The organism is Bradyrhizobium sp. 956_D2_N1_4 (genome assembly GCF_052076025.1).
Classification (GTDB): Bacteria; Pseudomonadota; Alphaproteobacteria; order Rhizobiales; family Xanthobacteraceae; genus Bradyrhizobium; species Bradyrhizobium barranii.
The window spans coordinates 4,425,337-4,650,529 of the sequence record NZ_CP197237.1 but is presented as its reverse complement, the minus strand read 5'-3'; the positions used below and the strand labels follow the sequence as shown (position 1 = coordinate 4,650,529).

Genomic DNA, 225,193 nt, shown 5'->3' with positions numbered 1-225,193 from the left:
TTGTTGGAGTGCGAGCCCCAGGTCAGGCCGTTGTCGCGGCAGGTCTGGGCGACGCGCACCGAGCCCTGCATGGTCCAGAAGTGGGGGTCGGCCAGCGGAATGTCCACCGCCCCCAAGCGTAGTGCATGGGAGAGCTGGCGCCAGTCGGTCGCGATCATGTTGGTCGCGGTCGGCAGGCCCGTGGCACGGCGGAACTCGGCCATGATCTCGCGACCCGAGAAGCCGGCTTCGGCGCCGCAGGGATCCTCGGCATAGGCCAGGATGCCGTGCATGCCCTTGCAGAGGCTGATCGCCTCGTCGAGCGACCATGCGCCGTTGGGATCGAGCGTGACGCGTGCGCTGGGGAAGCGCTTTGCGATGGCGGTGACGGCCTCGATCTCCTGCTCGCCGCGGAGCACGCCGCCCTTGAGCTTGAAGTCCGCGAAGCCATAATGGTCGTGGGTGGCTTCCGCGAGCCGCACCACGGTCTCCGGCGTCATCGCCTCCTGGTGGCGCAGGTTGAACCATTCGGGCTTGCCGGTCTCGCCGCTGACGTAGTCAAGCTTGCTCTTGCGCCGGTCGCCGACGAAGAAGAGATAGCCGAGCGTCTCGACGCTCTTGCGCTGCTGGCCTTCGCCGAGCAGTGCGGCGACGGGCAGGTTGAGGTGCTGGCCGAGCAGGTCGAGCAGTGCGGACTCGATCGCCGTGACCGCATGGATCATCACGCGCAGGTCGAACGTCTGCTTGCCGCGGCCGCCGGCATCTCGGTCGGCGAACGCCGTGCGGACGTCGGCAAGGATGTTGTTAATCGCGCCGACGGTCTTGCCGATCACTAGATCGCGGGCATCCTGGAGCGTCTGCCAGATCTTTTGCCCGCCCGGTACCTCGCCGACGCCGGTGTGTCCGGAATTGTCGGTGAGGATGACGATGTTGCGGGTGAAGAACGGCGCGTGCGCGCCGCTCAGATTGAGGAGCATGCTGTCGCGGCCCGCGACCGGGATCACCTGCATCGATGTGACGACCGGTGCGCCGGAGACCTCAGTCTGGGCCATCGCACGCTCCTCCCTGTTGTTGTCTGTTATTCTGCAGCTTGTTGTGACGATCGGATGGCGGGGAGATTCTTCACCAGCGCGGTCAGCTCCGCAACCTCCTGCTCGGTGAGATCGGTCAGCGGCGGGCGGACCGGGCCGGAATCGCGGCCGATCACCTTCATGCCGGCCTTGATGATCGAGACCGCATAGCCCTTCTTGCGGTTGCGGATTGCGATCAGCGGCAGGATGAAGTTCTTCAGGCCGGCATGGATCGTCTCATGGTCGCGCTTGCGCACCGCGGCGTAGAAGTTGGTGGCGAATTCCGGAACGAAATTGAACACGGCCGAGGAATAGGTCGTCACGCCCATGTCGAGATAGGGCAGCGCGAAGGTTTCCGCGGTCGGCAGGCCGCCGATATAGGTGAGGCGGTCGCCGAGCTTGGTGTAGACGCGGGTCATCAGCTCGATGTCGCCGATGCCGTCCTTGTAGCCGACGAGGTTCGGGCAGCGCTCGGCGAGGCGCGCCAGCGTATCGGGCTGCAGGATGGCGTTGTCGCGGTTGTAGACGATGACGCCGATCTTCACGGCGGCGCACACGGCATCCACGTGGGCGGCAAGGCCGTCCTGCTCGGAATGGGTCAGATAGGGCGGCAGCAGCAACAGGCCGTCGGCGCCGGCCTTTTCCGCGCCGATCGCGATCTCGCGCGCGGTGGCGGTGCCGTAGCCGGTGCCGGCGAGCACGGGCACGCGGCCCTTGGTCTCGTCGACGGCGATCTTGACCACCTGCGGAACCTCGGTCGGCGTCAGCGAGAAGAACTCGCCGGTGCCGCCGGCGGCGAACAGGCCGGCAACGTCATAGCCGCACAGCCAGTCCATGTTGGCGCGGTAGGTCGCCTCATCGAACGAATAGTCCGCCTTGAAGGGCGTGACGGGGAAGGACAGGAGGCCCGATCCGATCTTCTGGGCCATTTCCTGCGGGGTCATCTTGCTCATGGGCGCTGCTCCCTTAATTTGCGTGTTGTGGAGGACGCGGGCCGAAGCCTGCGCGTCCATGCGCCGTTGTTTAGGAGACCGTTCGATGCGCGTCCAAGCCAAAGCCTATATCGACCGATGCGGATTGAGCATCAATCGTCCGCTACCTCCGCGGAGGACAATTCGCCTGCGATTTTGACCAGAGCGGAGAGCAGCGGGTTCTCGTCGTCGCGGCGCCAGACCATGAACAGCTCGACGGGGACGCGGGTGCGCAGCTTCAACGGCCGCAGTCGCACGTCGGAGATCTTCAGGCTCGCAGCCGCGGCCGGCACGATGGCAAGGCCGAGGCCGGCGCGGACCATGGCGAGGATCGAATGGATCTGGCTCAGATGCTGCACATAGCGCGGCAGCACGTCGGCGCGGGTGAACAGCGCCACCAGCAGATCGTGGAAATATCGGCTCTCATAGGGCGAGTACATCACGAAGGGCTGGTCGTCGAAATCCTTGATGGTGATGGTCTCGGCATTCGCCAGCGGATGCTTCTTCGGGATCGCGGCGAGCAGGGGCTCGGCGACGACACGGCGGCTGGCCACTTCGGGGCGCGCGATCGGCGGCCGCAACAGCCCGGCGTCGATCTGGCCGGAGCTGAGCGCCTCGAACTGATCACCGGACACCATCTCCTTCAGCGAGAAATCGACCTCGGGCAGCTTGGCGCGGCAGGCGGCGACGAGCTCCGGGAGGAAGCCGTAGGCGGCAGCCGCCGTGAAGCCGATTTTCAGCGAGCCGGTTTTGCCGAGCGCGATGCGGCGGGCGACTTGCGAGGCGCTTTCCGCAAGCTTCAGGATGCGCCTTGCCTCGGGCAGGAAGCTGCGCCCCGCCGGCGTCAGGCGCACCGAGCGGCTGGTGCGCTCCAGCAGCGGCGCGTCGATGATGTGCTCGAGCACCTGGATCTGCCGCGACAGCGGTGGCTGGGTCATGTTCAGTCGCGCGGCGGCGCGGCCGAAATGCAGTTCTTCGGCCACCGTGACGAAACAGCGGAGCTGGTTGAGGTCGAACATCGATACATGCCTTAGATGGATAAGGCGTTTCCCCGGCACTTCTAGCATCGATCATCCCCAAAACAAAGACGGCGGCTGAGGAGCCGCCGTTGAGTTGCCTGGTCAAGCTCCCGCGGGAGCCCTCAGGAGGAACGTTTGAGCACCACCCGCTCGATCTTGCCGACCACCACGAGATAGGCGAACGCGGCCACCAGCGCATTGGCGCCGACGAACAGCAGTGCGCCGTTGAATGAGCCGGTCGCGGCCAGGATGTAGCCGATCACGATCGGGGTGCTGATCGAGGAGAGGTTGCCGAAGGTGTTGAACAGGCCGCCGGAGACGCCGCCGGCTTCCTTGGGCGAGGTGTCGGAGACGACCGCCCAGCCGAGTGCGCCGATGCCCTTGCCGAAGAAGGCGAGCGCCATGAAGCCGACCACCAGCGCCTGTCCGTCGACATAGTTGCAGGCGATGATCGACATCGACAGCAGCATGCCGCCGACGATCGGGATCTTGCGCGCCATGGTGAGCGAGCCGGTCTTGCGGAGAATGGCGTCGGAGATGACGCCGCCGAGCACGCCGCCGATGAAGCCGCACAGCGCGGGCAGCGTCGCGACGAAGCCGGCTTGCAGGATCGACAGGCCGCGCTCCTTGACGAGGTAGACCGGGAACCATGTCAGGAAGAAATAGGTCAGCGTGTTGATGCAGTACTGGCCGAGATAGACGCCGAGCATCATGCGGTTGGAGAGCAACTGGCGGATGTGATCCCACCCGGAGCCGGACTCGGGCGCACGCTCCTGCACCAGATCGTTTTTGGGCGCGTCGAGATCGACCAGCGCGCCGCCTTCCTTGATGTAATCGAACTCGGCCTCGTTGATGCCGGGATGCTCCTTCGGGCCGTAGACGGTCTTGATCCAGACCAGGCCCATGATGACGCCGAGCCCACCCATCACGAAGAATACGAAGCGCCAGCCGTAATCATGCGCGATCCAGCCCATTAGCGGCGCGAAGATCACGGTGGCGAAATACTGTCCCGAATTGAAGAAGGCCGATGCGGTGCCGCGCTCATTGCCGGGAAACCAGGCGGCGACGATGCGGGCGTTGGCGGGGAACGAGGGCGCTTCCGCGACGCCGACGAGGAGGCGAAGTGCGAACAGCACGATGATGGCGGCGCCGGCGCTGAGGAAGCCGACCCAGCCCTGCATCATCGTGAACAGCGACCAGACGATGATGCTGAAGGCATAGACGAGGCGCGAGCCGTAGCGGTCGAGCAGCCAGCCGCCCGGCACCTGCGCCGCGACATAGGACCAGCCGAAGGCCGAGAAGATCCAGCCCATGGCGACGGGATCGAGATGCAGCTCTTTCGAGAGTGCGGGGCCCGCGATCGACAGGGTGGCGCGGTCGGCATAGTTCACGGTCGTGACCAGGAACAACATGGTCACGATGAACAGCCTGACGCGAGACCTCCTCACGTCCGCTGCGGACGACACCACTGCGCTCATCACGCGCCTCCTTAGAACTCGAAATGTTTCCTCTCTGCGACTCCTAGAGGCGCGCGCGGCAAAGTGTCCAAGTTCAAGGGAGTATCGATCGATGCCGTTTTTGGATCGATGGAACGGCAGGTGCGGGGAACGATCACGAGGTGACGAGAATGTGCGATCGTGATGCGCGAGGTCGTGCTCCGCACACCACTGTCATTCTCCGCGAAAGCGGGGAATCCAGTACGCCGCAGCCTCTCGATTCAATCACCGCTGTCACGGAGTACTGGATCGCCAGCCTTCGCGGGCGATGACACCGAGTATGTGGGAGCAGTGTCGTGCTATTGCTGCGTGCCCAGCAGCGGCGCCAACAGTCCGCGTGTCACGCCGGGCGGCACGGCATCGAGGCCGAGCACGCTGCTCGCGGCCGGCAGTGCGGCGTCCGCCATCGCGGCGTGGCCTTCCGCGCTTGGATGCACGGCGCCGCCGTAGACGGCGGAGAGCACGCCCCAGGTGGCGTCGTGGATGTCGGTCGGCTGGCTCGCCGCCGGCAGGCCTTGCGGATAGGTCATCGCGGCAAAATAGCTGTCGTTGGCATCGCGGATCCAGCGCGCGCGCGGCAGGTAGGCGCGATACTCCGAGGCGCCGCGGCCGCACAGCATCGGCTGGCTCGCCGCGCTCACGATATCGGGATTGAAGCTCTGGCCGTTCTCGGCGAAACACGTGCGGTCGAATTCGGGATCGTTGCCCGCATGGGCGCAGAAGCCGTGATCGGCGAACACCGCCTGGTGCGAGTCCACGAAGGTCATGCGGTCGGTTTCGGGATCGCGGCACAGCGCCCCGCGCGTGCAGGTGGCGAGGCTCTTCAGCTGCGGCAGGAATTCGGTGTCGACGAAGGTCGAGACGCGGGCCAGGCGCTGCGGATCGGCGTTGAAGGACGGATGGATGTCGAACCCGGCGCGGCCGCCGCGGCAGGGCACGCCGCCATCGGCGAGCGCGGGATTGGCGTAGGAGACATAGACCACGTGCGAGAGGTCGCCGCTGACGAGCGGCTTCAGCGCCTCGCGCAGCTTGGCGAAATTCTGCGGCAGCTCGCGCGCCAGTGCATCGCGGGAATCGTCGACGCTCGCCATTACGCCGGAGCGGCGGAACAGCGCGCGCTCGGTCGCGGTGTCGACGATGACGTCGGCGACGAGGCCGGAGAAATAGACGTCGTTGGCGCCGACCGAGAGCAGCACGAGATCGAGCGTGCGGTCCGGCTGGCGCTTTTTCGCCGCGGTGAGCGCCTCACGCAGCTCGGCGACCTGGGCGTTCACGCTGGTGTTGCAGACGCCGGTCTTGCCGGGCGGGCATTCGCGGGCGCGCTGCGAGCCCAGCAGACCGTCGCCGATGCTGGCGCCGGTGCAGGCGAGTGGCAGAAAGGTCACCGCGATGTGGGTGTAGCGCACCGCGAGCGCGAGAGCCGTGCGGGCCTGGTAGCTGTAGAGCGAGCGGTGGCAGGGCGAGTTGAACCAGAGCGCGCCGTAATGCTGCCAGTTGGCGAGCGTGTCGGGTGCTTCGCAGGCGCGGCCACCTTTATAGCCGGCACGGCTCGGCCGGTAGTATTGCGCACCGGCGGTACCGAGATAGGAGCGGAAGCAGAAGCCCTCGTCCGACAGCGCCAGCGGCCGGTCCGGGTTGCCTTCGCCGGAGGCGATGCTGTCGCCGAGCCCGGCGACGAAGATGTCGCGGACCTGGATCTCGGCCTGGACGCGCTGGGTCGGATCGGAGCCGGAGGAGACGTCGACGCTCGCGACCGTCTGCTTGCCGTAGCGGACCCGCAGGTTGATCGGCTCGGCGCAATCGAAAGTCGAGGTCTGCGGCCCGTCGCCGTCGTCGAACGACCAGGCGCAGGTGGCGCCGACCGGCACTGCGCCGGTCAGGCGCACGGTCACCGGATGATCGGTCGGGGTGAGGTAATTCTCTTTGACGTTGTCGCGGGTGCAGGGCTGGTTGACCCGGCCCTGGAGGTCGATGCAGAGCCGGTTGACCATGTTGCGGGCCCAGCCGCGGCCCTCGCTCTGGAGCTCCAGCGACTGCTCGGCGGCGAGGATGCTGCGGTTACGCGCGTTCTCGACATGGAGCTGGAAGTCGCGCTCCTCGCGGAACAGGCGGAAGCGGTTGCGCACCTCCCAGGATATTTGCATCGCACCGGCGCCCTGCGCGGCGGCGCGCTCGAGCGGCAAAGACGTCAGAATCCCGGCAAGCAGCAGGAGGCCTGCGGGAAGGGTACGAAAGGAAAAAGGGATCATGGCCCGCGTGTTCAACGGCAAAGTTGAGGCGGAAATAAGAGAGCATTGCTGCGCCGCCCGCAACCTCTGACGGTCGCCCGCCCGCCTTACCGCTTGCTGGCCTGTCGCAACGACCGCTCGCGTTCCATCGCTGCTACCTGCTTGGGCAGGTTGCCTTGCGCGCAGGCCTCGGCCAGCCGCCGCCGCTCCTGCCAGGGCTCCACCACGTTCATCCAGAGCTCGCGCGCGCCCATGATGGAGATGGCGAGGCCGAACGGGATCACGAAATAGAGGATGCGGAAGACCAGCAGGGTCGCCAGAAGCTGCTCGCGGCCGAATTCGGGCAGCGCGACCAGCATGGCGACATCGAACACGCCGATCGAGCCGGGCGCGTGGCTGGCAAAGCCGATCAGCGTCGCCAGGATGAACACCACCGCCAGCGACATGAAGTCGATCGACGGATTGGCCGGCATCAGCAGGTACATCGCCGTCGCGCAGAAGCCGAGATCGACCACGCCGATCAGGATCTGGACCAGCGTCAGCGGCGCCGAGGGCAGCACCACCTTCCAGCCCTTCTGGCCGAGCTCGCGGCGCTTCTCGCCCATGCAGAGCCAGACCAGATAGGCGCCAATCGAGGCGAGGCCGCCGAGCCCGATCAGCCGGTTGATCGACGACGGCAGTTGATCCATCGATGAGGCGGCATCCGGATGGATGACCATGCCGATCGAGAGCACGAAGATGTTACCGAGCCAGAAGGTCAGGCCTGACAGGAAGCAGATCTTCGCGACGTCGATCGCGTTCAGCCCGTAGTCCGAATAGATCCGGAAGCGGATCGCGCCGCCGGTAAAAACGGTGGCGCCGATGTTGTGGCCGATCGAATAGGACGTGAAGCTGGAGAGTGCTGCGATGCGATAGGGCACATGCTTCTTGCCGATCGTTCGCAGTGCAAAATAGTCGTAGAAGGTCAGCGTACAGAACGCGAAGACGACGCAGATCGCCGCCAGCCCGATATTCCCGCGGGGAATCTCGGTCAACGCGGTCAGGATGACGCCGGTATCGATGTCCTTGAGGGTGCGCGCAAGCGTGGTGATCGCGAAGGCGATGATGAAGACGCTCGCGGCAACACCGAGCCGTCGCCAGCCGATCCATCTCTTGAAGCCGCGCTTCAGCGCGGGCAGCAGTCCGTGCATTCATCCTCCCGGCGGGGGGCAAGACCGATCGGCCAGACATTGACCGGTCGGGCGCGATCACTGCCCGAAATGGGCTTCGACCGCTAGGCATGTTGTAGCTCATTTAAGGCAAAAACAGCGACTTGTGCAGCCCTTGACAACGATAGGTTCTGCGTTCGACCGATAGGTTCTGCGGTGGACCGCCGCTTTTGTCATATGTGGTTCATATCGGGCGCGCGTTAAGCATATGAGTCGGGGCACCTGCCCGGAACGCGCGTCCGCATCTTGACATGATTTCGTGTCCGCCCGCAGTCGGCATTGTTCCAGCGCAAGCGATGCGAGCTTTTTTGGAACGTCGGTACCGTGCGCTGGTTAGCGCTCCATCAGCAATCGAACATGGCGGAATAATCGGCTTTTCGTGCGAGCCGACGCCTCCGTGTTCCCGAAACCGAGAGGATCGGAACGATGGGACTGTTCACAAAAGATATCAAAACCATGAACGACCTGTTCATGCACCAGCTTCAGGACATCTATTATGCCGAGCAGCAGATCACCAAGGCGCTGCCGAAAATGGCAGATAAGGCCACCGATCCGCAGTTGAAGCAGGGCTTTTTGACGCACCTCGAAGAAACCAAGCAGCACGTCAAGCGGCTCGAGGAAGTATTCAAGATGCACGGCACGCAGGTGAAGGCGGTCGACTGCCCGGCCATCGACGGCATCATCGAGGAAGCCGACGAGACCGCCGGTGAAGTCGCCGACAAGGCGGTGCTGGACGCCGCCCTGATCAACGCGGCCCAGGCCGCGGAGCATTACGAGATCGTCCGCTACGGCAGCCTGATCGCCTGGGCCAAACAGCTCGGCCGCAACGACTGCGCCACCGTGCTCGCCAAGACGCTGGAAGAAGAGAAGGCGACCGACAGGAAGCTGACCGCGCTCGCCGAGAGCAAGGTGAACCTGCGCGCGGCGAGCTAGGACCGGGCGTAGCTGCGAAAAAGGCGTCGCGCGGTCATCCGCGCGGCGTTCGCATTTGACGCATCCATAATACGATCATTGTCGAAGCATGAATGCGGGCTGGAAGCGTATGTTTCGCGTGGGGCTGCAACCGAGGTGGCAGCATGCGAGCCAGCACCATCAAATATGAACCTCTCGACAACGGAGCCGGCGCGCAGCGTGCCGGCTCGCGCCTTGCGACCTCCCTCACGCTTGCCGCGATGAGCCTCGGCTATGGCGTGGTGCAACTCGACGTCACCATCGTCAACACCGCGCTCGACGCGATGGGTAAAACGCTCGGCGGCGGCGTCGCTGAGCTGCAATGGGTGGTCAGCGCCTACACCATCGCCTTTGCCGCCTTCATTCTGACCGCAGGTGCGCTCGGCGACCGCATCGGCGCCAAGCGCATCTTCATGGCGGGGTTCGCAATCTTCACCGCGGCCTCGCTCGCCTGCGCGCTGTCGCCCAACGCCATCGTGCTGATCGCAGCACGGCTGGTCCAGGGGCTGGCGGCGGCGATCCTGGTGCCGAATTCCCTGGCGCTGCTCAATCATGCCTATGCGGACGACCGCGAGCGTGGCCGTGCCGTGGCGGTCTGGGCCGCCGGAGCGAGCCTGGCGCTGACTGCCGGTCCCTTCGTCGGCGGCGCGCTGATCACGCTGGTTGGCTGGCGCGCGATCTTCCTGGTTAACCTGCCGATCGGTCTTGCCGGCTTGTGGCTGAGCTGGCGCTACGCCAGCGAGACCACGCGGTCGCGCTCGCGCGAGATCGATCTGCCGGGACAGCTCGCCGCGATCGGTGCGTTGGGCGCGCTCGCCGGCGCGATCATCGAAGCTGGTGCGTTCGGCTGGAGCCATCCAGCCGTGATCGCAGCATTCGTTGCCTCAGCCGCATTCGCGGTGCTCTTCGTCTGGCGCGAGAGCCGCACCGTGCAGCCGATGCTGCCGCTGTCGCTGTTCAGTCACCGGCTGTTTACCCTGACCACGATCGTCGGCCTCCTCGTCAACATCGCGATCTACGGCCTGATCTTCGTGCTGAGCCTGTATTTCCAGAGGATCAACGGGCTGTCGGCCTGGTGGACCGGGCTTGCCTTCGTGCCGATGATGGGCGCGGTGTTGCCGCTCAACCTGCTGGCGCCGCGTCTGGCCGAGCGCATCGGCTCGTGCCCGACCATCGTGGTCGGCGCCTGTATCTCGGCGCTCGGCTGTCTCGGGCTGCTCTGGACCGAAGCCGGGACCAGCTACTGGGCGATCTTTGCGCAGATGATCGCGATCAGCGGCGGACTTGGCCTGCTGGTGCCGCCGCTGACCTCCACCTTGCTCGGCAGCATCGACAAGGCGCGCTCCGGCATCGCCGCCGGCGTCCTGAACGCGACGCGGCAGACCGGCAGCGTGCTCGGCGTCGCGCTGTTCGGCTCGCTGGTGGCCTCGGACAGTGCATTCATGACGGGCCTTCACCAGTCGCTAATCATATCGGCGGCCGTCCTGCTGCTCACCGCCGCCGTGATCGGCCTCGGCGCAAATGCACCTGACGCAAGGGCGCAAGGGCGCTCAATGTGAGCGATCCCACACATTCTATGTTCACCATTCCCGAAACCGGCACATAGCCGGTTACCGACTGTCCATCTCTGCCGGTTCTAGTGCGGTTGGAATAGGGACCGGCAATGTATCAAGTTCTTTACTGCCTGACGGATCAGCATGATTGGCGACTGGTCGCACTCGGCGGAGCGGTATGTCTGCTCGCCAGCGCGGCGGCGATCAGCCTGTTCCACCGCGCGCGTGCGGCGCGCGGGGGAGCTCGCGTATCGTGGGTCGCGCTTGATGCCGTCGTCGCCGGCGGCGGCATCTGGGCAACCCATTTCATCGCGATGCAGGCTTACGGGCCTGGTGCGGGCGGCGCTTACAACATTCCGTTGACGGTCCTGTCGCTGATCTTCGCGATCGCGGTCACCTTCATCGGGCTGAGCATCTCGGTGTCGGTGACGCGGGCGGGCCTGGTTGCGCTCGGCGGCGCCGTCGTTGGTGGCGGCGTTGCCGCCATGCATTACACCGGCATGATGGCGCTCGAGATTCCCGCGCACATCGGCTGGACGACCGGCACAGTGACGGTCTCGATCATCCTCGGCATCGTTCTCGGGTCGCTTGCCCTGGTGGTTGCGGGGCGCCGCGACAGCCTTGCGGGCGCGCTCGGCGCGACGGTGCTGCTGACGCTTGCCATCGTCTCACATCATTTCACCGCCATGGGCGCCGTGGAGCTGACGCCGGATCCTGCGGTCGTGATCAGTGGCCTGTCGATCCCGCCGGCCTCATTGTCGATCCTCACCGCCAGCGCCGCCGCTGCGATCATCGCGATCGCGCTCGCGGCGGCTCTGCTCGACCGCCGCGCCAAGGGCGAACTGGGACGCCAGCAGGTCGTGCTGGATACCGCGCTCGAGAACATGTCGCAGGGACTGTGCATGTTCGATGCGGACGGCAAGATCCAGCTCTTCAACGAGCGCTACGCGGCGCTGCTCGGCCGCACCGACATTCCGCTCGCCGGCCGCCTGCTCGTCGACGTGTTGCGGGAAGAGCAGGCCAAGGGCCAGTGGCAGGGCGATGCGGGCGAATTCTTCGCGCGCCTCGTGGCCGACGCGCGCGAGGGCCGCACGACCAGCCAGGTCGTCACCCGGTTCGGTCGCTCCATCCGCGTCGTCAACCAGCCGATGCAGGGCGGCGGCTGGGTCGCGACTTTCGAGGACATCACCGAATGGCTGGAGGCGCAGGCCAAGATCTCGCACATGGCGCGCCATGACGCGCTGACCAATCTGCCGAACCGCGTGCTGTTCCACGAGCAGCTCGAGCAGGGACTGGGCCGGGCGAAGTCGGGCGACCAGCTCGCGGTGCTGTGCCTCGATCTCGATCACTTCAAGGACGTCAACGACTCGCTCGGCCATCCCATCGGCGATGCGCTGCTCAAGGAAGTCGGTCGCAGGCTGAAGGCCACTGTCGGCGCGAGCGACACCGTGGCGCGGCTCGGTGGCGACGAGTTCGCCGTGGTCCAGATCGGGCGCTCCGAGGAAGCCGCGGCGCGAGCCCTTGCCGGCCGCCTCGTCGAGGTGATCTCTGCGCCTTACGAGATCGACGACCATCAGATCGTGATCGGCGTCTCGATCGGCATCTCGCTGTCGCCGCAGGACAGCGACAATCCGGACGAGCTGTTGAAGAACGCCGACCTCGCGCTGTACCGCGCCAAGGCGGACGGCCGCGGCACCTATCGCTTCTTCGAGACCGGCATGGATGCGCGTGCGCAGGCGCGGCGGCTGCTGGAGATGGACTTGCGGGCGGCGTTGCTGCGCGACGAGTTCGAGGCGTACTACCAGCCGATCCGCGACGTCGCCAGCGGTCGCGTCGTCGCCTTCGAGGCGCTGTTGCGCTGGAACCATCCGCAGCGCGGCCTGATCGCCCCCATCAACTTCATCCCGGTGGCCGAGGAGACCGGCCTCATCGTCCAGCTCGGCGAGTTCGTGCTGCGCAGCGCCTGCAGTGACGCCGCCACCTGGCCGGACGACGTCGATGTCGCCGTCAACCTGTCGCCGGTGCAGTTCAAGAGTCCGAACCTGATCGCATCCGTGACCGATGCGCTGGCAGCCTCAGGGCTCGCGGCGCGGCGGCTCGAGCTCGAGATCACCGAATCGGTGCTGCTCCAGAACAGCGAGGCGACGCTGACCACCCTGCACGAGCTGCGGGCCATGGGCGTGCGGATCTCGCTCGACGATTTCGGCACCGGCTATTCGTCGCTGAGCTACCTGCGCAGCTTCCCGTTCGACAAGATCAAGATCGACCGCTCCTTCGTGTCGGAGCTTGCGACGCGCGAGGATTCCATGGCGATCATCCGCGCCGTGACCGGCCTCGGGCGCAGCCTCGGCATCGTCACCACGGCGGAAGGCGTCGAGAACGACGCGCAGCTCGAGCTGCTGCGGCGCGAGGGCTGCACCCAGGCGCAGGGCTATCTTTTCAGCAAGCCGCGGCCCGCATCCGATGTCGCGTTGATGCTGAACCGGCCGCGGCTGCTCGCCTCGGCCTGATGTCTAGCCGCGGCGCAGCGCGAAATGCGCGCCGCAAAACGCCATCACGGCGCCAAGACATAGCGCGGCGAGCCCGGCGAGCACGCCCGAGACGGACGGGATCGGGCTCGGCGCCGAGGCCACCTGGCCCGCACCGGCAAGCAGCAGCACGCCGACCGCGATCAGGAACTGCCGCATCCGCTGCGGGATCTGTCCGGAGACGGCGCTCTGCATCAATGTCGCCGTGAAATAGCCGCCGGAGAAACCCACCGTGGCAATCAGCCACCAGGCGATCGCTGCGCCCGCGGGTATGAATTCGTGCGTGTCGGAATGCCAGAGCCCGCCGAGGTCGAGCCCGTAGCGCGCGCCCAGCATGTGCACCGCGAGCGCGAGCAGCACTCCGGAGATCACGGCGGCGCCGAGAATCAGGCGGCGCGGAAAAAAGGTCGTCTCAGCCATGCCCCGCTTGTAGGATGGGCGAGGGCGATCGCGCAAGCCGATCGCAGGCGGGATTGCGCGGACGGGATTGATTGTGGGGATACAGGTTTCGGGAGCGCAAGGCCCGTCGGTCACGAGCTACGCCTACAAGGCGTCGCTGATCGGCTCGGCGCATCGTTTCGAGCTGACGGACGAGGGCCTGTCCTGGCACATCGCCGGCCGCTCCGGCCTGTGGCGCTATGACGAGATCTCGGCGATCCGGCTGTCGTTTCGCCCGGTGTCGATGCAGCAGCACCGCTTTCGCGCCGATGTCAGCCACACCGGCGGCGGCCGCATCAGGATCCTGTCGACGAGCTGGCAGACCGCGGCGTTAATGGCGCCGCAGGACAACGGTTTTCGCGATTTCATCATCGAACTGCACGCACGTATGGCGCAAGCCGGCAGCCGCGCCGAATTGACCGCAGGCCTCGGCCGCAAGACCTATGCGGCGGTGCTGGCCTTCCTGGCGGTGCTGACGGTGGCGATGACGGGGCTGCTGATCCGCGCGCTCCTGATCGGCGAATTCGCCGGCGCCCTCTTCATCATCGGTTTTGCCGCGCTGTTCGCCTGGCAGGTCGGCGGCTTCGTGCGGCGCAACCAGCCGCACAGCTACAGTTTTGATCGTGTGCCGAAGGCGTTGCTGCCCTAGGTGCAATCGGCCGCAATCAAACGTGACTTCGTGCCCCTGCGCCGGTGTCGCATCGTGCTGTCATGCCAACCATGGATCGCAACAGGCAGCAGCCTACAGCGGATGAGATCGTCGAAATCAACCGTACGCATCTGATCGATACGCCGCTCCGGCCGGCCGATCTGTTGTTCATGTTCGGCACCCGCGAGGACGTTGGCTTGCGCGCCGACACCGCCGCGAGGCTGTGGCGCGAGGGCCTTTTCCGCTGGTCGATTGTCAGCGGTGGTGTGACGCCGGGCTCGGAGCAATCTGAGTGCACCATCATCAAGGCAGCGATGGTCGCGGCCGGCATTCCGGCGGACCTCATCCTCGAGGAACATCGCGCAATGAACACCGGCGAGAACGTGATCTTCTCGCTGCCGATCATTGATGCAGCGCTTGGACTGCGAAACATCCGGAGCGTGATCTGCCTCGGCAACACCTGGACGGCGCGCCGCTACCCGATGACGCTGCACCGGCACTGGCCTGACGTCGAGAAGATGCTGCTCACCGTCGACAGCTTTGCGACGCCGCGCGCGCTCTGGCACACCAATGTCGAGTTTCGCCGGCGTGTCCTGCACGAATGGGACAAGATCGAGCCGTACAAGGCGAGGGGCTTTATCGCGGAATGGCCGGCGACCTGAGCGGCGAAGGGCCGGATCTTTGTTGCGACGCGTTTTCGAACCGGTATCACTTCGCTCGCAACGCTCTCGCTTACTCCGTCGAGTCGAAATCCTCTTCCTTGGTGCCGAGCAGCGACACGAGTGTGCGCAGGCCGGAATCGAGCTGCTCGAGCGAGGGCGGGGCGAGCGCGAGCCGCACCGCGTTCGGTGCATGTCCGTGCGCAATTGCAAACGTCGAGGATGGCGTCAGTGCGATGCCGCGCCGGGCTGCTGCGGCGACGAAGGTCTGCGAGCGCCAGTGTGGCGGCAGCGTCAGCCACAAATGATAGGAACGGGCGTCGGCCGCGATCTGGTAGCCGGCAAGCAGCCTTGCCGCGGTCTGCTGCCGGCGCGCAGCGTCGATCCGTTTCAGCCGCGTCAGCTCGGCGACGGTGCCGTCGGCCATCAGCCGCTGCCCGGACGCCAGCGCGTGGCCCGAGGCGATCCAGCCGCCGGTCCGGACCGCGCTCATCACGCTCTCGCGCAGATGCGGCGGGGTCACGAGGATGCCGAGCGCGAGGCCCGGTGCGACCTTCTTGGACAGGCTGTCGATCACGATGCAACGGTCCGGCCCGAGCGCTGCCAGCGGTGTGTCGTCGGCGAGGAAGCCGTAGACGGCGTCCTCGATGATGGTGAGATCGAGCTTCTCGGCAACGCGCATGATGTCGGCGCGCCGCGTCGCGTTCATGGTGACGCCGAGCGGGTTCTGGATGATGGGCTGGAGATACAGCGCCGACAGATGCGCTTCGCGATGCGCTTTCTGGATCGCATCGGGCCGTGCGCCGTGTTCGTCCATCGGAATCGGGACCAGCGTCACGCCGAGCCGCGCCGCGATGCTCTTGACGTAAGGGTAGGTCAGCGCCTCGACGCCGCAGCGGCCGCCGGTGGGAACGAGGGCGGCGAGCGCGGCGGCGAGCGACTGCTTGCCGTTGGCGGTGAAGACGATCTGCTCGGCCTGCGGCGTGAAATCCTTGCGCGCGAGATAGGCGACGGCCGCATTGCGCGCGCTCTTGGTGCCGGTGCTTGTCGAGACGCGCAGGGCGGATTCGAGCGCGTCGACGCGCTCGAGCCCGGCAAGGCTCTTGGCGATCATCGCCCATTGCTGCGGCAATAACGGATAATTGACCTCGAAATCGATCCGCGCGTCGCGCGGCTCGCTCAACGCCTCGACCTCGCGCTTGATGTCGCCGGAGATGAACGTGCCGCGGCCGACCTCGCCGACGACGAGCCCGCGGCGAAGCAACTCCGTATAAACCCGGCTCGCGGTCGAGACCGCGATGCCGCGGTCATAGGCAAAGTTGCGCTGTGGCGGCAGCCGGTCGCCGGGCCTTAACGTGCCTTTAGTGATATCGGCCGCAATGGCATCGGCAAGCTTCACGTATTCGAACTTGGACATTATTGCACCGAGAGCAATGTTTTACTTGCTCCGAGTAGTGTACTGGAGCATTTAAGTTCCATCAAGTTCCGCGATTGAGCCGAGGAGAGCGAGAGCAATCCGATGGCAAATGAGGTGCAGGCGCTCACAGCGTCCGCGCCAACGGCACCTGCTTCGCTGCGCGGACAATAGGCCGGAGAAGAAAAATGACCACGATCTCGCAAACTGCCGGGCGGAGTTTACGCCCATCCTCGTCGGGCGGATTTTTCAGCACGCTCGCCAACGCCGCCCATGCGCTGTTCGATCGCCTGGAGCGCCGCTCTGCCGTCAAGACGCTGAACGAGCTCGACGACCACGCCTTGCGCGACATCGGGATCACGCGCAGCCAGATCGAGGACGCCGTCTACGGGCAGTTCAAGGCCGAGCTGACGCGGTATCTGTGAGTTTGTTCGGCCGCCACGCCCGCAAGTCCGGGCGTGGTGACAATGCCTCCGCGTCGTCATTGCGAGCGGAGCGAAGCAATCCAGACTGCCACCGCGGAAAGACTCTGGATTGCTTCGCTCCGCTCGCAATGACAGCGTTTGTTGTGGCTCAGTGCCTGACCACCAGCACCGAGCACTTGGCGTAGCGCACGACGTGCCCGGCGTTGGAGCCGAGGAAATAGGTGCGCATCGCCGGCCGGTGCGAGGTCATCACGATCAGGTCGGCCTTCATGTGCATGGCCTCCTCCAGGATCTCATGATAGATGCCGCCCTGTCGCACCACGCTGGAAATGCGCCCCGTCTCGATGCCTGACTCCCGCGCGACGATGGCGAGCGCTTCCTCGGAGGTCTGGCGCTGCTGCTCGTCGAAATCGGCCGGGACGTATTCGGCGAGCATCACCGGCGTCATCGGCAGCACGTTGAGCAGTCGTATCGATCCGCTCCAGGTCTGCGACAGCGTTATCGCGGTCGCGAGCGCCGGCTTGGCCAGATCGGTGTCGGCGAGGTCGATGGGCACGAGGATGGACTTGAACATCTGCGCCTCCCAATTGACCAAGCTGGGATCAACCGGTCGAGACGGCGCGCCCCGCGCGTCTCAACCCGATCGAAGCAGCTTGGGGCTGACGAACAGCACCAGTTTGCCGCGGCGGTAGGCCACGTCACCCCAATCCTTGACGTCAAAGTCGAAGATCGCAAGCCCCGACGTGGGCAGATTGTGAGCGAGCGCCTTGGCGCCGGCCGGATCGCCGCCGCCCATCAGCATCAGCGCGGCCTCGTGCATGCCGGGATTGTGGCCCACCAGCAGCAACTGCTTCGGGTTGGCCGGAACGGTTGCAGTGCGAATGGATTCCAGGATCTGGGCGGGATCGGCGCCGTAGAGTTCGGGCAGGACCTCCACCTGCGGCGCTGCGACGCGGTCCTTCATCGTCTCCCAGGCAATGTCCCAGGTCTGCCGGGCCCGGACGGCATGCGACACCAGCACGGCCTTGGGGAAGGGGGGATGGGTGGCGAGCCAATCCCCGATCTGCGCGGCGTCCTTGTGGCCGCGGTCGTCGAGGCGACGATCCTGGTCACGGCCGCTCGGCGCGTCAGTCTCGGTCTTGGCGTGACGCAGCAGCATCAAACGGCGCATGGCATTCTCGAATCGTTACGCGTCCAGAATAATCTACAGGCGCCGGTTGAGGACAAGGTGACAAGGGCCCGATCGGTCCTTTAAGGAAACGACATGAGCGAGACTTTCACAAGCGTGTCCCAGGAAGAAGCCGGCTTTCGTGAACGCACGCGACTGTCGTTTGATCTCGATGCCGACATCTGCGTGATCGGGGCCGGGCTTGCCGGGCTCTCCATCGCGCTGGAGGCAGCCCGGCTCGGAGCCAGCGTCGCGGTGCTCGAGGGCCGCCATGTCGGCTGGAACGCCTCCGGAAACCAGCTCGGCACCGTGATGCCGGGCTTTGCGCTGCCGCTCGCCGATTTGATCGAGCGCATCGGCTTCGAGGACGCGCGCGAATTGTGGACGCTGGCGAAGGAGGGCGCCGAGTTCGTCCGGGCCAACGCCACCGAAGAGAACATGCCCGGCATTGGCCCGAGCGATGGCGTGCTGGAGGTCTCCAACGTCGATGCCGGCGACCGGCTGATCAGCCGGTTGCAGATGCTCCACGAGGATTTCGACACGGAGGTCGAGGGCTGGCAGGTGGATCGCGTCCGCGAGGCGCTCAAGACCGACCGCTACTTCCACGGCGTCTATTATCCCCGGGCATTCCAGCTCGACGGCCGCAAATATGTGCACGGCCTCGCAACGCTGGCGCGGCGGGCGGGAGCGCGCATCTTCGAGGATACGCCGGTCGTCAGCATCGATCATTCCGGCATCCGCAAGCGCATCGTCACGCCCTCGGCGCGGCTGCGCGCCACCCACATCGTGCTTGCCGGCAACATCCACCTCGGCGCGCCCTTGAGGCGCCTGTCAGAGACGCTGCTGCCGGTCTGGCGCTATGCCGGGATTACCGCGCCGCTCGGCGAGCGCGTGCACGAGATCGTGGCGTTCAAGGGATCGGTGATGGATTCCGACGGGGTCGACCATTTCCGTGTCGTCGATGGCGACCGCCTGATGTGGGAAAGCCCCGAGACCACCTGGGCCGCGCGTCCGCAGCGCTTTGCGGGCGCGGTCAGGCGGCGGATCAGATCGATTTTCCCCCAGTTCGGCGATGTCGAGATTACCGACATGTTCGGCGGCGCCACCGGCCAGACCGTGCACGGCATGCCGCAGATCGGCCAGCTGCGCAAAGGCCTGTGGGTGGCGAGCGGATTCGGCCGCCAGGGCATGAACACCTCGGCCATGGCCGGGCAGCTGATCGCGCGCAGCATTTTGTGGGGCGACGAGCGCTGGCGGCTGTTCTCGCCATTCGAGCTGGTCTGGGCGGGCGGCACGACCGGGCGGGTCGCGGGCCAATTGGTGGGAGTTTGGGGCAGGGCGAGTTCCGCCGCCGCAGGCTCGCTCGCCCGCTACCGCGAGCGTGCGCGGGTCAAGGACCGGGAACGCGAGGCGCGCCTCGCTGAAGCCAACCGGGCCGCCGGCACTGGTCCTCGCCGTCCGCCGCCCAGCGTCCGGCCGCAGCCGGCCCCTCCGCCGAAACCTGTGGCCGAGGATGTGGAACCGGCCTCGTAGGACCAGGGTGTCTCGCGATAAGTTGATAAAAACCCCGCCCGGACGTGTAACGTCGGCCGTTAGAGCCCGTATCACAGAGCGTGGACTCCCCCGCGCACGGAGAATGAGATGTTTGACCGCCGCATCCTGCTGACGACTGTTGCCGGCCTGTTCGGCCTTTCGGCCTTCCGCTGGTTGAGAGGAACGCCCGCCGAGGCTGGAGAGAAGGCCGCGCAAAAATTCGAGATCGAGAAGACGGACGCCGAGTGGCGCGCCCAGCTCACGCCGCAGCAATATGAAATCCTCCGCAAGGAGGGCACCGAAAGGCCGGGCTCCAGCCCGCTGCTCAAGGAACACCGCAAGGGCATCTTCGCCTGCGCCGGCTGCGACCTGCCGCTGTTCTCGTCCGAGACCAAGTTCGAGAGCGGCACGGGTTGGCCGAGCTTCTACCAGCCGATCGAAGGCAATGTCGGCAAGACCGAGGACCGCACCTTCGGCATGGTGCGCACCGAAGTGCATTGCCGGCGCTGCGGCGGCCATCTCGGCCACGTCTTCGACGACGGTCCGAAGCCGACCGGATTGCGCTATTGCATCGACGGTTTCGGGCTGGTCTTCCACCCGGCCGCCGCGTCGGCAACGTAGGTCTCGCTGGAGACATTCCGGAGCGAAGCGTGAGCATCGAATCCGGAATCTCGAGCTTCTCAGGTGCGCAATTGCGCACCTGAGTTCGGTGCTGCGGGCCGCCCCGGAATGACCCGATGCCCCGGCAATTGTTGCCGGCCCGGCAATTGTGCCCCGGTCATCGGACCGGGGCCTTCCCATTCAAGTCATTGATTTCCTGAGAATACCCGCATTGGCATAGCCCTTGCGACTGTCTCTTCCGACTGCGGCCATGGTCGACCGGCCGCCGAGATCGGATCTGGAGACAAAGTTATGGGTATCTTCGATGCAATGAACACCTCGGTGGGTGGCCTGCAGGCGCAGTCCTACGCGCTGCAGAACATTTCCGGCAACATCGCGAACTCATCCACCACCGGCTACAAGGGCATCGGGACCAGCTTCGTCGACCTCATTCCCGACGCCTCGGTGCCGAGCAAGCAGGTCGCGGGCGGCGTCACGGCCAACGCCAAGGCGACCATCACGACGCAGGGCACGATCTCAGGCTCCAGCGTCGCCACCAACATGGCGATCACCGGCGACGGCTTCTTCTCGATCCAGAAGGCAACCGGCGTCGTGGATAACGTGCCGGTGTTCAGCGGCGTCACCTATTACACCCGCCGCGGTGACTTCCAGCTCAATTCCAACGGCAACCTGGTCAATGGCGCCGGCTACTATCTGATGGGCGTCACGGTCGATCCCAAGACCGGCAACCCGACCGGCAATGTGGCGTCCGTCCTGAAATTCCAGAACAACTTCATCCCGGCACAGGCGACAACCTCGATCCAGTACGCCGCGAACCTGCCGAGCGTGCCGAACACGGGGGCGAGCTCGACCGCGGCGAGCGGCACGCTGCTGGCGGCCGGCGGCCTGAACCCGTCCGATTTCGCCGCCAACCCGCTGATCGTCGGCACGCCGCCGCCGCCCTATTCGAATGCGACGGTCTCCGGCGCGGCGGCCACCGGCAATCTGCGCTCGGCCTATACGGCGACGACCGCGACTGGCTCGGTGGCGCTGCAGGACAACGCTTCGGCGGCGGCAACTGGCAGCACGCCTCTCGATGCCGGCTTGGCCACGCATCTCAACACCAGCCTTCTCACCAACCTCGCCGGCAAGTCGTTGACGGTCAACGGCCAAACAATCAACTTCGACAACACCGTCTCGGGCGCTTCGACGGCTGCAGGCCCCCCTGTCGTCACCACGATTGGTCTGAAGTCGCCCACCAGCGCACTGATGTCGGATGTCCTCAACGCGATCGCGTCTGGAGCCGGCGTCCCCACGACCAGCGTGACTCTGACCGCCAGCGGTAACATCCAGATCACGACCAACACCACGGCCGACGTGACGATCGGCGGCACTGCGGCAGGCTTGCTCGGCGTCAGCAGCGTGACGCGCGGCGGTAACGTGCTGTCCACCCCCGCGATTACGAGTGGTACACAGCTCGGCGGCACCGTGACGCCCGGCGGGGCGGAAGTCCTCTCGACGCCCTTCCTGGTCGGCCAAAAGATCCAGGTCAACGGCACGGGAGCTGCCAATACGATCACCTTCGTGGCCTCCGGTGCTAGCCCTCCGAACCAGATCAACATCACCGACTCCATAGCGACTCTGCTCAGCCAGATCGACACGCTCAGCGGTGCGAGCGGTTCTTCGATCAGCAACGGCGTGATCACCCTGAATACCGGTATCGCCAATCCCACCTTGACGGTGACCAGCAACAACAGCAGCGCCTTCGCTGCGCTCGGCTTCACGTCGTCCATCTCCAAGAACCGCGGTGGTGGCGGCACTGCCGGCACCGGCGGCGTGATCGGCAACGACATCGCCACGTTCACCAAGGAATCGATCAGCGGCGGTGCGGTCACCGCCTACAACGCCGCGGGCACGCCGGTGAACCTGCAGCTGCGTTGGGCCAAGACCGACAGCGCCTCGCTGGGTACCGGCCATTCCGACACCTGGAACTTGTTCTACCAGACCGATCCGAATGCGACCGGCACGATGGTCGGCTGGGTCAACACCGGGCAGGCCTTCACCTTTGCCAGCGACGGCTCGCTGACCTCGCCGAGCGGATCGGGCATCACCATCAACAACGTCAGCGTCGGCGGCCAGTCGCTCGGCTCGGTCGCCTTCAACATGTCCTCGGGCGGGCTGACGCAATATGCCAGCACCAGCGGCGCGGTGACGATCAACACCATCACGCAGAATGGCTACGCCGCCGGTCAGCTCCGCTCGGTTGCCGTCAACAACAGCGGCCTCGTGGTCGGCACCTTCTCCAACGGCCAGAACCTCAACCTCGCCCAGGTGACGCTGTCGCACTTCAACGGCACCAATTACCTCAAGGCCCTCGACGGCGGCGCTTACGCCGCGACCGAACAGTCGGGCACAGCGATCGACGGCGCGTCGGGCAGTATCAGCGGCTCGTCGCTGGAAGGCTCGAACACCGACATCGCCGACGAATTCACCAAGCTGATCGTGACCCAGCAGGCCTATTCGGCCAACACCAAGGTGATCACGACAGCGAATTCGATGGTGCAGGATCTCTTGAACGTGTTGCGCTGATCGGCGCGTGACGTAACCAAAGGCGGCTAGTGATATGGGTTTGAGTTCAGCCCTCGCCAGTGCGATGAGCGGTCTGCGTGCCAACCAGGCCGCGCTCTCGATCGTCTCCTCGAACGTCGCCAACTCGCAGACGCCGGGTTACGTCGTTCAGAGGCCGAACCAGATCGAGGTCACCACCGGCGATTTCGGCTCGACGGCGATGACGACCGGCGTCAGCCGGGAGCTCGACACCTTTGTGCAGAACCAGCTGCGCACCGAGACCGGCGGCAGCGGTTACGCCGACCAGATGGCTAACATCCTGAAGCAGCTTCAGAGTGTCTACGGCACGCCCGGCAACAGCGGCACGCTCGAAACCGCGCTGAACAAATTCACCACGGCGTTGCAGGCGCTGTCGACGAGCGCCGGCTCGTCGTCGGCGCAGACGGTTGCCCTCGGCGCGGCGCAGGCGTTGGCGAAGCAGCTCAACGTCACCACCAACGGCATCCAGTCGCTGCGCTCCAACGTCGAGCAGGATCTCGGCACGTCGGCACAGCAGGCCAACGCGGCGATGCAGCAGGTCGCCGACATCAACACCAAGCTTCAGGGCTTGTCGGCAAACGACCCGTCCGCCGCGACGCTGATGGACCAGCGCGACCAGGCCATCAACACGCTGTCGAAATATGTCGACGTTCGCGTCACCACCGACGGTTCGAACCAGGCCAATATCTACACCACGACAGGCATCCAGCTCGTCGGTGCCGGGCTCGCCTCGCAATTCACCTTTGCCTCCGCCGGCGCGCTGTCGGCGACCTCGCTCTACAACGCCGACCCGGCCAAGTCGGGCGTCGGTGCGCTCAACATCAAGCTGCCGAACGGCTCGCAGCTCGACGTCGTCGCCAACAACGTGGTCTCCTCCGGCCAGATCGCGGCTGATCTCAAGCTGCGCGACCAGACGCTGGTGCAGGCGCAGGACCAGATCGACCAACTCGCCGCGACGATGTCGAGCGCGCTGTCGGACAAGACCACGGCCGGCAGCACGGTCTCGGGCCCGCCGGCCGGATTCGATCTCGACCTTGCCGGTGCGCAGCCGGGCAATACGGTCAACATCACCTACAAAGACACGGCGACCAACACCCAGCGCCAGATCACGCTCGTCAACGTGACCGACCCGGCGGCGCTGCCGCTCCAGAACGCCACCAATGCCAACCCGATGCGGGTGGGCGTCAATTTCTCCGGCGGCATGAATGCGATCGCCGCTGCGCTCAACACCGCGCTCTCAGGCTCGCACCTGACGTTCTCCGCAGCTCCGTCGCCGGCGACGGCCACGACGCTGCGGGTGACCGATGACAATACCGGCCTTGCCCAGGTCAATTCGGCCTCGACCACCAAGACGATCTCGTCGCTGACCTCGGGCAGCCCGCAGCTGGCGGTGTTCACCGACGGCGGGCAGGCGCTCTACACCGGTGCGATCACCGCCTCGGGCTCGCAGATGACCGGCCTTGCCGGGCGCATCGCCGTGAACACGCAGCTGGTCAGCGATCCCACGCGGCTGTCCGTCTACAACACCTCGCCGGTGACGCCGGCCGGCGATACCACGCGCTCGGACTATCTCTATTCGCAGCTCACCAATGCGGTGTTTTCCTATTCGCCGACGACCGGCCTCGGCTCGGCGAACCAGCCCTTCACCGGCAGCGTCTCGAACTACCTCCAGCAGTTCCTGAGCGTCCAGGCCAACGCCTCGACCCAGGCCACCCAGCTCCAGCAGGGCCAGAGCGTCGTGGTCTCGACGCTCCAGGCCAAGTTCGACTCGACCTCCAGCGTCAATCTGGACTCGGAGATGTCGAACCTGATCCAGCTTCAGAATGCCTATGCCGCCAACGCCCACGTCATGTCGGTGGTGCAGAGCATGATGAACACGTTGATCCAGGCTCAAGTGTAACCAGTACAGGGTTCTAAAAGATGTCGATCAGCAGCATCAACTACTCTTCGTCGGTTCTCGGCGCGCAGATCCGCAACATCAATCAGCAGCTTACCGACCTGTCGACGCAGCTCGCAACCGGCAAGCTGTCGCAGAACTATTCCGGGATGGGCACCAACGAGGGCTTTGCGATCGCCGGGCGTTCGCAGCTCTCCAACATCGCCGCCTATACCGACACGATCACGAACGTGAACGTGAACATCAACCTCGCCAATACCGCGCTCCAGTCGCTCACGACGATCCGCAACACGGTGCAGACCGGCTCCGCAAGCACTGCGCAGGATCTCAACGTCAACGGACAGACCGTCGCGCAGAACACAGCCGCTTCGCAGTTCGGCTCGATGGTCGGCGTTCTCAACACGCAGTCGGGCAACCGCTATCTGTTCTCCGGGACGGCGTTCAACACGCAGTCGGTTGCCAATGCCGGCGACATCATCAACGGCACGACTACGCAGGCGGGCTTCAAGACCGTCATGGCGGAACGCCAGGCCGCCGACCTCGGTGCCAACGGCATGGGACGGCTGGTGCAGACGCAGCCGACGCCGAGCTCGGTGCGGGTATCCGAGGACGTCGCCGGATCGCCGTTCGGAATGAAGATCGCGGCGGTGTCCTCGACGCTGACGGGTGCGACGGTCACCGGCCCGAGCGGCTCGCCGGTGTCGTTCTCGGTCGATCTCAACGGCCTCAACCCGAACGACGGCGACAAGCTGAGCGTCCAGTTCACGCTGCCGGACGGCACCACCGGGCAGGTCGACCTGACCGCGTCCTCGGCCACGCCGACGCCGATCGGCAGCTTCGCGATTGACGCGACGACTCCCGGCAACACCGCCACGAATCTTAACACGGCATTGAACACCGCGATCACGAAGCTCGCCAACACCTCGCTTGTCGCGGCATCCGCGATCACGGCCGGCGACAATTTCTTCAACACCGCAAGCTCCGCGATCGGTGCGCCCGTCAACAACCAGGCGGCCCCGCCGGCGCCGGTCAGCGGAGCAACGGCGCTGTCCGGCGCGAGCCCCTCGAACTCGATCTCGCCGGGCTTCGCCGCCGGCGACACCATCACCGTGAACGGCACCACGCTGACCTTCGTCAGTTCGGGCGCGACCGGCAACCAGCTCAATGTCGGCGACAGCATCCAGACGCTGATGAGCAAGATCGACCAGATCACGGGCACGTCCAAGCCTTCGACCGTGCATGGCGGCTCGATCACGATCAACACGGACGACGCGGCGAGCCTCAACATCACGACCTCGAACACGGGCGCACTCAACGCGCTCGGTTTCGGCTCGACGCCGGTCACCGCGACGCAGCCGCCATTGCGCGTCGGTTCTTCACCGGCGAGTTCGGCGACGACGCTGGTCAACGGCTCGGCCAATACCGTGAAATGGTACACTGGCAATGACGGGCCCGGCTCGCCGCGCTCCACGGCGATGGCGCGGGTGGATGATTCAGTCACGGTGCAATATGGCGCGCAGGCCAACGAGGACGCGATCCGCCAGCAATTGCAGGCGATCGCCGTGTTCGGGACGTTCTCGACCTCACCGACCAGCCAGTATGCGGGCGGGCAGGTCTCCGCGCTGAGCCTGCGGGTGACGCAGTCGCTGACGAAGCAGCCCGGCCAGCAGCACATCGAGGACATCCAGACGGACCTCGCGATGGCCCAGAACACGATGAAGGACGCAGGCACGCGCCAGACCCAGGCCAAGGCGCAGCTCCAGTCCATCATCGACCAGGCGGAATCGGCCTCGCCGGATCAGGTGGCGAGCGAGCTCCTGTCGCTCCAGAATGCGCTTCAAGCGTCCTACCAGGTTACCTCGAAACTTGCGCAGCTGTCGCTCGTCAAGTTCCTGTAACGGCGCATTAAGACGCCGTTAACCATGCCTCTTTACCTTTTGGTGAGGAGTTGAGCGGGGCGGGGGCCGTCGATGTCGGACAAGATGCAGCTGGTGGTGGCCACGCCGTGCTTCGGCGGGCAGGTCTCGAGCATTTATGCGAGCTCGATCTTCGCGCTCCAGCGCGCCGTGCACGGCATGTCCAACCTCGAGCTCAAGGTGGTCTTGCGTGACGGCGACGCGCTGATCACGCGCGCGCGGGCCAATCTGGCCGCGATGTTCCTCGACGATCCAAAGGCGACCCATTTCCTGTTCATCGACGCCGACATCGGCTTCAAGCCCGAGCAGGTGTTCCGGCTGATCGAATGCGGCGCGGATGTCGTCGCCGGCTGCTATCCGATCAAGCGGGTCAACTGGGACAAGGCGAGGCGGGCGATCGAGTCCGGCCGCACGGATGTGCCGGCGGCCGCGCTCGATTATGTGCTCGAGATCGAGGATCCCGACCGCATCGTGGTGGTCAACGGTTTTACCCGCGTGCGCTACGCCGGCACCGGCTTCCTGATGATCCGCCGCCACGCGCTGGAGGCGATGTGCCGCCATCCCAACTATGCCGGTCTGCAATTCTTCCGTGAGCATTCGCACGACACGCTGGCGGCGAGCCAGAACCGCTTCGCGCTGTTCGAATGCATGATCGATCCGGCGACGGGGACTTATCTTTCCGAGGACTTCGCCTTCTGCAAGCGCTGGACCGACATCGGCGGCGAGATCTGGGCCGACATCGAGAGCTCGCTGGATCACGTCGGGCCGTCGGTGTTCCACGGCGACATCGCCTCGCAATTCGCAGTTGCGCCAGCGGCAGCTGCCGATGCGGCGTGAGCCTTCCGGGATGAGCGCCGGCGCATCCGGTCTGTCAGTCCCCGAGCGCACATTCGACGGCGGCTCGCGCTACCGCCTGCGCGATCTCTTCACGCCATTGGACACGCTGCTCGTCTCCGGCGGAGATCCGCGGCTGGCGCTCGACGCTGGGGATCGCGTCAATGCCTATGGCTGTGCGGCCTCGCCGGAACCGGAGATCTGGAATTTCGCCTCCTCGACGGCATCGACGATCTCGCAATTCGCCTATGACCGCGCCGCGCTGGCGCGCGAAGAGCTGATGCACAGGTGCCTGTTCGACGAGGTCGAGATCGCCTTCGATGCGCGCTGCGAGGCCATGCGCGAGGAGCTGCGCGGCCATCTCCAGCTCTCGCCGCGCGTCGACGTCGTGTTCTCGCCGTCCGGGACGGATTCTCAGCTCCACGCCCTGTTCCTGGCGCGTGCGGTGCTCGGCGCCCCGCCAGTGACGATCGTGGTCGGCGCCGACCAGACCGGTAGCGGCACGGCCCAGACCGCACGCGGTCACCATTTCAGCTCCATGACGGCGAGCGGCCTTGCCGTGCGCAAGGACGGCGCGGTTGCCGGACTCGCCGGCGCCAGCGTGACGTTGCCGCTGCTTCGGGCCGGGCCCGGGATCGCGATGCGCGCCGACACCGATGCCGCGGTGCTGGAGTCGATCGAAGCGACGATCGCGCAAGGTGCGCCCGTGCTGCTTCAGATCATGGATTCCTCCAAGCTCGGCTGGCGCGCGCCGGGCGTGGCCTGTCTCGACGAGATCGCGCGGCGCTGGCCGCGCAAGGTTCAGGTCGTCGTCGACGCCTGTCAGGCGCGGCTCGGCCGCCGCCGGCTGCGCTCCTATCTCGACCGCGGCTATATGGTGCTGATCACCGGCTCGAAATTCTTCGGCGGCCCTGCCTTCAGCGGCGCGCTGCTGGTGCCGAAGGGGTTTTCGCGGTCGCTCGACCGGATTGAGGGGATTGCGCCGGGCTTCTTCGACTATGCCGGCCGCTGCGATTGGCCGGTGGCCTGGACGGCGCTGCGCTCACGTTTCGAGCGCCGGCCGAATTTCGGACAATGGCTGCGCTGGGAGGCGGCGCTTGCGGAGATCGGCAGCTACTACGCCGTGCCCGGAGCTTTCCGCGTCAGGGCGCTGGCCGAGCTTGCCGCCGGTATCGACAGCATGATCGCGCTGTCGCCGTCGCTTCAGTCCGTTCCAACGGCAACCGAGAAGACTGCCGATGACGACGAGGAGTTCACGCACGCCACGATCTTTCCGTTCATGCTGCTGCGCGACGGCAAGCCGGTCTCGATGGCCGAGACCAGCGCCGTCCACCGGGCGCTGCGGCGTGACATGAACGAGGAGATCAGCGGCAGCGCGGCGGACCGGCAGGTCGCCGTCCAGCGTAGCCTGATCGGCCAGCCGGTCCGGCTGGAGCGGCAGGACGACGCGCCGCAAGCCGTGCTGCGCCTCTGCGTCGGCGCCCGACTCGTGACCGAGGCCTGGTCGCCGGATATGGCGCAGGCACAACGCAATGTGCAGCACCTGCTCGATCGCATCGCCCATGTCCTGGTGAAGATCGAGCTGCTGCTTGACCGCGGCGCAGCCGCAACCGCGCCGGAAAAATCCGCCTTCGAGGTATGAGATGCAGCATCCAGTTTCCGCGCTGATCGTGACCGTGCCGAACTATGCCGACCGCATCGGCTTCGCGCAGCTGACGCGCCAGGCCTTCGAAGGTGTGGATCTGCAGCCATTGCGCGATCAGCTCGTCACGCGGATCACGGAAGGAGCAGCGCACGCGGGCGAAGGCCTTGACCTATCGCTGATCGTCCAGCTACTCGGCGACAAGGCGGCGGGGCTGGCGATCCAGTCGGAGGTGCTGACCTTCCATCAATTGTTTCGCACGCCCGCTGCGGCTCCGAAGCCCGGCTTGCGCGTGCTCGCCCTTGCGGCCGACATCGACATGGGCGGCAACACGCCGATCGAATTCCTGCTCGAAGGCTCCGATTTCGAGCTGCTGACGCTCTATGTGACCAAGGATGTCGGCTTGCCTGAAACGTTGCCCGATCACGACGTTGCCATCGTGGTTGCATCCGATTCCGAGGAATGCCGGGAACCGCTCGCCGTGATCGAAAAGGCGGCGCCGCGCTGGCCGCGGCCGCTGCTCAATCGCCCCGATCTCATCGGCAACCTCGATCGCGACAAGCTGTATCGGCTGCTGGCGGGCATCCCTGGTCTCGAGATTCCATCGACCATCCACGCGACGCGCGCGCAATTGACGGATCTCGCGCAGGGCCGGGTCGCTTGCGAGGACATCGCCGGCGAATTACGCTTTCCGATGATCGCGCGGCCGCGCGGCACGCATGCCGGTGTCGGGCTCGCGAAGCTCGACGATGCGCCGGCACTCGCGGCCTATCTCGCCGAGCGCGAGGAGCAGGATTTCTTCGTCGCGCGCTTCGTCGATTATGCGAGCCCCGACGGGCTCTATCGCAAATATCGTCTCGCCATGGTCGACGGCAAGCCCTACGCCTGCCACATGGCGATCGCCGATCGCTGGGACATCTGGTATCTCAACGCCTACATGGCGTTCAGCGAGGAGAAGCGGGCTGAAGAGGCCGTCTTCATGCTGGACTTCGACCACGCCTTCGCCGCGCGCCACAAGGCCGCGCTCGACGAGATGAGCCGGCGCGTCGGCCTCGATTATTTCATCGTCGATTGCGCCGAGAACCAGAACCGCGAGCTGCTGGTCTTCGAAGCCGACAACACCGCCGTCGTGCACAACATGGATCCGCCGGTCGTGTTTCCGTACAAGCCGCCGCAGATGCGCAAGATCTTTGCCGCGTTCACGGCGATGCTGTCGCGGCACGCAGGAGAGGGCAAGGCGAGCGCAGCATGAACGAGATCATCCGCAACGCGCAAAGCTCCGTCGCGCAGGCTTCGCTCGATCCGCAGGACTGGAGCGAATTTCGCACGCTCGCCCATCGCATGCTGGACGAGGCGATCGACGGCATCGCCAATGTCCGCGCGCGGCCGGTGTGGCAGCCGATTCCCGACGGCATCCGCGCGGCATTGAAGGCCGACGTGCCGCGCGAGGCGAGCGACCTTGCCGATGTCTATCGCGAATTCGCCGAGCATGTCGCACCCTATGCGACCGGCAATGTCCATCCCGGGTTCATGGGCTGGGTGCATGGCGGCGGCACCGCGGTCGGCATGCTCGCGGAGATGCTCGCAGCTGGCCTCAATGCCAATCTCGGCGGGCGCGATCACATGCCGATCGAAGTCGAGCGCCAGATCGTCGCGTGGATGCGGCGCCTGTTTGATTTCCCGGAGACTGCGAGCGGCATCTTCATCACGGGCACATCGATGGCCAATCTGATGGCGGTGCTGGTGGCGCGCACCGCTGCGCTCGGGACGCTGGCGCGGCAGCACGGCATCGGCAATGACGGCGCGCTGCTCACGGCCTACACGTCGCGGGCTGCGCATGGCTGTGTCTCCAGGGCGATGGACATTGCCGGGCTCGGCACCGATGCGCTGCGCAAGATCGGCGTCGATGCCGATCATCGCATCGACGTCGCCGCGCTGCGCGCGCAGATCGCTGTCGACCGCGAGGTCGGCTTCAGGCCGTTTCTCGTCGTCGCTTCCGCCGGCACGGTCGATATCGGCGCGATCGACGACCTCAAGGCCATCGCTGCGCTGTGCCGCGAGGAGGGAATCTGGTTTCACGTCGATGGCGCCTTCGGGGCGCTCGCGATCTTCTCGCCCGAGCTCGCGCCCATGCTCGGCGGCATCGAGCTCGCCGATTCCATTGCGCTCGACTTCCATAAATGGGGGCAGGTGCCCTACGACGCCGGCTTCCTGCTGGTGCGCGACGGCGAGCAGCACCGGCAGGCCTTTGCGCAGCCGGCGGCCTATCTGCGCCGCGAGGCGAGGGGGCTTGCGGCGGGTGCAGTCTGGCCCTGCGATCTCGGCCCCGACCTGTCGCGCGGCTTCCGCGCGCTGAAGACCTGGTTCACGCTGAAGACGTTCGGCACCGACCGGCTGGGTGCGGTGATCGCGCGAAGCTGCGCGCTGGCGAAGTATCTGGAGACGCGCGTGCTGGCCGAGCCGCGGCTGGAATTGCTGGCACCGGTGAACCTCAACATCGTCTGCTTCCGTTACCGCGCCGACGATGCGGTCAATCGCGAGATCGTCGCCGATGTCCAGGAGTCCGGCGTTGCGGCGCCCTCGAGCACGACGCTGGACGGCAGGTTCGCGATCCGCGCTGCCATCGTCAATCACCGTACCGACGAGACGGACATCGACGCGCTTGTGGCTGCGGTGCTCGAATTCGGCGCGCGGCGGACCGGCGATGGTCTGATCGAGATCGAGGCGCCGCCGCTGGCGGCGCAGTGACCAGGAACGCAGCTGAAACGACAACGGCCCCGGAGATGATCCGGGGCCGTTGTCGTTTGGGCAGGCTGATGCGTGCCGATCAGGCGGCCGAGCTGACGTCGCCCTTGGGATGCGTCGCTTGGTACTGGTCCCGCAGCTTCTCTTCATAGGCGATCAGCTTGCGGGCATCCTTCAGCGCCCGGTAGAGATCGCCGCTCATGATGTTGTTGTTGATGCTTTCGATGATCGGCCAGGCGCTCGGCACCGCGGTGACGATGTCGCGCACCAGGTTGAAGTAGGTGCCGTGCTGGCTCTGCGGATCCGGCGAGATGTACATGAGCTGGACCGCGAGATAGACGAGCTTGGCCGGCGTGTCGGCGGTCTCCGGCGTGAGGATGTCGCGCTCGCGCAGGATCGGCACGTTGTCGCCGTCGATCAGGAGGCGGGCGCGCTGGTCGGTGTTGGTGATCACCGAATTGCCGACGATGATGCGTTCGTGCGGTTTGAGCTCAACCTTGAGAGCCATGCCTGTTCTCCATCAACCCTTTTACAACGATCCGTCGCGGCGTTCGTGCGATGAGGGCGATCGTTCGTGATTTGGAGCCGATCCTTGCGCAACATGGTTAACAGGTCGTAAACGACGGCGCCGGGGACGGAAAATGCAACAATTTCAAGGCCGATAGCGGCATGTCCAGCCGTCTGCCGCGGCCTCGAAGGGGGCTTCCGGCGTCGCGGCGGGAAAAACTGCGGGTTTCATTTCACGGATTGTTAGAGGCTTGGACGCACGGTCCGGCGGTCGTCTGATCAATTGGTCAGATAGGACGCGTAGCTACCAGAAAGGTAACAGTATGTCCGTCGTTCTCTCCGCATCGGTTCGCCAGAACCTGCTCTCCCTCCAGTCCACAGCCGACCTCCTCGCCACCACCCAGTCCCGTCTGTCGACTGGCCGCAAGGTGAACTCGGCTCTGGATAATCCCACCAACTTCTTCACCGCCCAGGGCCTTGATAACCGCGCCAGCGACATCGGCAATCTGCTCGATGGCATCGGCAACGGCGTTCAGGTTCTCCAGGCAGCCAACACCGGCATCACCTCGCTGCAGAAGCTGGTGGACAGCGCCAAGTCGATCGCCAACCAGGTGCTGCAGAGCCCGACGGGCTACTCCACCAAGTCGACCGTGACCTCGACCGCCATCACCGGCGCGACCGCCAGCAACCTGCTGGGTACCGCTTATACCAACAGCACCGTCGCCGGCACCGCCGTGCTGAACGACAACACCGGCACTGCGGTCAACATCACCGCTTCCACCCAGCTGGTTGGCACCGCGGGCGCGACGTCCGACGACCTTGCTACGGCCATCACCAACGGCTCGGTCCTGACGGTCAACGGCAAGAACATCACGTTCTCGACCGCGCAGACCACTTCGACCACCGACACCGCCGGCAACGTCACCATCGGCATCGGCACGGGCAGCACCTTGACGGTGCAGAGCGTGCTGAGCGCGATCGACGGCATCACCGGCACCGGCACCGCCTCGACCGTCGCGGCTGGTAAGCTCACGCTGAGCACCGGCACGACCTCGGATCTCACGATCGCGGGTTCGGGCAACGTGCTCGCCGCGCTCGGTCTCACGGCCGGCACCACCGCCCGCGTCCCGCCCGCCATCTCGGGCCAGACGCTGACGATCGCAGCCACCGGCGGCGGCACGCCCACCAGCATCACCTTCGGCACCGGCACCGGCCAGGTCTCGACGCTGAACGGGCTCAATTCGGCGCTGGCGGCCAACAACCTGCAGGCCTCGATCGACTCGACCGGCGTGATCTCCATCACGACCACGAACGACGCGGCCTCCTCGACGATCGGCACGCTCGGCGGCTCGGCCTTTACCGCCACCGGTCCGTTCCACAGCGCTGCCATCGCGGCTCCGGTTGCCGATCCGACCTCGCAGACGCAGCGTGCAGGCCTGGTTGCGCAGTACAACAACGTGCTCGCGCAGATCAACACGACCGCGCAGGATGCCTCCTTCAACGGCGTCAACCTGCTCAACGGCGACACGCTGAAGCTGACGTTCAACGAAACCGGCAAGTCGACGCTGAGCATCACCGGTGTGACCTTCAACACCGCGGGTCTCAACATCTCGACCCTCGCCTCGGGCACCGACTTCCTGGACAACGCTTCGGCCAACAAGGTCCTGACCTCGCTCAATGCCGCCAGCAGCACGCTGCGTTCGGAAGCATCGACGCTGGGTTCGAACCTGTCGGTCGTGCAGATCCGTCAGGACTTCAACAAGAACCTGATCAACGTCCTGCAGACCGGTTCGTCAAACCTGACGCTGGCCGACACCAACGAGGAAGCGGCCAACAGCCAGGCGCTGTCGACCCGCCAGTCGATCGCGGTCTCGGCGCTGTCGCTGGCCAACCAGTCGCAGCAGAGCGTGTTGCAGCTCCTGCGCTGATACGCGGCGAAAATCGTCAAACAAGGCATTACGGCGGGGCTTTTGCCCCGCCGTTTTTTTGCGCGTGACGCGGCGTGAGCCGGGTTTCAGGGAACCCTGACCGGTTAATACCTTGTTAACCCTGTGGCTTAAGCGGCCATTAACCTTAATTTAAAGGAGTGCGCCTAGAACTAGACAAAAGCCCATTTGCCAGACCGGCGGGCTCCGATTCGTACGCGTCGCGCTCCAAGAGGAAGATCTGCCAATGTCCAACATCGTTCTCTCGGCATCAGTCCGCCAGAACCTGTTGTCGCTGCAGTCGACAGCCGACCTGCTCGCTACCACGCAGGAACGTCTTGCAACCGGCAAGAAGGTCAACACGGCGCTGGACAATCCGACCAACTTCTTCACCGCACAGGGGCTCGACAATCGCGCCAGCGACATCAGCAATCTCCTGGATGGCATCAGCAACGGCGTGCAGGTGCTGCAGGCCGCGAACACCGGCATCACTTCGCTGCAAAAGCTGGTCGACAGCGCCAAATCGATCGCCAGCCAGGTGCTGCAGAGCCCGACGGGGTACTCGCCCAAGTCCAACGTGACGGCGGCCGCGGTCCCCGGTGCGACCGCCAACAACCTGCTGGGCACGGCATACACCAACAACACGGTCACCGGCACCGTCGTCAACAATGACGATACGAGCGGCGCGGCGCCGATCACGGGCGCGACCAAGCTGGTCGGTACCGCCGGTGCGGGTTCCGACGATCTCGGTACGACTATCACCAACGGTTCGGTCCTGACTGTCGATGGCAAGACGATCACCTTCTCGACCGCGCAAACCACCTCGACCACCGACTCGTTCGGCAACGTCACGATCGGCATCGGTGCCGGCAGCACACTCACGGTGCAGTCGGTACTGAGCGCGATCGACGGCATCACGGGTACGGGCACGGCCTCGACCGTTTCCGGAGGCAAGCTCGTGCTCAGCACCGGCACGAGCCAGGATCTGGCGATCTCCGGCTCGGGCAACGTGCTCACGGCGCTCGGCCTCACTGCCGGCACCACCGCCCGCGTTCCGCCCCCGCTCAGCGGCAAGACGTTGACGATCGGCGCGACCGGCGGCGGCACCGCCACCAGCATCACCTTCGGCGCCGGCGTCGGGCAGGTTTCCACGCTCAATCAGCTCAACGCGGCGCTGGCGGCGAACAACCTGCAGGCGACGATCGACACGACCGGTCATCTCAACATCGTGACCTCCAACGACTCGGCGTCCTCGACGATCGGCGCAATCGGCGGCACGGCCGCGGCGAGCGGCCAGCCCTTCTATGGCCTGATCGCGCAGGCGCCCACCGTCGACCCGGATTCGCAAGCCACGCGCGCCAATCTGGTCGGGCAGTACAACAACGTGCTCGCGCAAATCAACACCACGGCGCAGGACTCTTCCTACAACGGCGTCAATCTGCTGAACGGCGATACGCTCAAGCTCGTGTTCAACGAAACCGGGCGTTCGACGCTGAACATTCAGGGCGTCACCTTCAACGACGCCGGCCTCAACCTTGCTCCCTTGACCTCGGGCGTTGATTTCCTGGACTCGAAATCGGCGAACGCCATTCTGACTTCGCTCAACTCGGCCAGCACCACGCTGCGTGCCGAGGCGTCGACGCTCGGTTCGAACCTGTCGATCGTGCAGATCCGTCAGGACTTCAGCAAGAACCTGATCAACGTGCTGCAGACCGGCTCGTCGAGCCTGACACTTGCGGACACCAACGAGGAAGCGGCCAACAGCCAGGCGCTCTCGACGCGCCAGTCGATCGCAGTCTCCGCGCTGTCGCTCGCCAATCAGTCGCAGCAGAGCGTGCTTCAGCTCCTCCGCTAAGCGCGACGCTGACGTACACGATGAATCATTCAACGGCGAAGCCTAGGCTTCGCCGTTGTTTTGAGCGAGATCGCTAACTGTCGATTAGCTCAGATCAGCGCATGATGGATGCAATCGTTTACAGTGCGCGCACTCGGATTTAGCCTTGAGGTGAAGGTGGATGCCGCGACCCGTAATTGTCCGGAGATCGTCCGCACTCTCACGTAAGCAAATCTTAAGCGGTGCTGCCTAGGGTTGGGAAAGAAATCCTTAAGCCTGTACAACGGGCGAGGAAACCTCCAGGGTGATCGATGTCGAGTTCTGCTGCTTCGGCCTACGCGCGTGTAGCCACGACCACTGCGTCTCCTCGCGATATCGAGGCGCAGACGCTCCTGAAGGCCGCCAACAAGCTGCAGGACGCCATCAACAGTGCCGATCCCTTCAACGAGCAGACGACGCAGGCGTTGATGTTCAACCGCAAGCTCTGGACCATCTTCCTGAGCGAGGCGATGCGCGACACCAATCCGCAGCCGCTCGACGTTCGGCAGAGGATCGCCAATATCAGCGTGTTCGTGCTGAGCCAGACTGCAGCGCTGCTGATGAGCCCGCAGCTCGATCACTTCCGCCCGTTGATCGAGATCAATCGCAATATCGCCGCCGGTCTTTCGGGACGGTCGTAACGCGACCGGTTCGAGCGACCTCGATACGGCCGTCGCGACCCGCGGAGTGAACGTCAGGCGCTGCGATCGGTGCTGAGTGGACGCGGGGGCTCGGACTTCATGTCCAGTGCGTGGAAATAGGCCCGCCGCCGCAGCATCGCTTCGTCCGGAAACTGATCGACGACCGCATCGGTCCTTTCGTTCACGACCTGGAACACGAAGGACGCGGCGGGTTGGTTGAAAACGACCTGGCGTGAAACGCTGTCGTTGGTGCTCTGCAAATCATTGCGCGCAGCCGCGCTCGTATCGCTCGCGGCGACCGTCTGGCTCACCGGCAAATCAGTTTGCACGGCCTCGTTCGCCGCCGCATTGGACGTCGTTATGATCTGCACGGGGGCCGGTATCCCCACCGGCCTGATGCTGAAATCTGTACTCATGGCAGCCTCCTGGTTGCCTTGTCTGAGTCAAATCCCAACCCCTCTCAATACGCAACCATGGAACACCAGGATTGAAGACCGGGTAAGCAAACGTGCCTAACCGCGCGACGATATCGCCGCGCGGTTTTTCGTAAAATTGCAGGGAGTTTTCGCGCGCGCTCAGAGCGAGCGGCTGACCGCGAGCGGGGTGATGTGGCGTGGGCCCGGAGCCGCGCGGCGTCCCGCCGCCGTGTAGGTGTTGGGCACGTTGCGCTTCTGGATCTCGGCGTTGACGCCGCGCACCACGCTCTCGGAGACCGCGTGTGCGGTCGCGAGCACGGTGAGATTGACCTGGAGCATCGCGCGGAACGCATCGTGGTGCCGATGCAGCGTCGAGAGCAGCTCGGGCGCGGATTTCGCGAGCTGGGCCTGGTTCGTCTTCAATTCGCTGACGGCGCTGACATAGTTGCGCGACAGCTCCTGCTTCTTGCTCTCGAGCGTCATCGCTTCGCGGACCTGGCCGGCGCGGACGAGCTCGGTCTCGCGCTCGACCAGTCCGAGCAGGGCGTTCATCGAATCCATCAGCTGCTCGGCGACCTTGCGCGCCTCGGCGTTGCCGGGTGCGGTGTTGGGGCGCTGCGCTTGCACCGGCTGACGTGAGGCGTTGAAATGGTTCATCTCGGTTGACCTTATGCCGTGCGGATCGTTTTCGCCTGCTGCATGATGAGGGTGCGGTAGACTTCGGTGGCGACACCGACGCCGCCGGCCTTGGCGAAGTTCTTGGAATATTGCTCGGTCAGCATCGAGCGCCACACGCCGGTGCCCGGGGTGTCGCCGAACGGACCTTCGCCCTTCAGGCCCGAGGTCATCTGCGAGAACATGCTGTTGAGGAACATCGCCTCGAAATCGGTGGCGGTCTTCTGCGCCTTGGACTGCTGCTGTGGCGAGACCTTCTGCAACGCGGCGGCGAGCTCGAAGTCGGGCCGGCCGTTGCGGCTCTCCACCGAGAAGGCCGAGGAGGTGACGACGTGGGGGGGGGTGATCATGCTGGTCTGCATCACATCACCTCGATGTCGGCTTCGATCGCGCCGGCGGCCTTGATCGCCTGGAGGATGCTGATGAGGTCGCGCGGGCCGATGCCGAGGCCGTTGAGGCCGTCGACGAGCTGCTGAAGCGAGACGCCGTCCTTGACGACGGCGAACTTCTTGCCGTCCTCGACGACGCTGACGCCGGTGCGCGGCGTGACCACGGTGCGCCCGCGTGACAGCGGGTTGGGCTGGCTGACCTGCGGGCTCTCGGAGATGGTGACTGTGAGGTTGCCTTGCGCCACCGCGACGGTTGCGACGCGAACGTCGCGGCCCATCACGATGATGCCGCTGCGTTCGTCGATGACGATCTTGGCGGCGAGATCAGGATCGACCTGGAGCTGCTCGATCTCGGTGAGGAAGGCGACGACGTTGCCCTTGAACTCCGGCGGGATCGAAAGCTGCACCGTCGAGGGATCGATCGGCTCGGCCGTCTTGACGCCAAGATAGTCGTTGATCGCGGCCGCGATCCGCTTGGCCGTGGTGAAGTCGGCGTTGCGCAGCGCGAGCCGCACATTCGGCAGCCGATTGAGTGCGAACTCGATCTCGCGCTCGATGATGGCGCCGTTGGCGATGCGGCCGACGGTCGGAACGCCGCGCACGATTTTCGCGGCTTCGCCTTCGGCCTGGAAGCCGGAGATCGCGAGCGAGCCCTGTCCGACCGCGTAGACATTGCCGTCGGCGCCGAGCAGGGGCGTGACCAGCAGGGTGCCGCCGCGCAGATCCTTGGCGTCGCCCAGCGCGGAGACGGTGACGTCCATGCGCGTGCCCTGGGTGGCGAAGGCCGGCAGATTGCCCGTGACCATCACGGCGGCGACGTTGCCGGTGCGGATGGTGGCGCCGCGGATGTTGACGCCCATGCGCTCGAGCATCGCTTGCAGCGACTGCTTGGTGAAGGGGATGTTGTTGAGCGTGTCGCCGGTGCCGTTGAGGCCGACGACGAGGCCGTAGCCGATGAGCTGGTTCTGCCGCACGCCCTCGATATTGGCGAGGTCCTTGATGCGCGATGTCGCGCTTGCAGGCGTGACCGAGAGCGCCAGCGCTGACAGCGCGGCGCAGGCCACCCCAACAATCCTCACCCAACGAACGCCTGGCATCCTCTGCTCCCCGAGGCTCCTCACATCTCGAACCATCCTCGACACTCCCATGACGAGCTGGTCCGACGCTTTCCTTGCGAGTGCTGTGCCAACGCGGGGCAGCGGGGTTACGCGATTGAATAGGTTGAATAAACCTGTTTCCACCGGTGTCAGGGAGCGTTCTCCCTGAGGAGCGAAACTGCCGCCTCTCGGCAGATTTTGCCGGGCCGTTTACGCGCCGTTAACCATAAGACGGCGAAGGTGACGGCATCGATCACCCGGATTCCTGCGATGCGCATCTACGGACCGAACGGCACCACGCTTGGTACGCCGGCCAGCCAGGCCAGGCGGACGAGCTCCGGCACCTTCGTGCTGCCCGACACCTCGTCGGCGCAGGAGACGCGGGGCGCTGCCGCACCGAAGGCGGCCGCGAACATCGATGGGCTGCTCGCACTGCAAGGCATCGAGGAAGATCCGGTCGAGCGCCGCAAGCGCTCGGTCGCCCGTGGCAGGACCGCGCTCGACGTGCTCGACGATCTCAAGATGGGATTACTGTCCGGCAATCTCGACGCCTCGACCGTGATGCGGCTGCGCGATGCCGCGGCGAACCTGAAATCATCCTCGGGCGATCCTAGTTTGGATTCCCTGCTGTCCGAGATCGAGCTGCGCGTCGAGGTCGAGCTGGCCAAGGCCGGGCAGGCTTAGGCCGCTTCGTCCTTCTGCTGCGTGTCGTAGCGGCGCTGGGCGGCGAGCACGTCCTTCAGATTCTGCTCGGCCCAATCGCGCAGGGGATCGACGGCGGCCGCGAGCGTCCCCCCGAGCTGCGTGATCGAATACTCCACCGTCACCGGTACGGTTGCGATGGCGTGACGCTTGATCAGGCCGTCGCGCTCGAGCGACTTGAGAACCTGGCTCAACATCTTCTGCGAAATGCCTTCAATCGTTCGGCGCAACTGATTGAAGCGCATCGGCTCCTCGCGCAGCAGCAGCAGGATCAGCACCGCCCATTTGTCGCCGACGCGGTCGAGGATCTGGCGCGTGGGGCAGTTCGCTGCATAGACGTCTGGCTTCATCGTCAAGTCCTCACGATCCGTTTGGCCCCTTGCGGCTCGCGCGCCGGTGACGGGTCCCGGTTACTCTTGCGTAATCAGGTAAGCACAAAGTGCTCTCTTAACACCAGCATCCGTTGCGATATCTAGTAACCGTTAGTTACCAAAAGAAGCAAAGGAGCCTTCCATGAAAATCGCAGTCGCCGGCGCCTCGGGCCGGGCCGGGTCGGAGATCACCAAGGAACTGTCGCGCCGCGGCCATGCCGTCACGGCAATCGCCCGGAACCCCGAGAAGATCGCGACCCTGCCGAACGTCACGTCCACCAAGGGCGACGTGCTCGACCAGGCCGGCCTTGCCAAGCTGTGGGCCGGGCATGACGTCGCCGTGAGTTCCGTGCACTTCCTGGCCAGCGACCCGCTCAAGCTGATCGGCGCGGCGAAGGCGTCCGGCGTTGGTCGCTACCTCGTTGTCGGCGGTGCCGGCAGCCTGGAAGTCGCTCCCGGCGTCAAACTGGTTACAACCCCCGGTTTTCCCGCCCAATACAAGGCCGAAGCGGAGGCGGGCGGGGCTTTCCTTGACCTGCTGCGAGAGGAAAAGGACCTGAACTGGACCTTCATCTCGCCGTCGGCCCTCTTCATCGAGGGGGAACGAACCGGCAAGTTCCGGCTCGGGACCGATCAGCTTCTCGCAGATGCGAACGGGAAAAGCTGGATCAGCTTCGCCGACTACGCCATTGCGCTCGCCGACGAGATCGAGCGGCCGGCCCATCCAAGGCAGCGTTTCACGGTCGGTTACTAGGCCTTCGGCCGCCCCCGGGTTCTCCAGGATAAACCTTCCTGTGCAAGGGCTTGGGGGCGCTAACCGAACGATCAGGGAAATATTGTCTGTCACAGGAGGCCGCTATATAAGCCCGGCTTAACGGACCCCGTTCCGTTGCGAGTCGTTGCTTAGACAGATAGGCCGCCCTTGGAAAAGTTGAAAAACTACCGACCGACCGAAAAAGAGCCTTTCATGAACGACCGGCAGAAGGAGTACTTCCGTTTGAAGCTCCTCGCCTGGAAGGATGAGATCCTCAAAGAGTCCAAGCTCACGCTGCAGGCTCTGCAGGAGGAGAACGTGAACCACCCCGATCTCGCCGATCGGGCATCGTCCGAAACCGACCGCGCCATCGAACTCCGCGCCCGCGACCGCCAGCGCAAGTTGATCGCCAAGATCGACGCCGCGCTCCAGCGTATCGAGGACAACACCTACGGCTATTGCGAGGACACCGGCGAGCCGATCTCTTTGAAACGGCTCGAAGCCCGGCCCATCGCAACGCTCTCGGTGGAAGCGCAGGAGCGCCACGAGAAACGCGAGAAGGTCTACCGCGACGAATAGAGTCCGAGCCGCAGCGATGCGGCTCTTTGTTTTTGGGCTCACGGTGCAGCTTGAGCGCCGTGATCAGCATTTTGTCTGCCGCTTGCCGCGACGCGCATCAGCGATCGCGAAAAGTGAATCACGATCAATGGGCTAGAGTCACTTCCTCCGAGCTCACGTAAGTTCGGATGAGAAACAGCCTTCACTTCAGGTGGGGGAGGTTTTGCGAGTCGCATCAACGAGATCGACTCGAAGGCTGAGGCAACGATCCGGCAGCTTCACACATCGCTGCAATCAGGCTTGGCTGCAATCAGGCTTGCTGCGACGCCACAAGGCGCGCATCGCCATAAAGCCTGGACCAGCTCAATATTTCCTTAAACGCCGGCAACAGGCCATAGGCCGCATCCGTCAACTCGTACTCGACCCTCAAAGGTTTCTCCGCGAAGACGGTTCGCGACACCAACCCGTCCTGCTCGAGCTCGCGCAGCTGCGTGGTCAGCATGTGCTGGGTGATGCCGCCGATCGATCGCCGCAACGCACCGAAGCGAACGGCGCCGTTCATCAGCGCGAACAGGATCTCCAGCTTCCACTTGCCGCCAAGCGCATGAATGGCCCGCTTGAAGTCGGCGAGCAGGGCAGGGTCGGAGCTGCAATCGCAGTCGCCGTCGCAAACGCTGGTCAGGTTTTCCATACCGGTCTCGAAATCCATTCTACTTGTTCCCCGGGAGATAGTGACCAGATGCGGCCTTGAGCAGGGTGGCGGAACCAATTCGCCGGCCTGCGCAATGAGGGGAATTCGGCAATGAGCATTGTTCTGGTGACCGGCGGGTCCGGCTTCGTCGGCATCCATGTCGTCCTGCAGCTTCTGGCCGCCGGCCATCAGGTGCGGACCACGGTGCGCCGCCCGGACCGGCAGGCCGACGTGCTCGCCATGTTGCGCGAGGGCGGAGCTGCGTCGCCGGAAAGCCTGTCCTTTTTCACCGCCGATCTCACCGCGGACGACGGCTGGCGAGAGGCCGTCGCCGGCTGCGATTACGTGCTCCATGTCGCCTCGCCATTGTCGACCAGTGTTCCCAAGGACGAGAACGAGATGATCATCCCGGCCCGCGACGGTACGCTGCGCGTGCTGCGTGCCGCACACGAGGCCGGCGTCAGCCGGGTCGTCGTCACCTCGTCGCTGGGCGCGATCGGCTATGGCCATCCGGCGCGCGACAGGCCGTTCGACGAGACCGACTGGACCAATCTCGACGGCGCCGACGTGCAGCCCTACATCAAATCCAAGACGCTGGCCGAGCGGGCCGCCTGGGATTTCGTCGCGCGCGAGGGCGGTGGGCTCGAATTGTCCGTCGTCAATCCCGCCGGCATTTTTGGCCCCGTGCTCGGGCCGGACTTCTCCGGCTCGATCGAGATCGTCAAATCGCTGCTCGACGGCGCCATGCCGGCGGTGCCGCGGGTCTATTTCGGCGTGGTCGACGTGCGCGACGTGGCCGATTTGCACCTGCGCGCGATGACGGCGCCCGAAGCGAAAGGCGAGCGCTTCATCGCGGTCTCCGGTGAGACGATGTCGATCCTCGATATCGCCAGGGTGCTGCGGCGGGAACTCGGGCCTAGGGCGCGCCGGGTTCCGCGGCTCCAGGCCCCGGACTGGCTGGTGCGGCTGGCCGCGAACCGGATTCCGCTGCTGCGCGCGGTCGTGCCGATGCTTGGAAGGGTTCGGCATTCCACCAGCGCCAAGGCGAGGTCGCTGCTCGGCTGGCAGGCCCGTTCCAACACTGAGGCGATCCTCGCGACGGCCGAGAGCCTGATCCGGCTCGGCCTCGTCAAGGGCTGAGGCCGCCCTTGGCCCGTCCCTTGGCCCGCGCTTGTCACGCCCCGGCAGGGATGCTGAAGTGCCGACCTCAATTGCGTAGCGTGGGAGCCGGCGCCGATGGACAAGATTCTCAAAGCCGCAAAGGCGATTGCGCTCGCGCGCCGTAACCACGCGCCGCTCGCGGCGCTGGACCATCCACCGGCCGACGAAGCCGAGGGCTATCAGGTCCAGCGCGCGCTGCACGATCTGCTGCTGCCGCATGTCGGGCCGCTGGTCGGCTACAAGATCGGCTGCACCAGCCAGGTGATGCAGGACTATATCGGCATCCCGCATCCCTGCGGCGGCAGCGTGTTCCAGAAGGGCGTGCACGAGAGCGGGGCCAAGCTCGCGGCTGCCGACTATGTCCGTGTCGGCGTCGAGTGCGAGATCGCGGTGCGATTGAAGCGCGACCTCGCCGCCGGCGAGGCGCCGTTCACGGCCGAATGGATCGGCGAGGCCGTTGAGTTCTATCATCCCGCGATCGAGATCGTCGACGACCGCTATGTGAAGTGGGAGTCGATGGGCGCGCCGACGTTGATCGCCGACGATTTCTTCGCCGCCGGCTGCGTGCTGGGTGAGGCGGTGCCGCGCTCGTCGGTGCCGGATCTGAAGGCGGTCAAGGGCCGCGCCATCGTCAATGGCGAAGAGGTCAGCCACGGCACCGGCGCCGACGTGCTCGGCCACCCCCACAACGCACTCGCCTGGCTCGCCAACCACCTCGCCGCCGAAAGCAAGGGTCTGCACGCGGGGCAACTCGTGCTGACGGGGAGCCTGGTGAAGACGCTGTGGCTGAAGGCCGGCGACAAGGTGCGGATGGAGCTGGACGGGCTGGGCGTGGTGGAGGCGGAGTTTACGTGAGGCTCCTACGGCAATCCCCGCCGTCAGTCGTCCCAATCGGCTTTACAAAATACATGCGGCCCTCGCCAGGGGAGCTAGCGAGGGCCGCGTAGTACATCGTCGTTCGCGCCTAGGTTCGCGAACACGATGTGGGAGCTCGGGAGAGGCTTAGAAGGGCAACAGCACGTCCATGACCTGCTGACCGTAGCGCGGCTGCTGCACGTCCGTGATCTGGCCGCGGCCGCCATAGGCGATGCGGGCCTGTGCGATCTTGCTGGAATCGATGGTGTTGTCGCTCTGGATGTCTTCGGGGCGGACGATGCCGGCGACGATGAGTTCGCGGATCTCGTAGTTGACGCGGATCTCCTGCTTGCCTTCGACGACGAGGTTGCCGTTCGGCAGCACCTGGGTCACGACCGCGGCGACGTTGGTCTGCAAGGCCTCCGTGCGATTGACCGAGCCCTTGCCGTCGGCGGAGGATGTCGAGTCGGTGGTGAGAAGGCGGCCGGGCAGGATCTTGAGCGGCTGCGTGACCGTCTTGCTGCCGATGAAATCGGTAATCCCCGAATCCTCCTTGGCGGTTCGGCTGCGCTGGGTCTCGTTGGCGATGTTGGCCTTGTCGGTAATGTTCACGGTCACGGTCAGGAGGTCGCCGACATGGGTCGCGCGCTGGTCCTTGAAGAAGGCGCGGCTGCCGTTGCGCCACAATGAGTTCGGATTGTAGGAGGCGACTTCCGGCTTCGGCATCGGCATCTGCACCGGCTTGTAGCCGGGCTGCGTCGTCGGATTGTCGATCGCCGACAATTTCGGTTGCTCGCCGATCTGCGACAGGCGGTCGATCGAGGAGCAGCCGCTCGCCAGCGCGCAAACTGCCAGCAGCAGACCAGAGATCGCGACGCGACGAAGACGGGAAGCCGAACTGAACCTGGACATGACTTACTCTGACTTGGCTGGAGCTTGCGGGACGCGAACTTGCGGAATATGGGCTTGGGCGATCTGAGCTTGAGCGGCTTGGGCTGGAGACGCGGGGGCCTGGACCAGGCTCTGGGCGAGCGCTGCAGCAGCGGCCGCAGGGGTGGGCGTTTCGTCGCGCTTGAGCGAGGAGGTCTGCTCGACCGCAGGCGCCATCGGCGCGGACTGGCTCGCGCCCTGGATCGTCACCTGGCCGCGACCGGTGACAATGCCTGCCAGCGTGCGCTTGGTCTGGAGATTGAGCACGCTCACGGTGTCGCCCTCGGCGCCGCTCTCGAGCGCCTTGCCGCGCGTGGTGAGGTAGATCCCGGGGACCTGGTAGATGACGGTGACGCTCTGGTCGCGCGACACGAAGTCCGGCTTGACGATGTCGGCGACGCGGATCGGCATGCCCGCCCGCATCGGCCGGCGGAGTTGCATGCCAATGGTGCGGTCGCGCGAGGCGGGCTCACCGGTGACCTCGGCCTTGGGCCGGCGCTCCAGCGTGACGTCGGAGGATTTCAGGAGGTCGGCGCGGTCGATGTCGCGCGTCAGCACGGCCACTTCCACCGTCTCGATCGCGATGCCGGTGAAGCGCAGCTTGGTCGGCGTCGGATTGTTGTCGTTGTTGATCTCGAAGGCGATGTCGAAACGGCCGTTGCGGGCGTCATAGCGGGTTGCGACCGGCTGGAGCGCACCGGTGTTGGAGGCGTCGAGCCGCATGTCGGCGACGCCGCGGTCGAACGTGACGGCGATGTTGGCGGCTTCCCCAAGGCCGAAGCGGCGCTCGAGCGCCGAGGCCACCGCGGTTTCGAGGTCCTTGTTGGCGAGTGTGCGGGCGAGGCGGGTGACCTGGACTTCCTTGATGTCACCGGTCATCACGCCGATCACCTGCTTTGCGCGCAGCACCGACAGCACATGCGCGACCGGCAGCGCGCCGGTGGTGCCGAGATCGGGCGAGCGGTAGACCGGGATCAGCGCGGCCGAGCCGGCATGGTCGATGAGATCGCCGACCCGCACCACGTCCGAGGTCACGGTGACGCTCGCGCGCAGCGTCGGCGCTGCGATGAAATCGTCGGCGGCCTGCGCCGGCAGCGCCAGCAGCAGGAAAGCGGAGATCGTGGCGAGGGTGGTGCGGATCATCGTCATTACCTCAGCGGAACAGCGCCGTGGTCGATTGCATCATCTGGTCGGCGGCGCTGATGACCTTGGCGTTCATCTCGTAGGCGCGCTGCGCGGCGATCAGGTCGCTCATCTCCGAGACGACGTCGACATTGGCCTGCTCCAGGCTGCCCTGCGTGACCTTGCCGTAGCCTTCGGAGTTCGCGGTGCCGTCCTGCGGCGGGCCGGAAGAGGGCGTTTCGACGAACTGATTGTTGCCGACGGGCTGGAGGCCCGCCTTGTTGATGAAGCGGGTCACGCCGATCTGGCCCTGAACGGCCGAAGTCGACGAACCCGGCAGCGTCACCGAGACCTGGCCCTGCTCGTTGACGGCGAGGCCGGAGGCGTTGTTCGGGATGGTGATGGTCGGCTGCACCGGGTTGCCCTGCGCGGTGACGACGCGGCCCTGGTTGTCCATCTGGAAGGTGCCGTCGCGGGTGTACTGGAAGGTGCCGTCGGGCATCAGGATCTTGAAGAAGCCTTCGCCCGAGATCGCGAGGTCGAGGTCGTTGCCGGTCTGCGACAGCGTGCCCTGCGTCATGCTGCGCGGCGTGCCGACGGTCTTGACGCCGCCGCCGATGTCGACGCCGACGGGCACGATGGTGCCCTGGTCCGAGGCCTGCGCGCCGACGCGGCGGACGTGCTCGTAGATCAGGTCCTGGAACGCCGCCGTCTGCTTCTTGAAGCCGGTGGTGCGCAGGTTGGCGATGTTGTTGGAGATGACCTGGACGTTGAGTTCCTGGGCCGCCATTCCGGTCGCAGCGGTGTGGAGCGCTTGCATGTCAATGATCCCCTAATCAGGCCGGAACGTCGGCGAGCTTCTCGATCGCCGATTTGTGGAGGTCGCTCTGCTGCTGGAGCAGGTTGGCGATGGCGGTGTAGCTGCGCATGACTTCGACCATGCGGCTCATCTCGCCGACCGAGTTCACGTTGGACTTCTCGATGTAGCCCTGGCGCACGGTCGACTTGGTGATGGCCTGCGGGGTCGCTGAGCCGACGTCGTAGAGGTTGGCGCCGAGCTTGGTCAGCTTCGCCGCATCGTCGAACGCAGCCATGCGGATCTTGCCGCGGATCGAGTCGGTCTTGGCGGTGCCCTCGAGCACCGTGACGGTGCCGTCGGGTGCGACGTTGATGTCGTGGTCGGTCGGCTGGAAGGTGATCGGGCCGCCGGTGCCGAGCACGAGGTTGCCGTCGGAGGTGACGAGCTGGCCGGTGCTGTTGAGCGAGAATTTGCCGTCGCGGGTGTAGCGTTCGCCGCCATTGGCCTGCACCGCGAAGAACGCGTTGCCGTCGATCGCCATGTCGAGCGGGTTGTTGGTCGGCTCCATCGGCCCCTGGCCGACGTCGCGGAAGGTGCCGCGGTCCTGCACATAGGAGACCCGGCGGTCGGACGCGATGAAATTGTCCTCACGCGCGTTCGAGTTGAGAAACTCCTCGAACAGCGAATGGTCGGCCTTGAAGCCGTTGGTGTTGGCATTGGCGACGTTGTTGGCGATGACATCCATCTGCCGTTCCAACGTCATCTGCCGTGACAAGCCGATCAGAAGCGCGTTCTGCATCGGAAATCTCCCCTGAGTGAGCCTGCCACCTCGCTCTCCCAAGCGCCTTGGCCGACCCGTGAACGAGACCGCCAGGTTCTCCCAAACCCTCCGGCCTCGGTCCTCTCTCAGCGAAAGCCGTGCCAACTCGAAAAATGGCGTAATTTCAATGTCTTGTCGATTTTTGAGGGGCGCGGGGAGGCGGCAGAAAGGTTCTGTTAGCCATGTTTGCCCGGCAGATTTTTCCTAGTGGAGGCCCAATCGAAAGATTCCGTTAACCATTATTACCGTAGCGTTTGCGTGTAAGAGGAGCGCACTGCGCTGGGGCATTTGTATCGCGTCACTGTCTGCCAGGAGGCTTCGCTCTTTCGACCCCTTATGAGATGAGCGAGCCTATCGACCATGGCAGACAATGAAGCGGAAGGCGGCGCAGCCGTCGAAGGCGCGGAAGCCGCTCCGCCGAAGAACAAGCTCAAGCTCATCATTATGGCCGTCGGTCTGCTCGCCGTCCTCGGTGGCGGTGCCGCGACCTGGTTCTTCTTCTTCCGTCATGGCGACGACGAGCATCACGCCGAGGCGGCGCCGCCGCCGAAGCCGCCGGCCTTCGTCGACGTGCCCGACATCATGGTCAACCTCGCCGGCGCGCCCGGTGAGCGTGTGCAATATCTGAAGCTCAAGATCGTGCTGGAGCTGAAGGAAGAGAAGCAGATCGAGGCGATCAAGCCGACGATGCCGCGCATCACCGACATCTTCCAGACCTATGTGCGCGAGCTGCGCTCCTCCGACCTCAACGGGTCCGCCGGCGTCTTCCGCCTCAAGGAAGAGCTGACCAAGCGCGTCAATGCGGCGGTTTCCCCGATCCAGGTCAGCGCGGTGCTGTTCAAGGAAGTCGTGATCCAGTGAGCATGACGGGCTAGGGATCATGGCAGGCACCGACCAACCAGACCAGGATGCAATTGCCGCCCAATGGGAGGCCTCGCTTGATTCCGAGGATCCCGCGGAGGCCGCGAAGGCTGCTGCCGAAAACGAACTATCCGAGACCATGGCCCTGCAATGGGCGGCCATGGTCGAGGACGGCAGCCGCGATCTCGGCGCCGGCAAGAATTCCGGCGAGCGGGTGCTGTCGCAGGAGGAGATCGACAATCTTCTCGGCTTCGCGGTCGGCGACGTCACGCTCGACGACCATTCCGGCATTCGCGCGATCATCGATTCAGCGATGGTCTCCTACGAGCGTCTGCCGATGCTCGAAATCGTCTTCGACCGCCTGGTGCGGCTGCTGACGACCTCCTTGCGCAATTTCACCTCCGACAACGTCGAGGTCTCGCTCGACCGCATCACCTCGGTGCGCTTCGGCGACTACATGAACTCGATCCCGCTGCCGGCCGTTCTCTCGGTGTTCAAGGCCGAGGAGTGGGAAAACTTCGGCATGGCGGTGGTCGATTCCAGCCTGATCTATTCGATGATCGACGTGCTGCTCGGCGGCCGCCGCGGCGCCAGCCAGCTCCGCATCGAGGGCCGGCCCTACACCACGATCGAGACCGAGCTGGTCAAGCGACTGGTCGAGGTGGTGCTGGTCGACGCCGAGCAGGCGTTCCGGCCGCTGTCGCCGGTGACCTTCACGATCGACCGGCTCGAGACCAATCCGCGCTTCGCCGCGATCAGCCGTCCTGCCAACGCCGCGATCCTGGTGCGCCTGCGCATCGACATGGAAGATCGCGGCGGCAACATCGAGCTGCTGCTGCCTTACGCGACCATCGAGCCGATCCGGGGCGTCCTGCTCCAGATGTTCATGGGCGAAAAATTCGGCCGCGACACGATCTGGGAGGGCCATTTCGCCACCGAGATCAACCAGGCCGAGATCGCGGTCGATGCCGTGCTCTACGAGGCCGAAATCCCGCTCAAGCAGCTGATGCGGCTCAAGGTCGGCGACACCCTGCCGCTCGACATGCGCGCGGATGCCAACGTGACCGTGCGTTGTGGCGACGTCACCCTGACCGAGGGGCGGATGGGCCGGGTCGGCGACCGCGTCGCGATACGGGTGACGAAACCCCTGCGCAAGCCAAGTACGACACTTGCGATGTTCGAGAAGGTGGACGAGCAGAACAAGATGATGGAGGCCCCATGAACCACTCCCTGGGAATGGCGATCGAGACGCTGGTGGCTATCCTGCTGATGCTGACCATCGTCTACTGTGTCATGCTCAACAAGCGGCTGACGCGGCTGAAGGCGGACGAGCATTCGCTGAAGGCGGTCATCGGCGAGCTGATCACCGCCACCGAGATCGCCGAGCGCGCGATCGGCGGGCTGAAGCTCGCGGTGCGCGACGTCAACGAGAACCTCGGCAGCCAGCTTGCGGCGGCGACGCAGATGTCGGACCAGCTCTACAAGCAGCTCGGCGAAGCCGACAACGTGGTGCGGCGCCTGTCCAAGATCGCGATCGCCGCGCGCCCTGCGGCGAGCCCGGAAGCGGCCGCGGTGCCCGCGGCCAAGCCCTCATCGGCGAAGGCGGTGGCGGCTGCGGCCGAAGCCTTCTCCGAGCGCCGACGATCCAACGGCCTTGCGGCATAAAGTCAGGGTATGAAATCCTTTCGTAACATCCGCGTCATTCCAGTCGTCCTGGTCGCCGTCGCGGGGCTCGCCACGCTCAAGGTCGTGGGCCTCGTGATCAATGGCGGCTATGTCTTCGACTACCAGCCGAGCCAGATCAAAAAATCCTGGGCGCAGGAGAATCTGAACTTTCCGACGGGGCGGGAAGACCCCGATATCACGGGATCTACCCACGGCGCGCCGAAGGAGGCGCCGAAGCCCGCCGCGCCCGAGACCAAGCCCGAGGGCACCGTGGTCAAGATGGACGAGGCCCAGCCGCAGGTCTCGGCCTCCGAGCGCGCGATCCTGGAGCGCTTGCAGGCACGCCGCCAGGAGATCGAGTCCCGCCAGCGCGAGATCGACATCCGCGAGAGCCTGCTGAAGTCGGCCGAGAAGCGCATCGAAAACAAGGTCGAGGAGATGAAGGCGGTGGAATCCCGCATCTCCGCGACCCAGGCCGAGCAGAAGGCCGCCGAAGCCCAGCGCATGAAGGGCCTCGTGACCATGTATGAGGGCATGAAGCCCAAGGACGCCGCACGGGTGTTCGACCGGCTCGAGATGGGCGTGCTGATCGAGATCGCCTCGCAGATCGCGCCGCGAAAGATGTCGGACATCATGGGCGTGATGTCGCCGGAGGCCGCCGAGCGGCTGACGGTCGAGATGGCCCGCCGGGCCAATGGCGGCGGCGATCAATCGGCCGCGGCCGGCGATCTCCCCAAGATCGACGGCAAGCCGACGCAAAAGCCTAATTGAAGGCTCCGGAGGCGCGGCGCGCTACGGCAACCTGCGCGCAATCGCGCGGTCGTTCGGACTGTACGCGGCTAGACGCCTTGCGTGTCTAGTTCGCGAACCGCTGTTGAACCCTGGGACCCGTCGCGCTCAGCGGCTTCTCGACGGGAAGGAGGGTCTCGCAGTGCTGCCTGATCAGCGCAGCCTTCGTCGTGCGAGTCACGAGATGAAGGGTGCTGTGGCAGCAGGAACACTCGTATACCTTTAGTGCATAGCCCCGCGCGATTGGAAAGACGGCTACGACCGCTCTTGCCTGGCTACATACAATGCAGTTGGCTTCTCCGCTCATTGATTGCTCCCCCAAAAAAGTTGACCAATCGCATTCGCATCGCAATGATCACATTTGATTCAGAGTCGTTGATGGACCGCAACACCTCTGAGGTTGTGCGAGCCTACTCGGCAACCAAGTACGCAGATCAAACGCGCCGGGGAGTGGGGTGATCGCGAGCTTGATGTCTTTGCCGCACGAAGCTCGTCGGCTCGCGTTGCAGATGCAGCTGAAGCAAGCGGCATCTTCTGAGGCTGCGATGAGTTGACGCGTGCAACTGTGAACTGGAGTACAGTGGTGCTGGAGAGTTCGTCCTAGGCTCCCGCCATCGGCAATCAGCCGCGCGGGCGGAAGCCATGAATTACTCGTCCGTAGCAGAACGCGCAATCGAAGCCGTCAATCGGCTGCTCATCGCGGCGATGACGTTGGCCTGGACATCCGCGCTTGACCATCAGCATGCATTGCCGCCGCAAGAAGAGGTTGGCGACACTGACGATGTTTGTCCCGAGCGGGACAGCTCCGCCGCATCGGATGGCACCGGAAAACAACACTGAAGATCCAGTTGCCCTGCGGACATCACACGATCAGATCGTGGGGCACGTGGGCGTGAGCTGAGCCTGCGCCGTGAGCCGGATCAATAGGCGGCGGGGACGGCTCAGGCATCGACGCCGCCCTGAATCCGTGGACGACGCCAGCATGTTCGTGATGACCGGACGGGTCCGAAGGATCGTCCCATCCTGCGCTGAGCTCTGAATGGTGGCCATGCAAAGCGCCATCCTTGATGGCGTAGGGTCCGACCGCCGCGTGCCAGGGTGCGGGCGCAATGTCACCCGAACCGTCAGAGCCGTGCTGCTTGAAATGAAATGAGTCCCCGAGGTGAACCGAAGCAACTCGAGGAAGGCCGTTCTCGGCTATCGGCTCCCCATGATGATGCTCGCGCAAGTGATTTTCGTGGTGTGACGTCTCGATGGAGTCTGGGCCGGACTCGATGCTTGGGTCGACCGTGGACGGTATGACCGGGCCGCTGTCCTTGGCGGCCACGCTCTCTGGAACGGGCGCGATCCCCTTGCCGTTGTCGAACGGTGTCAACTTGTCGAATACGAACCTATTCTCCGCGACTGCCGTGGGATGAAGCTGGTTGACGGGCTGCACGTGGCTCACCGCGGAGGCCACGTTCCCGCCGGTGGGCGCGTCCGATCGCGTGTTCGTATCGTCGGGCTGAACGAACTGGGTGTGCCCGACCCGGACAACCCGTTCGCAATCGGCATCGAATGTGCACCCGCTCGCCTTCGCAGCTTGCCCGGGCCCGTTTCCGTCGATCAGGGCGGCTCGCTCATGGACGGTTTCGCCTGATGAGGGGCTGGTCGCCGTCGTCGGGCTACCGGTCGCGTCGTTGCCCGCGCCCGGTTCCAGATTGGCCGGCGCGGCTGCCATCGCATGACCCGACGTTTCCAGCGCGAGCATGAAATCCGACGTCTGGACGGTGGAGAAGCCATCGAGATGGATTTCCACCAGACTGGAATCGCCGATGCTCAGGCTTTGATCCGTCGGATTGACGTACACGATGGTCTGGTTCGCCGAGCTGTCGTAGAGCCAGGCGATCGTATGTGCGGGCACCGTCGTGCTGGAGGGGTCGAGTGCCAGAACGGAGAGGGTGAGCGCGCCGAGCGCTATCAGGTCGCCCCGCCCAGAGTCTGCCTTGAAACCAGAGATCATATCAGGGCGCGCTGCACTGGAATTCGACGTCGAGGCAAAGACGAAATGATCGTCTCTGGCGCCGCCGGCAAGAAGGGTCTGTTCGTGCCCGTCGTGAGAGGTGTCGCGACCGCCGTTTGTGCCGATCTTGCCCTGATCCGGACTTTCGCCGGAGACGGCGATGCCATCCGTGTTCGCGTCATGGGTGCTCGCAGCCACCGTCGGACCGGCGGCAAAGGCTCTCGCAGCCGTATTGTCTTCGGGGGGCGCGGTGGCGTGGGGCGGATCGGCGGCATCGAGAGCTGCCGCGTGGCCGAAATGGTCGCGATCGTCGGCGCCGTGGATTGTGATGGCTATGGTCTGTTCCGTCCCATCGATGGTCGTGACCGTGAAGGTGTCGGTCAAAGTCTCGCAGGAAGGAAGCGCCTGCACGGCACAGTTGGTGGTGTCGAGCGTGTAGGTCCACACACCGGCGGCGGTCATCGTGAAAGCGCCGTAGCCGCCCGCGCTCCGGGTCGCACAAGTGACCGGCGTGAATGTGTTCGGCGTGCTGTCGACGTCGGTGTCAGTCAGTCTGCCGCTCGCCGTCGGCTTGCCGTGTTCCCTGCAATCGGGCTCGGTCACCGAGCCGGTGATGCAGCCGTGGATGATGGCCGGATCGTTCGTGCCGTGGATGGTGATCGTCACCACCTGCGCGGTGCCGTCGATGGTGGTCACGGTGAAGGTGTCGGTCAGGGTGTCGTAGACGTTCAGCGCCTGGACGACGCAATTGGTGTTATCGAGCGTGTAGGTCCAGACGCCGTCAGCCGTCATCCGGAAGCAGCCGTAACCATGGTCGCTCGCCCTTGGCGAGGTCACCGGCGTGAAGCTGTCGGGAGTATTGTCGACATCCGTATCTGCAAGCTTGCCGGTCGCGATCGGAGTCCCGGGCTTCCAACATGCGGCTTCCGTCACGGTGCCGGTCGTTGTCCCGGAAATGATGGCAGCGTCGTTGGCGCCGTTGATCGTGATGGTAATCAACTGCGGGGTCCCGCCGATGCTGGTCACCGTGAAGGTGTCGGTCAGCGTCTGGCCGACGTTCAGAGCCTGCACTGCGCTGTTGGATTGATCGAGCGTGTAGCTCCAGACGCCGTCGGCGGTCATCGTGAAAGTGCCGTAGCCGTGTGCACTCTTCGTCGGGGAATTGACGGCCGAGAAAGTGTTGGCGGGGTCGTCGACGTCGATATCCGAAAGCTTGCCGGTTGTGACAGGTGGGCCGGTTGTGACAGGTGGGCCGGATGGGGCATTGGCGACGCCGCCGGATTCGATTGACAAGCCGGTCGTCGTGCCGGAGATGATCGCCGCGTCGTCGGCTCCGTTGATGTTGATCGTGAAGGCCTGTTGAGCCGAAAGCGATCCGTCGGACACGGTGATCACAAAGCTATCGGTGGTCGGCGTCTTCAGCGCGTTGATCGCGCCACTGTTGGGAACGAAGGCATAGGCGCCAGTCGAGCTGTTCAGATAAAGCGTGCCATAAGAGCTGGTCTTCGATACGTCGTAGATCGCTCCCTGCAGCGCGGTAGCGCCCGTAGCGCCTCCGCTGATGCCGAAAGTCAGCGCGGCGCTGGAGCTGCTGGCGCTGAAGGTTCCCCTCGTTGCGGCGAAGACGTCGAACGCGACCGTGTCGAGTTCAAGCGGGCCCGCCTGCACATTCAAGATCGGCGGCGTCCGCACGGGTGTCACGGGTGTGATGATGTCGGGCACCGTGACGATGATCGGCTGCAACGGCAGCAGTGCGCTTGGCGCCGCGGGCGCTATGAAATTGATCGGCTCCAGCGGCAGAGATTCGACGAACGGAGGCGTGCCGGACCCGTTCTTGCCAAATCCCTTCGAGAAATTTTCGAGCGCCTCCTGCTGGGCCACCCGCAGCTCCTCCATGCGGGTCGCGCTGTTGTCGAGCTGATTCACGGTAAGCCCGGAGCCGACCTTGCTCAGCACGACCGTTTGTCCGGGGTCCTCGACGATGATGTGCCGCGGGGTTGATTCCTTGGTCGTGAGCTCGAACGTGCCGTGTGCAAAGTCCTTGTATGTAATCGTATCGTCGTCCAGGAACGTTGCGTTCGGGTCTGCGGCCCTGACCTCTTTGATCATCGAGAAGAGCAATGCCGTGAGCGACAGCATCCCGAAACGGCCGGCAGAGGCCCGCTCATGAGATTGAATAGCGGGTACATCAGGAGGATTGCTCTTCGCCGTCTTCACGCGGCGATGCAGGCCCGCAGCGGCTTCGCGCTCGCCCCCGTGCTCTGCAGTGGACGTGACGGCCATTTTTCAACCTCGATTGCCCTAGCGGTCGGCCTCAGGCGTCGCCCTATGCCGCCGCGTCTTGGCCGGCTTGCCGCGTCACGCGATCGGGAACAATTTTGTGCCGGCAACCTCAGCCATGCCCGCTAAAAAGTTGTCGTTTCTGAGAATTCCGCCCAGGCTGATCACGGCAGAATTGCTGTCGTTTCGCCCGACGGTACCGCTTCCAGCGGCAAAAGCTGTTTGAAATTACCTGGCGCGGATAGTGACTCTTTTGGACACGGCGATCAGCCATTCGGATTACCCCGGAATAACCATTTTGGCTGTCGTGGTTTGCTGTTGCTGGTCTGCCATTATCCCCGACGGCTTTCGTCGGCGCTGTCGGAGCCGTTCGGATGCTCGAGGATCATATCTTCGAAAAGGAGGAAGCCATGGGCACTCGTGCAGCGATTGTTCTCGTGGCAGGTCTCGTCCTTGCGCTGGCCGCTTCGTCACCCCGCCCGGTTCAGGCGCAGGACGATTCTCCGCGGCGCGCCGTGCTGGACTCGTCGTCAAAGCCAATCGGGAAAGTTGTGACAGCCGATGGCTCGGTCATCATCGAGCATGCGGGCGCCGCCATTGTCCAGGCAAACGTCGGGGCCGAATCCATCCAGACGAAAGTCGGTGATCCCGTCTATTTGGGCGATGTGGTTCGAACCGGTGCCGACAGTCGGGTCGGCATCAATTTCGTCGATGGAACTTCGTTCAACTTGTCGAGCAACGCCCGCATGACATTGGACGAATACGTCTACGAGCCGGGTGGAAAGTCCAATTCGACAGCCTTCAACCTGACCAAGGGTACGTTCGTTTTTGTTGCCGGCCAGGTTGCGAAGACCGGTGACATGAAGATCGAAACACCGGTCGCGACGATGGGCATTCGAGGCACTACACCTCACGTCGAAATCTCGGACGACGGAACCACCAGGTTTTCCACTCTGATCGAAGAGGGCAAGAACAAATATACGAAGAAGCCCGGCGCAGCGGGGCCACGCCAACCCGAGCAAAGGGCCGAGCAAAGGCTCAATCTGAACATCTGTCGCGGCTGCTAGAGAATTGGTCCGAGCCCGTGCAATCGCCAGATCTCAGAAGATCGGGAGCCTGACATGAAACCAGGATCCTCCGTTGCCGAAGGCGGACTGGCGCTTGTCGTCCTGATGCTGGTCGGCTTGCCGGTCGCGGCCCAGAACTCCGGGGTGAAGGACAGCTATCTCAGCAATATCGAACTGTGCAACGGGACGGGTACCACCTCGCTCGATGCCCGGATCGGTGCCTGCACGACTTTCATACAGGCGCGTCCAGATTCGTCGGCAGCTCTGGCAATCGCGTATAACAATCGCGGCAACGCCTACACGGCAAAGGGCGACTACGACAGCGCCATCAGCGACTTCGATCAGTCGATCGCACTCAATCCGACATACGCAAAGGCCTTCAACAACCGCGGCGTGGCTCAGTTGAGGAGACGTGAATATGAGCTCGCGATCGAAGCCTTTGATGATGCGATCAAGCTCGATCCCGGCTATGGCGCTGCCTTCGTCAACCGCGCCGGAGCCTACCTGAAGAAAAACGACCACCAGCGCGCGGCGCATGATTACGACGAGGCAATCCGTCTCCAGCCCGCCTCGCGGGCGGCATGGAGCGGACGATGTTGGACCCGCGCGGTTCTCAGCGCCTCGCGAGAAGCGCTGGAGGATTGCGACAGAGCGCTTCAATCGGGATCGACCAGCGCTGCCGTGTACGACTCGCGTGGGCTGATCCACCTGAAGATGGGTGAGTTCGGTGCGGCGATCGATGACTACAATGCTGCCTTGCGAGTCGCCCCCGAACTGGCGAGCGCGCTTTTTGGTCGCGGGCTTGCCAAGCTGAAGCAAGGCGATGCGATCGGCGGAAAATCTGACATTTCGACTGCAAGGACAATTCAGAAGAACATCGGCGACGAGTTCGCGCGTTATGGCGTCGATTACGACTGAGTTGGCTCGGTGAGGCGGAACGAATCGGAGGTGAATATGGATGCAAGGTTCGCGCTCATTCAAGCTCACGACGATAGCATTCGCCGCTATCAGCGGTTGTTGAACACACAGCTGACCGATCTCGAGCGTGAGTACATCGAGAGCCGAATCTCGGAAAAGCGATTGACCTTGCAGTCAATTCGCGAAGCGCGAGGCAAGTTGAATGCCTTGCCGGCCAATCGCGGGGTTTGATTAGCATTCCTGACGGGTGCGGACGACGGGGTGTTAACACCTCCTTAACCACTTGCTCTCCAGATTCGAAGCACGAACGCCCGAGCCCGCAAGCAGGCGTCGCGACGCACTGTGCCGGGTGAATTCGTCATTACAGCATTAACAAGTCCTTAATTGGCAAAACCTACAGTCGACGGCACGGGCCGGCGCCAGTGCCGGCATGGACCGCCGAATTGGAAGAAACGCCGCCAATGGCGCAGAAGGCTGCCGCTGGATTTTTGTCGCGAGCCCGCGCTTTGGCGCGGGGGCTGTCGCGCCATGTCCGCAAGGCGCCCGTGCTGGCGGCCTGCCTGCTCATCGGCCTCGGTGCGCCCGCCCGCGCCGCCGATGTGGTCCGGGGCGAGGCGACTTTCTCGGCCGGTGGCGGCTTTGCCCGTCTGGTGATCAAGCTCGGCGAGGACGTTCCCTCCGAGGTGACGACGGCCGGCTCCATTCTCATCATTCGCTTCGACCGGGCGGTCGACGTTCCCGTCGATCGCGTTCCGGAAGGTGCGCCCGACTACGTCAATTCTGCCCGCCGCGATCCCGACGGCAGCGCCATCCGCCTGTCGCTGGCGCGGCGCGTCACCGTCAACACCATGAACGCCGGCGAGCGCACCTTCATCGATCTCTTGCCGGAGGGCTGGAAGGGGCCGCCGCCAAGCCTGCCCATGGACGTGGTCAAGGAACTGGCCGAGCGTGCGCGTGTCGCCGAACGTGCCTTGCGCGCCCAGCGCGCCGCGGCAGAGACCAAAAAGCGTCCGCAGATCCGCGTGCGCGCCTCGGTGCAGCCGACTTTCGTGCGCTTCGTGTTCGAGATGCCCGACGGAGTCGGCGTGTCCTCAGTGCTCAACGAGCAGAAGCTGACGCTCGCGTTCAATTCCGGCCTCAATTTCGATCTGGCGGACGCGGTCGTCGCCGCGCCCCCGAACGTCGCTTCGATCAAGCAGAAGTCTGACATCGACCAGACCAGTGTCGAGATCGCGCTGATCGGCGATTCGGACGTGCACTCCTTCCGCGACGAGAAGAATTACGTCGTCGACATCTCCTTCCAGCCCGACAAGGGCAAGACCGCTGCGACGGCTGAGGCGGTGATCGCGCAGGCGAAGCCTGTGGCCCAAAGCCATGGACCGGCTTCGGAAAAGCCGGCGGCCGAGAAGCCGAAGGAGGTCCATCGCGAGGTCGCGCCGCCGACGTCCGAGACGATCGCGCGCGAAGCCAGGATCGAAGCCAAGATCGAAGCCAAGCCCGAGGTGAAGCCGGAAGCTCCGGCGGCGACGCCGCCCGTCGAGGCACCGAAGCCTGCGCCGGCTCCCGCGGCCGAAGCACCGCATGCCGCGGAACCGCCCAAGGACGTGTCGAAGCCTGTGGCGCCGGCAACGGAAGCTGCGGTCGCGCCCGTCAAGCCCGCGGTGTCCGAAGCGCCCAAGGAGGTCGTGAAGGAGGCTGCGAAAGAGCCGGTCAAGGAAAGCATCAAGGCCGCACCTGCCGAGGCGCCGGCCGCGCCGCAGCCCACCGTGGCCAGCGTCGATGTCCGCCGCGACAGCGATGGCTTGCGCGTGATCTTCCCGCTTCAGGTGGCAACGCCTGCGGCGGCGTTCCGCCGCGGCGATACGGTGTGGCTGGTGTTCGATACGCCGAAGCCGATCGACGTCGAGGCGATCCGCAGTCGGGGCGGTGCGATGATCGGCGAGGTCAGCCGCATGCCGCTCGACAAGGGGCAGGCGGTCCGCATCCGTCTCACCCGGCCGCTGGTCTACTCGCTGACGAGCGAGGAGGTCGGCAAGGAGACCAATTGGCTCCTGACGCTCGCCGACAAGATCCAGGCGACGCCGCTGCCGCTGATGATGTCGCGCAACATCACCGACCCCGCACTCGCCAATATCGCGATCCCCTTCGCCAATCCGGGCCTGTTGCACAAGCTGACCGATCCCGACGCCGGCGACACGCTCTATGTCGTCACCGGGCAGCGGCCGGTGCGCGGCTTCATCAAGCGGCAGGATCTCGTCGATCTCTCGCTGCTGGAATCCGCGCACGGCATCGCGATCCGGCCGAACTCCGACGAGGTCGGCGTCGAGGTCGGATCCGACAAGGTCATTCTCGGCAAGAAGGGCGGACTGACGCTGTCGCCGGTCGATATCTCCGCCGAGCGCGCGCCGACCGCGGTGCGGCCGGTCTTCAGTCCGGAAGGCTGGCGCAAGGGCCAGTCGGAGGATTTCTGGACGCGCCAGGGCAGTCTGATCACGGCGATCGCGGCCGTCGAGCCGGCGCAGCGCTCGCTGCCGCGGCTCGATCTCGCGCAGTTCTACATGTCGCGCGCCATGTACCACGAAGCCAAGTCGGTGACCGACCTGATGCTGGCCGATCCCCTCAACAAGGAGGAGAGCGGCGCGCTGATCATGCATGCGATCGCGAACATCTTGATCGGCCGGCCGGCGCAGGGCTTGAAGGACCTCGCCAATCCCGTGATCGGCAACAGCCACGATTCCCAACTCTGGAAGGCGCTCGCCTATGCGCGCCAGGGCAAGTGGGCGGATGCGCGCGAGAAGTTCAAGAACGTCGAATTCGCCATCGCCTCGCTGCCGATCGACATCCAGCGCATCGTGACGATGGAGGCGATGCGCGCCTCGCTCGAGGTGAAGGATTATGCCGGCGCCTCCAAGCGCCGCAGCGAGATCGAGGTGGTCGGCATATCGCCAGAGGCGGCGCCCGGCTTCGCCGTGCTGCGCGGCCGGCTCGCCGAGGCGCTCGGGCACGACAGGGATGCGCTCGACGACTACAAATTCGCGGTCGCCTCGAACGATCGTCAGGCGGCGGCCGAGGCCAAGCAGCTCGAAGTGGCGCTGCGGCAGAAGCGCGACGAGATCAGCAAGGAAGACGCGCTGCGTGAGCTCGAGACGCTGTCGATGACCTGGCGGGGCGACTCGATCGAGGTCAAGACGCTCCAGATGCTGTCGCAGATATATGCCGAGAACGGGCGCTACCGGGACGCGCTCAGGGCGGCGCGCACCGCGACAAGGCTCCAGCCGAACGCCGAGGCCTCGCGTCAGGCGCAGGACCTCGCCTCCGACCTGTTCACGCAGATCTTCCTGGGGCCCAAGGGCGACGAGCTGCCGCCGGTCGAGGCGCTCGGGATGTTCTACGAGTTCCGCGAACTGACGCCGATCGGCCGCCGCGGCGACGAACTGATCCGCCGCCTCGCCGACCGTCTCGCCTCGATCGACCTGCTCGACCAGGCCGCCGAACTGTTGCAGTACCAGGTCGACCATCGCCTCGAAGGCGCAGCCCGCGCCCAGGTCGCCGCGCGCCTGTCCATGATCTACCTCGCCAACCGCAAGCCCGACATGGCGATCTCGGCGCTGCGCGCGAGCCGCATCAGCGATCTCTCCGGTGAGCTACGGCAGCAGCGGCTGCTGCTGGAGGCGCGCGCGCAGAGCGACGTCGGCCGCCACGATCTCGCGCTCGACATCGTCTCCAACGTTTCCGGACGCGAGGTGCTCCGCCTGCGCTCCGACATCTTCTGGGCGGCGCGGCGCTGGCGCGAATCCGCCGAGCAGATCGAGCTCTATTACGGCGACCGCTTCCGCGACTTCAAGCCACTCAACGCGGTGGAGAAGAGCGACATCATCCGCGCCGCCGTCGGCTATGCGCTCGCCGACGATTCGATCGGCCTGTCGCGCTTCCGCGAGAAATATGCGCCGCTGATGAGCGAGAGTGCGGACCGGGTCGCCTTCGACATCGCGAGCAAGCCGGCAGCGTCCTCCAGCGCCGAATTTGCCGAGATCGCCAAGCTCGCTGCCAGCGTCGACACGCTCGACGGCTTCCTGCGCGAGATGAAGCAGCGCTTCCCCGACGCAACCGCCCGCGCGCCGGCCTCGCCGCAAGCCAAGGACGAGGCCGACCACACCGGCTCGCTGCCCACGATCCCCGTCGTGCGGCAGATCAAGATGACGCGGTAGGAACCCTGCTACTACGAGGCCTCTCGACAGGTGCCCGTTGAAGCGGCAACCTGCGCGTCTTCATGCCGGGAGAGCGTCGATATGAGCAAGCCTGCCAAGACCGAAGCCGAACTCATCGCCATGGCGCGGGCCGAATTGAAGGTCCATGCCGATGGTCCGGATGACCTCGTCATCTCGATCGTCCGCGACGGCGATAGCTGGGAATTCCGCGCCGATGCCGACCAGGCCGCGACGGATAAGCCGGGCTTCCCCGAAAGCGTCGCCATGCTGGTGCAGATCGGCGATCACCTCAGCAAGCAGTATGACGTGAAGGGGTAGGGGCGCTGTCGACGCCGTCTCACTGTACGCCACGTTCTCGGTGTCATCGCCCGACTTGATCGGGCGATCCAGTATTCCAGAGACCGCAGTGATGAAATCGAAAGGCCGCGGCGTACTGGATGCCCCGGTCAAGCCGGGGCATGACGGCGGATGGAGCCGCAGCTATCCGCCCCCGTAACTCTGCACCAGGCTTCCCGCCACCAGCGACCAGCCATCGACCAGCACGAAGAAGATCAGCTTGAACGGCAGCGAGATCGTTGCGGGCGGCAGCATCATCATGCCCATCGACATCAGCACGGAGGCGACGACGAGGTCGATGATCAGGAAGGGGAGAAACAGCAGGAAGCCGATCTCGAAGGCGCGCTTCAACTCGGAGATCATGAAGGCGGGGACGAGGATGCGCAGGGCGAGGTCGTCCGGCGTGGCCGGCGGCGGCTCGCCGGAGAGATCCAGGAACAGCTTGAGGTCCTTCTCGCGCACGTTCTTCTGCATGAAGCCGCGCAAGGGGACGGAAGCGCGCTGGAGTGCGTCCTCGACGCCAAGCTGGTTGGCGACGAGCGGGCGGATGCCCTCGTCGTAGGACTTCTGCAGGACAGGTCCCATCACGAAGAAGGTGAGGAACATTGCGAGCGCGATGATCACCGAGTTCGGCGGCGCGGTCGCCGTGCCCATCGCGGTGCGCAGCAGCGACAAGACGACCACGATGCGCGTGAATGACGTCATCATGATCAGGATCGACGGCGCGATCGACAGCACCGTGAGCAGCGCGATGAGCTGGATCGCGCGCTCGGTGACGCCGCCCCCCTGACCGCCGAGATTGATGCTGATGTCCTGCGCATGCGCAGGCATCGCGAGCGAAGCCGCGGCGATCAGGACAGAAAGAAAAACAACTCTACGCGGGAGGGCCGGCAGCCTCACGAAGACGGCTTCGGACGGCCGAGCAGCGAGGCCATCTCGTCTTCGAGATTTTCAAAGCTGGTCTTCTCCGCGGCCGGCTTTGCGGGCGGAGCCGGGGGTGCCGGCGGCTCGCTGCGCGCGGCGCGGGGCGGCGGCGGCGCGGGCGGCTCGGGCGCAACCGGAGGCGCGACCGTCTCGCCGGCGGGGCGGCGCAGTGCGGCTTCGAGACGCTGCGCCATCTCGGCGAGATTCTGCTCGGCGTTCGAGGGCGCGGCAGGAGCGGGGGCCGGCGGCGGAACGGGCGGAGCCTGCGGCACGGGCGGGGGAGGCGGTGGCGCGGCCGCGCGCTCGGCGCGCACCGGGGGCACTTTCACCGGCTCGGTCTGCCGCGGGGGACGTGGCATCAGCGGAGGCTCGTTGCGGGCGATGCGCGGCGGAACCGGCTCGGGGCGTGCCTCGCGCTCGGGGCGCGGCGGCAGGATCGGCTCAGGCGGAAAGCCGGCCAGTGGCGGTTCGTTGCGGCGCTCGGCCAGTGCGGGAGCGGGCCGGCGTACCTCGTCGGCGAAGGAGGGGCGCGGCCGCGGCGGCGGCTCGGGCATTTGCGGTTCGGGATGATCGAGCAGTTCGGGCCGCGGAGCTTCGTCGGTCCAGCTGCTGGTATCGGGCATCGGGGCAAGGCGCGGCGGCTCGGCGGCATTGGAACGCTGCGGAAGCTGGTCGCGGCCGGGCGCTGCGCGCACGATATTGGGCTCGACGACGATGTCGGTGGGACCGCCAATCATCAGGAGATGCTCGACATTGTCACGCCGGACCAGCACCAGGCGGCGCCGGCCATCGACCGCGGCGGCATCGATCACGGCAAGCCGGGGCATCCGGCCGCGCTGGGTGTTGGCACCGAGCCGGCTGCTGGCGAATCGGCGAACCAACCATGCGGCGACGCCGATCAACGCCAGAACGACGATGAACGCCACGATGAAGGTGATTGGGCTGCCTTGCATACTTGTCCCCGACAAATGGCGCTTTTCTCGTGCCCATGGTCAGACGCGCCAACCATCGGCGTGGGATGCCCCAAACTGCGATTTCTTAACGTCCCACGGCAAGTTTTGCCGTCCCCAGCTCTTAATAACCTATGAATCGCTCGATCCAAAACGACTTCTTGGCCTGTGCATGGCCCGCCAAACGGTTGGGTTAATGCCGCTTTTGGATGCGTAGAATCACGGGGGGCGCAAAGTGGTGTTCCATCAAGGGACATGCATCGACGCCATCTTTAACCACCTGTTAACCATACACGCGGCAAATTCTGCCTAGCTTCGGGCCTTTGGTCCGAGAGGCGGAAGGAGCCGCAACGATGTCCATCAACGACCTCCCGGTGCTGTCGGCGCTTCGCACCAAGATGCAGTGGCACCAGGAGCGCCAGCGCGTCCTGTCCGAGAACGTCTCCAATTCCGACACGCCCAAATTCCGGCCGCGCGACCTGGTCGAGCCGAAGCTCGACAAATCAGGCGCCGTCACTGGCTCGATGGGCCCCCTGGCGCTCACCCGCACCAGCGGCTCCCACATGACGCCATCCGGCGCGGCCTCGGGCTTCGACCAGAACAGGAATGCGGGTTTCGAGACCCGTCCCGCGGGCAACGCCGTCAATCTCGAGGAGGAGATGATGAAGGCCGCCAGCAACCAGATGGACTACGCGGCGGCGACCTCGCTCTATTCCAAGAGCCTGCATCTGCTCAAGACCGCGATCGGCAAAGGCTAGAGCATGATCCGGAAAAGTGTGCGGGCGGTTTTCCCTCGCGACAAACGCGGAACGCGTTTGCGCGGAGATCATGCTCAAGAGCTGAGGGAAGCGCATCATGGCGAATGACAGCAGCGACTTTGCCCGCTCGATGGCGATCGCGACCTCCGGCCTGCGCGCGCAGGCCGGGCGCATGCGGGTGATCTCGGAGAACATCGCGAACGCGGATTCGACCTCGCAGACATCAGGTGGCGATCCCTACCGGCGCAAGGTGCCGACCTTCTCCTCCGCGCTGGACCGCACGCTCGACGCGCAGGTCGTCACCCTCGGCAGGATCAAGCCGGACCGGTCGAACTTCCGCACCAAATACGAACCGAGCAATCCGGCCGCCGATGCGACCGGCAACGTCAAATATCCCAACGTGAACTCGGTGGTCGAGATGACCGACATGCGCGACGCGCAGCGGTCCTACGAGGCCAATCTCAACATCATCAGTGCGACGCGCCGGATGATCCAGCGCACGCTCGACATCCTCAAGAGCTGAACAGGACAATTAAGCCATGGCATCACCGACAATCGCAGCCAATGCTTATGCCAACCTCGCCCGCGTGCTGGAGAACAGCGGCGCCGGCAAGGGCAGCGAGGCGAGCGGGCAGTCCTTCGCGTCACTCCTGAAAGACGCTGTCGGCAGCGTCATGGAGTCCGGCCGCAAGTCCGACGCCCAGACCGTGGCGATGGCCGCCGGCAAGGCCAACGTGATGGACGTGGTGACGGCGGTCGCCGACACCGACGTCGCGGTGTCCACGCTGGTCTCGGTCCGCGACCGCGTGATCGCGGCATATGAAGACATCATGAAGATGCCGATCTGATCGGTCCTGTCATTCCGGGGCGCGACGAAGTCGCGAACCCGGAATCCATGGTGCTACCGACGATGCCGCAGGATGGATTCCGGGTTCTCGCTTCGCGAGCCCCGGAATGACGACAAACAATCGAGAGTGAGAATTCACATGACCGGACCTGAAACCCTCGACGTCGCGCGTGATGCGATCTGGACCATCGTGATCGTGTCGTCGCCGCTGATGGTGGTCGGCCTCGTGGTCGGCGTCGTCGTGTCGCTGTTCCAGGCGCTGACGCAGATCCAGGAGCAGACGCTGATCTACGTGCCGAAGATCCTGGCCATCTTCGCCACGATGCTGCTGGCGCTGCCGTTCATGGCCGACGCACTCCATTCCCACATGATGCGGATCTCGTCGCGAATCATCGGCGGCTGAGGCACAATGCGCCCGTCATGCGCATCGACGTCTCGCTGCTGCCGGCGCTCGCCGCTTCCTTCATGCTCGCCTTCGCCCGGGTCGGTGCGATGGTGATGCTGTTGCCGGGGCTGGGCGAGACCAACATTCCGACGCGGATCAAGCTGGCGATCGCGCTGCTGCTGACGCTGATCATCCTGCCGCTGCATCGCAACGCCTACCACGTCGACATGGGCTCGATCGCGCCGCTGCTGGTCATGATGCTGCATGAGATCGTGATCGGCATCGTGCTGGGGGCGACCGCGCGCGTGACGTTGTCGGCGCTTCAGGTCGCGGGCGCCGTGATTGCGCAGCAGATGGGGCTCGGCTTCGTCACTTCGGTCGATCCGACACAGGGACAGCAGGGCGTGCTGGTCGGCAATTTCCTGACCATGCTCGGGGTGACGCTGCTGTTTGCCACCGACAGCCATCATCTGGTGATCGCCGCGCTGAACGACAGCTACACGATCTTCGCGCCCGGCGAGACCGTATCGAGCGGCGACGTCGCTTCGCTGGCGACGCGCGCCTTTGCCGCCGCGTTCAGCCTGGGCTTGCAACTTTCCGGACCGTTCCTTGTGTTCGGCCTCGTCTTCAACATCGGGCTCGGCGTGCTGGCGCGGCTGATGCCGCAGATGCAGGTCTATTTCGTGGGCGTGCCGCTGTCGATCTTCGTGGGCTTCCTGGTGCTCGCCGTGGTGCTCACCGCGATGATGGGCACGTATCTCGACTATTTCATCGGTGTGATGCACCAGATGATGCCGCTCAAATAGGTGATCGATGGCAGACGACAACGATCCCGACAGTCAAACAGAAGACCCGACACAAAAGCGTCTCGAAGAGGCGCTCGAACGCGGCGACGTCGCCAAGAGCCAGGAGATCAACACCTGGTTCATGATCGCGGGCGGCACGCTCGTGGTCTCCACCTTCTCGGGCTCGGTGGGCAGCGGGCTGGTGACGCCGATGCGCAACCTGCTTGCCAATTCCTGGATGATCAAGACCGACGGCAGGGCTCTGCTCGCGCTGATGCAGCAGATCGAGGTCGCCGTGCTTGCGGCGATCGGCGTGCCCCTGCTGATGCTGGTGCTGGCGGCGATTGCCGGCAACGTGCTCCAGCATCGCCTGGTCTGGTCGGCCGAATCCCTCAAACCCAAATTCAGCAAACTGTCGCCGGCCGAGGGCCTCAAGCGCATCTTCGGCAAGCAGGCGGCCGCGAACTTCCTCAAGGGGCTCGGCAAGCTGATCGTGCTCGGCGCGGTCATGACCGTGGTCCTGTGGCCGGAGCGCCATCGCATGGAGGCGATGGTCAGGCTCGATCCGGCCGCCATGCTGGGCGCCAGCACCAGCCTGACCATTCATCTGCTCGGCGCGGTGGTTGCGGCGCTCGCGATCATCGCCATTGGCGACTATTTCTTCCAGTATCGCAGCTGGTTCCAGCGGCAGAAAATGTCGCTCCAGGAGATCAAGGAAGAGTTCAAGCAGTCCGAAGGCGACCCGCACATCAAGGGCAAGCTCCGGCAATTGCGCCAGCAGCGCTCCAAGAAGCGCATGATGGCGGCGGTTCCCAAGGCCTCCGTGATCATCACCAACCCGACCCACTATTCGATCGCGCTGTCCTACGAGCGCGGCATGTCCGCGCCGATCTGCGTCGCCAAGGGCGTCGACAACCTCGCCTTCAAGATCCGGGAGATCGCGCGCGAGCACGACATCCCGATCGTCGAGAACGTGCCGCTCGCCCGCGCGCTCTACGCCACCGTCGAAATCGACCAGGAAATCCCGACCGAGCACTACCATGCGGTCGCCGAGGTCATCGGTTACGTCATGCGGCTGAAGCAGGGATTCGGCGCCGGACGCGGATAAAATGCCCGAAAAGTACCGGAAATGGCCGTAATCTGGGAATCAGCGTACCTTTCGCCCTTGCTGCCCTTGCGCCTGCGGGTCCGATTCAGGCAGGGAGGACCCCACGCGCCCCGTAGCGCGTTGATTCTCTGCCGACAGGCTGTGCCAGCTTGAAATGACTGCCGAGACCGACCACGACCTCACACGCGAGCCCGTTGCGGCGCACGAGCCGTCGCCGCGCTCGGGCAGCATTGCGCTGGTGCTGCTCGTGGCCGCCGGCCTCGTCGCCGTCGCCGTCGGGCTGATGACGCTCGGGCGCGCGCAGGCGCAGCCCTACATCCTCGGCATCCTCGCCGTGCTGGCGATGGTCGGCCTGTTCAACCTGTTCGCCTTCGCCGCCGGCATCATCCGCTTCGTCGACCGCAGTCTCGATGATCCCGTGATGGGGCGCATTGCCGACCACGCCTTCGACGGCCTGGCCGTGACCGATCCCCGCGGCCACGTGGTCTATTCCAACGCCGCCTATCTGACGCTCACCGGCGCCAGCGGACCGCAGGAGGTGCGGCCCGTCGAGCGCGTCTTCATCGGCAACCCCGACGTCTCCGAAGCCGTGTTCCGCCTGCTCAAGGCCGCGCGCGAAGGAAAACGGCAGCAGGAAGAGGTGCGCATCTCCGGCCATGACGGCAGCCAGGGCCGCTGGCTGCGCATGCGGGTGCGCCCGCTCGGCACCGGGAAGCGCGAGGCGAAATACGCGGTGTGGTCGATCTCCGACATCACCCGCGACCGCGAGCGCCAGGAGGACGTGTTCCAGGAACTCCAGCACGCGATCGAATATCTCGATCACGCGCCCTGCGGCTTCTTCTCGGTCAATCCGGCAGGCGAGCTCGCCTATGTCAACGCGACACTGGCCAACTGGCTCGACTACGATCTTGCCGAGATCGGCTCGGGCGGGCTGAAGCTCACCGACATCGTCTCCGGCGACGGCGCCTCGCTGCTCACCGCGATCGTGGCGGTGCCGGGCGAGGTGAAGACGGAAGTCTTCGACATCGACTTGCGCATGCGCACCGGCAAGACCATGCCGGTGCGGCTCTATCACAAGCTCGCCTTCGGCGCCGACGGCGCGCCGGGGCCGTCGCGCACGCTCGTCATCAGCCGCGCCCGCGACGAGCGCAGCGATCCCGACCGCGCCGCCGAAGTGCGCTTCATGCGCTTCTTCGACCATACGCCGATGGCGATCGCGACCGTCGACCGAGGCGGCAACGTCGTGCGCGCCAACGCGCGCTACGCCAAGCTCGGGCAGGCCCTCGGGCTCGACAGCGCCAGCAAGTCGATCTTCCGCGCGGTCAATTCGCGCGACCGGCAACTTTTGATCACGGCCATCAACCAGGCCGCGGAGGGCCAGGCCGACGTCGCGCCGGTCGAGGTGGCGCTCGAGGGAGCCAAGGAGCGCTGGGGCCAGTTCTTCGTCACGCCGGTGGATGCGGCCGAGAACGAGGCCGAAGCCGCCATCGTGCACATGCTCGAGACCACCGAGCGGCGCGCGCTGGAGAACCAGATCAACCAGTCGCAGAAGATGGAGACGGTCGGCCAGCTCGCCGGCGGCATCGCCCACGACTTCAACAACGTGCTCTCCGCCATCATGATGGCGAACGACTTCCTGCTGAACGCGCACAAGCCGACCGATCCGTCGTTCCAGGACATCATGCAGATCAAGCAGAACGCGACGCGCGCCGCGACGCTGGTGCGGCAGTTGCTGGCGTTCTCGCGGCGGCAGACGCTGCGGCCGCAGGTGCTCGACCTCGGCGATGCGCTGTCCGATCTCGCCATGCTGCTGCGCCGGCTGATCGGCGAGAAGGTCAAGCACGAGACCATCCACGGCCGCGATCTCTGGCCGGTGAAGGTCGACGTCTCCCAGTTCGAGCAGGTGATCGTCAACCTCGCGGTGAACGCGCGCGACGCCATGCCCGACGGCGGCAAGCTGATCATCCGCACCGCCAACGTCACGGCGGAAGAAGCGGCTAAGCTCGCCTACAAGGGCATGCCGGCCGCGGACTATGTACGGATCGAGGTCGCCGACACCGGCACAGGCATCCCCGCCGATATCCGTGACAAGATCTTCGAGCCGTTCTTCTCGACCAAGGAAGTGGGCAAGGGCACCGGCCTCGGGCTCTCCACCGTCTACGGCATCGTCAAGCAGACTGGCGGCTTCATTTACGTGGACTCGGAACCGGGGCAGGGGACTTCGTTCCATATCTTCCTGCCGCGCCATCACGCCGAGCCCGAGGTGCAGGAGCAGCCCGCAGCAGTGGTCGGCGCGGCCAATGGCGCCGCGAAGGAGACCGCACCTGCGGCGGCGGAGGCCAAGCCGCGCACAGATCTCACCGGACAGGGCACCATCCTTCTCGTCGAGGACGAAGAGGGCCTGCGCGCGCTGAACGCACGCGGCCTGCGCTCGCGCGGCTACACCGTGGTCGAGGCCGAGAACGGCGTCGAGGCCATGGAGGTCCTGGAGGAACAGAGCGGTGCGATCGATCTCGTCGTCTCCGACGTCGTGATGCCCGAGATGGACGGCCCGACGCTGCTGAAGGCGATGCGCGAGAAGAATCCCGACATCAAGTTCATCTTCGTCTCCGGCTACGCCGAGGATGCCTTCGAGAAGAGCCTGCCCGAAGGCCAGCAATTCGACTTCCTGCCAAAGCCGTTCACGCTCAGCCAGCTCGTGGCGGCCGTAAAGGAGACGATGGCAAAGGCGGGATGACGGCGACTACCACTGTCGATTTGCGAGAGTTCCTGGAAATGACGAGGAAAAAGCGGCATTCCTGTCGTAAACCCGCCGGTAACCGGCGACCGCGGTTCCTCCGGCTCCCCGGCCAAACCCCCGCCAAATATGGGCTTTTGCCACATCCCCGCGACTGAGGGCCGCAGCCATAAGTTCCGAAACCGGCTTCACTTTTCGGGAAGTCTGCCCATCTTAGGAGCACGTCCCCATGCCGGGGATTTGGGAAACGCACATGACTTTCTCGCAACGCTCCCGCACTCTCTTCAAGACCCTCGCCGTCATGCTGGCGCTTGCGCTGCCGACTGCGCTGGTGATTTCGTCCGCCGACGCCCGCGTCGGTGGTGGCATGTCGTCGGGTTCGCGCGGTTCGCGCACCTATTCGGCGCCGCCGTCGACCACGACCGCGCCGGGCTCGACCTCGCAGTTCAACCGCACCTATACCCAGCCGGGTGCCGGCATGAATTCGGCTGCCGCCGCACCCGCGCGCGGCGGCCTGTTCGGCCGCGCCGGCGGCTTCATGGGCGGCCTTGCGGCCGGCTTCCTCGGCGCAGGCCTGCTCGGCATGCTGTTCGGCGGCGGCCTGTTCGGTGGCCTCGGCGGCCTGTCGTCAATCATTGGCCTGATCATCCAGATCGCGCTCGTGGTGTTGGTGGTGCGGCTGGCGATGTCCTGGTGGCAGCGCCGCCACTCGCAGCAGGCGGCCTATGCCAATGCTGATGCAGGCAGCGGTCAGGGACCGCAGCCGAACTATCGCAGCGGCCTCGGTGGCGGTAGGGTCGGTGGTGGACTTGGCGGTGGTCTCGGCGGCTTCGGCTTCGGCGGCGCCAACAACGCACCGCTCGAGATCAAGCCGGATGACTATGAGGCATTCGAGCGCCTGCTCGGCGATGTCCAGGCCGCCTGGTCGAACGAGGACGTGGCCAAGCTGCACACGCTCGCGACGCCGGAAATGGTCTCCTATTTCGAGCAGGACCTCGGCCAGAACCGCGCGCGCAACGTCGTCAACAAGGTGACCAACGTCAAGCTGTTGCAGGGCGACCTCGCGGAAGCCTGGCGCGAAGGCGAGACCGAATACGCCACGGTGGCGCTTCGCTTCGCCCTCACCGACAAGACGCTGGACCGCAACAGCGGTACGGTTGTCGCCGGCAGCGAGCAGCCGGGCGAGGCGACCGAGATCTGGACCTTTGCCCGCCGTCCGGGCAGCGGCTGGGAATTGTCGGCGATCCAGCAGACCAACTGATCGTACGCAGATTAAAGACAAGGGCGTCGTGCTTCGGCACGGCGCCCTTTTTCTTTGAGCCGCTTATATCCTGATACGGCCGACCATTTTGCGCGAAGCACTTAATTGCTTGTTGCCCGCGCAGAGCTCCCGCAATTTCGCGCCTGTCGGTTAGAGAGGGAGATATTCGGTGAGCCAGTCTGTCGCGCGCTCCAGGACAAATCACGAAACCATTGCCAGGAATTCGTCCCCGCCGCTGGAGGCGATCGAAGCGGCGTATGACCGGATCGAGGCCGAGCGCGACCGCAATTGCTGGATCTATCTCCGCCCGCGGGAGGAGGCGCTCGAAGCATGCCGGAAGCTCGTGGCGCGCGCGCGGACGGGCGAAAATCTTCCGCTGCTCGGCATTCCCTTTGGTGTGAAGGACAATATCGATGTCGAGGGAATGCCGACCACTGCCGCATGCCCCGCGTTCAGCTACACGCCCTGGCATTCCGCGCACAGTGTCGAACGCCTCACCGCGGCCGGCGCAATTTGCCTCGGAAAGACCAATCTCGATCAGTTCGCCACAGGCCTGTCCGGCGCGCGTTCGCCCTATGGCCCCTGCGCGTCGGTTGCCGATGCGCGCTATATTGCGGGGGGCTCCAGTTCCGGGTCCGCGGTCGCCGTCGCGGCCGGGCACGTCGCGTTCGCGCTCGGCACCGATACCGGCGGGTCCGGCCGCATACCTGCCGGCTTCAACAACATCGTCGGAATCAAGCCGACCGTTGGGCTGGTGTCATCACGCGGGCTGGTGCCGAATTGCCCGACGATCGATTGCGTTTCGGTGTTCTGCAACACCGTCAGCGACGGCGAGGCGATCCTCGAAATCATCGAAGGGTTCGATTTCGAAGATCCCTACAGCCGCTTGCCCCGGGCCTTTTCTTTCGCCAGCGGGGCGGTGCCATCGTTCCGGTTCGGCCGCATTGCGGCCGCCGATCTCGAATGCTTCGGCATGCCGGAATGCGGCGAGCTCTATGAGCGCGCCTGCGAGCGTTTCACGCAGATCGGAGGAACGGCGATCGAGGTGGACTTCGCGCCGTTCCGCCAGGCCGGGGAGTTGATGTTCAGCGGACCCTGGGTCGCGGAGCGGCACTCGGCCATCGCTTCGCTTATGGACATCGATTCTGGCTCCCTGCTTGATGTCACGAGGACCGTGCTGGGCTCGGCCGCCGGCTATTCAGCGATCGACACATTTGGTGCCATTCACCGGCTGCACCGGCTTCGCCGCGACGCCGAAGCGATCTTTGCGGGTATCGATGCGCTGGTGGTCCCGACCGCACCGCGGCCGTTCACGCTGGAGGAGATGGATCGCGATCCGATCACCCTCAACAATCGCCTCGGCTACTACTCGTACTTTGCCAATCTGCTCGATCTCTGCGGCGTGGCGGTTCCGAACGCGACATTGCGGAACGGCATGCCCATGGGCGTGACCCTGCTGGCGCCGGCCTGGCATGATCGCGCGCTGATCGGACTGGCGCGGCGGTTCGAGGCCAGTGCAGGCCGAGCGGCGTTCGAATTGAAGTCTGGCGGCTGAAGGTCGGAATTCATTCCATCTCTTGCTCGAGCGTCGAAAGATCCAGGATCGAAATCACGGATCTGTCGTACCTGATCACGCCTTCCTCCTGGAGCCGCGCGAGCTGTACTGTCACCCATTGGCGGGTGGATCCGATGAGATTGGCGAGATCGCCGTGGGTAAACGGCATCCCGATGACAACCTCGCCGTCGCGCTTCACGCCGTAGACATGCGACAGGAAGATCAACAGGCTATGCAGCCGCTCGGTCACCGAGCGCGTCCCGAGCATCTGGGCCATCGCCGAATAGCATCGCGCCTTGAATGCCAGGGCATCCAGCAAGGCGACGGCGATCGCCGGCGATTCCAGCGCAAGCCGCCGCAGCGCCAGTCCCGGCATGAACGTCAACAGGCTGGGTTCGGCCGCAACCGATGACCACATGTGCGGGCCCGTTCCGAATATATCGGGGCCGCCGACGAAGTTGCCGGGAAACCAGTAGGCGAGCGTGACCTCGCGCCCCGACGGCGCCGCATAGTAGCTGCGTATGCGTCCCTCGCTGATCAGGTAGATCCCAGCCTGTGTGTCGCCCTGAGACCAAACCAGTTGGCCGGCTTCCAGGGCCTTCTCGCGTCCGATCGCGCGCAGCCGATTGCAATCAGCCCGGTTGAGACCATCCAGCAAGCCGGGCAGCGGTCTGACGAGATTGTCCGACTCGGCCAGCATCACGCCTGCCGCTATCGCGCTATTCGCCCTGTGCATCGCCGGCTCCACGGTGAGACCCGGCATCGATTATTCAAGAACCATGCCAGCGCGCTGCGGGCTGCTTCGCGATTTCCAAGTTCTGGGGGATCAGCTCGCGTCCGACTGATTGAACGCCCGCAACCCTTCTGCGCGGATGACGTCGAGACAATCCTTCTTGAGGGAAAGATAGGTTGGCTCGACCATGACAGAACTCGACCGCGGGCGCGGCAGCTTGACCGCGACTTCGCGCAGGATGCGGCCGGGCCCCGCGCTCATGATGAGAACACGGTCGGCCAGCACGATGGCTTCATCGATGTCATGCGTGACGAACACGATCGTCGCCTTGATCCGGTCGCGCAGCTCCAGCAGATTGTCTTGCATCACCGCCCGGGTCTGCGCATCGAGGGCCCCGAAGGGCTCGTCCATCAGCAGCACGCGCGGCTGATTGGCCAACGCTCGCGCGATCGCCACGCGCTGTTGCATGCCCCCGGACAGCGTGTTCGGATAGGCGTCGGCGAAACGCTTGAGACCGACCATCGCGATCAGATCGTCGGCGATGGCATTCGCTTCCGTCCTGGACTTCCCATGCATCCTCGGGCCGTGGGCGATGTTCCTGCGGACAGACTTCCAGGGGAAGAGATGCGGCTGCTGGAATACCATGCCGACATCGGGTCGCGGGCTGTAGACACGCGAGCCCTCTACCAGGATGTCGCCTTCAAACGGCACCTCCAGTCCGGCGATCGTATTGAGCACCGTCGACTTGCCGCAGCCGGAGGGCCCGACGATGCAAACGAACTCGCCAGGTGCCACGTCGAAGGACACGCGATCCACCGCGATGGTCTGCCCGCCGCGGGTGTCAAAAACGATGCTCAGGTCTGAGACTTGAATGGCCGGTTGTTTCCGCGCCGATTCGACGGAGGCTGGCGAATTTGCCAGAGCCAGTTTCATGGTCGATCGAGCTCCAGACATCAACGCCACCAGACAGTACGTTCCGCAAGAGCCGAAAACAGCCGGTCGGCAGTGAACGAAATCAACCCGAGCGCTGCGAGCCCGCCCATGACCTGGCCCGTTTGCAAATTCTGCTGGGCAATCTCGATCCTGTAGACAATGCCGGCGAAAGCGCCTGCAAGTTCGGCCGCGACAAGCGTGTAAAACGAGATGCTGACGGCGGTGCGCAACCCGACCACGATGTAGGGAAGCGCGCCCAGCAGCACGATCTCCTGGAGCATCTGCCGCCGGGGCGTGCCGAGCATCAGCGCCGCCCGAATCAGGCCGCGGTCGACCTTCTGCACGCCGATGTGGGTCGAAAGCCAAACCGTGAAGAACACGCCCCATACGACGAGGAATAGTTTTCCCGCCTCCGACAGGCCGAACCACAGGATGACGATCGGCACGAAAGCAATCGGCGGAATTGGCCGCAGGATGTGGAATAGCGGGGACAGCAAGCTCGAAATAACAGGGAATTGGCCGGTGAGGATACCGAGCAGGATGCCGAGCGCGCCGCCCACGATGAACCCCGTGGTGACGCGAAAGAGGCTGGCCAGCAGATCGCCAAGGAACTGTCCGCTTCGTATCCACTCAAGGACGGCCGCAGCAACCACCGTCGGCGGCGGAAACAGCACCATGTTGACGGCCCCGGAACGGGAGACCAGTTCCCAGAGGCCGACGAACAGGGGAAGCGAAATCGCCCCGACCAGAATATTGAGGCGGCGAAGACGAGCTGAATCCGGCCGCCGACCGCGACCGTCGGTGCGGAGAGCAATTTCTTGTCCTGCTGAAGTGCCGTCCTGCATGGCTGTGCGGGTGCCTATTTCCACGAGAGCGTGACGCGTGCGGGGTCGACCTTCTTCAGCGGCTCGGCGACGACGACCTTGCTGAAGTCGGGCATCACCGCTCCCGGAGGATGGTTGCCGCTCTCGAGGCGCCATACGGAGTGGGTCTTGAGAATCTCAATCAGCCGGTCGTCGAGACGCACCCGGTAAACATAGTCGGCCCAGATCGGAGCGAGGTCGTCCCGCTTCATGCCGACCGCGTCCGCCACGACCGTGATCGCTTCATCCGGGTGTGCTTTCATCCAGACCTCGGCGTCGATCAGTGAGGCGATGAACTTCTCAACCAGCGCAGGGTTGGCATCCAGATAGGTCCTCATGACAACGATGTTGAACGTCTCGGAGTAAGTGCCCGTTGTATCGAGCTCAGCGACGGCTTCGCTGAGGGCCTTCTTGGCGTTGGCGATGTGGGGTTCCCAAGTGTCGATCGCGTCGATGCTTCCTGCTGCAAGTGCCGGTAGCATCTCCTGCGGCCGCAGGTTGACGAGGGTGACATCCTTGGGAGTCAATCCCGCCGACTTCAGCAAAGTCGCCGTGTAGACCTCGCTGCCGGTGCCGGCAGTGAATCCGATTCGCTTGCCGCGAAGATCTGCCTTGGTCTTGACGCCGGCCTTGGCCGCGACGACCGTCTTGAGGTCGGAATATTCCATGCCGGCGACGAAGGCGATGGGCTGGTTTGCCATCGCCGAAGCGGTGACCGGCGCCTCCGCCGTCGTCGCGATGTCGGCGCCGCCCCCGATCACGGTGTCCAGGCACTGCTTGCCGGACGTGAAGTTCGAGACGGTGACGTCCAGTCCGTTCTTTTCGAAAATCCCCTTCGATTTGGCAACGATCGCAAGGCCGGAGATCGGTCCGAGGTTTTGCGCAAGCCGGGCTTTGAGCAATTCCGCGGCCGAGGCGGAGTCCGGACTGATGGCAAGGCAGCAAAGCGCGGCATAGCCGGCAATTGCCGCGATTGGGCGGACGGTGTTCCAGTGCATGACGATCTCCCCTCGCGCCGCGCCCGGCGGCAGCCCCGATGTGATCGCGGATGCCGCCCTGAACGGCCCCGCAGCTGACTCCCGCGTCCCCTCCCGGGCGATCTCTTGAGGATCGGCCCCACGTTGGTATGCTCGCCCGGCGCTACGGTCTCTGGAAGCAATTAATCGACATGGTCCTCGGGGCGACCGGTCGAGCGCCGCCGCTCGAGGTGATGCGCGTGCGGCGGATGGCCGCTGGAATAATGTCTGTCGTGACGGGTTCATGTCAGCGGATCAAAGACCGTCCAGCGAGGCGCAATCGCAGGAACAATCGGGAGGATAGGATGAGCATTATTGCCAGGGTCATCGTGCCAGCAGGCGTTGCGCTCGCGGTTTTCGCAAGTCCATCGGTGTGGGCGCAGTCAGCCGACATGACCTTCTTTGTGACTTCGAGCGGGCCGGGCAAGGGAGCCGATCTCGGCGGCCTGGAGGGAGCCGATGCGCAGTGCCAGAAGCTGGCGCAGGCCGGCGGTGCCGGTGCCAAGACCTGGCGCGCCTATCTCTCGACGCAGGCCGCTGACGGCAAGCCCGCCGTCAATGCCAAGGACCGCATTGGCAAGGGACCGTGGCAGAATGCCAAGGGGGCGGTGATTGCCAAGGACGTTGCCGACCTGCACGGCGCGGCCAATAACCTCACCAAGCAGACCGCGCTCAGCGAGAAGGGCGAGGTCATCAACGGCGCCGGCGACACGCCGAACCGGCACGATATCCTCACGGGATCGCAACCGGACGGCACCGCTTTTGCCGCGGGCGACGACAAGACCTGCAGGAACTGGACGTCGAGCACGCAGGGCGCGGCGGTCGTCGGCCATGCCGATCGTAAGGGCCTGCGCGACGACGAGCCGTCAAAGTCCTGGAACAGCTCTCACCCCTCGCGCGGTCCTGACGGCGGCTGCTCGCAGGCCGATCTGAAGAGCACCGGCGGCGACGGCCTGCTGTTTTGTTTCGCGGCGAATTGAGTTAGGGCGCGCAGCTCTCTCCCCGCGACATTGCGAGCGTAGCGAAGCAATCCAGACTGTCTCCGCGGAAAGATTCTGGATTGCTTCGCTTGCGCTCGCAACGACGGGGTATGTGGTGCCGCCGTTCCGTCTCGCTCTCACGGAACCTTCGGCCGCATGTTACATTGGTCCGACCGCTTCCACGCTCACGGACCCTTCCCATGAAATACGAGCTCTATTACTGGCCCGAGATCCAGGGCCGCGGCGAATATGTGCGGCTGGCGCTGGAGGAGGCGGGGGCGGCTTATATCGACGTCGCGCGGGGGGCGCGCGGAACAGCTGCGATGATGAAGATGATGGACGCGCATGGCGGCACGCCGCCCTTCGCGCCGCCGTTCCTGAAAGCGGGCAAGCTCGTCATCGGCCAGACCGCCAACATCCTGCTCTATCTTGGCGCCCGTCATGGGCTCGCGCCGAAGACGGAAGCGGGCAAGCTTTGGGTGCACCAGCTTCAGCTCACCATCACCGACCTCGTGACCGAGATCCACGACACCCATCACCCGCTCGGGCCTTCGATTTACTATGAAGATCAGAAGGCGCCGGCGAAGAAGCGCACGGCCGAGTTTTGGGACGAGCGCGTGCCGAAATATCTCGGCTATTTCGAAGAGCTTCTCGCCGGCAATGGCGGCGCCTATGTCACCGGTCGCAGGCTGACTTACGTCGATCTCTCGCTGTTCCAGATCGTCGCCGGGCTGCGCTACGCCTTTCCCAAGCGCATGAAGGCGTTCGAGGGAAATATCCCGGGCCTCGTCGGCCTGCACGACCGCATCGCCGCGCGGCCGAACATCAAGGCCTATCTCGAAAGTGAGCGCCGCATTCCCTTCAACGAGCAAGGCATTTTCCGCCGCTACAAGGAATTGGACAATTAGCTGGTCCGGATAGCGGCTCACCACACGCCGGGCAGCAGGCGATAGCGCACGCGCGTCATATAGTCGGAATAGCCCGGCAGGCCCTCGCGCAGCGTGCGCTCCTCGATGCCGATGCGGACAGCAAACAAAACGACGATGACCGGCGCTATCGCAAGGCCCCACCACGAGCCCAGCAGCAGCGGCACGCCGGCGAAGAACAGGATCATGCCGCTGTACATGGGATGGCGCACATGCGCGTAAGGCCCCGTCGAGACCACGCGCTGTGCGCGTTCGGCCTGGAGCTTCACCACGGGCGCGGCGAACGAGTTCTCGCGGAACACCCACAGGATGAACAGCGTCGAGAGGACGAACAGCAGGAGACCGAGCGCCTGGAACGCAACCGGCACGTCGGAGGACTGCGTGCGCCGGTCGAGCTCCATCGCGGCCAGCCAGGCCAGCATCGCAATGACGAAGACGATCATGAAGGCCTTGTCGGCGGCAGGCTGGTCCTTTTGCAGGACCGGCCGCAGACGTTCGGCGAGCAGCGCCGGATCGACCCGATAAAGCCACCAGCCGCAGAGCGGGCCGAGCAGGGCGCAGGTGGCGAGGAACACCCAGGCCGAAGGCCAATGCATCGTCCCGGCGCAAGCGAACAGCAGCGCGCCCATGCCGGCGGTGGTGATCGTGTTCTGCAACAGCAGTTTTGCGATCATGTTCGATCTGATTCCGTCACACGCCGGCGCATTGATAGCATTCTTCGGGCAAACATGCGGCCGGTGCGACAGGGTTGGCTTCAGATCTTGATGGGCGATGTAAAGGCCGCCACGAGCCGAACCAGATCCGCCTGTCGTTTGGTTCCGGTCTTCGTGAAGATCCTGGTGAGATGGGTCTTGATCGTCGTTTCGGCGATGCCCATGCTTCTGGCCACGTCAGGAACCCCGCCGATTTCGACGATGGCCAGGAAGACGCGCAGCTCGGCCGGCGTCAGCTTGAAGAGCTTCCGGATGAGGTCGGGCGCGACGATCGTCTCGAGCGCTGCCTTGCTGACGAACAGGACGGCGCAGGCCTCATAGCCGGCCCCGAACATTTGCCGGCGTCCAGCGGTGAGCGGCAGGAGATTCCCGACATAATGCGAGCCGTTGCGGGCCGTCAGATGCAGCGAGATGTTCGCACTCATCATCGACCGGTCGCCGAGAGCCGTGCCCGCCAGCGCCTGCCGCAGCATCCGATCGGCATTCAGGTCCGACGTCACGAGCCGGCCATGGACCGAACGAAGGACGTCGGCCTCGTCCAAAATCTCTCGCGCGCTTACATTGGCGTGCGTGACATGACCGTCGGCATCGAGCAGCAGAACGGCGGTGCGCAGAGCGTCGAGCGTGCGGACCGACGTCGTCTCCAATGCATTCTGCTGCTGCAGCTTCTGTCTGACGAGCATGGCCCGTTGCATGTGCGGCGTCAGGTGAGAGATCGTCTGATACATCCTGCGATCGACAGGCCCGCCGCCCTTCATGATCGAGAGACGGGATATTCCCTCGGCAGACTTGCCGAGCAGGATGTTGGCGGCGTCCTCGAGACCCTGCGGCCGCGCCCATTCGTTGTAGAACGTGGTCGTCCGGAATTCGCCGACGTCGATCCAGTCCCTGATCGTCTGGATTTGGCCGACCGCGGCGTGGAGCACGCTACGCGACGGATCGAATGGCTCGTAGGTTTCGATGTAGGACTGAACATAGGCGGGTTCGACACCGACGGCATGCGAGATCACGGCCTCGCCGGCTGCCCCGATCCAGACCAGACCACCGCTCTGGCCGCCCGCCATGTCGACGATGCTGCCAAGTGTCGCCGTCCATCGGGAATCGTCGAGCGCTGCATCGTAGATGTCCGTCACCAGCGAGAGCAGCTTTTCATTCAGTTCCATAGGCGTGTCCATGAACGGATGGATGGGCTCGTTCAGCCTCACAGATGAGCACGCCGGATGTGGAAATTTGATGAGCCGGATCACACTTGAAGACGCTCTCGCAGCCCTGGCGGGCGCTGAGCGAGATGCCGGGAGGAACGGGCCGGACGGACGTGGCGCGGGAACAGTCAGGCCGAAGGCCAGTGCATCGTTCCGGCGCAAGCGAACAGCAGCGCGCCCATGGCCGCGGCGGTGATCGTGTTCTGCAACGGCAGTTTTGCGATCATGCGCAGGTCAGCCGCGCACGATATTGGTCCCGCTATCCGGCGAAGATGCGGCCGGACACGCGAAAAGCCCGATCGACCGGATCGGGCGTTTCATCTTTGACCGGCCCTGATCAGGCGAGCTGATCGATCCGCGTGCCCTGACCCGGCGGCAGCGGCGCGGGCGGCGGCGGCTTGTAGGTCGGGTCGTTGTCCTTGGTCTTCTGGTCGTCCTGCTGCTTGGTCGCGTCGTAGCTCGGCACCACGATCGCAATCGGCGGCGGCGCAACGGTAGAGACGCTCATCCACAAATCCTCACACATGGAAACAATCGACCTTGCGCTGCGAGGAGCGAAGCTTCCGTCAAGCCAATCGTTAAAATGCGAGGGAGTTGGTGCGGTGGGATGCCGTTCTTGGTCCCGCGAGTGCACGATTTGAGTGGACCGCGGCTCTCTCCTCGTCATTGCGAGCGCAGCGAAGCAATCCAGAATCCCGCCGCGGGAAGACTCTGGATTGCTTCGCTGCGCTCGCAATGACGGAGCGTGTGGAAAGAGCGAGTGCCGTCTACTCGTCCTTGCCGCGCGTGATCGCGATGGACGCATCCGTCTTGGTACGGGTGCATTCCATGTTGAGCCGGCGGTAGCGCATGACGACCTTGTCGCCGCGCAACAGTCCCATCCGCTTCAGGCAGCGTGTCGCGCCCGTCGTGGTGTCGTCCTTCGTGACGGTGAAGACGATCGCCGCCATCGACCCCACCAGTGAAAAGAACTCCGGTGTCGGCTTGCGATCGCCCTTGGCATAGAGCTCGATGGAATATTTGTCGCCGCGGCAACCCACGGACAGCTCCTTGGCCGCGGGGTGCGAGAGGTAGACGATGTTGGCGGCCCGGAAATTCACCTTGAGGCGCTCGACCTGGTTCGTCAGCTCCTTGGCGCTGTCATCGCAGCGATCCGCGCGGGCAGGCGAGGCGAGGGTCACAAGGCCGGTGATGGCGGCGGCGACCAGGATCGCGCCGCGGACGTTCAGTTTGAAAATCATGATGAAAAGCCCCTTAGGCCGCGCATTCAACCTTCGTCGCGCGCCGAGCGCAAGGGGTGCACCCAGAGCCTGCCGGGGACGGTCGTCGCCACCTTGCGTCCGGCCGACGGCAACCAAAAAGGGCCGTCGTGACGCCGAATCGGGATGCCTCGGCCGCGCCAGAACGCCTTCCATTCGCGGCAAAAAAGCTTAGAACGCTTCTATGCTTAGAGGCCCGCGAGGGCTCCAAAACCCCGAGATTTGCCCATGAACGCTCCCACCGCCTTCCCCGACCCCGCAAAACCCGTTCCGCCCTACAAGCACACCCCGCTGTTCCCGCTTGGCAAGGACGAGACGCCCTACAAGAAGATCACGGCTGAGGGTGTCAGGGTCGAGAAGGTCCTGGGGAAGGACATGCTGGTGGTGTCGCGGGAGGCGCTGCGGGCGCTGTCGGAGGCGGCCTTCGGCGACATCAATCATTATCTGCGCCCCGGCCATCTGAAGCAGCTCCGCGCGATCCTGGAGGACGGCGAGGCGAGCCCCAACGACAAGTTCGTCGCGCTCGACTTCTTGAAGAACGCCAACATCGCGGCCGGCGGCGTGCTGCCGATGTGCCAGGACACCGGTACCGCGATCATCATGGGCAAGAAGGGCTGCAACGTCATCACCGATGGTGACGACGAGGCGGCGCTGTCGGAAGGCGCGCGCGACGCTTACCTGCGCCGCAATCTGCGCTACTCGCAGGTCGCGCCCTTGTCGATGTACGAGGAGAAGAACACCGCCAACAACATGCCGGCGCAGTGCGAGATCTACGCCGAGGGCGACGACGCCTACAAGTTCATGTTCATGGCGAAGGGCGGCGGCTCCGCCAATAAAAGCTTCCTGTTCCAGGCCACGCCCTCGGTGTTGACCAAGGACCGGCTGCTCGCCTTCCTGAAGGAGAAGATCCTGACGCTGGGCACCGCGGCGTGCCCGCCCTATCACCTCGCCATCGTGATCGGCGGCACCTCGGCCGAGCTGTGCATGAAGACGGTGAAGCTCGCCTCCGCCCGCTATCTCGACGCGCTGCCGACCCACGGCTCGCCCGACGGCAACGCCTTCCGCGACGTCGAGATGGAGCAGGAAATCCACAAGATGACGCAGTCGCTCGGCGTCGGCGCGCAGTTCGGTGGAAAGTATTTCTGCCACGACGTGCGCGTGATCCGCATGCCGCGCCACGGCGCCTCGCTGCCGATCGGGCTCGGCGTGTCGTGCTCGGCCGACCGGCAAGTGCTCGGCAAGATCACCAGGGATGGCGTCTATCTCGAAGAGCTCGAGCACAATCCGGCGCAGTATCTGCCGCAGGTCGAGCAGTCGCTCGGCGGCGAGGTCGTCAAGATCGACCTCAACCAGCCGATGAAGGACATCCTGGCGACGTTCTCGAAGTACCCGACCAAGACGCGGGTCTCGATGACCGGCACCATGATCGTCGCGCGCGATTCCGCGCACGCCAAGCTGCGCGAGCGCCTCGAGAGGGGCGAGCCGCTGCCGGACTATTTCAAGAACCATCCGGTCTACTATGCCGGTCCCGCCAAGACGCCCGAGGGCTACGCCTCCGGCGCGTTCGGCCCGACCACCGCGGGCCGCATGGATTCCTTCGTCGACCAGTTCCAGGCCGCCGGCGGTTCAATGGTGATGGTGGCGAAGGGCAACCGCGCGCCTGCCGTGCGCGAGGCCTGCAAGAAGTATGGCGGCTTCTATCTCGGCTCGATCGGCGGTGCGGCTGCGAACCTCGCCGAGCACTGCATCAAGAAGGTCGAGGTGCTCGAATATCCCGAGCTCGGCATGGAAGCGATCTGGCGCATCGAAGTCGTCGACTTCCCGGCGTTCATCATCATCGATGACAAGGGGAACGACTTCTTCAAGGAGCTGAATCTGGGCTGATCAGGTCCAGCGTCGTCCGCCGGTCCCGGGCCGGCGGACGCACGCGGGGCGCGCTCAGCGCTTTATCTTGAACGATTTGGCGCCGCCATTCTCGACGCCGTCGAACATGACAAGGACGCGAATGCTGGTGGCGTCTTCGTCGAGGGGAAGCAGAATTTCCGCTTTGGCGCCTTCTTTGACCTTGCTTAGATCCAGCGTAGCCAAGGGCTTTGCGGTCTCGCTGCTGCCGTCCCACAGCCAGACGGTATAGGGAACGTCTTCTTCGCGCGTCGGGCCTGCGAGTATCAAGAGGCCGTCGCTGACCACGGCGAGGTCCCGGATCCCGGTGTTCTTGCCGAGTTCGAGTGAGGTCGTGTCGGGCTCGAGGTCGTCGTCTTTGGTGAAGAGCGCATCCGCATCGACGCTGACCACGAAGGCATGACGTTTCAGCGACGGACCTCGCAGTCCGAAGTACATGCGACCTTTCCTGACCGCAATCCCTTCGATATTGACACCGCCTTCCGCCAGCGGCTCATTGACGTACGCCTCGACGTCGTCGTCATTTTTGATCACGTCGCGCAGCCGTGAGCTCGATTCCACGCCATCGACCTTCTTGGCGTTAGGTTCGGTCTTGGGAGCTCCTGTTTGCGGGTCCACGGCGATCCGAAACACGACGTAACTCGACCGATTTTTCTCGTCACCGTGACGGCTTCGGCCATGTGAGCCGGTCACATAGAAGAAGCCCTTTCCATAGGCGACGCCCTCGGCATCGGGGTCGTTGTCGTCGTCCGAAAGCCGAATGAGCTTCCTTGGAACGAGGACGTTGCCTTCAATCGAGAAGAACTGCGCATATTTCTTCTCGTCATTGGCGATCAGGCATGACGTGAACTTGGGCGTGGTCGGCACGCATGCTGCGCCGCTCAGATTCATGCGCGGCTGTTTCTTGAATTCGTCCTTGCTGTCTTTTTTAAAGATCGAGGCGGGCTTCCAGGTCGTTGCCTCCGGAGCAATTTTCGGCGGCAGATGTTCGCCGCGCCCGGCCGGCGTCGTGGCTCCTAGCAGAATGCAGACGAATGCGGCTGTCAGCAATCGGTGAGATGCACGCGTGCTGCTGTTCGGCATTCTTCCCTCCCGGGCGCCATCCTCAAGTACAATCCTGAATTGCGGGGAAGGCAAGGGTGAGAATGTCGCGGGGCGCTCTCGCCCGTCAGCTGCAATTCGTAACCTGGTTCGAGCACAGCGAGCGCCACCAGCCGCGGACGCCGTCCTGGCTCTCGACGAGGCCCCAAAGTCCGCTGCAGGCAAAGATGCGCTTCGGGCCGCCGTCGGTGTCGATTGGGCCTCCGAGCTCGCGCTGGGCCGGCATCCATTTCGCATCGACGAACGGCGCCTGGAAAAGTCCGCCCATGCGCGTCGCGCCATTGGCGTAGGACGCGCCGACCTTGTTGGACGCGACCCAGCCGCGCCCCGCATAGGGTTTTGGCGCGCTGCGCGGATATCTCTTGTCGTCCTCGTAGTCCTTGCCCGGCGGTTTTGCGCCTTCGATCAGAAACCAGCCATCCTTGAAGCCGATGATGCGGAATTCGGTGAGCCAGCCGCCGTCGGGCGTGTTCTCGGCACCGCCAAGCTTCAGACGATAGGGCGGCGGCAGCGTGCCGAGCACGCGCGCTTTCGCCGAGGGCTCGGCGCGCACGTTGAGGCCATCAGGATCCTTGTCGATGGACCAGGCGCCGAGATCACACGGCTCGGTCCCATCGGGCAGCGTTGCGCGCCTGGCGGCGAGATCGGCGTGGAGCTTTGCGAAGTCGGTGTCGTCGTTATCAGGGTCCGGCGCGCTGCGCGGCTTCAGCTCGGCCGAGACCGCGCGCGTCGCATCCGGCGTCAGCGTGACGACGAGGGCCTGGCGCGCAGCGAACACGCTTGCCGGTGTCTTTGGATCGTTCGACGAGGCCGGATAGACGGCGAGGGTGCCGGTCGATCCTTCGGTCCGGTAGGCCGTGCCGGCGACATAGCCCGCCGGCACCATGGCGAGCGCGCTTGCACGCCACGCCGGTTCGGTGTCATCCGCGCGCGCCGCTTGCGTCGCGACACACAGGATCGTTGCCGCGATGAGACGGAGCACGCGCACGGTTCGCAACGTGCCTACGCGCGCGCGCCCGTGAACGGAAAGCTGCCCATCGGGCCGATGCCCATCTCGCCGCTCATGCTGTCGCCAGAGACCGTTCCGATGAACTCGAGCGTCAACGGCATCGGATTGGTGATCGAGACTTTCCAGTTGACGGCGTCGCCGCTGATGGTGCCGTCGAAGATCTCGGCCGAATTGCCGTCGGCGCCCTGCGTTCCGGTCAGTGTGCCGCCGGAGTTCAGCAAGGTCAGCGTGGCCTTGCGCTCGCCCATGGGCGTCGTCATGGTCAGAGTCCAGTTGCCGTCCACGGCCATTCGTGTCTCCCAACTTGTTCCCGGCACCTCGCGACAATCCGCAAGGTGAGCCAGGGACGCCTATAGCCTAACTCGGGGGACGTGCCTAACGCTCTCTTTGACGCGCCCTTAAGCGCGGGCTGCGCGAATACGGCTGCCGATGAGCAGGCGGAAGGCCACGTACTGGATCGCGAACGCAACGATCTTCGCGCCGATCAGGACCACCGAAATATAGAAGGCCCACAGCTTCATGTCGCCGGTCATGGCAACCGCAACGGTCCCCGCGGCGAGCGCAAACATCAGCGCGGCCCAGGCGTAGCCCGCGACGGTAACGTATTCCGGAATGGTCTCGGTCACGATCGCCGGCAGATAGCGCAGCATCCAGCCGCGCTTGAGCATGATGATGCCGATCGCGACATGCCCGATCGCGGGCTTCGCCAGCACGAAGCGCGGATCGTGGGTGAGCAGCGTTGCGCCACCGAGCACGATGACGAGGCCGAGGCTCGCCCAGGTCATGTAGCCCAGCGTCTGGCCCTTGACCCGCGACCAGACCACCTGGCCGATGGCGCCAAGGATCGCGACTGCGGTCGCGAGGATGACGTTGTCGGTCACGAGATAGATTACCAGGAAGACGATGGTGGAGAGGAAATCAGAGACGAGCCGGCGGAATACGTCTTTCATCGTCTGTCCTGTCTTCAATGGGGGTGGGGCAGCGCGGCGGCGGGCGCAGCATATTTGATCTGGCGATACTCGGGATACCATTTTGTGAAGTAGATCGCGCTGTTGCGGGCGGCGAAGGCGACCGCAAGGCCCGACCAGAGCGGCAGGCCGGGGACGTAGAGCAGCGCGATGTTGGCGGCCATCATCAACAGCGCGGCGGCGGTCCAGGCGCCGGTGATGACGTAGTTGGCGGTGAGGAAGCCGGGCATCGCCGCCGTCTCGGCCGGGACCGTTTCAACCGCATATTGCAGCGTGAACGGGTGGCGGACCAGCATCGAGCCGAGCGAGATGACGAAGATGCCGATATCGACCGACAGCTTGACGCCCAGCGTGCCGAGCTTCGGGTCGATCAGCGCGAGGTAGAGGCCGATTGCGGCGAATACGATCGCCGAGCCCATCGCCAGGATCTTCACGGAGCGGCCGCGCGCGACATCGACCGTGATGGTGGCGAGGCAGATCGCAGACGCGGCAAACACGCTGATCGTGGCCGACGTCACCAGCATCAGGAAGGTGTAGGCGCCGTAGGGCGCGAGGATCAGGAAAATCGCCATGAGCCGCCTCGGTCTGGCTAATCTTTACGATGTAAAGATCAATAAATCAGGAGCGGTGCTGGGTCAAGCGAAATCTTTACAGTGTCAAAATAACGTAGGTGACTTCCAAAAAGTGAAGGGCAGCAATGGCTTGGTCGGATGCCTCGTCGGCGAATTCCGCCCAGGGCAGGCGTGACAGGATCGGCAGCGCGGCGGCGAGCAGGAGGCCGACCGAGAGCAAGATGCCGCCGTTGAAGATGACATGGCCGCTCCGTCGCAGCCGGATCATCCGGAGTGCGAGCGCGCCGCAGGCCAGGGCGAGGACGGCAAGGCAATCTGCGGTGATCGAGGGCATGTGCATGCGAGGCCTCTTTGGTGACATCCGCGATGTCATTCCGGGGCTCGCGACGTCGTCGCGCCCCGGAATGACGAGGCGAGAGTTACTGCGCGCCCACCCAATTGCCGTGAAAGCCGTCGGGCACGCGGTGGCCGAGCTGCACCAGCGCGACGGGGCCGGCTTCGACATCGGTGGCGTTGAACACGGCGAGGTCGCTGCGGTTCTCCCGCGCGCGCCAGACCACCGCCAGCAGCCAGCCGTCGCCTTCCGCTGCATCCGTCGCGCGTTCGACGAACACCGGCTCTGAGATGGTATCGCCGGCCGGCAGCAGATAATGACCGAGCCGTCTGCCGTTGCCGTCGACATGGACGACGCCCGACAGCGCGCCGAACATCGGCAGCCGCGGATTGGCGCAGGCGTACCAGCCGTGACGGCTTTTCAATCCCGCGCGGCGGTCGTCGATGCGGGGGAATTCGCCGGTGAGATCGTCGAGATAGGTCTGCTGGAAGCGGTCGGTCTTCCCTGAGAGATCGAATGTCCAGCGGCAATGGCGGGCGCGTGATTTCTCCGGATCAGTCGGCCGGCCATCGGGATGCGGAAACAGCGGCGCTTCCTCGAACTGCATGACGTCGGCGATGATGCGGTTGCCGTCCTCCCACGCATTCATGATGTGGAAGACGTAGCAGGCTTCACCGCGGAACCAGACGATGTCCTTCGCCGTGCCGTTGCGCTTCATCACGCCGACATAGGCGCCCTTGTCCGGCTCCCAGGCATAGGGCGGCCGTCCGCTCATCGCGCGCTCCATGCTGCCGGTGATCGGCAGGATCGGAAACAGCGCATGGTTCTCGGTGACGATGAAGTCGTGCACCATGCTGGCGTAGGGCGCCTCGAAACGTTCGAAGCGCGTCGCCTTGCCGGAGGCGTCGATCGATCCGTAGGAGAGGGCGGGCGTCAGCGGACCCGCGGCGTTGTAGCCGAAGAACACGAGCTCGCCGGTGATCGGGTCGACCTTCGGATGCGCCGTGAAGCTGCCGGCGACGCGACCCTGATAATTGTGATAACCGCGCGTCGCCAGCGTGCCCGGCTCGATCTCGGTCGGCAGATGCGCTTCTTCCAGCGCCAAAAGCTTGCCGGCATGAAAGATGATGTTGGTGTTGGCGACGCCGCCGTCGGTGAGGTTTTGTGGCGCATCCGGCAGCTTGCGGCCGAAGCCGCCGAACAGCGCGCGGCCGGCATCGTGCTCGGCCAGCCATTTCGGCGTGCGGACCCAGCGGTTGCGATAGCTGGCGCGGCCGTTCTCGAGGTGGAAGGCATGCAGCATGCCGTCGCCGACGAACCAGTGCGCACCGGGCGCATCGAACTGCGGATTGGGACCGTTGCGATAGAGCACGCCATTCAGATCGCGCGGCAATTCCCCGACGATTTTGAGGAATGGCGCATCGGCTTCGAATGGAATCGGACCGAGGTTATGGCGGCGCTCGGTGACGGCGTCGTGCTGCACGACGTATCCCTCCCTATCTTTACATCGTAAAGATCGAATAATGCCGATCGCCGCATTCGTCAAGTGAAATCTTTACACTGTCAATATTGCGTCATATAGCTTGCAAATGGCCAAAAGCGACACCAAGAGCGAAACAGCGCGCAAGCCGCGTACCCCGAGCAAGACATCGACGGCCGCGAGCGCGCAGGCGCGTTCCACACGCCGTCCGGCAGTAGCGAAGACGGAGACGCCGTATCATCACGGCGCCCTGCGCGAGGCGCTGCTCCAGGCCGCCGAACGGGTGCTGGAGCGCGACGGGCTGTCCGGCCTGACCTTGCGCGCAGTGGCGCGCGAGGCGGGCGTCTCGCATGCCGCGCCGACCCATCATTTCGGCGATCTCACCGGCCTGCTCAGCGAGCTCGCGGCCGTCGGCTTCCGCCAGTTCAACGCGGCGATGGCCTCGTCCTGCGACGCCGCCACCACGCCACTGGAGCGCGCGCTGGCGCGGCCGAAGGCCTATGTCGCCTATGCGCAGGCCCATCCCGGCATGTACGGCATCATGTTCCGCACCGAGCGGCTGGACTATTCCAGGCCCTCGCTGCACGAGGCGGCCGAAGCCTCCTTCGCCGGCCTTGCCAATGCCATCGGCATGATGCGGCAGGAGCAGATCAGTGGCGACGCACTGACGCTGAACCAGGGCGCCGCGATCGCGCGCGCCTGGTCGATGGTGCACGGCTTCACCATGCTGCTGCTCGACGGCCGTCTCGAGGACATTCTGGGGCGGCTGCCCGAAGGGACGACGACCGAACAGTTGCTCGAGGCGATGCTGACGGCGCCCATCACGGCGAAGCTGCCGGCATAGCGCCTTCGGGCGGGCGCTGCCCTAGCGCATCGTCGCGAGTTCGACCGCACGTCCACGCGTGCCGACAATCTTCACCTCGTCCTTGCCGCAAGTGAAGCTGCGGGCGAAATCGTCCGCCGCCTTGCGCGCGAGCTCATTGGCGGTGGGGTTGGCGATGGCATCGACATAGGCGACGTGGCAGACCGGCCCCGGCGGCAGCCGCGTCACGACGAGCATGGCCTTGGTGTTCGGCCGTCCCTGCTTGTCGGGATCGGTGCCATCGGCGATGTGCCAGCGCTGGATCATGGCAATCGGCTTGGTGCCCGCGCTACGCCATTCGACGGTGGCCTCCGACGAATTGAATGGCGCGAACCAGACCTTTGCCGCCGGTTCCTCCGCTGCGGCCTTGCGGTTGCGGCCGACCGAGACGATTTCGCGCAGATCATCCTCGGCGATCAGCACGATCAGGCCGTCTTTTCCCGGGCAGGCCCGCGTGGTGCTGCCGTCGAGCTCGCTGGGCTTGCCGATCTGGCGGCAGTCTTTTGGCAATGTGGAGGAATAGGTGCTGCCCATGGATTGGGCGGCGACGTGACCCGCGCTCAGGCAAGTCAGCAGCACGGTCAGACAAAGGAACGCGATACGCCTCATGACGACGCCTTGATACAGAGGGAACTCCCTCCATCAGACGTCTTCACTGTGGGCAAGGTTCAAACAGAGGCGGGATGTACCTGACAGCGGCGCGGAATCGTTCTAGAAGGGCGCCTTCCGCTGCGCTTACCGCGCTTCGTCCGCGACATCTCATTCGATCATGCCAGCCATCGCTTCCAGCAAATCCTATCGCGTCGGCCGTTCCAAGACCGGACTTGGCCTCTTCGCCACCATGCCGATCAAGAAGGGGACCCGGATCATCCGTTATTTCGGACCGATCCTGGACTCCAGAATTCCCGCGCACGACGAAATCGAGAACAAATATCTGTTCGAGCTCAACAACCGCTGGACCATCGACGGTTCGGTGCGCAAGAACCTCGCCCGCTACATCAACCATTCCTGCCGGCCCAACGCCGAGTCCGACGTCCGGCCGCGCGAGCGCAAGGTCTTCATCCGCGCCATCAGGAACATCGAGCCGGGCGACGAGATCAACTACGATTACGGCACCGACTACTTCAAAGCCTATCTGAAGCCGATCGGCTGCAAATGCCCTTCCTGCGAGGCCAAGCGCAAGAAGTTGCGTGCCGAGGCCCGCGCTGAACGCACCAAGGTGAAGGCGCGCACGGAAGCCAAGGCCAAGAAGGCGGGCGCGAAGGCCGGCAAGAAGAAGCTCAACGGCCATGCCGTTGGCAAGAAGAACGGTCGCGCGCGGGCATAGCACGAGGTCGAGCCCCCAGCTCCGCTGTCATGCCCCGGCCTTGACCGGGGCATCCAGTACGCCGCAGCCCGTCCGCATACGTCTACTGTCTCTGGAATACTGCGTCGCCCGGCCCGGCCGGGCGACGACTGCGAGTGGTCGAGCCGAACCTCACGCCGCCACCACATTCCCGCTCTTCCGCAATCCCACATATTGCAGCTCGGCAAACACGCCGGTCGCAATCGCCTGCGCGACGACCATGAGCTCGCCGCCGATGTTCGGCGACACCGCGCCCGAGAACAGCAGCGCGATGCTGCCGACCGTCCAGGCCGCGTTGCCGACCACGACCAGCAGCACGAGCGGCCTCGGCGCGGAGGCACGCGAGGCAAGCCAGCCGACCAGCGCGGTGTAGGCGATCAGGAACAGGCCGGTCTCGCGCAGCAGCGCTTCAGGCAAGTTGAACAGCGATGCGAACGCGCCGGCGCCGAAGGTGAAGCCGACGGCGGCGACGCCGCTGAAGATGGCGTCGGCGAGAAGCGCGCGGCGCAGGAAGGTGGATGCGTCGATCATCGTGGTCTCCATGGTTGGGTTGGGCTTTGGGGTGAATTCAGTGCCGTCCGCGCCACCAGGCGCGGAGCAGGCGGGCGAGGCGGAACGGGTAGAGGCTCTTGCCGACGCCGTGCTCGAAGGCTGTGACCTGCGCGACGACATAGTGGCCGGTCGAATGCACCAGGGGCTCGGGCATGTTGAGGCTGCGTGCCAGCATGCGGGTCGCGAGCGTCACGGCCCAGGGAACAAGGTGGTCTGCGATGGTCCGGTAGAGCAGCAGCGCGATCATGGTCATCTCCTGTCGCGACCGAAGATGCGCCGTGGCGGGGACCAATTCGATTACCTCGCGGGTAAAAAATGCGCCCGTTCGCGACAGTCCTAAGGTGTTCGATGCTGTTCGCGAGGTGCGCTCAGGCTGGTCACCGTGCGCAGTCCCGAGACCATCGCTCTACTGGAAAGATGGGCCGGTTATTTGAAGAAGCGTTCCGACAGGCTCTACCGGCAAGACATCAGGCGCCCTGATGTGCTTGCCTTCTTTCGGGCGATGCAGGCTGAAGGCAGGTTGGAGACCCGTGACCGAGTCCACAGTATTGGTGAGCAAGTCTGCGACTACGCCGACCTCGAAGGTGATAGTTACAATCCGTTCCGTGCATGCAAGAAGCAGCTCACTATCAACGTCTCGACACCGCGCGATCGACGAGCGCGATGACCTCGTCGGCTTCCTGTTCGGTGCTGTCAAAGCGAGCCACGAATCGGATTACGTCCTGGCCCCGTCGCGCGAATTGCAGCCCGCTCGCTGCAAGACGGTTGATGGCCAAAGCGGGCAGGTTGATGAAAACCAGATTGGCTTCCACTGGCGCAATGAGCTGAACGTCGGGCAGCGCGGCGAGACCCGCTCCAAGACGCGCGGCCACGGCATTGGCCTTCGCCGCGAGCCGCAGATAAAGGCGATCCTCGACGTAGGCGAGCAGCTGTGCAGACGCAAAGCGCATCTTCGACGAGGTCTGGCCGGCGCGGCGAAGCCGATAGGACAGGGATTCGACGAGATCCTGGTCGAACACCACGATCGCATCCGCCGACATCACCCCGTTCTTGGTCGCCCCGAAGGACAGGATGTCGACGCCGGCGCGCCATGTCATGTCGGCCGGGCTGCAATCGAGCCGCGCCAGCGCGTTGGCGAACCGGGCGCCATCCATGTGCAGCGACAGATTCCTGTCGTGGGCGATTGCTCCGATTTCGGCGATCTCGGCGAGGGGATAGATCGTTCCATATTCGCTGGCCTGAGTGATCGACACCGCATCGGGCTGGGAGCGATTGCGGACTCCCCAGGCCGCCTGGCCCAGCGCCTGGCGCAGGCTCGACGGCTCGATCCGAAAGTTTCGGCCGGACATGGCGACGAGCTTCGCGCCGCCTGTGAAGGCTTCGGTCGCGCCGCCTTCCGCGGTGTGGATATGCGCCTCTTCGTGACAATAGATGGCGCCATAGGGCCGCGCGCAGCTCGCGAGTGACAAGGCGTTGGCCGCCGTACCGGTCGAGACCGGGAACACGGTGACCGCGGTCTCGAACAGCTCCGAGAAGCGCGCATTCAACAATCTCGAATAATCGTCGTCCCCATAGGCGGCGGCCGGGCCGCGATTGGCCTCGGCGATCGCTCGCAGAATCTCGGGGCAGACCGGCGCGACATTGTCGCTGCGGAAATTCGGGAGCGTCGGGGCTGCTTCGTTCATACCGTCCTGTCCTGCCGTCATATCACGGTTGATTCCTGCTTGTTGATGCGCCGGTTGATCAGGAGCAACGGGATTGCGGTGACGAGGATAAGCACCGCGGCCGCGGCGGCCGCCAGACCCGCGCCGGTGCCCTCGATGGCATGGTACATCACGACGGTCGTGGTGACCCAGCCGCTCGCATAGAGCACAATGGTCGCGCTCAACTCGGATGCCGCGGTGATCCAGACCAGTACCAGCCCGCCGACAAGGCCGCTGGCCATCAACGGCACGGTCAGGGTCGCGAAGGTTTTGCTTGGCGAGACCCCGAGATTGATCGAGGCTTCCTCGAGCGAAGGATCGAGCTGGTGCACGATTGCCGAGGACGACCGGATCGCGAAGGGGAGCTTGCGGACGACATAGGCGATGACCAGGATCAGCCAGCCGCCGGTCAGAATCAAGGGACCGCTGTTGAACGCGATGATGAGCCCGATCGCCAGGATCGTGCCCGAGACCGCAAACGGTACCATGCCGACGAAATCTAGCAATCCCGACAGGCGCGAGCGGTGCCGGGCCACGACATAGCCGATCGGAGCGCCGATCAGCATGGTGACGACGGCCGCGATGCTGGCGAGCGTCAGCGTGTTGAGCAGCGGCCGATAGGAGCCCGACAATAGGGTGGCGTAATTGCCCAATCCGAACTCCCAGGTCAGGACAGGGCCGCGAAAGCGCAGGAGGGAGATCATCAACACGGCCGCGAACGGCAGCAGCGAGGCAATCACAATGCCCCAACTCACGATCGTGGCCGTGAGCCGCAGTCCCGGCGTCAAAGGCAGCTTCGCGGGCGCGCTGCGGGCATTGGTCGAAAACCGGCGCTTGCCGAGGTAGTGCCGCTGAACGAGCAGCGCGATCGCCGTGCAGGCGATCAGGAGCACGCTGAGTGCGCCCGCCGCGGCCGGGTTGGCATCAGATTCGCCGGCGAACAGCTTGAAGATGTCGACGGCCAGGAACGGCCGGTCCTCAGCCAGCACCGCTGGCACGCCGAAATTCTCCAGTGCCTCAATGAACACCAATAGTCCGCCGGCAAGGATCGCCGGCATCACGATGGGCAGCAGCACGGTGCGGATCACATAGGGCCGTGAGCCGCCGAGATTGCGGGCTGCCTCCTCCATCGAGGCGTCGACTGCCTGGAATCCGGCCAGCACGGGCATGACGACGTATGGATAGAGCGTCAACGTGAACACGATGACGATGCCGGGCACGCCGTAGATCGATCCGATCGGGATGCCGATCCCGCGCAGAGCGGTGGTGACGACGCCAGCATGGCCGAACAGCAGCACAAGGGCGTAGGCGCTGACGAACGAGGGCAGGACCAGCGGCAAGGACGCAAGCGTCAGCAGCAGCGCGCGGCCCGGTATGTCGATCCGGGCAAGACAGAAGGCGAGCGGGATGCCGATCGCGCATGCGAAGGCCGTCGCGAGCGCGGCGCAGAGCAGACTGTTGCCGATGCTGCCGAGGTAGTAGCGGCTCTTCACAATCGCCGCATAGTTCCCAAGTGTCAGGCCGCCCGTGCCGTCGATCCGAAAGCTTGCATCCAGGACGAGCGCCAGCGGGTAGAGCAGAAACACCGCGAGCAGCACCAGCGCCGCCAGCGTCACGATGGTGGCAAAGCGTTTCATGGCGCCGGATACGCCGTGATCTGGGCAGGGTCGTAGGCAAGGGTGAGCGGCGCGCCGGGCAAGAGATCGAGCGCCTGGCCGCCGAGCGCCGCAATCCGAATCTGGGTGCCGTCGGGCAGGGTTGCGTGGAGGCGTTGTACCGGGCCGAGAAATTCACGCAGCGCCAGACGCGCATGCACAAGCGAGCCACCGGAACCGTCTCGCAGCTGCAGGGCCTCCGGCCTGACCGACAGCAACACCGGCGCGCCCGGCGCTGCGACCTCGCCTCTGACCGTGAATTCCGTTCCGGCTGCTGCGACAGGAGTGTTACGGCCGTCGAAAGCTCCCGCGATGCCCGGCACCATATTGGTCGAGCCGAGGAATTCGGCGACGAAGGCAGTCTGCGGCATCCGATAGATGCGCTCCGGCGTGTCCACTTGCTCGATCTTGCCGTGACGCAAGACGGCGATGCGGTCGGAGATGGCGAGTGCCTCCTCCTGATCATGCGTCACGTAGATCGCAGTCAGGCCGAGCGCCTGCTGCAGCTGCCGGACCTCGATCCGCATTTCGGTGCGCAACTGCGCGTCGAGGTTGGACAGCGGCTCGTCGAACAGGAGCACGGCGGGCTCGATCACGAGTGCGCGGGCGATTGCCACGCGTTGCAGCTGACCGCCGGAGAGCTGGTGTGGTGACCGCGGACCGTAACCTGCAAGGCGCACCCGCTCGAGCGCCTTGTCGACGCGCGATGCGATCTCGGCAGCCGGAACCTTCCTGGCCTTCAGCCCGTAGGCCACGTTTTCGGCGACGGTGTGGTTCGGGAAGATCGCGTAGTTCTGAAACACCATGCCGGTGTCGCGGCGATGCGCGGGCAGAGCATCGATGCGCCGCTCGTCGAAGGAAATGGAGCCGGATTCGACGTCGACGAAGCCTGCGATCATGCGCAGCAACGTCGTCTTCCCGCAGCCTGACGGCCCAAGCAGCGTGAACAGCTCGCCATGCTTGATGTCGAGCGAGATGTCGTCCACGGCCCGCACCGCGCCGAAGGTACGGGTCAGGTTTTCAATCCGGATCGCGGTCATCGGATCAGCGCGTGTTCTGGATCGTGGTCTTCAGCCGCGCGAGGGTGTCGCGACGGGCCGCTTCCCATTTGGTGTCGTCATAGGGCAGCACCTTGACCGCCGCAAACGGCAGCATCCCCGGTGCGACTGCCTCGAGCTCGATATCCTGACGGGCAGGGCGCCGGAACGTCGCCTTCAGCAACATCTCCTGGACTTCCTTGCTGGCCAGATAGTCGACCAGCCGTTTGGCAGGCTCGGGGTTCGGTCCGCCTTTCAGGATGGCCGCGCCTTCGACGCCCGCATAGGTGCCCTCGGCCGGATAGGCGACGCTCACCGGCGCACCGTTATGGGCCCACAGGAAGCCGGCATATTCGAGCGTGATGCCAAGCGGATATTCGCCGCTGCCGATCCCGTCGAAGACCTGGGTCGAGCGGTTGAGCACCTTCGCATTCGCAAGCAGCCCGTCCATCTTGGTCCAGGCTGCGTCGTCCGCGCCCCACAGCGAGAGAAGCGTGGTCGCGGCCGCATATGAGAATCCGGAATTGGCAGGGTCGGTAAAGGCGAGCTTGCCTTTCCATTTCGGATCGAGGAGGTCTGCCCAGGCTTTGGGTCCGCTGGCCTTGTCGATCGCCTTGGTGTTCTGGCCGATCACAACGACCTGGATGTTGGTGCCCAGCCAAAGGTCGTTTGGATCGCGAAATTGCGCCGGCACGGCTTCGCGGCCCTTCGCCGCGTAAGCCTGAAGGTGCGGGCTCGCCAGCCGCAGCAGCGTCGCACTGACGCCCCAGATCACGTCGCCCTGCGGATTGGCGGCCTCGGACGCGACGCGGCGCACCAGCACACCTGATCCGGTCGAGACCACGTCGACCTTGATTCCGGTCGCCTTGGCGAAGCCTTCGGCTACAAGCTTGTTCACGGTGTCGTCGTTGGCCGAATAGAGCACGACGTTCTGCTGGGCCGAGGCCAGCTCGGCCGCGAACAGCGATGCCGCGAGCGTCACGACTCGGGCGAGGATGGAGGCAGGAGATCTCATCGTGGTTCGCCCTCGTGGGTTCAGCGATTGCTCATGCGGTTGCGGCGAGGTACTCGGTGGCCGCCTTGAGCCCGGCGCCGGGTTCGATCGGCAGGCCGAACTTCGTGAGTGCGTCCTCGAGATGCAGAAGGTCGGTCAGAATGGTCCCCGCGCTCAAAGCACCCATCGTGCCAAACCGGATGACACGGCCGGAGAGACGGTTGCGGGCGCCTGCGATCACCGTGCGGTGATCCTGGTAGAGCTGCCGCACGATGGCTCCGCCTTCGAGCCCGTCGGGGACCTTGAAAACCACGACCGTGTTCGAGCGTGGCTCATCGCGGCAAAAATCTGCGAGTCCGAGCGCCGCGCCGCCGGCGCGCAACGCGGCGGAGAGCTTCTTGTGGCGCGCGAGCACATTGGCGAAGCCTTCCTCGTGCATCATCGTCAAGGCCTCACGCAGGCCATAGATGAGGCTCACCGGTGCCGTGAACGCGGTCTCGTTCTGCTCTGCGGATTTCAGCGCGCGACGGAAATCCCAATAGAAGGCCGATCGCTGCTCGTCCTGCCCGATCACGCGCCACGCCTTGGCGCTGACGCTGGCAAGTGCGAGGCCGGGTGGGCACATCAAGGCCTTTTGCGAGGCCGAGACAACGATGTCGACGCCCCATTCGTCCTGCCGCATCGCGATGCCGCCGAGACCGCTGACGGAGTCTGCGATGAGCAGCGTTGGCCGGTCGCGCACCAGTGCGCCGAGCGCCGCGAGATCGGCCACGATCCCGGTCGAGCTCTCATTGTGCACGACGACGACGGCGCGATAGGCGTGCTCGCGCAATCGGGCTTCCACCGCGGCGACATCGATCGCCTGGCCCCATTCGATCGCGACCGTGTCGACGGTGATGTTCATGGCCTTGGCGATCGTGGTGAAACGCTCACCGAACTGACCATGCTCGACTACGAGGATCCGATGGCCCGGTCCGGCCACGTTGACGAGCGCAGCCTCCATAACGCCGGTTCCGGAGCTCGCAAAGAACAGGATGCGGTTCGTCGTGCCTAAAATCGGGCGGATCATCTCCTCCGCCTCGCCGATTGCAGTCCGGCATTCGGGTCCGCGATGGTTGACCATCACCCGAGCCATCGCCTGCCGCACCCGCTCGGGCACTTCGGTTGGACCGGGAAGCCGAAGACGGTATCCCGTCGAAGCAATGGCGCTCGGAGTGTCTGTGGTCGTCATAGCTTGAAGTCACCGTTTTGACGCATGTAGGGAACGAGGCCGCCCGCGCGCAGGATCGCCAGCATAATCGGCGGCAGCGGCTCCGGGCTGAGCGTCTCGCCGCTGCGTTCGTTGCGGATCGCGCCGGTGCCGTCGGAGATCAGGATGTCGCCCTCGCGAATCCCGCCGGTTTCGCAGACAAGCGGCAGCAGGCCGTTGTTGATCGCGTTGCGGTAGTAGGTGCGCGAGAAGCTTCGCGCCATCACCGCCGGAATGCCGGCCCCGAGCACGGTCGTGACGGCAACCTCCATCGCCGAGCCGCAACCGAAATTCTTGCCCGCCACCAGGATGTCTCCGGGTTGCACAGAAGCTGCAAAGGTCGGATCGACATGCTCGAACAGGAATTGCCTGAGAACGGCAGGGTCGAGGCTCTCCCGCTTGCGGGTCGAGCTGATGATGGAGTCGGTGTTGACGTCGTCGCCGACAAGTCGCGCGCGTCCTCGCAGGGCTGTCATCGCGACACCTCGCGAGGATCGGTCACGACACCGCGGGTCGCGGCGGCTGCGCAAGCTGCCGGGGAGGCGAGATAGATCGATGCCTTGGCGTTGCCCATGCGGCCTTTGAAGTTGCGGTTGGCGGTCGAGATCACCGAAACCCCGTCGCCGGGGATCACCCCGCAGGTCCCGCAGCAGGAGCCGCAGCCCGGCTCGACCACGGTGGCGCCGAAGCCGACCAGGGCGTCGAGCGTGCCATCGGCCGCCATGGCGTCGCGGACCTCGCGCGATGCCGGCGTGACCACGAGCTGCACGCCGGGTGCAACGCCTCCACCCGCCTCGAGCACGGCGAGGGCTTGATGGAAGTCGCGTAACCTGCCGCCCGTGCAGGTGCCGAGATAGACCATCTGTACCGGCGTGCCGGCCGCATCCTCGAGCGCCACGACCTGATCCACCAGATGCGGCAGCGCGATCCGCGGCGTGAGGGCGTCGAGCGCGATCTCCACGGTCCGGCTGTAGTGCGCATCCGGATCCGCTGCGACCGGTTCGAAAGCCTGGCCGGTGCGGCCCTGCAGATAGGCGACGGTTTCAGCATCGGCCGGGAAGATGCCGGTCTTCGCGCCCATCTCGACCGCGAGATTGCTCAGGACGAGGCGGTCCTCCAGCGCGAGGGTGGCGACACCCGGTCCCGCGAATTCGAGTGCCTGATAGGCGGCACCGTCAGCGCCGAGCATGCCCGCGAGGGCCAGTGCGATATCCTTCGCATAGACGCCGCTCGGCAGTTGTCCGGTCAGGACGACGCGGATCGAATCCGGCACGCGCAGCCAGATCCGGCCACACAGCATGACCGCGGCGAGATCGGACGAGCCGATCCCGGTCGCAAAGCAATTCAGTGCCCCGTATGTCACGGCATGGCTGTCGGCTCCGACGACCAGACCACCCGGCAGAGCGCGGCCCGTCTCCACGATGAGCTGGTGACCGATTCCTTCACCGGCTTCATGCAGCGTGACGCTGAACCGCCTGGCGAAGTCCCGCATCACGCGGTGCAGCTCGATCGTCTGCGGGCTTGTCGGCGGCACGTAATGGTCGAGCGCAAAGACCAATCGGGCGGCATCGCGCACGTTCTCTCCGCCCATCGCCTTGAAATAGTCGAGCGCCATCGGGACCGAACCGTCGGTGCCGAGCGCGCAATCGACCTCGCAGACCACGAGGTCCCCGGCGTGCGCATCCTGCCCGGATTTTCGAGCGAGGATCTTCTCGGAGATCGTACGCCCGGCCATCGCTAGACCTCTGGCATCTCGCAGCCGAGACGTCGGAGCGAGGCGTCGACCCAGCTACGATCGAGCGTACCGGCTTCGATCGCCGCCATTTGCTTGGTCTCGGCAGACTGCTTGGCTTCGGCTGCCTCGATCACCGCTCGGCAATCGTCGATGGCGACGGCTAGCACGCCGTCGTCGTCGCCCAGCACCAAATCGCCGGACTGGATGACCATGCCGCCGATCGCGATCGGTCCGTTGATCTCGCCCGGACCGTCTTTGTACGGACCGCGATGGGTGACACCCGCCGCGAAAACGGGAAGGGGGTTTGCCCGGATCGCAGCGGCATCGCGGATCGCGCCATGGATAACGATGCCGGCGACGCCGCGCCGGGCGGCCTGCGCGAGCATCATCTCGCCGAAGATTGCGTTGCTGAGGTCGCCGCCCGCATCGACCACGATGACGTCGCCGGCAACCGCGATGTCGAGCGCTTTGTGGACCATCAGATTGTCGCCGGGGCGCGTCTTCACGGTCAAAGCGGGACCGGCCATGCCGCCAGCCGCATGCATCGGCCGGAGCGTGGCGCCGCCAGCGGCCATGCGCGACATCACATCGCTGATGTTGGCGACCGGAAGGGCGCGAGCCCGTTCGACCCATTCGCTTGCGACAACACGCTTGCGGGAAAGGATCCTGAACCCTACGGCCATATCAACCCCATTGAAAATGGAACGGCGTTACGCATAGTGTAACGGTGACGAGCCGAGGTCAACCGAAAATCGGCAGGACAGGGATTTTCGATGCCCAAGACGCAAGGGGTCGCCGCCGTGCAACGGGCGTTGGCGATCCTGGATACCTTCGCTGGAGCCGGGTCGCGCAGCCTGGCCGACATCGCCAAGATCACGGGCTTGGCGAAACCGACCGTGATGCGCTCGCTGGTGTCGCTGGATGAAGCCGGCTACGTCGTCCGCCTCAGCGACGGCCGCTACGCGCTCGGCGCAAAGACATTCCAGCTCGGCACCACCTATCGGGCCAATTTCAATCTCGAACAGCATGTGCTGCCGGTCCTTCAGCGGCTAAGCCAGGAGACGTTGGAGAGCAGTGCGTTCCACGTGCGTGAACGCGATAGCCGGCTCTGTCTGTTTCGGGTGGATTCGCCGCAGCTCGTGCGCGACGTCGCGCGGCCCACAAACCTCGCGCCACTCGATTTGACCTCGACGGGACAAGTGCTGCGGACGGCGCGCTGGGCAGACCGCACGGATGGCGGCGTGCAGGTCTTCGTCAGTTCCGGAATCTACGACGCTGTGACGGCCTCCCTCTCCACCGCCGTTTTCGGCCACGACGGAGCGCTGGTGGGCGCCATGACCGTGAGCGGCCCAATCGAACGCATCCGTCAGGCCGACCTCCAGGCGCTGGCGTCCCGGCTCACCGACGCTTCGTATCGGCTCTCACTTGTGCTCGGCGCGCCATTGCGCCGCGAGGTCGGCGCGCCGCGGATCATCAGTCTGCCATCGGCCGAAACAGGCTCTCCCTGACGCCGCCCCGTTCGGGGCAGGGCACTATTTTCGACCGGCAAGCTCGTGAATAGACTCCGCTCAGGTCTTGTACAGACTGTAGAGACTGGACTCCAAGCTCGCCTCCGCAACTCTGAATCCGGTCACGATGTCCTCGCGAAACTTGAGCCATTCGGCGTAGATCAGCCTACGCCCCACCATTGCCGGTAGGTCAGGCGAAGTGCGGTGAGGAATACACACGTATGGAAGTGAGCTAGCCGGTTGCGCGCGGGAGCATGCCCTTGGCGGTAATCTCCGCCGAAAGTTCTTCGATCGTCTTGCGTTGTTCCATGGCGGCTTTGCGGATCAGCGCAAAGGCGGCTGGTTCTGCGAGCGCGTGCGAGTGCATCACCTGGAGAACGGCGGCGAGCACGACGCGACGCGACCGAAGACGCTGCTCGAGCTTGAGCACCTGCTGCTTCAATTCGCTGGTGCGTTCGCTTCGCTCGATTGCCATGACGAGCGCCGCGTAGATGCCGGCCGAACGCAACGGCTTGACCAGGAACGAGGCTGGATCGAGCTCGAACACTAGCTTCAGCCGGCTTGGCGTTTCGGTGCCGAGCAGGGCGATGACCGGGCAGCGTCCCAGGAACGCGCGTCGTGCCGGTTGCGTCAAAGGCAGGAACTCGTCATCGATCAACGCCAGATCCGGCGCGAAGTCGATCGCCTCTGTCGGCTCCCACGCGATGCTGTCGACCCCAAGACGCTCGAACTGGCGTCGCACGATGGTTGCGTCGCGTTCGTCCTTGATGGCGACGATTGCCTTACGCCCGCGCAGCGAAAATGAAGACGGTCTGCTCATTTTACAACCCGCAAATGCGGCGCATTCGGCAATGCGCCGCCCGCCGAGGTCTCCCTCGAAGGGCTGACGGCAACGTCGAGCTGCGTCAGGTAAGGATCAGGCTTAACAGGCGCGTCGGCTTCCCAGAAGATATCAAACTGTCCTCGCGGATTGGAAACGGCAAGCCGCGGTGTAAGGACGCAATGATTGTTGCCGCCGTCGATCCAGACCGGTCCTTGCGGCGAATTGTAGCGATGGCCGGCCGCGGCGCGCCGCACCTCGGCGATGTTCGATGTGCCAGCGCGCTGCAACGCGCGCGCCAGCAGATAGACGGCGACATAGGCGGACTGCCCGTCGACCGAGGGGCTGCTGTCGTCGCCATAGCGCGCCTTCCAGCGTGCAACGAATGCGCGGTTCTCCGGCAGGCGGATGCTCTCGAAATAGGCCGATGACGTGATGCAGCCGGCCGACGCCGGTCCGACGATCGACAGTTCCGGTTCGCACAGGCTGCAGCTCAGCATCGGAATCTCGAGCCCGGCGGCCTTGGTGCCGGCGTGGAAGGCGCGAATGAAGTCGTAGCTCGAGCTTCCGACCAACGTGTTGAAGACGATCGGCGGCTTGCGGCGGACGATCTCGTCGACGATGTGCCCAACGGCGCTTTCGCCGAGTTCGAGCAGCCGTTCGGCCAGGATGTGGCCGTCTGCCGCGCTGACCAACTCCCGGGTGACGCGATTGGTCTCCCATGTCCAAACGTAATTGGAGCCGACGCAGAAGATCTCCCGTGACAGATTGTCGAGCACGTACCGGACGAGCGGCAGGACGTTGTGATTGGGCGAGGCGCCGACATAAATGACGTTGTCGGAGCACTCGAAGCCCTCGTAGCGCGCAGGATACCAGAGCAGGCGATCGGTGCGCTCCACGATCGGCAGAACTTGTTTGCGCGACGCCGACGTGTAGCAGCCGATGATGTGCTCGACGCCGACATTGCGGATGAGATCGTCGCAGACCGTATGGTATTCGGAGATGATGCCGCGAGGATCGCGGATATGAGCGGCAATCGAGAAGCCGAACTCCGTCTGGTTGTTGATCTCGTCGACCGCCATCATCGCGCTCTTGAGGATCTCGCGGCCCATAGCCTGATATGGCCCGGACTGTGAGCAGATGATGCCAACGGGAACAGACGGTTTTGTCATTGACGACTTTCGGTAGTGCAACGCGAAGATGAAATCATCATCGGCGATGACAGTGCAAGTGGCTTGCCGTTTTGCTGCGCAGCACTATCGAAATTTAGGCAGAGAGCATCGTTGACAATGCGATGGGCAGTTACTTAGACTTTTCTCCTACAGGGCTACCTGTCGAACCTCGCGTGCGCCGATCTGGCCGATGACGTCCAGCTCCTTGCACTAAGTGCTTCGTTCGATTGCGGCCCCTAAGCGATAGATCATAGCCGCGGCATTTGAGCCATTCGTCGCCTCATTCGGGAGGGACGGGTGGCTTTTTTCGTTTGCCGCCAAGGAAGCTGGCGATGCGTCCGCGTCGCCAGAACGGTGACGCATGCGCGGAGACGACCGCGCGTCACATCGAGTGTGAGGAAGAAGAACGATGGCGGCAACAGATCTCCACTATCTCGGACTCGTCGACGTCGGGCGGAAGATCCAGGCGAAGGAGCTGTCGCCGGTCGAAGCGACCAAAGCGATGCTCGGGCGGATCGAGAAGCTCGACGGCAAGCTCAAGAGTTTCGCTTATGTGATGGCTGACTCGGCGCTCGCGGACGCTGCCACGGCCGAGAAGGAGATCGCTTCCGGCAAGATCAAGGGGCCGCTGCATGGTGTGCCAGTGGCGGTCAAGGATCTCTGCTGGGCCAAGGGCGCGCCGGCGGCCCATGGCATGACCATTCATCGAGATTTCCGTCCCACCGAGGATGCAACGGTAGTTGCGCGGTTGAAGGATGCCGGCGCCATCATCCTCGGCAAGCTGCAGCAAACCGAGGGCGCGTACGCCGATCATCACCCGAAGATCGACCCACCGAAGAACCCGTGGAACGCGGATCTCTGGCCCGGCGCATCCTCGAGCGGCTCCGGCGTCGCTACTGCGGCGGGCCTCTGCTTCGGCTCGCTCGGCACCGATACGGGCGGATCAATCCGCTTTCCGTCCGCGGCTAACGGCGTCACCGGGCTCAAGCCGACCTGGGGGCGCGTCAGCCGCTACGGCGCATTCGAGCTTGCGGCGACGCTGGATCATATCGGCCCGATGGCAAGGAGCGCGGTCGATTGCGGCGCCATCCTCGGCGTGATCGCGGGTCAGGACCCCAAGGACACGACGTCGGTTCCGCTGCCCGTACCTGACTATCTCGCCAGTTTGTCCGGCGACCTTCGCGGCGTGACGATCGGCGTCGACCGGCGCTGGACCAGCGAAGGCACCGATGGCGATGCGGCCAAGGTGTTGACCGAGGGTCTGCGTGTAGCGGCCGATCTCGGCGCGAAGATCAAGGAGATCGCGTTCCCCGATCCCAAGGCGGTCATCGATGACTGGTTCCCGCTGTGCGGCATCGAGGTCGCCGTCGCGCACGAGGACACCTATCCCGCGCGCAAGGACGAGTACGGCCCGGCACTCGCTGGCCTGCTCGATCTCGGTCGGCAGCAGTCCGGCATGGACTATCAGAAGATCGTGCTCCGGCGCGAAGCGTTTCGTGGCGCCGTCCGCCTTCTGTTCGAATCGGTCGATCTCCTCGCAGTGCCGGCCCAGGCGTTCGCCGCGCCCACGCTCGCCAAGATGGCGTCGCTCGGCGAGGACGCATCGCTGATCGCAGGATTGCTTCGCTTCACATGCCCGTTCGACATGACGGGAAGCCCGACCGTGACGCTACCCGGCGGCTTCGCCGCGAATGGCGGTCCGGTTGGCTTCCAGTTCGTCGGTCGTCATTTCGATGAGGCCGGCCTCGTTCGCGCGGGCGATGCGTTCCAGCGCGTCACCGACTGGCACAAGCGTCATCCCGGGATCTGAGTTGAGGAGCCATTCGTATGTCTGCAGAAGACTGGGTGAAGAATTCCATCATGGCCAAGCGTGCGGTCGCCAAAGGCGCGACCGGGGCGACGCATAGCCTGACGATCGAAGAGCAGGGCGGCTTCCACTACGTCTACGGTCCCTATGCAAAGCCGACCCTGTCGATCGACCCCGGCGGAGTGGTGGTTGTCGAGACGGAGGATGCGTTCGGCGGTGTGCTCACCAGCGAGAGCGACAGCCCCACCGCCAAACTGAACTTTCCCTATCTCAACCCGCAATGCGGGCCGATCGCCGTCAAGGGCGCCAAGAAGGGCGATTGCCTCGCGATCTACATCCGCGACGTCGAGACGCGGGGTGAACAGCCGGCCGGTACGACCTGCATCATTCCGGAATTCGGCGGGTTGGTCGGAACAAGCTCGACGGCGCTGCTCAATCCGCCCCTGCCGGAGCGCGTGAAGAAGCTGCATGTCGACAGGAACGGCATACGCTGGAACGACAAGATCACGCTGCCCTACGAGCCGTTCATCGGCACCATCGGCGTCTCGCCGGAGATCGAGGCGATCTCGTCGCTGCAGCCTGACTACCACGGCGGCAACATGGATCTGCCCGACGTCGCGCCTGGCGCGATCATCTACTTCCCGGTGCATACCGACGGCGGGATGCTCTACGTCGGCGACTGCCATGCGACGCAAGGCGACGGTGAGCTCTCCGGCGTGGCGCTCGAGCAGCGCGCGACCGTCACGCTGCAGGTCGACCTGATCAAGAACTGGAGCTTTGCCTGGCCGCGGCTCGAGACCAAGGACTTCATCATGACGATCGGCAGCGCGCGTCCGCTCGAGGACGCGGCGCGTATCGCCTATCGCGAGCTCGTGCGCTGGATGGCGGCCGACTACGGCTTCGACGAGATCGACGCCTACATGCTGCTCAGCCAAGCCGGGCGGATGCGCCTCGGCAACATGGTCGACCCTAAATACACGATGGGAGCATCGATCCTGAAGAATTACCTCAAGCCATGACATCCAGTCGCTTTCAGAAACAGGGGATATCACGATGAGTTCGGGACGCAAGTTAGGGATGGTTTTGCTCGGCGCCATGCTCGGTACCGCAGCGGCAATGACCGTTGCTCGGGCCGCGGAACCACCGTTGAAGGTGGGTCTGCTCGAGGACGTGTCGGGCGATCTCGCCTTCATGGGCATGCCGAAGCTGCACGGCTCGCAGCTGGCCGTCGAAGAGATCAACAAGAGCGGCGGTATCCTTGGTCGGCAGATCGAGTTGATTCACCTCGATCCGCAGGGCGACAACGCGCGCTATCAGGAGTTCGGCCGTCGATTGCTCAACCGCGACAAGGTCGACGTGCTGATCGGCGGCATCACCTCGGCCTCGCGCGAGGCGCTGCGTCCCATCGTCGATCGCACCTCGACACCGTACTTCTACACCAACCAGTATGAAGGCGGTGTCTGCGACGCCAGCATGATCAGCATGGGCGCGGTGCCGGAGCAGCAATTCTCGACGCTGATTCCATGGATGGTCGAGAAGTTCGGCAAGAAGGTCTATGTCATCGCCGCCGATTACAATTTCGGTCAGATTTCCGCGGAGTGGAACCGCAAGATCATGAAGGATCTCGGCGGCGAGGTCGTCGGCGAGGAGTTCATTCCGCTCGGCGTGTCGCAGTTCGCGCAGACCATCCAGAACATCCAGAAGGCGAAGCCGGATTGGTTGCTCACGATCAATGTCGGCGCTGCCCAGGATTCATTCTTCGAGCAGGCGGCTGCGGCCAACCTCAATCTGCCGATGGGATCGTCGATCAAGGTCATGCTCGGCTTCGAGCACAAGCGGTTCAAGCCGCCGGCGCTTAACAACATGCATGCGACTGCGAATTGGTTCGAGGAGATCGACACGCCAGAGGCTACCGAGTTCAAGAAGCGCTGGCACGCGAAATTCCCTGACGAGCTCTACATCAACGACATGGGCTACAATGCCTATAATGCGCTCTACATGTACAAGGCGCTGGTCGAGAAGGCGAAGTCGATCAAGCTCGACGACATGCGCAAGGTCATCGCGACCGGCGATGCATGCATCGACGCTCCCGAAGGCAAGGTGTGCATCGATCCGAAGAGCCAGCACACCTCGCACCGCATGCGCCTGATCTCGGTCGGGCCGAAGCATGAGGTGAAGGTCGAGAAGGACTATGGGACGATCCAGCCGTACTGGCTTGGCGAAATCGGTTGCGATCTCACCAAGAAGAACGACAAGGACCAGTACACGCCGAGCCATCTCCCGAAGAAATCGTGACGCCTGACGGGCACGGATTTTGCTCGTATTGAGAGTTGTGCTCTTGGACAAGGCCGGCGCCGCAACGATGCGGCGCCGGGATCGACAAAGGGACCAAGATGTCGGCTGAAGTATTCTCGGTATTCTATCAGTTCGCCGACGTGTTCGCGTTCCTCATTCTCTCGGCCGCAGGTCTCGCTATCGTGTTCGGCATGATGGGCGTCATCAATATGGCGCATGGCGAGTTCATCATGTGCGGCGCCTATGTCACCGTTGGCCTGGTGAATCTGGGCGTTCCGCTCGCGATTGCCCAGATCCTGGCCGCGCTGACGGCGGGACTCATCGGTGTCGCCGTCGAGTTCCTGATCGTGCGGCGCTTCTACAAGCGGCCGCTGGATTCTCTGCTCGCCACTTGGGGGCTCAGCCTCATCGTGACGCAATCGATGCTCCTGATTGTCGGTTCAGCCGTGCGGGGCATCGGAACGCCCGAAGGAAGCTTCGCAATCGGCGGCTACACGTTTTCGACCTATCGTCTGGTTCTGTTCGGTTGCGCGGTGGCCGTGCTGGGCGGTCTCTACATCGTTTTCATGAAGACGCGCTTTGGTGTGATCGCCCGGGCGACGATGCAGAATGCGGCGATGGCGAAGGCGCTGGGCGCGCGAACGGGCCGAATCTATTCGATCAGTTTCGGGATCGGCACCGGCCTTGCCGGACTTTGTGGGGCGCTCTACGCGCCAACGATGACGCTGATCCCGACCATGGGGGCGACCTTCGTGGTCGAAAGCTTCGTTACGGTCGTAATTGGAGGGGCAAACGTGCTGCTCGGAACAGCGCCGGCCGCTGTGTTCCTGGCGATGATCCGGATGGCGCTGAACGCGAGCTACGGCCAGATCATCGGACAGATTGGCATGCTGGTCGCCGTTATTTTGATCATTCGGGTGTTGCCCGAGGGGCTCTCCAGCGTTCTGGTTCGTCGTGGGCGCTAAAGGGAATTTTTGATGTTCAAGCTGCTGGAAGGACCGCAGACGCTCGGACGTGGCAAGATCTTCTGGTCCTGCTTCCTTGCAGTGCTCGCGGGCGCACTGACATATCCGCTGTTCGCCGACTCCTATGATGTGGGGAATTTCGCCTATTTCCTGATCTGGATATTCATGGCGCTCGGCCTTTGCCTGATGTGGGGCTATGGCGGGATGCTGTCGTTCGGCCAGACCTTGTTCTTCGGCATCGCCGGTTACGGATATGGCGTGCTCGCGATTAACATGGGCGGCGGCACCGCAACGATCGCCGCGCTTGCGCTGTCCGTTGTCCTTGCGATGGTGGCGGCCGGCATCCTCGGCTATTTCATGATCTGGGGTGGCATCAACGGCATCTTCTTCGGGATCGTGACGCTGTCTGCGACGCTGGTGCTTGCCTTCTTCCTCGGCCAGACCGCGGGGCCCGAATGGCACATCGGCCCGGCGCGGCTGAATGGCTTCAACGGCATGAAGGGCATGGACCCGCTCGCCGTCGGCGACTTCTATATCGAGGGATCGGCGCTCTACTACGTCATGATCGCGCTGATCGTGATCGTCTATCTCGCGTTGCGCATGCTCGTGAATTCGGGCATCGGCAACGTCATCGTGGCGACGCGCGAGAACCCGCAGCGCGCCGAGATGCTGGGTTATGACGTCCGGAAATACCAGCTCCTGACCTTCGTGATCGGCAGCGGCCTCGCAGGGCTGAGTGGTGCGCTGTACACGTCCTGGGGCCAATTCATCACGCCGTCCAGCATCGGCCTGCCTGCGGCGGCGATGCCCATCGTATGGGTGGCTTTCTCCGGACGGAGCGATCTGACCGCAACTCTGGTCGGATCGTTCCTGCTGCTGTTCGGCTTTCAGACCATCACGGTCTACAGCCAGCAGGCAGCACTCGTGCTGATGGGAGCGCTGCTGCTCGCCACGGTGATGCTGGCGCCGCAAGGTTTTGTGCTCGGCATCGGCAAGCTTGCTGCCGATTGGTGGAGCGGACGTCGGCGGCGCGATGATAGCCCCGTCATGGCGGAGGCTGGTCGCTTGCACCCGGAAGAATCCTGATCATGGCGCTGGTCGAAGTCAAAGGCGTATCCAAGCGTTTTGGCGGATTGACCGCAGTCTCCGACGTCGACCTCACGGTCAACGCCGGCGAGGTCCACTGCCTGATCGGACCCAATGGCGCCGGCAAGAGCACATTGTTCAAGCTGATCGTGGGTCTCTACCCGCCGAGCCAGGGCAGCATCCTGTTCGATACCGTCGACATCACCAAGGAGCGTCCCTACGCACGCGTGCAGCGAGGCATGAGCATCAAGATGCAGGCTCCGAGCGTGTTCAAGGAGCTGCCGGTTCGGCAAAACATCCAGACTGCGCTCCAGGAACGACTGTCCGGCGCGGAACGCATCGCCGAGGAGGATCGCCTGCTGACTCTGCTCAACCTGGGGCCGGACAGCGATAAGCTCGCGGGTGCGCTGTCGCATGGCCAGCAGCAATGGCTCGAGATCGGGATGGCGCTGGCGCTGAAGCCGCAACTCCTGCTGCTGGACGAGCCGACTGCCGGCATGTCGCCGGAGGAAACCTTCAAGACCGGCGAGTTGATCAAGTCGTTCAATGCAGAGGGCATGACAGTTCTTGTCGTCGAGCATGATATGGCCTTCGTGCGCCAGGTCGCCCAGCGCGTCACGGTGCTGCATCTCGGCAAGATTTTCGCACGCGGCGATCTCGAAAGTATTTTGCAGGACGCGAAAGTCGCGGAAATTTATCTCGGTAAGACGCATGCTCACTGAACCCAATCCCACGGACCGGATTCTGGACGTATCGGAATTATGGGCGGGATACGGTGCGACGCCGATTCTGCAGGGCGTCACCATGTCGGTCTCCCGCGGCGAGATTGTCGGCGTGATCGGCCGTAACGGTGTCGGCAAGTCGACCCTGATGCGGTGCCTGATCGGTTTGCTGCAAACCTGGCGTGGCACGATCAGCTTCATGGAGCAGGACGTAACAAAGCTCGAAGCCGACGCGCGGGCGAGGGCGGGCTTCGGCTACATCCCGCAGGGACGCGATGTCTTTCCGCAGATGACCGTCGAGGAAAACCTGCAAGTCGGCGAGTTGATCGGCGGTCCCGGCGGCAAGAAGCTGCCTGAACTCGTCTATGAGTATTTTCCGCGGCTGAAGGAACGCCGGCGGCAGGCCGCAGGCACGATGTCGGGCGGCGAGCAGCAACAGCTCGCCATAGGCCGCGCGCTGATCGGCAATCCGTCCTTGATGATCCTGGACGAGCCGTCCGAGGGTATCCAGCCCTCGATCGTCCAGCACATCTGCGAGGCGCTGAGATCGTTCCGGAACGAGCTCGGGACCACCATCATCTTCGTCGAGCAAAACCTCGACACGATCCTGGCAATCGCCGAGCGTTGTTACATCATGGAGAAGGGCAAGATCGCGCAGTCGCTGGCGGGTGGCGAGGTTAACGAGGACAATGTCCGCGAGCAGCTCCTGCTCTGAACGGCCGCATGGCATGTTTTCAAGTCGTCAATAGAGGGAGGGAATGGACATGGATCTGGGACTCAAGGGAGCAAAGGTTCTCGTCACCGGCAGCACCAAGGGGATCGGTAGGGCGATCGCCGACACATTCGCGGCAGAAGGCGCGGATGTCGGCATCTGCGCGCGCAACCAGGCCGACGTCGATAGCGCAGTCGCCGCGATCAAGGCGAAGGGCGTCGCTGCCTTCGGTAGTTCGGTCGATGTCTCCAACGGCCCGGCGCTCAAGGCCTGGGTCGAGGACATGGCCTCGAAACTCGGCGGCATCGACGTCGTCGTCGCCAATGTCAGTGCGCTGTCGATCGGACAGGACGAGGAGAGCTGGGAGAAGGAATTCTCCACCGACATGATGGGCACCGTGCGGCTGGTCAATGCGGCGATGCCGTATCTCGAGAAGAGCAAGGCCGCGGCGATCGTGACCATCTCCAGCGTTTCAGGGCGGGAGGTTGACTTCGCGAGCGGCCCCTACGGCACGTTCAAGGCCGCCATCATCCACTATACGCAAGGTCTCGCCTTCCAGCTTGCCAGCAAAGGCATCCGCGCCAATTCGGTGTCGCCGGGCAACACCTATTTCGAGGGCGGTGTCTGGAATCAAATCAAGGACGGCAATCCCGAGCTTTACAAGACCGCGCTGGCGCTGAATCCGACCGGCCGCATGGGCACGCCGCAGGAAATGGCGAACGGTGCGGTGTTCCTTGCCAGCAAGGCAGCGAGTTTCATCACGGGGACCAACCTCGTGGTCGACGGTGCCCTCACGCGCGGCGTGCAGTTCTAGGCGCTCCCTGAGTAGCGCAGTCACGAAACCGGGCCGTCTGCGGTGCCGGTGGGCGAAGCCGTTTCCGACAACAGCAGGACAGTCAGATGTCAGCAGATCCAATTCACTACAAGTCGATCATCGAAATCTCCGAGCTGTTCCGCCGCGGCGAGCTTCTACCTTCGAAAGTGACCGAGGTGATGCTGGGCCGGATCGCGAAGCTCGATCAGAAGTTTCACGGCTACGCGCTCGTCCTCGCCGAGCGGGCCATGGCGCAGGCGAAGCGCTGTGACGCCGAGCTTGCCAAGGGCATCTGGCGCGGGCCGCTGCACGGCATGCCGATCGGATTGAAGGATCTCTGCTACACCACTTTCGCGCCGACCGCTGGAGGTACCACGATCCACGCTAGGTTCGTTCCCTCCTTCAACGCGACGATCGTGGACCGGCTCGAACACGCCGGCGCCGTCACGCTCGGCAAGCTAAAAATGACCGAGGGCGCCTATACGAGCCATCATCCCGACGACCAGGCGCCGCTCAATCCCTGGGGGACCGATTACTGGGTCGGCTCCTCCTCAAGCGGATCGGGCGTGGCCACTTCGGCGGGACTTTGCTTCGGCTCGATCGGCAGCGACACCGGCGGCTCGATCCGGTTTCCGTCGGCGACGTGCGGGCTGACCGGGATCAAGCCCACTTGGGGACGTGTGAGCCGCCACGGCGTCTTCCCGCTGGCTGACTCTCTCGACCATGTCGGGCCGATGTGCCGGACCGCAGCCGATGCCGCGGCCATGCTCGGCGTCATCGCGGGCGCAGACGTCAATGATCCGACCGCCCTTCAGGCGCCGGTGCCGAACTATCTGGCGGGGATCGGTGACGGCGTGCGAGGCTTACGGATTGGCGTGGACCGCAGCTACACGCAGGACGGGATCGATCCGCAGGTGGTCGCCGCCTTGCTGGAAGCGGAGCGTACGCTTGCGGACCTCGGTGCCGATATTCGTGAGGTCAAGTTCCCAGCTTACGAGAAGCTCGTGAGCATGTGGATTCCGATGTGCTCCATCGAGACCGCAGAGGCGCATCTCGAGACCTATCCGTCGCGGAAGTCGGAATACGGTCCGGATCTGGCGCAGCTGATCGAGCAGGGCAGATCGATCAGCGGCCTCGAGATCGCTCAGATCCATCATGAGCGGTTGAAGTTCTGCGGCAGCCTCGCGGCGCTGTTCGGCGATATTGACCTGCTCCTGATTCCCACCATGCCCGTTCCGATCCCAACGCTGACCAAGATGGGCGAATACGGCGCCGATCCGAACGTGCTGCTCAGCATCCTGCGCTTTACGGCGGTATTCGACTTCTCGGGCAGCCCGACCATCACGCTACCGAACGGCATGGCGGCGGACGGGTTGCCTCTCAGCATGCAGCTCGTCGGCCCGCATCTGTCCGAAGATACGCTTGCCCGCGCCGGGTATGCTTTCCAATCAGTGACAGATTGGCACACCCGACGCGCCCTTGGCGAATGAAGATCTTCGGAATTCTAGGGTGCCTATCCGAAAATCAATCATGGGGCGAGTTCAGAGAGGGGAGACGCTGAGCACGTCGAAACGAAAATTCGTCAGCGAAACTGATGGCCACGACCCTCGGCACGGTGTTCGAGTGGTACGACTTCGATCTGGCTCCAGCCGGTGAGCAGCCCGCGCCACCGGACGCGAGTGCTCCGCAACGTAGACGACGGCACCGCCATATTCGCCGCCGCATCGTCGGTCGGGCTGGCGCTCTCCATCGCGGTCATCATCGGGAGGCAGAACGTCATGAGCGAGGCCGATTTCAAGGCCTGGGGATAGCGCGCTCCCCATTTGATGATCGGGTGCTTGCCGCCAGGACCGAATGGAGCGCGTCGTGAAGCCTTGGTCCGTTCCTGATGTTGAACAGATCCGCGCTGGGAAGGCCGGCTGTCTCTACTGACGTTCGCAACCGCACAAATCGAGATAGGGCCAGGGTTAGATCCGGCCCGGCGACGTGATCCGCCATTGACAGGTCGGCGGAGATGATAGAATTATAACAGGATAAGTTGCAAAAATAACAATATGTCACCATCGTACCAGCGTCTAGCGGGGCGACGGGAGGAAAGTTTGGAACTGTCCGGTTCGGTTGCAGCAGAACCTCGGTCGTCGGCCTCGCTTGTGATGGTCAGTGGCATCAACAAGCGCTTCGGCGGCGTGCGAGCGCTGCGTGACGTCAACCTCGAGGTCCGCGCCGGCGAGGTCCATGCGCTACTGGGCGAGAACGGCGCGGGAAAATCTACCCTGATCAAGATTCTCAGTGGTGTTCATGCCCTCGACAGCGGCACGATCGAGATCGCCGGCAGGCCGGTGGAATTCGACAGCCCGGCGAAGTCGCGCGAGGCGGGGATCGCTGTCGTTTATCAGGATCTCAGCCTCGTCGAATCCCTGAGCGTTGCGGACAATCTGTTGCTCGGCCGTGAGCCGCGTGCGCGTTTCGGCTTCGTCCGGCAGCGCGCGCTGATGGCCAAGGCCGAGGCGTTCCTGAACGCGCTCGGCATTCCCCTGGATGCGAGTGCGGCTGTCGGCTCGCTGCCTTTCGCCTATCGCCAGATGACGGAGATCGCCAAGGCGCTGATGGGCGAGGTCCGGCTTCTGATCCTCGACGAGCCGACCTCCTCGCTGACATCGGATGAGGTCCGGATCCTGTTCGATGCGATCGGGAAGGCGACGCGCCGCGGAGTCGGCGTGATCTATGTGACCCATCGGCTCAATGAGGTGTTCGAGATCTCGCAGCGCGTCACGGTGCTGCGCGATGGCGCTAACGCAGGCACGTTTGTCACAGCCGAGACCGACATGAAGCGGCTGGTGAACGCGATCGTCGGAACCGATCGATCGGCACCCACGGGCCCGCGCACCGAACCTGTCGCGAAGCGTGAATTGGATCCGTCGCCGGTTCTGTCGCTGTCCGACGTGTCCAACGACCGGCTTCGTGCCGTCGATCTGTCCGTGCTGAAGGGCGAGATCCACGGCCTCGCCGGATTGATCGGCAGCGGCCGCACGGAGATTTTGGAGACAGTGTTTGGCCTCCGGCCGCTCGAGAGCGGCGCAATCGAGATCGAGGGCCGGGGATGGCTGCCGAGAGGGCCTGCCGATGCGATCGAGCAGGGCATCGCGCTGGTGCCGGAAGACCGGCATGTGCAGGGTCTGGTCCTGGACCATTCGATCGAGCGAAACGTCACCTTGCCGCGAATTCCCCATTTCTCGCGCTGGGGCTGGATGCAGCAACGCGCCGCCGCCAGGCGTGCGGAAACCGCGGTCGCCAGGCTTTCGGTGAAAGCGCCAGGCGCGTTCAGCCTGGTCAGGACGCTCTCCGGCGGCAACCAGCAAAAGGTCGTGTTCGGAAAATGGAATGATCCGCGGCCGCGCGTGCTGCTCCTGGATGAACCGACGGTCGGCGTCGACGTGGGCGCACGCGAGGAAATCTATGCCGTGATCCGGAATGCCGTCCGCGACGGCAGCGGGGTCCTGGTCGTCTCGTCCGATCTCGTCGAATTGATCGAGCTCTGCGACCGCATCTCCGTGATCGTCAACGGGCGTGTAGCTCGTACGCTGTCGCGCGGCGAGATCGATGATGCCGAAGAGCTGCATCATCTCCTCCAGATGTACCAGGCCTCCGGGCCGGGCCACTTGCAAGAGCTTCCCGCATGACTGAACTGACTGCTCCCAACGTGGTCGCCTCGTCGACCCCATCTGATCGCCGCCGCAAGATTCTCCAGAATTTGCTGCGGGGCGAGCGGCCGTACATGCTGTACATCGCCTTCGTGATCCTGCTGGTCGTGTTCAGCCTGTCTTCGCCCTGGTTTCTCTCGGTCGACAATTTCCTGAACATCGGGCGCCAGACCACGCTGGTGTCGATCATCGCAGTCGGCATGACCTTTATTATCATCGCGCGTCAGATCGATCTGTCGGTTGCCTCGACGCTGGCGCTGTCGGGCATGGCGGCCGCTCTCGCGATGAGCCAGATCAACAACAGCTGGATCGTGGGGGCCGTGGCCGGGCTCGGCACCGGTGCGCTGGTCGGGCTGCTCAATGGCATCCTGACCACGCAGCTATCGATCCCGTCATTCCTGGTGACGCTGGGCTCACTGAGCATGGCGCGGGGACTGGCGATGATGGTGACCAACACCAAGCCGGTGATCATCACCAACGAGACCTATTTCGCGATCTTTGGCGAAGGCACGTTCCTCGGCATACCGGTTCCGATCGCCTGGACTTTGGCGGCGATGATTATCGGCATCCTGCTGCTGCACTATAACGTGTTCGGCCGGCGCATCTATGCGGTCGGCGGCAACCCGACTGCGGCGCTCTATTCCGGCATCAACACCAAACGGGTCACGACTGCAGCCTTCGTCCTGACCGGCACGCTGGCTGGTCTCGCGGCGCTGGTGCTGTCAGCGCGCTCACACGCCGCGCGGCCCGACGTCGTGCAGGGAATGGAGCTAGACGTCATCGCCGCGGTGATCCTCGGCGGCTGCAGCCTGTTCGGCGGGCGCGGCTACATCCTTGGAACACTGTTCGGCAGCTTGATCATCGGCACGCTCAACAACGGCCTTGTTCTGCTCGGCGTGAGCTCGCCGATGCAGCTCGTGATCAAGGGCGCGATCATCGTTGCCGCGGTTGCTTTCACGAAACGCTAGTCGACGTCCGGCGCGACGCATGAACAACAAGTTCATCGCGCTGCGCGGGTAGGGGCAAGGTCGCTGGCCCTCCGGTGAATCGGCGACCAAAAAATGGAGGAAACAATGAAATCAATCTTGCGACAATCCTTGCCTTTGACTGCGTTGGTGGCCGCTGCCGCCCTCTCGATGATCCCGTCGGCTCGCGCCGAAGTGCCCGCGACCTGCGTCAAGGGTGTCGATCTCGCGAAGCTCGGGCCGAAGTCGATCGTCGGCCAGGGACCCCACGGCGAAAAGGCGGCTTCCCCCGAGGTGCTCGCGCTGTCGGAGGCCGACGCCGCCAAGATCAAGGAGAAGAACTTCAAGGTCGGCATCTCCATGCAGACGGTCAACCTCGACTGGTCGCAGCTCCAGATCCAGGGCATCACCGACACGCTGAAGAAGTACGGCGTGACGGTGACGGGCGTCGCGTCCGCCGAATATCAGGTGGACAAGCAGATCGCCGATATCGAGAACACGATCCAGCAGCATCCGGACGGCATCATTTCGATTCCGGTCGATTTCACCGCGACCGCGCCGACCTACAAGAAGATCGCCAAAGCCGGCATCAAGCTCGTGCTGATGGACAGCATCCCGACTGGTCTGAAGCATCCCGAGGAATATGCGACGATGGTCTCGGCCGATAGCCAGGGCAATGGCCAGATCGCGGCACAGATCCTGGCGTCCTGCGTGGCGCAGGGCGGCACCATCGGTCTCGTCAATTTCGGCGTCGACTATTTCAGCACCAACGAGCGCACCAAGGGCGTGCGGGAGTGGATGAAAGCAAACCGCCCTGACATCAAGATGAAGCAGGTCGACTTCACCGATCCGCCGAAGGTCTCGCAGATCGCGGGCGACTTCCTGACCGGCAATCCCGACGTCAAGGGACTGTACGCGGTGTGGGATCAACCGGCGCTCGACACGCTGAGCTCGATGCGGGCTCAGGGCATCGATATTCCCATGACGACGGTCGACCTCGGTCTGCAATCGGCGATCGAGATTGCCAAGGGCGGGCCGCTGAAGGCGACCGGCTCGCAGCGTCCCTACGACCAGGGCGTCGCCGAGGCGATGGCGATGATGAACGCGCTGCTGGGTAAGGAAACGCCTGGCTGGATCGGTGTGCAGTCGCTGCCGGTGACGCAGTCGAATGTGCTGGAGTCCTACAAGACCGTATTCAAGAAGGACCCGCCGGCCGAGCTGACGGATGCCTGCAAAAAGGCGAAGCCCGCCTGCAACTAGCCTGAAACAGCGATGCGCGATCCACCGAGACCGCGCATCGCTCAGCAAGCCTGATCCGGGCGAACCAGCCCCCGTCCGGATCAGGCCGTGCTGGTGACGTATTCGACGGGAAGGCTGCGGAAGTGCTTGCGCGTGTCTGCCGACACGGAGCCACCGACGATGATCCGCGAGAATGAGCTGACGTCGGAGAAAAACGCCGGCTTGAGGCTGCCGAGCTTGCTGGCGTCGACCACGAGGATGCTCTCCATCGCGGTAGCGATGACGGCCTGCTTGATGGCGACTTCGTGAAAATTCGAGCAGCTGGCGCCGCGGGTCCAGTGCAGGCCGCCGGCCGAGATGAAAGCCTTGTTCACCCCGAGCCGCCGCAGGTAGGACAGGCCGTCATCCGACGAGAACGACTGCGACGACGGATGGTAGAGCCCGCCCATCAACATCACCTGCGTCGCTGGCCGGTGGGTGACGATCGAGGCGACGTTCAGCGAATAGCAGATCACCGAAAGAGGCATGTCCTCAGGCAGGCAATCCGCCAGCGACTGCATCGTGGTGCCGCAGTCGATGAAGATGGTGTCACCTTCCTTGATCGAGGCGGCTGCGGATCGGCAGGCGAGGCGCTTGTCCTGCGTGTGCTGGTCGATTTCCTGCTCGAATGTGTACTTGATCCCGGTCGGCGACGCCGCGTTGACGACGTAGCCGCCGAGCAGGGCGAGCGCCGCCTCGGGCCCGGCAAGGTCGCGCCTGACCGTCATCTCCGACACCTTCAGCAGCTCTGCGGCGTCCTTCAGATGCAGTGCGCCGCTCGTCTCGACGGCGCGTCGCAGCCGTTGCAGCCGTTGGACGCGGGTCTCGCTGGGGCGTGCGGTCGGTGTTTCAGTCATTTTCGTCACCGAGCTTGCTTATCCGGTTGACAATGATCTTACAATGATGTGAGTTTAGCAACGTCAATCTGTTACAATAATAACATTTGGCCCGAAGGGTGTTTCGCTGTCGGCGACGGGAGGCAGCAGATGCGCCGGCGGCCAAGGGATGGGAGGATCGCATGTTGCAATCGGCACATTCAGTCTATCTGCCGTTTCAGCCGATTCGCTAGCATTGCGCGGCGTACCGATGGCGCAGGGCGTCTTGATATCAAATCCATCCGCGGTGCCGGCGCAGCCCCATGCGCGGGATCACAATCATCCGCATCCGATCGCGCGCAACAGCGGCCGCGCGCTCGAGATGGACTGGGTCGACGATATCCGGATCAATCTGTCCGCCGCCGAGCGCCGCGTTGCGAGCCTGCCGGGCCGGCGCACCGTCAAGAAGGACGCGCAGGCGGCGTGGTTGCTCAAGGCGATCACCTGCATCGACCTGACGACACTCAACGGCGACGATACGGCCGAACGGGTGAAGCGCCTCTGTGCCAAGGCGAGGGCCCCGATACGAAGTGACCTCCTCGAGGCACTCGGTTTTGCCGGGCGCCGGCTGCACACGGGCGCGATCTGCGTCTATCACCGCTTCGTCGCAACCGCGGTCGAAGCGCTCGATGGGTATGACATTCCGGTCGCTGCGGTTTCGACCGGATTTCCGGCAGGCCTCGTGCCTCACGATCTGAAGCTCAAGGAGATCGAGGCGTCCGTCAGGGACGGTGCGCAGGAGATCGACATCGTCATCACGCGTGAGCATGTGCTGACCGGAGATTGGCGCGCTCTCTACGCCGAGGTCCGGGATTTCCGCGCAGCCTGCGGCGATGCGCATCTGAAGACGATCCTCGCAACCGGCGACCTCAAAACGCTGCGCAACGTCGCCAAGGCGTCGATGGTCTGCATGATGGCCGGCGCGGACTTCATCAAGACCTCCACCGGCAAGGAAGGCGTCAATGCCACGCTGCCGGTGACGCTGGCGATGCTGCGCATGATCAGGGTCTATGAGGAGCGGACCGGCTTCAAGATAGGCTTCAAGCCGGCCGGCGGAATCTCGACGGCGAAGGATGTGCTCAACTACCAGTTCCTGATGAAGGAGGAGTTGGGACGCGATTGGCTCGAGCCGGATCTGTTCCGCGTCGGCGCCTCGAGCCTGCTCGCCGACATCGAGCGCCAGCTCGAGCATCACGTCACCGGCCGCTACTCGGCCTTCAACCGTCATCCCGTGGGCTGAGCATGAGTATCGCACATTACTTTGAGACCATGGATTATGGTCCCGCTCCCGAGGCGGACGGCGAGGCGCGCGCCTGGCTGAAGCGGCACGACGCGACGTTTGGGCATTTTATTGCCGGTAAATTCGTCGCGCCGGCTTCGGGCAAGCATCTGACGACGATCGAGCCAGCCACCGGAAAGACGCTGGCCAAGATCGCGCAAGGCATCGCAGCGGATGTCGAGGCTGCAGTCGGCGCCGCGCGATCGGCGCAGTCGTCATGGGCAAAGCTCGGTGGTCACGGTCGTGCCCGTCATCTCTATGCGCTGGCGCGCATGCTGCAACGTCATGCTCGTCTGTTCTCGGTATTGGAAGCGATTGACAATGGCAAACCGATCAGGGAAACCCGCGATCTCGACGTGCCGCTCGCCGCGCGCCACTTCCTGTATCACGCCGGCTGGGCACAATTGCAGGACCGCGAATTCGCCGACCATGTCCCGGTCGGTGTGATCGGCCAGATCATCCCCTGGAACTTTCCGCTGCTGATGCTGGCCTGGAAGATCGCGCCCGCGCTGGCGACCGGCAACACCGTGGTGCTGAAACCGGCAGAGTTCACGTCACTCACCGCGCTGCTGTTCGCCGAGCTCGCGGCGGAAGCCGGCCTGCCGCCCGGCGTGTTGAATGTGGTGACGGGTGATGGCGCCACCGGCGCGTTGCTGGTCGAAAATCCCGGTGTCGACAAGATCGCCTTCACGGGGTCGACCGAGGTCGGGCGGTTGATCCGTCAGTCGACCGCAGGCAGCGGGAAGTCGCTGACGCTCGAGCTCGGCGGCAAGTCGCCGTTCATCGTGTTCGACGACGCCGACATCGATGGCGCCGTGGAAGGCGTGGTCGATGCGATCTGGTTCAACCAGGGCCAGGTCTGTTGTGCCGGATCGCGGCTTCTGCTGCAGGAAGGGATCGCAGAGACATTCCGCAAGCGCCTCATCCGCCGCATGGAGACGCTGCGCGTGGGTCCGCCGCTCGACAAGGCGATCGACATGGGCGCGGTGGTCGCACCGGTGCAGCTCGAGCGGATCAAGGCGCTGGTCGAAACCGGCGTCAAGGAGGGCGCCGAGAAGTATCAGGCGCCGGGGCCGATCCCCGCTGAGGGATGCTTCTATCCCCCGACCTTGCTTTGGAACGTACATCCGTCATCGACCGTGGCGATCGAGGAGATCTTTGGCCCGGTGCTGGTCGCGATGACGTTCCGCACGCCGGACGAGGCGGTGATGCTCGCCAACAACACGCGCTATGGCCTTGCCGCCAGCGTGTGGAGCGAGACCATCGGGCTGGCGCTCGATATCGCGCCGAAGCTTCAGGCCGGCGTGGTCTGGGTCAATGCGACCAATTTGTTCGATGCCTGCGTCGGCTTCGGCGGCTATCGCGAGTCCGGCTTCGGTCGCGAGGGCGGCCGGGAAGGTCTCTACGAATATCTCAAGCCGAAAGCCTGGAGCGGGCGGAAGGCGCGGGCGAAGGTGCCGCCGCCATCCCCGGCGGCTTCTAACGACGGCGCCGGATTTGGCACGCCGTCGATCGACCGAACCGCCAAGCTGTTCGTCGGCGGCAAGCAGGTTCGTCCCGACGGAAATTATTCGCGCGCGGTGCTGTCGCCGAAGGGGAAGCACCTCGGCGAAGCCGGCGAGGGCAATCGCAAGGATATCCGTAACGCGGTGGCCGCCGCGCGCTCGGCCGAGGGGTGGGCGCGGGCGACGACGCATAATCGCGCCCAAATCCTCTACTACCTTGCCGAGAATCTGTCCGCGCGTGGCGACGAGTTCGCCCGGCGCGTCGGTGATATGACCGGCGTTTCGCCCGCCAAGGCGCGCGCGGAGGTCGAGGCGAGTATCGAACGGCTGTTCAGCTATGGGGCCTGGGCCGACAAATACGAGGGGACGATCCATGCACCGCCGTTGCGCGGCGTGGCGCTTGCCATGCACGAGCCGATCGGCGTGGTCGGGGTGGCCTGTCCGGACGAGGCCCCGTTGCTGGGCTTCATCAGCCTGGTGGCACCGTTGATTGCGATGGGCAACCGCGTCGTCGCCGTCCCAAGTGAGCGGCATCCGCTTGCAGCGACCGATTTTTATCAGGTGCTGGAGACGTCGGATGTGCCGGCAGGCGTCGTCAATATCGTCACCGGCGAGCGCGATGCGCTCGCGAAGGTCCTTGCCGAGCATGACGACGTCGATGCGCTCTGGGTGTTCGGTTCGCAGGAGGCCTCGACTGCTGCGGAGCGGCTGTCGATCGGCAACCTCAAGCGCACGCTGGTCGACCACGGGCTGGCGCTCGATTGGTACGACCGGGTGGCGAGCGAAGGTCCGATCCTGCTCCGCCACGCGGTGCAGGTGAAGAACATCTGGATTCCCTATGGCGACTAAAGACGTCACCTTGCGGTGATACGGGTTGGCATCCGGACCATCAGAGTTCGGGCGATTTTTTGAAGACAAGGGAGGGACGCAACATGCTCAAGGGCATCAATCCACTGCTCAATGCCGACGTGCTTTACGCCTTGCGCGCAATGGGGCACGGGGACCGCCTCGTGGTGTGCGACACCAATTTTCCTGCCGACTCCATCGCGCGCCAGACCGTGTTCGGCGAGCTGCTTCGCATCGACAACGTCAGTACGGCAAAGGCGATCGAAGCCATCCTCTCGGTGCTGCCGCTCGATACGTTCGTCGACGATGCCGCGATCCGCATGGAGATTGTTGGCCAGCCCCAGGAGGTGCCGCCGGTGCAGCGCGAGGTGCAGGCCGCGATCGACCGCGCCGAGGGACGCTCCTGGCCGCTGGTCGGGGTCGAGCGCCATGCCTTCTATGAAAAGGCCAAGACGGCCTACTGCGTGATCGCCACGGGAGAGCGGCGCTTCTACGGCTGCTTCCTGTTTTCCAAGGGCGTCATCGCGCCGGACGGAGAGTAACGACCATGAGCAAGACTGGCGTCGCAGTGCTCGGCATCTTCGTCGTCGATCTGGCCTTCCGGGCCGGCAACATGCCCGCGATCGGTGAAACGATCGCCGGCTCGGGATTTGCCATGGGACCAGGCGGCAAGGGGTCGAACCAGGCCGTGGCCGCTGCGCGCGCAGGCGCAGACGTGACCTTCATCTCCCGGATCGGCCGCGACGCCTTCGGTGATCTTGCCATCAAGACGTGGGAAACCGAGGGCATTCGACCGCGCGTCGCCAGGACTTCGGAGGCGCCGACCGGCGCGGCCTTCATCTATGTCCACGAGACACGCGGCGACAACGCCATCATCGTGGTGAGCGGAGCGGCCGACGGTCTCAGCCCCAGCGACGTCGACGCGGCGGCGGATGCGATCCGCACCAGCCGCGTCTTCGTGACCCAGCTCGAGCAACCGGTCGCGGCCGCGCAACGCGGGCTCGAGATCGCGCGCGCTGCGGGGAGCATCACCGTGTTCAACCCGGCACCTGCGGTCAAATTCGACGATGGCCTGTTTGCCTTGTGCGACTACGTCGTTCCCAATGAGACCGAGGCGGAAGCGCTGACGGGGATCGCGGTGAGCGATCTTGCCGGCGCCCGCCGCGCCGGCGAAGCGTTGGTGGCCAAGGGAGCGGGCACCGCGCTGATCACGCTCGGCGAACGCGGGGCGCTGTTTCACGGGCGAGATCGCTCGCTACACGTGCCCCCGTTCGCCGCCGGCAAGGTGGTCGAAACCGCGGGCGCGGGCGACGCATTCGTCGGCGGCTTCGCTGCAGCGCTTGCGGGCGGCGCCGATCCCCTGGAAGCGGCGCGCTTCGGTTCCGCCACGGCGGGGATTTCCGTGACGCGCGCGGGGACTGCGCCTGCCATGCCGCGGCGCGCTGAGATTGAAGCCCTGTTGAAGGGATGATCTGCTCATGATGCGGAACGATCCGATCAAGCATGTCTTCATCTGGCCGGCGGTGCTCGTCGTGCTGGCGATCTCGATCTTTCCGCTGATCTATTCGTTGACCACGAGCTTCCTCAGCTATCGCCTGGTTCCGCCGATCCCGCCGCGGGTCGTGTGGTTCGGCAATTATGCTACGCTCCTGCAAGAGCCGCGCTTCTGGAATGCGATCTTCACGACGACGCTGATCGCGTTCATTGCCGTCGGGTTGCAATACGTGATCGGGTTTGGCGTTGCGCTCGCGCTGAACGCGCGCGTTCCGGGCGAACGGCTATTTCGCGTTGCCTTGCTGCTGCCCATGCTTCTGGCCCCGGTTGCCGTCGCGCTTGTTGCTCGCATGATCTTCAATCCGACCATGGGGCCGCTCAACCAGTTCCTGTCCATGTTCGGCATGGCGAACCTGCCGTTCCTCACCAACGGTCATTGGGCGCTCGCCTGCATCATCGCTGTCGAGATCTGGCAGTGGACCCCGTTCGTCATCCTGATGATGCTGGCTGGCCTGCAAACGCTCCCCGAAGATGTTTACGAGGCGGCCGAGCTCGAGAACGCCAGCGCCTGGCAACAGTTCTGGGGCATCACCTTTCCGATGATGCTGCCGATCTCCGCCGCGGTCGTCTTCATCCGCCTGATCGAGAGCTACAAGATCATGGACACCGTATTCGTGATGACGGGCGGCGGACCGGGTGTGGACACCGAGACCCTGACGTTGTTCGCCTATCAGGAGGGTTTCAAGAAGTTCAATCTCGGCTACACGTCGGCGCTCAGCTTCCTGTTCCTGATCGCCATCACGATCATTGGCGTCACTTATCTGGCGCTGCTGCGGCCGCATCTGGAGAAGCGCCGATGAGCGGGCAGGGCCTTACCGGACTGTCGCGCTGGAGCCGCCGCCTGGTCGCGGCCGGTGTCTTCGCATGGTGCCTGATCACGGCGTTTCCGCTCTATTGGGTGGTCGTGACGGCGTTCAAGACCCCGCCGGGCGTGGTCGGCGGCCCGACCTATATTCCGTTCGTCGATTTCACGCCGACCCTGCAGCCCTTCATTGATCTCTATCAGGGTATCCGTGGCGAGTTCTTCCGGACCTTTTTGAACTCGACAATCGTTGGCTTGTCGGCGGCAGCGATCGCGACTGCCGTCGGCGCAATGGCGGCCTATGCGCTGGTGCGGTTCGAATTCAGGGTGCGCTTCGGCGCCGGCCTGATCTTCTTCCTGCTCGCGCTCGGCGGCTATCTGCTGTTCAACAATTCGCTCGGATTCACCCGCGCGCAGGCGCTGCTGCTGGCGTTCCCGATCGCGCTTGCCGCTGCAATCCTGGCCAACCGCCTGCCGCTGCCGGGGCCGATCCTCGGCAATGAAGACATCCTGTTCTGGTTCGTCAGCCAGCGCATGTTTCCGCCGATCGTCACGGCTTTCGCGCTGTATCTCCTCTACAGCGAAATCGGCCGGCTCGGCTTCCAGCTCATCGACAGCTTTGTCGGCCTGACGCTGTGCTACGTCGCGTTCTCGCTGCCGATCGTGGTCTGGCTGATGCGCGACTTTTTCGAGGCCATTCCGATCGAGGTCGAAGAAGCTGCGATGGTCGACAACGTGCCAAGTTGGCGCATCTTCCTCGGCATCGTGGTGCCGATGTCGATGAACGGACTGCTGGCGACTTTCATGATCACGCTCGCCTTCGTCTGGAACGAGTTCCTGTTCGCGCTGTTCCTGACCAATTCCAGATGGCAGACGCTGCCGATCCTGGTGGCAGGACAGAACAGCCAGCGCGGCGACGAATGGTGGGCGATCTCGGCCGCGGCGCTCGTCGCCATCATTCCGATGATGATCATGGCAGGTCTGCTCAGCCGCATGATGCGGTCGGGCCTGCTGCTCGGAGCAATCAAATAACAAAAACCTATGTAGGGAGGACTGGACGATGTTGCGACGGACGTTTCTGATGCTGACCACCTCGCTCGCGATGGCTTGCACCGCGAGCCAGGCGAACGCTGCTTGTAGCCCGGATTACTCCGGCGTCACCCTGACTGTGGCGTCGCAGACCGGACCGTATATCGCCTCCGCGCTCAAGCTCGGTGCGGACGAATGGACCAAGAAGACCTGCGGCAAAGTCAATGTGGTCGAGTTCCCCTGGTCGGAGCTCTACCCGAAGATCGTTACATCGCTTACCGGATCTGACGCGACGTTCGATCTGGTCAGCTTTGCGCCGGCCTGGCTGCCCGACTTCGTCACCTATCTCAGCGAGATGCCGAAAGAGATGCAGTCCGGCAAGGATTGGGACGATGTCGAGCCGGCCTACCGCGAGCGCCTGATGGTGTGGGAAGGCAAGATCTATTCGCAATCGATGGACGGCGACGTTCACACCTACACCTATCGCACCGACCTGTTCAGCGATCCCAAGGAGAAGGACGCCTTCAAGGCCAAGTACGGCTACGACCTGGCGCCGCCAAAGACCTGGAAGCAATATCTCGACATCGCGGAGTTCTTTCAGCGCCCCGACAAGGGACTCTGGGGCACGGCGGAGGCCTTCCGTCGCGGTGGCCAGCAGTTCTGGTTCTTCTTCAGCCACGCGGCGGCCTATACCAACAACCCGAACTATCCGGGCGCGATGTTCTTCGACCCCGAAACGATGGATGCCCAGATCAACAATCCGGGCTGGGTGAAGGGATTGGAGGAATATATTCGCGCTTCCAAGCTTGGCCCGCCCAATGCGCTGAACTTTTCGTTCGGCGAGGTCAATGCCGCCGTGGCCGGCGGCCAGGTGGCCGAGTCGATCGGTTGGGGCGACACCGGCGTGATCGCGGCCGACCCCAAGCAATCGAAGATTTCCGGCAAGGTGGGCTCTGCGGTGCTGCCCGGCTCTGACGAGATATGGAACGCCAAAACCAAGAAGTGGGACAAGTTTCCGGCAGTGCTGCCGGCACCCTTCATGGCGTTCGGAGGCTGGCAGATTGCCGTGCCAAAGGTGGGCAAGAACCAGCAGGCGGCATGGGATTTCGTCAAGACGCTGACAAGCCCTGAAGTCTCCGGCAAGGCCGCGATTACCGGTGGCACGGGTGTCAACCCATACCGCAAGTCGCACACCACGAATCTGGAGTTGTGGAGCAAGATCTTCTCGCCGACGGAAGCCAAGGAATATCTCGGCGCCCAGGCCGACTCCATTAACGGCAAGAACGTTGCGCTCGACATGCGTTTGCCCGGCTATTTCTCCTACACCGAGGTTGTGGAGATTGAGCTTGGCAAGGCGCTGGCCGGCCAGACCACGCCGCAGGCCGCGCTGGACGCGGTCGCGAAGGAATGGAATCGCCTGACCGATGAGTTCGGCCGCGCGAAGCAACTCGCCGCCTATCGCGCGGCGATGGGCCTCTCACCGAAGAACTAGCTTCCGCGGAGACTGCCCCGGATGATGCGTGAGCATCATCCGGGCTTTGTTGGCCGTCGATATAGGGACGGAAAAAGGAATCCATGGCGCACGTCGAGATCGAGAACGTCAGCAAGGCATATGGGCCCTACAAGATCATCGAGGGGCTTAATCTGAGTGTGGCCGACGAGGAGTTTGTCGTGCTTGTCGGACCGTCCGGCTGCGGCAAGACCACGACGTTGCGCATGATAGCGGGACTGGAGACGGTCACCAGTGGAACCATTCGTATCGGTAATCGCGATGTGACGCAGCTGCGCCCAGGCTTGCGTAATTGCGCGATGGTGTTCCAGAATTATGCGCTCTATCCGCATATGACTGTTGGTGAGAATATCGGCTACGGCATGAAGGCGCGGGGCGAGTCGCGCGCCAATATCGCGAAAGCCGTCGAGGACGTGGCGCGGGTTCTCGACCTCGAGCAATACGTGGACCGTCGGCCCAAGCAGCTCTCCGGTGGGCAGCGTCAGCGCGTGGCGATCGGCCGTGCCATCGTGCGCAGCCCGGACGTGTTTCTGTTCGACGAGCCATTGTCAAACCTCGACGCCAAACTCCGCATCGAGATGCGGACCGAGATCAAGGCATTGCATCGCCGTCTCGCCAAGACGATCGTTTATGTCACACACGATCAGGTCGAAGCTATGACCATGGCCGATCGGGTCGTGGTGATGAATCGCGGCCGCATCGAGCAGGCGGCTGATCCGATCACGATCTATGAGAAACCAAGCAATCTCTTCGTCGCGGGCTTCATGGGCGCGCCCAGCATGAATTTCATCCACGGGGAGATTGCCGCTCGCGACGGTGCACTGATCTTCACCGAACCCTCGGGTACGGCGTTGAGATTGCCGAAATCCCGAGAGGCGGCCTATGCAGGGAGCATCGGCAAGCCGGTTGTGCTCGGCGTGCGGCCCGACCACGTGCTGCGGCAAGATGCGCCACCGGGCTCCTCCGTCCGCATGATGGTGAAAGACGTGGAGCCGCTCGGGCCGCATACTCTCGTGATTGGAACCGTGGGCGCATTTCCATTCACGGCGCAGATGCAAGTCGGTGTTTCTGCGGCGCCGGATTGCCCAATAGATGTCGCGATCGATCTGGAGCGAACGCACCTTTTCGACAAGGTTTCCGGGAAGGCCGTTTCATAGTCGGCGGTCCTCTGGCGGTGCAGGTAATCCCAAATCTGTACTTCCAGCGTACGCATGCCTCATCGCGGTCACTTGCGATGCGGCGAGCTCGCAGGTGATGCGGGCGACGTTGCACCCTTCTTCGCAAACTTTGCTCGTCCGGTATTGGTGTCGAGCAGAGTCTGCGAAAAGAGATTAAGCGATTTCAGCTGGTTACATGCCAATATTCATTACCTCGCGGGTAATGGAAGGGCTGAGATCCGCATGCTAGGTTTTCGAGCATGAACGCACATGCATCTACGGCACAGGCCGAACGCAGCCAGCCCGTCCATATCGGCGACCATTTGCGCGAATGGCGGCAACGCCGCCGCATGAGCCAGCTCGATCTGGCGGGCGAGGCCGAGATTTCCGCGCGGCATTTGAGCTTCGTCGAGACCGGCCGCGCTGCGCCCTCGCGCGACATGGTGCTCAGGCTCGCCGAACGTCTCGAGGTACCCTTGCGCGAACGCAACGTGCTGCTGGTCGCGGCCGGCTATGCGCCGGCGTTTCCGCAGCGCCCGCTGGAGGATCCCGCCTTGAAATCAGCTCGCCAGGCGATCGACCTCGTTCTCAGGGCGCATGAGCCCAATCCGGCGCTGGCCTATGACCGGCACTGGAATCTGGTTTCCGCCAACCGCATGGTGGCGCCGCTGCTCGAAGGCATCCCGCAGCGGCTGCTCGGTCAGCCCTTCAACGTGCTGCGGCTCGCGTTTCACCCTGAAGCGCTGGCGCCGCGCACGGTCAATCTCGCGGAATGGTGCGGGCATCTGCTGGAGCGGCTGCACCGGCAATGCGAGGCAACGGCCGATCCTGAGCTGATCAAGCTCTACAACGACCTCAAGAGCTATCCCATCCCGGCGCGCTCGGGGCCGCTGTCGAGCGACAATGTCGCGATTCCCTTCAAGCTGCGCCATGGCGGAGAGATACTAAGTTTCTTCTCCACCACCATGGTGTTCGGCACACCTGTGGACATCACGCTGTCGGAGCTGGCGCTGGAGACATTCTTCCCGGCGGACGAGCGCACCGCCGAGCGGCTGAAGCAGATGGCAGCAGCTATGACCTAGCGCCCTTGCCTCGGGGCGGGTTCTGCTTATCTTCGGCTTATCTTGGGTCAAACCCGCATCGCCCGAAGGAGGCGCTATGAGCACGTTGAAACCGCTCCAGATCGATGTCGTCTCCGACGTGGTGTGCCCCTGGTGCTATATCGGCAAGCACCGGATCGAGAGCGCGCTGGCGCTCGTGCCCGACGTTCCCGTCAAACTCAATTTCCGTCCTTTTTTCCTCAATCCGTGGGTGCCGCGCGAGGGCATCAGCCGCGAGGACTATCTCACCACCAAGTTCGGCTCGGTCGAAGCCTATAAGGGCATTGCCGGCCGCGTCGTCGCGGCTGCAAGCGAGGAGGGCCTTGTCTACAAGCCCGAGCTGGTCGCGCGCCAGCCCAACACCACCGACTGTCACCGCCTCATCCTCTGGGCCGAGGCGATCGGCAAGGCGCCCGAGATGAAGCAGCGGCTGATGGAGCTGTATTTCCGCGACGGCGGCGACCTCACTGACGTGAACGTGCTGGTGCAGGCGGCCGCCGATGTCGGCCTCGATGCCGACGACGTGCGCAAGCGCCTCGCCACCGACGAGGACGTCGCACGCGTGTCGGCCGACGCGCAGGAGGCCGCCGAGAAGGGCATCTCCGGCGTGCCGACCTACGTGTTCGCGCAGAAATACGCCGTCTCCGGCGCGCAGGATCCGAACCTGCTCGCCCGCGCCATTCGCGAGGTCTCGGCGGAGATCAACGCGCAGGCGGCAGAGTAGCTTTCGCTTATTTGCGGAGCAGACGCACCACGCGTCGCGCGCCGTCGTGCGCGACGTTGAGGCCAACCAGCGCCGCGTGAATGATCGCGACGACAGGATCGTGACGCCGCAGCGGAATCAGCACGTCGCCGATGGCAAAGCGCCCGCGCCAGATCGGGTTGATCATGGGGTGGTCGGCGCTCGCCGTGGAGTCCGCGCTGGCGATGGCCGGATCGGCGCAGAGATGCCGCGTGAGGTCGAGCGTGAGCTGCACGCCCGGCGAATATCTTGCAAAGCGTTCGTCGATACCGAGCTTGAAGAAGAAGGCGCGGTCCTGGTGGCGTAGCACGATGCCGGCCGCCACCGGCGTCGTGCCAGCGCGCAGCGTGATGACCTCGCACTGCGCGGTCTCTGCCAGCGCAAGAACCGCGCGGCGAATGAAGGTCGCATCGCCCGCATGCTGGATCAGCGCGGTGCCGCGCTTGCCTTTCCAGCCACTGGCCTCGAGTTGCAGGAATGTTTCGAGCGCCGGCCCGATCTCGTCGGGCTTGCGCGCGACCGCGAAGGCGACGGGCCCGTGCTCTTCGAGGCGATGGCGCTGGCGACGCAGCTCCTTGAGCTTCTTGGCGCCGAGCGCTTCATGCAACAGCGTTTCACCATCCTGCGTCGCGTCGAGGCTGGCGCGGATGTAGGAGGAGAGGATACGCGGCTTCAGGCCGTCGCGATTGAGAACGTCCTTGAGCGAACTCATCGCCGCGCCGTCGAGTGCAACGTCGTTGAGCACGAGCGCATGTGCTCCGGCCTCGCGCGCCTGCTGCAACAGGCGCGTGGCCGCTTCGATCGGCGCGTCGCGGTCGATCAGGGGGCTGCACAGGGTGCCATAGGGATGCGCGCTCACCAGCGCGGGCAGGGGGATCTTCCAGGCGCGCCAGAGCGAGACCACCGGCATCAGCCCGATCAGCCGCACCGACGAGCCGTCGAATGCGGGTAGCGCCGAGGCGTCGGTGCGGCCGCGTGCGGCCTCGCTCACGGCGAGCTCCCAGCCCGGCAGGTAGTAGCCGTTCGGCTCGATCACGCGCTGGGCGAGCGCACGCCATTGGCCGGGATCGATGGACGTGAGGGGGACGAGCGCGCGCGTTGCCGCGGCAGCCCTTGCCGATGCCGGATTGATCGCTGCCTGATGCGCGATATCGACCACGTCCCGTCGTTCCCCGTTCAGAAGGTCATGCTTAGCGCAAAGATTGGAAAATTCCGTTGGGACGCCGCTTCAATTCGAATGGTAATATTAACGTCTCATTGAGCATTCGGGCCGCCGCGGCGTGCCATGATGGAAGCTCTCGACCTGGAGGATCACAATGATCGCCACACCTTTCACGCCGATGGCGTCGCTCCTTGGTGGCGCGTTGATCGGACTGTCCGCCGTGCTCCTGATGTGGGCGACGGGACGGATCGCCGGTGTCAGCGGCATCGCGGCGCGGCTGTTTCCGCCTTACGAGGACCGCGAGTTCGCCGGCCGGCTCGCTTTCGTCGCCGGCCTCGTCGCCGCACCCATCCTGGTGCGCATTGTCAGCGGAAGCCTGCCGGCGCAAACGATCGCGGCGGGAACGCCGGTGCTGATCGTCGCCGGATTGCTCACGGGCTTCGGTGCGGTCTGGGGCAGCGGCTGCACGTCCGGCCATGGCGTCTGTGGCCTGTCGCGGCTGTCGCTGCGATCGCTGGTCGCGACCATCACCTTCATGTCGGCGGGCATTGCCACTGTCTTCGTGATGCGGCACTGGGGCTGACGACGATGGCAATCCTCATCCAATTCGCGATCGGCCTCCTCTTCGGTATCGGGCTCATCGTCTCCGGCATGTCGAATCCGGCAAAGGTGCTGAACTTCTTGGACGTCGCCGGCATTCCCGCCGGAACGTGGGATGCGAGCCTCGCCTTCGTGATGGCGGGTGCTGTCGCGGTAACCTTCATCGGCTTCAGCCGTGTCTTGAAACTCGCGCGACCGTTTTTCGCAGACCGCTTTTACCTTCCGACGCGAAAGGATATCGATTCGAGAGTTATCGCCGGTCCCGCCATCTTTGGCATCGGATGGGGGCTCGCAGGCTTTTGTCCGGGCCCTGCGCTCACCGCGCTCGGATTCGGCTCGGCGTCCGCTTTCATCTTCGTCGCCGCAATGCTTGCCGGCATGGTGCTCGCCCGCTTCGTCGCGCAGCTCCCGTCATCAACGCGCCTCGTCGCGCCGGCCGATCCGCTCGAAACCTGACATGGGCAGGACCGGGCGAGTGGATCTCGTCCGGTCCTGCCCTGTTAGAGCTTCAGTGACTACCAGCGGTCGCCGCCGACACCGACGCCCACGCTGACGCCGGGCGCCCGAATGCCGACGCCGCCGCGCGGACCATCGTCCCAGTCGCGATAGGTGCGGCGCTCGTAATAGCGATCGCGCGGCATGGCGTTGTAGGAGTCGCGCACGATCACGCGCGAGCCGCCACGGGTGCGATAGCAATTGCCGGCGTCATCGCAGACAAGCCGGACTTCCTGAACGAGCTCAGGGTTGGCGTATTCGCTGGTCGTGTAGATGTCCGCGGCCTTCGCGCCGCTCGCCGCAGCGAGGGCGCCGACGCCAGCCAGTAGTGCGATCGTGAATGTCCTCATCGTGTCCTCCTCCGAAACTGCCCTCGGGGGTAACAAGAAGGGGAGGCGGTGATCGTTCCGGGTCGAATTACAGGTTTTTCCCGGAACCGGAGCGCGTGTCGGCGTGATTTGTTCCTAGATCGGCTCGTAGGTTTCCGTCCCGCAGATGTCGTCGGCTTCCGCGCGGCGGCGATCGACCACTTTTCCGCCTGAGATCGTCACGATGTAAATCTGGGTGCCGAGTGTGGAGCCGGTGGCGGAGGTGAGCTGCGCGCTGACGCAGGCGGTCCAGCCCTGTCCCCGCACCTCCCGATGGGGCGGGGCGACGTGCACCTCGCGCGGATAGGACGTGTTGAGGAAGACCACGTTGATCTGCTCGCGGACCACGCGCTTGACGTCGGGGGGCGCTTCGGGTGGCGGCTGCTCGGCTTCCTTCAGGCGCATGAACTCGGGCACCGGCGCGCGGCTGTCGGCGAAGCCGCAAGAACCAAGTGCGAGGGCGCTGGCCAGCAGCGCCGCATGAGCAACAATCCGCAACATCCGTGAAGGTCCCCTGCGGGCCAACAGATAGGCAGGAATGCGATCCGGCAAAGTCCCGGCCGATCAAGATTTGCTGAAATTCCGGCCCTCCGGCATTTGCTATTACGGGATTGCAGGCTAGTTTGTGCCCCAGACGAGGGGGATTGCATCAATGCGGATTTTGGTCATCGCGGCCGCCGTGCTCGCACTAACGGCTGCGTCGGCGCAGGCGCAGGGCCGCAGCAGAGGCCAGCCGAACGAAGCGAAGTCGGACAACAAGCCCAAGGTCGACGAAAAGGCCTACAAGGCCGCGCTCGAGCGCATTCCGGAGCCCAAGGAGAAGTACGACCCGTGGGGCGGAGCCCGTCCGGCTGAACCTGCCAAGAAGCCCAAATAAATGAGGGGGGCGTTGGCGAGCCGTCTATGTCAGTCGGCCGCCGCCATCGTGCTCCTCTTGTTTTCCTCGTGGCCAGGCATCGCCTGGGAGAGCTGGGGTGGCGATCCCGGCGGCTCACGCTTCTCGCCTTTGCGGGAGGTCACGCCCGACAATGTCGACAATCTGGTTCGGGCCTTCGAATTCCATACCGGCGATCTCGCGGCGCGGCCGCCCGAGGTGATGCGGCGAACCAAATTCCAGGCGACACCGTTGTTCGTCGAGGACAGCCTGATCTTCTGCTCGCCCTTCAATGAGGTGATCGCGCTCGATCCCGGCACGGGCGCGCAGAAATGGCGCTTCGATCCGAAGATCGCGACCAATCAGCGGCCCGCCAACCGCTACGTCTGCCGTGGCGTGACCTACTGGATCGACGATGAGGCGCCCGCGAATGCCGCCTGCCGATCGCGCATCTTCATGGGCACGAACGATGTCCGCCTGATCGCGCTCGATGCAAAGACAGGCATTCGCTGCGCCGGTTTCGGCACTGGCGGTGAGGTCAGGCCCGATATCGGCATGAAGCTGGATTGGCCCGGCGAATTCCAGATCACCTCGCCGCCGGCGGTCGGCCGCGGTGTCGTCGTGATTGGCTCCGCGATCGGCGACAACCGCCGCGTCGACGCGCCGAGCGGCGTGGTGCGCGCGTTCGATGCGCGCAGCGGCCAGCCGCGCTGGACCTTCGAGCCGCTCAAGCGCGACCGTGTCGAAGCTGGTCACGCCAATGTCTGGGCGCCGATGTCGGTCGACGCGGCCCGCGGGCTGGTTTTCCTGCCGACATCCTCGCCGTCGCCGGACTTTTGGGGCGGCAAGCGGCCGGGCAACAACGAGCACGCCAATTCGGTGGTCGCGCTGCGCATCGAGACCGGCGAGCTCGTGTGGGCATTCCAGACCGTGCATCACGACGTCTGGGATTACGACCTGGCGTCGCAGCCGACGCTGACGCGTATCGACACCGGAGACGGCCAGCGCGATGTCGTGATTCAGCCGACCAAGCAGGGATTTGTCTTCGTGCTCGACCGCGATACCGGCAAGCCGGTGTGGCCGGTGGAAGAGCGCGTGGTGCCGCAAGGCGGCGCGGAAGGTGAACGACTGTCGCCGACGCAGCCATTCCCGACGCATGTGCCGCCGCTGACATCGCAAAGAATCTCGACTGAGGATGCGCTCTCGCTCCTCCCTGGCCTGGGTCGCTCCGCTTGCGAAAGGCAGTTCGCGGAGGCACGTAACGAGGGGTTGTTCACCCCACCCTCGACGCAAGGCACGGCGGAGTTTCCCTTCACCGGCGGCGGCGTCAACTGGGGTAGCGCAGCCTTCGACCCGGTCAACCAGATCCTCTACGCCAACACCGCCCGCGCCGTTCATCTCATCAAGCTGATCCCGCGTGCGGAGGCCGCTGGATTCGATCCGCCGCCCGGTCATGATTTCGGCCAGCAGAAGGGCGCGCCGTTTGCGATGTCGCGTGCGGTGGTGATGTCGCCGCTCGGGCTTCTTTGCAACAAGCCGCCTTGGGGCGAGATGGTCGCGGTCGATCTGAAGGCCGGCAAGATCCTCTGGCGTTCAACGGTCGGCACCACGGAAGACCTTGCGCCGCTCGGCGTGCCGCTGCCGTGGGGCGCGCCGCTCGTCAACGGGCTCGCAGTCACCGCAGGTGGTCTCGTCTTCACCGGCGCGATGGATGCTTATCTGCGCGCCTTCGATGCGCGAAGCGGCCGGGAGTTGTGGCAAGGCCGGCTGCCGGTGCCCGGCGTCGCCAACCCCATGACCTATCTCTGGAAGGGCGAGCAATATGTCGCGATCGGCGCCGGCGGCCACTCCGAGGTCGGCACCTCGATCGGCGACAGCGTCGTTGCGTTTCGCCTGGCGCGGCCGGGTGAAGGGCCGTCGCTATGGTCGCGCACCATCGATCGTCCGGGCGGACGATTTTGGGTGTCGTCGTCAGCAATTGTGTTCGCGATCATCCTGCTGACCATCGCGAGCCTGCGCTGGCGTCGTCGACGTCGTATAAAGCAAGCATGATGCTGCGTTGTGTATGCGATGCGAACGGTTGTTCACATCGCGCACGCTATCGTACGAAAGCGAGGCCGATGCGCCTGTCATTGCGCCATACGGTGCGGCAATTCCGTACGAAATTGTCGCGCGCGATCGAGAGCGTGAATGATTTCGGCAATATGACGGGGGAATCGAGCTCGATCGCCGCGCCGCCTTCCGACATGTTTCGCACCGTGCACGCGATGCCGCTGCTTTCAAAGGTGATCGTTCCACCCTTGAAAACACGGTAACGCTGCGCTGCACGTTTCTCGATCATCGGCATTAATCCATAACGATGATTGTGAAGTAGTGCATAGAAATTACGTTGAAATAAACTCAATACTGACGCTACTTGCACAGCGCTTCAGACTTCGTTTACGACGTTGGAGCGGTGAGTCACTTCCCGCCGACTTCCCTCACAAGCCCTTCCTTTATGGCGTTACGCGCCGATGGAGATATTGATGAAGACCACGCTTTCGCTTCTGTTCGCCGCAGCGCTCTCGCTGTCATCGATGCCCGCCCACGCCGTCAAGTGGGACCTCTCGACCATGACCTGCAAGCAGTTCCTCGAGAGCGGCGAAGACAACATCGCGGTCGTGCTGACCTGGATGGACGGCTGGTACAAGGGCGACGAGGACAACGCGATCATCGACACCGAGGTGTTCATCGAGAACGCCAAGAAGTTCGGTGCTTATTGCGGAAAGAATCCGACCGTTAGCGTCGTCACCGCGGCTGACGAAATTCTCGGCAAGTAATTCCCGAAGCCGACCGAAGCGCGGACGCAACCGCGCTTCAGTCCCTCGCTTCGATGCGAAATTGATTGGAGAGCCGCGGAGCGCCTTGCGCGCTCACGCGGCTCTCTTCTTTTTGGATGATGCTCAGCCCGGCAGCATCGCGAACGCGCTCGACACCATCGCCACCTGTTTGTTGTCGGTGGCCGAGAGCAGCGTGACGCGGCCAAAACTCATGGTGCGTCCGAGCCGCACCACGCGCGCGTCGGCGAGCACATCCGAGGAGGAGACTGCGCGCATGAAATGCGTGGTCTGGTCGACCGTCGTCATCGGACGATAGCCGCGATTGGCGGCGAGGTTCGCGATCACCATCGCGGTATCGGCAAGCGCCATCAGCGCCTGGCCGCACACCACGCCGCCGTTGCGGCACAGCCGCTCCGAGAATGGCATGCGCAGGAGCGCGCCCGGCTGCCAGTCCGGCTCGTCCGGCGGCGGCAGGTGCTCGAGGCGCTCGACGGCGAGGTTGAGATCCTGGACCCAGGGCGCAAAGACCTCGCCGAGTATGCGTCTGGCCTCAGCGATGCCGAACTGGGCTTCTGGCTGCGATGGCATTGCTGTCGGTCCCCCCCTGTGTTGCCGGATGTTTCGGCCATTCTGCGCGCATCGGCGCGGCAAAGTCACCCGGTCTTCGGTCGGCTCTGTCGGCTTGAAAATGCCTGACTTGGCCCGATATGATACCGGGCTTGGGAGCGGGTGGGCGATGTTGCGTCGGTGTGTCCTCGTGTTTGGGTTGATAGCGCTGGGTCTCGTGCTGGACGGGTGCACCAGATGCGGCCCGATTTGGGACGACTGGCTGCAGGCGCCGAAATCGTGCAGATCGGACCGGCTCTAGCGCGCCATTCGGCCCTGGCGGGCCGTTGACAAGAACGACAAGGCGCGGTTGACCCGCCCTTCATGGATGATCAAGGAGTCAATGATGAAGCTTTTCCGTATGGCGGCGGTGCTGCTGGCCGTGCTGGCGGGACCGGCCTACGCGCAAATGCCCAATCTCAATTTGCTGCAGGAGGGTCCAGGCAAGACCCCCGAGGAAAAGGCCGCGGAAGCCGAGCGTGACAAGGCCTACAAGGAAACGCTGAAGAAGATTCCGGATTCCAAGGCGTCCAACGATCCCTGGGGCAACATGCGTTCCGACCCGCCGAAGCAGGCGGCTGCGCCGAAGGCATCGGCCGCAACCAGCGCGCCCAAGAAGAAGTCCGGCACGACCGCCAATTGACCTTGTCCCCGATCGGAGGCGGCTGATGCCTCCGGCCGGGACTCCTCTTTGGCCGGCCTGCTTCCTACATCTCCGAGAGCGTATTGCGTTGAGGAGGAACGGCATGGCCGATCGTCCGCGGGATCTCGCCGAGCGGATGGCGCGCCGGCGCAAGATGGGCGGCAAGCCGGGCGAGCGCGGCGGCGACGGCTTCTTGCGTGAGACTTTCACTCTGCCGCGCCCGGCGGCGCGGGCGAGGGCGGAGGCTTTCTTCGCCCGCTACCCCAAGGCCGGCTATATGAGCGCGGTCGAGACCTGGCGCGAACTGCCGGGCGGCGACATCGAATTCACCATGCGGCGGCTGCCCAGCGCCGACTAGACGTCAAGTCTCCTCGAAGGATTCGGCGATGATGCGGATCCGGAACACGGGCTCCTTGGCCTCGTCCAGCAGCTCCATGTGCCATTCGGAATTTTCGTTGAGCTTGCGCGCGAGGCCGGCGGCCATGTCGGCGCAGATGCTGGTCATCATCTTCCAGGCCGCATCGCGATCGGCAAATTCCGTCGCCTGGTCCGCGCAGCCGGAATAGCGGCCGTTCCGAATTCGAAAGAAGTAGAGCGGCATGGCTGGCACCGGTCACATGATGGTCCCGCCTCCCGGGCCATGGGCGCGCGCAGTGCAGTCCCAAACCAGGGACAGATCAATTCCGGGCCGCTACGGACGAGACCTCGCGGGGCGCGTATGCTGCTGAAACCGGCCCGGGTGGTCTATTCATGCGGTCTTGCGCCCGATCGCCTTCAGCTCCCGATCGATGCGCAACTGGACGCGCCGGATCGCCAACAGATCGATCTTCGTCTCGGTCTTGCCCGTCCTGGTCTCGTCACCGATGCGGAACTGCCACTGCCAGACCCCGGGAAGCGCCGTCTCGGCAACAGTGAACTCAACGCCCCTGTGATTCATGGTCATCTCCACGATTCACCCTCCATTCACCGTGAACATGTTGGGCGTCGCCCTATTCCTGCGACAAGCGAAATTTGGCGGTAAGCCTTGGATAATTCACGGTAATCTTTGGAACCGCGCGCGGTCCGAAACAAACGAAATTAGGTTCCGAAAACCGTGCACGGAATCCGGGCAAGGCATGGCAATTCACGCGGCCTTGCCGTGCCACGCCGAGGAACTTTGTTCATGGTCGGAGAACCCCGGAACGCGGGATCCGCGCATTTGACACATCGCTGCGAGCGAGGCGCGGTCCGGATTCCTTTCCGTATCGTGTGGAACCCAAAGCGGCGCGCGTTGCTACCGCCGCCATTCAAAGCGAACAGGTGTGGTCGATACTTTTCCACTTTTGCGTGTCATATATCTATGCTCTGCTTGTGAACGACGGTTCGAACGCGATGTCACGAAGGGGAAGGTGTGAGCTGGCTGAGACATCTTGTGCTGCGCTGGGGTGCACGGAATTTCTCGCTGACCTGTCCCCATTGCCGGCATCCCGCGTCCTCATCGAGCTTCAAGCGCGCGCGTTTCATGCTCGGTGACGAGAAGCTCGTCTGCGAAGAGTGCGGCGAGACCAGCGTCGTCACGTTCTGGCGTTTCGAAGGACTATCGTCGCGGCCCGATTGCACTGAAGCGAGGCGGCGCGCGCCGCTGTCCGATTCGCGGCACTGATCCGACGCCGGCGGTGTGCGTCGAAGTCCACTCCATGCGTGCTGCGGCATATGCCTTGCTTGGCCTCATGACGGCAAACAACATGGGCGCGTCATGCTCGGCATTCCCCGCCGCTACTCTCATTTCGTCTTCGGTGTCATCCAGTCCGGCCTGACCTCGCTGATCGCGGCGGGCATCGCCAGCTTTCCCGCTTCTGGCGCGACGGTCTTCCTCGCGCACTGGATGGTGTCGTGGCTGATCGCGTGGGCCGCGATGCTGCCGATCGTGCTGCTCGCGGCGCCTGCGATCCGCGCCTTCTCGCTGCGGCTGACGCAAGAGGAGAGGGCTCGGTGAGGCGGCCGGCAAGCATGAAAAAAAACCGCTTGGGGAGAGCCAAGCGGGTGAAAGGTTATTGGAGGCTGAGGTGCTGGGCTGCAACACCGTAGCCCGACGACCCTAGCCGGTTGAGCTTACGACAGCCTGACAGGGCCGGCAGATCGGCTTTCAACCTGCCGCGCCTCCGCGCCCGCAAACAGAAAACCCCGCTCGGGGCAGAGCGGGGTCCTCGACTGTGTATGGAGGCCCGGTGTTGGTCCACCGGGCAGAGCCAGACTAGGAGACCAGGCTTACGGGTGCCTGACGGCCGGCACCGAAATCCGCGTCGGGAGGCCGCAGACTGGCCCCGCACGCGTCCCAATTTGGCCACCCGATCGCACCACTGGAGCCACACCCCTCGGCGAGATTTCGTATCGTCGGCGACGCCATGGGGGAAACGTGGTGCGCCGGCAGCGGGGTGGCATCATGGATAACGTAGAGCGGTCATTCGCCGCCGCGACGGCGGCTGGCTTCGTCGTGCTGGTGATCGGCCTCGTGCTGCTGGCGCTGCTGTAAGGCGTACCGGCGGACGGCAGCCAAGGCCGGACCGGGCTAAAGCAGGCGCTTCGATCCTGGGTGGGCACCCAGGACGCCGCCGCGCCCTTTCAAAACATGGAAAACAACCCCATGCACAGTAGGGGGTCGGGCGATTTCGTTGTGCGATCAATGGCTTAGTTGTGGTATTAGATACCTTAAATGCCACGCAATGGCTCCGGGGCGCACCCCGAGCGCAATGCCGGATCCTCGACATGAACAGGGGCTGGCTCTGCCGGCCCAATTCTGCGACGCGCATTCCCGACGGCCGGTACGACGGCTAGCCGCCCATCGCGGCGCAGCCTTGGTCAGATCGGAAGCCCGTCGGCAGGCTCAGTGGACCTTGATCTCACCCAGGGGAAGGCGGAGTTCGGCGGCGCGCGCTTCGCGGTCCTTCTTGCGAAACTCGTTTTCCTTCCGCTCGAATTTCACCATTTCCTCGTGCGCCGCCGCCAGGAGGTGATTGCGCCTGACAGCATTGGGGTGCGCGTCTTCCGTCATGTTCCTGGTCCCCGTCGTTGCGATCCGATCTCGAAGAAAGCCGGGCATCGCAGAAAGGTTCGATGCCGCAGGATTGCGGAATTATGACGGCGCACGGCGGCTGCGTCTTTGATGCGCGTCATCTTCAGTCGAAGGGTGACGAATGCGGAGGATCGGCAAAAATCAAAAAGGCCGCCAACCGAGGCGGCCTCTCATCATCTTTGAATCACTTGATCTTTGAATCGCTTGCCCGCTAGCGGCAGGGCTTCTAGCGGCAGGGCTTCTAACGACAGGGCTTGCCAATCATCTGGGCATGCCGGCTGTGGCAGCCGTCGTGCAACTGAGACTTCCTCGTCACCTTTGCGCCGACCTTCGGGGCGCCCGATGCCGTCGCGGCATTCGATATCTGGGCTTGCGCCGGCACCGAACCGGCGAGGACAGACAGCGCCAGAGCGATCTTGAGGATTGCCTTCATCGTGCCTCCCGAGGTTGTTCGAACGGTACGCAAAGTAGCGCTACCGATGTGAGCGTTACATATTGTAGCGCTACATTCAAGTTCGATCAGAGGCATGACGACGAGCCGCCGTCCTTGCGGCGGACCGAGATGGGGCAAAGTGAGGTAGATCGCAGATGAGGCGGGGCGAGCGCTCCGCGGAATGGACCGATCAGGCGGCCTCGGTCCGTCGCGACGTGCACGCCCAATGTGGCGAGCCGTGGCGGCCTATTGCTTCGTTGTCGGCGGCTCGAAGATGAGGGCGGCTTGGAACACCCGCCCGGCGTCGGTGCGGACTTCGATCGCAACGTCTGTTCGATCCTCGTGTCCCGCCAAGTCGCGCGCAAGGCCGCTCAATGTCTGCGTCGCCTCGATCTCTGCTTCGCGCTGGGTTCGAAACTCCAGTCCCTCATCGTCGGCATAGAGGCCGGTGTCGTCTCGGATATCGAAAAAGTACCGGACCATGGCGCCGCCTCTCAGAGAGAGTATCGCCGCCAACCCCGCCTTGGGAGGACCGTTCCTAATTATTTCGGCGGCTGGAATCCGGGTACTGTCCCAATCCCCGGGCGTGGTTGGCGTCCCGTTGGCCGGCGAGAATGCCAGGACCGCCGCTTGCAGGTTGGGCAATCGTAGACCTGGACGCCGAGCGCCGTTGAACCAGGTCAATCATAGCTGTCTTTACGGACGGTCTCGATCCGCCTTGCGTCCGCCTACATCTGTGGCGGCGTGACCCTTGCTTCGTCTCTCGTCAGGGCGGCAAGCCTGTCCAATTGGCTAGCCACGCCAGTGAGGCTCCGGGCGATGTTCTTCAACAGGAAGGCCCTGTCCGCCGAAACCCCGGACGATTGAGAGAGGACCTTGTAATGATTTGCGAGTTCCTCGCATTTAGCAGCGTCGATCATAATTGAGCCCATCTATGAAACAGGTCAACAGCTCAACCCTAATACGGTTCCCACGCGGGGCGCTGACGACCCTTGGCGTTGCAATGCCTCGCATCCTACCACAGCTATTCGTCGTCAGGTTGTGTTCTGCGCCACAAATCGCGTCACTCCCGAAATCAAAGGCCACCACGCCAGGAAACAGGCTCGTCCCTGAAGACGGCCCCGGCCGGTGGGGCTTGATAGGGGTGAAGGCCGGGGCCGCTTGGGGATGCTTGGCCCTTGGCAAAGACCAAGCGAATCCGAGTTTAGTCGACCCTCACCGCGCCTCTGTTCGTTTCAGCACATAATTGCCAAATTTTCCTGCCCCGCATTCGCATGCGCAAATGCATCTCGAGGCCGGCACGGTTTCCTTATCGTCTTCGATTGGCAGACCACGGAGACGTGCGTATTGCCTGACCGGCACCCTCGCAGGGCAGATTTTTTCATTCGGATGGGTGGCATCGGTTGGATGATCTCCGACCGAGAGCGCAAGGGCCTGGCGATCATCGAAACAGCTGCGCCCGATGTCTTCGCGGGTGCACGGCAGTCAAGTCCGCCGTATTGCCAAAAATTCCCGCGACCGATGGGCCGCGGCATACTCCCGTCCGGCTTCCTCGGTGCGCTCCGGATCGGGAGACGGGAGCGGCTTTGGGAGGGACTGATTTTCGGTCACCTATCTCGGTGTCTCAAACGCAGCTGTGGCAACTCTGACACCGGGACTGCCGAATGAGCTCACAAGAAATCCGTGCAATGAGCGATCCCCGGTAAGGTTGCAATCGCACCCGGTGCGCGCGCCCAGGCTCGGATCGCCAAATTGGCCGCCTTCAAAACCGAGGGGCGCAAGATTTGAAGCGCATCGCGGATCGTTGCGCTCAGGGGCTGCTGACGGATCCGTGTGCGCAGCCGGGCAACCCGCAATGCACGCACCATCGTTTCAGGATCGGGAAGTCCGCGCTTATCCTCCAGAAGGCTCCAGGCGAGGTGCTTGAGTTCGATGGTCTCCTGGTCAATCTGAGGGAACGATCCCAATGCCGTGATGCTCGCGTGGTTGGTCGTGTCGTAGAACACAAGACCGTCGTCGATCGCCACCATGTCGCCCTGGCAGGCGAGATCGAGAAAGAACAGTTGGTCCACGCCCCAACTGATCGACTTGTAGTTTCGCATCAGGCAACCGGCCCGGATGACCTTGCCGTTGATCAGCAGGGTCGACGGGACAATCCCAAGCAATCGGGTCTTGCCCGCCAGATAGAGATCCGCCAGGCACTGCTGGCCCGAATACAGATAAACCTGGCGTCCTCGCCGGTACCTTATGCCGCTGTCCTGAACGAGATGAGATGTGGAGGTCATGAACGCAGCGGCGGGGTACGTCCTCGCCAATTCCGCAAAAGTCGCAAGCGATCCTGGCGTGAGCCAGTCGTCGTCGTGCAGCACTTTGATCCAGTCGCCGCGACATGCGAGCATCGCGTTGTTGGTATTCTCAACCTGGCCGCGGCCGCGGTGGTTCTCGATAACGCGAATGCGCGGGTCGCTCCGCGCGTGCTCGGACAGGATGCTCCAAGTCGCGCCTTCCGGACCTTCGTCGTCGCTGATCACCATTTCCCAGTCGGCGTGCTCCTGCTGCAGCACGCTTTGAATCGCACGGCGCACCATCTCCGGTCGGCGGAAGGTGGGTATTGCCACCGAAATGAATGGGCGGTGTTCCGAACTCTGGGAGCTATCGAACCGCTCGGCGTACAATTGATCCATTCATCGTACCTCGTTGATCGAAGCGGTCGTGGCTGGAAGTGGCAGACCCTTCTTCGGTTTGAGCCTGTTCGCAGAGCATCTTGAATCGAAGCGAGTGAACGAGGCGCGTGAATGCTAGGGAGACGATCTCGATGCGGTCATCGTCCATTCGCATGAACTTTGTTCCCGCAGGCCGCGACGTTTCGAAGCGGCCGCTTGTCCGCCTTGGTGAAAGAGTGTTCTGGTTCCCCTCGCTTTCTGTCGCCGCAGCAGCCGCGCCAACGCGGTGACGGATCAAGACGGGGGCGGCCAATCGAGCCGGCGTTGGTTCAGTTTCTTGCGGAGCTCTTGGAGGATTTCGCGAAGCTCTGCCGAGTTGCTTCTTTCCGAGAGGGAAGCGAGGCGCGAGCGTGATGGCGTTTTCAATCACCGGTAGATTGCCAAGGGCCGCTCGGTGACAGGTGGAGGGTGACTGCGTCCTGCCGCGACGTGCTGTCTCACCTCGCGACAATTGAACGACTTCAAATCCGGCCACGGCTCGTTTCAAAGGCTCGTTTCAAAATCGGACAGTGAGGTCGGAAACAGACCACGCCCAAACCCGGGTGCTGTCCCAATTGGGACACTCGGAACATCAAGTCAGGACAGGCTGCTTGTTGGGCTTCAGAAGCAAGAACGCCGTCCGCTTAAATGAAGCGCGGACGGCGGCTTTCCAGCCCCGGGAGGGAAATTGTAAAATCCCGATATCGTTTTGTCTGCACGTCCCGTGCCAAGGTTCATCGGGCCAGCCGCAGGAATTGGGAAAACCTTCATCCTCAAGCGTTGATGCCGCCAACGCGAATGACCACGCCGGGACAGAAACCGGATCTGTGCCGGCAACGCGATACCTCAGGCGCGTCTGCTTCTAGGCTGGCTTGGGCGGTTGAAGCCCCGGCGATCTCAGCCACTCGCTCATGTGCGAGCCGGTCTCAGCCTGTCTGGCTTTGCGGAGGAGGTCCTCTCGTTGAGGACCGTGAGGGAGGGCTTTAGCTTGTTCGCGGAGGCGTTTCGCTTCTCCGGCAAGTCGTTCTTCCAGTGACACGGTCTGCGTGAAACGACGGCGCTGCTTCATGACACAACCTCGTCTTTACGGGTCCTAACCGCAGGGTTTGAGTTCCAGCGAACTTAATATGCAGACGGGCCACCTTCAGTTCCAAAGTGAACTTTTCAAATCAAGCCACGGTGAATTTCAAACCAGGCCACCGCGCTCGGAAACAAGCCAGCACCAAATCCGGGTGCTGTCCTAATTAGGACAGCGGGGCTGTCAGATTGCGACATCAATAAAAACGCCGCCCGCTTAAATGTCGCGCGGGCGGCGGCTTTCCAGCCCCGGAGAGGTGGATGCAAAACCCCGGTGATGATGAGTGTGCACAACCTGTGCCAAGGTTTTATGTCACGTTGCGGGACGCCGCAGCGGGGATCGGGCCACCACCTACCGCGAACTTCTGAGAATCAGTATTGTCTCGAAGAAAGAACGTCGTGGGGGCAGTACTTGTTACGGGATTGCCGAAGGACTATTCGCCTGTCTAGCCAGATTACCGGCCTTTGACGCGAGCTTTCGGCTGATTGCGAAGACGACGTCTTCAAGTGAAAGAGGCCGCCACTGAGGCGGCGTTATCATTGCTTGCTGAAAATCCTGGAATTGAAAATGGCCGTGACTTCGAGAACACGGCCAGTTCTGTTACGAACTTCCACCGCGAAATGCTGGCCCGTTGAACCTTCCATGACCGCATCGCGGGCGGCATCGACAAGTGCGCCGAGCGCCATATCGTGTGCCGCCTCGGCGTCCAGCAGTTCGACGCCATCTTTGTCCTGCGAGAAGATGCCATCCGACCTGAGGTCGAAAAAATACTGAGCCATGATGCTCAGCTTACTTCGGTGCCTGCAAACCCGAGGAATTGACCCACTCTTCGAGGTGACATGCAGTGTCAGCCTGACGGGCTTTCCTCAGCATATCATCCTTCAGAACGCCTGGCGAAAGCTCTGCCGCCCGGGTACGGATATCGTCAGCGAAGACCCGCAGCCTGTCCTGAAGAGATACGGATTGTCTGATGCGTTGCCGTCTTTGCAAGGCGCTGCTCCCTGTTCGAGGGGGCGGGAGCGCTGTGATGGAGCGTTCTCGTCACCGATGGTAGCCACGATCCGGGCGGTGATGGTGAAAGTGTGCGCTCGGATCAGGGGATTAGCGAGTCCTCAATTTGTCCCGCCATTCGGAACTTTTACGAATTAGGACACTGACGAATTCAACTTGGGACACAACGGCTCAAATGCGGACAGCACGCTCCGCCGCAACTAAGCGCCATGTTATTGAGCTGGGCGTGTCGCCAAAGCAGAAAGAACGGGCGCGGCATGGATCCGGCGGCCAGCATCTTCAAGATGATCTATCGGGATCAACCAGTCGGTACGGAGGGGCTTCCTTGGCGGAAGGAAGACTTCACGAAACGAAAGAGGCCGCCAACCGAGGCGGCCTCACGAGACCCGGCCCATCGCCAACGCGCGCATTGTACGATGGACCGTTCCGGGTGGATGGCGCGAGAGTGTCGCGCCACAGACCGGAATCTCAATCCCTTGGTTCGAGTCGTTCCCGTCAGGCCGCCTACTGAGGCGGCCTTGCTTCATCCGCCTACAAAGCGGGTTTGCGTGACCGGAAATACGAAGCCGATTCCGGTCACGGCGAGGAAGGTGCAAAAATACCGGATGCGATACATGCCGAACCAACCCGGGCGTGCCGCCATGGTTCAGGAGGTCGGCGAGCTCTCCGCCCATCTGGTGGTCTAGGCCGAGGTTGGACGGAGAGCCGCGCGCCGGACCCCCGTCGCATGACAATGCTAGGAACGTGCCATGACAGTCGTGTGAAACTGTCGGCGCCGCTCAGTGGAGATCAGGCCACAAATGAAATGAAAACGCCGCCCGCTTGAAATGAAGCGCAGGCGGCGGCGTTCCAGCCCCGAGAGGGATTAGCAAAATCCCGGATATTGATCAGTCCGAATGGATGACGAGAAGGTTCAACGGCACAACGCGACCAAGCTCAAATGGATGCGTGGCGGCGCTGCGTCGAACTGGGCATTGAAATCCCCCAGGCCAATAGATACGGGCAGGAGACGAGATCGTTTCACACGCGCAGAGGCGGATTAGGGCACTTCTTTTCCGTGGTTCTATGAATGGCGAGCTTGCGCGTTTTTCCCGGAGGGATTGTCGGCTGACAGCGTGGCTGACTTGGAAGGCTACATCGAAATCCTTTTGCGAAAGCTTCGCCGGGAAGCTGGCAAAGAAGCCGCCAACTGAGGCGGCCTTAACCGGTCTTCCGTTCGAGCATCGCCATTTCAACTTGGTCGGCCAGGACTGTGAGATGACTTGCGAGGCGGTCGAATAGTTCGCGCTTAGCGGCGTCGGTCGCGGATGAGAGCGCACTCCGCCGCGTCCTTCCGCAGCTTCTCAAGTTGAACCAGATGATCTTGCATGGCCCGCTGGCCCGCTGTTTCGAGAACCAGCGGAGTCAACGCGACGGGCTTACTTCGGCGGCTGCAAGCCGGATGATTTCAACCATTCCTCAATGCGGGCGGCGACATCGGATTCGTGGGCCTTCTTCAAAAGAGCCTCTTGCTCTGGGGCCGCCTGCAATTGTTCTGCCTTTTCTCGCGCTAGTCTGGCTTCCTTGATGAGCCGCTCTCCAAGCACTCTATCCGGTTTGAATCGGAAGCGCTTCATGACTTCCTCCTGTCACAAAGTTCGCTCTGCTTAAAACTTTCAAGGGGCACAGAAGTTCTACGGAACTCTACACCTCATGTTCGCTTAGCGGAACACATTCGTTTGCGGTCCGTTCTTCAAATCCAAATCGGGCCACCGCGAAAATCAAACTAGGCCACCGCGCTCGGAAACCAGGCCAGCATCCGGGTACTGCCGAAATAGGCCACTCGGGATTGCAAAGTAGGCCACTGGTAGGAACTAAGGGATTGCCCGCCCTGTTGCATGTTGTTCCTCCCTCTAAAGGAACAGCCTTATGGCCGACGACAACAATAAAAATCCAAATGAGAAGCAGCCCGGCGAGAATCCGGACGGCAAGTACCATTTCAATCCTGGGAACATGGCCGGGAAGAAGCCCGGGGATCCGGAGCAGACTGCCGAAAACCGTGGCGAGCAGCCGCACGAGGACAAAGAAAAACCCGCCGGTTAGATGCCGGCCACTCGCAGATGCGAAGTAGGGCCACTATAGGACCGCACCGGACGGCGGCTTTATGGCCGGCCACTCACCGAAGAAAAATGGGAATGGATTGTTTATCCCAGGATCGGGCAAGGAGATCGCTTCGCAGGAATGGCTCCCACTAGAGCGGCCTCAAAGGGAGCGCGGGCCTACATCGATGAGAAGCTGGATGGAAAAGAGGCCGCCAACTGAGGCGGCCTCAAATCATCAGGATCAGCCAGACGATTAGGCCAGCGTTCACGGTGCCTACGGTGACAATACCTGTCTGAATAAGTCGCTCGGTCATGGTGTCACCCCCCGATTGAGAGGGAACCCTGCGCTCAATCGGAACGAGCGTCTATGCAGATTGTGCCAGACCCGGGAAATTTCGGTAATATATGACGGCGTGTTCCGCCCGTGAATACACCTTATGGTTGGCCCAGAACAAAACAGGCCACGTGTCATTTCAAACCAGGGCAATGTCGCCGGAAACAGGCCAGTACCAAAATCCGCGAAAGAACATATTGCGAACTTGGAACAAATAGGGTACATTACTTTTATCGCCGGCCCGCCCCGCCAATCGTTTGTCCCTCTAGCGAATCCTCGCCATAAGGAGCACGACCCAATGTCCAACACTGCCCTGCGTATCGTCGAAGGATCTTCCATGGACAAGAGTAAAGCTCTGGCCGCCGCGCTCTCCCAGATCGAGCGCCAGTTCGGCAAGGGCTCGGTGATGAAGCTCGGCAAGAACGACCGGTCGATGGATGTCGAGGCGGTGTCCTCGGGTTCCCTCGGGCTCGACATTGCGCTCGGGATCGGTGGTCTGCCGAAGGGGCGCGTCGTGGAAATCTACGGGCCGGAATCCTCGGGCAAGACCACGCTGGCGCTGCACACGGTGGCGGAAGCGCAGAAGAAGGGCGGAATCTGCGCCTTCATCGACGCCGAGCACGCGCTCGACCCGGTCTATGCGCGCAAGCTGGGCGTCAACATCGACGAGCTCCTGATTTCGCAGCCGGACACGGGCGAGCAGGCGCTGGAAATCTGCGACACGCTGGTGCGCTCGGGTGCGGTAGACGTGCTGGTGGTCGATTCGGTCGCGGCTCTGGTGCCGAAGGCCGAGCTCGAGGGCGAGATGGGCGACGCGCTGCCGGGTCTCCAGGCCCGTCTGATGAGCCAGGCGCTGCGCAAGCTGACGGCCTCCATCAACAAATCCAACACCATGGTGATCTTCATCAACCAGATCCGCATGAAGATCGGTGTGATGTACGGCTCGCCGGAAACCACGACCGGCGGCAACGCGCTGAAATTCTATGCCTCCGTCCGTCTCGACATCCGCCGCATCGGCGCGATCAAGGAGCGGGACGAAGTGGTTGGCAACACGACGCGCGTCAAGGTGGTGAAGAACAAGCTGGCGCCGCCCTTCAAGCAGGTCGAATTCGACATCATGTACGGCGAGGGCGTCTCCAAGATGGGCGAGATCCTCGATCTCGGCGTCAAGGCCGGCATCGTCGAAAAGTCCGGCGCCTGGTTCTCCTATGACAGCCAGCGCCTCGGCCAGGGCCGCGAGAACTCGAAAGCGTTTTTGAAAGCCAACCCCGACATCACCGCCAAGATCGAGACCTCGATCCGCCAGAACTCCGGCCTGATCGCCGAGCAGATTCTCGCCGGTGCACCGGAGCGTGACGCCGACGGCGAGGAGCCGGCGGACGAGTAAGGCCTAACGCGAAGAACTTTCGCGAGGAGCGGGCGCTGAGGACGTTGAGTTGCCGACGTCGTCAGTGCCCGTTTCGTTTTGTGGGGCGTTCGCGATGAAACGCGTGATCCTGACCAGTTCGTCCGGCGTCGGTCTTGCCCATGCGGATCGCGCCGACATGGTCGTGCCGTTCATCTTTCGCTTCGTTTCGGGGCCACTGCCTACCTCGCATCACCTCGAGCAATACCTGACGGGAGGCTATGTCAGAGGCGATCCGGAGGTGCGTTGGTCCGATCTTGTTGGCCGGTTGCCTCAGACCGGTCTCGCGCACAAAGAGACAGGCCTGATTTGGTTTTGCGAGACCTATGGCGTCGATCTCATCGAGCTGTGGTTCGACCCTGAGCCCAATAGTCAGTTGCAACTGATCTGGATCCTCGATTATTTGCGGTCCCATCCATCGATCACCGATCGTCTGAGATTGCGACGTGTCAATTTCGATCTGCGCGGAGCGGACGGCACAGAGCTTCGCGATCGTATGGTGCGGGAATTGGAGGTCGCGGACTGCGACTTCGAGATCGCCAACATGGCCTGGGAAGCCTACCGGGCGCCAACGCCGGAGCTCTGTTTCGGATTGCTCGGCAGGGATTTCCCCAGGCTGCCCTTCCTGAAGCCTGCGATGGAACAATTGCTGGCAGAACTGCCATCACCAATCACCGGACTAGGTACGACGGAAGCGCGGCTTCTCGACCTGATTGCGCGGGGGCACAACCGTACCAAGGAGCTGTTTCAACCGGACGGTCCGCTGCAAACGCGCGTGTTCGATCAATGGGAATTGGGCCCGCTGCTCGAAGGGCTTGGGTCCGGCCCAATGCCGGTGATCACGGGTCTCGATCCGAAACTCGCGACGCTGGCCCCGCGCGAGGCCGCAACGCCGCCTTTCGCCGAAGCCGGCTATCGCTCACCGAATTTGGGGAAGCGGTCCTTGAAGGCCGGGAGGATTTCCGCCGTCAAACCCCGATCAGACGCTGGTGGGGCGGAACGCTTCTGACCAACGAACGGCTGTGGCGTTGGGACCGACAGAACCGTTCGCTCGTTGCACCCTTGATACGCGTTCGGGGACGTAGGGTGGGCAAAGGCGCGCAAGCGCCGTGCCCACCATATTCCAACGCGCATAAAGGTGGTGGGCACGCTTCCGCCTTCGCTCTTCGAGCTACGGCGGACAAGTCGCTTTGCCCACCCTACGAAGCTACGATCCCTTACTCCGCCGCTTCCGCGTAATCGCTCACCGGCGGGCACGAGCACACCAGGTTGCGGTCGCCATAGACGTTGTCGACGCGACCGACCGGGCACCAGTATTTGTCGGTGCGCGAGACGCCGTCGGGAAAGCAGCCCTCGGCGCGGGTGTAGGCGCGATTCCAATCGTCGTCCGCGATGTCGTGCACGGTGTGCGGGGCGTGACGCAAAGGCGAAGCCTCGATCTTGAAGCGGCCGGCCTCGACCTCGGCGATCTCCTTCCGGATCGCGATCATGGCGTCGCAGAACCGGTCCAGCTCCGCCTTCGATTCCGACTCGGTCGGCTCGATCATCAGCGTCCCCGGCACCGGAAAACTCATGGTCGGGGCATGGAAGCCGTAATCGATCAGGCGTTTTGCGATGTCGTCCACGGTGACGCCCGACGTCGTCTTCAGCGCGCGCGGGTCGACGATGCACTCATGTGCGACGCGGCCCTTCGCGTTCTTGTAGAGCACCGGGAAGTGCGCATCGAGGCGCGCGGCAATGTAGTTGGCGTTGAGGATCGCGATCTCGGTGGCGCGCTTCAGGCCGTCACCGCCCATCATCAGAATGTAGATGTAGGAGATGGTCAGGATCGACGCCGAGCCGAACGGCGCGGCCGAGACCGGGCCGACCGGTGCTTCGGCTTGCGTCGCCGGATGACCGGGCAGGAACGGCGCGAGATGCGCCTTCACGCCGATCGGGCCCATACCGGGGCCGCCGCCGCCATGCGGGATGCAGAAAGTCTTGTGCAGGTTGAGATGGCTGACGTCGGCGCCGTAATCGCCGGGCCGCGACAGGCCGACCTGCGCGTTGAGGTTGGCGCCGTCCAGATAGACCTGGCCGCCATGGCCGTGCACGATGTCGCAGATCTCGCGGATGTGCTCCTCGAACACGCCATGTGTCGAGGGATAGGTGATCATGACCGCGGCGAGATCGGCCGAATGCTTCTCGGCCTTGGCGCGGAGATCGTTGACGTCGACGTCGCCGTTCTTTTCGCAGGCGACCACCACCACGTCCATGCCGACCATCGCGGCCGAAGCCGGGTTGGTGCCGTGGGCGGAGGAGGGGATCAGGCAGATTTTTCGGTGCGTCTCGCCGCGCGCGGCATGATAGCCGCGGATCGCGAGCAGCCCGGCATACTCTCCTTGCGCGCCCGAATTCGGCTGCAGCGAGATCGCGTCATAGCCGGTGATATCGCACAGCCATTTTTCCAGCCGCGCGAACAGTGCGTGGTAACCCTTGGCCTGCTCGCGCGGGGCGAACGGGTGCAGGCTGCCGAACTCCGGCCAGGTCAGCGGCATCATCTCGGTCGTCGCGTTCAGCTTCATCGTGCAGGAGCCGAGCGGGATCATGGCGCGGTCGAGCGCGAGGTCGCGATCGCTGAGCTTGCGCATGTAGCGCAGCATCTCGGTTTCCGAGCGATGCGCGTGGAACACGGGATGGGTGAGGAAGGCGGTGGTGCGCTTGAGCGACTCCGGCAGCGCCTCGCGCGTGGTGGCGTCGATCTCGGCATAGGTGAGCGTGCCGCCGAATGCGCGCCAGACCGCTTCGACGGTTGCCGGCGTTGTGGTCTCGTCGAGCGCGATGCGCAACGCCGTCTCACCGACGCTCAGGTTGATCTTCTCGGCAGCCGCGCGCGCGACGATCTCGGCGCGCTTGGCACCGGCGTCCACGCTGAGCGTGTCGAAGAAGCTATCCGACTGCGGCGCAAAGCCGAGCTTGCGCAAGCCCGCTGCGAGCACGGCGGCGCGGCGATGCACGTTGCGCGCGATCTGCGAGAGACCCTCGGGGCCGTGATAGACCGCGTACATCGAGGCGATCACGGCGAGCAGCACCTGCGCGGTGCAGATGTTGGAGGTCGCCTTCTCGCGGCGGATGTGCTGCTCGCGGGTCTGCAGCGCGAGGCGATAGGCCGGCATCCCGCGCGAGTCCACGGAGAGGCCGACGATGCGGCCGGGCAGCGAGCGCTTCAGTGCATCGCGCACCGCCATATAGGCCGCGTGCGGCCCGCCATAACCCATCGGCACACCGAAGCGCTGCGCCGAGCCGATCGCGATGTCGGCGCCCAACTCGCCGGGCGAGGCGAGCAGCGTCAGTGCCAAGAGATCGGCGGCAACGATCGCGAGCGCGCCCTTGGCCTTCAACGTCGCGATCGCGGGCCTGAGGTCGCGCACGGCGCCCGAGGAGCCCGGATATTGCAGCAGCGCGCCGACCACGTCGGCCTTGTCGAGATCGGCGAGGGGATCACCGACGATCAGGGTCCAGCCCAGCGGCTCGGCGCGGGTGCGCATCACCGCCAGCGTCTGCGGATGCACGTCCTTGTCGACGAAGAAGGCTTTTGCTTCGACCCGCGAGTGGCGCTCGGCGAGCGCCATGGCTTCGGCCGCGGCGGTCGCCTCGTCGAGCAGCGAGGCGTTGGCGACGTCGAGCCCGGTGAGGTCGCAGATCATGGTCTGGAAGTTGAGCAGCGCCTCCAGCCGGCCCTGGCTGATCTCGGGCTGGTAGGGCGTGTAGGCCGTGTACCAGGCCGGGTTCTCCAAAATGTTGCGCTGGATCACCGCGGGCAAAACCGTGCCGGAATAGCCCTGGCCGATCAGCGAGGTGAAGACCTGGTTCTCTCGCGCGAGCTCGGCCATGTGCGCGATCGCCTCGGTCTCGCTCAAGGGCTTGCCGAGGTCGAGCGGGGCGGTCTGCCGGATCGAGGCCGGCAGCGTCTCCGCCATCAGGGCGTCCACGCTCTTGGCGCCGACGGCCTCCAGCATTGCGGTGACGTCGCGCGCCGACGGGCCGATGTGGCGGCGAACGAAGGTGGCGGCGGTGTCGCCATTGGATTTGCGGTGCGCGGTCATCATGGGTCCTCGCTTTAGATTTCGCTGTCGCCGTCATGCCCCGCGAAGGCGGGGCATCCAGTAAACGCAGGCGTCACGGCTTGAGCCGAGAAGCCGCGGCGTACTGGATCACCCGCCCCAGTGCGCAGTGCGCACAAGGCGGGTGATGACACCGAATATGAGGTCAGAGTTCGCTTCATCTCACGCCGTATGTGCCTTGTAGGCGGCCTCATCCATGAGGCCGCCGAGCTCGCTCTTGTCGGCAATTCTGATCTTGAAGAACCACGCCTTGCCTTGCGCGTCCGAGTTCACCAGCGCCGGCTCGGCGGCGAGCGCGTCGTTGGTCTCGAGCACTTCGCCCGTAACAGGCGCGTAGACGTCGGAGGCGGCCTTCACCGACTCCACGACGGCGGCGGCTTCGGCCTTCTTCAGCGCACGGCCGGCTTTGGGCAGCTCGACGAACACGACGTCGCCGAGCTGGGACTGCGCGTAGTCGGTGATGCCGACGGTGGCGACGTCGCCGTCGATGGCCAGCCATTCGTGGTCGGAGGTGTACAGCGTCGTGGTCATTGTCTTGTCCTCAGCGTTTGTAGGTGTTTTTCACGAAAGGCATGGCGGCGACCGTGAGCGGCAGCCGCTGGCCGCGCACCTCGGCGAACAGTTTTGTATCGAGCGCGCTCGATGCCGTGGGCACGTAGCCCATCGCGACCGGCGCATTCAGGCTCGGGCCGAAGCCGCCCGAGGTGACCTTTCCGATCGGCTCGCCGCCGGCGTCATCCGCAAACAGCAGCGCGCCCTCGCGCACCGGCGCGCGGCCTTCCGTACGCAGGCCGACGCGGCGGCGGCTTGCGCCGTTATCGAAATGAGCGAGGATCGCATCAGTGCCGGGAAAGCCGCCGGTGCGCGCGCCGCCGCTGCGGCGACTCTTCTGCACCGACCATTCCAGCGCGGCCTCGACCGGCGTGGTGGCGGTGTCGATGTCGTGGCCGTAGAGGCAGAGCCCGGCTTCCAGCCGCAGGCTGTCGCGGGCCCCTAAGCCGATCGGCATCACATCGGGATTGTCCAGCAGCGTTTTGGCGAGGCGCTCGGCATCGGCCGCGGGGACCGAAATCTCGAACCCGTCCTCGCCGGTGTAGCCGGAGCGCGAGACGAAGCAGTCGAGGCCGGCGACCTTGTGCGGGCCGGCATCCATGAACTTCATGGCGGGCGCCTCTGCACACAATTTCGCCAGCACCGCTTCCGCCTTCGGGCCCTGCAGCGCGATCAGGGCGCGGTCTTGAAGCGAATCGATGATGCAGTCGTCCGAGAGATGCGCGCGCAGATGCGCCTCGTCCGCTTCCTTGCAGGCGGCGTTGACGACCAGGAACAGGTGATCGCCGAAATTGGCGACCATCAGATCGTCGAGAATGCCGCCGTCCGGATTGGTGAACTGGGCATAGCGCTGCCGTCCCGGGGCGATCGCCACGATATCCTGCGGCACCAGCCGTTCCAGCGCGCGGGCGGCGTCCTCGACCTTGCCCGACTTCGGCCGGAGCGCGAGCTGGCCCATATGGGAGACGTCGAACAGGCCGGCGGAGGAACGGGTATGGAGGTGCTCTTTCAGGACGCCCGCGGGGTACTGAACGGGCATGTCATAGCCCGCGAACGGCACCATCTTGCCGCCGAGGGAGACATGAAGCCCGTGAAGGGGCGTACGTTTGAGGGAATCTTGGTCGTGGCGCGCAAGCATTACGGGGCCCTCGGCGGTTCCCCGGGGACGATTCCCCGATGGACACCAGTCGAAGCCCCATCTGTCGCTGTGCCTGAGAGTATTATCCCGTCGGCGGACGCAGTCCGGGCCAACCCTTATGAAAAGGTATTTGCCCGTCGGCGCCTCTTTCCAGATGTCGTCAAAGCCACGCGGTCCTTTTGCCTGAGAGTTTCCGGGGCGGTTGCTCCTTCGGCGCCGGCACCAAAGCCGGTCTCTCCCGACGTGGCCGTACGATACAGATGGGTACAGACCACAGGCCGGCCAAGCCTGTCAACGCGCACCTGGCGGCTTTCAACGGGATTGCAAACGGGATTGCGCGCCTGCGGCAACTCACTGATCTCCTTGCACAGTTTCTGGACAGCGCAGCTGGCCTTGTCTAAAAGCGCTTTGACCCGCAGATATCAGCCCAAATGCCCGGTTTGGATGGCGTATCGCGGGTCCAAGCACACCCGATTGGATGAACATGAGCGGCGTCAACGAGATCAGGTCGACCTTTCTGAACTTCTTTGCCGAGAACGGCCACGAGATCGTGTCGTCCTCGCCATTGGTGCCGCGCAACGATCCCACGCTGATGTTCACCAATGCCGGCATGGTGCAGTTCAAGAACGTCTTCACCGGCGTCGAGAAGCGGCCCTATCAGCGCGCCACCACGTCGCAGAAATGCGTGCGCGCCGGCGGCAAGCACAACGACCTCGACAATGTCGGCTACACCGCGCGCCATCTCACCTTCTTCGAGATGCTCGGCAATTTCTCGTTCGGCGACTATTTCAAGGAGCGCGCGATCGAGCTGGCCTGGACCCTGATCACGCGGGAGTTCGGGCTCAAGAAGGACAAGCTGCTCGTCACCGTCTACCACACCGACGACGAGGCGGCCGGGCTGTGGAAGAAGATCGCGGGCTTCTCCGACGACCGCATCATCCGCATCCCGACCTCGGACAATTTCTGGGCGATGGGCGACACCGGGCCGTGCGGCCCGTGCTCGGAGATCTTCATCGACCGCGGCGACCACATCTGGGGCGGACCTCCGGGCTCGCCGGAAGAGGATGGCGATCGCTTCCTCGAATTCTGGAATCTCGTGTTCATGCAATACGAGCAGGTGACGAAGGAGGAGCGCGTGGATCTGCCGCGTCCCTCGATCGACACCGGCATGGGGCTGGAGCGCATGGCCAGCATCATGCAGGGCGTCGACAGCGTGTTCGAGACCGATCTGTTCCGCCATCTGATCGATGCGACGTCGTCGGCGCTCGGCGCCGGGCCGAACGAGCAGACCGTGGCCTCGTTCCGCGTCATTGCCGACCATTTGCGTTCCTCGGCCTTCCTGGTCGCGGATGGCGTGCTGCCCTCCAACGAGGGCCGCGGCTATGTGCTGCGCCGGATCATGCGCCGCGCGATGCGCCATGCGCAGCTGCTGGGTGCCAAAGAGCCGCTGATGCATCGCCTGGTCTGGGCGCTGGTCCGCGAGATGGGCCAGGCCTATCCCGACCTGATGCGCGCGGAGAATCTGATCGAGGAAACGCTGCGGCTGGAAGAGACCCGCTTCCGCAAGACGCTGGTGCGCGGCCTTGCCATCCTCGACGAGAAGAGCGCGTCCCTGAAGAAGGGCGACATGTTTGACGGCGACGTCGCCTTCACGCTGTACGACACCTACGGTTTCCCGCTCGACCTGACCCAGGACGCACTGAAATCGCGCGGCATCGGCGTCGACCAGGCCTCCTTCACCGACGCGATGGAGCGCCAGAAGGCCAAGGCGCGCGAGTCCTGGAAGGGTTCGGGCGAGGCGGCTTCCGAAGCGATCTGGTTCCCGCTGCGCGAGAAGCTCGGGGCCACCGAATTCCTCGGCTATGAGACCGAGAGTGCCGAAGGCGTGGTCTCCGCGCTGGTGAAGGACGGCCAGGAAACCGCGAGCCTCAAGGCCGGCGAGACCGGCGCGATCGTGCTCAACCAGACGCCGTTCTACGCGGAATCAGGCGGTCAGGTCGGCGACACCGGCGTGCTCAGCGGCGAGGGCGGCATCAAGTTCCGCGTCACCGACACGCAGAAGAAGCTCGGCGATCTCTTCGTTCACGTCGGCACCGTGGAGAGCGGCGAGCTGAAGCTCGGCACCGCGCTGCAGCTCGAGGTCGATCACGGCAGGCGTTCCTCGATCCGCGCGCACCATTCGGCAACGCATCTCATCCACGAGGCGCTGCGCCAGGTGCTCGGCGACCACATCGCCCAGCGCGGCTCGATGGTCGCGCCGGATCGTTTGCGTTTCGACTTCGTGCATCCGAAGCCGATCACGGCGGAAGAGCTTGCCCGCGTCGAGGACATCGCCAACGACGTGGTGCTGGAGAACGACGAAGTCACGACACGCGTGATGGGAGTCGATGAAGCGCGCGAGGCCGGCGCGCGCGCGCTGTTCGGCGAAAAGTATGGCGACGAGGTCCGCGTCGTCTCGATGGGCCGGACCGCGCGGGAGCGCGGCACCAACGCGCTCGGCTGGTCCGTCGAGCTCTGCGGCGGCACCCATGTGAAGCGCACCGGCGACATCGGCCTGATCACGCTGACCGGCGAGAGCGCGGTCGCCTCCGGCGTGCGCCGCATCGAGGCGCTGACCGGCAACTACGCGCGCAGGCACGCCAACGAGACCATGGCGCTGGCGAAGACCGCGGCCAACGAGCTGCGCACCTCGATCGACGACGTCCCGGCGCGCATCACAGCCCTGATGGAGGAGCGCAAGAAGCTCGAGCGCGAGCTCTCCGACGCCCGCAAGAAGCTCGCGATGGGCGGCGGTACATCCGTCGGGAACGGCGCAGCCGCAGGCGTGCGCGAGGTCGGCGACGTCAAGCTGATGGCGCGCGCGGTCGAGGGCATCGAGATGAAGGATCTCAAGAGCCTTGCGGACGACGGCAAGAAGCAGATCGGCTCCGGCGTGGTCGCCATCGTCGGCGTCACCGAGGACGGCAAGGCCGGGATCGTGGTCGGCGTCACCGCCGATCTCACCGCGCGCTTCAATGCCGTGAACCTGGTGCGCGTCGCCTCCGAGGCGCTCGGCGGCAAGGGCGGCGGCGGCCGGCCCGACATGGCGCAGGCTGGCGGTCCCGATGGCGCCAAGGCGCCCGAGGCGCTCGCGGCGATCGAAAAAGCGATGGCAGGCGCGTAAACGGCCATGCGCCTCGTTCCGCGAGGACGTGGCTCGGCCGATCCCAACCTAAGGGATCGCCTGTACGAATTGCTGGAGCACGATCCGCTCGCCTACTCGATCGGGTCGCGCTTCATCCAGGTGATCATCAGCGTCATCGTGCTCGACGTGGTCGCGATGATCCTCGCCTCGGTGCCGGAGCTCGACGCGCGGTTCGACACGCTGTTCAGCGCGGTCGCCGTCCTCGCCGTCATCGTGTTCGCGCTCGAATATCTGGCGCGGCTGTGGACCGTGGCGGGGCACACCCAGCGCAACGGCTCCGCGCTGTCCGACCGGCTCTCTTATGCCTTCTCCGCGCTCGGTATCATCGACCTCATGGCGTTCCTGCCGGCCGCGATCGTGCTGGCCACCGGCCGGCACGCGACGCTGGCTGGGCTCGGCGTGCTGCCGTTCTTCAAGCTGATCCGTTATTCGCCGGCGATGCGCTCGCTGCTCGCGGCCATCCATGCCGAGCGGCGTGCGCTGATCGGCTGCATCGTCATCCTGATCGGCGTGGTACTGACCTTCGCCTCGCTGCTCTACGCCATCGAGCGTGATGTGCAGCCCAGCAAGCTCGGCACCATTCCGGACGCGATGTGGTGGGCAATCGTGACGCTCGGCACCGTCGGCTATGGCGACGTCGTGCCGGTGACGCCGCTCGGCAAATTCGTCTCGGTGTTTGCGATCATCTCAGGTTTTGCCATGATCGCGCTGCCGGTCGCGATCATCTCGACCGCCTTTGCCGAGGAGGTGAGGCGGCGCGACTTCGTGGTGACCTGGGGCATGCTGGCGCGGGTGCCGTTGTTCTCGCATCTTTCGGCCGCGGAGATCGCCGACATCATGCGGCTGCTCCGCGCCCGCACCATCGAGCAGGGCGAGATATTGGTGCGCCGTGGCGATACCGCCTCGTCGATGTATTTCATCACTGCCGGCGAGGTCGAGATCACGCTGCCGAGCCAGCAGGTGCGGCTCGCCGACGGCACGTTCTTTGGCGAGATCGCGCTGCTGCACAAGACCAAACGCAGCGGTACGGTGACGGCGACGCGCAAGACGCGGCTGCTCGTGCTCGACGCCCAGGATTTTCACGCGCTGATCGAGCGCATGCCGACGCTCGCCGCCCACGTCCACCAGACCGCGAAGGCACGGCTCGAGGAGACCGGCGATCTTGCGGCGGCAGAATTGGCGCAGGCGGAGCGCGACGACACCGCCTCCTAAGCGGTCAGCCCTTCTTCAGGAAAATGTAGTCGGCCGAGTAGGGCGCGCTTTTGAATTCGCCGGCCTTGTCGCAAGAACCCTCGAGCTTGCCGCCGTGGGTGTTGATGCGCTGGACGGTGGTGACGGGCGTCAGCACGCCGCTGCCGCGGCGGGAGGCGACCTCCAGCTTGAGCCAGGGGATATCGGCGGCGGTTGCGCCCGGCGCGTTGCCGATGGCCTTGCCGGCCACGGCGCTGCCGTCGGCGAGTTCCCAGTTCGGGCCGGCATAGTGGCGGCCGACGGTCTTGCCCTCGGCGAGCAGCGTCGCCACCGGCTCGCGGAAGGCCCAGGCAAGCTTGCCGTCGGCGGCTGCCTTGCAGTCATAGACCTGCGCGCCTTCGGCATGGACGCTGAGCACGACGGTCTCGCCGGGGGCGGCGATGGCGTCGGGGAGCGGCTCCGCGGCGGCGGCCGGCCCGGCCAGGGCGGCCAGCAGCATCAGGCAGGGGACAGCGAACTTGACGATGGACATGGGTGGCCTCCGCGCAACGGTGTCAAAATGAATGGGCCGCGCCCAAGCGCGGCCCATAATGATGTCTAACCCCGATCAGGCAAAAATAATGCGCGGGCTTACGCCAACGCTTTCGTGAGGTTCTCTGCGACCTTGTCGAGGAAGCCGGTGGTCGAGAGCCAGCGCTGGTCGGCGCCGACCAGGAGCGCGAGGTCCTTGGTCATGTAGCCTTCCTCGACGGTGTCGACGCAGACCTTCTCCAACGTGCTCGCGAACTTGGCAAGCTCGGCATTGTTGTCGAGCTTGGCGCGATGCGACAGGCCGCGGGTCCAGGCGAAAATCGACGCGATCGAGTTGGTCGAGGTCTCCTTGCCCTTCTGGTGCTCGCGGTAATGGCGGGTCACCGTGCCGTGAGCGGCTTCGGCTTCCACGGTCTTGCCGTCGGGGGTGAGCAGCACCGAGGTCATCAGGCCGAGCGAGCCGTAGCCCTGCGCGACCGTATCGGACTGCACGTCGCCGTCGTAGTTCTTACAGGCCCAGACATAGCCGCCGGACCACTTCAGGGCCGAAGCCACCATGTCGTCGATCAGGCGGTGCTCGTAGGTCAGGCCCTTGGCCTCGAATTCCTTTTTGAACTCGCGGTCGTAGATGTCCTGGAAGATATCCTTGAAGCGGCCGTCATAGACCTTGAGGATGGTGTTCTTGGTCGAGAGGTAGACCGGGTAGTTGCGCAGCAGGCCGTAGTTCAGCGAGGCGCGTGCGAAGTCGATGATGGAGTCGTCGAGATTGTACATCTGCATCGCGACGCCGGACCCCGGGGTCTTGAACACTTCCTTCTCGATGACGGTGCCGTCCTCGCCGACGAACTTCATCGTCAGCGTGCCCTTGCCGGGGAACTTGATGTCGGTGGCGCGATACTGGTCGCCATAGGCGTGGCGGCCGATGATGATCGGCTTGGTCCAGCCGGGAACCAGGCGCGGCACATTCTTGCAGATGATCGGCTCGCGGAAGATCACGCCGCCGAGGATGTTGCGGATGGTGCCGTTCGGCGACTTCCACATCTGCTTGAGGTTGAACTCCTTCACCCGGGCCTCGTCCGGGGTGATAGTGGCGCACTTGACGCCGACGCCGACCTTCTTGATGGCTTCGGCGGCGTCGATGGTGACCTGATCGTTGGTCTCGTCGCGGTACTCCATGCCCAGGTCGAAATACAGCAGCTCGACATCAAGGTACGGGTTGATCAGCTTGTCCTTGATGTACTGCCAGATGATCCGGGTCATCTCGTCGCCATCGAGTTCGACGACGGGGTTGGACACCTTGATTTTTGCCATGATCGGGGAAGCCTCTTAGGAACGGCGCTTTGGCGCGCCACGGGAATATCCGCCGCCTCTTAGCACCGGACTGCAGCGGGCGAAAGCCAAGGGATTATGCACTTTTAGCTCATCCAGCTTGCCCAGATGGGGGGCGGGGCGGGCCCTGCCGCGGGGGCGAGCCTCAGGCTTCAGAAGAGATTCAAAAGTCGAATCCAACCCGTTATTTCCCTTGAGAATTTCGTCAGGACAGGCAAACGACAGGCGAACGGGCAGCCGGCCCCTTGGGCCGGCTTTGAATCAATTCCTGAAGAGCGCCTTGCCAAGGCCTTGAGAACCAGTGTGAAAGCGAAGCGAGATGTCGGGGACTGACAAGAGCAAGGCGGGCCTTTCCCTCGACGGTCCCATCGTGATCCTGGTCGAGCCGCAGCTTGGCGAAAACATCGGCATGGCCGCGCGCGCCATGGGCAATTTTGCGCTCAGCCGATTGCGCATCGTCAATCCTCGCGACGGCTGGCCCAATATCGCCGCGCAGCGCGCCGCGGCCGGCGCCGACTATATTCTGGAAAAGGTCGAATTGTTCGACACGGTCGGCGAGGCGGTCGCCGACCTCGATCTGCTGTTCGCCACCACCGCGCGTCCCCATGACCAGGCCAAGCCGGTGGTGGGGCCCGAGGCAGCCGCGGCCGAGATCTCGGGTCACGTCGCGACCGGGGGCAAGGCCGGCATCCTGTTCGGCCGCGAGCGCTGGGGGCTGACCAACGAGGAGGTTGGGCTCTCGAATCGCATCATCACCTTCCCGGTCAATCCGGGCTTTGCCTCGCTCAACCTCGCCCAGGCCGTGCTGCTGGTTGGCTATGAATGGTTCAAGCGGGCAACGTCAGGCGAGCTGCCGCACAGCATGCCCGAGCGGTCCGAGCGCGCCTCGCAGCACCAGATGCAGGCCTTCTTCGACAACCTCATCCGCGAGCTCGACCGGGTCGAATTCCTGCGCCCGGCCGAGAAGCGCGACACCATGCTGGTCAACCTGCGCAACATCTTCAGCCGGATGGAGCCGACCAAGCAGGACATGCACACCCTGCATGGTGTGGTGATGGCGATCGCGGAAGGGCGCAAGGGCCCGGCCAAGGGCGGCGTGCTCGACGGCGAGCAGGCCACGCGCCTGCGCGCGTTGCTGGCCGAGCACGGCCAGGGCGGCGGCGTACCCGACAGCGGATCGACCGTGCGCGGCCTCGCCCGCCTGCTCCGCCGCAACCCGACCGATGCCGAGCGCCTGCTCTGGCAGGCCCTGACCCGCGACCGCCGCTTCGCAGGAGGGTTCAAGCGCCAGACCCCGGTCGGCCGGCACATTCCCGATTTCGTCTCGTTCCCGCACCGGATCGCGATCGAGCTGGTCAACCCGGGCGAGGGCGAGACCATCGCGGCTGATCGTGCGGGTCGGCGGACGTGGCTGGAGGCGCGCGACTATCGCGTGCTGGAGATCCGGGCAGCGGACGTCGAGCGCGATCTCGAGGCGGAGCTGGTGCGGTTGCAGGGGATGATCGAGCAGAGCGCGTAGGCCGGAGCTCTCGTAGGGTGGGCAAAGGCGCGTAGCGCCGTGCCCAACATTTTGCCTTCGAGCGCGATGGTAGGCCCGCTTCGCTTTGCCCACCCTACGAGATCGCGCTTGTGGGGTGCGTTAGTCGTACTGCGTCAGGCGGCGCTTGCGACCGGGGCTTTTGGGCCGCTCTGCTGCAGCCGACGTAACGCCGCGAGGTTGGTCTCGACCGAGGCGAGGCAGCAACGCGATTTACCGCCTGACTTCGCCTCGTAAAGTGCTGCATCGGCGACCGCGAGCAATTCCTCGACTTCGGCGCCATGATCCGGCGACATCGCAATGCCGACGCTGGCGCCGACACCGGCGCGCACCTCGCCGCCGAGCTCATAGGAGACGGCAACCTCGCTGATGAGGCGGTATCCCGCCTCCTGGGCCATTTCGGCCGTGACGCCGTCGACGAGCACGACGAACTCGTCGCCACCCATCCGGGCGACCACCGCGCCGTCCGGCAGCGCCCGGCGCACGCGCCCGGCCACCGCTTTCAGCACCTCGTCGCCCGCCGCATGTCCGAACGTGTCGTTGACCGGTTTGAAGTCGTCGAGATCGAAGAACATCACAGCGAACCGTCGTTCGGCGTGGGCTCCAAGTCTGGCGCTGAGTGCCTCGACGAAGCCCGCGCGATTGAGCAGCCCCGTGAGTGCATCATGATGTGCGCGATGGCTGTTCTCGCGTTCGGCGCGCATGGTGGTGATCAGCATCCGATTGAGGCGGAAGGCGGCGGCCGTCATCGCGGCCAGATACATCGGCACCTGGAGGTAGACGATGTAGAACAGCGGCTCGCCGGCGAACGCAGCGCCGGGGATGATGGGACCGAGGCTCAGCAGGATCATGGTCCCGGCCAGCCGCGGCGCGCCGAAATTGCGGAAGCAGATGCCGCCAACCATCGCCGCCGCCGAGAGCGAGGCCAGCATGGCGACGACCCAGTCCCCGCTGGCCAGGCTGGCAACGACGCCAAATCCAACGCTGGCGCTCCAGGCGACCGCGAGCAGGAGATGAAGGTCGGTCGGCGTCGGGCAGTGGGCACGCGCCCTGCGATGCGCGCTGACGAGCACGGCGAGGCGGGCCAGGCAGATCGCGATCTCCATGACCAGCCAGACAATGAATGGTGCAGTCTGCTTGCGGCCAGCGATCACGGCGGCGACGGCAATGGTGTTGACGGCGCCGGCAGCAAAAACCGGCAGCGATCCATAGAGCTGGACAATGAGCGCGGCGCGGATGTCGTCGGGAACACCTAGCCCCGGCTCGGCGAGCCAGCGTGTCAGGCGCCAGCGTGGCGCACTGTAGAGTCCCTCGTCCGATTGCATTGCAGAGCGTCCCCGTATTCCGGGCGCCAACAACGATGACCGCTCCTAACAAGCCTTTTAAGACAGCCATCGATTGCCGGGCGTGCTTGACGCAAGGTAAACCGTCGCAAGCGCGGCCGCGGGCGTGCAGGAGAATGCGGATTGGTGCAGGCCGAAGGTGCGGCGACGGATGTGTTGCGTGATTAGAGGTAGGTAGGGCAAAGCGACTTGTCCGCCGTAGCTCGAAGAGCGCAGGCGGAAGCATGCCCACCATGTCGCTCAACGGAGCTGAGACAGAAGTGGTGGGCACGGCGCTGTGCGCCTTTGCCCACCCTACGAAGTACGCCCGAGCTGCACCTCGCGCTCCACCGCAATCCATGTCGTCCTCGCCACGGCCAGCAGTCCCCCGGCTTCATCGTGGAGCGCGGCCTCGGCCATGCGCTTGCGGCCGTCGCGGCCGGTTGGCCAAGCCGTGATGACGCAGCGGTCTCCGGGGCGCGGCCGGGCTTCGATCCGTGCCGACATCCGGCCCAGCAGCAGTGGCGTCTTGTCGAAGGTCGCGCTCTGCTGATCGCAATTGCAGGCAAAGCCGGTGGGACAATCGAGCGCCGACCAGAGAAATTCTGACGCAACCAGGCCGTCCTCGGCGGCCAGATTCGAGTCCGGCGTCCAACTCGCCGCGAGAACGGCGTTGTGACGTCCGAGCGGGCCGGCGAAGATGCGCAGGCCGTCGCCTTTCGCTCTTGCGGGACCGCAGACGAAACAGTTCGGCAGCGGATGCTCGTGCGGCTTGAACAGCGCCAGCAATTCGGCTGCGCGTGCTTCCTGCAAACGGGCTGTCTCAAGGCGCGCAAGCTCGACGCTGGCCACCCGCGCGGTCGCGACGACCTTGGCGCCGTCACGAAGCTCCCATGTGCCGTCGGCGGTCGCGGCCGCATCGAGCGATTTGTCTAGAGGAGGCGGCGCGCGCAGCGTCACCTCGGCGCCGCCGGAAATGTGGCGGGCCAGCCGGCCGCAGACATAGCCGCCGTTCCCGGAGTTCGGAGGACCGCAAAAGCGCTTGTCGATGATGATCTCGGTCATCGGTTCTGTCCTCTCTTCCTCGTCGGGCGCAGTCTACCTGATCTTGAGGACAATTCGTCCCAGAACCGCGCGATTGGCGACGGCGCGCATGGCGTCGCCGGCCTCCTCCAAAGGGAGGACGCGATCGATGTGCGGGCGGATCTTTCCGTCGGCCAGCAATTGCATCAGCGTGTCATTCATGCGCGCGGCCTCCGCGGAGAATTTCTCCGCCCAGGCGCCGACAAAGACGCCGATGATGGCGTAATTTTTGAGGAGAGGAAGGTTCATCGGGATCTGTGGAATCTCGCCGCCGGTGAAGCCGATCGGCATCAGCCGTCCGTCCCATCTCATCAGCCGGGCCATCTGTTCGAAGATCGTGCCGCCGACGTTGTCGAGACCGACATCGATGCCTTCTCCCGATGTGATCGACTTGATCCGGTCGCGCAGATCTTCGCTGCGATAGTTGACGACATCGCCGGCCCCGTAACGCCGCACCAGGGCGGCCTTGTCGTCGGAGCCGATGCCGGCGACGACGCGCAGGCCGAGATGGCGGCCGAGGTCGACGGCGGCAAGGCCAACCCCGCCGGCTGCGCCGGTGACGAACAGCGTTTCCCCGCGTTGCGCCCGTGCCCGCTCGACCAGCGCATAATAGGCCGTGCCGTAATTGTGCAGCACTGTTGCCCCGGCTTCGAACGCGACGCCATCAGGCAGCCGCACGCTCTTCGATTCCTTCGCGATCATCCGTTTGGCGTAGCCGCCGGTCCAGGCACTGCAGGCCACGCGATCGCCGGGGGCAAATGTCGTGACCTTGTCGCCGACCGCGACGACGACGCCGGATGCTTCGGTGCCGGGCACGAAGGGTGTCGCTGGCCGCATCTGGTAGAGGCCCGAGACCAGCAACTGGTCCATGAAGCTCACGGATGCCGCGTGGACGTCGATGAGAATCTCGTCGCCGGCAGGCCGCGGCGTAGCGATCTCACCGAGGCGCAGATCCGCAGGGCCAGTGAATGACTTGCACAGAACCGCTTTCATCGGGGCGCTCCGAAAATGCGCGGCAACAGCATCGGAACCCGCCGGCGATAGTCCTGATAGGTCGCGCCGAACTCGGCGATCAGGTCCCGCTCCTCGAACTGCAGGGCGACCAGGATGTAGGCCGTGTTGGCGATCGCGAACAGCAGATGGCCGGCGGTCATCTCGGGCGTCGCCCAGAACGCGAGCAGAAAGCCCAGCATGAGCGGATGCCGCACGATCTTGTAGAGCAGCGGCGCCCGGAAGGATTGACCTGATATCTCGGCTCCGCGCAACGCGACGAGAGCCTGGCGCAGGCCGAACAGATCGAAATGATCGATCATATAGGTCGAGGCGAACGCGATCAGCCAGCCGAGCCAATGCACGCCGGTCAGGAGCCACGCCGTAATGCCGCTGGCCTGCCAGATCGGCGTCGGGATCGGACGCCACTGCCAGAACAGCAGCACGAGGACCAGGCTGGAGAGCAGCACATAGGTGCTGCGCTGGCAGGCCACTGGAAGAAATTTGGCCGACCAGCGTTTGAAGGCCGGGCGCGCCATGACGCTGTGCTGGATGGCAAACAGGCTCATCAGCAGCAGGTTGACGACGATAGCCTCACCCAAATTCGCAGGCGCGCCGACGTCGATCGACGTGTCGATTGACTTGGGCACGACATAATTGCCGACGAAACCGAGCGCGTAGAGGAATGAAGCCGTGAAGACGGCGTAGCTCACGATGGCGTAGAGCAGGATTGCGAGGCGCGCGAACATGGTTTTTCCTATTGTGCCGATGGCGGCGGTGCCGCATTCAGGAGCCTGAACCGCTCGCTGGCGAGCGGGCTCGATCTGGCCTGACCGCTATCGCTGGACCGTCCCCTGCGCGTCCCCCGGGGGCGCCGACCGGGGAGGGAGGATCTCCATGACGGCCTTTTCGCTTGTCACGTTCGGGTTCCCCGAGGTCCATGCCGACGACCGCCCGATCAAGCTGGCCTTACGCAAGGGGCTAGCGCTGCTGGTCTATCTCGCGGAAGCCAAAGGCCCCGTCGCGCGCGACGTCATTGCCACGCTGCTATGGCCCGAGACTTCCCGCGAGACCAGCCTCGCGCGATTGCGGCGTCTGCTTCACCGCGTCGAGCTCACGCTCGGCCAGGCGGTTTTCGAGACCGACCGCACGAGCTTGCGTTGGTCTCCGGAGGTCGAGCTGAAGATCGACTCGCATCGGTTCGAGCGCGCCTGCGACCGCGGCGACTTTGAAGAGGCCTGCCGGATTTATCGCGGCGACTTCCTGGCGGGCTTTTCTCCGGACGACTGTCCTGAGTTCGACGATTGGGCGTTCTTTCGCCGCGAGGCGCTGCGGGGGCGGCTCGTGCAGGCGCTCGAGCGTCTGGTGCAGGACAGGAATGCCGCGGGCGATCATCTCGCCGCGACACTGCATGCGGGCCGTCTGGTCGAGCTCGATCCGCTCAGCGAGGTGTATGGCCGGCACCTGATCCGCAGCCTGCTGCTGGCGGGCGACCGAAGCGCGGCGGAACGGCATCACGCCGCACTAGCGCAGCGGCTTCGGGACGAGCTTGGGGTCGCGCCGGAAGCCGAGACCGAGGCGCTCATGAGCCGCGCGGCCGCGCCGCTGCGCGATGCTCTTCCAGCGACACGCTACGTGAAGGGCGCCGGCGTGCATCTGGCGTATCAGACCTACGGAAGTGGTCCGCTCGACATCCTGGTTATGCCCGGCTTCGTCTCGCATGTGGAGCGCGCCTGGGAGAACCCTGCGAGCCGGACGTTTCTGGCTTCATTGATGAGGCTTGGGCGGCTGATCGTTTTCGATCGCCGCGGCATCGGCCTGTCCGACCGGGTCGGATCGGCCCCCGGCATCGACGTCACCGCGGAAGACATCGGCACGGTGCTGCGGGCGGCGGACTCGCGCCGCGTCGTGTTGTTTGGCGCATCCGAATGCGGGCCGGCCTGCATCAAATTTGCGGTCGAGGAATCCCGCCATGTGGCCGGGCTCATTCTGTTCGGCGCACTGGCCAAGGGCTGCTGGTCGGAGGACTATCCGCACGCGCTGCGCGCCAGCCAGTATGACGCCTGGAGCAAGCACCTGATTGCGCAATGGGGCGGTCCGGTCGGGATCGAAGCCTTCGCGCCGAGCCTGGCCAATGATCCGCAGGCGCGCGCCTGGTGGGCGGGGCTGTTGCGCGCGGCGTCCAGTCCCGGCGGAATCTCCGCCGTGCTCGAGGCATTTCGCGATGCCGATGTGCGACACCTTCTGGCGCGGATTGCGGTGCCGACGCTGGTGCTGCATCGTCGGGACGACAAGGCCGTGCGGATCGCGGCCGGGCGCGACATCGCGAGCCGGATCATCGGTGCAGAATTCGTCGAGCTCGACGGCAATGACCATTGGTTCTTTGCCGGCGATCAGCAGCCGGTGCTCGAGGCGATCAAGCGGTTCACGGAGGCTTTACCGCGTGAGGGGAGGTCGAGGCGGTGACGCCTCAAGCCTCATTTATTGGCACGTTTCGTGCCTCCCAAAGCGGCACAAACGACGTGACACGATGCCTGGCCAAGGGAGACCCTGACATGAAACGCGAAGACCTCACCGAAAAGCTGCTCGACATCAAGCGCGAGAACGGCTGGAGCTGGAAACACATCTGCGACAAGGTCGGCGGCTATTCCGAGGTGCTGATCGTCGGTGCGATTCTCGGCCAGATGAAGCTGACGAAACCGCAGGCCGCCAATGCCGGCGAGCTGTTCGGCCTGTCGAAGGCCGAGACCGCGATGCTCAACGAGGTGCCGATGCGCGGCACCGGCACGCCGATGCCGCCGACCGATCCCCTGATCTATCGCTTCTACGAGATGGTGATGGTCAACGGTCCGGCGTGGAAGGCGCTGATCGAGGAGGAATTCGGCGACGGCATCATGTCGGCGATCGACTTCGACATGGCCATGGAGCGCGTTGCCAACCCGAAGGGCGACCGCGTCAAGATCACCATGAGCGGCAAGTTTCTGCCGTACAAATATTACGGCGCCAGCGGCAATGTGCCGGAATACGGCTTCAAGGAGGGGTGAGGGACGCGAATGGCGAATGGCGAGTAGCGAATGGGGTTCATTCGCTACTCGCCGCTCCCTATTCGGCTATTTCCCCGCCTTCACCTCGGCCGCGGCCACAGCGATCAATTCGCTCATCTTGGCGCGAATCGCCTGTTCGGTGATGGCGACGTTCTTGGCGGCGAAATCGGCCATGACCTTGCGCAGGACGTCGGCATCGCCGGCCTCCTCGAAATCGGCCGCGACCACTTCCTTGGCGTAGGCGGTGGCGGCCTCGCCGGTGATGCCGAGCTTCTCGGCGGCCCAAAGGCCGAGCAGCCGGTTGCGGCGGGCTTCCGCCTTGAATTTCTGCTCCTCGTCGAGGGCGAACTTCTTCTCGAAGCCTTCCTCGCGCTTGTCCAAACTGCTCATGCCTTTTTCCAATTCCCTGCTGACTGGATCCGGTGGCCGTCGTTGCGACGGCCCCGGCGCATGCCTAGATAGGGGGCACGAATCGGCAAAACAACGAGCCGTTAAGCCGCAGGCAAGACGGTATAAGTTGATGCCGGGCGGCCGGATCGATTGTGCTGGGACAGCCAATCGGATAGGTTGCCTGAAGGTTTGGTTCCCGTTCTGTTTCCAAGGGGTTATAGACGGGTTCCCAGCCGTTCACGGCAGCTCCGCTGTGGGTCGTAGCCTGGTAACCGGAGCACACCAAATACATGGATTTCAACAAAACACGGTACATCCCCATGAGCCGTCGGCGTCGTATTTATGAAGGCAAGGCAAAGGTTCTTTACGAAGGCCCGGAGCCCGGTACCCTGATCCAGCACTTCAAGGATGACGCCACCGCGTTCAATGCGAAAAAGCATCAGGTGATCGAGGGCAAGGGTGTCCTCAACAACCGGATCTCGGAGTACCTGTTTCAGCACCTCAACGACATCGGGGTGCCGACCCATTTCATCCGCCGCCTCAACATGCGCGAACAATTGATTCGCGAGGTCGAGATCGTGCCGCTGGAAGTGGTGGTGCGGAACGTTGCCGCCGGCTCGCTGTCGCAGCGCCTCGGCATCGAGGAGGGCACGCAGCTGCCCCGTTCGATCATCGAATTCTACTACAAGAACGACCAGCTCAACGACCCCATGGTGTCGGAAGAGCACATCACCGCCTTCGGCTGGGCCACGCCGCAGGAGATCGACGACATCATGGCGCTCGCCATCCGTGTCAACGACTTCCTCACCGGCCTCTTCCTCGGCATCGGCATCCGCCTCGTCGACTTCAAGATGGAGTGCGGCCGGCTGTTCGAGAACGAGATGATGCGGATCATCGTCGCCGACGAGATCTCGCCGGATAGCTGCCGTCTGTGGGACATCAAGTCGAACGAGAAGCTCGACAAGGACCGTTTCCGCAGGGATCTCGGCGGCCTGCTCGAGGCCTACACCGAAGTCGCAAAACGCCTCGGCATCCTCATGGAGAACGAGCGTCCGCAGGGCACTGGCCCGGTGCTGGTGAAGAGCTAAGAGGGATTTGACGTGAAGGCACGTGTTACCGTTACCCTGAAGACGGGCATCCTCGATCCGCAGGGCAAGGCCATCGAAGGCGCGCTGAAGTCGCTCGGCGTCGACGGCGTCGCCAGCGTCCGCCAGGGCAAGGTGTTCGACATCGAGCTTGCCGGCGCCGACAAGGCCAAGGCCGAAGCGGCGCTGAAGGAGGCCGCCGACAAGCTGCTGGCGAACACCGTGATCGAGAACTATCGCGTCGAGATCGTCTAGCCCGCGCGGCGCTCACAGCCACCCGACGCGGCGGAAGCGCCAGTACAACCCGAGGCAGGCGAGGGCCATCGTCCCCATGACGACGAAATAGCTGTACTCCCATTGCAACTCGGGGATGTACTTGAAGTTCATCCCGTAGATGCCTGCGACTGCGGTGGGGACGGCGAGGATCGCGAGCCACGAGGCGAGCTTCTTGGAGACCGCCGTCTCCTGCGCCTGTCCGACCAGCAGGCTCGCCTCGAAGGCGAAGGCCAGCACCTCGCGCATGGAATCGATGCGCTCCTGGATGTTCCTGACGTGGTCGGTGACGTCGCGGAACAGCGGCTGCATCGTCGCACGCACCATCGCAAGCTCGTCATGCTCGAGGCGGCGGCAGACTTCCACCAGCGGGCCGATCGCGGTCCTGAGCCGCAACAGGTCGCGGCGCAGCATGTAGAGCCGCTCGATCTGCGCCTTGCTGATCGGCTTTGAGAGCACGTCGTCCTCGATGCCCTCGACCTCCTCGTGGATGCTCTCCAGCACGGGCGAGTAGTTGTCGACGATGAAATCGAGGATGGCGTAGAGGATGTAGTCCTCGCCGCGCGCCAGCGCCCGTGGGCAGCTTTCGCAGCGTTCGCGCACCGGCGTGTAGGATGTCGAGGCGCCATGGCGCACCGAGACCAGATAGCCTTCGCCGACGAATATGTGCGTCTCGCCGAAGGCGATCCGGCCCTCGAACAATTGCGCCGTCCGCGCCACGATGAACAGGGCCTCGCCATATTGCTCGATCTTCGGCCGTTGATGGGCGTTGTTGGCGTCCTCGATGGCAAGGTCGTGCAGGTCGAACTGCTTCTGCACGGCGCCGAGCAGCGCCATGTCAGGCTCGTGCAGCCCGATCCACACCACGTGGCCGGGCTTGGCCCGCCAGCTCGAAGCCTCGCTGATGGCGATATTGGCGACACGCCGGCCGTCGACATAGGCGCCGGCGGCGATGACGCCCTGAGTGGACACCGGTTCGGAGAGGGAGGCGGGCAGCGACGGGACGTTCATGGCTTCAATCCCGGGCAAAATCGTCAGGCAAAATTGCCGTGGCTATGGCCTGTGTACAAGGCCGCCCGGCGAGGCTAGCACTGGTAAAATCCCCGTCAAATGGCTATGTCTCCTGACGAATTGGCCCTTTGGCCAGCCCGATTCCCATCACCGTCGGAACCCGAACCATGAAAGCCGCCATCCTCGTCTTTCCCGGAATCAACCGCGAGCGCGACATGGCGCGCGCATTGAGGCTGATCTCCGGCAGCGAGCCCGCGATGGTCTGGCACGCCGAGACGTCGCTGCCCGCGGGCACCGACCTCGTCGTGGTGCCCGGCGGCTTCTCGTACGGCGACTATCTGCGCTGCGGCGCGATTGCGGCGCGGTCGCCGGTGATGGACGCGGTGCGCGAATATGCGGCCAAGGGCGGTCTCGTGCTCGGCGTCTGCAATGGTTTTCAGATCCTCTGCGAGTCCGGCCTGCTGCCCGGCGTCCTGATGCGTAACGCACGGCTGAAATTCATCTGTCACGACGTGCATCTGCGCGTCGAACGCTCCGACACGCCGTTCACCCGCGGCTACAATGCGGGCCAGGTGATCCGCGTGCCGGTGGCGCATGGCGAGGGCAATTACGAGGCGGACGAAGAGACCATCAAGCGGCTCGAAGGCGAGGGGCGGGTGCTCTATCGCTACTGCTCGGCCGAGGGCGTGGTCGACGAGGCCCATAACATCAACGGCGCGGCGCAATCCATCGCCGGAATCGTCAACGACAGGGGCAACGTGCTCGGCATGATGCCGCACCCGGAGAACCACGTCGAAGACATCATGGGCTGCACCGATGGCCGCGGCCTGTTCGCCGGCCTCACTGCCCATCTGGAAAAGGCCGCGTGATCTCGTTCGTGGGGAAGCGGGCTCTCGCCGCGATCGCGGCGCTGTCGCTCGCGACATTTTCGCTCGCGACCGCCGCCTTCGCGCAGGATTTCCCCAAGCGCCCGATCACGATGATCGTGCCGTTCGCGGCCGGCGGCACGTCGGACGTGATCGCGCGCACGGTCGCCGAGCAAATGGGCATCGCGCTCGGCCAGACCATCGTGATCGAGAACGTCGCCGGTGCCGGCGGCTCGACCGCGCTGGCGCGCGCCTCCCGCGCCGAGCCTGACGGCTACACCATCGCTATCGGCAACGCCGGCACCAATGCCGCGACCTACACGATCTATCCAAAACTGCCGTTCACGCCTGAATCCTTCGTGCCGATCGCCATGGTGGCGAAGACGTTCGGCGTCATCGCGCTGCGCAAGGATTTCCCGGCGAAGGACCTGAAAGAGTTCATCGCCTACGCCAAGGCCAACCCGGGCAAGATCAATCTCGGCCACGCCGGCGTCGGCTCGTCGAATTACCTCATTTGCAAGAGCTTTGTGACGGCCGCCGGGGTCGACGCAACACTGGTCGGCTATCGCGGTGCGGCGCCCGCACTCACGGATGCGATCGGCAGCCAGATCGACGGCGTCTGCGACGCCGCAGCCTCCGTCTCGCAGTCGATCAACGAGAAGCTGGTGCGGGGGCTCGTGGTTGGCTCGACCGTGCGGCTGGCCACGCTGCCCGATCTGCCGACGTCTGCCGAGGCAGGCCTGCCGGACTTCGAGGCGCAGGGCTGGAACGGCCTGTTCGCGCCGAAGGGCACGCCGCCGGCCATCATCGCCAAGCTGAACGCGGCTGCGCGCACGGCGGTGGAAACCGACGCGGTGAAGAAGCGTTTTGCCGAGCTCTCGACCGTCGCGCCCGACCCCGACGAGCACACGCCCGAGGTTCTGCAAAAGCTCGTGACGCGCGACGTCGAGAAATACCGGAAGATGCTGGCCGACGACGCCAAGTAGCAGCCGCCCAAGTCATAGCAGGTCATAGCGGTTTTGGGCTTGCTGTCTCATGAACCTCAATCGCGTTTGAGACGACTGACTCCTCGTCGCCATCAAGGTGCGCGCGTCCGGGGTCGCTGATTTCCGCGCGGGTGGAAGCAACTCAAAGTTGTTTGGCCGCGCGAGTTGCGATATCAGGAAGCGTGCGCTGTCGTTGTGCTCCCGGATGTCCCATGCCCGTCGCTTTGGTCGTTCTGCTGCTCGATATCACACTGATTTATCACGCGTCGCGAACCGGGCGGTTGCAGCCCTGGGCCTTCATCATCCTGATGGTGCCGCTGATCGGCGCGCTCGCCTATATCGCGGTCGAGCTCGTCCCTGAATGGTTTTCCAGCCCCGGTGCGCGACAGGCGCGTCAGCGCGTTGCCAATCGGCTCGATCCGGAGAAGCGTTATCGCGAGCTGTGCGACCGGCTGGCGGCCACCGACACCATCGCCAACCGTGCGGCGCTGGCCGAGGAATGCGCAAAGGTTGGCCGCTTCAGCGAGGCGGAGCAGCATTACGGTCACATCCTGAGCCTGCCGATGGGCCACGACCCCGCTTATGCCTTCGGCAAGGCGCAAGCCGAGTTTGCCGCCAAGCGTCCGGCCGATGCGCTGGCGACGCTGGACGATCTTCAGAAGCAATGGCCGGACTTCGATTCCGCCGATGCGCATCTGCTCTACGCCCGCGCACTCGCCGAGGTCGGCCGGCTCGACGAGGCGCTGGAGGAATATCACGCCGTCGCCGGCTATTTCCCGGGCGCCGAGGCGCGGGTGCGCTACGGCATGCTGCTCCAGATGGTCGGCCGCAGCGCCGAGGCGCGCGTGGTCTTCAACGAACTCCTGATCCAGATGCGGCGCGCGCCCAAATATCTGCGCGAGGCGCAGGCCGAGTGGCTCTCGATCGCCGAGAAGCAGATTTCGACCTGAGCGGTCTTATTGTTTGAGCATGATCTCATCGGAAAACTGCTGCGCACTTTTCCGGATCATGCTTTGCGCAGCTTGAACTTCTCCGCCGGCACCGTCATGGCGGCGACGCCGGCCATGACCAGCAGCAGGCCCAGCGCCAGGTTCGACGGCACGCTCTCGCCAAGCAGCAGCACGGACAATCCAACGCCGATTGGAATGCGCAGATAGCCTTGCGCGTTCGTGGTCAGCGTGCCGAGCCGGCCGAGGCAGACGTAGAACAGCATCAGCCCCAGCGCGCTGGAGACGATGCCCATGACGATGGTGGCGACGATCGCCGTCGGCGTCGGGTGCAGCGTCCAGGGCTGGTCGATGATGAGCGAGGGCGGCAGCAGCACGAGGCCACCGAACAGCAGCGAGCCGGTTGCGACCACCATCGGATCGTATTCGGAGAGCCGCAAGCCAAAGATGGTCGCGCAGGCAAAGGAGATGGTGGCGAGCAGGATCGCGATCTCCGCCACGATCTCGCCACTGAAGCCGCGCAGCGCGTCCAGCCCGACGATGGCGATCGTGCCGGCGAGGCCGAGAATTGCGCCCGCGAGCTTCAGCAGCGTGGCCGGCTCGTGCCGCGTGATCAGCGACGTGATCAGGAAGGCGAAGATCGGCGTCGTCGAGGCCAGCACCACCGTGTTCGAGGCCGGGACATATTGTTGCGACCAGGTGATGACCAGGAACGGGAAGGTCGAATTGATCAGCTGCTGGGTCGCAAACAGCTTCCAGGCCTTCACGTCGGTCGGCAGCTTGACGCCGCGCATCCACAGGATGGCAAACAGGAAGGCGAACGCGATCAGCGAGCGCGCCGAGATGAAGGTGATGGGCGGGATCGTGGGAAGCGCGAGCTTGGCCAGCGGATAGGTCGAGCTCCAGCAGCAGGCGAGCGCGAACAGCAGCGCATAGTCGCGCCAGTTACGGGCGCCGACGGCGGTCATGGATGGCAATGGCGCTGACGCGGAGGGCGCTGTGTGGCCCGATCCGGATGTGCTCTGCGGCACCTTGTTCTTGCTCCCCCGCGCAAAAGCGCTTTCAGCAAGTCTGGGCGAGGGGGCGCGAAAAGGGAAGGCGTCGAGCTATGCGTTTGGCTGGAGTGCGGGCTTCCGCTTCACCCGCTTGATCGTGCCGGAGAAGGTAAACAGCGGCCGCCCGGCCGAGGTCAGCTTGCCCCGCAGGAAGATCAGTGAGCCGCCGGCGCGGGACACTTCGCCGACGCATTCGACCAGCTCGCCCTCGCGGGCCGCGTCGAGGAAATCACAGGCGAAATTCGTCGTCACGGCCGGGCCATCCAGCTCGTGGGTGGCGATCGCGAACAGGCAATAGTCGGCGAAGGCCATGAAGCAGCCGCCATGGACGTTTCCGGAGCCGTTGAGGTGCTTTTTCTCGACCCGGAACGCCGAGCGGACGCTGCCGTCCTCCTCGATCTTGTGCCAGAACGGGCCGATATGGCTCTCAAAACTGTCGCGAACCCAGGTCCGCCAGCCCGTGAACTCGCCATCGGTGGCGACGTGCAGGTCCGGGCGGCGGGTGGAGGGGACTTTGGTCAATTCGTGCAAGGAAATGGGCCTTCAATTACGGGTCTTTAGTCCTTAAATCCGATCCGTCAGCGCCTTGCAATTCCCGTTCCCGCCGACCGCCTGCCCGCAAAACGTGGGACAGCGGGAAAATGCGCCATAAAGGGCTTTTCGTAGGCCCCCGATCTTCCTAAGAACGGCAAAACGCCGCCGAAAGCCCCGAATCCATGAAGAACGAACCCAAGATCACCCCCGAACTGGTTGCCGCCCACGGGCTCAAGCCCGACGAGTACGAGCGCATCCTGAAGCTGATCGGGCGGGAGCCGACCTTCACCGAGCTCGGCATCTTCTCGGCGATGTGGAACGAGCACTGCTCGTACAAATCCTCGCGCATCCATCTGCGCGGCCTGCCGACCAAGGCGCCCTGGGTGATCCAGGGCCCCGGCGAGAATGCCGGCGTGATCGACATCGGCGACGGCCAGGCCGTGGTCTTCAAGATGGAGAGCCACAACCACCCGAGCTACATCGAGCCCTATCAGGGCGCGACCACCGGCGTCGGCGGCATTCTGCGCGACGTCTTCACCATGGGCGCGCGTCCTATCGCCTGCCTCAATGCGCTGAGCTTCGGCGCGCCCGAGCATACCAGGACACGGCATCTCGTCTCCGGCGTCGTCGCCGGCGTCGGCGGCTATGGCAATTCCTTCGGCGTGCCGACGGTCGGCGGCCAGGTGCGCTTTCACACCCGCTATGACGGCAACATCCTCGTCAACGCAATGGCGGTCGGCCTCGCCGATGCCGACAAGATTTTCTATGCTGCCGCCTCCGGCGTGAACATGCCGATCGTCTATCTCGGCTCCAAGACGGGGCGCGATGGCATCCACGGCGCCTCGATGGCGTCGGCCGAGTTCGACGACAAGTCCGAGGAGAAGCGCCCCACCGTGCAGGTCGGCGATCCCTTCGCCGAAAAACTGCTGCTCGAGGCCTGCCTCGAGATCATGGAGAAGGGCTGCGTCATCGCGATCCAGGACATGGGCGCGGCCGGCCTGACCTGCTCGGCGGTCGAGATGGGCGCCAAGGGCGACCTCGGCGTCGACCTCGATCTCGACGCGGTGCCGACCCGCGAGACCGGCATGAGCGCCTACGAGATGATGCTCTCGGAAAGCCAGGAGCGCATGCTCATGGTGCTCAAGCCCGAGAAGGAAAAGGAAGCCGAGGCGATCTTCAAGAAGTGGGGGCTCGACTTCGCAGTGGTCGGCTACACCACGCCGAGCAAGCGCTTTGTCGTCAAGCATGGCGGCGACGTCATGGCCGACCTGCCGATCAAGGAGCTCGGTGACGAGGCGCCGCTCTACGACCGTCCGCACGTTCCCTCCGCCGCGCTGCCTGTGGTGCACGCGCGCGAGGTGCCGGCGCCGATGGGCGTCGGTGCCGCGCTGGAGAAGCTGATCGGCACGCCCGACATGTGCAGCAAGCGCTGGGTCTGGGAGCAGTACGACCACGTCATCCTCGGCAACACCTTGCAGCGTCCCGGCGGCGACGCCGCCGTCGTGCGCGTGCAGGACGGGCCGAAGGGTCTGGCGCTGACCGTCGACGTCACGCCGCGCTATTGCGAAGCTGACCCGTTCGAGGGCGGCAAGCAGGCGGTGGCGGAAGCCTGGCGCAACATCACCGCGGTCGGCGGCAAGCCGCTCGCGATCACCGACAATCTCAATTTCGGCAATCCTGAACGGCCCGAGATCATGGGCCAGTTTGTCGGCTGCCTGAAGGGCATCTCGGAGGCCTGCCGCACGCTCGACTTCCCGGTCGTGTCCGGCAACGTCTCGCTCTACAACGAGACCAACGGCCGCGCGATCCTGCCGACACCTTCGATCGGCGGCGTCGGCCTGCTCGACGATTTCACCAAGTCCGCTTCGCTGGCCTTCAAGGCCGAGGGCGAGGCGATCCTCCTGGTCGGCGAAACCCACGGCTGGCTCGGCCAGTCGGTCTACCTGCGCGACATCTGCGGTCGCGAGGAGGGCGCGCCGCCGCCGGTCGACCTCGCGGCCGAGAAGCGCAACGGCGACTGCGTGCGCGGCATGATCCATGCGGGCACTGCGACCGCGGTGCACGATCTCTCCGACGGTGGCCTGCTGATCGCGCTCGCCGAGATGGCAATGGCCAGCGGCATCGGCGCAAAATTGCTGGCGGCGCCGACGTCGCTCGTCTCGCAAGCCTATTGGTTCGGCGAGGACCAGGCGCGCTATCTCGTCACCGTGCCGGAAGCGGAAGCCGGCCGCGTGCTGGCCAAGATGCGCGGCTGCGAGGTGCCCTGCGTGCGCATTGGCACCACCGGCGGCGATGCAATCGCGATCGCGGGCGAGGCGCCGGTCACGATCGATAGCCTGCGGAAATCGTTCGAGCGCTGGCTGCCGGAATATATGAGCGGGAAGGCGGCGTAAGGCGCCGCCACACACTCCGTCATTACGAGGAGCAGAGCGACGAAGCAATCCAGGCTGTCTCCGCGGAGAGACTCTGGATTGCTTCGCTACGCTCGCAATGGCGGATGGAGAGACCTCGGCCTCACAAAACGTGCGACGCGCCCGGAATCTTCCGCAACATTGCCGTCAGTCCCCAGCTCAGCAACACCGTGAGCACGAAGCCGATCGCGGCCTTGAAGATCGCAGGCCACGAGTAGTCGAACAGCACATACTGGATCCACAGCGCGATCGGGTAGTGCACCAGGAACATGCCGTAGGCGTCCGCCTGCATGCGGTCGAGCAGGTTCGGCCCCGGCGACTTCTGGTGCAGGAAGAAGGCGAGGATCGCGAGCAGGATCGCGGCCGAGAACAGCACGACGAGCGTGCCGTAGATCGCCTGATACCAGTCCGGCAGCACGTTGGGATTCCCGAGGATTGCGCGCTTGATGTAGATCATGCACCACATCAGGCAGTAGGGGACCAGCGTGGCGATCACCCACATCCATCGGTTCTTCGGCAACTGGCCCTCGGCGCTGAGGATGCCGCGATCGAAGTTGGCGGCACCGACGCTGACGCCAATGAAGAAATAGGCGAAGTAGAGCAGGATGCGGCTCGCCTGCACCGAAAACGGTCCGAACTCGAACCATTTGTTGGCGCCGAAATGGACCAGCGCGGGCACGTAGACGACGGCAGTGACGACGGCGAGCAGCAGCCAGAACACGGCCGGCTGGTCAAATCCGCGCACCGAAACGCGGTTGACCGGATCGACCAGGTGGGCTGAGACCCGGTAGAGCAGGCTCGCGGTGAGGTCGAACGCCAGCAGCACCCACACGAACCAGATCGGCCCGCTCGGCCACGGCCCGACGGTGATCGTCTTCCACCAGAACGAAGCGAAGGTCAGCTCGGGATCGTGCCGCAGCGCGATCGCGTAATAGGCGAGCGGGATGACCGTGAAGGCCGCGATCACGAACGGCAGCCCGAGCCGCAACAGGCGGTCGCGCAGGAAAACCTGTGGCGCCTTGCGCGCGATGCCGGACCACGTGAACAGTCCCGACAGGAAGAAGAACATCGCCATGAAGAAGCTGTCGGTGCAGAGCACGACGACGTCGAAGCCGATCCAGGACGCCGGGTCGGTGTGACCGAAATAGGTGTAGGGAATGACGGCGTGGTGCAGCAGCACCACCAGCGTGAGGAAGGTGCGGGTCCGATCGAGCGACAGATTGCGCGCCTTGGCTTTCGGCGCGGCGTGCGCCTCCGCGCCGATCGTCGCGGAATGTGACATCGTCATCATGGTCGCCCCGATTGCGCTCCTGCCCTGGCCGGACTGTGCCGCCGGGAACCGGATTCAGCAAGCGCAGTTTATGCCGCGCCTTGCCCGCGGAGCGCCCTCAGGAACCAGTTCCGCGCAGCGAAGTTAGCGTTCGCGAATAGGTTGAGGGCCGCACGTGCGGCATTTTAGTCGGAGTTGGTTATGACGATCCTGAAATGGGCGCTGATCTTTCTCCTGGTCTCGATCGTGGCCGGCGTGCTCGGCTTCACCGGCCTCTCGGCCGCCTCGGCCGATGTCGCTCGCTTCCTGTTCTATATCTTCGTCGTGATCTTCCTGGTGCTGCTGATACTGGGGCTCACGATCTTCAGGGCGTAGCCGGGCTGCCGAATCGGAGGGCCGGCGCGCCGGCCCTCAATTGCCTGCGAATGGCATGACGCGGGCCATCAGCTCGGCCAGGAACTCATCAGGACGATCGAACGGAATGAAATGATTGCCGCCGCGAACCCACACAAATTCCTTATGCGGGGCCGTGATCTCCTTGAAATATTGCTCGGCCGGTTCGCCCGGCGTCACGCCGTCCGCGTCGCCCTCGATGAAGAACATGGGGATCGAAGATCTGAATCCCATCGAGGCCATGTCGCTCTGAAACATCGGCCCGTTCCGTCCGGTCAGATATTGGGCCGAGAAGGCGACGCCCTTGCGCCAGTTGTACAAGTCGAGCAGCGAGACATCCGGCATGAAGAGCGGCGGGATGGGGCCGGCGAGCTGGAAGCCGCCGGCGGGCGGCAGACCCAGCGCGTTGCTCCATTTGTCCGCAATCAGGCGATTTTCCGGGGTGAGGGTCGGCTGTGAAGCGATCGGCGCCAATTCCGCCAGGGCTTCACGATTGTTGGCGGATGCCGCAAGCCGTTGCAGGCGCGCGATCGTGAGCTCGAATGCCTTCTCGAAGGTCGTCCTGCCAACCACCTGGCCCGTGCCGACATAGGCCGAGAACAGATCCGGGCGTTGCTTCACCATGTGAATTCCCAGGAACGAGCCCCACGAATGCCCGACCAGGACGATCCTGTCCTTGTGCAGATGCGTGCGCAGATGCTCGGCCAGCTCGACGCCGTCCTGCGTCATGCGCTCCAGTGTCATGGTTGGCGCCAGCGAGTCTCCGGCGGCGCCATACGTGCGGCCGGTGCCGCGCTTGTCCCATTGCACGATGGTGAAGTGCTTTTCCCAGGGGCGCCAACCCGACGACATTGGCCAGCTGGACCCTCCGGGCCCGCCGTGGACGAACAGGAGGACCGGGTTATCCCGATCCTCGCCGCGGATTTGAATCCATTGCTTGATTCCGCCGATGTCGACGAACCCTCCCTCCTGCACGCCCTTTGGTGAGCGGATCGCGAGGGTTTCGGCAGCAAGATGCTGGCGATAGGCGCGAAAACCCAGTCCGGCGGCGGCCACCACGATGAGGATGCCGGCCACGCCCAGCAACGAGACCCCAATCAGTCTTGCGGCTTTGCGCGGCATCTTGAGCCTTGTGTCGACGGAGAGGAAGCGACCTGCAATCGCCCCGGCGCGGTGAGCCTACCCCACTTCCTCGATCTTCACCTTGTCCGGATAGAAGGCGAGATGGCCGGAAATCTCCGTCATCGCGGGGAAGGGCGTCTCGTAGGTCCAGATCGCGTTGTCGAGCGTCTTGCCATCGGCCTTGACGCTGTAATAGCTCGCGTCCCCTTTGTAGGGGCAATGGGTGACGCGGTCGGTGCGCTCCAGCACCGCCATGTTGGCGTCCTCCCGCGGCACATATTGCACCGCCGGATATTTGGCCTCCTTCAAGATCAGTGCCTTGCTGGTCTCGGCGATCACGATGTCGCCGGCCGTGACGCGGACGCGTCGGGGATTTTGGGTAATGGTGATGGGGTGGTCGGGCCCTGGAAGCTTCATGATTTCACGCCTTTTCGATCAATCTTGCGCGCGCGGCACTTTGTCGTGCCTTTATCCGGATGGGATCAGGGATATAGTGCCGGAATGCGTGACGTAGAAGGCCGTTCACGCTAAGTTTGGCCCTGCCGGTCCGGGGACCCCGGCAAGCGATTCGAAGCCGAGACAGGAGCAAGACCCGAATGCCCATGGACGCCCACGATATCGAGGCGATGATCAAGGCAGCGATCCCCGATGCCGAGGTGACGATCCGTGACCTCGCCGGCGATGGCGACCACTATGCCGCGACCGTGATCTCGGAATCCTTCCGCGGCAAGTCCCGCGTCCAGCAGCACCAGATCGTCTATCAGTCCCTGCAAGGCCAGATGGGCGGCGTGTTGCATGCTCTGGCGCTGCAAACCGGGGTACCGGGGGCCTGATCTGATCGCGTGACGGGGGGATGACGATGGCTGCGGACAATCCTCGCGGCGCGATGTTTCGCGTCATCGCTCCGAACCAGCACAGCCGCGTCACCAATGCCGAGCTGTTCTTCGACCTCGTCTTCGTCTTCGCCGTCACGCAGGTCTCGCATACGCTGCTGCACCATTTCACCCCGCTCGGCGCGGTGCACGTCACGGTGCTGTTCCTCGCGGTGTGGTGGGTGTGGGTCTACACCGCCTGGGTCACCAACTGGCTCAATCCCGAGCTGACCCCGGTCCGCATCCTGATCTTCCTGATGATGCTGGGCGGCCTCGTGCTGTCGACGACGATCCCGACCGCCTTCGAGGGGCGGGGCCTGTGGTTCGCGATCGCCTACGCGACCATGCAGGTCGGACGCACCGCCTTCTGGCTGTTCGCGACCCCGCGCCATCGAACGGCCGTCCGGCACAACGCGATCCGCATTCTGGTCTGGCTCTGCGGCTCCGCGATCTTCTGGATCCTCGGCGGTCTCGCCCATGACGAGGCGCGGCTGTGGTTCTGGATCGCGGCGCTCGCGATCGAATACGTCTCGCCGGCGGTGCGCTTCTGGGTCCCGAAGCTCGGCTTCTCGTCGGTCGAAGCCTGGGCCGTCGAGGGCGGCCACATGGCCGAGCGCTGCGCCGGCTTCATCATCATCGCACTCGGTGAGGCCGTCGTCGTCAACGGTGCCACCTTCGCCGAGCTGGAGTGGACCGCGGACAACATCCTGGCCTTCGTCTCGGCGCTGGCCGGGGCCATCGCGATGTGGTGGGTCTATTTCCACAAGGGCGCGGAGGCCGGCTCCGAGCGGCTCTCGAAATCCACCGAATCCGGCCGGCTGGCACGGATGGCCTATACCTATCTGCACATGCCGATCGTCGCCGGCATCATCCTGACCGCAGTGTCGGACGAGCTGGTGCTGAAGCATCCGACCGGCCATTCCGATATCAGGACCATCGTGAGCACGGTCGGTGGTCCCTTGGTGTTCCTGGTCGGCACCATCCTGTTCAAGCACGCGATCCGCGGCTTCCTCCAGCTCTCCCACGGCATCGGCATCATCCTGCTACTGGTGCTGTGGTGGTTCGCCGCCGATCTCTCGCCGCTCTGGCTGTCGGTCGCGTCGACCGTGATCATGATCGTGGTCGCAGTGTGGGAGTCGATGTCGCTGGGGTCGAAGCCGGAGGAGGCAGAGCAGCATTGAATTTGGAGCGGTCTGAGCGAGCGCCTCGTCCTTCGAGACGACCGCTGCGCGGTCTCCTCAGGATGAGGCTAATCGGCATAGGCGCCCGCTGAAACTGCTGCCGCGCGCTGGAGCCCGCCGAAGGCGGGCGTCTCGAAGGATGCGCCGCAGGAAAACGCTCTCAGATTCAACGGAGCACTTACTCCGCCGCCTCCAGCGCGTGCACCGAAAACATCTTCGCCGCGTCCGTCCAGCTTTCGCGAACCTGCCAGCCCGCGCCCTGCGCCAGCGCAGCAAAACGCTCGAGGCTGTATTTGTAGCTGTTCTCGGTGTGGATGCTCTCGCCGGGGCGGAACGAGAAGCTGGTGCCGAGCAGGCGCACGGTCTGGCTCTTCTTGCTGATGAGATGCATCTCGATCCGGTGCCGCTCGCGGTTGTAGATCGCGCGATGGGTGAAGGCGGACAGGTCGAAATTGCCGCCGAGCTCGCGGTTGATGCGCACGAGCACATTGAGATTGAAGCGGGCGGTGACGCCGGCGGCATCGTTGTAGGCGTCATGGAGGACGCGCTCTTCCTTCTCGAGGTCGGCGCCGATGATCATCTGCGCGCCCTTGCCCAGGATCTTGCGGGCGCTCTTCAGGAAGGCCTGCGCCTCATGCGGCTCGAAATTTCCGATGGTCGAGCCGGGGAAGAAGCCGACCTTGGGCATCGATGCGACTGCCTTGGGCAACTCGAACGGCGTGGTGAAGTCGGCCGCCACCGGATAGATGCCGAGCGTCGGGAAGTCTCGCTTCAGGCCGTTCGCCTGCGCCTTCAGGAAGTCGCCGGAGATGTCCACGGGCACATAGGCCGCGAACTTGCAGTGATCGAGCAGCAGGCGGACTTTCGTGGTTGCTCCAGCGCCGAACTCGACCAGCGCCGCATGCTGCGGAATGATCTTCGCGATCTCGCTGCCGCGCTCCTTCAGGATCGCAAGCTCGGTGCGCGTCGGGTAATATTCCGGCAGGCGCGTGATCGCCTCGAACAGCTCCGAGCCGGTCGCGTCGTAGAAATATTTCGGCGACAGTTTTTTGGGCTGCTGCGAGAGGTCCTCGATGGCCTCGCGGGCGAAAGCGGTGGTCTGCTCGTCGGGGAGATGGGCTTCGGCCAAAGCGCTGGCGTGCACATTCATGATACTCTCCTGAACGCGCTGTCCGGCGCGTATTTGTCGTCGGATGATTTTTTATTCGTAGTCGGCGAGCCGCAGTCCCGTGAACTGCCAGCGATGGTGCGGATAAAAGAAGTTGCGATAGGTAATACGGCTGTGGCCCTCGGGAGTTGCAAGCGAGGAGCCGCGCAGCACCAGTTGGTTGATCATGAACTTGCCGTTGTACTCCCCGAGCGCGCCTTCGATGGCGCGATAGCCGGGGTAGGGCGAATATGAAGAACGCGTCCACTGCCAGACGATTCCGAAGGCGTCGTTGAGCTGGCCGGCACGCGAAGCAACCTCCCATTCCATCTCGGTCGGCAGATGCTTTCCGGCCCAGCGCGCAAACGCATCGGCCTCGTAATAGCTGACATGGCAGACCGGCGCGTCCGGATCGACCGGCTTGAGGCCGGCGAGCGTCATCATGTGCCACTGGCCGTCGATCTCGCGCCAATGGCCGGGGGCGTCCCAGCCTTCGTTGTTGACGGTGGCAAAGCCGTCCATCAGCCACAGCGTTGCGGTCCGGTAGCCGCCGTCGCGCATGAAGGCGAGCCACTCGGCGTTGGTGACGAGATTGCGTGCGACCCTGACCGGACCGACGAGGGCGCGATGCGCCGGCTTCTCATTGTCGAAATGAAAACTGTCGTCGACGTGACCGACGGTGTGGATACCTTCGTTCAGCGTCAGCCAATCCTCCCCCGCGCGTGTCGAAGCCGGGAAGCGCCAGTCCGGATCATAGGCCGGCGGGATCGGGTTCTGCGCGAAAGCATGCAGGATGTCGGTGACCATCAATTCCTGATGCTGCTGCTCGTGATTGAGCCCGACCTCGACCAGCGGTGCGATCTCGCGAAGCTTGTCCGCGCCGACCTCGCGGAAGAATTCGACGACGGCCGCATCGACATATGTTCGATAGGCGCCGACCTGATCGGCGCTGGGGCGGGTGATGTCGCCGCGGTGATTGCGGGAATGACGCGGGCCGGCGCTGACGTAATAGGAATTGAACAGGAAAGCGAAATCAGGGTGGAAGGGCCGGTAGCCGGGACAGTGCTCGCCGAGCAGGAATTGCTCCCAGAACCAGGTGGTATGGGCCCGATGCCATTTCGTGGGGCTCGCATCCGGCATGGATTGAATCTGCTGGTCTTCAGGCGACAGCGGCGCGGCCCGGCGCTCGGTCTCGTTGCGGACGGCGAGAAACGCCTCTTCCAGCCCCTGGGCGAGGCCGCGCGGGTCGGCCGACGGTGACGAAAGCGGCGGGGTGGCCGTAGCGGAGGCTTGTTTCGTCACGTTTTTCTCCAGACAGGACAAGAGAACGTTGTTGGCGTTGCCCGGTTCCAAAACCTGGGTTCGTCCTAGATAGGGGCTCCGTTACGGTATGAAAGTCCTCCCCGGCGATGATATTCGTGGCATCATGCAATGGGGCCGGCGTGGCCTGGACCCGCCGCCCAGGCGGTGTTCAAGGGGTGTTCGCCGCCATTTTACTTTGGATGCACAACGGTTTGGGCTACATATATGGGCAGGTATCGGGTTAAATCGGCTGAGCCGGCCCGGAGTGATTGTTGAGGGCTCCGCCCCAGAAGGACACGGATATGAGCATCGCGGAATTCATCGCCAACGAAGTCAAGTCGAACGACGTGGTTCTGTTCATGAAGGGAACGCCGCAGTTTCCGCAGTGCGGTTTCTCCGGCCAGGTCGTCCAGATCCTCGACCATATCGGCGTTGGCTATAAGGGCCTCAACGTCCTCGAATCCGCCGAACTGCGCAACGGCATCAAGGACTACTCGAACTGGCCGACCATTCCGCAGCTCTATGTGAAGGGCGAGTTCGTCGGCGGATGCGACATCGTCCGCGAGATGTTCCAGGCCGGCGAACTGCAGCAGCTGCTCTCCGAGAAGGGCGTCGCCGTCGCGGCCTGACACGTGACCCAGCTGACGCGCCGCATCGGCGGCGCCGAGCTTGAGGTCATCGTAGCTGACATCACGACACTCGGCGTTGACGCCATCGTCAACGCCGCAAATTTGTCTCTCCTCGGCGGAGGCGGCGTGGATGGCGCGATCCATCGAGCGGCCGGGCCCGACCTCGTCGCCGAATGTCGGATGCTCCACGGCTGCAAGACGGGCGACGCCAAGATCACCAAGGGCTATCGGCTCAAGGCCGCGCATGTGATCCACACCGTCGGGCCGGTCTGGAACGGCGGCACGCTGGGCGAGGACGATCTGCTCGCCTCCTGCTATCGCCGTTCGATGGAGCTGTGCGGGATGCATAAGCTGACCTCGGTGGCATTTCCGGCGATTTCGACCGGCATTTTCCGCTTTCCCGCCGACCGGGCCGCCGATATCGCCGTCCGCACGGCAATCGAAGGGCTCTCTGCCGCGCCATCGGTCGCCCGCGTCGTGTTCTGCTGCTTCGCCGAGCCGAGCGCCAAACTCCATGCCGAGGCGCTCGCGCGACACGCCAGCCCTTGTGCCTGATGACGTGGTCAGTACACTCCGCTCGGCCACCTTCCGGGGAGGGGATATGAATTCACATTTCGGACTGCGTGCGTTGGTTTGCGGCGCACTGGTGTCGCTGGGCGCGATGTCGCTCGCGCGCGCCGAAGGCACCTACGAGATTCCGGCCGGCGCGCATTTCAATCAGGACAAGCTCGCCAAGGTCAGCGAGTTCTTCAACAACGAGGTCGCGACCGGCAAGATCGCCGGCGCGACCGTGCTGATCAAGCAGCACGGCAAGCCGGTCTACCACGAAGCCTTCGGCGTGCAGGACGTGGTGAGCAAGGCGCCGATCACGGACAAGACCATCTTCCGCCTGTTCTCGATGAGCAAGGCGATCACCTCCGTTGTTGCGGTGCAGTTGATCGAGGACGGCAAGATCAAGCTCGACGATCCCGTCTCGAAATACATTCCGTCCTTCGCCAATGTGAAGGTCGGCGTCGAGAAGAAGGCCGACGACGGCACCAGGTCGCTCGAACTCGTGCCGCTGAGCCGGCCGATGACGGTGAAGGATCTGATGACGCACACGTCTGGCGTCACCTATGGCTTCTACGGCGACAGCCTGGTCCGCAAGGCCTATCGCGACGCCAAGATCTACGACGGCGATTTCGATCTCGCTGAGTTCGCCGAGCGCATCGCAAAACTGCCGCTGCACAACCAGCCGGGCGCGCTGTGGCAATACGGCCATTCCACCGACATTCTGGCGCGAGTCATGGAGGTCGCAACCGGCAAGCCGTTGCTTGAGATCGAGCGGGAGAAGCTGCTCGATCCGCTCGGCATGGTCGACACCGGCTTCTTCGTCACCGCCCCCGAGAAGCAGAAGCTTCTGGCGCAGCCGGTGCCGAATGACGCTGATTTTCGCGTCGGCCGGATCAACGATCCGACGGTTGTCAAAAAAATCCAGTTCGCCAGCGGCGGCATGGTTACGACCATGGCGGACTATGAGCGCTTTGCGCAGATGCTGCTCAATGGCGGCAGCCTCGACGGCAAGACTATCCTCAAGCCCGAGACATTCAAGCTGATGGTGACCGATCAGGTCGGCCCGACCTCGGGGGTCGGTCGCGACTATTTCTATTTCCCCGGCGACGGTTTCGGCTTCGGTCTTGGCCTTGCGGTCCGCACCGATCCCGGCAACGCCAAGCCGCCGCCGCCCGGCGATCTCGGGGAGTTGAAGTGGGACGGCGCCTCCGGTTGCTATTTCGTCATCGATCCCAAGCAGGACATGTTCTTCGTGCTGCTGGAGCAGACCCCGACCGAGCGCCAGCGCGTGCAGCGGACATTGAAGCAGTTGGTTTATGAAGCGATGGAGAAGTGACATGTTCGGGCGCCGCGCGCTGATCGCGGCGCTCGTTCTTTTGTTCGGTGCAGGTGGTGCGCAGGCGGGCTCCGAGGGGCGCGCCCACACTTTCTCGCCAGATGGCCTGGCAAAGGTTTCCGACTACATCCGCAGCGAGATCGTCGCCGGTACGTTTCCGGGCGCGATCCTGCTGCTCCAGCAGCACGGCAAGCCGGTCTATTACGAGAATTTCGGCGTCCGCGATGTCGCCACCGAGATCTCGATGAGCGCGGACACGATCTTCCGGCTCTATTCGATGTCGAAGCCGGTCACGACAGTCATGGCAATGATGCTGGTCGAGCAGGGCAAGCTCTCGCTCGATGATCCCGTCGCAAAATACATTCCGGCCTTTGGCAAGATGAAGGTCGGTGTCGAGACGAAGGCCGAGGACGGCAAGGTTGCGCTGGCGCTGGAGCCGCTCAGTCGCTCCGTGACGATCAAGGATTTGATGCGCCACACTGCCGGGCTGCCCTACGGTTATTATGGCGGGGGCTTGGTGAACAAGCTCTATGCCGACGCCGGTCTCTTCGACAACCAGGCTTTGACCAACGCCGAACTCGTCGCGAAGATCACCACGCTTCCGCTCGCCGAACAGCCCGGCACGAACTGGGACTATGGCCACTCCACGGACGTGCTCGGCCGCATCGTCGAGGTCATATCGGGGAAATCGCTGTTCGAGTTCGAGAAGGAGCGGCTGCTCAATCCGCTCGGGATGATGGACACTGCATACTATGTCGCCGATCCTGCCAAGTGGCCGCGCATCGCCGAGCCGATGCCGCAGGATCGCGCGATCAGTCCGATGACGCAGGTCCGCGATCCCCGGAAACCGCTGAGGTGGGAGTCGGGCGGCGGCGGCCTTGTCGGTACGGTCGGTGACTACGCGCGCTTCTCGCAGATGCTGCTCAACGGCGGCAGCTATGAAGGTCGGCGCTATCTCAAGCCCGAGACCATCGCGCTGATGGCGTCGGATCATATCGGCCCCGCGACGAAGATCGCGCGCGATCAGAATTACTATCCGGGCGGAAGCTCCGGCTTCGGCCTCGGTTTCGCGGTGCGCACCTCGGTGCCATCAGGGACATCGTGGCCGCTTGGCGAATATCGCTGGGACGGCGTCGGCGGCACCTTCTTCTTCATCGATCCCGAAGACGATCTGTTCGGGATCTTCATGGTGCAGACCCCGTCGCAGCGTGGCCGGATTCAGCTGGCGCTGAAGACGCTGATCTATCAGGCGATGGGGCGGTAGCTAGCCGCCTTCGTAGCCCGGATGGAGCCAACGGGTCGGCGCGAAGCGCCGCCCGATGACAGGCTCCGCGCAATCCGGGAAAATCTTTCCGCGAGGCGAGGACCCCGGATTTCGCTGCGCTCCATCCGGGCTACGGACTTACGCCCCGCGCACGATCTCTCTGACGTACCCGATCGTTTCCTCGACCTGGGCCGCATTGACGTCGAGATGGGTGCAGGCGCGGATGCGGCCGTCCATCATCGCGAGCGTCACGCCGCGCTGGCGCAGTGCGGCGACCATCTTGTCGCCGGCAATTCCGGCGCCATCAGGCTTGAAGAACACGAGATTGGTCTCGGGCTCCTGCACCTCGACGCCTGCGATCTGCGACAGCCCGCGGGCGAGCGCGCGCGCATTGGCGTGGTCGTCGGCCAGGCGATCGACGTGATGGTCGAGCGCGTAGATGCAGGCCGCCGCACAGACGCCGGCTTGCCGCATCGAGCCGCCGAGGCGCTGTTTCCACTGCCAGACCGCGTCGATGAAGGCGCGCGAGCCCGCCAGCACGCCGCCGATCGGCGCGCCCAGGCCTTTGGAGAAATCGATCCACGCCGAATCCCACCCCGCCGTCATGTCGCGCGGGGAGATGCCGCTTGCGACGGTGGCGTTGAGCAGGCGCGCACCGTCCATGTGGGTGACGAGGCCGTGCTGCTTGGCGATCGCGACGATCTCGTCGAGCGCTGCCTTCTTCCAGATCGTGCCGCCGCCGATATTGGCGGTCTGCTCGACGCTGACGACGGTCTGCGGCGGCTGGTAGCGCGTCCGCGGATGCAGTGCCTTGCGAAAGGTCTCCGGCGTGAACTGGCCGTCAGGTCCCTTGAGCTGGGTGACCTGGAAGCCGCCGATCGCGGCATGCGCGCCGCCTTCGCGGGCGATGATATGTGCGCTCTCGTGGGCGAGGATCTCGTCGCCGGGACGGCAATGCACCAGCGTCGCGGTGACGTTGCACATCGTGCCTGAGGGCATGTAGACCGCGGCTTCCTTGCCCATCAGCGCGGCAACGCGCTCGCACAGTGCGTTCACGGTCGGATCGTCGCCGACCTGCTCGTCGCCGACCTCCGCCCGCGCCATCGCCTCGCGCATCGCAGCCGTCGGCTTGGTCTGCGTGTCCGAAAGCAGATTGATGCGCACCGGCGGCGCCTTGGGATCGATCGGGGGAGGGGTATAGAGCATCAACTTGCTCCCTGAGGGGAATGGCACTCGCTCGCGGTCAGCGAGCTCTGGGTGGACGCCGGGCGGCGTGACGAAACCGCATAATAACGATTTCTGTCTCGGTCACACGATAATCGATCAGATAGGGATAAGGGTTGACCGGCAAGCGACGGACGTATGCACGCGTAGTCGTTCGCCCTGCGTGGGGGTAGGTCTCTAGCAATGCTATGAGAGCGACAATGCGGCCGCGCACGTGGCCTGCGCCTTGGGGCGAGTGCGCCTCGATGTAGGTCAGAATTTGGTCGATTTGGGCGAGCGCCCGCTTCGTATAGCGGACCTTCACAGGCCGTGCTTAGCCCACATCGCGCGGACTTCGTCGGCGCTGGCCAGCTCGCCGCGGGCGATTTCGGCTTCGGCCTCGGCGAGATCTGCCTCTTCCGCCGCCGTCAGCTGGATTGGTGGCTGATCGACCCCGGCAAGCTCAAGCAGGGTCCGCGCCAGTTCGTCCTGCTCTGAATCGGGCAGGCCGGAAACTTTGCTGAAGGCCTCTTCCAGAAGACGAGTCATGCTCAACTCCGCGATGTGCAATCATAGCACAGATGGCCTGAGACATGGGAATCGCCGGCTCAAACAAAAAGGCCCCGGTGAACCGGGGCCTTTGAATGTCGTTCTGCCGAACTATTAGCGCGAATAGAATTCGACGACCAGATGCGGCTCCATCTGCACCGGGAACGGCACGTCGGAGAGGCCGGGGATGCGCACGTACTTGGCGGTCATCTTGCCGTGGTCGACTTCGAGATAGTCGGGGGTGTCGCGCTCGGGGAGCTGGCTGGCTTCGAGCACGTGGGCGAGCTGCTTGGAGGCTTCCTTGACCTCGATCACGTCGCCGATCTTGAGCTGGTAGCTTGAGATGTTGACCTTGCGGCCGTTCACCTTGATGTGGCCGTGGTTGATGAACTGGCGCGCGGCGAAGATCGTGGAGACGAACTTGGCGCGGTACACGACCGCGTCGAGACGACGCTCCAGGAGACCGATCAGGTTCTCGCCGGTGTCACCCTTGAGGCGGCTCGCCTCGACATAGATGCCGTGGAACTGACGCTCGGAAATGTTGGCGTAGTAGCCCTTCAGCTTCTGCTTGGCGCGCAGCTGCACGCCGAAGTCGGAGAGCTTGCCCTTGCGGCGCTGGCCGTGCTGGCCGGGGCCGTACTCGCGGCGGTTGACGGGGCTCTTCGGGCGGCCCCAGATGTTCTGGCCCATACGGCGATCGAGTTTGTACTTCGCCTCACTGCGCTTAGTCATCGCGTCCTCTTCAGGTACATGGTTTGAGGAAACGCGCCCTCCTGTGTGACGGGCTGGGCCCGGCACTGACAGGTCCGATCCCCAAAGCTTAAGGGAGGAGGACCACGGGTCGCGAAACGCTTCGCGGGCCGAAATCGGCCCGCGAGCAGGCGGCTTTTAGGTGAGTTTGGGCCGTTCTGTCAATGCGAATAGCCCCGAAATCATGTCCGGACCGCCCGGATCGGCTTCGGCCCGGCCGCGCGCAATTCGGCAGCGATTTCAGTGTTCAGGACCTGTTCCAGCCGGGTCAGGACCCGGGCAATGGGGGCGGCGTCGGTGACCCGGTGGTCCCAGCGGATCACGACATGGATGGTCTGGTCGGGCTCGACCACCCCATAGCTGACGATGAACGGGCCCGGCGTGATGGGATGGAGCTCGCCACCGCCATAGGCGGCCACTGAGCTCACGGCAAAACTGCCGAACCAGTTGCCGCGCTGTCGGCCGAAATTCAGGCCGACCGCCCAGCATAGCCGCCGCAGCGGCAGCGGCAGGCGGGTGGCCCGCATGATCTTGCGGAACATCGGGATATCGTCGACCGGGGCCGTCTTGGCACGCCGGATTTCGGCGTCCACCGCGGCCAGCGCCATGGCTTCGGGAGCCGCGATTCGCTGCGGCATCACGCATTCCTCGCCGTCTTGGACCCGGGCGATCGCCACCGACGCCACGCTATTGGGCAGCTCGTAGAGCGACGGCCAGGGCCATTTGGCGTAGACGGTGCGCAGGACCGGCTCGTCCCTGGCGACCAGGGCAAAGGCCTTGACGAACATCGCGGCCCAGCCGGCAGGCGCCATCGCTCCGGCACGCGCCTCCAGCAGGGGGCGGATATTGAGGGGGCGGGAGAGCGAGACGAATGGCACTTCCATCGACGCCCGCATGAGGTCGCAAATCAGGCGGCGCGGCAGCGAAATGGTCTTGGACGTCCCGCGCATGGGTCTTTCGGTTCCTGCGGACTAAAATATGTGCAGCGAGCGGGTGGCCCGCTCGCCGCGTGCTCTAGCACGAACCAACCCGCCTGGCGCCGGTCGGTTCGCCGCATCAGGGCGCCGGCGAGGCTAGCGGCTTGGTTTTGTCGACGATGTAAACCCCGAGTACTTTCATGGCCTTGTCGCCATGAGCCTTGGCGTCGTGCACGACGCCTGCCGGGATCTGGTAGGAATCCCCGGCTTTGAGGGTTTTCTCCGGCTGGCCGTCGATGAGGAGATTCAGCTCGCCTTCGAGCACGTAGCCGGTTTCGACCCCAGGATGGGTATGGCGTCCGGCCGCGCCGCCCGCCGGGACCTCTGCGATGGCGGTGACGGTGTTGTAGCCGTCGGGAAATTCGACCTTCTGCAGTGGGGTCCGCTTGATGCCGGTCTGCTGAGCGAAGGCCGCAACGGCGAGGCTGGTGAAGGCGAGAGCGAGCAAAGTCTTTTTGAGCATGGTTCTTCCTCCCTGGAACCGCCGACCCTAGCAGCGTCGCAGTTCCCGGCAAGGCCGCGATCGGCTCGTTCAGCGCTTGATTCCCTCGAACGCCGCCATGATGCCGCGCTGGAACAGCGACCAGTCGAAACCCAGCGCGATCGCGCGATAACCGCGGTCGACCAGGGCGTTGGCCTGGTCTGCGGTGCGGGCCACGCCGCCGATCGGCACGCCGCTCTTGAGGATACCGGCCTCGGCGCGGGCGACCAGCTGCAGCAATTCCGGATCGTCCATCTGCCCGCGCTTGTTGATGGACGTCGCGAGATCGCCGGGGCCGATCACCGCGACGTCGATGCCCGGCGTCGCCATGATCTCGTCGATGCGATTGACGGCCTCGACATGCTCGATGGTGATCATGCAGATCATCTCGTCGTCGGCGCCGGCCATGTAGTCCGGCATCGACTGGCCCCAGCGGAACGGCGCGTGGAACGGACCCCAGAGACGATCGCCGCGCGGCGGATAGCGCACGCTGCGCACCGCCTTCTCGGCTTCGGCACGATTGGTGATCATCGGGAAGTTGATGCCGAAGGCGCCGATGTCCATCGGCGCTTTCGCAAGCCACGGCTCGTTCGCCGCGATCCGCACCAGCGGCGTGCATGGCGTGCCTGTCGTGGCGGCGATCATCGCATGCGCTTCGGTCAAGCCAATCGGGCCATGCTCGAGGTCGACGATGATCCAGTCGAGCGAGCGCGCCATGATCTGTACGGTCTGCACGCTCGGGATCGTCGCGATTGCGCCGAAGGCGGGGCGCCCTTCGCTCCAGAGCTGGCGGAGACGGTTGAGCGGCGCTGCGGGGACCGACATGGGGATGAACCTGCGAAGATGGCGACGGCGAAACCTAGCAGCGCGCCGTCGAGGCGCAAGGTCAGGCCAGTGCGCGTCCGCCGAAGAACGGCGTCAGCGTGGCCGAAAGCCCATGCACGCGGTTCGAGGTGAAGATCATCTCGGCGCCGGACTGCGCGATGCCGCCGATTTGCGTGCCGAGCAGGTCGGAGACGCGGCGGGCGATGGCCGGCGCGGGGTCGATCCATTCGACCGGCCAGGGCGCGAGCGTCTTCATCCGGTCGAGCAGCAGCGGATAGTGCGTGCAGGCGAGCACCACGGTGTCGGTGCGCGATGTCGCGTCCGCGGGATCACCGACGAAGCAGGGGGCGAGTTCGGCGAGGATGTCGCCGTCGCTGATCGGATGGCCCCTGAGCGCGGCTTCTGCCAGCGAGGCGAGCTCGGGCGAGCCGACCAATGTCACCTCGCAACCCAGCGCGAAATCGCGGATCAGCGCCTTGGTGTATTCGCGCTTCACCGTGCCCTTGGTGCCGAGCACCGAGACGCGGCGGCTCTTCGACTGCGCGCAGGCGGGCTTGATCGCCGGCACGGTGCCGACGAAGGGCAGGGAATAAGCGGCGCGCAAGTGAGATAGGACCAGGGTGGACGCCGTGTTGCAGGCGATGACGACGAGGTCAGGATCGTGGGTGCCAATCAGTTCGCCCATCAGCGGCACGACGCGGGCGATGATCTCGTCCTCGCTGTGGTGGCCATAGGGGAAGAAGGCATCGTCGGCGACATAGACGAAATGCGCGTCCGGGCGCGCAGCCACGACCTCGCGGAGCACCGTGAGTCCGCCAAGGCCAGAATCGAACACCAGGATCGTCGGGGAATAGGTCACGTCGCTACCTTAAGGGCACCATGGTTACCATTCGGTTTTTGGGGCGGTTTTGCGGCGGGGCCGTTTGGGATCAATTTGGAACGATTCAATTTCACGGTTACCGCAAGTTCCCGCTATCAGCATTTGCGCTGCGGACGGGGACATATCCGCAAAACTCCGGAGAGCCGACATGATCAGAAATACCAGTAGCGGCTGGGGCAGCGTTTCCCGGTGGCTGCACTGGATTTTGGCGCTGGCCATCCTCGCCATGATCGGCTTCGGCTGGTGGATGAACCACATCCCGGCGCGTCCCGACCGCTTCTTCTACCGCTCGATCCACGCCGATATCGGCTATGTGATCCTGCTGCTGACCGTGCTGCGCCTGGTCTGGCGCGCCGTCAACCCGACGCCGGCGATGCCGCCTGAAACCTCGCGCTGGCAGAAGATCGCGGCCCATGTCAGCCACGGCGCGCTCTATCTCGTGGTCATCCTGGTCGCGATGCTGGGCTGGGCGCATTCCGGCGCGCGTACGCCTGATTATTCCGACTTCTTCGGCCTGTTTCACGTGCCGCAATTCACCTCTCCCGACCGTGCGGCGGCGGGCGCCTATGAGGATCGCCACATCCTCTTTGCCTATGTGCTGCTGGCGCTGATCGCGATTCACGTGGTCGCTGCCCTCTGGCACCACTTCATCCGCCGCGACCGCGTCGTGGCGCGGATGGTGGCGGACGAGGCGGGGTAGGGCGGTCCCTCCACGTCGTCATTGCGAGCGCAGCGAAGCAATCCAGAGTCTTTCCGCGGTGGCAGTCTGGATTGCTTCGCTGCGCTCGCAATGACGGGTTAAGATGCGGCGTCACGGCAGGTCTAACTCACGGTCGCAGGAGACGCCATGCTCACCGTCCACCATCTCGGCAAGTCGCAATCTGAGCGCATCGTCTGGCTCTGCGAGGAACTGGGAATTCCCTACGAACTGAAGCGCTACGTGCGCGATTCCGTCACCATGCTGGCGCCGCCCGACTACAAGGCGCTGCATCCGATCGGGAGTGCGCCCGTGATCACCGACGGCGATCTCGTGCTCGCCGAGTCCGGCGCCATCGTGGATTACATCATGGCCAAATACGGCGATGGGCGCCTTGCGCTCCGCCCTGATCATCCTGATTTTGCGCAGTTCCTGTACTGGTTTCACTTCGCCAACGGTACGCTGCAGGCCGGCATGGGCCGGCTGATGATCCTGAACCGGCTCAAGCTCGCCGAGGACAATCCGATGCTGGCCGCGAGCAGAGGGCGTACCGACCGCGCCTTCGACCTGGTCGATGCGCGCGTCCGCGACGCCGAATATCTGGCGGGCGACACCTTCACCACCGCCGACATCATGATGGGCTTCTCGCTCACCACGATGCGCTACTTCCAGCCCTATGACCTGTCGCGCTGCCCGAATGTGATTAAATATCTCGGCCGCGTCGGTGCCCGCCCGGCCTACCGGCGCGCGATGGAGAAGGGCGATCCGGGAATGGCGCTGCTGCTGAGCTGAGCCGCGGCGCCGTTCACGCGATCCGGTTCGTGGTCGTTGACCGCTCGCTCGCCAGCTGCTTCTGCAAGCGGTCGATGTTTTGCAGCAAGCGCTGGCTGGTCAGCACCAGGAAGTAATAGCCGAACTGCGGGTCCTGAAAATAGATCTCGAGCAAGCGGTCATAGGTGATCGTCAGCACCTGTCCGTCCTCGACGCATTCGATCGTTCCGGTGCGCCGGTTGTCCGGCGTGAGGAACCCGAGCTCTCCCATGAGAGCTCCGGGCCCGATCTCCACATTGATCTCCTTGACCAGGAACTTGCCGGTGACCGTGAGGAGCATCTCCTTGGCCGGATCGCCCAGTTTGAAGAGCGTATCGCCACTGCGATATCTGCGCTCGGTCATGAACGGCTTGAGCCACTCGATCGACATGTCGCCTTCGGCCGCATGGCGCGCCTTCTTGACCAGCTTGAGCATCTGCCGCAGGCGCAGGGCGTTGATCGGAAGCAGCAACAGATAGAGGAGGAAGGTCGAGACGTTGGCCGAGAGCGCGCCGAAAACGGCGAAGAATGCACAGCCGACCATGTTGGCGACGCGCAGCGGCACCATCGTCCGCATCAGGAGGGTGGCGACGAAGAAGCCGGCGCCGACCGCGGCGAACAGATTGGCCAGCGTAATGTTTTGGACAAAGATCTCCAGCAACCGGTTGAAGATCGCGTCGTAGGTGACGTTGTTGGGATCGAGGCCCATCTGGACCAGGATCTTTGCGATCCTGAGGTTGTCCGTCGCCGCATCCAGAATGCGGTCGAGGATCGAGGAAATGTCTGCGCTGCCGGACGGCATGTACTAACCCCGCGTAAGGCCTTCAGTCCTGGTCGGTATGCTCGACACGTATAGCCGAAATCGAATGACGACCGCTTGAAATGAAGCCTTCGGCCGCCATGCCGCAAGAGGCAAATTTTAGCCTGATCGGGCGTTTCGGCAATTGCCCGTTGGTTGTGCGCATGGCCGTGGCGCGCCCGTGATTCGGGGCCCCGGGGGCGCGGGCTTTGGCGTCATGGACCGTGGCGCCCGACGGGGCGGGGCGCAGGGCGACCGGCCCTTACGGCTTGGCGGCGGGCTGCACGACCTGCTGCTCGACGAGGTCGAGGTGCCCCGGCAGCGAACCGGCGCGCAGCAGCATCGCGACGCTATTGGCTTCCTCCAGGGTGAAATTGCCGGAGATCTGGCCCGAGCCGCCGGTGATGGGCTCGCGGATCACGGGGGCGGAGATCACCTTTCCGTCGAGCACGATGGCGAAGGGCCTTCCGATGTTCTCTTCGGTGACGTGGGCAAAGCGTCGCGTGCCGCGGCCGTTGAAGCGGAACGAGGCGATCGGGTCTTTCGTGCCGCTGGCAAATCCCGGGCCGGCATAGCTGATGTCGTCGCCGTCGAGTGCGCTGTCCCTGGCGACCAGGTAATGGCGCTCGTCCTTGAAGCCGGGCAGGACTTCGGTGCCCGTGGGCGGCGTGCCGAATTGCGCCTGCTCCGCGGGCATCGAGACGTCGATCAGGCGGAAGCTGACCTTGACCTTCCTGGCGAAGACCGCGGTCACGCGGGCGGGCTCCATCATGCCCGGGATGAAAATGCGGATGCGATCCGTGCCATCCGGCAGGACGCTGGCGAGGTTGATGCCGGCATCCTTGAGGCGCTGCTCGATCATGGCGATGGAATCTTCGACGAGATCGCGCAGCCGGGCCGCGGATGCGGCATCGGTCGGCGCGAGCCTGACCAGTCCGTCGCCGCTATCGGTCACCTTGAGCGCATGCGATGGCAATCCCTCCGCGGCCGACGCGAGCTTGCGTGCGAGCTGTTCGCGGCCCTTGGCATCCGCGATCTTCACATCGACGCCGGCGTCGCGGATCGCAAGACCGGCAAAGGCGATCTTGCCCTCGCGCAGGGTCTTGTAGACATCGTCGCGCAAATCCGTGACGACGCTCTCGCGCAAGCCGTCGGTATCGACCTTGTAGACGATGCGCGAGCCGCCCAGCTTCTCCATCTTGTCGGCGACGAAGGCGGCGATCCTGGCACGCATCCTGTCGAACTGGCCGTCCTCGGCGCGCGCCGCGCGCGGCAGGACGATCGCCGAAGTCATGATCGCTGAAGTCATGATCGCCGAGGTCACGGCGAGCGCGACAATCAGCCGTGTGACGCGGTCCCGCGGGGGCGTGGTCATGATTTCCTCAAGTCTTGCGGCAGGACGCTGGCAGGGGAGTCCGATGCATGTTCTTGGTCCCCCGATCGGGCGGGGAGGTTCAATGGCCTCGAAGACGAGTGCTACGGCCGTAGCCGTTCGGCCATGGACGAACGCTCAATCATCCATCATTCTGTCCGCGTTCGACCGGCCATCGGCCGAGGCCTCGCCGACCAAAATGTCAAAAGACAGGGGGCGGGGAAATGCATCTGAGGGAGGACGGAATTCCATGGCGGGCATCCACGCGCTCGATCGGTTCATCGGCAACGACTATCCGGACTTCGCGACGGACGCAGAGGTCCGGGCGTTCGAGCAGGTCGCCTACGCCGATCGCGTCGCGGCCGAAAGCACCTATGACGCCATCAGGCTCGGTGCGGCGCGCAACCCCGACGGTGCGGCGATCCAGTTCCTGCAAAACGCCGATCCGGCCGATACGCCTGTGATGGTCACCTATCGCGATTTCGTCGCGCGCGTCACGCAGGCGGCCAACATGTTTCACGCGCTCGGCGTCGAGAAGGGCGACGTCGTCAGCTTCATGCTGCCGCTGGTGCCCGACGCCTTCGTGACGCTGTTCGGCGCCGAGGCCGCGTGCATCGCCAATCCCGTCAATCCGCTGCTCGAGCCGCACCAGATCGCGGAGATCCTTGAGGCCGCGAACACCAAGGTTCTGGTTGCGCTCGGGCCGATGCCGGGCACCGACATCTGGCAGAAGGTCGAGCAGATCCGCCCGCAGCTGAAACATCTCAAGGCGGTCGTGCAGGTGTTCGGCGGAGGCAATCCGGACAAGGGCATCTTCGCCTTCAACGACCTGATCAAGCAGCAGCCGTCCGACCGGCTTATCAGCGGGCGCAAGATTCCGGGTGGCGACATCGCGGCCTATTTCCACACCGGCGGCACCACCGGCACGCCGAAGCTCGTGCGGCACACCCACGCCAATCAGGTCTATCAGGCCTGGGCGCTCAATCTGCTGCTGAAGTCGAAGCCCGGCGCCAACATGCTGTTCGGCATGCCGCTATTCCATGTCGGAGGATCGCTGACGCAGGTGCTGCTGACGCTGTCCGCCGGCGGCTCATTGGTCGTGCTGTCGCCGAGCGGCTGGCGCAACCCGAATTCGGTGAAGAACATCTGGGGGCTGGTGGAGCGCTTCAAGCCCGAGGCGCTGTCGAGCGTGCCGACGGTGCTGGCGGCCACGCTTGCGGTGCCGCCAGGCAATGCGGACATCTCCAGCCTGAAATATGCCGCCGGCGGCGGCTCGGCGATTCCCGTCGCCGTCGGCTCGGCGATCCAGGAGAAGCTGAAGCTGCCGGTGGTCGAGGTCTACGGCATGACCGAGACCTCGAGCGTGCACACGCTTGCTTATCCCAGCCGGCCGATCCGGCTCGGCTCGGTCGGCCTTCCCATGCCTTACGCGCGCGTGCGCATCGTGCAGCTCGATGCCGACGGCCGCCTGATCCGCGACTGCGCGGCCGACGAGATTGGCGTCGTCATCATGGCCGGGCCCGGCGTGTTCGGCGGCTATCTCAACGACGAGCACAACAAGGGCGCGTTCGTCGACGATGTCTGGGTCAACTCCGGCGACCTCGGACGTCTCGATGCCGACGGCTACCTCTGGATCACCGGCCGCGCCAAGGATCTCGTGATCCGCGGCGGCCACAATATCGATCCGGCGCCGATCGAAGAGATCATGTTTCGCCATCCCGCCGTCGGCTTCGCCGCCGTGGTTGGCCAGCCCGACGCTTATGCGGGCGAGCTGCCGGTCGGTTATGTGCAGCTGAAGCCGGGCGCCAAGGTCGAGCCGGGCGAGCTGGAAGCCTGGGTGCGCGAACGCACGCCGGAGCGCGCGGCCGTTCCGGTGCAGGTCATTCCGATCGATCCGATGCCGGTGACCGGCGTGGGCAAGGTGTTCAAGCCACAGCTGCGCTGGGATGCCGCGCAGCGCGTGTTCGCCAAGGTGCTGTCGCCGCTCACTGAGCGCGGCATCGACTGCAAGGTGAAGGTCGGCGCGCATGGCAGCCACGGCTCGATCGCCACTGTGACGCTCGCGGGCCTGCCGGCAGACCAGCGCGAACTCGTCGCTGGCGAGGTGCACACGCTGCTCGATCCGTTCGTGATGCGGCACGAGGTGGTGCAGGCGTAGGTAAGGGCACGCGAGGCTTGCGCGCCTCGCCGCGAGCGCGCATCATCCTCTCAAAAAATGGGGGGAAGCCGATGCCTGAACTCTCTCGCCGCCGTCACCTTCAACAATTGTCGGCCGTGTTCGGATCCGCTGCGCTGTCCGGATTGTCACGGCCGGTATGGGCGTCAGAGCCGGACATTCCGCCGGAGGGCATCGGCAAGGGCATCAAGCATATCTCGTACAGCGATGTCGGCGGCCGGCCCGACACCGTGCAGGTGATGTTCAACCGGCAGCACGTCTATGTCGGACACATGTTCAGCGACGGCGTGACGATCCTGGACGCATCCGATCCGCGCGCACTGAAACCGGTCAATTTCTTCACTGCCGGGCAATACACCCGCACCCACCATCTGCAGGTGGCGGAAGACCTGCTGCTGCTTGCGAACGGCGCCAACATCGTCGCGATGCAGTCCTACGACAGCATGCGCGGCTATTTCGAGAATTCGCTCGCCGACAGCATCACCAAGGCCAAGAAATTCCGCTCCGGCCTGTCGATCCACGACATCTCGAAACCGGGCGAGATGCGCGAGGTCGCGTTCCTCGAAATGCCGGGCTTCGGCATCAACCGGCTGTGGTGGCCCGGCGGCCGCTATGCCTATGTGTCGGCGCATTTCGACGGCTTCACCGACCACATCCTTTGCGTGGTCGATCTCAAGACCATCACCAAGCCGGAGATCGTCGCGAAATGGTGGCTGCCGGGCATGAACCGCGCGGCCGGCGAGCCGGCGACGCCCAAGGGTAAGCGCTTTGCGCTGCATCACATGATCACGGCGGGCGATCGCGGCTATGCCGCCTGGCGCGACGGCGGCTTCACCATCCACGACATCGGCGATCCCGCCAATCCGAAGCTGCTCTCGCACATCAACTGGTCGCCGCCCTTCGCCGGCGGCACGCACACGCCGCTGCCGCTGCCCAAGCGCCAGCTCGCCATCGTCGCGGATGAAGCCAATGCGGATCAATGCGCCAAGGGGCTGTTTCACACATTCGTGCTTGACGTGCGCGCGCCGCAAAATCCGGTGCCGATCGCGACGCTGCCGACGCCACGCGATCGCGACTTCTGTGCGAAGGGCACCTTCGGTCCGCATAATCTGCATGAGAACCGCCCCGGCTCCTTCCAGAGCGAGGAGACGATTTTCGCGACCTACAACAATGCCGGCGTCAGGGTGTTTGACGTCAGGGATCAGTTTGCGCCGAAGGAGATCGCGTATTGGGTGCCGCCGGTACCGAAAAAACTCGTCGACCCCCGCCCGAACGTCGCGCTCGCAGCCAAGACCTGCGATTCCTATGTGCGGCCCGACGGGCTGATGTTCGTCTCCGACTGGAACGCCGGCATGCACGTGCTGCAATATCAGGGGTAATCGCCGCGCAGCGGGAGTCGGCGACTTGTCCGCCGTGGCCACCTCTTCCGATCGGGCGACGCCTCGCCGCTACCCGCGGATCGCCGCATTGGCCCTTTCGGCCGCGCCCGTCATCGCATCCTTGGCCGATTTCGCCCCGTTGACCACTTCATTCACGCCGATCATGAAGGCGTCCAGGATCAGTCTCGATTGCGGATGGAAAAGAATCGCCTTGGCGCGGTCGACGTCGGCATTCTGCAAATTGATCAGCGCCGCCTCGGCGGCCTGCGGACCGAACGCCTTCCTGAAGCCCTCGCTCGACCAGGCCGAGACGCGTGTCGTCGCCAGCCCTGCTGCAGCAGTCTGCAGCGAGGTCGCCTTGCCCGTCGCCCAGAGCAGGAACAGGAAAGCCGCGCGCTTGTTTCGCGATTTGGAATTGATGCACGCCTGCCAGTGCGACATGAAGGGGACGGGGCCGCGACCGGCGAGATGCGGAAAGGTTGCAAACCCGGCCTGCTTGGCGACACGGCTTTTCGCTGGATTGGAAATGTCGGTCGCGAAGTTGCTGCTGTCGATCGCCATGGCCGTCCGCCCCTGCAGGAAGTCGTCCAGCACGTGGTACCATTCGTAGCTGCCGACGCCGGCAGGCCCGGCCTGACCGAGCAACTGTCCGTACATCTCGACGGCCGCGATCCCCTCCGGGCTCGCGAAAACGACCCTGTTGTGCTCGACCATGGCCCCACCGTAGGAGAACAGGAAGCCCATGGCTGGCGGGGAGGAATTGCCGCTCGCCTGGGCCCGCATCGCGATCCCCGACATCCCGTTGCTCTTGACCGCCTTGGCGGTGACAAGCAGCTCGTCGAAAGTCTGGGGTACCGGCTGGTCCTTGGCTGCCAGCGCATCGCTGTTGATGAACAGGGTCGTCGCCTCTGAGGTAATCGGGACCGCGTACCGTTCGCCGTCCGACCACAGCGGGAAGGCGCGGGCCGTCTTGAGCAGGTCGCTCTCGTCATACCAGGCGGGGTCGGTCAGCGACTTCATAGAATAATAGCCGTTCAGTGGCTCCACCCATCCGTTCGTGATGCCCTGGCCATAGGTCGTGAACATGAAGACGTCGGGCGTGCTACTGCCGCGAGCGAGCCTGATCGGCAGCGCGCCGAGGTAGGTGGTTTCCAGCTGGAAATCGATGGTGACGTTGATGCCGGTGAGGATGGTGAACTCCGGCAACAGCGGCGCGATCGCGTTCGACCACGGATGGATCGCACCCGAAAGTGCGATCGTCTGTCCCGCAAATTGCTTCCAGTCGATCGCGGCGTTGGCGTTAGCCGCAGCGGAATCCTCGGCAAAGCCCCATCGCGGCAGCGCGGTCAGGCCCGCGCCAGCCGCCCCCAGTCCCTTGATGAAACTGCGGCGGCTCGCCGGATGGCTCAACGAGTTTTCACCCTGTGCCATGATGATGCTCCTTGAATCAACCAAGGGCATTCATCCATAGCACACGCACGGTGCCGCAGTCCTGCGACATCACGGCCCGACCTCTGGCGTATCCGATGAATGTCGGGTTCCCGACCTCCTTATCCGTGCTATTGTTTATCCGTGCTATTGTCCCATCATGCTCTGGCGTCGGCACCAGAACACGCGCGGTCACACGAGCATCGAAGACCCACGGCCAATGTCCGTTCCTGTTCGGGCCCTGCCTCTGCGATGGTTTGCTCGTCCGCTGATCCTTGCGGTCGCAGTGCTTGTGACCCTGTTTGCCGCGACCAGCTTCCTCGGCCTGCAATATTGGCAGGAGCGGCAAGCAGCTCATCACTTCATCGAGCATAGCCGCCAGGTCCTCGAAACGCTTGATCGGCTGCGGGCGATCGTCGCGGAACTGGAGACTGAAAGGCGCGGGTATCTCATGACCCTCGACCCCGCCTATCTCAAGGCCTACGGCGTCTCTGACGAAAGCGTACGGCGCGAGGCTCAGGCGCTGCAGATGTTGGTGGCGGATGATCCGATGCAGGGCCTTCGGGCCGGACATCTGGCGCTGACCGTTACAGCCACGCTGCGCGAGATCGACGAGCTGCTGAAGACGGCCGGCACGTCCGGGCTGGCCGCGCTGGCAATGATCCGCAGCATGGACGAGATCCGCTCGCAAATCGACCAGATGGTGGATCACGAGCGCTTTCGGCTCGCCGGCCGGGAGGCGCGCGCAGAAGCATTCGAGCAACGCTGGACCTGGCTGATCGCCGGCGCCGTTGTCCTCGTCGTCGCGCTGGCCGCAGCAGCGCTGGCGCTCGCGCGGCTCGAAGCGAAACGGCGGCGGGAGGCGACCGAGGAGAACATCCAGCTCCAGAGTGATCTTGCAGCACGGGATATCAAGATCAGGCGCCTGTTCGATGCCAACATCATCGGCATCATCATCTGGGAAGTCGAGGGGCGCATTCTCGAGGCCAACGATGCCTTCCTGCGCATCGTGGGATACGACCGGGAAGATCTCGCCGCAGGGCGCCTGCATCGGACCGACCTCACGCCGCCGGAATGGCGCGACCGCGACTTGCATACCGTGGCGGAACTGAAGCGGATCGGGACGGCCCAGCCATTCGAGAAGGAGTATGTGCGGAAGGACGGAAGCCGTGTTCCGGTGCTGATCGGCGGGACCATGTTCGGAGAAGGTACGGATCATGGCGTCGGCTTTGTCCTTGATCTGACGGCTCTCAAGCGGGCGGAAGCCGAAGGCCGCGAACACGAGCGGCGCTACCGTGAAGCGCTGATGGAGCTCGCGCACGCCAATCGCGTCACCACGATGGGACAGCTAACCGCTTCGATCGCCCATGAAGTCAACCAGCCGATCGCCGCGATCGTGGCGAACGCCGAGGCCGGGCTGAATTGGCTGGAGGCGCGACCGCCAAACCTGGAGCGGGTTCGACAGACCCTCGACTGGATCACCGGTGATGGTATGCGAGCCGGCGACATCATCGGCCGGATCCGGGCGCTCATCAGGAACGCGCCCCCGCAAAAAGAGACCCTGGAGATCAACCCGGCGGTGCTTGAGGTCATCGCGCTGACACGCAGCGAAGCGTTCAAGAACGGCGTCTCGGTGCGAATGCAATTTGCCGAGGGCTTGCCGCCGATTCAGGCCGACCGGGTTCAAGTTCAGCAAGTGGTGCTCAACCTGATCGTCAACGCGATCGAGGCGATGGCCGCGGTCGGCGAGGGGGGACGGGAGTTGCTGATCAGCACCGGTCGGGATGCATCCGACGGCGTCCACGTCACCTTGCGGGATTCCGGTCCGGGGCTGGATCCGAAGAACGTGGATCGCCTGTTCGAAGCCTTCTACACCACCAAGCCCACCGGCATGGGGATGGGTCTCGCCATCTGCCGCTCGATCATCGAGGCGCATGGCGGGCGGATGTGGGCCGGCGCAAACGAACCGCGGGGCGCCTTCTTCCAGTTCACCCTGCCTCTCGCCTCAGACGAGAACGCATCTCGCCTGCTGGAGACGGAAGAGCCAACGGGGCAACGCTCTGCGGCTCGATGACGGGCTCCGCGTGGCGTGGCCCTTTGGCGGCAATGTCGCCCGGGCCACGGCTGCCGCGAAGCGGCGCTAACCCGCCGGCATCCGCGTCTCCACCAGGCGCGCCCAGTAGGAGGCGCCGTGGCCGAGGATGTTGTCGTTGAAGACATAGGCCGGGTGATGGCACTCGTTGCCGTCGCCCATGCCGACCAGGATCATCGCGCCGGGACGTGCTTCCAGCATGAACGAGAAGTCCTCGGCGCCCATCATCGGGATGAACTTGTCGTTGACACGCTCGGCACCGACGATGTCGCGGGCGACGTCGGCGGCAAGGCCGGCCTCGCGCGCATGGTTCATCGTCACCGGATACATCCGCGTATACTTGGTCTCGGCCGAGCCGCCATAGGCGCGGGCGACGCTTTCGGCGACCTCGCCGATGCGGCGCTCGACGAGATCGCGCACTTCAGGATCGAGCGTGCGGACGGTGCCGCCGAGCTCGGCGACTTCAGGGATGATGTTGAAGGCCGTGCCGGAGTGGAATTGCGTGATCGAGATGACGGCGGACTTCAGCGGATCGACGTTGCGCGCGACGATTGACTGCAGCGCGTTGACGATCTGCGAGCCGATCAGCACGCTGTCGACGGATTTGTGCGGACCGGCGCCGGCGTGGCCGCCCTTGCCGTGGACGGTGATCTGGATGTTGTCGGACGAGGCCAGCATCGCGCCGGGCGTGGTCGCGAAATGGCCCTCGGGCAGGCCCGGCATGTTGTGCATGCCGTAGACCTCCTGGATGTTCCAGCGCGTCATCAAGCCGTCCTCGACCATCGCCTTGCCGCCGCCGCCGCCTTCTTCCGCAGGCTGGAAGATCATGATCGCGGTGCCGTCGAAATTGCGCGTCTCGGCGAGATATTTGGCGGCACCGAGCAGCATGGCGGTGTGGCCGTCATGGCCGCAGGCGTGCATCTTGCCGGGAACCTTGGAGGCGTAGGCGACGCCCGACGTCTCCATGATCGGCAGCGCGTCCATGTCGGCACGCAGCCCGATGGTCTTGCCGGAGGCCGACTTGCGGCCGCGGATCACGCCGACGACACCGGTCCGGCCGATGCCCGTCACCACCTCGTCGCAGCCGAATTCGCGCAAGCGATCGGCGACGATGCCGGCGGTGCGATGGACCTCGTAGAGCAGCTCCGGGTTCTCATGGAAGTCATGGCGCCAGGCGGCCATTTCGTCGGAGAGGGCGGCAACGCGGTTGACGATGGGCATGAGGGGATCCGTTTCTTGTTCGTGGGGTGGGTCAGCGTAGCGTAACCCACCGCCGTGTCACGAGGAATGGTGGGTGATGCCTGCGGCTAACCACCCTACAGTTTCGACGGACGCGCGCTCAGCTCTCGCCGAACACGCGCTTGAAGATCGTGTCGACATGCTTGAGGTGATAGCCGAGGTCGAACTGCTCCTCGATCTCGGCGTCGGTGAGATACTTCTTCACTTCAGTGTCCTTCTTCAGGAGCTGGAGGAAGTCGCCTTCGCCGCGCCAGACCGGCATCGCGTTGCGCTGCACCAGCTTGTAGGCGTCCTCGCGGCTTGCGCCCTTCTGGGTCAGCGCCAGCAGCACGCGCTGCGAATGCACGAGGCCGCCGAGGCGGTCGAGGTTCTTCTGCATGTTGGCGGGGTACACCAGCAGCTTGTCGATCAGGCCGGCGAGGCGCACCAGCGCGAAGTCGAGCGTCACGGTGGCATCCGGGCCCATCATGCGCTCGGCGGAGGAGTGCGAGATGTCGCGCTCGTGCCAGAGCACGACATTCTCCAGCGCCGGCGTCACATAGGCGCGCACCATGCGGGAGAGGCCGGTGAGGTTTTCCGACAGCACCGGGTTGCGCTTGTGCGGCATCGCCGACGAACCCTTCTGCCCTTCGGAGAAGAACTCTTCGGCCTCCAGCACCTCGGTGCGCTGCATGTGGCGGATCTCCACCGCGATACGCTCGACCGAGGAGGCGATCACGCCAAGCGTCGAGAAATACATCGCGTGGCGGTCGCGCGGGATGACCTGAGTGGAGATCGGCTCGGGGACGAGGCCCATCGCCTTGGCGACGTGCTCTTCGACGCGCGGGTCGATCTGCGCGAAGGTGCCGACGGCGCCGGAGATGGCGCAGGTCGCAACTTCCTTGCGCGCCGCGATCAGGCGCTCCTTGGCGCGCGAGAATTCGGCATAGGCATAAGCGAGCTTGAGGCCGAAGGTCACAGGCTCGGCGTGGATGCCGTGGCTGCGGCCGATGGTCGGCGTCATCTTGTGCTCGAAGGCGCGCTTCTTGAGTGCGGCCAGCACCTTGTCGAGATCGGCGAGCAGGAGGTCGGCGGCGCGGGTGAGCTGGACGTTGAGGCAGGTGTCGAGCACGTCGGAGGAGGTCATGCCCTGGTGCACGAAGCGCGCTTCGGGGCCGACGATTTCGGCAAGGTGGGTCAGGAAGGCGATGACGTCGTGCTTGGTCTCGCGCTCGATCTCATCGATGCGGGCGACGTCGAAAGTGGCGTCCTTGGCCTTGGCCCAGACCGTCTTCGCGGCCTCCTTGGGGATCGTTCCGAGCTCGGCGAGGGCGTCCGCCGCGTGCGCCTCGATCTCGAACCAGATCTTGAACCGGGTCTGCGGCTCCCAGATCGAGGCCATTTCCGGGCGGGTATAGCGGGGGATCATCAGACTGCTCCAGGAAGGTGGGCGGGCGGCCCAAGGGGGCGGCGACCGGCCAAAATGCTTTTTACGCCGTGATTTAGCAGAGCGGGCAGGGCGAAACAAACGATCTGGACCCCGGTCGAGGGGGATCGGCGAGCTATCCACCGCCCCCCGTAGCCCAAGCAGAGGCGACGCCGCTCGCAAAAATTAACTGTCAATCACGGATCATTGACTGACAGATATTGAAATCTGTCAGCGAGACGTGTATATCCGTTCTCGGACGCTCCGATTGGGCGTCCCGCGGTGACCCGCCCGGGGAGCCCGAGGTCCGAAACACTTGCGGATCGCGGGACATAAGGAGGTGGGGACCGTGGACGAATGGAGACTTAAGACAATGACGACCGAAATCATCAACTTCACCGGAACGATTGGGCATTGGCTCAATTTACTGGTTGCGCGCCAGATCGCGGCGCAGGCTGCAAAACTGCCTCATTAAGGCGAGAGCTTTCCGAAACGACCGGCACGGGCGCTTCGGAAGCAGCTCCATCGCCGGGTAACTGAGCCCTCAACGGGAATGGTGCTGGCATGAATGAAGCCGTGATCTTGACGCCGGAGCGGATCCTCGAAGTCACCGAGGACGTTCTGCGGCGTTACGGACTTGCCAAGGCCACCGTGGTTGACGTTGCCCGTGCGCTCGATGTGAGCCACGGCAGCGTCTATCGCCATTTCCCGAGCAAGGCCTCGCTGCGCGAGGCTGTCGCCAAGCGCTGGCTGGATCGCATCGACGCGCCGTTGCTGGCGATCGCCGAGGAGCAGGGGCCGGCGCCGGCGCGACTCGACCGCTGGCTGCGCACGCTGTTCGCCGCCAAGCGCTCGCGCGTGCTCGACGATCCCGAGATGTTCGACACCTATCTGACGCTGGCGCGCGAGGCTTGCGCCGCCGTCAAGTGCCACAAGGACACCATGATCGACCAGATCGCGTCGATCCTGACCGACGGCGTGAAGCAGGGCGTGTTCGAGGTGGGCGACGTCAAGGCCACCGCCCGCGCCATCTTCGATGCCACCGTCCGCTTCCACCACCCGGCACATGCCGACGAGTGGAAGGACGCCGATCTGCCCGCTCGTGTCGATGCGACCCTGGCGCTGGTGCTGCGCGGGTTGAAGGCGGCCTAGACCGACACGGTCCCGCCAAAGCGTGTAACGGTCGATTCAGCCTTTCGCCTTGTGCAAAAGGGCCTCCTCGCGAAGGGCAGGCGAGTGGGTCGATTGCCTTCCGTTGGCGGATGGGACTACCGGCGGGCTCTCCGGATATGTGTTCACCGCGATTTCGACAGCGTCCTTCGACCGCTTCCGAATGCGGTAGAATGTAAGCTCCTGATCGAGTGCGGGGCAGCGGAAGTGGACGACGGCCGTATCTGGCAAGCGGCAGAGTTCGTCGATGAGCTCGCCCACGGTGAGGAGCGGAGGATCGACGACCGTTCGGTGCATGGCCTTACTCATGGCGCAACTCCTTCACTCTGCTGCTAACCAAAGCGCGACGGTGTCGGTTCCATTCCGCTCGCCTCAAGCGCTGGATAAAGGCGCGAACTGCGCGCCGCCGCGCTAGAGCGCGGATCCCGACCGCAGGCCGCGCGACCGCAAGATGCCGAACGGGTCTTCACGCCCGGCCAGTTTCCGATATGTCGCAAGGTCGTCAAGCGTCGGACCTTCTCCGCGTCGGACATTCCCACTCGTTCCAACCGGAATCGACGTGCCGAGGCCGGCATAGAGATAGCTGTCGCCGAACGCCTTCTTGAGCGCGGCAAAAGTCGGCTCACCGGTGCAATGCCCCGGTGCTACGGCGTCGACCTTGAACCTGTCCTTCAGAGCGGTAACGACTTTCGCGATTGTCTCGTCAGGCGCCACGACCAGATGAAATCCGCCGGCGATGAGATGAATCCTGGGATTGATACCGGTCGCCGCTTCGACAATGCGCTCGATCCCGGGGTGCGAACAACCGACCAGAAGGACTACGCCTTCTGCGGTGTTGACGGCCAGAGACAGCTCCTTGAGCTCTCTTGTCCCGGGCGCGTCGGAGATCAGCGAAATCAGCGTGATGCCGGGAGCAATCTCGGTCGTCTGATCGATCAGTTCGAAGTTTGCGTTGGCCCATGCCGAGCCGAACTTCATCACCGCTGGGGGCTTGCCTCCGTAGTACCGCATCTCCGGCGGCAAGGCCTCGTCTTTCCGGAAGAAGCCGGAAGGCAACGAAGAGCCATAGATGCCAAATCCTTCCTTCGGCGCGTAGATCTTGACGGTCGGATTGACGCTTAGGACGTAGGACAAACCCGCCATATGATCGGAGTGGCGGTGCGAAAGAACGACAAAGTCGAGGTTCGAGAGGTTGACACCCCTGGCCTTCACGTTTGCCGCGAAGATTTCGGCGTCGTTACCCGTGTCGAACAAGATGCGTTTTCCCGCGACTTCGACAAGGGCGGAAAAACCCCAGTCCTTTGTCATCGCGTCATTTGTGCCGAAGGCGTCATAAAGAATGGTGATCTGGTCTTTCGCGTCGGCTGCTGCGATCTCGGTGGTTCCGGTCGCGAAAACGTTGAAGGCGATCAGTGCGGCAAGAAGACTGTCCCTGATGTTCATGGAAGCGTCTCCTGTTGTCATGCAAAACATACAACGGGAACGAGGGCGGCTTCGAAAGAGCCGGGAGGCTCGCGTCAAGATCGGAGCCCAACAGACATCCACCGGCGGTCTCGTGCCGGATGCCGTGGCTGCGATCGAGCCTAGCACAATCCGAGAGCGACTGGAGACCTTCGTTGGGGCGGCCGGCCGGAACCAGATAGGCGTCCAGCCGCCAAGCTCTAGATCCTCGTCAGCCCGCAGCTCGCTGCCAGCCGCACGAGTTGCGCGTCGGTGCGCGCGCCGGTCTTGGTCTTGATCAAATAGTGATAGTTCTGCACCGTCTTGACGCTGAGATTGAGATGAGCAGCAATCTGCTCAGTCGTCGCGCCGCCGGCGAATTGGCGCAGGATCTCGATCTCGCGCTCACCCAGTTGGTCCAGCGCCGAGCCCGCCGACAGGCTGTCCTCGGCCAAAATGTGCGCGATGTCGTCGCTCATGGCGCGCTCGCCGCGCGCAACGCTGCGGATCGCGGTGACGACCGCGGAGGGTTCGCTGCTCTTGGTGACGAAGCCGCTGGCGCCGGCGCTGAAGGCGGCTTTCACCAGCACGGCCTCGTTGTGCATGGTGAAGACGAGGATGCGCGCCCGCGGGCTGCGCGCGCGGATGTTGCGGATCGCCTCCAGCCCGCTCGCGCCGGGCATCGAGATATCCAGCAAGACGACATCAGGGTCGTGCGCCTTGAAGGCGCCGTAGGCGTCCGCGGCATTGTCGGCTTCCGCCACGACATGGAGATCGCCCTGGCTCTCCAGCACGCGTCGGTAGCCTTGCCGCACGATCGGATGATCGTCGACCAGCAGCACGGAGATGCCTGTTGCCGCAACATCGCTCATGTCGGCCTCACGCTGCGAGCGGGATGGTGGCGGCGACGCTGAGGCCTCCTCGCGCAGGCAGGATCGAGAGCGATCCGCCGGCCGCCGCGACCCGCTCGCGGATGCCGGTGAGGCCGAAGCCGGCCGACTGCGCCACGCGTGCGGCATCGCCACCGCCGTCGTCCTCGACACGGATCAGCAACGCGTCTTCGTCACCGGCGCGCCGCTCGATGCGCAGGGAGATTTCGCGCGCCGAGCTGTGGCGCAGTGCGTTGGTCAGGCATTCCTGCGCCACGCGATAGGCGGTGGTGGCGGCCGGACCGCTGATGTCGGTGAGGTCGCCCCTGAGATCGAGCCGGATGGTCGGCTGCGCTGCGCTTTGCGAGCGCCAGCTGTCCACCAAATTGACCAGGCTGGCCTCGAGCCCAAGCTCCTCGGGCAGGGGATTGCGCAGGCGTTTGAGCGCATCGCGCAGCGAGGCCATCAGATGATGGGTGGCCTGCGAGATCATGCGCGCGTCCTGCGCGATTGCGTTATCCTTGCTCTCCTTCGCGCTGGCCGTCTCGATCGTGTTGGCGAAGGCGAGGATGGCGGAGAGATTTTGGCCGAACTCGTCGTGCAGCTCGCGGGCGAGCGCGCGGCGTTCGTCGTCACGGATCTCGATCAGCCGCCTTGTCAGCGCCGCGCGCTGTTCGGTGGCTTCCTCCAGCCGGCCGCCGAGTTCGCCGACGGCGCTGCCGATCATCGCCAGCTCCATGGAGCGGAAGCGCGGCAGTTTCGTGCGATACTGGCCCCGCGCCATGCGCTGGAGCGCGGCGACGATGGTGCGCGCCGGCGCCAGCGCGTGCGCGATGGCAAGCGACGCCAAGAGCGCGATCGCCGCCGCCATCAGAAGCGCGACATCGACCACGTTGAGGAGATACTCCCAGGCAAGCGAGATGGCCGCTGCGGCGTCCGGCGTCGCGACGACCGTTCCGGCGGCTGCCGCGCGGGGACTGACGGGCCTTATCACTTCGGCGTGGCTGCCGAGGAAGATGGGCACGATCGCGGTGAACCAGTGCGGCGGCGTCTTGCCTAGCCCCACGCTCTGGCCGCAGAGCGGCCTTTCGAATGCGATAGCCGGCTGGAACTCGACGCAGACGCCGGGCGAGATCAGCTTCATCGTCTCCAGGGTGCGCCACTCGGGAACCGGCAAGAGCTGCTCGCGCGTTCTGCTGCTGCGCAACAAGAACTCGTGCCAGTACAGCGCCTGAAGCGCCTGTGCGACCCGCTGCGCCGAGGCCGCGGTCGCCCGGTCGACGCTGCGATAGGCGTCGAACGTAGCCCAGACGGTCGCAGCGCCAAGGCAGAGCGCGACGATGAGAAGCAGACGGGCGACAAGCTGAAGCACGAGGCGCATGCGATCACCCTCAACGTTTGGTAAGGTCAGCCTAACAACGCCGCCGCGCCTTGCCAATTGCGGGGTTTGGGCCGGATTGCAGCTCGGGCAAATTTCCCAAGCCGGATTGGGCATGGCTCTTTGGACCGCGCGCGGCGGCTTTGATCTAATCGGGGTGGAATCGTTGCAGGCCAATCCCTGCAAGCCAGGAGCAGTGCAGCATGAGTTCGATGACGATTGGACCGATCGCGGGGTCTGCTGCCGACCCATCCGAGCGCAGCGCGCTGCTGTTCTGGATGATCTTCACTGGGTTGTCGATCTTCGCCGTCGTGCTGCTGTGGCGCTTCGGCCTGATCCGCCTGATGCTGACCTCGGACCGCACCTACATTTCCAGCGTGATCGCGCTGCTCTATGTCCTTACCTGCGGCCACTGCTTCCTGCGGACACGGGCGATCGCCCGTGAAGGCGCGGCGGCGCGGCGGTGCCGGGCGGTGCTCGCGGCGCCCGGGGGCAGCAAGGTGCTCGACGGCAGCGCGGCCGCGCTGCCACGCGGGCTGGTGCGGGACCACATCGAGAGCCTCGTGACGAAAGCGTCCGCGCAGGACTACCGGGCGGTCGACCAGACGCTGCTGCTGCGAACGCTGGCCGACCGGCTGCGCGGCTCCAACGGCTTCGGTGCCTTTGTCTCGGACACGCTGATGAAGCTCGGCCTGCTCGGCACCATCATCGGCTTCATCATCATGCTGGCGCCGATCGCGGGGCTGGATGCCGCCGACAAGGTCGCGATGCGTTCCTCGATGGGGCTGATGAGCGACGGCATGGCGGTCGCGATGTACACGACGCTCGCAGGCCTCGTCGGCTCGATCCTGGTCCGCATCCAGTATTACATGCTGGATGCCGCGACCCAGCGGGTGTTCTCGGATGCTGTGGTGTTGACCGAGACCTATGTGACGCCGGTGCTGGAGCGCAAAGGCGCTGGAACCGCGTCATGATGGATGACTTTGGTCTCTATCCACGCGAGGAGCCGTTCGATCCGCTGGGCGTGATGCTGTTCAAGGCGCTCCAGGTGATCGCGTTCCTGTTCTTCCTGGCACTGCTCGCGGTGTCTCCCGATGCGAAGGACGGCAAGATCGACTCCAAGGCCGAGTTCATGATCACGCTGGACTGGCCGGACAGCCATCCAGACGATCTCGACCTGTTCGTGCAGGATCCCGCCGGCAACATCGCCTGGTATCGCCACCGCGAAGCCGGCTTCCTCACGCTCGATCGCGACGACCGGGGCGGGGCCAACGACTTCATCATGGTCAACGGCAAGAAGATCGCCTCGCCGATCCGCGAGGAGATCGTCACCGTGCGCGGCATCCTCGCCGGCGAATACACCGTCAACGTCTCACATTTCGTGGCGACGACCGGCGAACCGGTCCAGGCCAATGTGAAGGTGCAGAAGCTCAATCCGACCGCGCAGGTGGTCTTCGACAACAAATTCACGCTCGATCACACCGGCGACGAGAAGACCGCGGTGCGGTTCCGGCTCGATGCCGAGGGCAAGGTCGTCAATGTGGATCAGCGGCCGAAATCGCTGCTGGAGACGTTCCGCAGCAGTTGGCGCAACGGCGCCGATCTCGACCCGAGGACCGGTGTGAGCAAGAACGCTGTGAGGGTGCGCCGTGACTAGCCTGCAGACGGTCATCCTCACGCTGTCGGTCGCCTACGCCGTCATCGGCGCGCTGCTGCTGGTCGTGCTGGTCTATGCGCGGCTGCACTGGTCGTTCAAGGCGGTCGCAGTGGTCGTGACCAGCGCCTTCTATGTCGTCAGCTTCACCGAGATGCGCGGGCTGCTGGGCTGGGCCAGTTCCGAACGGCTGCCGGCGACCTTCAAGCTGCTGAAGGCCCGCATCGTCGAGCCGCATTCGCTGGAAGGCGATCCCGGCTCGATCTATCTCTGGGTCGAGCAGCTGGATGACGACAATCGCCCGAGCGGCATCCCGCGCGCCTTTCGTGTGCCCTACAATGACAGGCTGGCCGACAAGACCCATGCGGCGGAGAACGAGATCGCGCTGGGACATCCGCAAGGCGGCCGCGCCGCCGATTTCGGCGGCGGCGATGGCAGCCTGATCGACATGGTCCGGGAATATGTGACGCCCAAGACCATTCTGGAGACCAGCGGCGGCGATTCCTCGACCGGCGAATTCCTGGCACCACCCGCCGGCGCGCAAGGCGCGGTGTTCACCCCGATTCCGCCGCCGCGGATGCCGCCGAAGGACGAGCAATAGGCTCTTCACCATCGCGACAGGGGCACGCTGGAAAACGCACCCGCACTGGCGCATCTTCTTGACGTCCCTCAATTTGGCCTTATCGGCTTCCGATAAGACCTTTGGGGTGGAGGGTGCGTGCTTCTCGCTGTCTTCTCGGATATCCACGGCAACCGGCAGGCGTTCGAGGCCTGCCTGAAGGTTGCCCGCGCGAAGGGCGCGGAGCGGTTCGTCCTGCTCGGCGATTTCGTCGGCTATGGCGCCGATCCGGAATGGGTCGTGGATACCGCGATGGGTCTGGTCCGGGAGGGCGCCATCGCCGTCCGCGGCAATCATGACGAGGCGGTCAACACCACGACCGAAGCCATGAATGCGGAGGCGCAGATCGCGATCGAATGGACGCGCGGGCGGCTCGACGTCGTGCAGCGGCGGTTCCTCGCCGAGCTGCCGATGCTGGTGGATGAGAAGGAGCGCCTTTACGTCCACTCGGAGGCCTCGAGCCCGCAGCGCTGGCACTATGTCCGTTCGACGGCGGATGCCGCCAAGAGCCTGATATCGACGCCCGCCCATGTCACCTTCTGCGGCCACATCCATCGCCCGGCGCTCTATTCGATGTCGGTGACGGCGAAGATGACGGGCCTCGTGCCCAAGACCGACGTTTCCGTGCCGCTGCTGCGCGGGCGGCAATGGCTGGCCGTGCTCGGCTCGGTGGGCCAGCCTCGCGATGGCGATCCATCCGCAGCCTTCGTGCTGTTCGACACCGTGTCGTGCCAGATCACCTATTGCCGCGCGCCCTATGACATCGCGAGCGCGGCGAACAAGATTCGCGAGAACGGCCTGCCGCCCTGGCTCGCCGACCGGCTGTCGCAGGGACGCTGACGGCGATGCCGCAATCCCTGGTCAAATCAGGCGCCGAGATCGACGGCTACACCATCGGTGAATGCGTCCATGCCGGCGGTATGGCGACGCTGTGGACCGTCACCCATCCCGGCATCGACGTGCCGCTGCTGATGAAGATTCCGCGGGTGTCGGAGGGCGAGGACCCCGCCGCGATCGTCTCGTTCGAGATGGAGATGATGATCTTGCCGCGGCTCGCCGGGCCGCACGTGCCCTCGTGTTTCGGCACCGGCGACTTCGCGCACCAGGCCTACGCCGTGATCGAGCGCATTCCCGGGACCACGCTCTACAAGCGGCTGCCCGATCTGCCGCTCCCATACGAGGAGGCGCGGCAGCTCGTCGCGAAGATCGCCGCCGCGCTGGCCGATCTGCACCGGCAGAACGTGATTCATCACGACATCAAGCCGAGCAGCATCATGTTCCGCGACAGCGGCGAGGCGGTCCTGATCGATTACGGCCTGTCGCACCACAACCATCTGCCGGACCTGTTGCAGGAAGAATTCCGCCTGCCTTACGGCACCGCGCCCTACATGGCGCCCGAGCGGCTGTTGGGGGTACGCGACGATCCGCGCAGCGATCTGTTTTCGCTGGGCGTGCTGCTCTATTTCTTCACCACCGGCGAGCGCCCCTTCGGCGAGGGCGAGACGCTGCGCGCGATGCGTCGCCGGCTGTGGCGCGATCCGCATCCGCCGCGCGAATTGCGGGCGGACTATCCGCCCTGGCTTCAGGAGGTGGTGCTGCGCTGTCTCGAGATCGAGCCGGTGCGGCGCTATCCGACCGCGTCCCAGCTCGCCTTCGATCTCGCTCATCCGGACCAGGTCAGGCTCACCGCGCGTTCGGAACGGCTGAAGCGCGACCCCTTGAGCGTCGCCTGGCGGCGGCGCTTCAACCTGGGTGTCATGGCGCCGCGCGCGAAATCGGACGTCGCCGCGCAAATCGCCTCCAGCCCGATCCTCGCGGTCGCGCTCGACACGGTGGAAGGCGCGGGCGAGCTGAACGAGGCGCTGCGCGTGACGACCGAGCGCATTCTCGCGACGCTGCCGTCGGCGCGGCTTGCCTGCGTCAACGTGCTCAAGCTCAACCGCATCGCGATCGACCGGACGCTCGACGAGCAGGGCTCCAACAAGCATATCGACCGCCTGGTCGCGCTCCGGCATTGGGCGACGCCGCTTAAGCTGGATGAGAGCCGGCTGTCGGTTCACGTGCTGGAAGCCGTTGATCCCGCCGCGGCGCTGCTGGAATTCGCCGAGGTCAATCAGGTTGACCACGTCATCATCGGCGCGCGGCAGAGCTCGTTCCGCCGCGCGCTGCTCGGCAGCGTCTCGGCCAAGGTGGCCTCGGAGGCGGCCTGCACCGTCACCGTGGTGCGGCCGCCGCGGATGGCTGCTGCGAAACCAGACGCCGGCGTCGTGTGGGGCTAGGAAAGATCACGCCGCGTGGGCGGCGTGGACGGAGCGCTTGCGGCGGATCGGCCAGCAGAATTGCGGGCCGGGCTCGCCGTGATCCGCGCCGCCGCCGAAATACTGGATGATCTCGCGGCAGGGCTCGCAATTGAAGAGGTTACGCGACGCGGATGCCTTGGTCATTTCCTTCAGGCAGTTCGGGCAGTGCGGTTTCATCGGGCGTGGTCCAGAATAGAATTCAATGCCGGCGCGGTGACCGGAGCGGGTGATCCGGGTCCGCCATCTCGGGCCCGGTGTCGTCGCGCCTCTCGCCTTCGGTGCGTTCGAGCCGACCGAAGAAATAGTCGAGGTCAGGATGCGGGCGCCGCGGGATGCGGCACCTGCGCTTCGCTTGACGCTTCACGAGCGCGATCTGCATGGGCTCAGGCCCGATACCAGTCGCGACGGACGATGCGGGCCGAACGTGCCGGCACTCTCGCCGGTCCGGCCGATGGGCCAAACACAACAAACGCACTGAAACCAAGCCACAACGCCACGCCAGTCCAAACCAGGGTCGTCGTCATGATGTGCTCCCGCGAAAACAGGCAAGAATCACTAGCGGTGATTTGCACGAATCAGGGAAGCCCGGAGGAGTACGGATCAAGGTGCAATTTAGGCATTGCGCGTCGCAGCGCCCGTAAGACCCGCAGCTTTTCAGCAAATATGTTGCTTGTGCTTCAGATCGCTTCGCCGCGTGCGCCTGCGGCGGCGTTGCGGATCGCGGCGATGTTGGTCTTGTACGCTTCCTGCGTGCCGCCCCTGAACACGGAGGTGCCGGCGACGAAGGCGTTGGCGCCCGCCGCGGCCAGGGGACCCGCGACATCGGGACCGACGCCGCCATCGACCTCGATGTCGATCGGACGTCCCGCCGTCATCGCGCGGATGTCGCGGATCTTGCCGATCGCAGACGGGATGAAGGCCTGGCCGCCGAAGCCGGGATTGACCGACATCACCAGCACGAGGTCGACGAGGTCGATGACGTATTCGAGCACGCTGATCGGCGTGCCCGGGTTGAGCGAGACGCCGGCCTTCTTGCCGAGCGCGCGGATCGCCTGGAGCGAGCGGTGCAGATGGGGACCTGCTTCCGCATGCACGGTGATGTGGTCACAGCCGGCTTTGGCGAAGGCCTCGAGATAGGGGTCGCAGGGCGAGATCATCAGATGCGCGTCGAAGATCTTCTTGGTGTGCGGGCGCATCGCCTTGATGACGTCGGGGCCGTAGGAGATGTTGGGCACGAAATGTCCGTCCATCACGTCGAGATGGATCCAGTCGGCGCCGGCCGCGTCCACCGCGCGCACCTCTTCGCCGAGCTTGGAGAAGTCCGAGGCCAGGATCGAGGGCGCGATGGCCAGGGGGCGGGGAGTGAAGGCTTGGGTCATGGCGCGGTGTCCCGTGGCGGCCGTGAAAGATGATGCTCGCCTAACATGGGCCTCTCAGCCGGGCAATGCAGGGGCGGCGTGCTTCCTGTGGGCGGAAATTTCTGCCGCGACCGGCATGAATTGCCGGTGTTCCGGAGCCGCGCCAGGCGTCGCGAAGGCGGATTTCATTGAGCTTTTTGCGCTGGCACGACGCTTGCTGACATCACCGCCAGAACATTGGCTGCGGCGTGCCGCATCGGTTGGAGTTGTGCAATGTTGTTTGCCCTTGGTGCCGTATCGAGCGCGCTCGACGCGATCCAGTCGCTGACGAAGTCGAAATCGTCCTCGTCGACCCAGAACACGGGGTCTTCGCAGAACGCGCCGATCAATCCGTTCGCGATCGACAGCGGCAGCAGCACGACCAGCGGCGCGACCTCGTCGGTCAATGCGGGCAAAACTCCGCAGATCTCGCCGGAGACGATGAACGCGCTGTTCGCCGCGCAGAGCCAGTCGTCCAGCGGCACCGGCAGCACGGCCAGCTCGACCTCGTCCGGCTCGACGTCTTCGACCTCGACGAGCCGCGACGCCGCGCTGAAGGACTTGTTCTCCCAGATCGACGGGGACGGCGACGGCAAGATCACCAAGTCCGAATTCGAGAACGCGCTCGGGGCCGGCGGCACCAACCTTGCGCAGGCCGATGACGTGTTCTCGAAGATGGATACGAATTCCGACGGCAGCGTCAGCCTGGATGAGATGTCGAAGGCGCTGAAGAGCGGCCATGGCGGCCACCACCACGCGCAGGGTGCGGGCGGCTCGGGCGATGGATCGGATTCCGCCTCGAAGGCGAGCGGCGGATCGACCTCGACCACGACGACCGCCGCCGACGGCTCGACCACCACCACTGTCACCTACGCCGACGGCTTCAAGATGTCGACGACGGTCCCGGGCGCCTCCAGCTCCTCTCGCAATTCGGCCTACGATCTGTTCGCGCAGTTGATGCAGCGGCAAGGCGGGCAGGGGCAAGGCGCCTCAGCGACCGCCGGCTCGTCGATGTCGATGAGCGTCTGACGCCCACTCGCTGTCATGCCCCGGCTTGCCGCCTTCGCTAAAGCTTCGGCGGCCGAGCACCCTTGTGGCCCCGGCGTAGCCTTGGCGGAGCCGGGACCGGGGCATCCAGTACGCCGCGGCTTCTCGGTTCAATCACAACTGCCTTTGGAATGCTGGATCGCCCGGTCTTCGCCGGGCGATGACGCGCGATATGCGGTGATAGGCGCGTGCCCCTTACCCGCCGAAGCGGTCCTTCCACGCCGGTAATGCTCCCGCAAACGGCAGCGCCGTCGCGCTGTACACGCCGCGCGCGATCGCGCGCGCGACCACGTTGGCGGCGACCGTGCCGAGCTCGGTGAGGCCGACCAGCGGCTCGATCGGCTTCTCGCAGGTCGCAGCCGCAAACAGCACGTCGCCGTCGGTCGGGGCATGCACCGGATAGATGGCGCGGGCAAATCCGGTGTGCGCGATCATCGCAAGCCGCTTGGCCTGGGCCTTGGTCAGCGTCGCATCGGTGACGACGGCGCCGATCGTGGTGTTCTCGCGCGCGCTCGCGGCGGGGCCGCCCTTGATGCGCATCGCCAGCATGTCCGGCGTGAACTTGGCTGGCAGGCCGCGCCCGCCGAACTCGCCGTTCTCCTCGAACGGCGCCGCCCAGAACCACGGTCCCTCGCCGACGGTTGCGCTGCCGACCGCGTTGACGACCACGATGGCGGCGACCTTGATGCCGTTGGGCAGGACCGCCGAAGCCGAGCCGAGCCCGCCCTTGAAGGTCGCGGTGGTACAGCCGAGGCCTGCGCCGACGCTGCCCAGCGCGAAGTCGTGGCCCGCGGCCACAGCTGCTGCGTAACCGAGATCGCGATAGGGCGCGAAGCGACCCCAGGCCTTGTCGCCGCCGTTGAGCAGGTCGAACACGATGGCGCCCGGCACGATCGGGATCACCGCCTCGCGAATCCGGAAGCCGCGGCCCTGTTCGGCAAGCCAGGCCTGGACGCCGCCGCCGGTCTCGATGCCAAAGGCGGAGCCGCCGGACAGCGCAATCGCATCGACGCGCTCGACCGTGCTGGCAAGATCGAGCAGCGCATCCTCGCGCGTGCCGGGCCCGCCGCCGCGCACGTCGATCGCCGCGACCGCCGGGGCATCGAAGATGATCGCTGTCGTGCCAGAGGCGACTTTCGCATCCTCGGCATGGCCGACGCGGACGCCGGCGATATCGGTAAGCAGGTTTTTCAAGGCCGGCACTCCATGCGCTTCAGGCATCAGCGATAGCGCACCGATGCCGCGCGCTCAACTCGCCAGCGCGGTCCTGAGCATCTTGGCAAGCTCGGATTTGCGATAGGGCTTGGCCAGCAGCAGCACGCCGGAATCGAGCCGGCCGTGATGGACGATGGCGTTCTCGGTGTAGCCCGAGGTGAACAGCGTCTTCAGGTCGGGACGCCGCCGTACCGCCTCGTCCGCGAGCTGGCGGCCGTTCATGTGGCCGGGCATGATAATGTCGGTGAAGAGCAGGTCGATGCCCTTGTCGGCATCGATGATGGTGAGGGCTTCGGCCGCATTGGCGGCTTCGAGCGCGGCATAGCCGAGGCTCTTGATCTGGGTCACGACATATTGCCGTACCAGCGCGTCGTCCTCGACGATCAGGATCTTCTCGTCGCCGCCGGCGATGGGCACGTTCTGGAGCGACTCGTACTCGCTCTCCTGCACGCCGCTCGAGCGCGGCAGGTAGATCTTCACGCTCGTGCCGTGGCCTTCCTCGCTGTAGATCTTGATGTGTCCGCCGGACTGCTTGACGAAGCCGAACACCATGCTGAGCCCGAGCCCGGTGCCCTTGCCGACCTCCTTGGTGGTGAAGAACGGGTCGAACACCCGCTCCATCAGGTCCGGTGGAATGCCGGTGCCGGTGTCGCTGACCGCGATCATCACATAGCTGCCGGCGACGACGTCGGGATTCATGCTGGCATAGCCGTCGTCGAGGAAGATGTTGCGGGTCTCCAGCACCAATGTGCCGCCGTCCGGCATGGCGTCGCGCGCGTTCAGCGCGAGATTGAGGATCGCGGTGGAAAGCTGGCCCGGGTCGACCAGCGCCGGCCAGGCATCCTCGGTGAGCTGCGGCATGATGGTGATCTGCTCGCCGAGGGTCGGGTGCAGCAGCTTTGCGGCCTCGAGCGCCAGCGCATTGACGTCGATCTCGCGCGGCTGGAGCGGCTGCTTGCGGGCAAAGGCGAGCAGGTGCTTGGTCAGTTGCGCGCCACGCTCGGCGGCGTCGTCGATCAACTTGGTGATGGCGGCGAGCTCGGGACGGTCGGCCACCGCGTCCGCGAGGATGCCGATCGTGCCAGTGATGACGGTCAGCACGTTGTTGAAATCGTGGGCGACGCCGCCGGTCAGCTGGCCGATGGAGTCCATTTTCTGGACCTGCCTGAGTTGGGCTTCCGCGGCCTGCTTCTCGGTGAGGTCGCGGCCGATGAAGAAATGGCGCTTCACCGGCTCCGACCAGGTCCCCATCCAGTTCAGCGTCACCTCGTGACCGTCGTAGTGGTAGTAGCGCGCCTCGAAGCTGCGCTTGACCGCGCCACGCCGCGCCGCGCGCATCTCGCTGCGGGTGTTGTCGAGGTCATCGGGGTGAATGAACTCGATGGCGCTGTGCCCGATCATGTCCTCCGGCTTGTACCCGAGGATGTCCTTCACGCTCGGGCTGATCTGGATGAAATTGCCGTAACCGTCGGTCACGAGGATCAGGTCCTGCGAGGTCTCGAAGATGCGCTGGCGCTCCTCGATCTCGCGGTTGAGAGCGGATTCCGCCCGCTTCCGCTCGGTGATGTCGCGGGCGACCTTGGAGGCGCCGATGATCTTGCCGTCGGTCGATCGCAGCGGGACCTGGCTCAGCACGACGTCGATCGGCTGGCCACTCTTGTGCAGCCGCACGGTCTCGTGCTGGTCGATGACCTCGCCGTTGCGGGTGCGGGCCAGCATTTCGGCGACTTCCTCCCGCTGCCCCTCCGGCATGATGATATCGACCTGGCGGCCGATCGCCTCGCTGGCGGAGTAGCCGAAGACGCGCTCGGCCGCCTTGTTCCAGGACGTGATGGTGCCGTCGAGCGACTTCGTGATGATGGCGTCGTTGGAGGACTCGACGACGGCGCTGAACAGCCGCTCGCGCTCGGCATAATAGTTCCGCTCCGAGCTCGACTGCCGCTGCAGCGCGCCGACCATGCCTGCGGTGTTGGCCTGGAGACGCACGTTCTCGATCAGCAGCACCGCGAGCACGAAACTCGACGCACCGAGGCCGTAGAGCCGGCCGGCATAGAAGCCGAGGTCGAAACGCGCGACGTTGACGATCGCTGACAGCGCGATGTCGAACAGCCAGGCGCACATCGTGACCAT

The 225,193-nt window shown here is 64.4% G+C and carries 217 protein-coding genes, 2 pseudogenes and 1 riboswitch (2 of these 220 running past the window's edge); of the genes and pseudogenes, 114 read left to right on the top strand and 105 right to left on the bottom strand.

Annotated features, from left to right (window positions below):
• The 6 genes from gudD to AB7535_RS22125 form a co-directional block, all read right to left on the bottom strand.
• Nucleotides 1-1,031 carry the 5' portion of a glucarate dehydratase gene (gudD, locus tag AB7535_RS22150; RefSeq protein ID WP_439036829.1) on the bottom strand. The gene continues 313 nt to the left of window position 1, outside the view, so only the first 1,031 of its 1,344 coding nucleotides appear in the window; it begins with the start codon at nt 1,029-1,031; its stop codon lies off the left edge, out of view.
• Nucleotides 1,032-1,057: 26 nt separating this feature from the next.
• Nucleotides 1,058-2,002, bottom strand: a complete 945-nt coding sequence (kdgD, locus tag AB7535_RS22145) for a 5-dehydro-4-deoxyglucarate dehydratase (protein WP_439036828.1) — start codon at nt 2,000-2,002, stop codon at nt 1,058-1,060.
• Between the two features lie 131 nt (nt 2,003-2,133).
• Complete coding sequence (locus AB7535_RS22140) at nt 2,134-3,039, bottom strand: LysR substrate-binding domain-containing protein (RefSeq protein ID WP_063982246.1); 906 nt, start codon at nt 3,037-3,039, stop codon at nt 2,134-2,136.
• 122 nt (nt 3,040-3,161) lie between these two features.
• Entirely contained in the window at nt 3,162-4,517 is a 1,356-nt protein-coding gene (locus AB7535_RS22135) for an MFS transporter (RefSeq protein WP_063982247.1), read from the bottom strand.
• 317 nt (nt 4,518-4,834) lie between these two features.
• Nucleotides 4,835-6,784: a hypothetical protein gene (locus tag AB7535_RS22130; RefSeq protein WP_283017058.1), complete on the bottom strand. Its 1,950-nt coding sequence runs from the start codon at nt 6,782-6,784 to the stop codon at nt 4,835-4,837.
• A gap of 86 nt (nt 6,785-6,870) precedes the next feature.
• Nucleotides 6,871-7,953, bottom strand: a complete 1,083-nt coding sequence (locus AB7535_RS22125; RefSeq protein ID WP_063982249.1) for a lysylphosphatidylglycerol synthase transmembrane domain-containing protein — start codon at nt 7,951-7,953, stop codon at nt 6,871-6,873.
• 444 nt (nt 7,954-8,397) lie between these two features.
• Here AB7535_RS22125 and AB7535_RS22120 point away from each other — a divergent pair, with 444 nt between their 5' ends.
• From AB7535_RS22120 to AB7535_RS22110, 3 genes are all read left to right on the top strand, one after another.
• Nucleotides 8,398-8,904 carry a YciE/YciF ferroxidase family protein gene (locus AB7535_RS22120; RefSeq protein ID WP_439036827.1) on the top strand — a complete coding sequence of 169 codons (507 nt, stop codon included), beginning with the start codon at nt 8,398-8,400 and terminating at the stop codon, nt 8,902-8,904.
• 143 nt (nt 8,905-9,047) lie between these two features.
• Nucleotides 9,048-10,481 (top strand): MFS transporter, encoded by a 1,434-nt coding sequence (locus AB7535_RS22115; protein ID WP_085405883.1) that lies wholly within the window; start codon nt 9,048-9,050, stop codon nt 10,479-10,481.
• 104 nt (nt 10,482-10,585) lie between these two features.
• On the top strand, nt 10,586-12,985 hold the full coding sequence (locus AB7535_RS22110) for a bifunctional diguanylate cyclase/phosphodiesterase (RefSeq protein ID WP_283017056.1): 2,400 nt from the start codon (nt 10,586-10,588) through the stop codon (nt 12,983-12,985).
• Nucleotides 12,986-12,988: 3 nt separating this feature from the next.
• On the opposite strand, the gene AB7535_RS22105 is transcribed toward AB7535_RS22110, so the two are convergent.
• Nucleotides 12,989-13,423, bottom strand: coding sequence for a hypothetical protein (locus AB7535_RS22105; RefSeq protein WP_028158298.1), 435 nt, complete (start codon nt 13,421-13,423; stop codon nt 12,989-12,991).
• Nucleotides 13,424-13,502: 79 nt separating this feature from the next.
• On the opposite strand from AB7535_RS22105, the gene AB7535_RS22100 reads away from it, so the two are divergent.
• Both AB7535_RS22100 and AB7535_RS22095 read left to right on the top strand, forming a co-directional pair.
• Nucleotides 13,503-14,090 carry a hypothetical protein gene (locus AB7535_RS22100; RefSeq protein WP_085405938.1) on the top strand — a complete coding sequence of 196 codons (588 nt, stop codon included), beginning with the start codon at nt 13,503-13,505 and terminating at the stop codon, nt 14,088-14,090.
• Between the two features lie 71 nt (nt 14,091-14,161).
• A complete protein-coding gene (locus AB7535_RS22095) occupies nt 14,162-14,752 on the top strand; it encodes a YdcF family protein (RefSeq protein WP_434057416.1) in 591 nt (196 codons plus the stop codon).
• A 70-nt stretch (nt 14,753-14,822) separates the two neighbouring features.
• Here AB7535_RS22095 and AB7535_RS22090 read toward each other — a convergent pair whose 3' ends face one another.
• Nucleotides 14,823-16,166, bottom strand: a complete 1,344-nt coding sequence (locus tag AB7535_RS22090) for a PLP-dependent aminotransferase family protein (RefSeq protein WP_439036826.1) — start codon at nt 16,164-16,166, stop codon at nt 14,823-14,825.
• A 185-nt stretch (nt 16,167-16,351) separates the two neighbouring features.
• On the opposite strand from AB7535_RS22090, the gene AB7535_RS22085 reads away from it, so the two are divergent.
• Nucleotides 16,352-16,588: a DUF1127 domain-containing protein gene (locus tag AB7535_RS22085; protein ID WP_038933822.1), complete on the top strand. Its 237-nt coding sequence runs from the start codon at nt 16,352-16,354 to the stop codon at nt 16,586-16,588.
• A 148-nt stretch (nt 16,589-16,736) separates the two neighbouring features.
• Here AB7535_RS22085 and AB7535_RS22080 read toward each other — a convergent pair whose 3' ends face one another.
• Together AB7535_RS22080 and AB7535_RS22075 are read right to left on the bottom strand one after the other, a co-directional pair.
• On the bottom strand, nt 16,737-17,162 hold the full coding sequence (locus AB7535_RS22080; RefSeq protein ID WP_071917342.1) for a universal stress protein: 426 nt from the start codon (nt 17,160-17,162) through the stop codon (nt 16,737-16,739).
• A 60-nt stretch (nt 17,163-17,222) separates the two neighbouring features.
• Nucleotides 17,223-17,759 (bottom strand): SixA phosphatase family protein, encoded by a 537-nt coding sequence (locus AB7535_RS22075; RefSeq protein WP_038956013.1) that lies wholly within the window; start codon nt 17,757-17,759, stop codon nt 17,223-17,225.
• 93 nt (nt 17,760-17,852) lie between these two features.
• Between AB7535_RS22075 and AB7535_RS22070 the strand changes: the two genes are divergently transcribed.
• The 9 genes from AB7535_RS22070 to AB7535_RS22030 all read left to right on the top strand — a co-directional run bounded on the left by AB7535_RS22070 (nt 17,853) and on the right by AB7535_RS22030 (nt 31,533).
• Nucleotides 17,853-19,289, top strand: a complete 1,437-nt coding sequence (locus AB7535_RS22070) for an NAD(P)/FAD-dependent oxidoreductase (RefSeq protein ID WP_439036825.1) — start codon at nt 17,853-17,855, stop codon at nt 19,287-19,289.
• A gap of 108 nt (nt 19,290-19,397) precedes the next feature.
• Nucleotides 19,398-19,910, top strand: coding sequence for a peptide-methionine (R)-S-oxide reductase MsrB (gene msrB, locus AB7535_RS22065; protein WP_071912177.1), 513 nt, complete (start codon nt 19,398-19,400; stop codon nt 19,908-19,910).
• Nucleotides 19,911-20,201: 291 nt separating this feature from the next.
• Entirely contained in the window at nt 20,202-22,478 is a 2,277-nt protein-coding gene (locus tag AB7535_RS22060) for a flagellar hook-basal body complex protein (RefSeq protein WP_439036824.1), read from the top strand.
• Between the two features lie 34 nt (nt 22,479-22,512).
• A complete protein-coding gene (gene flgK, locus AB7535_RS22055; protein ID WP_085405889.1) occupies nt 22,513-24,396 on the top strand; it encodes a flagellar hook-associated protein FlgK in 1,884 nt (627 codons plus the stop codon).
• Nucleotides 24,397-24,416: 20 nt separating this feature from the next.
• Nucleotides 24,417-26,291, top strand: a complete 1,875-nt coding sequence (locus AB7535_RS22050; RefSeq protein ID WP_439036823.1) for a flagellar protein — start codon at nt 24,417-24,419, stop codon at nt 26,289-26,291.
• 72 nt (nt 26,292-26,363) lie between these two features.
• Nucleotides 26,364-27,146, top strand: coding sequence for a hypothetical protein (locus AB7535_RS22045; protein WP_439036822.1), 783 nt, complete (start codon nt 26,364-26,366; stop codon nt 27,144-27,146).
• Entirely contained in the window at nt 27,136-28,785 is a 1,650-nt protein-coding gene (locus tag AB7535_RS22040; protein ID WP_231142316.1) for a hypothetical protein, read from the top strand. The genes AB7535_RS22045 and AB7535_RS22040 overlap by 11 nt, the downstream gene beginning before the upstream one ends.
• Before the next feature lies 1 nt (nt 28,786).
• Nucleotides 28,787-30,037: an ATP-grasp domain-containing protein gene (locus tag AB7535_RS22035; protein ID WP_231142315.1), complete on the top strand. Its 1,251-nt coding sequence runs from the start codon at nt 28,787-28,789 to the stop codon at nt 30,035-30,037.
• Nucleotides 30,034-31,533, top strand: a complete 1,500-nt coding sequence (locus tag AB7535_RS22030; protein WP_439036821.1) for a pyridoxal phosphate-dependent decarboxylase family protein — start codon at nt 30,034-30,036, stop codon at nt 31,531-31,533. Before AB7535_RS22035 ends, AB7535_RS22030 begins: the two co-directional genes overlap by 4 nt.
• Before the next feature lie 79 nt (nt 31,534-31,612).
• Here AB7535_RS22030 and flbT read toward each other — a convergent pair whose 3' ends face one another.
• Entirely contained in the window at nt 31,613-32,038 is a 426-nt protein-coding gene (gene flbT / locus AB7535_RS22025; protein ID WP_071912194.1) for a flagellar biosynthesis repressor FlbT, read from the bottom strand.
• 322 nt (nt 32,039-32,360) lie between these two features.
• Between flbT and AB7535_RS22020 the strand changes: the two genes are divergently transcribed.
• The 3 genes from AB7535_RS22020 (at nt 32,361) to flaF (ending at nt 36,476) form a co-directional block, all read left to right on the top strand.
• Nucleotides 32,361-33,965 (top strand): flagellin N-terminal helical domain-containing protein, encoded by a 1,605-nt coding sequence (locus AB7535_RS22020; protein ID WP_063982267.1) that lies wholly within the window; start codon nt 32,361-32,363, stop codon nt 33,963-33,965.
• A gap of 244 nt (nt 33,966-34,209) precedes the next feature.
• Entirely contained in the window at nt 34,210-35,817 is a 1,608-nt protein-coding gene (locus tag AB7535_RS22015; RefSeq protein WP_028148522.1) for a flagellin N-terminal helical domain-containing protein, read from the top strand.
• A gap of 290 nt (nt 35,818-36,107) precedes the next feature.
• Nucleotides 36,108-36,476: a flagellar biosynthesis regulator FlaF gene (gene flaF / locus AB7535_RS22010; RefSeq protein ID WP_014493991.1), complete on the top strand. Its 369-nt coding sequence runs from the start codon at nt 36,108-36,110 to the stop codon at nt 36,474-36,476.
• Between the two features lie 53 nt (nt 36,477-36,529).
• Here the strand turns inward: flaF and AB7535_RS22005 are convergent, their stop codons facing one another.
• From AB7535_RS22005 to AB7535_RS21990, 4 genes are all read right to left on the bottom strand, one after another.
• Nucleotides 36,530-36,892 (bottom strand): hypothetical protein, encoded by a 363-nt coding sequence (locus AB7535_RS22005; protein ID WP_028148520.1) that lies wholly within the window; start codon nt 36,890-36,892, stop codon nt 36,530-36,532.
• 159 nt (nt 36,893-37,051) lie between these two features.
• Nucleotides 37,052-37,549 (bottom strand): hypothetical protein, encoded by a 498-nt coding sequence (locus tag AB7535_RS22000; RefSeq protein ID WP_085405895.1) that lies wholly within the window; start codon nt 37,547-37,549, stop codon nt 37,052-37,054.
• A gap of 11 nt (nt 37,550-37,560) precedes the next feature.
• Complete coding sequence (gene flgJ / locus AB7535_RS21995) at nt 37,561-37,929, bottom strand: flagellar assembly peptidoglycan hydrolase FlgJ (RefSeq protein WP_085405896.1); 369 nt, start codon at nt 37,927-37,929, stop codon at nt 37,561-37,563.
• Nucleotides 37,929-39,053, bottom strand: a complete 1,125-nt coding sequence (locus AB7535_RS21990) for a flagellar basal body P-ring protein FlgI (protein WP_085405897.1) — start codon at nt 39,051-39,053, stop codon at nt 37,929-37,931. Before AB7535_RS21990 ends, flgJ begins: the two co-directional genes overlap by 1 nt.
• Before the next feature lie 270 nt (nt 39,054-39,323).
• On the opposite strand from AB7535_RS21990, the gene AB7535_RS21985 reads away from it, so the two are divergent.
• Nucleotides 39,324-39,737 carry a flagellar assembly protein FliX gene (locus tag AB7535_RS21985; protein ID WP_231142313.1) on the top strand — a complete coding sequence of 138 codons (414 nt, stop codon included), beginning with the start codon at nt 39,324-39,326 and terminating at the stop codon, nt 39,735-39,737.
• Here AB7535_RS21985 and AB7535_RS21980 read toward each other — a convergent pair.
• Nucleotides 39,734-40,105 carry a winged helix-turn-helix transcriptional regulator gene (locus AB7535_RS21980; protein WP_085405899.1) on the bottom strand — a complete coding sequence of 124 codons (372 nt, stop codon included), beginning with the start codon at nt 40,103-40,105 and terminating at the stop codon, nt 39,734-39,736. The two genes, AB7535_RS21985 and AB7535_RS21980, sit on opposite strands and share 4 nt — an antisense overlap.
• A 163-nt stretch (nt 40,106-40,268) precedes the next feature.
• On the opposite strand from AB7535_RS21980, the gene AB7535_RS21975 reads away from it, so the two are divergent.
• Complete coding sequence (locus AB7535_RS21975) at nt 40,269-40,880, top strand: NAD(P)-dependent oxidoreductase (protein WP_231142312.1); 612 nt, start codon at nt 40,269-40,271, stop codon at nt 40,878-40,880.
• 213 nt (nt 40,881-41,093) lie between these two features.
• Entirely contained in the window at nt 41,094-41,459 is a 366-nt protein-coding gene (dksA, locus tag AB7535_RS21970) for an RNA polymerase-binding protein DksA (protein ID WP_008554760.1), read from the top strand.
• A 289-nt stretch (nt 41,460-41,748) separates the two neighbouring features.
• On the opposite strand, the gene AB7535_RS21965 is transcribed toward dksA, so the two are convergent.
• Nucleotides 41,749-42,147 (bottom strand): winged helix-turn-helix transcriptional regulator, encoded by a 399-nt coding sequence (locus tag AB7535_RS21965; RefSeq protein WP_231145323.1) that lies wholly within the window; start codon nt 42,145-42,147, stop codon nt 41,749-41,751.
• 93 nt (nt 42,148-42,240) lie between these two features.
• Here AB7535_RS21965 and AB7535_RS21960 point away from each other — a divergent pair, with 93 nt between their 5' ends.
• Together AB7535_RS21960 and AB7535_RS21955 are read left to right on the top strand one after the other, a co-directional pair.
• Nucleotides 42,241-43,269, top strand: coding sequence for an SDR family oxidoreductase (locus AB7535_RS21960; RefSeq protein ID WP_085405901.1), 1,029 nt, complete (start codon nt 42,241-42,243; stop codon nt 43,267-43,269).
• 96 nt (nt 43,270-43,365) lie between these two features.
• Entirely contained in the window at nt 43,366-44,145 is a 780-nt protein-coding gene (locus AB7535_RS21955) for a 2-keto-4-pentenoate hydratase (RefSeq protein ID WP_439036820.1), read from the top strand.
• 147 nt (nt 44,146-44,292) lie between these two features.
• On the opposite strand, the gene flgH is transcribed toward AB7535_RS21955, so the two are convergent.
• From flgH to flgF, 4 genes are read right to left on the bottom strand one after another with little or no spacing between them, the layout of a single operon-like run.
• Nucleotides 44,293-45,057, bottom strand: a complete 765-nt coding sequence (gene flgH / locus AB7535_RS21950; RefSeq protein WP_063982276.1) for a flagellar basal body L-ring protein FlgH — start codon at nt 45,055-45,057, stop codon at nt 44,293-44,295.
• Nucleotides 45,058-45,060: 3 nt separating this feature from the next.
• Entirely contained in the window at nt 45,061-46,218 is a 1,158-nt protein-coding gene (gene flgA / locus AB7535_RS21945) for a flagellar basal body P-ring formation chaperone FlgA (RefSeq protein WP_439036819.1), read from the bottom strand.
• Nucleotides 46,219-46,228: 10 nt separating this feature from the next.
• Entirely contained in the window at nt 46,229-47,017 is a 789-nt protein-coding gene (gene flgG / locus AB7535_RS21940; protein ID WP_014494004.1) for a flagellar basal-body rod protein FlgG, read from the bottom strand.
• A 16-nt stretch (nt 47,018-47,033) separates the two neighbouring features.
• Nucleotides 47,034-47,795: a flagellar basal-body rod protein FlgF gene (gene flgF, locus AB7535_RS21935; RefSeq protein ID WP_063982277.1), complete on the bottom strand. Its 762-nt coding sequence runs from the start codon at nt 47,793-47,795 to the stop codon at nt 47,034-47,036.
• A gap of 381 nt (nt 47,796-48,176) precedes the next feature.
• On the opposite strand from flgF, the gene fliL reads away from it, so the two are divergent.
• The 5 genes from fliL to AB7535_RS21910 all read left to right on the top strand — a co-directional run bounded on the left by fliL (nt 48,177) and on the right by AB7535_RS21910 (nt 51,971).
• A complete protein-coding gene (gene fliL / locus AB7535_RS21930; RefSeq protein ID WP_063982278.1) occupies nt 48,177-48,677 on the top strand; it encodes a flagellar basal body-associated protein FliL in 501 nt (166 codons plus the stop codon).
• Nucleotides 48,678-48,696: 19 nt separating this feature from the next.
• On the top strand, nt 48,697-49,899 hold the full coding sequence (gene fliM / locus AB7535_RS21925) for a flagellar motor switch protein FliM (RefSeq protein ID WP_071912214.1): 1,203 nt from the start codon (nt 48,697-48,699) through the stop codon (nt 49,897-49,899).
• The gene (locus AB7535_RS21920) at nt 49,896-50,342 is read left to right on the top strand and encodes a DUF6468 domain-containing protein (RefSeq protein ID WP_063982280.1); all 447 of its coding nucleotides are present in this window, start codon (nt 49,896-49,898) and stop codon (nt 50,340-50,342) included. Before fliM ends, AB7535_RS21920 begins: the two co-directional genes overlap by 4 nt.
• Before the next feature lie 9 nt (nt 50,343-50,351).
• Nucleotides 50,352-51,113, top strand: coding sequence for a MotE family protein (locus tag AB7535_RS21915; protein ID WP_014494009.1), 762 nt, complete (start codon nt 50,352-50,354; stop codon nt 51,111-51,113).
• 660 nt (nt 51,114-51,773) lie between these two features.
• Complete coding sequence (locus tag AB7535_RS21910; protein ID WP_231142309.1) at nt 51,774-51,971, top strand: hypothetical protein; 198 nt, start codon at nt 51,774-51,776, stop codon at nt 51,969-51,971.
• Nucleotides 51,972-51,993: 22 nt separating this feature from the next.
• Here the strand turns inward: AB7535_RS21910 and AB7535_RS21905 are convergent, their stop codons facing one another.
• Nucleotides 51,994-55,416, bottom strand: a complete 3,423-nt coding sequence (locus AB7535_RS21905; protein WP_231142308.1) for a VCBS domain-containing protein — start codon at nt 55,414-55,416, stop codon at nt 51,994-51,996.
• A gap of 371 nt (nt 55,417-55,787) precedes the next feature.
• Here AB7535_RS21905 and AB7535_RS21900 point away from each other — a divergent pair, with 371 nt between their 5' ends.
• From AB7535_RS21900 to AB7535_RS21880, 5 genes are all read left to right on the top strand, one after another.
• Nucleotides 55,788-56,480 carry a FecR family protein gene (locus tag AB7535_RS21900; RefSeq protein WP_080586591.1) on the top strand — a complete coding sequence of 231 codons (693 nt, stop codon included), beginning with the start codon at nt 55,788-55,790 and terminating at the stop codon, nt 56,478-56,480.
• A 105-nt stretch (nt 56,481-56,585) separates the two neighbouring features.
• On the top strand, nt 56,586-57,398 hold the full coding sequence (locus AB7535_RS21895) for a tetratricopeptide repeat protein (RefSeq protein WP_231142307.1): 813 nt from the start codon (nt 56,586-56,588) through the stop codon (nt 57,396-57,398).
• Between the two features lie 36 nt (nt 57,399-57,434).
• The gene (locus AB7535_RS21890) at nt 57,435-57,629 is read left to right on the top strand and encodes a hypothetical protein (protein ID WP_135214595.1); all 195 of its coding nucleotides are present in this window, start codon (nt 57,435-57,437) and stop codon (nt 57,627-57,629) included.
• A gap of 230 nt (nt 57,630-57,859) precedes the next feature.
• Nucleotides 57,860-61,606 (top strand): tetratricopeptide repeat protein, encoded by a 3,747-nt coding sequence (locus AB7535_RS21885; protein ID WP_231142306.1) that lies wholly within the window; start codon nt 57,860-57,862, stop codon nt 61,604-61,606.
• 81 nt (nt 61,607-61,687) lie between these two features.
• A complete protein-coding gene (locus AB7535_RS21880; RefSeq protein ID WP_028148501.1) occupies nt 61,688-61,924 on the top strand; it encodes a hypothetical protein in 237 nt (78 codons plus the stop codon).
• Nucleotides 61,925-62,086: 162 nt separating this feature from the next.
• Here the strand turns inward: AB7535_RS21880 and fliP are convergent, their stop codons facing one another.
• Together fliP and AB7535_RS21870 are read right to left on the bottom strand one after the other, a co-directional pair.
• Nucleotides 62,087-62,842: a flagellar type III secretion system pore protein FliP gene (gene fliP, locus AB7535_RS21875; protein WP_063982286.1), complete on the bottom strand. Its 756-nt coding sequence runs from the start codon at nt 62,840-62,842 to the stop codon at nt 62,087-62,089.
• Entirely contained in the window at nt 62,839-63,819 is a 981-nt protein-coding gene (locus AB7535_RS21870) for a flagellar biosynthetic protein FliO (RefSeq protein ID WP_354102234.1), read from the bottom strand. The genes fliP and AB7535_RS21870 overlap by 4 nt, the downstream gene beginning before the upstream one ends.
• A 350-nt stretch (nt 63,820-64,169) precedes the next feature.
• Between AB7535_RS21870 and flgB the strand changes: the two genes are divergently transcribed.
• The 9 genes from flgB (at nt 64,170) to atzF (ending at nt 73,252) form a co-directional block, all read left to right on the top strand.
• Nucleotides 64,170-64,574 carry a flagellar basal body rod protein FlgB gene (gene flgB / locus AB7535_RS21865; RefSeq protein ID WP_063982288.1) on the top strand — a complete coding sequence of 135 codons (405 nt, stop codon included), beginning with the start codon at nt 64,170-64,172 and terminating at the stop codon, nt 64,572-64,574.
• A gap of 97 nt (nt 64,575-64,671) precedes the next feature.
• Nucleotides 64,672-65,097, top strand: a complete 426-nt coding sequence (gene flgC, locus AB7535_RS21860) for a flagellar basal body rod protein FlgC (RefSeq protein WP_085404224.1) — start codon at nt 64,672-64,674, stop codon at nt 65,095-65,097.
• Nucleotides 65,098-65,113: 16 nt separating this feature from the next.
• The gene (fliE, locus tag AB7535_RS21855; protein WP_008142413.1) at nt 65,114-65,422 is read left to right on the top strand and encodes a flagellar hook-basal body complex protein FliE; all 309 of its coding nucleotides are present in this window, start codon (nt 65,114-65,116) and stop codon (nt 65,420-65,422) included.
• Between the two features lie 138 nt (nt 65,423-65,560).
• Complete coding sequence (fliQ, locus tag AB7535_RS21850; protein WP_014494021.1) at nt 65,561-65,824, top strand: flagellar biosynthesis protein FliQ; 264 nt, start codon at nt 65,561-65,563, stop codon at nt 65,822-65,824.
• Nucleotides 65,825-65,841: 17 nt separating this feature from the next.
• Nucleotides 65,842-66,612: a flagellar biosynthetic protein FliR gene (gene fliR / locus AB7535_RS21845; protein WP_028148497.1), complete on the top strand. Its 771-nt coding sequence runs from the start codon at nt 65,842-65,844 to the stop codon at nt 66,610-66,612.
• Nucleotides 66,613-66,619: 7 nt separating this feature from the next.
• A complete protein-coding gene (gene flhB, locus AB7535_RS21840) occupies nt 66,620-67,699 on the top strand; it encodes a flagellar biosynthesis protein FlhB (RefSeq protein ID WP_063982289.1) in 1,080 nt (359 codons plus the stop codon).
• Nucleotides 67,700-67,853: 154 nt separating this feature from the next.
• Nucleotides 67,854-70,436, top strand: a complete 2,583-nt coding sequence (cckA, locus tag AB7535_RS21835) for a cell cycle histidine kinase CckA (protein ID WP_085404225.1) — start codon at nt 67,854-67,856, stop codon at nt 70,434-70,436.
• Between the two features lie 229 nt (nt 70,437-70,665).
• Entirely contained in the window at nt 70,666-71,697 is a 1,032-nt protein-coding gene (locus tag AB7535_RS21830; protein ID WP_439036818.1) for a Tim44 domain-containing protein, read from the top strand.
• A gap of 169 nt (nt 71,698-71,866) precedes the next feature.
• Nucleotides 71,867-73,252: an allophanate hydrolase gene (gene atzF / locus AB7535_RS21825; protein ID WP_439036817.1), complete on the top strand. Its 1,386-nt coding sequence runs from the start codon at nt 71,867-71,869 to the stop codon at nt 73,250-73,252.
• 10 nt (nt 73,253-73,262) lie between these two features.
• Here atzF and AB7535_RS21820 read toward each other — a convergent pair whose 3' ends face one another.
• From AB7535_RS21820 to AB7535_RS21805, 4 genes are all read right to left on the bottom strand, one after another.
• On the bottom strand, nt 73,263-73,988 hold the full coding sequence (locus AB7535_RS21820) for a Crp/Fnr family transcriptional regulator (RefSeq protein ID WP_063986244.1): 726 nt from the start codon (nt 73,986-73,988) through the stop codon (nt 73,263-73,265).
• Between the two features lie 90 nt (nt 73,989-74,078).
• Nucleotides 74,079-74,918: an ABC transporter ATP-binding protein gene (locus AB7535_RS21815; RefSeq protein WP_085404228.1), complete on the bottom strand. Its 840-nt coding sequence runs from the start codon at nt 74,916-74,918 to the stop codon at nt 74,079-74,081.
• 20 nt (nt 74,919-74,938) lie between these two features.
• On the bottom strand, nt 74,939-75,763 hold the full coding sequence (locus tag AB7535_RS21810) for an ABC transporter permease (protein ID WP_439036816.1): 825 nt from the start codon (nt 75,761-75,763) through the stop codon (nt 74,939-74,941).
• Nucleotides 75,764-75,777: 14 nt separating this feature from the next.
• Nucleotides 75,778-77,043 (bottom strand): NrtA/SsuA/CpmA family ABC transporter substrate-binding protein, encoded by a 1,266-nt coding sequence (locus tag AB7535_RS21805; RefSeq protein WP_439036815.1) that lies wholly within the window; start codon nt 77,041-77,043, stop codon nt 75,778-75,780.
• Between the two features lie 59 nt (nt 77,044-77,102).
• Between AB7535_RS21805 and AB7535_RS21800 the strand changes: the two genes are divergently transcribed.
• Nucleotides 77,103-77,777 carry a lectin gene (locus AB7535_RS21800; protein ID WP_439036814.1) on the top strand — a complete coding sequence of 225 codons (675 nt, stop codon included), beginning with the start codon at nt 77,103-77,105 and terminating at the stop codon, nt 77,775-77,777.
• A 200-nt stretch (nt 77,778-77,977) separates the two neighbouring features.
• The gene (locus AB7535_RS21795; RefSeq protein WP_085404232.1) at nt 77,978-78,685 is read left to right on the top strand and encodes a glutathione S-transferase; all 708 of its coding nucleotides are present in this window, start codon (nt 77,978-77,980) and stop codon (nt 78,683-78,685) included.
• 17 nt (nt 78,686-78,702) lie between these two features.
• Here AB7535_RS21795 and AB7535_RS21790 read toward each other — a convergent pair whose 3' ends face one another.
• From AB7535_RS21790 to AB7535_RS21775, 4 genes are all read right to left on the bottom strand, one after another.
• A complete protein-coding gene (locus AB7535_RS21790; RefSeq protein WP_439036813.1) occupies nt 78,703-79,377 on the bottom strand; it encodes a methyltransferase family protein in 675 nt (224 codons plus the stop codon).
• An 80-nt stretch (nt 79,378-79,457) separates the two neighbouring features.
• Nucleotides 79,458-80,579, bottom strand: coding sequence for a helix-turn-helix transcriptional regulator (locus AB7535_RS21785; RefSeq protein ID WP_135214608.1), 1,122 nt, complete (start codon nt 80,577-80,579; stop codon nt 79,458-79,460).
• 376 nt (nt 80,580-80,955) lie between these two features.
• Nucleotides 80,956-81,126 (bottom strand): hypothetical protein, encoded by a 171-nt coding sequence (locus AB7535_RS21780; RefSeq protein WP_166090739.1) that lies wholly within the window; start codon nt 81,124-81,126, stop codon nt 80,956-80,958.
• A gap of 259 nt (nt 81,127-81,385) precedes the next feature.
• Nucleotides 81,386-81,859: a hypothetical protein gene (locus tag AB7535_RS21775; RefSeq protein ID WP_071912253.1), complete on the bottom strand. Its 474-nt coding sequence runs from the start codon at nt 81,857-81,859 to the stop codon at nt 81,386-81,388.
• Between the two features lie 246 nt (nt 81,860-82,105).
• Here AB7535_RS21775 and AB7535_RS21770 point away from each other — a divergent pair, with 246 nt between their 5' ends.
• Nucleotides 82,106-83,761: a fumarate hydratase gene (locus AB7535_RS21770; protein WP_354097404.1), complete on the top strand. Its 1,656-nt coding sequence runs from the start codon at nt 82,106-82,108 to the stop codon at nt 83,759-83,761.
• 54 nt (nt 83,762-83,815) lie between these two features.
• On the opposite strand, the gene AB7535_RS21765 is transcribed toward AB7535_RS21770, so the two are convergent.
• The 7 genes from AB7535_RS21765 to AB7535_RS21735 all read right to left on the bottom strand — a co-directional run bounded on the left by AB7535_RS21765 (nt 83,816) and on the right by AB7535_RS21735 (nt 89,246).
• Nucleotides 83,816-84,862 (bottom strand): DUF3616 domain-containing protein, encoded by a 1,047-nt coding sequence (locus tag AB7535_RS21765; protein ID WP_085404235.1) that lies wholly within the window; start codon nt 84,860-84,862, stop codon nt 83,816-83,818.
• Nucleotides 84,863-84,947: 85 nt separating this feature from the next.
• Nucleotides 84,948-85,868: an SH3 domain-containing protein gene (locus AB7535_RS21760; RefSeq protein ID WP_085404366.1), complete on the bottom strand. Its 921-nt coding sequence runs from the start codon at nt 85,866-85,868 to the stop codon at nt 84,948-84,950.
• A gap of 14 nt (nt 85,869-85,882) precedes the next feature.
• A complete protein-coding gene (locus tag AB7535_RS21755; RefSeq protein WP_071912259.1) occupies nt 85,883-86,179 on the bottom strand; it encodes a hypothetical protein in 297 nt (98 codons plus the stop codon).
• Nucleotides 86,180-86,287: 108 nt separating this feature from the next.
• A complete protein-coding gene (locus tag AB7535_RS21750) occupies nt 86,288-86,839 on the bottom strand; it encodes an inner membrane-spanning protein YciB (protein ID WP_085404236.1) in 552 nt (183 codons plus the stop codon).
• 14 nt (nt 86,840-86,853) lie between these two features.
• Nucleotides 86,854-87,429 (bottom strand): hypothetical protein, encoded by a 576-nt coding sequence (locus AB7535_RS21745; RefSeq protein ID WP_085404237.1) that lies wholly within the window; start codon nt 87,427-87,429, stop codon nt 86,854-86,856.
• Between the two features lie 76 nt (nt 87,430-87,505).
• Nucleotides 87,506-87,769, bottom strand: coding sequence for a hypothetical protein (locus AB7535_RS21740; RefSeq protein ID WP_085404238.1), 264 nt, complete (start codon nt 87,767-87,769; stop codon nt 87,506-87,508).
• 79 nt (nt 87,770-87,848) lie between these two features.
• Nucleotides 87,849-89,246: a carotenoid oxygenase family protein gene (locus AB7535_RS21735; RefSeq protein ID WP_354124548.1), complete on the bottom strand. Its 1,398-nt coding sequence runs from the start codon at nt 89,244-89,246 to the stop codon at nt 87,849-87,851.
• Between the two features lie 106 nt (nt 89,247-89,352).
• On the opposite strand from AB7535_RS21735, the gene AB7535_RS21730 reads away from it, so the two are divergent.
• Nucleotides 89,353-90,087: a TetR/AcrR family transcriptional regulator gene (locus AB7535_RS21730; RefSeq protein ID WP_085404240.1), complete on the top strand. Its 735-nt coding sequence runs from the start codon at nt 89,353-89,355 to the stop codon at nt 90,085-90,087.
• A gap of 21 nt (nt 90,088-90,108) precedes the next feature.
• Here AB7535_RS21730 and AB7535_RS21725 read toward each other — a convergent pair whose 3' ends face one another.
• Nucleotides 90,109-90,714 carry a hypothetical protein gene (locus tag AB7535_RS21725; RefSeq protein WP_354124546.1) on the bottom strand — a complete coding sequence of 202 codons (606 nt, stop codon included), beginning with the start codon at nt 90,712-90,714 and terminating at the stop codon, nt 90,109-90,111.
• A gap of 160 nt (nt 90,715-90,874) precedes the next feature.
• Here AB7535_RS21725 and AB7535_RS21720 point away from each other — a divergent pair, with 160 nt between their 5' ends.
• Nucleotides 90,875-91,432, top strand: coding sequence for an SET domain-containing protein (locus tag AB7535_RS21720; RefSeq protein ID WP_071912271.1), 558 nt, complete (start codon nt 90,875-90,877; stop codon nt 91,430-91,432).
• Nucleotides 91,433-91,582: 150 nt separating this feature from the next.
• On the opposite strand, the gene AB7535_RS21715 is transcribed toward AB7535_RS21720, so the two are convergent.
• The 10 genes from AB7535_RS21715 to AB7535_RS21670 form a co-directional block, all read right to left on the bottom strand.
• Nucleotides 91,583-91,981 carry a hypothetical protein gene (locus AB7535_RS21715; protein WP_085404367.1) on the bottom strand — a complete coding sequence of 133 codons (399 nt, stop codon included), beginning with the start codon at nt 91,979-91,981 and terminating at the stop codon, nt 91,583-91,585.
• 37 nt (nt 91,982-92,018) lie between these two features.
• The gene (locus AB7535_RS21710) at nt 92,019-92,249 is read right to left on the bottom strand and encodes a hypothetical protein (RefSeq protein ID WP_439036812.1); all 231 of its coding nucleotides are present in this window, start codon (nt 92,247-92,249) and stop codon (nt 92,019-92,021) included.
• Between the two features lie 382 nt (nt 92,250-92,631).
• A complete protein-coding gene (locus tag AB7535_RS21705) occupies nt 92,632-93,687 on the bottom strand; it encodes a threonine aldolase family protein (RefSeq protein WP_085404242.1) in 1,056 nt (351 codons plus the stop codon).
• A 17-nt stretch (nt 93,688-93,704) separates the two neighbouring features.
• Nucleotides 93,705-95,342, bottom strand: coding sequence for an ABC transporter permease (locus AB7535_RS21700; RefSeq protein ID WP_085404243.1), 1,638 nt, complete (start codon nt 95,340-95,342; stop codon nt 93,705-93,707).
• On the bottom strand, nt 95,339-96,400 hold the full coding sequence (locus tag AB7535_RS21695) for an ABC transporter ATP-binding protein (RefSeq protein ID WP_085404244.1): 1,062 nt from the start codon (nt 96,398-96,400) through the stop codon (nt 95,339-95,341). Before AB7535_RS21695 ends, AB7535_RS21700 begins: the two co-directional genes overlap by 4 nt.
• A gap of 4 nt (nt 96,401-96,404) precedes the next feature.
• Nucleotides 96,405-97,412 carry an extracellular solute-binding protein gene (locus tag AB7535_RS21690; protein ID WP_085404245.1) on the bottom strand — a complete coding sequence of 336 codons (1,008 nt, stop codon included), beginning with the start codon at nt 97,410-97,412 and terminating at the stop codon, nt 96,405-96,407.
• Nucleotides 97,413-97,443: 31 nt separating this feature from the next.
• Nucleotides 97,444-98,514, bottom strand: a complete 1,071-nt coding sequence (locus AB7535_RS21685; RefSeq protein WP_049810273.1) for a pyridoxal-phosphate-dependent aminotransferase family protein — start codon at nt 98,512-98,514, stop codon at nt 97,444-97,446.
• Nucleotides 98,515-98,618: 104 nt separating this feature from the next.
• A complete protein-coding gene (locus tag AB7535_RS21680; RefSeq protein ID WP_085404246.1) occupies nt 98,619-99,116 on the bottom strand; it encodes a LeuD/DmdB family oxidoreductase small subunit in 498 nt (165 codons plus the stop codon).
• Nucleotides 99,113-100,375, bottom strand: coding sequence for a 3-isopropylmalate dehydratase large subunit (locus AB7535_RS21675; RefSeq protein ID WP_085404247.1), 1,263 nt, complete (start codon nt 100,373-100,375; stop codon nt 99,113-99,115). The genes AB7535_RS21680 and AB7535_RS21675 overlap by 4 nt, the downstream gene beginning before the upstream one ends.
• A 2-nt stretch (nt 100,376-100,377) precedes the next feature.
• Nucleotides 100,378-101,058 carry an RraA family protein gene (locus AB7535_RS21670; protein WP_085404248.1) on the bottom strand — a complete coding sequence of 227 codons (681 nt, stop codon included), beginning with the start codon at nt 101,056-101,058 and terminating at the stop codon, nt 100,378-100,380.
• A 90-nt stretch (nt 101,059-101,148) separates the two neighbouring features.
• On the opposite strand from AB7535_RS21670, the gene AB7535_RS21665 reads away from it, so the two are divergent.
• On the top strand, nt 101,149-101,883 hold the full coding sequence (locus AB7535_RS21665) for an IclR family transcriptional regulator (RefSeq protein ID WP_085404249.1): 735 nt from the start codon (nt 101,149-101,151) through the stop codon (nt 101,881-101,883).
• Between the two features lie 232 nt (nt 101,884-102,115).
• On the opposite strand, the gene AB7535_RS21660 is transcribed toward AB7535_RS21665, so the two are convergent.
• Together AB7535_RS21660 and AB7535_RS21655 are read right to left on the bottom strand one after the other, a co-directional pair.
• Entirely contained in the window at nt 102,116-102,703 is a 588-nt protein-coding gene (locus tag AB7535_RS21660; RefSeq protein WP_085404250.1) for an ANTAR domain-containing response regulator, read from the bottom strand.
• Nucleotides 102,700-103,875, bottom strand: coding sequence for a transporter substrate-binding domain-containing protein (locus tag AB7535_RS21655; protein WP_063982316.1), 1,176 nt, complete (start codon nt 103,873-103,875; stop codon nt 102,700-102,702). Before AB7535_RS21655 ends, AB7535_RS21660 begins: the two co-directional genes overlap by 4 nt.
• A gap of 409 nt (nt 103,876-104,284) precedes the next feature.
• Between AB7535_RS21655 and AB7535_RS21650 the strand changes: the two genes are divergently transcribed.
• The 13 genes from AB7535_RS21650 to AB7535_RS21590 all read left to right on the top strand — a co-directional run bounded on the left by AB7535_RS21650 (nt 104,285) and on the right by AB7535_RS21590 (nt 118,202).
• On the top strand, nt 104,285-105,685 hold the full coding sequence (locus AB7535_RS21650) for an amidase (RefSeq protein WP_085404251.1): 1,401 nt from the start codon (nt 104,285-104,287) through the stop codon (nt 105,683-105,685).
• Nucleotides 105,686-105,702: 17 nt separating this feature from the next.
• Nucleotides 105,703-106,701, top strand: coding sequence for an acetamidase/formamidase family protein (locus AB7535_RS21645; protein WP_085404252.1), 999 nt, complete (start codon nt 105,703-105,705; stop codon nt 106,699-106,701).
• Between the two features lie 58 nt (nt 106,702-106,759).
• Nucleotides 106,760-107,977, top strand: a complete 1,218-nt coding sequence (locus AB7535_RS21640) for an urea ABC transporter substrate-binding protein (protein WP_084795064.1) — start codon at nt 106,760-106,762, stop codon at nt 107,975-107,977.
• A gap of 98 nt (nt 107,978-108,075) precedes the next feature.
• Entirely contained in the window at nt 108,076-108,942 is an 867-nt protein-coding gene (locus AB7535_RS21635) for an ABC transporter permease subunit (RefSeq protein ID WP_028151201.1), read from the top strand.
• A 12-nt stretch (nt 108,943-108,954) separates the two neighbouring features.
• A complete protein-coding gene (locus AB7535_RS21630; RefSeq protein ID WP_085404253.1) occupies nt 108,955-110,028 on the top strand; it encodes a branched-chain amino acid ABC transporter permease in 1,074 nt (357 codons plus the stop codon).
• Nucleotides 110,029-110,030: 2 nt separating this feature from the next.
• On the top strand, nt 110,031-110,750 hold the full coding sequence (locus AB7535_RS21625) for an ABC transporter ATP-binding protein (protein WP_085404254.1): 720 nt from the start codon (nt 110,031-110,033) through the stop codon (nt 110,748-110,750).
• On the top strand, nt 110,740-111,465 hold the full coding sequence (locus AB7535_RS21620) for an ABC transporter ATP-binding protein (RefSeq protein WP_038942017.1): 726 nt from the start codon (nt 110,740-110,742) through the stop codon (nt 111,463-111,465). Before AB7535_RS21625 ends, AB7535_RS21620 begins: the two co-directional genes overlap by 11 nt.
• Nucleotides 111,466-111,514: 49 nt before the next feature.
• On the top strand, nt 111,515-112,276 hold the full coding sequence (locus AB7535_RS21615) for an SDR family NAD(P)-dependent oxidoreductase (RefSeq protein WP_028158375.1): 762 nt from the start codon (nt 111,515-111,517) through the stop codon (nt 112,274-112,276).
• A gap of 86 nt (nt 112,277-112,362) precedes the next feature.
• Nucleotides 112,363-113,766, top strand: a complete 1,404-nt coding sequence (locus AB7535_RS21610) for an amidase (RefSeq protein ID WP_354130344.1) — start codon at nt 112,363-112,365, stop codon at nt 113,764-113,766.
• A gap of 189 nt (nt 113,767-113,955) precedes the next feature.
• Nucleotides 113,956-114,087 (top strand): hypothetical protein, encoded by a 132-nt coding sequence (locus tag AB7535_RS21605; protein WP_256468556.1) that lies wholly within the window; start codon nt 113,956-113,958, stop codon nt 114,085-114,087.
• Between the two features lie 288 nt (nt 114,088-114,375).
• Nucleotides 114,376-115,956: a sugar ABC transporter ATP-binding protein gene (locus AB7535_RS21600; protein WP_094184400.1), complete on the top strand. Its 1,581-nt coding sequence runs from the start codon at nt 114,376-114,378 to the stop codon at nt 115,954-115,956.
• Entirely contained in the window at nt 115,953-116,945 is a 993-nt protein-coding gene (locus tag AB7535_RS21595; RefSeq protein ID WP_085404257.1) for an ABC transporter permease, read from the top strand. Before AB7535_RS21600 ends, AB7535_RS21595 begins: the two co-directional genes overlap by 4 nt.
• Before the next feature lie 105 nt (nt 116,946-117,050).
• Nucleotides 117,051-118,202 carry a substrate-binding domain-containing protein gene (locus tag AB7535_RS21590; protein WP_085404258.1) on the top strand — a complete coding sequence of 384 codons (1,152 nt, stop codon included), beginning with the start codon at nt 117,051-117,053 and terminating at the stop codon, nt 118,200-118,202.
• Between the two features lie 80 nt (nt 118,203-118,282).
• Here AB7535_RS21590 and AB7535_RS21585 read toward each other — a convergent pair whose 3' ends face one another.
• Nucleotides 118,283-119,077: a DeoR/GlpR family DNA-binding transcription regulator gene (locus AB7535_RS21585; protein ID WP_085404259.1), complete on the bottom strand. Its 795-nt coding sequence runs from the start codon at nt 119,075-119,077 to the stop codon at nt 118,283-118,285.
• 340 nt (nt 119,078-119,417) lie between these two features.
• Here AB7535_RS21585 and deoC point away from each other — a divergent pair, with 340 nt between their 5' ends.
• The 10 genes from deoC to AB7535_RS21535 all read left to right on the top strand — a co-directional run bounded on the left by deoC (nt 119,418) and on the right by AB7535_RS21535 (nt 130,601).
• Nucleotides 119,418-120,335, top strand: a complete 918-nt coding sequence (gene deoC / locus AB7535_RS21580; protein ID WP_245344240.1) for a deoxyribose-phosphate aldolase — start codon at nt 119,418-119,420, stop codon at nt 120,333-120,335.
• A 2-nt stretch (nt 120,336-120,337) separates the two neighbouring features.
• Nucleotides 120,338-122,728 (top strand): aldehyde dehydrogenase family protein, encoded by a 2,391-nt coding sequence (locus tag AB7535_RS21575; protein WP_085404260.1) that lies wholly within the window; start codon nt 120,338-120,340, stop codon nt 122,726-122,728.
• Nucleotides 122,729-122,811: 83 nt separating this feature from the next.
• The gene (locus AB7535_RS21570; RefSeq protein ID WP_014494077.1) at nt 122,812-123,267 is read left to right on the top strand and encodes an RbsD/FucU family protein; all 456 of its coding nucleotides are present in this window, start codon (nt 122,812-122,814) and stop codon (nt 123,265-123,267) included.
• A gap of 5 nt (nt 123,268-123,272) precedes the next feature.
• Complete coding sequence (gene rbsK / locus AB7535_RS21565; RefSeq protein ID WP_085404261.1) at nt 123,273-124,196, top strand: ribokinase; 924 nt, start codon at nt 123,273-123,275, stop codon at nt 124,194-124,196.
• Nucleotides 124,197-124,203: 7 nt separating this feature from the next.
• Entirely contained in the window at nt 124,204-125,079 is an 876-nt protein-coding gene (locus AB7535_RS21560; RefSeq protein ID WP_063982329.1) for a carbohydrate ABC transporter permease, read from the top strand.
• Nucleotides 125,076-126,113 (top strand): carbohydrate ABC transporter permease, encoded by a 1,038-nt coding sequence (locus tag AB7535_RS21555; RefSeq protein ID WP_085404262.1) that lies wholly within the window; start codon nt 125,076-125,078, stop codon nt 126,111-126,113. Before AB7535_RS21560 ends, AB7535_RS21555 begins: the two co-directional genes overlap by 4 nt.
• 49 nt (nt 126,114-126,162) lie before the next feature.
• Nucleotides 126,163-127,602, top strand: a complete 1,440-nt coding sequence (locus tag AB7535_RS21550; RefSeq protein ID WP_306326732.1) for an extracellular solute-binding protein — start codon at nt 126,163-126,165, stop codon at nt 127,600-127,602.
• Between the two features lie 83 nt (nt 127,603-127,685).
• Nucleotides 127,686-128,777 carry an ABC transporter ATP-binding protein gene (locus AB7535_RS21545; protein ID WP_085404263.1) on the top strand — a complete coding sequence of 364 codons (1,092 nt, stop codon included), beginning with the start codon at nt 127,686-127,688 and terminating at the stop codon, nt 128,775-128,777.
• A gap of 260 nt (nt 128,778-129,037) precedes the next feature.
• Nucleotides 129,038-129,859, top strand: a complete 822-nt coding sequence (locus AB7535_RS21540; RefSeq protein WP_085404264.1) for a helix-turn-helix domain-containing protein — start codon at nt 129,038-129,040, stop codon at nt 129,857-129,859.
• A 76-nt stretch (nt 129,860-129,935) separates the two neighbouring features.
• Nucleotides 129,936-130,601: a DsbA family oxidoreductase gene (locus AB7535_RS21535; RefSeq protein ID WP_039152160.1), complete on the top strand. Its 666-nt coding sequence runs from the start codon at nt 129,936-129,938 to the stop codon at nt 130,599-130,601.
• A gap of 7 nt (nt 130,602-130,608) precedes the next feature.
• Here AB7535_RS21535 and AB7535_RS21530 read toward each other — a convergent pair whose 3' ends face one another.
• Nucleotides 130,609-131,778: a GNAT family N-acetyltransferase gene (locus tag AB7535_RS21530; protein WP_085404265.1), complete on the bottom strand. Its 1,170-nt coding sequence runs from the start codon at nt 131,776-131,778 to the stop codon at nt 130,609-130,611.
• 157 nt (nt 131,779-131,935) lie between these two features.
• Between AB7535_RS21530 and AB7535_RS21525 the strand changes: the two genes are divergently transcribed.
• On the top strand, nt 131,936-132,364 hold the full coding sequence (locus tag AB7535_RS21525; RefSeq protein ID WP_085404266.1) for a YeeE/YedE family protein: 429 nt from the start codon (nt 131,936-131,938) through the stop codon (nt 132,362-132,364).
• Nucleotides 132,365-132,369: 5 nt separating this feature from the next.
• Nucleotides 132,370-132,837, top strand: a complete 468-nt coding sequence (locus AB7535_RS21520; protein WP_085404267.1) for a DUF6691 family protein — start codon at nt 132,370-132,372, stop codon at nt 132,835-132,837.
• 59 nt (nt 132,838-132,896) lie between these two features.
• Here the strand turns inward: AB7535_RS21520 and AB7535_RS21515 are convergent, their stop codons facing one another.
• Nucleotides 132,897-133,226, bottom strand: a complete 330-nt coding sequence (locus AB7535_RS21515; protein ID WP_028152664.1) for a hypothetical protein — start codon at nt 133,224-133,226, stop codon at nt 132,897-132,899.
• Between the two features lie 114 nt (nt 133,227-133,340).
• The gene (locus AB7535_RS21510) at nt 133,341-133,745 is read right to left on the bottom strand and encodes a hypothetical protein (protein WP_085404268.1); all 405 of its coding nucleotides are present in this window, start codon (nt 133,743-133,745) and stop codon (nt 133,341-133,343) included.
• A gap of 151 nt (nt 133,746-133,896) precedes the next feature.
• Between AB7535_RS21510 and AB7535_RS21505 the strand changes: the two genes are divergently transcribed.
• Both AB7535_RS21505 and AB7535_RS21500 read left to right on the top strand, forming a co-directional pair.
• On the top strand, nt 133,897-134,121 hold the full coding sequence (locus AB7535_RS21505) for a hypothetical protein (protein ID WP_085404269.1): 225 nt from the start codon (nt 133,897-133,899) through the stop codon (nt 134,119-134,121).
• Nucleotides 134,122-136,170 carry a pyrroloquinoline quinone-dependent dehydrogenase gene (locus tag AB7535_RS21500; protein ID WP_085404270.1) on the top strand — a complete coding sequence of 683 codons (2,049 nt, stop codon included), beginning with the start codon at nt 134,122-134,124 and terminating at the stop codon, nt 136,168-136,170.
• A gap of 46 nt (nt 136,171-136,216) precedes the next feature.
• On the opposite strand, the gene AB7535_RS21495 is transcribed toward AB7535_RS21500, so the two are convergent.
• Nucleotides 136,217-136,459 (bottom strand): PilZ domain-containing protein, encoded by a 243-nt coding sequence (locus tag AB7535_RS21495; RefSeq protein WP_071917354.1) that lies wholly within the window; start codon nt 136,457-136,459, stop codon nt 136,217-136,219.
• Nucleotides 136,460-136,643: 184 nt separating this feature from the next.
• Here AB7535_RS21495 and AB7535_RS21490 point away from each other — a divergent pair, with 184 nt between their 5' ends.
• Complete coding sequence (locus tag AB7535_RS21490) at nt 136,644-136,937, top strand: HdeA family protein (protein WP_014494092.1); 294 nt, start codon at nt 136,644-136,646, stop codon at nt 136,935-136,937.
• 123 nt (nt 136,938-137,060) lie between these two features.
• Here AB7535_RS21490 and AB7535_RS21485 read toward each other — a convergent pair whose 3' ends face one another.
• Nucleotides 137,061-137,525, bottom strand: coding sequence for a PaaI family thioesterase (locus tag AB7535_RS21485; RefSeq protein ID WP_085404271.1), 465 nt, complete (start codon nt 137,523-137,525; stop codon nt 137,061-137,063).
• Nucleotides 137,526-137,889: 364 nt separating this feature from the next.
• Here AB7535_RS21485 and AB7535_RS21480 point away from each other — a divergent pair, with 364 nt between their 5' ends.
• Nucleotides 137,890-138,186 (top strand): hypothetical protein, encoded by a 297-nt coding sequence (locus AB7535_RS21480; RefSeq protein ID WP_081369444.1) that lies wholly within the window; start codon nt 137,890-137,892, stop codon nt 138,184-138,186.
• A 103-nt stretch (nt 138,187-138,289) separates the two neighbouring features.
• A complete protein-coding gene (locus AB7535_RS21475; protein WP_085404272.1) occupies nt 138,290-138,544 on the top strand; it encodes a hypothetical protein in 255 nt (84 codons plus the stop codon).
• 3 nt (nt 138,545-138,547) lie between these two features.
• On the opposite strand, the gene AB7535_RS21470 is transcribed toward AB7535_RS21475, so the two are convergent.
• Nucleotides 138,548-138,787 (bottom strand): DUF6894 family protein, encoded by a 240-nt coding sequence (locus AB7535_RS21470; protein ID WP_028152656.1) that lies wholly within the window; start codon nt 138,785-138,787, stop codon nt 138,548-138,550.
• 147 nt (nt 138,788-138,934) lie between these two features.
• Nucleotides 138,935-139,123 carry a hypothetical protein gene (locus AB7535_RS21465; protein ID WP_085404370.1) on the bottom strand — a complete coding sequence of 63 codons (189 nt, stop codon included), beginning with the start codon at nt 139,121-139,123 and terminating at the stop codon, nt 138,935-138,937.
• 453 nt (nt 139,124-139,576) lie between these two features.
• Here AB7535_RS21465 and AB7535_RS21460 point away from each other — a divergent pair, with 453 nt between their 5' ends.
• The gene (locus AB7535_RS21460) at nt 139,577-139,828 is read left to right on the top strand and encodes a hypothetical protein (RefSeq protein WP_148312138.1); all 252 of its coding nucleotides are present in this window, start codon (nt 139,577-139,579) and stop codon (nt 139,826-139,828) included.
• Between the two features lie 93 nt (nt 139,829-139,921).
• Nucleotides 139,922-140,161 carry a DUF2798 domain-containing protein gene (locus AB7535_RS21455; RefSeq protein ID WP_085404273.1) on the top strand — a complete coding sequence of 80 codons (240 nt, stop codon included), beginning with the start codon at nt 139,922-139,924 and terminating at the stop codon, nt 140,159-140,161.
• 888 nt (nt 140,162-141,049) lie between these two features.
• Here AB7535_RS21455 and AB7535_RS21450 read toward each other — a convergent pair.
• From AB7535_RS21450 to AB7535_RS21425, 6 genes are all read right to left on the bottom strand, one after another.
• The gene (locus AB7535_RS21450; RefSeq protein ID WP_439036811.1) at nt 141,050-141,217 is read right to left on the bottom strand and encodes a hypothetical protein; all 168 of its coding nucleotides are present in this window, start codon (nt 141,215-141,217) and stop codon (nt 141,050-141,052) included.
• 262 nt (nt 141,218-141,479) lie between these two features.
• Nucleotides 141,480-141,671 carry a hypothetical protein gene (locus AB7535_RS21445; RefSeq protein ID WP_085404274.1) on the bottom strand — a complete coding sequence of 64 codons (192 nt, stop codon included), beginning with the start codon at nt 141,669-141,671 and terminating at the stop codon, nt 141,480-141,482.
• A 246-nt stretch (nt 141,672-141,917) separates the two neighbouring features.
• The gene (locus tag AB7535_RS21440; protein WP_063986255.1) at nt 141,918-142,154 is read right to left on the bottom strand and encodes a DUF6894 family protein; all 237 of its coding nucleotides are present in this window, start codon (nt 142,152-142,154) and stop codon (nt 141,918-141,920) included.
• Nucleotides 142,155-143,341: 1,187 nt separating this feature from the next.
• Nucleotides 143,342-144,355, bottom strand: a complete 1,014-nt coding sequence (locus AB7535_RS21435; RefSeq protein WP_085404276.1) for a glycosyltransferase family 2 protein — start codon at nt 144,353-144,355, stop codon at nt 143,342-143,344.
• Nucleotides 144,356-145,987: 1,632 nt separating this feature from the next.
• On the bottom strand, nt 145,988-146,230 hold the full coding sequence (locus AB7535_RS21430) for a DUF6894 family protein (RefSeq protein ID WP_085404277.1): 243 nt from the start codon (nt 146,228-146,230) through the stop codon (nt 145,988-145,990).
• A 1,650-nt stretch (nt 146,231-147,880) separates the two neighbouring features.
• Entirely contained in the window at nt 147,881-148,078 is a 198-nt protein-coding gene (locus AB7535_RS21425; RefSeq protein WP_063982347.1) for a hypothetical protein, read from the bottom strand.
• A 292-nt stretch (nt 148,079-148,370) separates the two neighbouring features.
• Between AB7535_RS21425 and AB7535_RS21420 the strand changes: the two genes are divergently transcribed.
• The 3 genes from AB7535_RS21420 (at nt 148,371) to AB7535_RS21410 (ending at nt 151,291) form a co-directional block, all read left to right on the top strand.
• Complete coding sequence (locus AB7535_RS21420; RefSeq protein WP_166091088.1) at nt 148,371-148,544, top strand: hypothetical protein; 174 nt, start codon at nt 148,371-148,373, stop codon at nt 148,542-148,544.
• Nucleotides 148,545-149,175: 631 nt separating this feature from the next.
• Nucleotides 149,176-150,264, top strand: a complete 1,089-nt coding sequence (gene recA / locus AB7535_RS21415; protein WP_085404279.1) for a recombinase RecA — start codon at nt 149,176-149,178, stop codon at nt 150,262-150,264.
• 94 nt (nt 150,265-150,358) lie between these two features.
• Nucleotides 150,359-151,291: a hypothetical protein gene (locus tag AB7535_RS21410; RefSeq protein ID WP_245344238.1), complete on the top strand. Its 933-nt coding sequence runs from the start codon at nt 150,359-150,361 to the stop codon at nt 151,289-151,291.
• A gap of 208 nt (nt 151,292-151,499) precedes the next feature.
• On the opposite strand, the gene gcvP is transcribed toward AB7535_RS21410, so the two are convergent.
• From gcvP to gcvT, 3 genes are all read right to left on the bottom strand, one after another.
• Nucleotides 151,500-154,367 carry an aminomethyl-transferring glycine dehydrogenase gene (gene gcvP, locus AB7535_RS21405; protein ID WP_085404371.1) on the bottom strand — a complete coding sequence of 956 codons (2,868 nt, stop codon included), beginning with the start codon at nt 154,365-154,367 and terminating at the stop codon, nt 151,500-151,502.
• Nucleotides 154,368-154,547: 180 nt separating this feature from the next.
• On the bottom strand, nt 154,548-154,916 hold the full coding sequence (gene gcvH / locus AB7535_RS21400; RefSeq protein ID WP_085404280.1) for a glycine cleavage system protein GcvH: 369 nt from the start codon (nt 154,914-154,916) through the stop codon (nt 154,548-154,550).
• A 10-nt stretch (nt 154,917-154,926) separates the two neighbouring features.
• Complete coding sequence (gene gcvT, locus AB7535_RS21395; protein WP_085404281.1) at nt 154,927-156,075, bottom strand: glycine cleavage system aminomethyltransferase GcvT; 1,149 nt, start codon at nt 156,073-156,075, stop codon at nt 154,927-154,929.
• A gap of 162 nt (nt 156,076-156,237) precedes the next feature.
• Nucleotides 156,238-156,326, bottom strand: a riboswitch (glycine riboswitch).
• A 233-nt stretch (nt 156,327-156,559) separates the two neighbouring features.
• Between gcvT and alaS the strand changes: the two genes are divergently transcribed.
• The gene (gene alaS, locus AB7535_RS21390; RefSeq protein WP_085404372.1) at nt 156,560-159,238 is read left to right on the top strand and encodes an alanine--tRNA ligase; all 2,679 of its coding nucleotides are present in this window, start codon (nt 156,560-156,562) and stop codon (nt 159,236-159,238) included.
• Between the two features lie 6 nt (nt 159,239-159,244).
• Nucleotides 159,245-160,471, top strand: a complete 1,227-nt coding sequence (locus AB7535_RS21385; RefSeq protein WP_085404282.1) for a cyclic nucleotide-gated ion channel — start codon at nt 159,245-159,247, stop codon at nt 160,469-160,471.
• Nucleotides 160,472-160,475: 4 nt separating this feature from the next.
• On the opposite strand, the gene AB7535_RS21380 is transcribed toward AB7535_RS21385, so the two are convergent.
• Together AB7535_RS21380 and AB7535_RS21375 are read right to left on the bottom strand one after the other, a co-directional pair.
• Entirely contained in the window at nt 160,476-160,982 is a 507-nt protein-coding gene (locus AB7535_RS21380) for a DUF3455 domain-containing protein (protein ID WP_085404283.1), read from the bottom strand.
• Nucleotides 160,983-161,080: 98 nt separating this feature from the next.
• A complete protein-coding gene (locus tag AB7535_RS21375) occupies nt 161,081-162,292 on the bottom strand; it encodes an NADP-dependent isocitrate dehydrogenase (protein ID WP_071912356.1) in 1,212 nt (403 codons plus the stop codon).
• 337 nt (nt 162,293-162,629) lie between these two features.
• On the opposite strand from AB7535_RS21375, the gene AB7535_RS21370 reads away from it, so the two are divergent.
• Nucleotides 162,630-163,829, top strand: a complete 1,200-nt coding sequence (locus tag AB7535_RS21370) for a TrmJ/YjtD family RNA methyltransferase (protein ID WP_085404285.1) — start codon at nt 162,630-162,632, stop codon at nt 163,827-163,829.
• 134 nt (nt 163,830-163,963) lie between these two features.
• Here the strand turns inward: AB7535_RS21370 and AB7535_RS21365 are convergent, their stop codons facing one another.
• The 4 genes from AB7535_RS21365 to mddA all read right to left on the bottom strand — a co-directional run bounded on the left by AB7535_RS21365 (nt 163,964) and on the right by mddA (nt 167,991).
• Nucleotides 163,964-165,172, bottom strand: coding sequence for a GGDEF domain-containing protein (locus tag AB7535_RS21365; RefSeq protein ID WP_085404286.1), 1,209 nt, complete (start codon nt 165,170-165,172; stop codon nt 163,964-163,966).
• A 312-nt stretch (nt 165,173-165,484) separates the two neighbouring features.
• Nucleotides 165,485-166,234: a hypothetical protein gene (locus tag AB7535_RS21360; protein ID WP_085404287.1), complete on the bottom strand. Its 750-nt coding sequence runs from the start codon at nt 166,232-166,234 to the stop codon at nt 165,485-165,487.
• A 33-nt stretch (nt 166,235-166,267) separates the two neighbouring features.
• Entirely contained in the window at nt 166,268-167,245 is a 978-nt protein-coding gene (locus AB7535_RS21355; RefSeq protein ID WP_439036810.1) for an NADPH:quinone oxidoreductase family protein, read from the bottom strand.
• A complete protein-coding gene (mddA, locus tag AB7535_RS21350; protein ID WP_085404289.1) occupies nt 167,242-167,991 on the bottom strand; it encodes a methanethiol S-methyltransferase in 750 nt (249 codons plus the stop codon). The genes AB7535_RS21355 and mddA overlap by 4 nt, the downstream gene beginning before the upstream one ends.
• Before the next feature lie 148 nt (nt 167,992-168,139).
• Between mddA and AB7535_RS21345 the strand changes: the two genes are divergently transcribed.
• Complete coding sequence (locus AB7535_RS21345) at nt 168,140-169,708, top strand: alpha/beta fold hydrolase (protein WP_085404290.1); 1,569 nt, start codon at nt 168,140-168,142, stop codon at nt 169,706-169,708.
• An 89-nt stretch (nt 169,709-169,797) separates the two neighbouring features.
• On the top strand, nt 169,798-170,286 hold the full coding sequence (gene cynS, locus AB7535_RS21340) for a cyanase (protein ID WP_014494123.1): 489 nt from the start codon (nt 169,798-169,800) through the stop codon (nt 170,284-170,286).
• 66 nt (nt 170,287-170,352) lie between these two features.
• On the opposite strand, the gene AB7535_RS21335 is transcribed toward cynS, so the two are convergent.
• The gene (locus AB7535_RS21335; protein WP_014494124.1) at nt 170,353-170,676 is read right to left on the bottom strand and encodes a DUF1476 domain-containing protein; all 324 of its coding nucleotides are present in this window, start codon (nt 170,674-170,676) and stop codon (nt 170,353-170,355) included.
• A gap of 320 nt (nt 170,677-170,996) precedes the next feature.
• Here AB7535_RS21335 and purC point away from each other — a divergent pair, with 320 nt between their 5' ends.
• Nucleotides 170,997-171,764, top strand: coding sequence for a phosphoribosylaminoimidazolesuccinocarboxamide synthase (gene purC / locus AB7535_RS21330; RefSeq protein WP_172782948.1), 768 nt, complete (start codon nt 170,997-170,999; stop codon nt 171,762-171,764).
• 12 nt (nt 171,765-171,776) lie between these two features.
• Nucleotides 171,777-172,016, top strand: coding sequence for a phosphoribosylformylglycinamidine synthase subunit PurS (gene purS / locus AB7535_RS21325; protein ID WP_014494125.1), 240 nt, complete (start codon nt 171,777-171,779; stop codon nt 172,014-172,016).
• A gap of 12 nt (nt 172,017-172,028) precedes the next feature.
• On the opposite strand, the gene AB7535_RS21320 is transcribed toward purS, so the two are convergent.
• Complete coding sequence (locus AB7535_RS21320; RefSeq protein WP_085404291.1) at nt 172,029-173,045, bottom strand: magnesium and cobalt transport protein CorA; 1,017 nt, start codon at nt 173,043-173,045, stop codon at nt 172,029-172,031.
• Between the two features lie 167 nt (nt 173,046-173,212).
• Here AB7535_RS21320 and purQ point away from each other — a divergent pair, with 167 nt between their 5' ends.
• The 3 genes from purQ to AB7535_RS21305 all read left to right on the top strand — a co-directional run bounded on the left by purQ (nt 173,213) and on the right by AB7535_RS21305 (nt 175,847).
• Complete coding sequence (gene purQ / locus AB7535_RS21315) at nt 173,213-173,914, top strand: phosphoribosylformylglycinamidine synthase subunit PurQ (RefSeq protein WP_085404292.1); 702 nt, start codon at nt 173,213-173,215, stop codon at nt 173,912-173,914.
• Nucleotides 173,911-174,897 carry a tripartite tricarboxylate transporter substrate binding protein BugD gene (locus AB7535_RS21310; protein ID WP_085404293.1) on the top strand — a complete coding sequence of 329 codons (987 nt, stop codon included), beginning with the start codon at nt 173,911-173,913 and terminating at the stop codon, nt 174,895-174,897. The genes purQ and AB7535_RS21310 overlap by 4 nt, the downstream gene beginning before the upstream one ends.
• A gap of 212 nt (nt 174,898-175,109) precedes the next feature.
• Nucleotides 175,110-175,847 (top strand): tetratricopeptide repeat protein, encoded by a 738-nt coding sequence (locus tag AB7535_RS21305; RefSeq protein WP_085404294.1) that lies wholly within the window; start codon nt 175,110-175,112, stop codon nt 175,845-175,847.
• A 56-nt stretch (nt 175,848-175,903) separates the two neighbouring features.
• Here the strand turns inward: AB7535_RS21305 and AB7535_RS21300 are convergent, their stop codons facing one another.
• Together AB7535_RS21300 and AB7535_RS21295 are read right to left on the bottom strand one after the other, a co-directional pair.
• Nucleotides 175,904-176,875 (bottom strand): DMT family transporter, encoded by a 972-nt coding sequence (locus AB7535_RS21300; RefSeq protein ID WP_085404295.1) that lies wholly within the window; start codon nt 176,873-176,875, stop codon nt 175,904-175,906.
• Nucleotides 176,876-176,950: 75 nt separating this feature from the next.
• Nucleotides 176,951-177,430, bottom strand: coding sequence for a PaaI family thioesterase (locus AB7535_RS21295; RefSeq protein WP_085404296.1), 480 nt, complete (start codon nt 177,428-177,430; stop codon nt 176,951-176,953).
• Between the two features lie 185 nt (nt 177,431-177,615).
• Here AB7535_RS21295 and purL point away from each other — a divergent pair, with 185 nt between their 5' ends.
• Nucleotides 177,616-179,826: a phosphoribosylformylglycinamidine synthase subunit PurL gene (purL, locus tag AB7535_RS21290; RefSeq protein ID WP_063982365.1), complete on the top strand. Its 2,211-nt coding sequence runs from the start codon at nt 177,616-177,618 to the stop codon at nt 179,824-179,826.
• 121 nt (nt 179,827-179,947) lie between these two features.
• Here the strand turns inward: purL and AB7535_RS21285 are convergent, their stop codons facing one another.
• A complete protein-coding gene (locus tag AB7535_RS21285; RefSeq protein ID WP_085404298.1) occupies nt 179,948-181,135 on the bottom strand; it encodes an acyltransferase family protein in 1,188 nt (395 codons plus the stop codon).
• Between the two features lie 180 nt (nt 181,136-181,315).
• Between AB7535_RS21285 and AB7535_RS21280 the strand changes: the two genes are divergently transcribed.
• Nucleotides 181,316-181,489, top strand: a complete 174-nt coding sequence (locus AB7535_RS21280; protein WP_028158427.1) for a DUF1328 domain-containing protein — start codon at nt 181,316-181,318, stop codon at nt 181,487-181,489.
• A 36-nt stretch (nt 181,490-181,525) separates the two neighbouring features.
• Here AB7535_RS21280 and AB7535_RS21275 read toward each other — a convergent pair whose 3' ends face one another.
• Both AB7535_RS21275 and AB7535_RS21270 read right to left on the bottom strand, forming a co-directional pair.
• A complete protein-coding gene (locus AB7535_RS21275; RefSeq protein WP_439036809.1) occupies nt 181,526-182,629 on the bottom strand; it encodes an alpha/beta fold hydrolase in 1,104 nt (367 codons plus the stop codon).
• Nucleotides 182,630-182,686: 57 nt separating this feature from the next.
• Nucleotides 182,687-183,046: a DUF427 domain-containing protein gene (locus AB7535_RS21270; RefSeq protein ID WP_085404300.1), complete on the bottom strand. Its 360-nt coding sequence runs from the start codon at nt 183,044-183,046 to the stop codon at nt 182,687-182,689.
• Between the two features lie 179 nt (nt 183,047-183,225).
• On the opposite strand from AB7535_RS21270, the gene AB7535_RS21265 reads away from it, so the two are divergent.
• Together AB7535_RS21265 and AB7535_RS21260 are read left to right on the top strand one after the other, a co-directional pair.
• A complete protein-coding gene (locus AB7535_RS21265) occupies nt 183,226-183,462 on the top strand; it encodes a BolA/IbaG family iron-sulfur metabolism protein (protein WP_028147489.1) in 237 nt (78 codons plus the stop codon).
• Nucleotides 183,463-183,488: 26 nt separating this feature from the next.
• Nucleotides 183,489-184,682: a low temperature requirement protein A gene (locus AB7535_RS21260; RefSeq protein WP_085404373.1), complete on the top strand. Its 1,194-nt coding sequence runs from the start codon at nt 183,489-183,491 to the stop codon at nt 184,680-184,682.
• A 178-nt stretch (nt 184,683-184,860) separates the two neighbouring features.
• On the opposite strand, the gene egtD is transcribed toward AB7535_RS21260, so the two are convergent.
• Both egtD and egtB read right to left on the bottom strand, forming a co-directional pair.
• Nucleotides 184,861-185,832, bottom strand: coding sequence for an L-histidine N(alpha)-methyltransferase (gene egtD / locus AB7535_RS21255; protein WP_063982369.1), 972 nt, complete (start codon nt 185,830-185,832; stop codon nt 184,861-184,863).
• Nucleotides 185,833-185,883: 51 nt separating this feature from the next.
• Complete coding sequence (gene egtB, locus AB7535_RS21250) at nt 185,884-187,182, bottom strand: ergothioneine biosynthesis protein EgtB (RefSeq protein ID WP_085404301.1); 1,299 nt, start codon at nt 187,180-187,182, stop codon at nt 185,884-185,886.
• A gap of 251 nt (nt 187,183-187,433) precedes the next feature.
• On the opposite strand from egtB, the gene grxD reads away from it, so the two are divergent.
• Genes grxD through AB7535_RS21230 form a run of 4 tightly spaced genes read left to right on the top strand, consistent with a single transcriptional unit; the run spans nt 187,434 to nt 190,912 of the window.
• Nucleotides 187,434-187,760 carry a Grx4 family monothiol glutaredoxin gene (gene grxD, locus AB7535_RS21245; RefSeq protein WP_085404302.1) on the top strand — a complete coding sequence of 109 codons (327 nt, stop codon included), beginning with the start codon at nt 187,434-187,436 and terminating at the stop codon, nt 187,758-187,760.
• A gap of 3 nt (nt 187,761-187,763) precedes the next feature.
• On the top strand, nt 187,764-188,315 hold the full coding sequence (locus AB7535_RS21240; protein ID WP_085404303.1) for an O-acetyl-ADP-ribose deacetylase: 552 nt from the start codon (nt 187,764-187,766) through the stop codon (nt 188,313-188,315).
• 46 nt (nt 188,316-188,361) lie between these two features.
• Nucleotides 188,362-189,648 (top strand): serine hydrolase domain-containing protein, encoded by a 1,287-nt coding sequence (locus AB7535_RS21235; RefSeq protein ID WP_085404304.1) that lies wholly within the window; start codon nt 188,362-188,364, stop codon nt 189,646-189,648.
• Between the two features lies 1 nt (nt 189,649).
• Nucleotides 189,650-190,912: a serine hydrolase domain-containing protein gene (locus AB7535_RS21230; protein ID WP_085404305.1), complete on the top strand. Its 1,263-nt coding sequence runs from the start codon at nt 189,650-189,652 to the stop codon at nt 190,910-190,912.
• A gap of 138 nt (nt 190,913-191,050) precedes the next feature.
• Here the strand turns inward: AB7535_RS21230 and AB7535_RS21225 are convergent, their stop codons facing one another.
• From AB7535_RS21225 to murI, 8 genes are all read right to left on the bottom strand, one after another.
• A complete protein-coding gene (locus tag AB7535_RS21225; RefSeq protein ID WP_085404306.1) occupies nt 191,051-192,118 on the bottom strand; it encodes a threonine aldolase family protein in 1,068 nt (355 codons plus the stop codon).
• Between the two features lie 37 nt (nt 192,119-192,155).
• Complete coding sequence (locus AB7535_RS21220; RefSeq protein ID WP_080669598.1) at nt 192,156-192,440, bottom strand: type II toxin-antitoxin system RelE/ParE family toxin; 285 nt, start codon at nt 192,438-192,440, stop codon at nt 192,156-192,158.
• Nucleotides 192,437-192,664, bottom strand: a complete 228-nt coding sequence (locus AB7535_RS21215; RefSeq protein WP_028147480.1) for a hypothetical protein — start codon at nt 192,662-192,664, stop codon at nt 192,437-192,439. Before AB7535_RS21215 ends, AB7535_RS21220 begins: the two co-directional genes overlap by 4 nt.
• A 114-nt stretch (nt 192,665-192,778) precedes the next feature.
• The gene (gene rpsD, locus AB7535_RS21210; protein WP_028147479.1) at nt 192,779-193,396 is read right to left on the bottom strand and encodes a 30S ribosomal protein S4; all 618 of its coding nucleotides are present in this window, start codon (nt 193,394-193,396) and stop codon (nt 192,779-192,781) included.
• Nucleotides 193,397-193,596: 200 nt separating this feature from the next.
• The gene (locus AB7535_RS21205) at nt 193,597-194,364 is read right to left on the bottom strand and encodes an acyltransferase (RefSeq protein WP_085404307.1); all 768 of its coding nucleotides are present in this window, start codon (nt 194,362-194,364) and stop codon (nt 193,597-193,599) included.
• A 106-nt stretch (nt 194,365-194,470) separates the two neighbouring features.
• Nucleotides 194,471-194,854 carry a cupin domain-containing protein gene (locus AB7535_RS21200; protein WP_085404308.1) on the bottom strand — a complete coding sequence of 128 codons (384 nt, stop codon included), beginning with the start codon at nt 194,852-194,854 and terminating at the stop codon, nt 194,471-194,473.
• 69 nt (nt 194,855-194,923) lie between these two features.
• A complete protein-coding gene (locus tag AB7535_RS21195; RefSeq protein WP_085404309.1) occupies nt 194,924-195,697 on the bottom strand; it encodes an HpcH/HpaI aldolase family protein in 774 nt (257 codons plus the stop codon).
• A gap of 61 nt (nt 195,698-195,758) precedes the next feature.
• Nucleotides 195,759-196,556, bottom strand: a complete 798-nt coding sequence (gene murI, locus AB7535_RS21190; RefSeq protein WP_085404310.1) for a glutamate racemase — start codon at nt 196,554-196,556, stop codon at nt 195,759-195,761.
• 169 nt (nt 196,557-196,725) lie between these two features.
• Between murI and AB7535_RS21185 the strand changes: the two genes are divergently transcribed.
• Both AB7535_RS21185 and AB7535_RS21180 read left to right on the top strand, forming a co-directional pair.
• Nucleotides 196,726-197,277: a cytochrome b gene (locus AB7535_RS21185; protein ID WP_085404311.1), complete on the top strand. Its 552-nt coding sequence runs from the start codon at nt 196,726-196,728 to the stop codon at nt 197,275-197,277.
• Between the two features lie 147 nt (nt 197,278-197,424).
• Nucleotides 197,425-198,066, top strand: coding sequence for a glutathione S-transferase family protein (locus AB7535_RS21180; protein WP_085404312.1), 642 nt, complete (start codon nt 197,425-197,427; stop codon nt 198,064-198,066).
• Nucleotides 198,067-198,079: 13 nt separating this feature from the next.
• On the opposite strand, the gene AB7535_RS21175 is transcribed toward AB7535_RS21180, so the two are convergent.
• Both AB7535_RS21175 and AB7535_RS21170 read right to left on the bottom strand, forming a co-directional pair.
• Complete coding sequence (locus tag AB7535_RS21175; RefSeq protein WP_071912420.1) at nt 198,080-198,886, bottom strand: Crp/Fnr family transcriptional regulator; 807 nt, start codon at nt 198,884-198,886, stop codon at nt 198,080-198,082.
• 259 nt (nt 198,887-199,145) lie between these two features.
• Nucleotides 199,146-200,258, bottom strand: coding sequence for a SecDF P1 head subdomain-containing protein (locus tag AB7535_RS21170; RefSeq protein ID WP_085404313.1), 1,113 nt, complete (start codon nt 200,256-200,258; stop codon nt 199,146-199,148).
• A gap of 247 nt (nt 200,259-200,505) precedes the next feature.
• Here AB7535_RS21170 and AB7535_RS21165 point away from each other — a divergent pair, with 247 nt between their 5' ends.
• A complete protein-coding gene (locus tag AB7535_RS21165) occupies nt 200,506-202,413 on the top strand; it encodes an acyl-CoA synthetase (RefSeq protein ID WP_085404314.1) in 1,908 nt (635 codons plus the stop codon).
• Between the two features lie 71 nt (nt 202,414-202,484).
• Entirely contained in the window at nt 202,485-203,810 is a 1,326-nt protein-coding gene (locus tag AB7535_RS21160) for an LVIVD repeat-containing protein (RefSeq protein WP_085404315.1), read from the top strand.
• A gap of 69 nt (nt 203,811-203,879) precedes the next feature.
• Here the strand turns inward: AB7535_RS21160 and AB7535_RS21155 are convergent, their stop codons facing one another.
• Entirely contained in the window at nt 203,880-205,241 is a 1,362-nt protein-coding gene (locus AB7535_RS21155; protein WP_085404316.1) for an ABC transporter substrate-binding protein, read from the bottom strand.
• Between the two features lie 157 nt (nt 205,242-205,398).
• Here AB7535_RS21155 and AB7535_RS21150 point away from each other — a divergent pair.
• Together AB7535_RS21150 and AB7535_RS21145 are read left to right on the top strand one after the other, a co-directional pair.
• Nucleotides 205,399-205,920, top strand: a pseudogene (locus tag AB7535_RS21150) (CHASE3 domain-containing protein); the annotation flags it as partial.
• A 96-nt stretch (nt 205,921-206,016) separates the two neighbouring features.
• Nucleotides 206,017-207,312 (top strand): annotated as a pseudogene (locus tag AB7535_RS21145) (sensor histidine kinase); the annotation flags it as partial.
• Nucleotides 207,313-207,378: 66 nt separating this feature from the next.
• On the opposite strand, the gene AB7535_RS21140 reads toward AB7535_RS21145, so the two are convergent.
• Together AB7535_RS21140 and purB are read right to left on the bottom strand one after the other, a co-directional pair.
• On the bottom strand, nt 207,379-208,551 hold the full coding sequence (locus tag AB7535_RS21140) for a M20 aminoacylase family protein (protein WP_085404318.1): 1,173 nt from the start codon (nt 208,549-208,551) through the stop codon (nt 207,379-207,381).
• A 118-nt stretch (nt 208,552-208,669) separates the two neighbouring features.
• Complete coding sequence (gene purB, locus AB7535_RS21135) at nt 208,670-209,977, bottom strand: adenylosuccinate lyase (protein WP_014494164.1); 1,308 nt, start codon at nt 209,975-209,977, stop codon at nt 208,670-208,672.
• 561 nt (nt 209,978-210,538) lie between these two features.
• On the opposite strand from purB, the gene AB7535_RS21130 reads away from it, so the two are divergent.
• Nucleotides 210,539-211,126 (top strand): TetR family transcriptional regulator, encoded by a 588-nt coding sequence (locus AB7535_RS21130; RefSeq protein WP_028158450.1) that lies wholly within the window; start codon nt 210,539-210,541, stop codon nt 211,124-211,126.
• A gap of 429 nt (nt 211,127-211,555) precedes the next feature.
• Here AB7535_RS21130 and AB7535_RS21125 read toward each other — a convergent pair whose 3' ends face one another.
• The 3 genes from AB7535_RS21125 to AB7535_RS21115 form a co-directional block, all read right to left on the bottom strand.
• The gene (locus AB7535_RS21125; protein ID WP_085404319.1) at nt 211,556-212,587 is read right to left on the bottom strand and encodes an MBL fold metallo-hydrolase; all 1,032 of its coding nucleotides are present in this window, start codon (nt 212,585-212,587) and stop codon (nt 211,556-211,558) included.
• Between the two features lie 218 nt (nt 212,588-212,805).
• Nucleotides 212,806-213,456 carry a response regulator gene (locus tag AB7535_RS21120; protein ID WP_014494168.1) on the bottom strand — a complete coding sequence of 217 codons (651 nt, stop codon included), beginning with the start codon at nt 213,454-213,456 and terminating at the stop codon, nt 212,806-212,808.
• A gap of 7 nt (nt 213,457-213,463) precedes the next feature.
• Nucleotides 213,464-214,834: a sensor histidine kinase gene (locus tag AB7535_RS21115; RefSeq protein ID WP_354076281.1), complete on the bottom strand. Its 1,371-nt coding sequence runs from the start codon at nt 214,832-214,834 to the stop codon at nt 213,464-213,466.
• A 200-nt stretch (nt 214,835-215,034) separates the two neighbouring features.
• Between AB7535_RS21115 and AB7535_RS21110 the strand changes: the two genes are divergently transcribed.
• The 5 genes from AB7535_RS21110 (at nt 215,035) to AB7535_RS21090 (ending at nt 219,383) form a co-directional block, all read left to right on the top strand.
• On the top strand, nt 215,035-215,805 hold the full coding sequence (locus AB7535_RS21110) for a MotA/TolQ/ExbB proton channel family protein (protein WP_028147463.1): 771 nt from the start codon (nt 215,035-215,037) through the stop codon (nt 215,803-215,805).
• Nucleotides 215,802-216,488 (top strand): hypothetical protein, encoded by a 687-nt coding sequence (locus AB7535_RS21105; RefSeq protein ID WP_028147462.1) that lies wholly within the window; start codon nt 215,802-215,804, stop codon nt 216,486-216,488. Before AB7535_RS21110 ends, AB7535_RS21105 begins: the two co-directional genes overlap by 4 nt.
• A complete protein-coding gene (locus tag AB7535_RS21100; RefSeq protein WP_085404321.1) occupies nt 216,481-217,086 on the top strand; it encodes a hypothetical protein in 606 nt (201 codons plus the stop codon). Before AB7535_RS21105 ends, AB7535_RS21100 begins: the two co-directional genes overlap by 8 nt.
• Nucleotides 217,087-217,203: 117 nt before the next feature.
• Complete coding sequence (locus tag AB7535_RS21095; RefSeq protein ID WP_085404322.1) at nt 217,204-217,944, top strand: metallophosphoesterase family protein; 741 nt, start codon at nt 217,204-217,206, stop codon at nt 217,942-217,944.
• A 5-nt stretch (nt 217,945-217,949) separates the two neighbouring features.
• Nucleotides 217,950-219,383 carry a serine/threonine protein kinase gene (locus AB7535_RS21090; RefSeq protein WP_354076285.1) on the top strand — a complete coding sequence of 478 codons (1,434 nt, stop codon included), beginning with the start codon at nt 217,950-217,952 and terminating at the stop codon, nt 219,381-219,383.
• Between the two features lie 6 nt (nt 219,384-219,389).
• Here AB7535_RS21090 and AB7535_RS21085 read toward each other — a convergent pair whose 3' ends face one another.
• From AB7535_RS21085 to rpe, 3 genes are all read right to left on the bottom strand, one after another.
• Nucleotides 219,390-219,581, bottom strand: a complete 192-nt coding sequence (locus tag AB7535_RS21085) for a hypothetical protein (RefSeq protein WP_014494175.1) — start codon at nt 219,579-219,581, stop codon at nt 219,390-219,392.
• A 22-nt stretch (nt 219,582-219,603) separates the two neighbouring features.
• Nucleotides 219,604-219,783, bottom strand: a complete 180-nt coding sequence (locus AB7535_RS21080) for a hypothetical protein (protein WP_028147458.1) — start codon at nt 219,781-219,783, stop codon at nt 219,604-219,606.
• A 298-nt stretch (nt 219,784-220,081) separates the two neighbouring features.
• Nucleotides 220,082-220,783 carry a ribulose-phosphate 3-epimerase gene (gene rpe / locus AB7535_RS21075; RefSeq protein ID WP_085404324.1) on the bottom strand — a complete coding sequence of 234 codons (702 nt, stop codon included), beginning with the start codon at nt 220,781-220,783 and terminating at the stop codon, nt 220,082-220,084.
• 252 nt (nt 220,784-221,035) lie between these two features.
• Here rpe and AB7535_RS21070 point away from each other — a divergent pair, with 252 nt between their 5' ends.
• Nucleotides 221,036-221,830, top strand: a complete 795-nt coding sequence (locus AB7535_RS21070) for an EF-hand domain-containing protein (RefSeq protein ID WP_085404325.1) — start codon at nt 221,036-221,038, stop codon at nt 221,828-221,830.
• 213 nt (nt 221,831-222,043) lie between these two features.
• On the opposite strand, the gene AB7535_RS21065 is transcribed toward AB7535_RS21070, so the two are convergent.
• The gene (locus AB7535_RS21065) at nt 222,044-223,042 is read right to left on the bottom strand and encodes a P1 family peptidase (RefSeq protein ID WP_085404374.1); all 999 of its coding nucleotides are present in this window, start codon (nt 223,040-223,042) and stop codon (nt 222,044-222,046) included.
• 54 nt (nt 223,043-223,096) lie between these two features.
• On the bottom strand, nt 223,097-225,193 hold the 3' portion of the coding sequence (locus tag AB7535_RS21060) for a PAS domain S-box protein (RefSeq protein WP_085404326.1). It continues 756 nt past the right edge of the window; 2,097 of the gene's 2,853 nt are visible here — the last part of the coding sequence; the start codon falls outside the window, past its right edge; its stop codon occupies nt 223,097-223,099.

Coding starts and splice junctions, on each gene's coding strand:
- kdgD (WP_439036828.1), bottom strand. CDS start 2,002: ATGAGCAAGATGACCCCGCAGGAAATGGCCCAGAAGATCGGATCGGGC.
- AB7535_RS22140 (WP_063982246.1), bottom strand. CDS start 3,039: ATGTTCGACCTCAACCAGCTCCGCTGTTTCGTCACGGTGGCCGAAGAA.
- AB7535_RS22135 (WP_063982247.1), bottom strand. CDS start 4,517: ATGAGCGCAGTGGTGTCGTCCGCAGCGGACGTGAGGAGGTCTCGCGTC.
- AB7535_RS22130 (WP_283017058.1), bottom strand. CDS start 6,784: ATGATCCCTTTTTCCTTTCGTACCCTTCCCGCAGGCCTCCTGCTGCTT.
- AB7535_RS22125 (WP_063982249.1), bottom strand. CDS start 7,953: ATGCACGGACTGCTGCCCGCGCTGAAGCGCGGCTTCAAGAGATGGATC.
- AB7535_RS22120 (WP_439036827.1), top strand. CDS start 8,398: ATGGGACTGTTCACAAAAGATATCAAAACCATGAACGACCTGTTCATG.
- AB7535_RS22115 (WP_085405883.1), top strand. CDS start 9,048: ATGCGAGCCAGCACCATCAAATATGAACCTCTCGACAACGGAGCCGGC.
- AB7535_RS22110 (WP_283017056.1), top strand. CDS start 10,586: ATGTATCAAGTTCTTTACTGCCTGACGGATCAGCATGATTGGCGACTG.
- AB7535_RS22105 (WP_028158298.1), bottom strand. CDS start 13,423: ATGGCTGAGACGACCTTTTTTCCGCGCCGCCTGATTCTCGGCGCCGCC.
- AB7535_RS22095 (WP_434057416.1), top strand. CDS start 14,162: ATGGATCGCAACAGGCAGCAGCCTACAGCGGATGAGATCGTCGAAATC.
- AB7535_RS22090 (WP_439036826.1), bottom strand. CDS start 16,166: ATGTCCAAGTTCGAATACGTGAAGCTTGCCGATGCCATTGCGGCCGAT.
- AB7535_RS22085 (WP_038933822.1), top strand. CDS start 16,352: ATGACCACGATCTCGCAAACTGCCGGGCGGAGTTTACGCCCATCCTCG.
- AB7535_RS22080 (WP_071917342.1), bottom strand. CDS start 17,162: ATGTTCAAGTCCATCCTCGTGCCCATCGACCTCGCCGACACCGATCTG.
- AB7535_RS22075 (WP_038956013.1), bottom strand. CDS start 17,759: ATGCGCCGTTTGATGCTGCTGCGTCACGCCAAGACCGAGACTGACGCG.
- AB7535_RS22070 (WP_439036825.1), top strand. CDS start 17,853: ATGAGCGAGACTTTCACAAGCGTGTCCCAGGAAGAAGCCGGCTTTCGT.
- msrB (WP_071912177.1), top strand. CDS start 19,398: ATGTTTGACCGCCGCATCCTGCTGACGACTGTTGCCGGCCTGTTCGGC.
- AB7535_RS22060 (WP_439036824.1), top strand. CDS start 20,202: ATGGGTATCTTCGATGCAATGAACACCTCGGTGGGTGGCCTGCAGGCG.
- flgK (WP_085405889.1), top strand. CDS start 22,513: ATGGGTTTGAGTTCAGCCCTCGCCAGTGCGATGAGCGGTCTGCGTGCC.
- AB7535_RS22050 (WP_439036823.1), top strand. CDS start 24,417: ATGTCGATCAGCAGCATCAACTACTCTTCGTCGGTTCTCGGCGCGCAG.
- AB7535_RS22045 (WP_439036822.1), top strand. CDS start 26,364: ATGTCGGACAAGATGCAGCTGGTGGTGGCCACGCCGTGCTTCGGCGGG.
- AB7535_RS22040 (WP_231142316.1), top strand. CDS start 27,136: ATGCGGCGTGAGCCTTCCGGGATGAGCGCCGGCGCATCCGGTCTGTCA.
- AB7535_RS22035 (WP_231142315.1), top strand. CDS start 28,787: ATGCAGCATCCAGTTTCCGCGCTGATCGTGACCGTGCCGAACTATGCC.
- AB7535_RS22030 (WP_439036821.1), top strand. CDS start 30,034: ATGAACGAGATCATCCGCAACGCGCAAAGCTCCGTCGCGCAGGCTTCG.
- flbT (WP_071912194.1), bottom strand. CDS start 32,038: ATGGCTCTCAAGGTTGAGCTCAAACCGCACGAACGCATCATCGTCGGC.
- AB7535_RS22020 (WP_063982267.1), top strand. CDS start 32,361: ATGTCCGTCGTTCTCTCCGCATCGGTTCGCCAGAACCTGCTCTCCCTC.
- AB7535_RS22015 (WP_028148522.1), top strand. CDS start 34,210: ATGTCCAACATCGTTCTCTCGGCATCAGTCCGCCAGAACCTGTTGTCG.
- flaF (WP_014493991.1), top strand. CDS start 36,108: ATGTCGAGTTCTGCTGCTTCGGCCTACGCGCGTGTAGCCACGACCACT.
- AB7535_RS22005 (WP_028148520.1), bottom strand. CDS start 36,892: ATGAGTACAGATTTCAGCATCAGGCCGGTGGGGATACCGGCCCCCGTG.
- AB7535_RS22000 (WP_085405895.1), bottom strand. CDS start 37,549: ATGAACCATTTCAACGCCTCACGTCAGCCGGTGCAAGCGCAGCGCCCC.
- flgJ (WP_085405896.1), bottom strand. CDS start 37,929: ATGCAGACCAGCATGATCACCCCCCCCCACGTCGTCACCTCCTCGGCC.
- AB7535_RS21990 (WP_085405897.1), bottom strand. CDS start 39,053: ATGCCAGGCGTTCGTTGGGTGAGGATTGTTGGGGTGGCCTGCGCCGCG.
- AB7535_RS21985 (WP_231142313.1), top strand. CDS start 39,324: ATGCGCATCTACGGACCGAACGGCACCACGCTTGGTACGCCGGCCAGC.
- AB7535_RS21980 (WP_085405899.1), bottom strand. CDS start 40,105: ATGAAGCCAGACGTCTATGCAGCGAACTGCCCCACGCGCCAGATCCTC.
- AB7535_RS21975 (WP_231142312.1), top strand. CDS start 40,269: ATGAAAATCGCAGTCGCCGGCGCCTCGGGCCGGGCCGGGTCGGAGATC.
- dksA (WP_008554760.1), top strand. CDS start 41,094: ATGAACGACCGGCAGAAGGAGTACTTCCGTTTGAAGCTCCTCGCCTGG.
- AB7535_RS21965 (WP_231145323.1), bottom strand. CDS start 42,147: ATGGATTTCGAGACCGGTATGGAAAACCTGACCAGCGTTTGCGACGGC.
- AB7535_RS21960 (WP_085405901.1), top strand. CDS start 42,241: ATGAGCATTGTTCTGGTGACCGGCGGGTCCGGCTTCGTCGGCATCCAT.
- AB7535_RS21955 (WP_439036820.1), top strand. CDS start 43,366: ATGGACAAGATTCTCAAAGCCGCAAAGGCGATTGCGCTCGCGCGCCGT.
- flgH (WP_063982276.1), bottom strand. CDS start 45,057: ATGTCCAGGTTCAGTTCGGCTTCCCGTCTTCGTCGCGTCGCGATCTCT.
- flgA (WP_439036819.1), bottom strand. CDS start 46,218: ATGATCCGCACCACCCTCGCCACGATCTCCGCTTTCCTGCTGCTGGCG.
- flgG (WP_014494004.1), bottom strand. CDS start 47,017: ATGCAAGCGCTCCACACCGCTGCGACCGGAATGGCGGCCCAGGAACTC.
- flgF (WP_063982277.1), bottom strand. CDS start 47,795: ATGCAGAACGCGCTTCTGATCGGCTTGTCACGGCAGATGACGTTGGAA.
- fliL (WP_063982278.1), top strand. CDS start 48,177: ATGGCAGACAATGAAGCGGAAGGCGGCGCAGCCGTCGAAGGCGCGGAA.
- fliM (WP_071912214.1), top strand. CDS start 48,697: ATGGCAGGCACCGACCAACCAGACCAGGATGCAATTGCCGCCCAATGG.
- AB7535_RS21920 (WP_063982280.1), top strand. CDS start 49,896: ATGAACCACTCCCTGGGAATGGCGATCGAGACGCTGGTGGCTATCCTG.
- AB7535_RS21915 (WP_014494009.1), top strand. CDS start 50,352: ATGAAATCCTTTCGTAACATCCGCGTCATTCCAGTCGTCCTGGTCGCC.
- AB7535_RS21910 (WP_231142309.1), top strand. CDS start 51,774: ATGAATTACTCGTCCGTAGCAGAACGCGCAATCGAAGCCGTCAATCGG.
- AB7535_RS21905 (WP_231142308.1), bottom strand. CDS start 55,416: ATGGCCGTCACGTCCACTGCAGAGCACGGGGGCGAGCGCGAAGCCGCT.
- AB7535_RS21900 (WP_080586591.1), top strand. CDS start 55,788: ATGCTCGAGGATCATATCTTCGAAAAGGAGGAAGCCATGGGCACTCGT.
- AB7535_RS21895 (WP_231142307.1), top strand. CDS start 56,586: ATGCTGGTCGGCTTGCCGGTCGCGGCCCAGAACTCCGGGGTGAAGGAC.
- AB7535_RS21890 (WP_135214595.1), top strand. CDS start 57,435: ATGGATGCAAGGTTCGCGCTCATTCAAGCTCACGACGATAGCATTCGC.
- AB7535_RS21885 (WP_231142306.1), top strand. CDS start 57,860: ATGGCGCAGAAGGCTGCCGCTGGATTTTTGTCGCGAGCCCGCGCTTTG.
- AB7535_RS21880 (WP_028148501.1), top strand. CDS start 61,688: ATGAGCAAGCCTGCCAAGACCGAAGCCGAACTCATCGCCATGGCGCGG.
- AB7535_RS21870 (WP_354102234.1), bottom strand. CDS start 63,819: ATGCAAGGCAGCCCAATCACCTTCATCGTGGCGTTCATCGTCGTTCTG.
- flgB (WP_063982288.1), top strand. CDS start 64,170: ATGTCCATCAACGACCTCCCGGTGCTGTCGGCGCTTCGCACCAAGATG.
- flgC (WP_085404224.1), top strand. CDS start 64,672: ATGGCGAATGACAGCAGCGACTTTGCCCGCTCGATGGCGATCGCGACC.
- fliE (WP_008142413.1), top strand. CDS start 65,114: ATGGCATCACCGACAATCGCAGCCAATGCTTATGCCAACCTCGCCCGC.
- fliQ (WP_014494021.1), top strand. CDS start 65,561: ATGACCGGACCTGAAACCCTCGACGTCGCGCGTGATGCGATCTGGACC.
- fliR (WP_028148497.1), top strand. CDS start 65,842: ATGCGCATCGACGTCTCGCTGCTGCCGGCGCTCGCCGCTTCCTTCATG.
- flhB (WP_063982289.1), top strand. CDS start 66,620: ATGGCAGACGACAACGATCCCGACAGTCAAACAGAAGACCCGACACAA.
- cckA (WP_085404225.1), top strand. CDS start 67,854: ATGACTGCCGAGACCGACCACGACCTCACACGCGAGCCCGTTGCGGCG.
- AB7535_RS21830 (WP_439036818.1), top strand. CDS start 70,666: ATGCCGGGGATTTGGGAAACGCACATGACTTTCTCGCAACGCTCCCGC.
- AB7535_RS21820 (WP_063986244.1), bottom strand. CDS start 73,988: ATGCACAGGGCGAATAGCGCGATAGCGGCAGGCGTGATGCTGGCCGAG.
- AB7535_RS21815 (WP_085404228.1), bottom strand. CDS start 74,918: ATGAAACTGGCTCTGGCAAATTCGCCAGCCTCCGTCGAATCGGCGCGG.
- AB7535_RS21810 (WP_439036816.1), bottom strand. CDS start 75,763: ATGCAGGACGGCACTTCAGCAGGACAAGAAATTGCTCTCCGCACCGAC.
- AB7535_RS21805 (WP_439036815.1), bottom strand. CDS start 77,043: ATGAACCCGTCACGACAGACATTATTCCAGCGGCCATCCGCCGCACGC.
- AB7535_RS21800 (WP_439036814.1), top strand. CDS start 77,103: ATGAGCATTATTGCCAGGGTCATCGTGCCAGCAGGCGTTGCGCTCGCG.
- AB7535_RS21795 (WP_085404232.1), top strand. CDS start 77,978: ATGAAATACGAGCTCTATTACTGGCCCGAGATCCAGGGCCGCGGCGAA.
- AB7535_RS21790 (WP_439036813.1), bottom strand. CDS start 79,377: ATGATCGCAAAACTGCTGTTGCAGAACACGATCACCACCGCCGGCATG.
- AB7535_RS21785 (WP_135214608.1), bottom strand. CDS start 80,579: ATGGAACTGAATGAAAAGCTGCTCTCGCTGGTGACGGACATCTACGAT.
- AB7535_RS21780 (WP_166090739.1), bottom strand. CDS start 81,126: ATGAGCGTCTCTACCGTTGCGCCGCCGCCGATTGCGATCGTGGTGCCG.
- AB7535_RS21775 (WP_071912253.1), bottom strand. CDS start 81,859: ATGATTTTCAAACTGAACGTCCGCGGCGCGATCCTGGTCGCCGCCGCC.
- AB7535_RS21770 (WP_354097404.1), top strand. CDS start 82,106: ATGAACGCTCCCACCGCCTTCCCCGACCCCGCAAAACCCGTTCCGCCC.
- AB7535_RS21765 (WP_085404235.1), bottom strand. CDS start 84,862: ATGCCGAACAGCAGCACGCGTGCATCTCACCGATTGCTGACAGCCGCA.
- AB7535_RS21755 (WP_071912259.1), bottom strand. CDS start 86,179: ATGGCCGTGGACGGCAACTGGACTCTGACCATGACGACGCCCATGGGC.
- AB7535_RS21750 (WP_085404236.1), bottom strand. CDS start 86,839: ATGAAAGACGTATTCCGCCGGCTCGTCTCTGATTTCCTCTCCACCATC.
- AB7535_RS21745 (WP_085404237.1), bottom strand. CDS start 87,429: ATGGCGATTTTCCTGATCCTCGCGCCCTACGGCGCCTACACCTTCCTG.
- AB7535_RS21740 (WP_085404238.1), bottom strand. CDS start 87,769: ATGCACATGCCCTCGATCACCGCAGATTGCCTTGCCGTCCTCGCCCTG.
- AB7535_RS21730 (WP_085404240.1), top strand. CDS start 89,353: ATGGCCAAAAGCGACACCAAGAGCGAAACAGCGCGCAAGCCGCGTACC.
- AB7535_RS21725 (WP_354124546.1), bottom strand. CDS start 90,714: ATGAGGCGTATCGCGTTCCTTTGTCTGACCGTGCTGCTGACTTGCCTG.
- AB7535_RS21720 (WP_071912271.1), top strand. CDS start 90,875: ATGCCAGCCATCGCTTCCAGCAAATCCTATCGCGTCGGCCGTTCCAAG.
- AB7535_RS21715 (WP_085404367.1), bottom strand. CDS start 91,981: ATGATCGACGCATCCACCTTCCTGCGCCGCGCGCTTCTCGCCGACGCC.
- AB7535_RS21710 (WP_439036812.1), bottom strand. CDS start 92,249: ATGATCGCGCTGCTGCTCTACCGGACCATCGCAGACCACCTTGTTCCC.
- AB7535_RS21705 (WP_085404242.1), bottom strand. CDS start 93,687: ATGAACGAAGCAGCCCCGACGCTCCCGAATTTCCGCAGCGACAATGTC.
- AB7535_RS21700 (WP_085404243.1), bottom strand. CDS start 95,342: ATGAAACGCTTTGCCACCATCGTGACGCTGGCGGCGCTGGTGCTGCTC.
- AB7535_RS21695 (WP_085404244.1), bottom strand. CDS start 96,400: ATGACCGCGATCCGGATTGAAAACCTGACCCGTACCTTCGGCGCGGTG.
- AB7535_RS21690 (WP_085404245.1), bottom strand. CDS start 97,412: ATGAGATCTCCTGCCTCCATCCTCGCCCGAGTCGTGACGCTCGCGGCA.
- AB7535_RS21685 (WP_049810273.1), bottom strand. CDS start 98,514: ATGGTCAACCATCGCGGACCCGAATGCCGGACTGCAATCGGCGAGGCG.
- AB7535_RS21680 (WP_085404246.1), bottom strand. CDS start 99,116: ATGACAGCCCTGCGAGGACGCGCGCGACTTGTCGGCGACGACGTCAAC.
- AB7535_RS21675 (WP_085404247.1), bottom strand. CDS start 100,375: ATGGCCGGGCGTACGATCTCCGAGAAGATCCTCGCTCGAAAATCCGGG.
- AB7535_RS21670 (WP_085404248.1), bottom strand. CDS start 101,058: ATGGCCGTAGGGTTCAGGATCCTTTCCCGCAAGCGTGTTGTCGCAAGC.
- AB7535_RS21665 (WP_085404249.1), top strand. CDS start 101,149: ATGCCCAAGACGCAAGGGGTCGCCGCCGTGCAACGGGCGTTGGCGATC.
- AB7535_RS21660 (WP_085404250.1), bottom strand. CDS start 102,703: ATGAGCAGACCGTCTTCATTTTCGCTGCGCGGGCGTAAGGCAATCGTC.
- AB7535_RS21655 (WP_063982316.1), bottom strand. CDS start 103,875: ATGACAAAACCGTCTGTTCCCGTTGGCATCATCTGCTCACAGTCCGGG.
- AB7535_RS21650 (WP_085404251.1), top strand. CDS start 104,285: ATGGCGGCAACAGATCTCCACTATCTCGGACTCGTCGACGTCGGGCGG.
- AB7535_RS21645 (WP_085404252.1), top strand. CDS start 105,703: ATGTCTGCAGAAGACTGGGTGAAGAATTCCATCATGGCCAAGCGTGCG.
- AB7535_RS21640 (WP_084795064.1), top strand. CDS start 106,760: ATGGTTTTGCTCGGCGCCATGCTCGGTACCGCAGCGGCAATGACCGTT.
- AB7535_RS21635 (WP_028151201.1), top strand. CDS start 108,076: ATGTCGGCTGAAGTATTCTCGGTATTCTATCAGTTCGCCGACGTGTTC.
- AB7535_RS21630 (WP_085404253.1), top strand. CDS start 108,955: ATGTTCAAGCTGCTGGAAGGACCGCAGACGCTCGGACGTGGCAAGATC.
- AB7535_RS21625 (WP_085404254.1), top strand. CDS start 110,031: ATGGCGCTGGTCGAAGTCAAAGGCGTATCCAAGCGTTTTGGCGGATTG.
- AB7535_RS21620 (WP_038942017.1), top strand. CDS start 110,740: ATGCTCACTGAACCCAATCCCACGGACCGGATTCTGGACGTATCGGAA.
- AB7535_RS21615 (WP_028158375.1), top strand. CDS start 111,515: ATGGATCTGGGACTCAAGGGAGCAAAGGTTCTCGTCACCGGCAGCACC.
- AB7535_RS21610 (WP_354130344.1), top strand. CDS start 112,363: ATGTCAGCAGATCCAATTCACTACAAGTCGATCATCGAAATCTCCGAG.
- AB7535_RS21595 (WP_085404257.1), top strand. CDS start 115,953: ATGACTGAACTGACTGCTCCCAACGTGGTCGCCTCGTCGACCCCATCT.
- AB7535_RS21590 (WP_085404258.1), top strand. CDS start 117,051: ATGAAATCAATCTTGCGACAATCCTTGCCTTTGACTGCGTTGGTGGCC.
- AB7535_RS21585 (WP_085404259.1), bottom strand. CDS start 119,077: ATGACTGAAACACCGACCGCACGCCCCAGCGAGACCCGCGTCCAACGG.
- deoC (WP_245344240.1), top strand. CDS start 119,418: ATGGACTGGGTCGACGATATCCGGATCAATCTGTCCGCCGCCGAGCGC.
- AB7535_RS21575 (WP_085404260.1), top strand. CDS start 120,338: ATGAGTATCGCACATTACTTTGAGACCATGGATTATGGTCCCGCTCCC.
- AB7535_RS21570 (WP_014494077.1), top strand. CDS start 122,812: ATGCTCAAGGGCATCAATCCACTGCTCAATGCCGACGTGCTTTACGCC.
- rbsK (WP_085404261.1), top strand. CDS start 123,273: ATGAGCAAGACTGGCGTCGCAGTGCTCGGCATCTTCGTCGTCGATCTG.
- AB7535_RS21560 (WP_063982329.1), top strand. CDS start 124,204: ATGATGCGGAACGATCCGATCAAGCATGTCTTCATCTGGCCGGCGGTG.
- AB7535_RS21555 (WP_085404262.1), top strand. CDS start 125,076: ATGAGCGGGCAGGGCCTTACCGGACTGTCGCGCTGGAGCCGCCGCCTG.
- AB7535_RS21550 (WP_306326732.1), top strand. CDS start 126,163: ATGCTGACCACCTCGCTCGCGATGGCTTGCACCGCGAGCCAGGCGAAC.
- AB7535_RS21545 (WP_085404263.1), top strand. CDS start 127,686: ATGGCGCACGTCGAGATCGAGAACGTCAGCAAGGCATATGGGCCCTAC.
- AB7535_RS21540 (WP_085404264.1), top strand. CDS start 129,038: ATGAACGCACATGCATCTACGGCACAGGCCGAACGCAGCCAGCCCGTC.
- AB7535_RS21535 (WP_039152160.1), top strand. CDS start 129,936: ATGAGCACGTTGAAACCGCTCCAGATCGATGTCGTCTCCGACGTGGTG.
- AB7535_RS21525 (WP_085404266.1), top strand. CDS start 131,936: ATGATCGCCACACCTTTCACGCCGATGGCGTCGCTCCTTGGTGGCGCG.
- AB7535_RS21520 (WP_085404267.1), top strand. CDS start 132,370: ATGGCAATCCTCATCCAATTCGCGATCGGCCTCCTCTTCGGTATCGGG.
- AB7535_RS21515 (WP_028152664.1), bottom strand. CDS start 133,226: ATGAGGACATTCACGATCGCACTACTGGCTGGCGTCGGCGCCCTCGCT.
- AB7535_RS21510 (WP_085404268.1), bottom strand. CDS start 133,745: ATGTTGCGGATTGTTGCTCATGCGGCGCTGCTGGCCAGCGCCCTCGCA.
- AB7535_RS21505 (WP_085404269.1), top strand. CDS start 133,897: ATGCGGATTTTGGTCATCGCGGCCGCCGTGCTCGCACTAACGGCTGCG.
- AB7535_RS21500 (WP_085404270.1), top strand. CDS start 134,122: ATGAGGGGGGCGTTGGCGAGCCGTCTATGTCAGTCGGCCGCCGCCATC.
- AB7535_RS21495 (WP_071917354.1), bottom strand. CDS start 136,459: ATGATCGAGAAACGTGCAGCGCAGCGTTACCGTGTTTTCAAGGGTGGA.
- AB7535_RS21490 (WP_014494092.1), top strand. CDS start 136,644: ATGAAGACCACGCTTTCGCTTCTGTTCGCCGCAGCGCTCTCGCTGTCA.
- AB7535_RS21485 (WP_085404271.1), bottom strand. CDS start 137,525: ATGCCATCGCAGCCAGAAGCCCAGTTCGGCATCGCTGAGGCCAGACGC.
- AB7535_RS21480 (WP_081369444.1), top strand. CDS start 137,890: ATGAAGCTTTTCCGTATGGCGGCGGTGCTGCTGGCCGTGCTGGCGGGA.
- AB7535_RS21475 (WP_085404272.1), top strand. CDS start 138,290: ATGGCCGATCGTCCGCGGGATCTCGCCGAGCGGATGGCGCGCCGGCGC.
- AB7535_RS21470 (WP_028152656.1), bottom strand. CDS start 138,787: ATGCCGCTCTACTTCTTTCGAATTCGGAACGGCCGCTATTCCGGCTGC.
- AB7535_RS21465 (WP_085404370.1), bottom strand. CDS start 139,123: ATGAATCACAGGGGCGTTGAGTTCACTGTTGCCGAGACGGCGCTTCCC.
- AB7535_RS21455 (WP_085404273.1), top strand. CDS start 139,922: ATGCTCGGCATTCCCCGCCGCTACTCTCATTTCGTCTTCGGTGTCATC.
- AB7535_RS21450 (WP_439036811.1), bottom strand. CDS start 141,217: ATGACGGAAGACGCGCACCCCAATGCTGTCAGGCGCAATCACCTCCTG.
- AB7535_RS21445 (WP_085404274.1), bottom strand. CDS start 141,671: ATGAAGGCAATCCTCAAGATCGCTCTGGCGCTGTCTGTCCTCGCCGGT.
- AB7535_RS21440 (WP_063986255.1), bottom strand. CDS start 142,154: ATGGTCCGGTACTTTTTCGATATCCGAGACGACACCGGCCTCTATGCC.
- AB7535_RS21435 (WP_085404276.1), bottom strand. CDS start 144,355: ATGGATCAATTGTACGCCGAGCGGTTCGATAGCTCCCAGAGTTCGGAA.
- AB7535_RS21430 (WP_085404277.1), bottom strand. CDS start 146,230: ATGGCTCAGTATTTTTTCGACCTCAGGTCGGATGGCATCTTCTCGCAG.
- AB7535_RS21425 (WP_063982347.1), bottom strand. CDS start 148,078: ATGAAGCGCTTCCGATTCAAACCGGATAGAGTGCTTGGAGAGCGGCTC.
- AB7535_RS21420 (WP_166091088.1), top strand. CDS start 148,371: ATGGCCGACGACAACAATAAAAATCCAAATGAGAAGCAGCCCGGCGAG.
- recA (WP_085404279.1), top strand. CDS start 149,176: ATGTCCAACACTGCCCTGCGTATCGTCGAAGGATCTTCCATGGACAAG.
- AB7535_RS21410 (WP_245344238.1), top strand. CDS start 150,359: ATGAAACGCGTGATCCTGACCAGTTCGTCCGGCGTCGGTCTTGCCCAT.
- gcvP (WP_085404371.1), bottom strand. CDS start 154,367: ATGACCGCGCACCGCAAATCCAATGGCGACACCGCCGCCACCTTCGTT.
- gcvH (WP_085404280.1), bottom strand. CDS start 154,916: ATGACCACGACGCTGTACACCTCCGACCACGAATGGCTGGCCATCGAC.
- gcvT (WP_085404281.1), bottom strand. CDS start 156,075: ATGCTTGCGCGCCACGACCAAGATTCCCTCAAACGTACGCCCCTTCAC.
- alaS (WP_085404372.1), top strand. CDS start 156,560: ATGAGCGGCGTCAACGAGATCAGGTCGACCTTTCTGAACTTCTTTGCC.
- AB7535_RS21385 (WP_085404282.1), top strand. CDS start 159,245: ATGCGCCTCGTTCCGCGAGGACGTGGCTCGGCCGATCCCAACCTAAGG.
- AB7535_RS21380 (WP_085404283.1), bottom strand. CDS start 160,982: ATGTCCATCGTCAAGTTCGCTGTCCCCTGCCTGATGCTGCTGGCCGCC.
- AB7535_RS21375 (WP_071912356.1), bottom strand. CDS start 162,292: ATGGCAAAAATCAAGGTGTCCAACCCCGTCGTCGAACTCGATGGCGAC.
- AB7535_RS21370 (WP_085404285.1), top strand. CDS start 162,630: ATGTCGGGGACTGACAAGAGCAAGGCGGGCCTTTCCCTCGACGGTCCC.
- AB7535_RS21365 (WP_085404286.1), bottom strand. CDS start 165,172: ATGCAATCGGACGAGGGACTCTACAGTGCGCCACGCTGGCGCCTGACA.
- AB7535_RS21360 (WP_085404287.1), bottom strand. CDS start 166,234: ATGACCGAGATCATCATCGACAAGCGCTTTTGCGGTCCTCCGAACTCC.
- AB7535_RS21355 (WP_439036810.1), bottom strand. CDS start 167,245: ATGAAAGCGGTTCTGTGCAAGTCATTCACTGGCCCTGCGGATCTGCGC.
- mddA (WP_085404289.1), bottom strand. CDS start 167,991: ATGTTCGCGCGCCTCGCAATCCTGCTCTACGCCATCGTGAGCTACGCC.
- AB7535_RS21345 (WP_085404290.1), top strand. CDS start 168,140: ATGACGGCCTTTTCGCTTGTCACGTTCGGGTTCCCCGAGGTCCATGCC.
- cynS (WP_014494123.1), top strand. CDS start 169,798: ATGAAACGCGAAGACCTCACCGAAAAGCTGCTCGACATCAAGCGCGAG.
- AB7535_RS21335 (WP_014494124.1), bottom strand. CDS start 170,676: ATGAGCAGTTTGGACAAGCGCGAGGAAGGCTTCGAGAAGAAGTTCGCC.
- purC (WP_172782948.1), top strand. CDS start 170,997: ATGAGCCGTCGGCGTCGTATTTATGAAGGCAAGGCAAAGGTTCTTTAC.
- AB7535_RS21320 (WP_085404291.1), bottom strand. CDS start 173,045: ATGAACGTCCCGTCGCTGCCCGCCTCCCTCTCCGAACCGGTGTCCACT.
- purQ (WP_085404292.1), top strand. CDS start 173,213: ATGAAAGCCGCCATCCTCGTCTTTCCCGGAATCAACCGCGAGCGCGAC.
- AB7535_RS21305 (WP_085404294.1), top strand. CDS start 175,110: ATGCCCGTCGCTTTGGTCGTTCTGCTGCTCGATATCACACTGATTTAT.
- purL (WP_063982365.1), top strand. CDS start 177,616: ATGAAGAACGAACCCAAGATCACCCCCGAACTGGTTGCCGCCCACGGG.
- AB7535_RS21285 (WP_085404298.1), bottom strand. CDS start 181,135: ATGATGACGATGTCACATTCCGCGACGATCGGCGCGGAGGCGCACGCC.
- AB7535_RS21280 (WP_028158427.1), top strand. CDS start 181,316: ATGACGATCCTGAAATGGGCGCTGATCTTTCTCCTGGTCTCGATCGTG.
- AB7535_RS21275 (WP_439036809.1), bottom strand. CDS start 182,629: ATGCCGCGCAAAGCCGCAAGACTGATTGGGGTCTCGTTGCTGGGCGTG.
- AB7535_RS21270 (WP_085404300.1), bottom strand. CDS start 183,046: ATGAAGCTTCCAGGGCCCGACCACCCCATCACCATTACCCAAAATCCC.
- AB7535_RS21265 (WP_028147489.1), top strand. CDS start 183,226: ATGCCCATGGACGCCCACGATATCGAGGCGATGATCAAGGCAGCGATC.
- AB7535_RS21260 (WP_085404373.1), top strand. CDS start 183,489: ATGGCTGCGGACAATCCTCGCGGCGCGATGTTTCGCGTCATCGCTCCG.
- egtD (WP_063982369.1), bottom strand. CDS start 185,832: ATGAATGTGCACGCCAGCGCTTTGGCCGAAGCCCATCTCCCCGACGAG.
- grxD (WP_085404302.1), top strand. CDS start 187,434: ATGAGCATCGCGGAATTCATCGCCAACGAAGTCAAGTCGAACGACGTG.
- AB7535_RS21235 (WP_085404304.1), top strand. CDS start 188,362: ATGAATTCACATTTCGGACTGCGTGCGTTGGTTTGCGGCGCACTGGTG.
- AB7535_RS21230 (WP_085404305.1), top strand. CDS start 189,650: ATGTTCGGGCGCCGCGCGCTGATCGCGGCGCTCGTTCTTTTGTTCGGT.
- AB7535_RS21225 (WP_085404306.1), bottom strand. CDS start 192,118: ATGCTCTATACCCCTCCCCCGATCGATCCCAAGGCGCCGCCGGTGCGC.
- AB7535_RS21215 (WP_028147480.1), bottom strand. CDS start 192,664: ATGACTCGTCTTCTGGAAGAGGCCTTCAGCAAAGTTTCCGGCCTGCCC.
- rpsD (WP_028147479.1), bottom strand. CDS start 193,396: ATGACTAAGCGCAGTGAGGCGAAGTACAAACTCGATCGCCGTATGGGC.
- AB7535_RS21205 (WP_085404307.1), bottom strand. CDS start 194,364: ATGCGCGGGACGTCCAAGACCATTTCGCTGCCGCGCCGCCTGATTTGC.
- AB7535_RS21200 (WP_085404308.1), bottom strand. CDS start 194,854: ATGCTCAAAAAGACTTTGCTCGCTCTCGCCTTCACCAGCCTCGCCGTT.
- AB7535_RS21195 (WP_085404309.1), bottom strand. CDS start 195,697: ATGTCGGTCCCCGCAGCGCCGCTCAACCGTCTCCGCCAGCTCTGGAGC.
- AB7535_RS21185 (WP_085404311.1), top strand. CDS start 196,726: ATGATCAGAAATACCAGTAGCGGCTGGGGCAGCGTTTCCCGGTGGCTG.
- AB7535_RS21180 (WP_085404312.1), top strand. CDS start 197,425: ATGCTCACCGTCCACCATCTCGGCAAGTCGCAATCTGAGCGCATCGTC.
- AB7535_RS21175 (WP_071912420.1), bottom strand. CDS start 198,886: ATGCCGTCCGGCAGCGCAGACATTTCCTCGATCCTCGACCGCATTCTG.
- AB7535_RS21170 (WP_085404313.1), bottom strand. CDS start 200,258: ATGACCACGCCCCCGCGGGACCGCGTCACACGGCTGATTGTCGCGCTC.
- AB7535_RS21165 (WP_085404314.1), top strand. CDS start 200,506: ATGGCGGGCATCCACGCGCTCGATCGGTTCATCGGCAACGACTATCCG.
- AB7535_RS21160 (WP_085404315.1), top strand. CDS start 202,485: ATGCCTGAACTCTCTCGCCGCCGTCACCTTCAACAATTGTCGGCCGTG.
- AB7535_RS21155 (WP_085404316.1), bottom strand. CDS start 205,241: ATGGCACAGGGTGAAAACTCGTTGAGCCATCCGGCGAGCCGCCGCAGT.
- AB7535_RS21140 (WP_085404318.1), bottom strand. CDS start 208,551: ATGCCCATCGTCAACCGCGTTGCCGCCCTCTCCGACGAAATGGCCGCC.
- purB (WP_014494164.1), bottom strand. CDS start 209,977: ATGATCCCCCGCTATACCCGCCCGGAAATGGCCTCGATCTGGGAGCCG.
- AB7535_RS21130 (WP_028158450.1), top strand. CDS start 210,539: ATGAATGAAGCCGTGATCTTGACGCCGGAGCGGATCCTCGAAGTCACC.
- AB7535_RS21125 (WP_085404319.1), bottom strand. CDS start 212,587: ATGAACATCAGGGACAGTCTTCTTGCCGCACTGATCGCCTTCAACGTT.
- AB7535_RS21120 (WP_014494168.1), bottom strand. CDS start 213,456: ATGAGCGATGTTGCGGCAACAGGCATCTCCGTGCTGCTGGTCGACGAT.
- AB7535_RS21115 (WP_354076281.1), bottom strand. CDS start 214,834: ATGCGCCTCGTGCTTCAGCTTGTCGCCCGTCTGCTTCTCATCGTCGCG.
- AB7535_RS21110 (WP_028147463.1), top strand. CDS start 215,035: ATGAGTTCGATGACGATTGGACCGATCGCGGGGTCTGCTGCCGACCCA.
- AB7535_RS21105 (WP_028147462.1), top strand. CDS start 215,802: ATGATGGATGACTTTGGTCTCTATCCACGCGAGGAGCCGTTCGATCCG.
- AB7535_RS21090 (WP_354076285.1), top strand. CDS start 217,950: ATGCCGCAATCCCTGGTCAAATCAGGCGCCGAGATCGACGGCTACACC.
- AB7535_RS21085 (WP_014494175.1), bottom strand. CDS start 219,581: ATGAAACCGCACTGCCCGAACTGCCTGAAGGAAATGACCAAGGCATCC.
- AB7535_RS21080 (WP_028147458.1), bottom strand. CDS start 219,783: ATGCAGATCGCGCTCGTGAAGCGTCAAGCGAAGCGCAGGTGCCGCATC.
- rpe (WP_085404324.1), bottom strand. CDS start 220,783: ATGACCCAAGCCTTCACTCCCCGCCCCCTGGCCATCGCGCCCTCGATC.
- AB7535_RS21070 (WP_085404325.1), top strand. CDS start 221,036: ATGTTGTTTGCCCTTGGTGCCGTATCGAGCGCGCTCGACGCGATCCAG.